The sequence below is a fragment of the Actinomycetospora sp. CA-101289 genome, assembly GCF_050955895.1.
In the GTDB taxonomy this organism is placed as follows: domain Bacteria; phylum Actinomycetota; class Actinomycetes; order Mycobacteriales; family Pseudonocardiaceae; genus Actinomycetospora.
In genome coordinates, this window is the sequence record NZ_CP192093.1 from 4883937 (window position 1) to 5114622 (window position 230686).

The 230686-nt window shown below is 74.9% G+C and carries 210 protein-coding genes, 1 tRNA gene and 1 pseudogene (1 of these 212 running past the window's edge); 88 read left to right on the plus strand and 124 right to left on the minus strand.

The window, feature by feature from the left end:
• Positions 1-2 precede the first annotated feature (2 nt).
• The gene (gene ychF, locus ACQPX6_RS24445) at positions 3-1076 is read right to left on the minus strand and encodes a redox-regulated ATPase YchF (RefSeq protein WP_433783133.1); all 1074 of its coding nucleotides are present in this window, start codon (positions 1074-1076) and stop codon (positions 3-5) included.
• A 92-nt stretch (positions 1077-1168) separates the two neighbouring features.
• Between ychF and ACQPX6_RS24450 the strand changes: the two genes are divergently transcribed.
• From ACQPX6_RS24450 to ACQPX6_RS24460, 3 genes are all read left to right on the plus strand, one after another.
• On the plus strand, positions 1169-1735 hold the full coding sequence (locus ACQPX6_RS24450) for a methylated-DNA--[protein]-cysteine S-methyltransferase (RefSeq protein WP_433783134.1): 567 nt from the start codon (positions 1169-1171) through the stop codon (positions 1733-1735).
• Between the two features lie 15 nt (positions 1736-1750).
• A complete protein-coding gene (locus ACQPX6_RS24455; RefSeq protein ID WP_433783136.1) occupies positions 1751-2920 on the plus strand; it encodes a DNA recombination protein RmuC in 1170 nt (389 codons plus the stop codon).
• Positions 2921-3034: 114 nt separating this feature from the next.
• Positions 3035-3898, plus strand: a complete 864-nt coding sequence (locus ACQPX6_RS24460) for a DUF6542 domain-containing protein (protein ID WP_433783138.1) — start codon at positions 3035-3037, stop codon at positions 3896-3898.
• A gap of 10 nt (positions 3899-3908) precedes the next feature.
• On the opposite strand, the gene ACQPX6_RS24465 is transcribed toward ACQPX6_RS24460, so the two are convergent.
• The 4 genes from ACQPX6_RS24465 to ACQPX6_RS24480 all read right to left on the minus strand — a co-directional run bounded on the left by ACQPX6_RS24465 (position 3909) and on the right by ACQPX6_RS24480 (position 7205).
• The gene (locus ACQPX6_RS24465) at positions 3909-4322 is read right to left on the minus strand and encodes a hypothetical protein (RefSeq protein WP_433783140.1); all 414 of its coding nucleotides are present in this window, start codon (positions 4320-4322) and stop codon (positions 3909-3911) included.
• A gap of 105 nt (positions 4323-4427) precedes the next feature.
• Entirely contained in the window at positions 4428-5084 is a 657-nt protein-coding gene (locus ACQPX6_RS24470; RefSeq protein WP_433783142.1) for a response regulator, read from the minus strand.
• On the minus strand, positions 5081-6178 hold the full coding sequence (locus ACQPX6_RS24475) for a sensor histidine kinase (protein ID WP_433783143.1): 1098 nt from the start codon (positions 6176-6178) through the stop codon (positions 5081-5083). The genes ACQPX6_RS24470 and ACQPX6_RS24475 overlap by 4 nt, the downstream gene beginning before the upstream one ends.
• A 43-nt stretch (positions 6179-6221) precedes the next feature.
• On the minus strand, positions 6222-7205 hold the full coding sequence (locus ACQPX6_RS24480) for a 4-hydroxy-3-methylbut-2-enyl diphosphate reductase (RefSeq protein WP_433783145.1): 984 nt from the start codon (positions 7203-7205) through the stop codon (positions 6222-6224).
• A gap of 98 nt (positions 7206-7303) precedes the next feature.
• On the opposite strand from ACQPX6_RS24480, the gene ACQPX6_RS24485 reads away from it, so the two are divergent.
• The 8 genes from ACQPX6_RS24485 to ACQPX6_RS24520 all read left to right on the plus strand — a co-directional run bounded on the left by ACQPX6_RS24485 (position 7304) and on the right by ACQPX6_RS24520 (position 15457).
• Positions 7304-7882: a lipid droplet-associated protein gene (locus ACQPX6_RS24485; protein ID WP_433783147.1), complete on the plus strand. Its 579-nt coding sequence runs from the start codon at positions 7304-7306 to the stop codon at positions 7880-7882.
• Between the two features lie 16 nt (positions 7883-7898).
• Entirely contained in the window at positions 7899-9173 is a 1275-nt protein-coding gene (gene xseA, locus ACQPX6_RS24490; protein ID WP_433783148.1) for an exodeoxyribonuclease VII large subunit, read from the plus strand.
• Between the two features lie 44 nt (positions 9174-9217).
• On the plus strand, positions 9218-9460 hold the full coding sequence (locus ACQPX6_RS24495) for an exodeoxyribonuclease VII small subunit (RefSeq protein WP_433783150.1): 243 nt from the start codon (positions 9218-9220) through the stop codon (positions 9458-9460).
• A gap of 43 nt (positions 9461-9503) precedes the next feature.
• Entirely contained in the window at positions 9504-10586 is a 1083-nt protein-coding gene (locus ACQPX6_RS24500) for a hypothetical protein (protein WP_433783151.1), read from the plus strand.
• A gap of 172 nt (positions 10587-10758) precedes the next feature.
• The gene (gene glpX, locus ACQPX6_RS24505) at positions 10759-11763 is read left to right on the plus strand and encodes a class II fructose-bisphosphatase (RefSeq protein ID WP_433788350.1); all 1005 of its coding nucleotides are present in this window, start codon (positions 10759-10761) and stop codon (positions 11761-11763) included.
• A gap of 124 nt (positions 11764-11887) precedes the next feature.
• A complete protein-coding gene (locus ACQPX6_RS24510) occupies positions 11888-12508 on the plus strand; it encodes a L,D-transpeptidase (RefSeq protein WP_433783152.1) in 621 nt (206 codons plus the stop codon).
• Positions 12509-12530: 22 nt separating this feature from the next.
• Positions 12531-13937, plus strand: a complete 1407-nt coding sequence (locus ACQPX6_RS24515) for a class II fumarate hydratase (protein WP_433783154.1) — start codon at positions 12531-12533, stop codon at positions 13935-13937.
• Positions 13934-15457: an ATP-dependent DNA ligase gene (locus tag ACQPX6_RS24520; protein ID WP_433783156.1), complete on the plus strand. Its 1524-nt coding sequence runs from the start codon at positions 13934-13936 to the stop codon at positions 15455-15457. The genes ACQPX6_RS24515 and ACQPX6_RS24520 overlap by 4 nt, the downstream gene beginning before the upstream one ends.
• Before the next feature lie 82 nt (positions 15458-15539).
• On the opposite strand, the gene ACQPX6_RS24525 is transcribed toward ACQPX6_RS24520, so the two are convergent.
• Complete coding sequence (locus tag ACQPX6_RS24525) at positions 15540-16634, minus strand: winged helix DNA-binding domain-containing protein (RefSeq protein ID WP_433783158.1); 1095 nt, start codon at positions 16632-16634, stop codon at positions 15540-15542.
• A gap of 44 nt (positions 16635-16678) precedes the next feature.
• On the opposite strand from ACQPX6_RS24525, the gene ACQPX6_RS24530 reads away from it, so the two are divergent.
• A complete protein-coding gene (locus ACQPX6_RS24530; protein WP_433783160.1) occupies positions 16679-18121 on the plus strand; it encodes a GuaB1 family IMP dehydrogenase-related protein in 1443 nt (480 codons plus the stop codon).
• Positions 18122-18190: 69 nt separating this feature from the next.
• Here the strand turns inward: ACQPX6_RS24530 and ACQPX6_RS24535 are convergent, their stop codons facing one another.
• A complete protein-coding gene (locus ACQPX6_RS24535) occupies positions 18191-19549 on the minus strand; it encodes a PhoH family protein (protein WP_433783161.1) in 1359 nt (452 codons plus the stop codon).
• Between the two features lie 362 nt (positions 19550-19911).
• A complete protein-coding gene (locus tag ACQPX6_RS24540) occupies positions 19912-21234 on the minus strand; it encodes a DUF885 domain-containing protein (RefSeq protein ID WP_433783162.1) in 1323 nt (440 codons plus the stop codon).
• 333 nt (positions 21235-21567) lie between these two features.
• Here ACQPX6_RS24540 and ACQPX6_RS24545 point away from each other — a divergent pair, with 333 nt between their 5' ends.
• Positions 21568-22032: a hypothetical protein gene (locus ACQPX6_RS24545; protein WP_433783164.1), complete on the plus strand. Its 465-nt coding sequence runs from the start codon at positions 21568-21570 to the stop codon at positions 22030-22032.
• Positions 22033-22153: 121 nt separating this feature from the next.
• On the opposite strand, the gene ACQPX6_RS24550 is transcribed toward ACQPX6_RS24545, so the two are convergent.
• Positions 22154-22933: an isoprenyl transferase gene (locus ACQPX6_RS24550; RefSeq protein WP_433783165.1), complete on the minus strand. Its 780-nt coding sequence runs from the start codon at positions 22931-22933 to the stop codon at positions 22154-22156.
• 122 nt (positions 22934-23055) lie between these two features.
• On the opposite strand from ACQPX6_RS24550, the gene trhA reads away from it, so the two are divergent.
• Positions 23056-23742 (plus strand): PAQR family membrane homeostasis protein TrhA, encoded by a 687-nt coding sequence (trhA, locus tag ACQPX6_RS24555; protein WP_433788351.1) that lies wholly within the window; start codon positions 23056-23058, stop codon positions 23740-23742.
• Between the two features lie 10 nt (positions 23743-23752).
• On the opposite strand, the gene ACQPX6_RS24560 is transcribed toward trhA, so the two are convergent.
• The 4 genes from ACQPX6_RS24560 to mca form a co-directional block, all read right to left on the minus strand.
• Positions 23753-24418, minus strand: coding sequence for a hypothetical protein (locus ACQPX6_RS24560; protein ID WP_433788352.1), 666 nt, complete (start codon positions 24416-24418; stop codon positions 23753-23755).
• 81 nt (positions 24419-24499) lie between these two features.
• On the minus strand, positions 24500-26536 hold the full coding sequence (locus ACQPX6_RS24565; RefSeq protein WP_433783166.1) for a thioredoxin domain-containing protein: 2037 nt from the start codon (positions 26534-26536) through the stop codon (positions 24500-24502).
• A gap of 26 nt (positions 26537-26562) precedes the next feature.
• On the minus strand, positions 26563-26892 hold the full coding sequence (locus ACQPX6_RS24570; RefSeq protein WP_433783168.1) for a hypothetical protein: 330 nt from the start codon (positions 26890-26892) through the stop codon (positions 26563-26565).
• The gene (gene mca, locus ACQPX6_RS24575) at positions 26889-27797 is read right to left on the minus strand and encodes a mycothiol conjugate amidase Mca (protein WP_433783169.1); all 909 of its coding nucleotides are present in this window, start codon (positions 27795-27797) and stop codon (positions 26889-26891) included. Before mca ends, ACQPX6_RS24570 begins: the two co-directional genes overlap by 4 nt.
• A 470-nt stretch (positions 27798-28267) precedes the next feature.
• Between mca and greA the strand changes: the two genes are divergently transcribed.
• A complete protein-coding gene (gene greA, locus ACQPX6_RS24580; protein ID WP_433783170.1) occupies positions 28268-28762 on the plus strand; it encodes a transcription elongation factor GreA in 495 nt (164 codons plus the stop codon).
• Positions 28763-28768: 6 nt separating this feature from the next.
• Here greA and ilvA read toward each other — a convergent pair whose 3' ends face one another.
• A complete protein-coding gene (gene ilvA / locus ACQPX6_RS24585) occupies positions 28769-29971 on the minus strand; it encodes a threonine ammonia-lyase (RefSeq protein ID WP_433783172.1) in 1203 nt (400 codons plus the stop codon).
• A gap of 186 nt (positions 29972-30157) precedes the next feature.
• Between ilvA and ACQPX6_RS24590 the strand changes: the two genes are divergently transcribed.
• Both ACQPX6_RS24590 and ACQPX6_RS24595 read left to right on the plus strand, forming a co-directional pair.
• Positions 30158-30400: a hypothetical protein gene (locus ACQPX6_RS24590; RefSeq protein WP_433783174.1), complete on the plus strand. Its 243-nt coding sequence runs from the start codon at positions 30158-30160 to the stop codon at positions 30398-30400.
• A gap of 35 nt (positions 30401-30435) precedes the next feature.
• On the plus strand, positions 30436-30867 hold the full coding sequence (locus ACQPX6_RS24595) for a PPOX class F420-dependent oxidoreductase (RefSeq protein WP_433783176.1): 432 nt from the start codon (positions 30436-30438) through the stop codon (positions 30865-30867).
• Between the two features lie 5 nt (positions 30868-30872).
• Here the strand turns inward: ACQPX6_RS24595 and ACQPX6_RS24600 are convergent, their stop codons facing one another.
• Positions 30873-32018 (minus strand): cystathionine gamma-synthase, encoded by a 1146-nt coding sequence (locus ACQPX6_RS24600; protein ID WP_433783177.1) that lies wholly within the window; start codon positions 32016-32018, stop codon positions 30873-30875.
• Positions 32019-32028: 10 nt separating this feature from the next.
• Positions 32029-33432: a cystathionine beta-synthase gene (locus ACQPX6_RS24605; protein WP_433783178.1), complete on the minus strand. Its 1404-nt coding sequence runs from the start codon at positions 33430-33432 to the stop codon at positions 32029-32031.
• 141 nt (positions 33433-33573) lie between these two features.
• Between ACQPX6_RS24605 and ACQPX6_RS24610 the strand changes: the two genes are divergently transcribed.
• On the plus strand, positions 33574-34818 hold the full coding sequence (locus ACQPX6_RS24610) for an acetyl-CoA C-acetyltransferase (protein ID WP_433783179.1): 1245 nt from the start codon (positions 33574-33576) through the stop codon (positions 34816-34818).
• A 60-nt stretch (positions 34819-34878) separates the two neighbouring features.
• Here the strand turns inward: ACQPX6_RS24610 and ACQPX6_RS24615 are convergent, their stop codons facing one another.
• The gene (locus ACQPX6_RS24615) at positions 34879-35688 is read right to left on the minus strand and encodes a Bax inhibitor-1/YccA family protein (protein ID WP_433783180.1); all 810 of its coding nucleotides are present in this window, start codon (positions 35686-35688) and stop codon (positions 34879-34881) included.
• Positions 35689-36000: 312 nt separating this feature from the next.
• On the opposite strand from ACQPX6_RS24615, the gene ACQPX6_RS24620 reads away from it, so the two are divergent.
• The gene (locus ACQPX6_RS24620; RefSeq protein WP_433783181.1) at positions 36001-36243 is read left to right on the plus strand and encodes an antitoxin; all 243 of its coding nucleotides are present in this window, start codon (positions 36001-36003) and stop codon (positions 36241-36243) included.
• Positions 36244-36319: 76 nt separating this feature from the next.
• On the opposite strand, the gene ACQPX6_RS24625 is transcribed toward ACQPX6_RS24620, so the two are convergent.
• The 9 genes from ACQPX6_RS24625 to eno all read right to left on the minus strand — a co-directional run bounded on the left by ACQPX6_RS24625 (position 36320) and on the right by eno (position 45177).
• Positions 36320-38560, minus strand: coding sequence for a SpoIIE family protein phosphatase (locus ACQPX6_RS24625; RefSeq protein WP_433783183.1), 2241 nt, complete (start codon positions 38558-38560; stop codon positions 36320-36322).
• Positions 38561-38696: 136 nt separating this feature from the next.
• Positions 38697-39557 carry a PIG-L deacetylase family protein gene (locus tag ACQPX6_RS24630; RefSeq protein ID WP_433783185.1) on the minus strand — a complete coding sequence of 287 codons (861 nt, stop codon included), beginning with the start codon at positions 39555-39557 and terminating at the stop codon, positions 38697-38699.
• A gap of 241 nt (positions 39558-39798) precedes the next feature.
• Positions 39799-39872, minus strand: a tRNA-Leu gene (locus tag ACQPX6_RS24635).
• A gap of 34 nt (positions 39873-39906) precedes the next feature.
• A complete protein-coding gene (locus ACQPX6_RS24640) occupies positions 39907-40701 on the minus strand; it encodes a uracil-DNA glycosylase (protein WP_433783186.1) in 795 nt (264 codons plus the stop codon).
• Positions 40685-41320, minus strand: coding sequence for a hypothetical protein (locus ACQPX6_RS24645; protein ID WP_433783187.1), 636 nt, complete (start codon positions 41318-41320; stop codon positions 40685-40687). Before ACQPX6_RS24645 ends, ACQPX6_RS24640 begins: the two co-directional genes overlap by 17 nt.
• Positions 41317-42291 carry an exopolyphosphatase gene (locus ACQPX6_RS24650; protein WP_433783189.1) on the minus strand — a complete coding sequence of 325 codons (975 nt, stop codon included), beginning with the start codon at positions 42289-42291 and terminating at the stop codon, positions 41317-41319. Before ACQPX6_RS24650 ends, ACQPX6_RS24645 begins: the two co-directional genes overlap by 4 nt.
• Positions 42292-42701: 410 nt before the next feature.
• On the minus strand, positions 42702-43220 hold the full coding sequence (locus tag ACQPX6_RS24655) for a DUF501 domain-containing protein (RefSeq protein ID WP_433783190.1): 519 nt from the start codon (positions 43218-43220) through the stop codon (positions 42702-42704).
• Positions 43217-43885 (minus strand): FtsB family cell division protein, encoded by a 669-nt coding sequence (locus tag ACQPX6_RS24660; protein WP_433783192.1) that lies wholly within the window; start codon positions 43883-43885, stop codon positions 43217-43219. The genes ACQPX6_RS24655 and ACQPX6_RS24660 overlap by 4 nt, the downstream gene beginning before the upstream one ends.
• 5 nt (positions 43886-43890) lie before the next feature.
• On the minus strand, positions 43891-45177 hold the full coding sequence (gene eno, locus ACQPX6_RS24665; RefSeq protein ID WP_433783194.1) for a phosphopyruvate hydratase: 1287 nt from the start codon (positions 45175-45177) through the stop codon (positions 43891-43893).
• A 188-nt stretch (positions 45178-45365) separates the two neighbouring features.
• On the opposite strand from eno, the gene ACQPX6_RS24670 reads away from it, so the two are divergent.
• On the plus strand, positions 45366-45803 hold the full coding sequence (locus ACQPX6_RS24670) for a tetratricopeptide repeat protein (protein WP_433783195.1): 438 nt from the start codon (positions 45366-45368) through the stop codon (positions 45801-45803).
• An 85-nt stretch (positions 45804-45888) separates the two neighbouring features.
• Here ACQPX6_RS24670 and ACQPX6_RS24675 read toward each other — a convergent pair whose 3' ends face one another.
• The 8 genes from ACQPX6_RS24675 to mfd form a co-directional block, all read right to left on the minus strand.
• Positions 45889-46806 (minus strand): lytic transglycosylase domain-containing protein, encoded by a 918-nt coding sequence (locus ACQPX6_RS24675; protein ID WP_433783196.1) that lies wholly within the window; start codon positions 46804-46806, stop codon positions 45889-45891.
• Positions 46807-46871: 65 nt separating this feature from the next.
• Complete coding sequence (efeB, locus tag ACQPX6_RS24680; RefSeq protein WP_433783197.1) at positions 46872-48107, minus strand: iron uptake transporter deferrochelatase/peroxidase subunit; 1236 nt, start codon at positions 48105-48107, stop codon at positions 46872-46874.
• Positions 48108-48165: 58 nt separating this feature from the next.
• Positions 48166-49308, minus strand: coding sequence for an iron uptake system protein EfeO (gene efeO, locus ACQPX6_RS24685; RefSeq protein ID WP_433783199.1), 1143 nt, complete (start codon positions 49306-49308; stop codon positions 48166-48168).
• A gap of 53 nt (positions 49309-49361) precedes the next feature.
• On the minus strand, positions 49362-50210 hold the full coding sequence (gene efeU / locus ACQPX6_RS24690) for an iron uptake transporter permease EfeU (RefSeq protein WP_433783201.1): 849 nt from the start codon (positions 50208-50210) through the stop codon (positions 49362-49364).
• Between the two features lie 98 nt (positions 50211-50308).
• Positions 50309-51214 (minus strand): MazG family protein, encoded by a 906-nt coding sequence (locus ACQPX6_RS24695; RefSeq protein ID WP_433783203.1) that lies wholly within the window; start codon positions 51212-51214, stop codon positions 50309-50311.
• Positions 51211-52200: a hypothetical protein gene (locus tag ACQPX6_RS24700; RefSeq protein ID WP_433783205.1), complete on the minus strand. Its 990-nt coding sequence runs from the start codon at positions 52198-52200 to the stop codon at positions 51211-51213. Before ACQPX6_RS24700 ends, ACQPX6_RS24695 begins: the two co-directional genes overlap by 4 nt.
• Before the next feature lie 117 nt (positions 52201-52317).
• Positions 52318-53190 (minus strand): hypothetical protein, encoded by an 873-nt coding sequence (locus tag ACQPX6_RS24705; protein ID WP_433783206.1) that lies wholly within the window; start codon positions 53188-53190, stop codon positions 52318-52320.
• Positions 53191-53291: 101 nt separating this feature from the next.
• Positions 53292-56972: a transcription-repair coupling factor gene (mfd, locus tag ACQPX6_RS24710; protein WP_433783208.1), complete on the minus strand. Its 3681-nt coding sequence runs from the start codon at positions 56970-56972 to the stop codon at positions 53292-53294.
• A 486-nt stretch (positions 56973-57458) separates the two neighbouring features.
• On the opposite strand from mfd, the gene ACQPX6_RS24715 reads away from it, so the two are divergent.
• The 3 genes from ACQPX6_RS24715 (at position 57459) to ACQPX6_RS24725 (ending at position 60987) form a co-directional block, all read left to right on the plus strand.
• On the plus strand, positions 57459-58721 hold the full coding sequence (locus ACQPX6_RS24715) for a PQQ-dependent sugar dehydrogenase (RefSeq protein ID WP_433783209.1): 1263 nt from the start codon (positions 57459-57461) through the stop codon (positions 58719-58721).
• On the plus strand, positions 58718-59932 hold the full coding sequence (locus ACQPX6_RS24720; RefSeq protein WP_433783211.1) for an endonuclease/exonuclease/phosphatase family protein: 1215 nt from the start codon (positions 58718-58720) through the stop codon (positions 59930-59932). Before ACQPX6_RS24715 ends, ACQPX6_RS24720 begins: the two co-directional genes overlap by 4 nt.
• A 242-nt stretch (positions 59933-60174) precedes the next feature.
• Positions 60175-60987 (plus strand): hypothetical protein, encoded by an 813-nt coding sequence (locus ACQPX6_RS24725; RefSeq protein ID WP_433783212.1) that lies wholly within the window; start codon positions 60175-60177, stop codon positions 60985-60987.
• A 36-nt stretch (positions 60988-61023) separates the two neighbouring features.
• Here the strand turns inward: ACQPX6_RS24725 and ACQPX6_RS24730 are convergent, their stop codons facing one another.
• Complete coding sequence (locus ACQPX6_RS24730) at positions 61024-61545, minus strand: hypothetical protein (RefSeq protein ID WP_433783213.1); 522 nt, start codon at positions 61543-61545, stop codon at positions 61024-61026.
• A gap of 703 nt (positions 61546-62248) precedes the next feature.
• Here ACQPX6_RS24730 and ACQPX6_RS24735 point away from each other — a divergent pair.
• Positions 62249-62782 (plus strand): hypothetical protein, encoded by a 534-nt coding sequence (locus ACQPX6_RS24735; protein WP_433783214.1) that lies wholly within the window; start codon positions 62249-62251, stop codon positions 62780-62782.
• A 28-nt stretch (positions 62783-62810) separates the two neighbouring features.
• Here the strand turns inward: ACQPX6_RS24735 and ACQPX6_RS24740 are convergent, their stop codons facing one another.
• The 4 genes from ACQPX6_RS24740 to atpF all read right to left on the minus strand — a co-directional run bounded on the left by ACQPX6_RS24740 (position 62811) and on the right by atpF (position 65963).
• The gene (locus ACQPX6_RS24740) at positions 62811-64022 is read right to left on the minus strand and encodes a hypothetical protein (RefSeq protein ID WP_433783216.1); all 1212 of its coding nucleotides are present in this window, start codon (positions 64020-64022) and stop codon (positions 62811-62813) included.
• A 129-nt stretch (positions 64023-64151) separates the two neighbouring features.
• A complete protein-coding gene (locus tag ACQPX6_RS24745) occupies positions 64152-64724 on the minus strand; it encodes a hypothetical protein (RefSeq protein WP_433783217.1) in 573 nt (190 codons plus the stop codon).
• A gap of 227 nt (positions 64725-64951) precedes the next feature.
• Positions 64952-65308, minus strand: coding sequence for a hypothetical protein (locus ACQPX6_RS24750; RefSeq protein WP_433783218.1), 357 nt, complete (start codon positions 65306-65308; stop codon positions 64952-64954).
• 178 nt (positions 65309-65486) lie between these two features.
• Entirely contained in the window at positions 65487-65963 is a 477-nt protein-coding gene (gene atpF / locus ACQPX6_RS24755; RefSeq protein WP_433783220.1) for a F0F1 ATP synthase subunit B, read from the minus strand.
• Between the two features lie 181 nt (positions 65964-66144).
• Between atpF and ACQPX6_RS24760 the strand changes: the two genes are divergently transcribed.
• Positions 66145-66603 (plus strand): universal stress protein, encoded by a 459-nt coding sequence (locus ACQPX6_RS24760; RefSeq protein ID WP_433783221.1) that lies wholly within the window; start codon positions 66145-66147, stop codon positions 66601-66603.
• Positions 66604-66610: 7 nt separating this feature from the next.
• Here the strand turns inward: ACQPX6_RS24760 and ACQPX6_RS24765 are convergent, their stop codons facing one another.
• The 6 genes from ACQPX6_RS24765 to ACQPX6_RS24790 form a co-directional block, all read right to left on the minus strand.
• Positions 66611-67498 carry a hypothetical protein gene (locus ACQPX6_RS24765; RefSeq protein WP_433783223.1) on the minus strand — a complete coding sequence of 296 codons (888 nt, stop codon included), beginning with the start codon at positions 67496-67498 and terminating at the stop codon, positions 66611-66613.
• An 88-nt stretch (positions 67499-67586) separates the two neighbouring features.
• Positions 67587-67994 (minus strand): SRPBCC family protein, encoded by a 408-nt coding sequence (locus ACQPX6_RS24770; protein WP_433783225.1) that lies wholly within the window; start codon positions 67992-67994, stop codon positions 67587-67589.
• Positions 67995-68019: 25 nt separating this feature from the next.
• Positions 68020-69291: a hypothetical protein gene (locus ACQPX6_RS24775; RefSeq protein WP_433783226.1), complete on the minus strand. Its 1272-nt coding sequence runs from the start codon at positions 69289-69291 to the stop codon at positions 68020-68022.
• 72 nt (positions 69292-69363) lie between these two features.
• Positions 69364-69666 (minus strand): hypothetical protein, encoded by a 303-nt coding sequence (locus tag ACQPX6_RS24780; protein WP_433783227.1) that lies wholly within the window; start codon positions 69664-69666, stop codon positions 69364-69366.
• Between the two features lie 163 nt (positions 69667-69829).
• Positions 69830-71335, minus strand: coding sequence for a mycofactocin dehydrogenase MftG (gene mftG / locus ACQPX6_RS24785; RefSeq protein WP_433783229.1), 1506 nt, complete (start codon positions 71333-71335; stop codon positions 69830-69832).
• Between the two features lie 28 nt (positions 71336-71363).
• Positions 71364-72437 carry an LCP family protein gene (locus ACQPX6_RS24790; RefSeq protein WP_433783230.1) on the minus strand — a complete coding sequence of 358 codons (1074 nt, stop codon included), beginning with the start codon at positions 72435-72437 and terminating at the stop codon, positions 71364-71366.
• Positions 72438-72679: 242 nt separating this feature from the next.
• Here ACQPX6_RS24790 and ACQPX6_RS24795 point away from each other — a divergent pair, with 242 nt between their 5' ends.
• Positions 72680-72937, plus strand: coding sequence for a hypothetical protein (locus ACQPX6_RS24795; RefSeq protein WP_433783232.1), 258 nt, complete (start codon positions 72680-72682; stop codon positions 72935-72937).
• A 117-nt stretch (positions 72938-73054) separates the two neighbouring features.
• Positions 73055-73411, plus strand: coding sequence for a hypothetical protein (locus tag ACQPX6_RS24800; RefSeq protein WP_433783233.1), 357 nt, complete (start codon positions 73055-73057; stop codon positions 73409-73411).
• Positions 73412-73422: 11 nt separating this feature from the next.
• Here ACQPX6_RS24800 and ACQPX6_RS24805 read toward each other — a convergent pair whose 3' ends face one another.
• Positions 73423-74487 (minus strand): potassium channel family protein, encoded by a 1065-nt coding sequence (locus ACQPX6_RS24805; RefSeq protein ID WP_433783235.1) that lies wholly within the window; start codon positions 74485-74487, stop codon positions 73423-73425.
• A gap of 94 nt (positions 74488-74581) precedes the next feature.
• On the minus strand, positions 74582-76180 hold the full coding sequence (locus tag ACQPX6_RS24810; protein ID WP_433783236.1) for an aldehyde dehydrogenase family protein: 1599 nt from the start codon (positions 76178-76180) through the stop codon (positions 74582-74584).
• A gap of 364 nt (positions 76181-76544) precedes the next feature.
• On the opposite strand from ACQPX6_RS24810, the gene ACQPX6_RS24815 reads away from it, so the two are divergent.
• Positions 76545-76814: a hypothetical protein gene (locus tag ACQPX6_RS24815; protein WP_433783238.1), complete on the plus strand. Its 270-nt coding sequence runs from the start codon at positions 76545-76547 to the stop codon at positions 76812-76814.
• Between the two features lie 16 nt (positions 76815-76830).
• On the opposite strand, the gene ACQPX6_RS24820 is transcribed toward ACQPX6_RS24815, so the two are convergent.
• The 3 genes from ACQPX6_RS24820 to ACQPX6_RS24830 are packed head-to-tail and all read right to left on the minus strand — an operon-like array spanning position 76831 to position 80866.
• Positions 76831-77652, minus strand: a complete 822-nt coding sequence (locus ACQPX6_RS24820) for an N-acetylmuramoyl-L-alanine amidase (RefSeq protein WP_433783240.1) — start codon at positions 77650-77652, stop codon at positions 76831-76833.
• Positions 77649-79127: a CoA transferase gene (locus ACQPX6_RS24825; RefSeq protein ID WP_433783242.1), complete on the minus strand. Its 1479-nt coding sequence runs from the start codon at positions 79125-79127 to the stop codon at positions 77649-77651. The genes ACQPX6_RS24820 and ACQPX6_RS24825 overlap by 4 nt, the downstream gene beginning before the upstream one ends.
• Positions 79115-80866: an acyclic terpene utilization AtuA family protein gene (locus ACQPX6_RS24830; protein ID WP_433783244.1), complete on the minus strand. Its 1752-nt coding sequence runs from the start codon at positions 80864-80866 to the stop codon at positions 79115-79117. The genes ACQPX6_RS24825 and ACQPX6_RS24830 overlap by 13 nt, the downstream gene beginning before the upstream one ends.
• Before the next feature lie 220 nt (positions 80867-81086).
• Here ACQPX6_RS24830 and ACQPX6_RS24835 point away from each other — a divergent pair, with 220 nt between their 5' ends.
• Positions 81087-81293 carry a hypothetical protein gene (locus ACQPX6_RS24835; RefSeq protein ID WP_433783246.1) on the plus strand — a complete coding sequence of 69 codons (207 nt, stop codon included), beginning with the start codon at positions 81087-81089 and terminating at the stop codon, positions 81291-81293.
• A 34-nt stretch (positions 81294-81327) separates the two neighbouring features.
• On the opposite strand, the gene ACQPX6_RS24840 is transcribed toward ACQPX6_RS24835, so the two are convergent.
• Positions 81328-81792 (minus strand): hypothetical protein, encoded by a 465-nt coding sequence (locus ACQPX6_RS24840; protein ID WP_433783248.1) that lies wholly within the window; start codon positions 81790-81792, stop codon positions 81328-81330.
• A 105-nt stretch (positions 81793-81897) separates the two neighbouring features.
• On the opposite strand from ACQPX6_RS24840, the gene ACQPX6_RS24845 reads away from it, so the two are divergent.
• From ACQPX6_RS24845 to ACQPX6_RS24905, 13 genes are all read left to right on the plus strand, one after another.
• A complete protein-coding gene (locus ACQPX6_RS24845) occupies positions 81898-82926 on the plus strand; it encodes a DUF4185 domain-containing protein (protein WP_433783250.1) in 1029 nt (342 codons plus the stop codon).
• 27 nt (positions 82927-82953) lie between these two features.
• Positions 82954-84087, plus strand: a complete 1134-nt coding sequence (locus ACQPX6_RS24850; protein WP_433783251.1) for a DUF5685 family protein — start codon at positions 82954-82956, stop codon at positions 84085-84087.
• A gap of 162 nt (positions 84088-84249) precedes the next feature.
• Positions 84250-86145 (plus strand): Stk1 family PASTA domain-containing Ser/Thr kinase, encoded by a 1896-nt coding sequence (gene pknB, locus ACQPX6_RS24855; RefSeq protein WP_433783252.1) that lies wholly within the window; start codon positions 84250-84252, stop codon positions 86143-86145.
• Positions 86146-86240: 95 nt separating this feature from the next.
• On the plus strand, positions 86241-86531 hold the full coding sequence (locus ACQPX6_RS24860; RefSeq protein ID WP_433783254.1) for a hypothetical protein: 291 nt from the start codon (positions 86241-86243) through the stop codon (positions 86529-86531).
• Positions 86532-86727: 196 nt separating this feature from the next.
• A complete protein-coding gene (locus tag ACQPX6_RS24865) occupies positions 86728-89277 on the plus strand; it encodes an FHA domain-containing protein (protein WP_433783255.1) in 2550 nt (849 codons plus the stop codon).
• Positions 89274-89993, plus strand: coding sequence for a hypothetical protein (locus tag ACQPX6_RS24870; protein WP_433783257.1), 720 nt, complete (start codon positions 89274-89276; stop codon positions 89991-89993). The genes ACQPX6_RS24865 and ACQPX6_RS24870 overlap by 4 nt, the downstream gene beginning before the upstream one ends.
• Before the next feature lie 215 nt (positions 89994-90208).
• Positions 90209-92149, plus strand: a complete 1941-nt coding sequence (locus ACQPX6_RS24875; RefSeq protein WP_433783258.1) for a protein kinase domain-containing protein — start codon at positions 90209-90211, stop codon at positions 92147-92149.
• 52 nt (positions 92150-92201) lie between these two features.
• A complete protein-coding gene (locus ACQPX6_RS24880; protein WP_433783260.1) occupies positions 92202-94136 on the plus strand; it encodes a hypothetical protein in 1935 nt (644 codons plus the stop codon).
• A 152-nt stretch (positions 94137-94288) separates the two neighbouring features.
• Positions 94289-94816 carry a hypothetical protein gene (locus ACQPX6_RS24885; RefSeq protein ID WP_433783262.1) on the plus strand — a complete coding sequence of 176 codons (528 nt, stop codon included), beginning with the start codon at positions 94289-94291 and terminating at the stop codon, positions 94814-94816.
• A 13-nt stretch (positions 94817-94829) separates the two neighbouring features.
• Positions 94830-97316 (plus strand): ATP-binding cassette domain-containing protein, encoded by a 2487-nt coding sequence (locus tag ACQPX6_RS24890; RefSeq protein ID WP_433783263.1) that lies wholly within the window; start codon positions 94830-94832, stop codon positions 97314-97316.
• 99 nt (positions 97317-97415) lie between these two features.
• Positions 97416-97835: a hypothetical protein gene (locus ACQPX6_RS24895; RefSeq protein WP_433783265.1), complete on the plus strand. Its 420-nt coding sequence runs from the start codon at positions 97416-97418 to the stop codon at positions 97833-97835.
• Positions 97836-97875: 40 nt separating this feature from the next.
• Entirely contained in the window at positions 97876-98412 is a 537-nt protein-coding gene (locus tag ACQPX6_RS24900) for a DUF4190 domain-containing protein (protein ID WP_433783266.1), read from the plus strand.
• A 20-nt stretch (positions 98413-98432) separates the two neighbouring features.
• Positions 98433-99017 (plus strand): hypothetical protein, encoded by a 585-nt coding sequence (locus tag ACQPX6_RS24905; RefSeq protein WP_433783268.1) that lies wholly within the window; start codon positions 98433-98435, stop codon positions 99015-99017.
• Between the two features lie 21 nt (positions 99018-99038).
• On the opposite strand, the gene ACQPX6_RS24910 is transcribed toward ACQPX6_RS24905, so the two are convergent.
• On the minus strand, positions 99039-100256 hold the full coding sequence (locus tag ACQPX6_RS24910) for an erythromycin esterase family protein (RefSeq protein ID WP_433783270.1): 1218 nt from the start codon (positions 100254-100256) through the stop codon (positions 99039-99041).
• 127 nt (positions 100257-100383) lie between these two features.
• Between ACQPX6_RS24910 and ACQPX6_RS24915 the strand changes: the two genes are divergently transcribed.
• The 4 genes from ACQPX6_RS24915 to ACQPX6_RS24930 all read left to right on the plus strand — a co-directional run bounded on the left by ACQPX6_RS24915 (position 100384) and on the right by ACQPX6_RS24930 (position 105011).
• A complete protein-coding gene (locus ACQPX6_RS24915) occupies positions 100384-101382 on the plus strand; it encodes a trypsin-like serine protease (RefSeq protein ID WP_433783272.1) in 999 nt (332 codons plus the stop codon).
• A 257-nt stretch (positions 101383-101639) separates the two neighbouring features.
• Complete coding sequence (locus ACQPX6_RS24920) at positions 101640-102839, plus strand: acyl-CoA dehydrogenase family protein (RefSeq protein ID WP_433783274.1); 1200 nt, start codon at positions 101640-101642, stop codon at positions 102837-102839.
• Complete coding sequence (locus tag ACQPX6_RS24925) at positions 102836-103945, plus strand: acyl-CoA dehydrogenase family protein (protein ID WP_433783275.1); 1110 nt, start codon at positions 102836-102838, stop codon at positions 103943-103945. The genes ACQPX6_RS24920 and ACQPX6_RS24925 overlap by 4 nt, the downstream gene beginning before the upstream one ends.
• A gap of 28 nt (positions 103946-103973) precedes the next feature.
• Complete coding sequence (locus ACQPX6_RS24930) at positions 103974-105011, plus strand: SEC-C metal-binding domain-containing protein (protein WP_433783276.1); 1038 nt, start codon at positions 103974-103976, stop codon at positions 105009-105011.
• A gap of 37 nt (positions 105012-105048) precedes the next feature.
• Here ACQPX6_RS24930 and ACQPX6_RS24935 read toward each other — a convergent pair whose 3' ends face one another.
• On the minus strand, positions 105049-105666 hold the full coding sequence (locus ACQPX6_RS24935) for an FHA domain-containing protein (protein ID WP_433783277.1): 618 nt from the start codon (positions 105664-105666) through the stop codon (positions 105049-105051).
• A gap of 70 nt (positions 105667-105736) precedes the next feature.
• Positions 105737-106465, minus strand: coding sequence for a neutral zinc metallopeptidase (locus ACQPX6_RS24940; protein WP_433783278.1), 729 nt, complete (start codon positions 106463-106465; stop codon positions 105737-105739).
• A gap of 191 nt (positions 106466-106656) precedes the next feature.
• Between ACQPX6_RS24940 and ACQPX6_RS24945 the strand changes: the two genes are divergently transcribed.
• Together ACQPX6_RS24945 and ACQPX6_RS24950 are read left to right on the plus strand one after the other, a co-directional pair.
• Positions 106657-108855 (plus strand): FUSC family protein, encoded by a 2199-nt coding sequence (locus tag ACQPX6_RS24945; protein WP_433783279.1) that lies wholly within the window; start codon positions 106657-106659, stop codon positions 108853-108855.
• Between the two features lie 82 nt (positions 108856-108937).
• Positions 108938-109153 (plus strand): dodecin family protein, encoded by a 216-nt coding sequence (locus ACQPX6_RS24950; RefSeq protein WP_433783281.1) that lies wholly within the window; start codon positions 108938-108940, stop codon positions 109151-109153.
• A gap of 13 nt (positions 109154-109166) precedes the next feature.
• On the opposite strand, the gene ACQPX6_RS24955 is transcribed toward ACQPX6_RS24950, so the two are convergent.
• Positions 109167-109535: a tautomerase family protein gene (locus ACQPX6_RS24955; RefSeq protein ID WP_433783283.1), complete on the minus strand. Its 369-nt coding sequence runs from the start codon at positions 109533-109535 to the stop codon at positions 109167-109169.
• A gap of 107 nt (positions 109536-109642) precedes the next feature.
• Between ACQPX6_RS24955 and ACQPX6_RS24960 the strand changes: the two genes are divergently transcribed.
• The 10 genes from ACQPX6_RS24960 to ACQPX6_RS25005 all read left to right on the plus strand — a co-directional run bounded on the left by ACQPX6_RS24960 (position 109643) and on the right by ACQPX6_RS25005 (position 122247).
• Positions 109643-111442: a carboxyl transferase domain-containing protein gene (locus ACQPX6_RS24960; protein ID WP_433783284.1), complete on the plus strand. Its 1800-nt coding sequence runs from the start codon at positions 109643-109645 to the stop codon at positions 111440-111442.
• Between the two features lie 124 nt (positions 111443-111566).
• Entirely contained in the window at positions 111567-111806 is a 240-nt protein-coding gene (locus tag ACQPX6_RS24965) for a hypothetical protein (protein WP_433783286.1), read from the plus strand.
• Between the two features lie 161 nt (positions 111807-111967).
• Positions 111968-113239: a glycoside hydrolase family 88 protein gene (locus ACQPX6_RS24970; protein WP_433783287.1), complete on the plus strand. Its 1272-nt coding sequence runs from the start codon at positions 111968-111970 to the stop codon at positions 113237-113239.
• 85 nt (positions 113240-113324) lie between these two features.
• The gene (locus ACQPX6_RS24975; protein WP_433783289.1) at positions 113325-113825 is read left to right on the plus strand and encodes an alpha/beta fold hydrolase; all 501 of its coding nucleotides are present in this window, start codon (positions 113325-113327) and stop codon (positions 113823-113825) included.
• The gene (locus ACQPX6_RS24980; protein ID WP_433783290.1) at positions 113826-114305 is read left to right on the plus strand and encodes an alpha/beta fold hydrolase; all 480 of its coding nucleotides are present in this window, start codon (positions 113826-113828) and stop codon (positions 114303-114305) included.
• Between the two features lie 111 nt (positions 114306-114416).
• Positions 114417-115712, plus strand: a complete 1296-nt coding sequence (locus ACQPX6_RS24985; protein WP_433783291.1) for a discoidin domain-containing protein — start codon at positions 114417-114419, stop codon at positions 115710-115712.
• 34 nt (positions 115713-115746) lie between these two features.
• On the plus strand, positions 115747-116592 hold the full coding sequence (locus ACQPX6_RS24990; protein WP_433783292.1) for a hypothetical protein: 846 nt from the start codon (positions 115747-115749) through the stop codon (positions 116590-116592).
• Positions 116589-119348, plus strand: coding sequence for a hypothetical protein (locus tag ACQPX6_RS24995; protein WP_433783294.1), 2760 nt, complete (start codon positions 116589-116591; stop codon positions 119346-119348). The genes ACQPX6_RS24990 and ACQPX6_RS24995 overlap by 4 nt, the downstream gene beginning before the upstream one ends.
• Complete coding sequence (locus ACQPX6_RS25000; RefSeq protein ID WP_433783296.1) at positions 119345-120781, plus strand: hypothetical protein; 1437 nt, start codon at positions 119345-119347, stop codon at positions 120779-120781. The genes ACQPX6_RS24995 and ACQPX6_RS25000 overlap by 4 nt, the downstream gene beginning before the upstream one ends.
• Before the next feature lie 68 nt (positions 120782-120849).
• Entirely contained in the window at positions 120850-122247 is a 1398-nt protein-coding gene (locus tag ACQPX6_RS25005) for an MFS transporter (protein WP_433783297.1), read from the plus strand.
• Here ACQPX6_RS25005 and ACQPX6_RS25010 read toward each other — a convergent pair.
• The gene (locus ACQPX6_RS25010; RefSeq protein WP_433783299.1) at positions 122186-123493 is read right to left on the minus strand and encodes a hypothetical protein; all 1308 of its coding nucleotides are present in this window, start codon (positions 123491-123493) and stop codon (positions 122186-122188) included. The two genes, ACQPX6_RS25005 and ACQPX6_RS25010, sit on opposite strands and share 62 nt — an antisense overlap.
• A gap of 181 nt (positions 123494-123674) precedes the next feature.
• Between ACQPX6_RS25010 and ACQPX6_RS25015 the strand changes: the two genes are divergently transcribed.
• Complete coding sequence (locus tag ACQPX6_RS25015; RefSeq protein ID WP_433783301.1) at positions 123675-124199, plus strand: DUF6879 family protein; 525 nt, start codon at positions 123675-123677, stop codon at positions 124197-124199.
• Here the strand turns inward: ACQPX6_RS25015 and ACQPX6_RS25020 are convergent, their stop codons facing one another.
• Genes ACQPX6_RS25020 through ACQPX6_RS25030 form a run of 3 tightly spaced genes read right to left on the minus strand, consistent with a single transcriptional unit; the run spans position 124200 to position 125509 of the window.
• Positions 124200-124748: a bifunctional nuclease family protein gene (locus tag ACQPX6_RS25020; protein ID WP_433783302.1), complete on the minus strand. Its 549-nt coding sequence runs from the start codon at positions 124746-124748 to the stop codon at positions 124200-124202.
• Positions 124749-124804: 56 nt separating this feature from the next.
• Complete coding sequence (locus ACQPX6_RS25025; protein ID WP_433783303.1) at positions 124805-125269, minus strand: hypothetical protein; 465 nt, start codon at positions 125267-125269, stop codon at positions 124805-124807.
• Between the two features lie 45 nt (positions 125270-125314).
• Entirely contained in the window at positions 125315-125509 is a 195-nt protein-coding gene (locus ACQPX6_RS25030; RefSeq protein WP_433783304.1) for a hypothetical protein, read from the minus strand.
• Positions 125510-125564: 55 nt separating this feature from the next.
• On the opposite strand from ACQPX6_RS25030, the gene ACQPX6_RS25035 reads away from it, so the two are divergent.
• Positions 125565-126341 carry a class I SAM-dependent methyltransferase gene (locus tag ACQPX6_RS25035; RefSeq protein ID WP_433783305.1) on the plus strand — a complete coding sequence of 259 codons (777 nt, stop codon included), beginning with the start codon at positions 125565-125567 and terminating at the stop codon, positions 126339-126341.
• Here the strand turns inward: ACQPX6_RS25035 and ACQPX6_RS25040 are convergent.
• The 9 genes and pseudogenes from ACQPX6_RS25040 to ACQPX6_RS25080 form a co-directional block, all read right to left on the minus strand.
• On the minus strand, positions 126326-127159 hold the full coding sequence (locus ACQPX6_RS25040) for an oxidoreductase (protein WP_433783306.1): 834 nt from the start codon (positions 127157-127159) through the stop codon (positions 126326-126328). The genes ACQPX6_RS25035 and ACQPX6_RS25040 overlap by 16 nt on opposite strands.
• A gap of 45 nt (positions 127160-127204) precedes the next feature.
• The gene (locus ACQPX6_RS25045; RefSeq protein WP_433783307.1) at positions 127205-127969 is read right to left on the minus strand and encodes a dihydrodipicolinate synthase family protein; all 765 of its coding nucleotides are present in this window, start codon (positions 127967-127969) and stop codon (positions 127205-127207) included.
• On the minus strand, positions 127966-128286 hold the full coding sequence (locus ACQPX6_RS25050) for a hypothetical protein (RefSeq protein WP_433783308.1): 321 nt from the start codon (positions 128284-128286) through the stop codon (positions 127966-127968). Before ACQPX6_RS25050 ends, ACQPX6_RS25045 begins: the two co-directional genes overlap by 4 nt.
• 36 nt (positions 128287-128322) lie before the next feature.
• A complete protein-coding gene (locus tag ACQPX6_RS25055; RefSeq protein ID WP_433783309.1) occupies positions 128323-128832 on the minus strand; it encodes a hypothetical protein in 510 nt (169 codons plus the stop codon).
• Between the two features lie 65 nt (positions 128833-128897).
• Positions 128898-131063 carry a hypothetical protein gene (locus ACQPX6_RS25060; RefSeq protein ID WP_433783310.1) on the minus strand — a complete coding sequence of 722 codons (2166 nt, stop codon included), beginning with the start codon at positions 131061-131063 and terminating at the stop codon, positions 128898-128900.
• 51 nt (positions 131064-131114) lie between these two features.
• The gene (locus tag ACQPX6_RS25065) at positions 131115-131669 is read right to left on the minus strand and encodes a hypothetical protein (RefSeq protein WP_433788422.1); all 555 of its coding nucleotides are present in this window, start codon (positions 131667-131669) and stop codon (positions 131115-131117) included.
• A 94-nt stretch (positions 131670-131763) separates the two neighbouring features.
• Positions 131764-132165 (minus strand): annotated as a pseudogene (locus ACQPX6_RS25070) (alpha/beta fold hydrolase); the annotation flags it as partial.
• Positions 132166-132257: 92 nt separating this feature from the next.
• Complete coding sequence (gene fmdA, locus ACQPX6_RS25075; protein WP_433783311.1) at positions 132258-133508, minus strand: formamidase; 1251 nt, start codon at positions 133506-133508, stop codon at positions 132258-132260.
• A gap of 58 nt (positions 133509-133566) precedes the next feature.
• Positions 133567-134607: a substrate-binding domain-containing protein gene (locus ACQPX6_RS25080; RefSeq protein ID WP_433788353.1), complete on the minus strand. Its 1041-nt coding sequence runs from the start codon at positions 134605-134607 to the stop codon at positions 133567-133569.
• A 123-nt stretch (positions 134608-134730) separates the two neighbouring features.
• On the opposite strand from ACQPX6_RS25080, the gene ACQPX6_RS25085 reads away from it, so the two are divergent.
• Together ACQPX6_RS25085 and ACQPX6_RS25090 are read left to right on the plus strand one after the other, a co-directional pair.
• A complete protein-coding gene (locus ACQPX6_RS25085) occupies positions 134731-135174 on the plus strand; it encodes a MarR family winged helix-turn-helix transcriptional regulator (protein ID WP_433783313.1) in 444 nt (147 codons plus the stop codon).
• A gap of 20 nt (positions 135175-135194) precedes the next feature.
• Positions 135195-135944, plus strand: a complete 750-nt coding sequence (locus ACQPX6_RS25090; protein ID WP_433783314.1) for a sulfite exporter TauE/SafE family protein — start codon at positions 135195-135197, stop codon at positions 135942-135944.
• Positions 135945-135954: 10 nt separating this feature from the next.
• Here the strand turns inward: ACQPX6_RS25090 and ACQPX6_RS25095 are convergent, their stop codons facing one another.
• The 3 genes from ACQPX6_RS25095 to ACQPX6_RS25105 form a co-directional block, all read right to left on the minus strand.
• Positions 135955-137718 carry a protein kinase domain-containing protein gene (locus tag ACQPX6_RS25095; RefSeq protein WP_433783315.1) on the minus strand — a complete coding sequence of 588 codons (1764 nt, stop codon included), beginning with the start codon at positions 137716-137718 and terminating at the stop codon, positions 135955-135957.
• Positions 137715-139631, minus strand: coding sequence for a hypothetical protein (locus ACQPX6_RS25100; RefSeq protein ID WP_433783316.1), 1917 nt, complete (start codon positions 139629-139631; stop codon positions 137715-137717). The genes ACQPX6_RS25095 and ACQPX6_RS25100 overlap by 4 nt, the downstream gene beginning before the upstream one ends.
• 144 nt (positions 139632-139775) lie before the next feature.
• The gene (locus ACQPX6_RS25105) at positions 139776-141101 is read right to left on the minus strand and encodes a hypothetical protein (protein ID WP_433783317.1); all 1326 of its coding nucleotides are present in this window, start codon (positions 141099-141101) and stop codon (positions 139776-139778) included.
• 56 nt (positions 141102-141157) lie between these two features.
• Between ACQPX6_RS25105 and ACQPX6_RS25110 the strand changes: the two genes are divergently transcribed.
• Positions 141158-141766: a hypothetical protein gene (locus ACQPX6_RS25110; protein ID WP_433783318.1), complete on the plus strand. Its 609-nt coding sequence runs from the start codon at positions 141158-141160 to the stop codon at positions 141764-141766.
• A gap of 6 nt (positions 141767-141772) precedes the next feature.
• Here the strand turns inward: ACQPX6_RS25110 and ACQPX6_RS25115 are convergent, their stop codons facing one another.
• The 3 genes from ACQPX6_RS25115 to ACQPX6_RS25125 are packed head-to-tail and all read right to left on the minus strand — an operon-like array spanning position 141773 to position 143573.
• Positions 141773-142567 carry a hypothetical protein gene (locus tag ACQPX6_RS25115; RefSeq protein WP_433783319.1) on the minus strand — a complete coding sequence of 265 codons (795 nt, stop codon included), beginning with the start codon at positions 142565-142567 and terminating at the stop codon, positions 141773-141775.
• 17 nt (positions 142568-142584) lie between these two features.
• The gene (locus ACQPX6_RS25120; protein ID WP_433783320.1) at positions 142585-142923 is read right to left on the minus strand and encodes a hypothetical protein; all 339 of its coding nucleotides are present in this window, start codon (positions 142921-142923) and stop codon (positions 142585-142587) included.
• Entirely contained in the window at positions 142920-143573 is a 654-nt protein-coding gene (locus ACQPX6_RS25125) for a hypothetical protein (RefSeq protein ID WP_433783321.1), read from the minus strand. Before ACQPX6_RS25125 ends, ACQPX6_RS25120 begins: the two co-directional genes overlap by 4 nt.
• A gap of 137 nt (positions 143574-143710) precedes the next feature.
• On the opposite strand from ACQPX6_RS25125, the gene ACQPX6_RS25130 reads away from it, so the two are divergent.
• Positions 143711-145636 (plus strand): DUF222 domain-containing protein, encoded by a 1926-nt coding sequence (locus ACQPX6_RS25130; protein ID WP_433783322.1) that lies wholly within the window; start codon positions 143711-143713, stop codon positions 145634-145636.
• 128 nt (positions 145637-145764) lie between these two features.
• Entirely contained in the window at positions 145765-147696 is a 1932-nt protein-coding gene (locus ACQPX6_RS25135) for a hypothetical protein (RefSeq protein ID WP_433783323.1), read from the plus strand.
• On the opposite strand, the gene ACQPX6_RS25140 is transcribed toward ACQPX6_RS25135, so the two are convergent.
• From ACQPX6_RS25140 to ACQPX6_RS25155, 4 genes are read right to left on the minus strand one after another with little or no spacing between them, the layout of a single operon-like run.
• Positions 147659-148744: a serine/threonine-protein kinase gene (locus ACQPX6_RS25140; RefSeq protein ID WP_433783324.1), complete on the minus strand. Its 1086-nt coding sequence runs from the start codon at positions 148742-148744 to the stop codon at positions 147659-147661. The two genes, ACQPX6_RS25135 and ACQPX6_RS25140, sit on opposite strands and share 38 nt — an antisense overlap.
• Positions 148741-149265: a hypothetical protein gene (locus ACQPX6_RS25145; RefSeq protein ID WP_433783325.1), complete on the minus strand. Its 525-nt coding sequence runs from the start codon at positions 149263-149265 to the stop codon at positions 148741-148743. The genes ACQPX6_RS25140 and ACQPX6_RS25145 overlap by 4 nt, the downstream gene beginning before the upstream one ends.
• Positions 149262-149765, minus strand: coding sequence for a hypothetical protein (locus ACQPX6_RS25150; protein WP_433783327.1), 504 nt, complete (start codon positions 149763-149765; stop codon positions 149262-149264). The genes ACQPX6_RS25145 and ACQPX6_RS25150 overlap by 4 nt, the downstream gene beginning before the upstream one ends.
• A 32-nt stretch (positions 149766-149797) precedes the next feature.
• On the minus strand, positions 149798-151327 hold the full coding sequence (locus tag ACQPX6_RS25155) for a WD40 repeat domain-containing protein (protein WP_433783328.1): 1530 nt from the start codon (positions 151325-151327) through the stop codon (positions 149798-149800).
• Between the two features lie 180 nt (positions 151328-151507).
• Here ACQPX6_RS25155 and ACQPX6_RS25160 point away from each other — a divergent pair, with 180 nt between their 5' ends.
• From ACQPX6_RS25160 to ACQPX6_RS25170, 3 genes are all read left to right on the plus strand, one after another.
• Positions 151508-152815 (plus strand): protein kinase domain-containing protein, encoded by a 1308-nt coding sequence (locus ACQPX6_RS25160; RefSeq protein WP_433783330.1) that lies wholly within the window; start codon positions 151508-151510, stop codon positions 152813-152815.
• A 64-nt stretch (positions 152816-152879) separates the two neighbouring features.
• Positions 152880-153761: an SGNH/GDSL hydrolase family protein gene (locus ACQPX6_RS25165; RefSeq protein WP_433783331.1), complete on the plus strand. Its 882-nt coding sequence runs from the start codon at positions 152880-152882 to the stop codon at positions 153759-153761.
• A 63-nt stretch (positions 153762-153824) separates the two neighbouring features.
• Positions 153825-154667: a chitosanase gene (locus ACQPX6_RS25170; RefSeq protein WP_433783333.1), complete on the plus strand. Its 843-nt coding sequence runs from the start codon at positions 153825-153827 to the stop codon at positions 154665-154667.
• 6 nt (positions 154668-154673) lie between these two features.
• Here ACQPX6_RS25170 and ACQPX6_RS25175 read toward each other — a convergent pair whose 3' ends face one another.
• Complete coding sequence (locus ACQPX6_RS25175; RefSeq protein WP_433783335.1) at positions 154674-155354, minus strand: hypothetical protein; 681 nt, start codon at positions 155352-155354, stop codon at positions 154674-154676.
• Positions 155355-155535: 181 nt separating this feature from the next.
• Between ACQPX6_RS25175 and ACQPX6_RS25180 the strand changes: the two genes are divergently transcribed.
• From ACQPX6_RS25180 to ACQPX6_RS25190, 3 genes are all read left to right on the plus strand, one after another.
• The gene (locus tag ACQPX6_RS25180) at positions 155536-156228 is read left to right on the plus strand and encodes a DUF4232 domain-containing protein (protein ID WP_433783336.1); all 693 of its coding nucleotides are present in this window, start codon (positions 155536-155538) and stop codon (positions 156226-156228) included.
• A 191-nt stretch (positions 156229-156419) separates the two neighbouring features.
• Positions 156420-157043 (plus strand): hypothetical protein, encoded by a 624-nt coding sequence (locus tag ACQPX6_RS25185; RefSeq protein WP_433783338.1) that lies wholly within the window; start codon positions 156420-156422, stop codon positions 157041-157043.
• Complete coding sequence (locus ACQPX6_RS25190) at positions 157040-158209, plus strand: YncE family protein (RefSeq protein WP_433783340.1); 1170 nt, start codon at positions 157040-157042, stop codon at positions 158207-158209. The genes ACQPX6_RS25185 and ACQPX6_RS25190 overlap by 4 nt, the downstream gene beginning before the upstream one ends.
• A 24-nt stretch (positions 158210-158233) precedes the next feature.
• Here ACQPX6_RS25190 and ACQPX6_RS25195 read toward each other — a convergent pair whose 3' ends face one another.
• A complete protein-coding gene (locus tag ACQPX6_RS25195) occupies positions 158234-159298 on the minus strand; it encodes a helix-turn-helix domain-containing protein (RefSeq protein WP_433783341.1) in 1065 nt (354 codons plus the stop codon).
• A gap of 295 nt (positions 159299-159593) precedes the next feature.
• Here ACQPX6_RS25195 and ACQPX6_RS25200 point away from each other — a divergent pair, with 295 nt between their 5' ends.
• Positions 159594-161186, plus strand: coding sequence for a family 16 glycosylhydrolase (locus ACQPX6_RS25200; RefSeq protein ID WP_433783342.1), 1593 nt, complete (start codon positions 159594-159596; stop codon positions 161184-161186).
• Between the two features lie 93 nt (positions 161187-161279).
• On the opposite strand, the gene ACQPX6_RS25205 is transcribed toward ACQPX6_RS25200, so the two are convergent.
• Entirely contained in the window at positions 161280-162323 is a 1044-nt protein-coding gene (locus tag ACQPX6_RS25205; protein ID WP_433783344.1) for a GNAT family N-acetyltransferase, read from the minus strand.
• Between the two features lie 133 nt (positions 162324-162456).
• On the opposite strand from ACQPX6_RS25205, the gene ACQPX6_RS25210 reads away from it, so the two are divergent.
• Positions 162457-163119, plus strand: a complete 663-nt coding sequence (locus ACQPX6_RS25210; protein ID WP_433783345.1) for a phosphatase PAP2 family protein — start codon at positions 162457-162459, stop codon at positions 163117-163119.
• 51 nt (positions 163120-163170) lie between these two features.
• Positions 163171-163452 carry a hypothetical protein gene (locus ACQPX6_RS25215; RefSeq protein WP_433783347.1) on the plus strand — a complete coding sequence of 94 codons (282 nt, stop codon included), beginning with the start codon at positions 163171-163173 and terminating at the stop codon, positions 163450-163452.
• 7 nt (positions 163453-163459) lie between these two features.
• Here ACQPX6_RS25215 and ACQPX6_RS25220 read toward each other — a convergent pair whose 3' ends face one another.
• Entirely contained in the window at positions 163460-164071 is a 612-nt protein-coding gene (locus ACQPX6_RS25220; RefSeq protein ID WP_433783348.1) for a sigma-70 family RNA polymerase sigma factor, read from the minus strand.
• Positions 164072-164803: 732 nt separating this feature from the next.
• Here ACQPX6_RS25220 and ACQPX6_RS25225 point away from each other — a divergent pair.
• Positions 164804-165184, plus strand: coding sequence for a sigma factor-like helix-turn-helix DNA-binding protein (locus tag ACQPX6_RS25225; protein WP_433783349.1), 381 nt, complete (start codon positions 164804-164806; stop codon positions 165182-165184).
• 18 nt (positions 165185-165202) lie between these two features.
• On the opposite strand, the gene ACQPX6_RS25230 is transcribed toward ACQPX6_RS25225, so the two are convergent.
• From ACQPX6_RS25230 to ACQPX6_RS25275, 10 genes are all read right to left on the minus strand, one after another.
• Positions 165203-166765 (minus strand): hypothetical protein, encoded by a 1563-nt coding sequence (locus ACQPX6_RS25230; protein ID WP_433783350.1) that lies wholly within the window; start codon positions 166763-166765, stop codon positions 165203-165205.
• Entirely contained in the window at positions 166762-167469 is a 708-nt protein-coding gene (locus tag ACQPX6_RS25235) for a hypothetical protein (protein WP_433783352.1), read from the minus strand. The genes ACQPX6_RS25230 and ACQPX6_RS25235 overlap by 4 nt, the downstream gene beginning before the upstream one ends.
• Positions 167462-169081 carry a polysaccharide biosynthesis tyrosine autokinase gene (locus ACQPX6_RS25240; protein WP_433783353.1) on the minus strand — a complete coding sequence of 540 codons (1620 nt, stop codon included), beginning with the start codon at positions 169079-169081 and terminating at the stop codon, positions 167462-167464. The genes ACQPX6_RS25235 and ACQPX6_RS25240 overlap by 8 nt, the downstream gene beginning before the upstream one ends.
• Entirely contained in the window at positions 169078-170514 is a 1437-nt protein-coding gene (locus tag ACQPX6_RS25245; RefSeq protein WP_433783354.1) for an O-antigen ligase family protein, read from the minus strand. The genes ACQPX6_RS25240 and ACQPX6_RS25245 overlap by 4 nt, the downstream gene beginning before the upstream one ends.
• Entirely contained in the window at positions 170511-171737 is a 1227-nt protein-coding gene (locus ACQPX6_RS25250; protein WP_433783355.1) for a hypothetical protein, read from the minus strand. Before ACQPX6_RS25250 ends, ACQPX6_RS25245 begins: the two co-directional genes overlap by 4 nt.
• Positions 171738-171739: 2 nt before the next feature.
• On the minus strand, positions 171740-172417 hold the full coding sequence (locus ACQPX6_RS25255; RefSeq protein ID WP_433783356.1) for a hypothetical protein: 678 nt from the start codon (positions 172415-172417) through the stop codon (positions 171740-171742).
• Positions 172414-173163 (minus strand): class I SAM-dependent methyltransferase, encoded by a 750-nt coding sequence (locus tag ACQPX6_RS25260; protein WP_433783358.1) that lies wholly within the window; start codon positions 173161-173163, stop codon positions 172414-172416. Before ACQPX6_RS25260 ends, ACQPX6_RS25255 begins: the two co-directional genes overlap by 4 nt.
• On the minus strand, positions 173163-174311 hold the full coding sequence (locus ACQPX6_RS25265; protein ID WP_433783360.1) for a glycosyltransferase: 1149 nt from the start codon (positions 174309-174311) through the stop codon (positions 173163-173165). The genes ACQPX6_RS25260 and ACQPX6_RS25265 overlap by 1 nt, the downstream gene beginning before the upstream one ends.
• On the minus strand, positions 174308-175651 hold the full coding sequence (locus ACQPX6_RS25270) for a glycosyltransferase (protein WP_433783361.1): 1344 nt from the start codon (positions 175649-175651) through the stop codon (positions 174308-174310). Before ACQPX6_RS25270 ends, ACQPX6_RS25265 begins: the two co-directional genes overlap by 4 nt.
• Before the next feature lie 143 nt (positions 175652-175794).
• Entirely contained in the window at positions 175795-177216 is a 1422-nt protein-coding gene (locus ACQPX6_RS25275) for a hypothetical protein (protein ID WP_433783363.1), read from the minus strand.
• 722 nt (positions 177217-177938) lie between these two features.
• Here ACQPX6_RS25275 and ACQPX6_RS25280 point away from each other — a divergent pair.
• Positions 177939-178658: an SGNH/GDSL hydrolase family protein gene (locus tag ACQPX6_RS25280; RefSeq protein WP_433783365.1), complete on the plus strand. Its 720-nt coding sequence runs from the start codon at positions 177939-177941 to the stop codon at positions 178656-178658.
• On the opposite strand, the gene ACQPX6_RS25285 is transcribed toward ACQPX6_RS25280, so the two are convergent.
• The 13 genes from ACQPX6_RS25285 to ACQPX6_RS25345 form a co-directional block, all read right to left on the minus strand.
• A complete protein-coding gene (locus ACQPX6_RS25285) occupies positions 178632-179846 on the minus strand; it encodes an O-antigen ligase family protein (RefSeq protein ID WP_433783366.1) in 1215 nt (404 codons plus the stop codon). The two genes, ACQPX6_RS25280 and ACQPX6_RS25285, sit on opposite strands and share 27 nt — an antisense overlap.
• Positions 179847-180059: 213 nt before the next feature.
• A complete protein-coding gene (locus ACQPX6_RS25290; protein ID WP_433783367.1) occupies positions 180060-181523 on the minus strand; it encodes a polysaccharide biosynthesis tyrosine autokinase in 1464 nt (487 codons plus the stop codon).
• Positions 181524-181568: 45 nt separating this feature from the next.
• Entirely contained in the window at positions 181569-181985 is a 417-nt protein-coding gene (locus tag ACQPX6_RS25295) for an acyltransferase (protein WP_433783368.1), read from the minus strand.
• Between the two features lie 136 nt (positions 181986-182121).
• Positions 182122-183372, minus strand: coding sequence for a glycosyltransferase (locus ACQPX6_RS25300; RefSeq protein ID WP_433783370.1), 1251 nt, complete (start codon positions 183370-183372; stop codon positions 182122-182124).
• Entirely contained in the window at positions 183369-183767 is a 399-nt protein-coding gene (locus ACQPX6_RS25305; protein WP_433783372.1) for a DapH/DapD/GlmU-related protein, read from the minus strand. Before ACQPX6_RS25305 ends, ACQPX6_RS25300 begins: the two co-directional genes overlap by 4 nt.
• Positions 183768-183898: 131 nt before the next feature.
• On the minus strand, positions 183899-184636 hold the full coding sequence (locus ACQPX6_RS25310) for a glycosyltransferase family 4 protein (RefSeq protein WP_433783373.1): 738 nt from the start codon (positions 184634-184636) through the stop codon (positions 183899-183901).
• 354 nt (positions 184637-184990) lie between these two features.
• Positions 184991-186316 carry a lipopolysaccharide biosynthesis protein gene (locus tag ACQPX6_RS25315; RefSeq protein WP_433783374.1) on the minus strand — a complete coding sequence of 442 codons (1326 nt, stop codon included), beginning with the start codon at positions 186314-186316 and terminating at the stop codon, positions 184991-184993.
• Complete coding sequence (locus ACQPX6_RS25320; RefSeq protein WP_433783375.1) at positions 186309-187145, minus strand: glycosyltransferase; 837 nt, start codon at positions 187143-187145, stop codon at positions 186309-186311. The genes ACQPX6_RS25315 and ACQPX6_RS25320 overlap by 8 nt, the downstream gene beginning before the upstream one ends.
• 2 nt (positions 187146-187147) lie before the next feature.
• Positions 187148-187729: a hypothetical protein gene (locus tag ACQPX6_RS25325; RefSeq protein ID WP_433783377.1), complete on the minus strand. Its 582-nt coding sequence runs from the start codon at positions 187727-187729 to the stop codon at positions 187148-187150.
• A 476-nt stretch (positions 187730-188205) separates the two neighbouring features.
• Positions 188206-189183 (minus strand): GDP-mannose 4,6-dehydratase, encoded by a 978-nt coding sequence (gene gmd, locus ACQPX6_RS25330; RefSeq protein WP_433783378.1) that lies wholly within the window; start codon positions 189181-189183, stop codon positions 188206-188208.
• A gap of 207 nt (positions 189184-189390) precedes the next feature.
• Positions 189391-190302 carry a WecB/TagA/CpsF family glycosyltransferase gene (locus tag ACQPX6_RS25335; protein WP_433783379.1) on the minus strand — a complete coding sequence of 304 codons (912 nt, stop codon included), beginning with the start codon at positions 190300-190302 and terminating at the stop codon, positions 189391-189393.
• A gap of 57 nt (positions 190303-190359) precedes the next feature.
• Positions 190360-191832 (minus strand): sugar transferase, encoded by a 1473-nt coding sequence (locus tag ACQPX6_RS25340; protein WP_433783380.1) that lies wholly within the window; start codon positions 191830-191832, stop codon positions 190360-190362.
• Between the two features lie 517 nt (positions 191833-192349).
• Positions 192350-192988, minus strand: a complete 639-nt coding sequence (locus ACQPX6_RS25345) for a PIG-L deacetylase family protein (protein ID WP_433783381.1) — start codon at positions 192986-192988, stop codon at positions 192350-192352.
• 190 nt (positions 192989-193178) lie between these two features.
• Between ACQPX6_RS25345 and ACQPX6_RS25350 the strand changes: the two genes are divergently transcribed.
• Positions 193179-194159: a glycosyltransferase family 2 protein gene (locus tag ACQPX6_RS25350; protein ID WP_433788354.1), complete on the plus strand. Its 981-nt coding sequence runs from the start codon at positions 193179-193181 to the stop codon at positions 194157-194159.
• Here ACQPX6_RS25350 and ACQPX6_RS25355 read toward each other — a convergent pair.
• The 8 genes from ACQPX6_RS25355 to ACQPX6_RS25390 are packed head-to-tail and all read right to left on the minus strand — an operon-like array spanning position 194114 to position 202462.
• The gene (locus tag ACQPX6_RS25355) at positions 194114-194845 is read right to left on the minus strand and encodes a class I SAM-dependent methyltransferase (RefSeq protein ID WP_433783383.1); all 732 of its coding nucleotides are present in this window, start codon (positions 194843-194845) and stop codon (positions 194114-194116) included. The genes ACQPX6_RS25350 and ACQPX6_RS25355 overlap by 46 nt on opposite strands.
• Positions 194835-196145 carry a nucleotide sugar dehydrogenase gene (locus tag ACQPX6_RS25360; protein WP_433783384.1) on the minus strand — a complete coding sequence of 437 codons (1311 nt, stop codon included), beginning with the start codon at positions 196143-196145 and terminating at the stop codon, positions 194835-194837. The genes ACQPX6_RS25355 and ACQPX6_RS25360 overlap by 11 nt, the downstream gene beginning before the upstream one ends.
• Positions 196142-197137 carry a Gfo/Idh/MocA family oxidoreductase gene (locus ACQPX6_RS25365; RefSeq protein WP_433783385.1) on the minus strand — a complete coding sequence of 332 codons (996 nt, stop codon included), beginning with the start codon at positions 197135-197137 and terminating at the stop codon, positions 196142-196144. Before ACQPX6_RS25365 ends, ACQPX6_RS25360 begins: the two co-directional genes overlap by 4 nt.
• Positions 197134-198246 (minus strand): DegT/DnrJ/EryC1/StrS family aminotransferase, encoded by a 1113-nt coding sequence (locus tag ACQPX6_RS25370; protein ID WP_433783387.1) that lies wholly within the window; start codon positions 198244-198246, stop codon positions 197134-197136. Before ACQPX6_RS25370 ends, ACQPX6_RS25365 begins: the two co-directional genes overlap by 4 nt.
• Complete coding sequence (locus ACQPX6_RS25375) at positions 198230-198856, minus strand: DapH/DapD/GlmU-related protein (protein WP_433783388.1); 627 nt, start codon at positions 198854-198856, stop codon at positions 198230-198232. The genes ACQPX6_RS25370 and ACQPX6_RS25375 overlap by 17 nt, the downstream gene beginning before the upstream one ends.
• On the minus strand, positions 198853-199458 hold the full coding sequence (locus tag ACQPX6_RS25380; protein WP_433783389.1) for a sugar transferase: 606 nt from the start codon (positions 199456-199458) through the stop codon (positions 198853-198855). Before ACQPX6_RS25380 ends, ACQPX6_RS25375 begins: the two co-directional genes overlap by 4 nt.
• Entirely contained in the window at positions 199455-200654 is a 1200-nt protein-coding gene (locus ACQPX6_RS25385) for a DegT/DnrJ/EryC1/StrS family aminotransferase (RefSeq protein WP_433783390.1), read from the minus strand. Before ACQPX6_RS25385 ends, ACQPX6_RS25380 begins: the two co-directional genes overlap by 4 nt.
• Positions 200651-202462 carry a polysaccharide biosynthesis protein gene (locus tag ACQPX6_RS25390; RefSeq protein ID WP_433783391.1) on the minus strand — a complete coding sequence of 604 codons (1812 nt, stop codon included), beginning with the start codon at positions 202460-202462 and terminating at the stop codon, positions 200651-200653. Before ACQPX6_RS25390 ends, ACQPX6_RS25385 begins: the two co-directional genes overlap by 4 nt.
• 345 nt (positions 202463-202807) lie before the next feature.
• Between ACQPX6_RS25390 and ACQPX6_RS25395 the strand changes: the two genes are divergently transcribed.
• Positions 202808-203053 carry a hypothetical protein gene (locus tag ACQPX6_RS25395; protein ID WP_433783392.1) on the plus strand — a complete coding sequence of 82 codons (246 nt, stop codon included), beginning with the start codon at positions 202808-202810 and terminating at the stop codon, positions 203051-203053.
• Here the strand turns inward: ACQPX6_RS25395 and ACQPX6_RS25400 are convergent.
• Genes ACQPX6_RS25400 through ACQPX6_RS25410 form a run of 3 tightly spaced genes read right to left on the minus strand, consistent with a single transcriptional unit; the run spans position 203050 to position 206489 of the window.
• Complete coding sequence (locus ACQPX6_RS25400) at positions 203050-204021, minus strand: glycosyltransferase family 2 protein (protein ID WP_433783393.1); 972 nt, start codon at positions 204019-204021, stop codon at positions 203050-203052. The genes ACQPX6_RS25395 and ACQPX6_RS25400 overlap by 4 nt on opposite strands.
• Entirely contained in the window at positions 203930-205285 is a 1356-nt protein-coding gene (locus ACQPX6_RS25405; RefSeq protein ID WP_433783394.1) for an O-antigen ligase family protein, read from the minus strand. The genes ACQPX6_RS25400 and ACQPX6_RS25405 overlap by 92 nt, the downstream gene beginning before the upstream one ends.
• Positions 205278-206489: a lipopolysaccharide biosynthesis protein gene (locus tag ACQPX6_RS25410; RefSeq protein ID WP_433783395.1), complete on the minus strand. Its 1212-nt coding sequence runs from the start codon at positions 206487-206489 to the stop codon at positions 205278-205280. The genes ACQPX6_RS25405 and ACQPX6_RS25410 overlap by 8 nt, the downstream gene beginning before the upstream one ends.
• A 314-nt stretch (positions 206490-206803) precedes the next feature.
• Here ACQPX6_RS25410 and ACQPX6_RS25415 point away from each other — a divergent pair, with 314 nt between their 5' ends.
• Both ACQPX6_RS25415 and ACQPX6_RS25420 read left to right on the plus strand, forming a co-directional pair.
• The gene (locus tag ACQPX6_RS25415) at positions 206804-208264 is read left to right on the plus strand and encodes a polysaccharide biosynthesis tyrosine autokinase (RefSeq protein ID WP_433783396.1); all 1461 of its coding nucleotides are present in this window, start codon (positions 206804-206806) and stop codon (positions 208262-208264) included.
• Positions 208265-208309: 45 nt separating this feature from the next.
• Positions 208310-209302 carry a hypothetical protein gene (locus tag ACQPX6_RS25420; RefSeq protein ID WP_433783397.1) on the plus strand — a complete coding sequence of 331 codons (993 nt, stop codon included), beginning with the start codon at positions 208310-208312 and terminating at the stop codon, positions 209300-209302.
• Positions 209303-209317: 15 nt separating this feature from the next.
• Here the strand turns inward: ACQPX6_RS25420 and ACQPX6_RS25425 are convergent, their stop codons facing one another.
• Positions 209318-212599, minus strand: coding sequence for an AAA family ATPase (locus ACQPX6_RS25425; RefSeq protein ID WP_433783399.1), 3282 nt, complete (start codon positions 212597-212599; stop codon positions 209318-209320).
• A gap of 134 nt (positions 212600-212733) precedes the next feature.
• On the opposite strand from ACQPX6_RS25425, the gene ACQPX6_RS25430 reads away from it, so the two are divergent.
• Complete coding sequence (locus ACQPX6_RS25430; RefSeq protein ID WP_433783400.1) at positions 212734-213603, plus strand: hypothetical protein; 870 nt, start codon at positions 212734-212736, stop codon at positions 213601-213603.
• A gap of 35 nt (positions 213604-213638) precedes the next feature.
• On the opposite strand, the gene ACQPX6_RS25435 is transcribed toward ACQPX6_RS25430, so the two are convergent.
• Positions 213639-213959: a DUF6247 family protein gene (locus ACQPX6_RS25435; RefSeq protein WP_433788355.1), complete on the minus strand. Its 321-nt coding sequence runs from the start codon at positions 213957-213959 to the stop codon at positions 213639-213641.
• A 62-nt stretch (positions 213960-214021) separates the two neighbouring features.
• On the opposite strand from ACQPX6_RS25435, the gene ACQPX6_RS25440 reads away from it, so the two are divergent.
• Entirely contained in the window at positions 214022-214432 is a 411-nt protein-coding gene (locus ACQPX6_RS25440; protein ID WP_433788356.1) for a DUF7002 family protein, read from the plus strand.
• A gap of 21 nt (positions 214433-214453) precedes the next feature.
• On the opposite strand, the gene ACQPX6_RS25445 is transcribed toward ACQPX6_RS25440, so the two are convergent.
• Positions 214454-217651: a BTAD domain-containing putative transcriptional regulator gene (locus ACQPX6_RS25445; RefSeq protein WP_433783401.1), complete on the minus strand. Its 3198-nt coding sequence runs from the start codon at positions 217649-217651 to the stop codon at positions 214454-214456.
• A gap of 201 nt (positions 217652-217852) precedes the next feature.
• Between ACQPX6_RS25445 and ACQPX6_RS25450 the strand changes: the two genes are divergently transcribed.
• The gene (locus ACQPX6_RS25450) at positions 217853-218689 is read left to right on the plus strand and encodes a class I SAM-dependent methyltransferase (protein ID WP_433783403.1); all 837 of its coding nucleotides are present in this window, start codon (positions 217853-217855) and stop codon (positions 218687-218689) included.
• Positions 218690-218694: 5 nt separating this feature from the next.
• On the opposite strand, the gene ACQPX6_RS25455 is transcribed toward ACQPX6_RS25450, so the two are convergent.
• The 3 genes from ACQPX6_RS25455 to ACQPX6_RS25465 all read right to left on the minus strand — a co-directional run bounded on the left by ACQPX6_RS25455 (position 218695) and on the right by ACQPX6_RS25465 (position 222086).
• Positions 218695-219402, minus strand: a complete 708-nt coding sequence (locus ACQPX6_RS25455) for an FkbM family methyltransferase (RefSeq protein ID WP_433783404.1) — start codon at positions 219400-219402, stop codon at positions 218695-218697.
• Positions 219403-219431: 29 nt separating this feature from the next.
• Entirely contained in the window at positions 219432-220895 is a 1464-nt protein-coding gene (locus ACQPX6_RS25460) for a sugar transferase (RefSeq protein ID WP_433783406.1), read from the minus strand.
• A gap of 216 nt (positions 220896-221111) precedes the next feature.
• The gene (locus ACQPX6_RS25465) at positions 221112-222086 is read right to left on the minus strand and encodes a glycosyltransferase family 2 protein (protein ID WP_433783407.1); all 975 of its coding nucleotides are present in this window, start codon (positions 222084-222086) and stop codon (positions 221112-221114) included.
• 97 nt (positions 222087-222183) lie between these two features.
• Here ACQPX6_RS25465 and ACQPX6_RS25470 point away from each other — a divergent pair, with 97 nt between their 5' ends.
• Genes ACQPX6_RS25470 through ACQPX6_RS25490 form a run of 5 tightly spaced genes read left to right on the plus strand, consistent with a single transcriptional unit; the run spans position 222184 to position 227970 of the window.
• Complete coding sequence (locus ACQPX6_RS25470) at positions 222184-223443, plus strand: glycosyltransferase family 4 protein (RefSeq protein ID WP_433783408.1); 1260 nt, start codon at positions 222184-222186, stop codon at positions 223441-223443.
• Positions 223436-224413, plus strand: coding sequence for a GDP-L-fucose synthase family protein (locus ACQPX6_RS25475; protein WP_433783410.1), 978 nt, complete (start codon positions 223436-223438; stop codon positions 224411-224413). The genes ACQPX6_RS25470 and ACQPX6_RS25475 overlap by 8 nt, the downstream gene beginning before the upstream one ends.
• Positions 224410-225387, plus strand: coding sequence for a GDP-mannose 4,6-dehydratase (gene gmd / locus ACQPX6_RS25480; RefSeq protein ID WP_433783411.1), 978 nt, complete (start codon positions 224410-224412; stop codon positions 225385-225387). Before ACQPX6_RS25475 ends, gmd (ACQPX6_RS25480) begins: the two co-directional genes overlap by 4 nt.
• Before the next feature lie 7 nt (positions 225388-225394).
• The gene (locus ACQPX6_RS25485; RefSeq protein ID WP_433783412.1) at positions 225395-226741 is read left to right on the plus strand and encodes a hypothetical protein; all 1347 of its coding nucleotides are present in this window, start codon (positions 225395-225397) and stop codon (positions 226739-226741) included.
• Between the two features lie 50 nt (positions 226742-226791).
• Positions 226792-227970, plus strand: a complete 1179-nt coding sequence (locus tag ACQPX6_RS25490) for a lipopolysaccharide biosynthesis protein (RefSeq protein WP_433783413.1) — start codon at positions 226792-226794, stop codon at positions 227968-227970.
• Positions 227971-228106: 136 nt separating this feature from the next.
• On the opposite strand, the gene ACQPX6_RS25495 is transcribed toward ACQPX6_RS25490, so the two are convergent.
• Both ACQPX6_RS25495 and ACQPX6_RS25500 read right to left on the minus strand, forming a co-directional pair.
• Positions 228107-230152, minus strand: a complete 2046-nt coding sequence (locus tag ACQPX6_RS25495) for a Wzz/FepE/Etk N-terminal domain-containing protein (RefSeq protein ID WP_433783414.1) — start codon at positions 230150-230152, stop codon at positions 228107-228109.
• A protein-coding gene (locus tag ACQPX6_RS25500) for a hypothetical protein (protein ID WP_433783416.1) crosses the window boundary here: on the minus strand, positions 230149-230686 show its 3' portion. 857 nt of this gene lie beyond the right edge of the window; 538 of the gene's 1395 nt are visible here — the last part of the coding sequence; its start codon lies off the right edge, out of view; its stop codon occupies positions 230149-230151. Before ACQPX6_RS25500 ends, ACQPX6_RS25495 begins: the two co-directional genes overlap by 4 nt.

Consider the following 230686-nt stretch of genomic DNA (forward strand, 5'->3'; position numbering starts at 1 on the left):
CGCTAGACGTTGAACCTGAACTCCACGACGTCGCCGTCGTGCATGACGTAGTCCTTGCCCTCCATGCGGACCTTCCCCGCGGTCTTCGCGGCCGCCATCGAGCCCGCGGCGACGAGGTCGTCGTAGGAGACGATCTCGGCCTTGATGAAGCCCTTCTGGAAGTCCGTGTGGATCACGCCGGCGGCCTCGGGGGCGGTGGCGCCCGCGCGGATCGTCCAGGCGCGCGACTCCTTGGGGCCCGCGGTCAGGTAGGTCTGCAGGCCGAGGGTGCGGAAGCCGGCGCGGGCCAGCGCGTCGAGGCCCGGCTCGGGCTGGCCGATCGACTCCAGCAGCTCCTGCGCGGACTCGGCGTCGAGCTCGAGGAGCTCCTGCTCGACCTTGGCGTCGAGGAACACGGCGTCGGCCGGCGCCACGAGCTCGGCGAGCTCCTTGCGCCGCGCGTCGTCGGTGAGCACCGGCTCGTCGGCGTTGAAGACGTAGAGGAACGGCTTGACGGTCATGAGGTTCAGCTCGCGCAGCCGCGGCGAGTCGAGGCCCGCGGAGAACAGCGTCCGCCCCTCGTTCAGCACCGACTGCGCGTGCGTGACCTCGTCGACCGCGGCCTTGGCCTCCTTGCGGACGCGCGCCTCCTTCTCGAGGCGCACCAGGGCCTTCTCGAGGGTCTGGAGGTCGGCGAGGACGAGCTCGGTCGCGACGGTCTCGATGTCGGCGGCCGGATCGACGCGGCCGTCGACGTGCACGACGTCGTCGTCGGCGAAGACGCGCACGACCTGGCAGATGGCGTCGGCCTCGCGGATGTTGGCGAGGAACTTGTTGCCCAGCCCGGCACCCTCGCTCGCCCCCGCGACGATGCCGGCGATGTCGACGAACGACACGGTGGCCGGGACGATCTTGTCGGAGTGGAACATCTCCGCGAGCCGGTCGAGCCGGGCGTCGCGCAGGGGGACCACGCCGACGTTGGGCTCGATGGTGGCGAACGGGTAGTTCGCGGCGAGCACGTCGTTGCGGGTCAGGGCGTTGAACATGGTCGACTTGCCGACGTTGGGCAGTCCGACGATGCCGAGGGTCAAGCTCACGGGGGTCCAGTGTGCCAGCGAGGGATCCGGACGGGCTCCGGCGGCGTCCAACCAGGGTGACAGCCGTTCCGCCCTGATCCCGGAGGCCCCCGATGAGCGCCCTCGCCACCGTCCCCACCCCACTCGGCCCGTTCACCGCCGTCGTCGACGACGAGGGCGCGGTGCTCGCCTCGGGGTGGACCGACGACGCCGACCTCCTGCTGGCGCTGGTCCACGCCGAGCTGCGGCCGGCCGACCCCGCCCGGCGCGCCGACCTGGGGGCGGTGACGGCGGCGGTCGCGGCGTTCCACGACGGCGACCCGGTCCCGGCCGTCGCGGTCCCGGTGCGCCAGATCAGCGGGCCCGCCACCACGGCGATCTGGGACGCGCTGCGCGCCGTGCCGGCCGGCGCGCCGACCACCTACGGCGAGCTCGCGCAGGCGGCGGGCCACCCGAAGGGCCACCGGCTCGCGGCGCGGGCCTGCGTGCACAACGCCGCGACGCTCTTCGTGCCGTGCCACCGGGTGCTGCGCCGCGGCGGCGGGCTCGGCGGCTACCGCTGGGGGCTGGAGCTCAAGGAGCGGCTGCTGGCGATGGAGGCGGCCTGGGGCACGGAGCGCAGCGGAGCTGCCCCGCCGGAGGCGGATCACGGTCGCGGGCCCGCGGTGTCGGGGGTGTGATCCATCCTCACCCCCATGACGACGAGCGGGGTGCTGGCGGGGCTGCTGCTGGGGCTCGTGCTGGGCGCGGCCGTCGGCGCGTGGGCGGCGCTGCACCTGGCGGGCGCGCGGCGGGACGTGGCGGTGTCCGAGGCCGTCCGCCGCGCGAGCACCGAGGTCGCCGCGGCGCGCGCCGAGCTCGAGGCCGAGCGGCGCGGGGCCCACGAGCGCGAGCGGGCGGTGTCGCCGGCGGCACGCGCGGCGTCGGTGGAGGCGCTCGACCGCGTGCTCGAGCCGGTGGCCAGCGCGCTCGGGCGGATGGAGGCGCAGATGGCGGGCGCCGCCCGTGAGCGCGAGGCCGCGTTCGCGGCGCTGCGCGAGCAGGTGGGCGCGGTGGCCACCAACGCCGCGGGGGTGGCGGGCGAGACGCGGGCGCTGGTCGGCGCGCTGCGCGCCCCGCACGTGCGGGGACGGTGGGGCGAGCTGCAGCTCGAGCGGGTCGTCGACCTCGCCGGCATGGTCGAGCACTGCGACTTCACCCGCCAGGCCCACGCCCGCGGCGGGGACGACGGCGCCCAGCGTCCCGACCTCGTGGTGCACCTCGCGGGCGGCAAGCAGGTGGTCGTCGACGCCAAGGTGCCGTTCGCGGCGTACCTCGAGTCCACCGAGGCCCGCGACGACGCCGCGCGGCGCGAGCGCGTCGCCGCCCACGCCAAGCAACTCCGCGCGCACGTCGAGGCGCTGGGCGCCAAGGCCTACTGGCGGCGCTTCGAGCCGACGCCCGAGTTCGTGGTGATGTTCGTGCCCGGCGAGGTGTTCCTCTCCGCGGCCCTCGAGGCCGACCCGGCGCTGCTCGAGCACGCGTTCGGCCTCGACGTCGTCATCGCCACCCCGACGACGCTCGTGGCCCTCCTGCGCACGGTGGCCTACGCCTGGCGCCAGGAGGCCCTGGCCCGCAACACCGCCGAGGTGCACGCCCTCGGCCGCGAGCTGCACGGGCGGCTCGCGGTGCTCTCGGGGCACCTCGCGCGGCTCGGCCGCTCGCTCGACGGCAGCGTGCGGTCGTTCAACGAGACGGTGAGCTCCCTCGAGTCGCGGGTGCTGGTCAGCGCCCGGCGCTTCGCCGACCTGTCGGTCACCAGTGCCCACCTGGAGGCCCCCGAGCAGGTCGAGCGCCGCCCGCGCGCGCCGGCCGAGACGGCGTGAGGCCCGGCGGGGCCCGCGAGGGTGCGCCGGGCGTCGTGGTGCGCGTCACGCCACGCGTCGCGTGTCGTGGCGGGCCGACGGCCCAGCGCCGAACGCCCGCTAGCGTTGCCCCCTGTGACCAGCGCGCGGGAGGACGCCGTCTTCACCGGGGCGGTCGGCCCCGGCGAGCGGTCCGTCGTCCGCACGGTGCGCGGACTGCGCTGGTGGGGGGCGATCGCGCTCGCGGCGGTGCTCACCGTCGCCGGCGTCGCGATCGACCTGCTGACCTCCGGGGAGCTGGGCGTCGTGTTCACGGCGTGCTTCGCGGGCGGCTGCATCCTCGCCACCGCCTGGGCGCGCCGCGACTCGCTGTTCGTCCCGCTCGTGCAGCCGCCGCTGCTGCTCGCGGTCGCGGTGCCCGCGGTGGTCGTGGCGACGGGCTCGCTGCCCCGCTCCGGCGGCACGGCGTCCGTGCTGCTGGCCGTGGGCGGGCCGCTGGTCAACGGCTTCCCGACGCTGGCGATCACCGCCGCGATCTGCCTGGCGCTCGGGTTCATCCGCTCGCGCATCGAGCCGTTCCAGCGGCCCGGCGACGACCTCGACCCCGACGCGCGCGCCGCCGAGCGCCTGCCGCGTGACCGGGCGCCCCGCGACCGGGACCCGCGGGATCGTGATCGCGAGCGTCCCCGGGACCGGGACCCGCGCGACCGCGATCCCCGGGACCGTGACCGGGAGCGGGACACCCGGGACCGGGACCGGGACCGCCGCGATCCGCGGGACCGCGACCCCCGGGACCCTCGTGACCGGGAACCCCGCGACCCCCGCGACCGGCCGCGCCGGGTGCCGGTCGAGATGCGCCCCGTGCGCGACGACCGCCGCCGCCCGGCCGCCGACGACCCCCGGCGCCGCCCGACCCGGCCCGACGACCCGGACGACGAGTTCGGGCCGGGCGTGCGCCGGGTGCCGCGCCGCGTCGACGGGCCCGACGACCGGCGCTGACCCCGGCCCCTCAGTGCGCGTACTCGTCGCGGCGCAGCAGCATCGCGCCGAGCATGGTGAAGAACATCAGGACGTGGCCGCCGATCATCAGCGTCTCGCCGGTGATCGCGCCGAGGCCGTAGGGCACGAGCAGCACCACGAACGGCGTGCACATCGCCGCCGACATCTCGGTGATCTGGCGCGCGGAGTGCCGGCGCACCGCCATCCACACCGCCATGCCGATCGTCATGTCCGCGGCCATGACCAGGGCGTGCACCGCGGGCAGCGCCGCCCAGGCCGCCGGGGTCAGCGGCATCAGCAGCACCATCCCCACGAACATCGCGATGACCATCTCGACGTAGTGGAGCGCGAAGCGCAGCCACCGGCGGGACGCGGGGCGGGCGGTGGGAGCGGTGACGGTGGCGGTGGGCAGCGAGCGGGTCATCGGTGGCTCCTCGGACGGCGGGGCGACGCGGACGAGCCTCGCCGCCCGCGCCCCCCGCGGGACGTGCCGGAGGTCATGACCCGCGGTCACCTCGCACGTGACCCGCTACAGCAGGTCGAGGGCGCGGGCGCGCAGGGCCGCCTGGGTGCGGTCGCGGGCCCCGAGCTTGCCGAGCACGTTGGTCACGTGGTTCTTCACCGTGCCCTCGGCGAGGTGCAGCGTCCCGGCGATCTCCCGGTTGCTGCGCCCGTCGGCGAGCAGCCGCAGCACGTCGACCTCGCGGTCCGACAGCGGCACGACGAGGGGCTGCGGACGGGGCCGGCCGTCGTCCACCGGCATCCGCGCGACTCGGGCGACGACCTTCGCCGCCACCGAGGGCTCGAGCACCGACCCGCCCCGCGCCGCCGTGACCACGGCCTCGACGAGCCGGGCGGACGAGACGTCCTTGAGCAGGTAGCCGACGGCGCCGGCCCGCAGCGCGGCGAACACGTCCTCGTCGTCGTCGAACGTGGTCAGCGCGATGACGCGCACGTGCGGCTGCTCCACGCTGAGGCGCCGGGTGGCGGCGACGCCGTCGAGCACGGGCATGCGCAGGTCCATGAGCACCACGTCGGGGGCGAGCTCCGCGGCGCGGCGCACGGCCTCCGCGCCGTCGCCGGCCTCGCCCACCACCACGACCTCGGCGCGCACGCCCAGCAACGTCGTCAGGGCCTCGCGGAACAGCGCCTGGTCGTCCACCAGCAGGAGCCGGACGGGATTCACACCGGCACCTCCACGGTCAGCGCGCTGCCGCCGCCCGGCGCCGGGGCGAGCTCGAGGTGCCCGCCGAGCAGCTCGGCGCGCTCGCGCAGACCGACCAGGCCGTAGCCGGGCGTCGCGCCGACGGCACCGGAGGGGCCTCGCCCGTCGTCGCGGACCGCCATCCGCACCGCGCCGTCGGCGTACTCCAGGCACAGCTCCGCGCGGTGCGCCTCGGCGTGCTTGCGCACGTTGGTCAGCCCCTCCTGCGCGGCGCGGAAGAGCGCCTCGCGGGCGGCATCGGGCAGCGGGCGCTCCTCGCCGGCCACGGCGACCTCGGCGGGCAGGCCGGCCGCCGCGCTCTCCTGCGCCAGGGCCCGCAGCGCCTCGGGCAGCGGCGGCACCACCCGCGCCTCGCGCAGCGCGCCCACCGACCGGCGGACCTCGGCGAGCGCCTCCTGCGACTGGTGCTGAGCCTTCGCGAGTACCTCGTCCGCCCCGTCCCGCCCGCTCCCGAGCAGCGCGCGGGCGGCCTGGAGCTGCATCTGCACCACGGTCAGCGAGTGCCCCAGCCCGTCGTGGATGTCCCGGGCGACCCGGTTGCGCTCCTGGGCCAGGGCGAGGCGCTCGGACTGCGCCGTCTGGTCGCGCAGCTGCTGGTGCGCGACGGCGAGCTCGCGGCGCATCGCCTGCTCGCGGCGCAGGAGCTCGGTGACGACGGCGGCGAACACCACCGCGACCAGCGTCCCCAGGCCCTCGCGCACGCCCTCGAGTAGCGGCATCCCGGTGTGCACCATCGGCACCATCGCGATGACCACGATCGTCGCGGGCAGCGGGAGCAGCAGCACGCACTGGCTGACCAGCACGATGAGGAAGAGCGTCCCGCCCACCCCGGGCGCCAGCGCGAACACCACCGACGCGAGCACCAGCCCGACGACGACGTGCGCCGCCGACCAGGCACGGCTCCCCCGGCGCTGCACCCACCGGAATCCGAGGGTCGCGAGCAGGGCGAACGCGACGCCGAGCGGGAGCACCGCGACCGGGTCACCGCCGCCGACCACCCCGAGCACCAGGGTGAGCAGCGCACCCCCGGTGAGCAGGGTCAGGGCCAGCAGCACGGGGACACTGTGCGGTGCCCGCGCCCGGAGGACAACGGGGTGGCTAGCGGACGGCCTGCGGCTTCATGTCCCGCTTGAGCTCGCGGGGCAGCGAGAAGGTCAGCTTCTCGTTCGCCGTGGTGATCTCCTCGACGTCGGCCCACCCGCGGTCGGCGAGCCAGTGCAGGACCTCGCCGACGAGGATCTCGGGCACCGAGGCGCCGCTGGTGACCCCGACCGTCGTGACGCCCTCGAGCCAGGCCTCGTCGATCTCGCCGGCGTGGTCGACCAGGTGCGAGTCGGACGCGCCGGCCTGCAGGGCGACCTCGACGAGGCGCACCGAGTTCGACGAGTTGCGCGAGCCGACGACGAGCACGAGGTCGCACTCGGGCGCCATCTGCTTGACCGCGACCTGGCGGTTCTGGGTGGCGTAGCAGATGTCGTCCGACGGCGGGTCGGCCAGCGAGGGGAAGCGCTCGCGCAGGGCGCGCACGGTCTCGAGCGTCTCGTCGACCGACAGCGTCGTCTGCGAGAGCCAGATGACCTTCTCCGGGTCGCGGACCGTGACCCCGTCGACCGCCGCGGGCCCGTCGACGAGCTGCACGTGGTCGGGCGCCTCGCCGGCGGTGCCCTCGACCTCCTCGTGGCCCTCGTGGCCGATCAGGAGGATGTCGTAGTCGTCGCGCGCGAAGCGCTTGGCCTCCTGGTGCACCTTGGTGACCAGAGGGCACGTGGCGTCGACCGTGCGCAGCTCGCGGGCGGCGGCCTCGGCGTGGACGGCCGGGGAGACCCCGTGCGCGGAGAAGACGACCGTGGCGCCCTCGGGCACCTGGTCGGTCTCCTCGACGAACACGGCACCGCGCGCGGCGAGCGTGGTCACGACGTGGCGGTTGTGCACGATCTCCTTGCGGACGTACACCGGGGCGCCGTAGGTCTCGAGGGCCTTCTCCACCGCGACCACGGCCCGGTCGACGCCCGCGCAGTACCCGCGGGGCTTCGCGAGCAGCACCCGCGGGGTCGTCGCGCCTGTCTCGTGACTGGTGGACATGACCCCAGCCTACGGGCGACGGGCGTCACCGACCGGGCGTCACGGGCCCGCGGGTGGTCGTTCGCACACCGGTGGCGTTCTGCTGGCACCCTGTGCACATGAGTTCGCTGCCGTTCCCGGTGCGGGTCGCCGCCGGTCTCGTCGTCGCCGCCGTCGAGGAGGCCCGGGATCTCCCGCGCACCGTCGCGGGTCTGCCCATCACCGCGGTCAGCCGCGTGCTGCAGCTGGGCATGCGCGCCCAGCAGGTGGTCACCGAGCTCGCCATCAAGGGCGACACCGCGCTGGACGGGATGCGGCCGGTGGAGGAGGCCCCGTCGTGGGCCCGCTTCGACGACGACCTGCCCGAGGCGCTGCCCAGCGGCTACGACGCCTACGACGCGGACGCCCACGACGCGCCCGGGTACGCCGCCGACCTCGGTGACACGCCCCGGCGCACCAACGGCCACCACGCGCCCGCGCTGGGCATCGTCGGCGAGGCGGGCGCGACGGCCTCGGTGACCCCGGACGCCCTGCCCGGCTACGAGACCATGACCATCGCCCAGCTGCGCGGCAAGCTGCGCGCGCTGTCGATCGAGCAGGTCACCGAGCTGCTGGAGTGGGAGCAGGCGCACGCCGACCGCCCGCCGTTCGTCACGATGCTGACCAACCGCATCGCGACCCTCTCGCAGCAAGGCTGACCACGGCGGTGAGCGCGTGACCACCCCGCCCGCCACCAGCGCCGAGGAGCCCTGGCCGGTCCGCACGGTCGCGCGCAAGATCTCGGCCTGGATCGACCGGCTCGGCAGCGTGTGGGTCGAGGGCCAGCTCACGCAGGTCACCGCCCGCCCGGGCTCGTCGACGGCGTTCCTCGTGCTGCGCGACCCGGCGGCGGACGTCTCGCTGGGGCTCACGGCGCCGACCTCGATGGTGCGCGGCGCGGTGCCGCCGCTGGCCGAGGGCGCGCGGGTGGTGGTGCACGGCAAGCCGTCGTACTTCTTCGGCCGGGGCACGCTCTCGCTGCGCGTCGACGAGATCCGCCCGGTCGGCGTGGGCGAGCTGCTGGCGCGCATCGAGCGGCTGCGCGCGCTGCTGGCCGCCGAGGGCCTGTTCGACGCCGCCCGCAAGCGCCGCCCGCCGCGCCTGCCCCGCTGCGTCGGGCTCATCACCTCGCGCGCGAGCGCCGCCGAGCACGACGTCACGACGGTGGCCACGGCGCGCTGGCCCGCGGTCCGGTTCCGCACCTGCAACACCCCGACCCAGGGCCCGCAGGCGGTGCCCGAGATCCTCGACGCGCTGAGCGCCCTGGACCGCGACCCCGACGTCGACGTGATCGTGCTGGCGCGCGGCGGCGGCAGCGTCGAGGACCTGCTGCCGTTCTCCGACGAGGCGCTCTGCCGGGGCGTGGCGGCGTGCCGGACGCCGGTGGTCTCGGCGATCGGCCACGAGCCCGACACCCCGCTGGTCGACCACGTCGCCGACGTCCGCGCCGCGACGCCCACCGACGCGGCGAAGCGGATCGTGCCCGACCTCGCCGAGGAGTCCGCGCACCTCGCGCAGCTGCGCCGCCGGATGCACCGGGCCCTCCACGCGTGGGTGGAGCGCGAGGACGCCGCGCTCGCCGCGCTGCGCCGCCGTCCCGTGCTCGCCGACCCCCTCGGACCGATCGCGGCGCGCGAGGACGCCGTGGCCGGGCTGCGCGCCCGCGCCCGCCAGGTGGTCGACACGAGCCTCACCGCGCGCGCCGCCGACCTGCGCCACCTCACCGCCTCGCTGACCGCCCTCGGGCCGGCGGCGACCCTGGCGCGCGGCTACGCGATCGTCCAGCACGGCGACGCCGTGGACGCGCCCGTCCTGCGCGCGGCCGGCACCCCGTCGCCCGGCGATCACCTGCGCGTGCGCCTCGCCGACGGCGCCCTGCACGCCGTGGTGACCGAGAGCGACCAGGCGGAGAGTCAGCGGAGTGGCGCCGCAGACACTCAACGTCCGTGATGCCACTCCGCTGACACTGGGCCGGGTCGTGATGGGATCGGGTCATGGCGGACGGTGACACCGGCGGCGAGGCCGAGCCGGGCTACGAGCAAGCGCGGGACGAGCTCGCGCAGGTGGTCGCGCGCCTCGAGGCGGGCGGGCTGAGCCTGGAGGACTCGCTGGCGCTCTGGGAGCGGGGCGAGACGCTGGCCCGGACCTGCGAGCGCCACCTGGCCGGGGCGCGCGAGCGCGTCGAGACCGTCCTGCACGAGGCGGGGGCCGACGACGACGGGACGGCGCGCGGGTGATGCGGCACCACGTCGCCCGCCCGATGCCCCAGACTCGACGGCCATGAGCAGCTCGTACGGCCCGCCCGGGGGCATCCCGCAGGACCAGGAGCTCGACCGTGCCGTCGTCGGCGCCCACGCCGACTACCACCGCGAGATCCAGCAGCACGCCGAGCCCGACGGCCTCGTCGACGACGTCGTCACCTACCGGATGCTCGCGCCGCACCTCATGCGCACGCTGCTGTTCCTGGTCGCGCCGACCGCACTGCTGCTGGTCAAGGTCATCATCGACTACCTGGCGTCGATGTCGTCGCCCGACGGGTTCACCGACGCGGTGTCGGGGCTGCTCGGGGTGCTCATCCTCGTGCTCTACCTCGCCGGCGTCGCCTCGTTCTTCGCGCCCGCGAAGGAGCCGATCGCCGAGCACGCCCGCCTGCTGGAGAACCGCGGCGAGGCCGCCGCCACCGCCTACGAGTACGTGCGCGCCGCCGCGGCCTCCCGTCGCAGCCCCGCCGAGGTGGTGCCGTCGACCGTGGCCGGCGTGCCGGTGCTGGTGTTCCGCCAGTACAGCGAGCGCGCGATGCTGCTCGTGCAGCCCTACGGCCGCGACCTCTACGTCGGCTGGACGATGTGGCGCTCGCGCTCCACCGCGACGCTGCTCCTGCACTTCCTGCGCGACACCTTCGGCCGCTTCGCGCCGTCGCCCCGCTTCTCAGCCGAGCTCCGCGCCGCCGCCACCCGGGCGTTGCGCGAGAGCGTGCACTCCCTGTCGCGCGAGGGCGTCGCGGCGGCAGTGCACGCCACCACCCCCGCCACCCACCCCGCCGCCGGCCCGGACCCCACCGGCGGCTGGTCGGCGCCGCCGCGCGAGGACCCCGCGTGGCACGCGGACCGCCGGGACGCCGGGCCGGCCCCCGACCCCTACCGGGCCGACCAGCCCGCCGCGCACCCCGCCGCGCAGCCCGTCGAGGACCCGCACCCGTCGGGCGCGCTGCCCACCGGCGGCCCGCCGACCGGCGGCCAGCAGGCCTGGACAGGCGGCCCGACCGGCACCGAGCGTCCCGACGAGCGCGTGGGGGTCCCCCGCGGCGGCGGCCATGGCGTCCCGCCGGACGGGTGGGGCCCGCCGCCCCGCGACCGCTGGTGAGCACGCGGAACCCCCGGGACGCCGTCGGAGTCTGCGAGGATGACGGGCCCGGCCCGAGGCCGGGCACACGCCCGCCGTCCCGCCCTCCCGGAGGTGCCTCCCGGTGACCCCGCAGGATCCCGTCCAGGCCGACGCCACCCGCAGCCACGAGCCCCCCGACCGCAACCTCGCGATGGAGCTCGTCCGCGTCACCGAGGCCGCGGCCATGGCCGCCGGCCGGTTCGTGGGCCGCGGGGACAAGAACGGCGGGGACGGCGCCGCGGTCGACGCGATGCGCAAGCTCATCGGCTCGGTCTCGATGCGCGGCACCGTGGTCATCGGGGAGGGCGAGAAGGACGAGGCCCCGATGCTGTTCAACGGCGAGGAGGTCGGCAACGGCGACGGCCCGGAGTGCGACGTCGCCGTCGACCCCGTGGACGGCACCACCCTGATGGCCAAGGGCATGCCCAACGCGCTCGCCGTGCTCGCGGTGGCCGAGCGGGGCGCCATGTTCGACCCGTCCGCCGTCTTCTACATGGAGAAGCTCGCGGTCGGCCCCGAGTGCGCCGACGTCGTCGACATCGACCGGCCGGTACGCGACAACGTGCGCGCCATCGCGAAGGCCAAGGGCGTCAACGTCTCCGACGTGTCGGTGGTCGTGCTCGACCGGCCGCGCCACCAGCAGCTGGTGCAGGACATCCGCGACGCCGGCGCCCGCATCCGCTTCATCTCCGACGGCGACGTCGCCGGCGCCATCGCCGCCGCGCGGCCCGAGAGCGGCGCCGACGTGCTCCTCGGCATCGGGGGCACGCCCGAAGGGATCATCACCGCCTGCGCGCTGGCGTGCATGGGCGGCGAGCTGCAGGCGAAGCTGTGGCCCAAGGACGACGCGGAGCGCGAGAAGGCGCTGGCCGCGGGCCACGACCTCGACCGCGTGCTGCAGACCGGCGACCTGGTGCGCGGCGAGAACATCTTCTTCTGCGCCACCGGGGTCACCGACGGCGACCTGCTGCGCGGCGTGCACTACCGCGCGGGCGGCGCCTCCACGCAGTCCATCGTCATGCGCTCCAAGTCCGGGACGGTCCGCATGATCGACGCGTGGCACCGGCTGCACAAGCTGCGCCAGTACTCCAACGTGGACTTCGGCGTGGGCGACGAGGACGTCCCCTTCTGGGGGACCGAGGGCCCGGCGCTGTAACGCGGAGCCCTCCGCACCCGAACGGCGTGGTGGTCGGCGCAGTCGTGCCCGCGGTGGGATGATCCCCGTCCCTCGGGGGTAACCATCATGACCAACTGGTCCAACCCCGGCCACGGAGGTCATCGTGTCGTCGCCCGTCGTTCCCCCGTCCGAGAAGACGATGCTGGCGATGCTCGTCGCCCTGGTCGCCGTGATGGGGGTGCTCGCGGCGGGATCGGCCCTGCTCGGGCCGGCTGCCGCGCCCGCCCCGGTGGCCGCCCCGGCCCCGGTCGCGGCCCCCGCGGTCGAGCCCGCCGCCGTCGTCGCCCCGGCTCCCGCGGTCGCGCCGGCCCCTGCGGTCGCCCCGGCCCCGGTCGTCGCGCCGGCCGCCCCCGCCGTGCCCGCGCTCGCCGCCGGCACGCCCTGTTCGTCCACCGCCGACGCGTGCGTGGACCTCTCGTCGCGCCAGGCCTGGCTGCTCGACGGCGCCGGCAACGTCACCTACGGCCCGGTGGGCGCCCTCGGCGGCACCCGCAAGGACCCGACGCCGACCGGCACGTTCTCGGTCGACTACAAGGACCGCGACCACGTCAGCAACCTCTTCGACGCCGACATGCCGAACTCGGTGTTCTTCGCGCCCGCGGTCGCGTTCCACCAGGGCAGCCTGTCGCAGCGCTCGCACGGCTGCATCCACCTCGGCCGCTCCGCCTCGCAGCGCTTCTTCTCGAACCTGTCGCCGGGCGACACCGTGCAGGTGGTCTCCTGATCCCGGTGAAAGACTGCGGGGCATGAGCGAGGAACAGGAGTACCGGACCGAGCACGACACCATGGGCGAGGTCCGGGTGCCGGCCGCCGCGCTGTGGGCGGCGCAGACCCAGCGCGCCGTGGAGAACTTCCCGATCTCCGGGCGACCCATCGAGCCCGCCCAGATCCGGGCGCTCGGGCTGGTCAAGGGCGCGTGCGCCCGCGTGAACAAGGACCTCGGTGTGCTCGACGGCGACGTCGCCGACGCCGTCGCGGCGGCCGCCGACGAGGTGGCCTCGGGCGCGCACGACGACCAGTTCCCGATCGACGTCTTCCAGACGGGCTCGGGCACCAGCTCGAACATGAACGCCAACGAGGTCATCGCGACGCTGGCGAGCAAGGCCTCGGGGCACAAGGTGCACCCGAACGACCACGTCAACGCCTCGCAGAGCTCGAACGACGTCTTCCCGACGACGATCCACCTCGCCGCCGCCGAGGCGATCGTGCGCGACACCGTCCCGGCGCTCGACCACCTCGGGGCCGTGCTCAACCGCAAGGCCCAGGACTGGCGCCACGTCGTCAAGGCCGGCCGCACCCACCTCATGGACGCCGTGCCGATCACCCTCGGCCAGGAGGCCGGCGGCTGGGCCAGCCAGTGCAGCCACGGCACCGAGCGGCTGCGCGCGGTCCTGCCGCGGCTCGCCGAGCTGCCGATCGGCGGCACCGCCGTCGGCACCGGCATCAACACGCCCGAGGGCTTCGGCGGCAAGGTCGTCGAGCGGCTGCGCCAGGCCACCGAGATCCCCGAGCTCACCGAGGCCCGCGACCACATCGAGGCCCAGGGCGCCCGCGACGGCCTCGTCGAGGCCTCCGGGGCGTTGCGCACCGTCGCCGTCAGCCTCTACAAGATCGCCAACGACATCCGCTGGCTCTCGTCCGGCCCGTCCACCGGCCTCGCCGAGATCCACATCCCGGACCTGCAGCCCGGCTCGTCGATCATGCCGGGCAAGGTCAACCCGGTGATCTGCGAGGCGACGATGATGGTCTGCGCCCAGGTCCTGGGCAACGACGCGACCGTCGCCTTCTCCGGCAGCCAGGGCAACCTCGAGCTCAACGTCATGATGCCGGTGATGGGCTACAACGTCCTCGAGTCCTGCCGGCTCCTGTCCGCCGCCGCCCGGCTGCTCGCCGACCGCGTGCTCGAGGGCACCGAGCCCAACGAGGACCAGTGCCGCCGGTACGCCGAGTCGTCCTCGGCGATCGTCACGCCGCTCAACCGCCTGCTCGGGTACGAGGAGGCCGCGAAGATCGCCAAGACGGCGATGAAGGAGCGCAAGACGATTCGCGAGGTCATCGACGACGAGGGCTACGTGTCCGACGGCAAGCTCACCCAGGAGCAGCTCGACGACGCGCTCGACGTGCTGGCGATGACGCGGGTCGACCAGACGTGACCCTCTTGGGCGACGTCGTCGCCGCCTCGGGCGAGGTGGCGGCGACCCGCTCGCGCAAGGCCAAGACCGCGACGCTCTCGACGCTGCTCGCGCGCCTCGAGCCCACCGAGATCCGGCCGGCGACGGCGTGGCTCGCGGGCGAGATGCTCCAGGGCCGCACCGGGATCGGCTGGCGCACCCTGCAGGCGGTGACGCCGACGCCGGCGGCGGAGTCGTCGCTGGCCATCGGCGACGTCGACGCCGCGCTCGACCGGCTCGCGGCCATGGCCGGGTCGGGCAGCGGGGTCGGGGCCCGGCGCGCGGCCGAGCTCGGCGCGCTGCTGGACGCCGCCACCGAGGACGAGGGCCGCTTCCTCGTGCGACTGCTCGGCGGCGAGCTCCGCCAGGGCGCGCTCGAGGGGATCATGATCGAGGCGGTGGCGGCCGCTGCCACCCTGGCGAGCGAAGCGACGGGCAGTCGTGTGGAGGTGCCGGCCGACGCCGTGCGGCGGGCGTTCATGCTCTCCGGTCGGCTGCCCGAGACCGCGCACGTCGCGCTGACGGGCGGCGACCTCACGACCATCGGCCTCGAGGTCCTGCGCCCCGTGCGCCCGATGCTCGCGTCGCCGGGCGACTCGCTCGACGCCGCGCTCGAGGAGCTGGGGAGCGAGGTCGTCGTCGAGCAGAAGTTCGACGGCGCCCGCATCCAGTGCCACCGCCGCGGCGACGAGGTGCGGGTGTTCACGCGGACCCTGCGCGACATCACCGACGGCGTGCCCGACACCGTCGGGCTGTTGCGGTCGCTGCCGGTGGAGTCGGTGGTGCTCGACGGGGAGATCCTCGCGCTGCAGGACGACGGCCGGCCGCGGCCGTTCCAGGAGACGATGAAGGCGTTCGGCACCACCGGCCTGCAGCCGTGGTTCTTCGACTGCCTGCACCGCGACGGCGTCGACCTCGTCGACGAGCCCCTCGAGCGCCGCCGCACCGAGCTCGCGGCGATCGCGCCCGACCACGTCATGCCCGGTGTCGTGCGCCCGAGCGCGCAGGAGGCGGCCGACGCCGTCGAGGCCTCGCTCGCCGCCGGGCACGAGGGGTCGATGGTCAAGGCCCTCGACTCGACCTACTCGGCGGGCCGGCGGGGTCGTGCGTGGCAGAAGGTCAAGCCGTCGCACACCCTCGACCTCGTCGTCCTGGCCTGCGAGTGGGGATCGGGCCGGCGGCGCGGGTGGCTGTCGAACATCCACCTCGGCGCTCGGAGCGACGACGGCTTCGTGATGATCGGCAAGACGTTCAAGGGCATGACCGACGAGACCCTGCGCTGGCAGACCGCGACGTTCCCGCAGCACGAGACCCACCGGGACTCGTGGGCCGTGTACCTGCGGCCCGAGATCGTCGTGGAGATCGAGCTCGACGGCGTCCAGACCTCGACCCGCTACCCCGGCGGCGTGGCCCTGCGCTTCGCCCGCGTGGTGCGCTACCGCGACGACAAGACCGCCGCCGAGGCCGACACGATCGACACGGTGCGCGCGCTGAGGATGTAGCCGCAGCGAACGGGCGGTTCGCTGCTTCCACGCGCGCAGACTCCCCGTTCGCGGACACGCCGTCCACTCTGTCCGGGGCTGATCAGCGGGGTGACGCGGCGACCGTCACGCGGTGGCCCGCGCCCCCGGACAGGAAGCCCGCGAGCGCCCGGCCCTCCTCCCCCACCTCGGCCCGGTCGGGGCGGGAGAAGCGGCGCAGCGGGGTGACCGCGACGACCCCGTCGGCCACGGTCCACGTGCCCGCGACCCGCCCGTCGACGAGCACGAACCGCGCCCCGGCCACCGACAGCCCGCGGTGCGCGTCGTCGATGAAGCGCGAGCGGTCGTCGTAACCGAGCACCAGGTTGTCGAACGCGGGCAGGAAGCGCACGGGTGCGGGGGTGTCCTCGTCCGGACGCGGGGCGTCGGGGAGGTCGAGCAGCTCGCGGCCCCGCGCGTCGCGGAACGCCACCAGCTGCTCGCGCACGCGGGCGACCGCGGGCGGCAGGCCCGCGAGCCCGCACCAGGCGCGCAGGTCGGCCGTGGCCGCCGGGCCGTGGGCGGCGAGGTAGCGCAGCACGAGGGCCTCGCCGACGGGGTCGTCACCGTCGGGGGCGGGCGGGTCGACGGGCCGGCCGAGCCACGTCGCGAGCGCGACGCTGCTGGCCGGGCCCGTCCGTCCCCACAGCCCGCGCGGCGGGACCTGGACGAGCGGGACGAGGCAGCTCACCGCCTCGCCGAGCACGCGGGGCGGCACGTCGGGCCACCGCGCGGCGAGCTCGCGCCCGGCCGCGGGCAGCGTGCTCGGCTCCTCGGCCAGGAGCGCGCGCCCGGCGTCGGCCAGCGCCGCGAGGTCCACCGCGGCGAGCTCGGCGCGGTACACGCCGAGCAGGCGCTGGAGCAGCATCGCGTCGTGCCGCGACCGCCAGGCCAGCGCGTCCTGCGCGGTGACGAGGTGGACCGTGCGGCGCATGAGGTGCGTGCGCACCACGCGGCGCTCGGTGAGCAGGGTGGACAGCACGGCGGGGTCGAACCCGGCGAGCCGCGACCACAGCCCGGTGAACGGCTCCTGCGGCTCCTGGGCCTGCAGCCCGCCGAGGTGGGCGACGGCGTCGAGCACCGGCACGTCGGCCCGCTGCAGCAGGAACTGCCGGGCCAGCGCCGCCCGGCCCAGCGCGCGGTTGCCGAGGACGGTCACGACACCACCCTGGCAGCACCCCCCGACGCGTAACCTCGTGACACGTGCAGTTCCTCGACGGCGAACGCCCGCCCCACGACCTGACCTACGACGACGTCTTCCTCGTCCCGACGCGGTCGGACGTGGCGTCGCGCTTCGACGTCGACCTCTCCGTCGCCGACCCCTCGGGCGCGACGATCCCGGTGGTCGCGGCCAACATGACGGCGGTCAGCGGCCGGCGCATGGCCGAGACCCTGGCGCGTCGCGGCGGCCTCGCGGTGATCCCGCAGGACGTCGACCCGTCCGCGGTCGCCGACATCGTGGCGGGCGTGAAGTCGCGGCACACGGTGTGGGACACCCCGGTGGTGCTGCACCCCGGCGACGCCGTGGCCGACGCGCTCAACCTCGTGTCGAAGCGGGCGCACCGCGCGGTGGTGGTGGTCGACGACGCGGGCCGCCCCGTGGGCGTCGTCGCCGAGGCCGACTGCGCGGGCGTCGACCGCTTCACCCGCCTCGCCGACGTCCTGCACCCGGCCGTCGTGCTGCCGGTGACGACGCCGCCGCGCGAGGTCTTCGACGCGCTGCAGGACCCGGCGTACACCGGGACGCCGGCGCTCGGGGTGGACGACACCGGGCGCCTCACCGGCATCCTCACGCGTACGGGCGCGCTGCGCGCCGAGGTGTACCGCCCCGCGGTCGACGCCGACGGGCGCCTGCGGGTGGCCGCCGCGCTCGGGGTCAACGGCGACGTCGCGACCCGCGTCAAGGAGCTGGGCGCCGCGGGCGTCGACGTGCTCGTCGTGGACACCGCCCACGGGCACCAGGAGAAGATGTTCACCGCGCTGGGCGCCGCCCGCGAGGCCGCCCCGGACGCGGTGATCGTGGCCGGCAACGTCGTCACCGCGCAGGGCACCCGCGACCTCGCCGCGGCGGGCGCCGACGTGGTGAAGGTCGGCGTCGGCCCCGGCGCCATGTGCACGACGCGGATGGCGACCGGTGTCGGGCGTCCCCAGTTCTCCGCGGTGGCCGAGTGCGCCGCCGCGGCGCGGGAGGCGGGCGCGCACGTGTGGGCCGACGGCGGCGTGCGCCACCCGCGCGACATCGCCCTCGCCCTGGCCGCCGGCGCGTCCGCGGTGATGGTGGGCTCGTGGTTCGCCGGCACCTACGAGTCGCCGGGCGACCTGCAGCGCGACGAGCACGGCGCGCCGTACAAGGAGTCGTTCGGGATGGCGTCCAAGCGCGCCGTCACCGCCCGCACGCGCGGGGACTCGGCGTTCGACCGCGCCCGCAAGGGCCTGTTCGAGGAGGGCATCTCCTCCTCGCGCATGCGCCTGGACCCCCAGCGCCCGGGCGTCGAGGACCTGCTCGACAGCATCTGCGCCGGCGTGCGCTCCGCCTGCACCTACACCGGCGCGGCGTCGCTCGAGGAGTTCCACGAGCGCGCGGTGCTCGGCGTGCAGTCGGCGTCCGGCTTCGCCGAGGGACGACCCCTGCCCGCCGGCTGGTGAGGTGCGCGGAGCGCACGTGAGCACTTCTCGGTGCCGGAGCACCGAGAAGTGCTCACGTGCCGAAGGCACCTACCGCTCGCCCTCCAGCATCTCCGTGACGAGCGCGGCGATCGGCGAGCGCTCGGAGCGGGTCAGCGTCACGTGGGCGAACAGCGGGTGGCCCTTGAGCTTCTCGATCACGGCGGCGATGCCGTCGTGCCGGCCCACCCGCAGGTTGTCGCGCTGCGCGACGTCGTGGGTGAGCACGACCCGCGAGTTGGTGCCCAGGCGGGAGAGCACCGTGAGCAGCACGTTGCGCTCCAGCGACTGGGCCTCGTCGACGATGACGAAGGAGTCGTGCAGCGAACGGCCGCGGATGTGGGTCAGCGGCAGGACCTCGAGCATCCCGCGCTCGATGACCTCCTCGACCACGTTCGACGAGACCAGCGCGCCGAGCGTGTCGAACACCGCCTGCGCCCAGGGGGCCATCTTCTCGTCCCCGCCACCGGGCAGGTAGCCGAGGTCCTGGCCCCCGACCGCGTAGACGGGCCGGAAGACGACGACCTTGCGGTGCTGCTGGCGCTCGAGCACCGCCTCGAGCCCGGCGCAGAGGGCGAGCGCGGACTTGCCGGTGCCGGCGCGCCCGCCGAGGGAGACGATGCCGATGTCGGGGTCGGTGAGCAGGTCGATCGCGATGCGCTGCTCGGCGGAGCGCCCGTGCAGCCCGAACACGTCGCGGTCGCCGCGCACGACGCGGACCTGCTTGTCCGGCGTGACGCGCCCGAGCGCCGAGGAACCGCCCCCGAGCAGGCGCAGCCCCGTGTGGCACGGCAGCTCGCGCGCGGACTCGACGTCGGCGACGCCGTCGGCGAACAGCGAGGAGACCTCGTCGGGCGTGGCCGCGACCTCCGCGGTGCCCGTCCAGCCCGTCGTCGTGACGTCCTGGCCGTGGTACTCGTCGGCGGGCAGTCCCACCGAGGCCGCCTTCACGCGCAGCGGCATGTCCTTGGTGACGAGGGTGACGACGTTCGGGCGGGTGGGTGAGTACTCCGCCGCCAGGTTGAGCGCACAGGCGAGGATGCGGCTGTCGTTCTCCGCCGTGCGGAAGCCGGCGGGCAGCACCGAGGGGTCGGTGTGGTTGAGCTCGACGCGCAGCGTGCCGCCCTCGGGGGTCATCGGCAGGGGCTGGTCCAGACGGCCGTGCCGGATGCGGAGGTCGTCGAGCAGGCGCAGGGCCTCCCGGGCGAACCACCCCAGCTCGGAGTGGTGGCGCTTGGCCTCGAGCTCGGAGACGACCACGAGCGGGAGGACGACCTCGTGCTCGGCGAAGCGGGTCGGGGCCCACGGGTCGCTGAGCAGGACCGACGTGTCGATGACGTAACAGCGGCGCCCATCGGGGGTGCTGGTGGGGCTCACGGAAGCGGGACGCTCGGCTGGTGCTGCGCTCACGACTACTCCCTCGAGCGGCCACGGCACCCGCGACCACTGGTTCCTCGCCGGAACGGGTCGGCTAGTCGGGCGGCTCGACGGCGCGGTGGCGCGGCCCGGGGGCCGTCCTGCGCCATCGCGGGACAGGACCGGGTGCCGGCCCTCCCCCGGGACCGGGCCGGGGCGGTCGCGTCGCGCCGGCCGCGGACACGGACGCCGAGGAGGCGCCTGGTCCGCGAGCGGTGGACGTTCCCGTCCCGCTCCGATCTGCCACTACCGGCCTCCCCGGACGCCCCGCATCCGGTGCGGGTCCGTCGGCGCGGACGCTACCGCCGGTAGCCGGTCGTCGTCACGCGCCGAGCGCGACGAGTTGGTGACGTGGCTCACCGATCTCCGGTCGTTGCCCGCCGTCCTCCGACCGTTCGGCGCAGCCAGGGCGCCCACCCGGCGCGAGGACGGGACGGGGCCGGCGGCGGATCCGGGGGCGGTCCGGCCGCCAGCGCCCCGGGGGTCGGGGGGTCGTCGAGCACCCGGGCGAGACGGCCCGTGACCACCTCGCGGGGGGCGCCGGTCAGCCAGGGCCGCAGCAGCCGCGCGCCCTCGACGTAGGTGGTGGTGTGCGTGCGCCAGCGCGGGTGGGCCAGGAACTCGAGCATCCGGCGGGCCCGCGCCTCGTCCACCAGCAGCCAGCGGCGCAGGTGCGCGACGACCTCGTCGGCCGGCCGGTGCTCGGCGTGCAGCATCAGCGCGGCGTCCTGGCGCACGGGCGCGAGGCGGGCCATCACCGTCTCGACCGCCTCCCCCAGCTCGGCGCGCTCCCGGTCGACCGGCACGCCCGCGGCGGCCAGCACCTCGGCGTTCCACCGTCCCCAGCCCGTGCCGACGACGACCTCGAGCCCCAGCTCCGCCGCCCCCTCGGCGACGAGGCTCTGCGGGGTGCGGGCGAGGAACACCTCGCGCTCCGGCCGGCGGGCGGGGTCGGCCGCGACCCGGCAGTGCTCGGTGTGGTGGCCCGGGTAGGCCTCGTGCGCCACCAGCAGCGGCAGGTGCGTCACGCGGTGCCCGATGGCGCCGTTGACCGCGACGGCGGAGCGCCGCGGGCCGGTCCAGCGGCTGAAGCCGCTCCACGGGGCGTCGTCGACGACCTCGAGCGTCACCTCCTCGCCGGCCGGCAGCCCCAGCGCGGACGCGGTGCGCCCGCGCAGTGCCTCGGTGGCGGCCGTCAGCGCGGTGGGCAGGTGCGCGCGCGGGAGCCGGTCGCGGTCGCGGAACGCGGCGAGGCGCTCGGGCAGGGGCCCGGCCCCGCCGAGCAGGGTGGCGAGGTCCCGGTGGGCGGCGCGGTAGCGGTCGGGGTCGCCGCGCGCGATGCGCACGCCATAGCAGCGCTCGACCTCGTCGACGAACCCGATCTCGCGCCCGCCGGCCTTCTCGGCGAGGACGCGGCAGGCCTGCAGCTGGGCGTCGAGGAACGCCGTCCGGTGGGGCTCGCGCCCGCGGTCCAGCGCCCGGCGCAGGCGGTCGGCCTCGCGCACCAGGTCGTCGGGGTCGGGCGCGGGCTCGGCCGCCACCGCGGCGGCCTCGTCCGGGTCGCCGAGGTGCGCGTCGAGCACCCCGGGGACGAGGCGGTCCAGCCGCAGCGCGAGGCGCACGTAGGACCGGGCGACGCCGTCCGTCCCCGCGCCGATCCCCGACGTCGCCGCGACCACCGGCCGAGGTTACGCCGCGTGGCCCGTCGGGGCCTCGTCCGCGGCGGACCCGCCCTTGATACGACAGGCGGGGGTCGGGGGTCGCGACGCAGCGGCACTGAAGGTCTCGGAAGCGCGGGAGAACCCGCGCCGACGTGATCGGCGGATCACCCGGATATCCCACTCAAGTCGCGCTCGGAATTGTCAATCACTCGATGGGGGTTCGCGGCTGGAAATGCCCTGCTCGGGGCGGCTAGCTTTTGTCCCGTCAGCCGCACCGTCCGTGAGGCTGGAAGCACTTCGAACGGGGACCCCGAATTCCCGTCGAACCCACGAACGAAACTGGAGCACTGGATGCTGAAGAAGGCGGGAATCGTCGTCCTGGGCGCGGCGGCGGGCATGCTCTCCCTCGCTCCCCTGGCCTCGGCCGGCGAGGCCTCCCACGGCGGCGGGCACGACAACGACCACGGCCACCACGGCGAGCACGACCGCGACCGCGGCCACGGCCACCGTGGCGGCGGCGACTGCGGCGACTTCGCCCTCTCGCAGGGCGACAGCCTCGTCAACGCCAGCAACCTGCTGGCCAACGCCGACGTCGAGGACATCGCGATCCTCGGCTCGAACAGCGGCGACGACGACGACTGCGGCGGGGGCGGCCGGGGTCACGGGCGCGACGGCGGCCACGGCCACGGCGGCGGCCACCGTGGCGGCGGCGACGGCGACACCGCGGTCTCCCAGGGCAACAGCCTGATCAACGCGAGCAACCTGCTGGCGAACGCCGACGTGTCGGACATCGCCGTCCTCGGTTCCAACAGCTGAACCACGACCCGGGTCGCCGCGCGACCGTGCCCATCGGGGGATGGCACGGCCGGCGGTGACCACCGGGTGGACGACGGCCCCGGGAGCGCTGCTCCCGGGGCCGTTTCGCGTGTGCGGACCCTCAGCCGCCCCAGCGTCGGTTGCGCCGTGAATAATCGCGCAGCGCGCGCAGGAAATCGATGCGCCGGAATTGCGGCCAGAGCGCCTCGGTGAAGTAGAACTCCGAGTACACCGACTGCCACATGAGGAACCCCGAGAGACGCTGCTCGCCCGAGGTGCGGATCACCAGATCCGGATCGGGCTGGCCCGAGGTGTAGAGGTGCTCGGCGATGTGGTCGACGTCGAGGACCTCGGCGAGCTCCTCGATCGACGTGCCCGCCTCGGCGTGCCGCAGCAGCAGTTTCCGTACGGCGTCGGCGATCTCCTGACGCCCGCCGTAGCCGATCGCGACGTTGACCTGCATGCCGTCGCGGCCCGACGTCCCCACCGCCGCCGCCTCGACGCGCTCGGCGATCGGGCGCGGCAGCGCGTCCGGGTTGCCCACCACCCGCAGCCGCCAGCGGCGGTCCGGCGCCGCGAGCTCCTCCACCGCGCCGGCGATGATCTCGAGGAGCTGGTCGAGCTCCGCGGTGGGCCGGTCGAGGTTGTCGGTGGAGAGCAGGAACAGCGTGACGATCTCGACGCCCGCCTCCTGGCTCCAGTCCAGGAGGTCGACGATCTTCGCCGCGCCCACGCGGTGCCCGTCGCTGGGGTCGGCCAGGCCGGCCTCGCGGGCCCACCGCCGGTTGCCGTCGAGGATCACCCCGATGTGCCGCGGTGGCGCGCTGGTCGCACCACGACGGCGCAGGCGCCGCTCGTAGAGCGAGTAGGCGACCCGCCGCAGATCGTCCCGGAGGCTCACGGCGCACCACGCTAGCCGGTGCCGTCGCCGCGGCGGACCCCCGTGACGTCCCGTGGCCCGCCCGCGACGGCCTCGCGAACGAGGTCACGGATCGGCCACGGCGTTCCCGATCCGGCCCTACGCTGGTGGCCGTGACGCTCATCGACCCCCTCGCCGAACCGGCCGCGGTCAAGCCGCGGCTGCGGGGCTGGCTGCACCTGTGGTCGTTCGTGGTCGCCGTGGCGGCCGGGATCGTGCTGGTGTCGCTGGCCGGCGCCACGGTCTCCGCGGAGGCCGCGTTCGCGGTCGCCGTGTACTCGCTGACCGTCTGCGGCGTGTTCGGCATCAGCGCCCTGTACCACCGCCGGACCTGGGTCACCGCCCGCGCCCGCACGGTGATGAAACGCCTCGACCACGCGATGATCTTCGTGTTCATCGCCGGCACGTACACGCCGTTCGCGGTGCTCGCCCTGCCCGAGCGCACCGGCCTGATCGTGCTGGCGATCGTGTGGGCCGGCGCGCTCGGCGGCGTCGTGCTCAAGGTGGCGTGGCCGCACGCCCCGCGGTGGGTCGGGGTGCCGTTCTACCTGGCCCTCGGCTGGGTCGCGATCTTCGTCGTGCCCGACCTGCTCCACCGCGGGGGCGTCGCCGCCCTCGTCCTGCTCCTCGTCGGCGGCGCCTTCTACAGCCTCGGCGCCGTCTTCTACGCGCTGCGGCGGCCCGTGGGGTGGCCGGCCACGTTCGGCTTCCACGAGTTCTTCCACGCCGCGACGGTCATCGCCGCGGCGTGCCACCACGTCGCGATCTGGCTGGTGCTCTACGCCGGGTAGCGCCGGGCGGTCAGCCCTGCGGCGGCACCCCGTCGCCGCCTGCCTGGTCGGGGGTGTCCTGGTCGGACGTCCCCTCGTCCTCGTCGAGCACCGGGCCCCGCGTGCGCAGGTCGTCCACCGCGCTCATCGCGCCGCGCAGGTCGTCGAGCCACGTGCTGGCGTGCTCGCCGACCAGCGCGACCGCCCAGGCCAGCGCGTCCGAGCGCGACCGGGCGACGCCGGCGTCGACCAGCGTGTCGAGCACGAGGCGCTCGGGCTGGCGCAGGCGCGTCATCACCGGCACCGACAGCGTCGTGAACAGCTCCTCGACGTCCCCGACGCGCGCGCCCCAGGCCACCTTGCGCCCGTAGCGGTGCTCAGCCTGGCGCGCGACCTCGATGCGCTCGTCGCGGGTGTCCTCCCGGAACCGCTCGATGCGCCCGTGCGCGGCCGCCGCGCGGGCGGCCTCGTCGGCGCCCTCGTCCAGGGTCGGCGCCGGCAGCTCGCCCACCACGAGGATCTCCTCGCGGTCGACCGTCACCGTCGGCGTGCCCGTGAACCAGCCGTCGGGCAGGCGCCCGGCGAGCCACCCCTCGAGGTCCGAGATGCCCGGCAGGTCCGTGGGCACCCGCCCGCCGCCACGCCGTCCCGGACCGCCCCGGCCCGGTCGTCCCCGGTGTCCACCGCGTCCCACCATCATGGCCGCCTCCTTCATGCGTTGCTGTGCTTACAGCATTACACGAGTGCAGGTGTGATGGTGTTCGCCGGTGGCGAAGGGTCAGCGGGCGAGGGCCGCCGCGAGGTCGTCGGTGTCCGTGCGGGGGCGGTCGCAGACGAAGCCCCGGCAGACGTACGCGGCCGGGGCGCCGTCGACCAGCGGGCGGTCGGCGAGCAGCGGCACCCCGTCGGCGTCGGGCTCGCCGGCGACGACCACTGCGCCGCCGGGGGCGTGGCGGCGGGCGGTCTCGGCGAGGCGCTCGCGCCCCGCCCGGCCCTCCGTGTCGTCGGCGGACACCACGGCCACCTGCAGCGGGCCGGCGGCCGCGGTGTCGGCGACCCCGAGCCACGAGCCGGCGAAGCGGGCGTGCCGGGCGAGCAGGCCGCCGACCGACGCGACCGCCGCGTCGGCGAGCTCGCGGTAGCGCGCCGAGGCCTCGGGCTCGACGAGCACCGACGCGGTGAGCAGGGCGCCGGCGAGCAGCGAGGACCCGCAGGGCGTGGCGCCGTCGGTGACCTCGCGCGGGCGGGTCACGAGGCTCTCGGCGTCGTCGGCGGTGTCCCAGAAGCGGCCGGTCGGGGCGCCGTCGTCGTCGGTCTCCGCGAAGTGCGCGAGCGTGGTCTCGAGCAGGACGCGGGCCTCGTCCAGCCAGCGCGCCTCCCCCGTGGCCTGGTGCAGGGCGAGCAGCGCCTCGGCGAGGGCGCCGTGGTCCTCAAGCACGGCAGGCGCGTCGCCGACCTCGCCGTCGCGGGACGTGCGCCGCAGCCGCCCGTCGACGACGTGCACGCGCAGCAGCAGCGCCGCGGCACGCCGGGCGGCCGCGAGCCACTCGCTGCGCCCCAGCGCGGCCGACGCCTCGACCAGCGCCGTGACCGTCATCGCGTTCCACGCGGCCACGACCTTGTCGTCGCGCTCGGGCTGCGGGCGGCGTCCCCGCGCGGCGAGCAGGGACTTGCGCACGGCCTGCCAGCGGCCCGGGTCGTCGGGGTCGGCGGGCAGGCGCAGCGTCGAGCGGCCGTGCTCGAAGGTGCCCTCCGCCGTCACCCCGAGCAGCTCCGCGGCCCAGGCCCCGTCGTCGGCGCCCAGGACCTCGACGAGCTCGGCCGGGCTCCAGACGTACGTCGTGCCCTCCTCGCCGTCGGCGTCGGCGTCGAGCGCGGAGGCGAAGCCGCCGTCGCCCGTGCGCAGGTCGCGCAGGAGGAACGCCGCGGTCATGTCGGTGACGCGTGCCGCGGCCCCGGAGCCGGTGAGCCGCGCGAGGTGGGCGTAGACGCGCAGCAGCTGCGCGTTGTCGTAGAGCATCTTCTCGAAGTGCGGCACGGTCCACGTCGCGTCGGTGGAGTACCGCGCGAACCCGCCCGCGAGCTGGTCGAACAGCCCGCCGCGGGCCATCGCCTCGGCGGTGATCTCGGTCATCGCGAGCGCGTCGGGGTCGCCGGTGCGCTCGTGGTGGCGCAGCAGGAACTCCAGCACCGCCGACGGCGGGAACTTGGGCGCGTCCCCGAACCCGCCGTGCTCCTCGTCGAAGTCGCCGGTCAGGGCCACGACGGCGCCGGCGAGCGTGTCGTCGTCGACCTCGGCGGCGGGCAGCGACCGCGTGACCGCCGAGAGCCGCTGTGTGATCCCGCGCGCGGCGTCGCGCACCCGCTCGCCCTCCGACGTCCACGCCCGCACCACGGCCCCGAGCAGCTGGGTGAACGACGGCATCCCGCCGTGGGGGCGCGCCGGGTAGTACGTGCCGCAGTGGAACGGGTCGCCGTCGGCGGTGAGGAAGCAGGTCATGGGCCAGCCGCCGTGGCCGGTCATCGCCTGCGTGGCCTCCATGTAGACCGCGTCGACGTCCGGGCGCTCCTCGCGGTCGACCTTGATCGACACGAAGTGCTCGTTGACGTACGCGGCGACCTCGGGGTCGGCGAACGACTCGTGCGCCATGACGTGGCACCAGTGGCACGCCGCGTACCCCACCGACAGCAGCACCGGCACCTCGCGGTGTCGCGCCTCGGCGAACGCCGCCGGCGACCAGGGCTGCCAGTCGATGGGGTTGTCGGCGTGTTGGCGCAGGTAGGGGCTGGTGGAGCCGGCGAGCCGGTTGGCCATGACCGAATCGTCGCAGCCGTGCCCGGTCAGGGCGAGCCGGTGCCCCCCGGTCCGTCCGGACGGTCCACCGGGGTACGGCCCGACGGCGTCGTCGAGGGCCGGTCGGGGCCCTCGGACGGGCCGTCGCCGTCGTCGTCGGGTGCCTCGGGCGGCGGGTCGAACGACTCCGGCACGTTGCGCAGGCGCTTGGACATCGAGCGGATGAGCAGCGCCGTGGCCAGGCCGAGCAGCAGGATCACGACGAGTGCGATGGGCGAGGTCTTGCCGAACTCCTCGCCGCGCTCCGACCCGGGGGGCGCACCGGGGGGCGGCGCCGACAGCGGGAGCAGCGTCCACCACACGGCCAGCGGGGTCATGCGCCGACCCGCTCGCGCACCCCGGCGAACAGGTCGTCACCGAGGCTCTCGTTGCTCTCGTCGGTGTCCACGATCGAGCGGGCGAGCTCGTAGTCCTCGGTGGGCCACACGCGCTTCTGGAGCTCGAGCGGCACCGCGAACCACCGCGACGTCGGGTCGATCTGCGTGGCGTGCGCCCGCAGGGCGTCGTCGCGGACCGGGAACCACTCGCCGCAGGGCACCCGCGTCGTGATGCGGGGGCCGTTGTCGGGGCGGGAGTCGTCCCACTTCTCGATCCACTCCGCGTACGGCGACTCGAGCCCGGCCTCGAGCATCGCCTCGTGGAAGGCGACGACGCGGCCCTTGGAGAACCCGTGGGAGTAGTACAGCTTCAGCGGCTGCCAGGGCTCGCCGGCCTCGGGGAAGCGGTCCGGGTCGCCGGCCGCCTCGAACGCGGCCACCGAGATCTCGTGGCAGCGGATGTGGTCGGGGTGCGGGTAGCCGCCGTTCTCGTCGTAGGTGACGACGACGTGCGGGCGGAACTCGCGCACGATGCGCACCAGTGCCTCGGTGGGCACCTCGAGCGGCTCGAGGGCGAAGCAGCCCGGGGGCAGCGGGGGCTTCGGGTCGCCCTCGGGCAGGCCCGAGTCGACGAAGCCGAGCCAGCGGTGCTGCACGCCCAGGATCGCGGCCGCGCGGGCCATCTCGGCGCGGCGCGTGCCGGTCATGTCGGCGTTGACCTCGGGGGTGTCCATCGCCGGGTTGAGGATGCTGCCCGCCTCGCCCCCGGTGCAGGTCACGATCATGACCTCGACGCCCTCGCTGACGTAGCGCGCGCACGTGGCGGCGCCCTTGCTGGACTCGTCGTCGGGGTGGGCGTGCACCGTCAGGAGGCGCAGCGGCTGGTCGTGCTGGAGTGAGCTCATCGTCTGTCCGGAGCCGTCCTCGTGCGTCGTTCTCGGCTGTGGTGCGGGGACCGCGGGGAGTACCGCCGGGTACAACGCCCCGGTCCCGTCCCATCATCCCGGCCACCCCCGACAGCGCCCGCCGGGGCCGTCCCCGGGCGTCCGCGGCGGCCTTCACCGGGGGCTCACAGGACCCCGCCGGGAGGCCACCGAGATCTCCGTCGCGGGGCGTCCCGACGGGGAAAGCGCAGGTGGGCAAGGCCCTGTGCGGGCCGCCGGGGCGCAGTGCCGCGCGCTCGAACGGGTTCCGCGGGCCGCCGCTCGTGTTACCGTTCTCCGACACGGCCCGCATGCCGCGGGCCGTGTTTTTCCGTCTGTGGCCCCCGGGCCGCCGGCACCGTCCCGCCCCGGGGCGGTGTCACAGGGCCCGTGCAGGGAGCAGGCCGCCGACCCGTGCAGCGCGGGCCCGGACCTCCGAGGAGTTGATCGCCGTGACCGAGACGCAGACGCAGGTGACCTGGCTGACCCAGGACGCGCACGACCGTCTGAAGGCCGAGCTCGACGACCTCGTCGCGCAGCGTCCCGTGATCGCGCAGAAGATCAACGCCGCGCGCGAGGAGGGCGACCTCAAGGAGAACGGCGGCTACCACGCCGCCCGCGAGGAGCAGGGCGTCATGGAGGCCCGCATCCGCCACCTCCAGGAGCTGCTGCACACCGCGAAGGTCGGCGAGACGCCCACCGAGAGCGGCAAGGCCGTGCCGGGCACGGTGCTCACCGTCCGATTCGAGGGCGACGACGACGCCGAGACCTTCCTGCTCGGCTCGCGCGAGGAGGGCGCCCACGGCGACCTCGAGGTCTACTCCCCCAACTCCCCGCTCGGCTCCGCGCTGCTCGGCGCCGAGGCCGGCGACACCGTGAGCTACGCGCTGCCCGACGGCGGGTCGATGCAGGTCACCCTGGTCTCCGCGGAGCCGTACTCCCCCTGACCGGCGTCAGGGCTCGGCCGTCACGTCCCAGCCCGCCGCCGCCAGCTCCGCGAGGATCGCCGCCCGGTGGTCGTGGCCCCGCGCCTCGAGCGTGAGGGCCACGTCCACCGTGCCGGGCGCCATCCCGGACGCGGTGAGCCGCCGGTGCTCGACGTCGACGACGTTGCCGCCCGCCCGGCCCACCAGCCGCAGCACGTCCGCGAGGTAGCCCGGGCGATCGGGCAGCCGCACGCGCAGCGCGGCGTAGCGCCCGGCGGCCACGAGGCCGCGGCGCACCAGGTCGACCAGCAGCACGGGGTCGACGTTGCCGCCGGACACCACGACCACCACGGGCGCGGGCCAGCGCCCCGGGTACTCGGCCACCGCGGCGGCGGCCGCCGCGCCGGCGGGCTCGACGAGCAGCTTCTCGCGCTCGAGGCAGCGCAGGACGCCGCGGGCCAGGGCCTCCTCGTCGACGGTGACGATCTCGTCCACCAGGTCCCGGACCAGCGCGAACGTCACGTCACCCGGCCGCGAGACGGCGATGCCGTCGGCGATGGTCGCGCCGGTGACGCTCGTCGGGACGCCCGCGGCCAGGGAGGGCGGCCACGCGGCGAGCCCCGCGGCCTGCGCCCCCACCACCCGCACGCCCGCCGGGACGCAGGCGGCGGCGATGCCCGCCAGCAGCCCGCCGCCCCCGGTGCAGACGACGATCGTGGCGACGTCCGGGACCTGCTCGAGGATCTCCAGCCCCACCGTGCCCTGCCCGGCCACGATGTCCGGGTGGTCGAAGGGGTGGATGAGCACGGCGCCGGTGCGCCCGGCGAACCCGGCGGCCGCGGTGAACGTCTCGTCGAGGGTGTCGACGAGCTCCACCTGCGCGCCGTACTCGCGCGTCGCCTCCACCTTCGGCAACGGCGCCCCGGCCGGCATGAACACCGTCGCCCGGGTGCCCAGCAGCTGCGCCGCGAGCGCCACGCCCTGCGCGTGGTTGCCGGCGCTGGCCGCGACCACCCCGGCGGCGCGCTCGTCGGCGGTGAGCCGCTGGATGCGCCGGTAGGCCCCGCGAATCTTGAAGCTACCGGCGCGCTGCAGGTTCTCGCACTTGAGCAGCACGGGCCCGCCGACGAGCGCCTCGAGCACCCGCGACGGCGTCACGGGCGTCTCGCGGACCACCCCGGCCAGCGCCGCCCGGGCGGCCTCGACGTCGTCGCGTCCCACGGGCTGCACCCGCCCGATCCTGCCCTGCGCGCGCCGACGAGCGGACGGGCGGGCGGCGGCGCGGTCGGAACCACCTGGACCCGACCGGTCGTCGCGCCACCGGCGACGCCGGTCGCCCGATCGTGCACGTCGGGATTCGCCGCCGCGAGCGTCGGTAGCCTCGTGGGGAGAGCGTGAGGCGAGGGGGGACGAGCGATGCTGACGGTGGACCCGGAGCCGCGCGCGCCGCGCCTCGCCCAGGCGCTGCCGCTGCTGCTCGCCGTCCTGCTCGCGGTCGCCGCGCTGGGCACGGTCGGCTCCGCCGGGTGCGACGAGCCCGCCCGCTACGTGAGCACCGCCAGCGGCATCGAGCTCGTCGGCGGCTGCCTGGGCCCGGGCGACGTGCACCCGGTGCCCGGCCACCCCGAGGCGCACGACGCGGCCGCCGAGCGGGGCTGAGCCCCTCTCGTCCGCGCAGGGGCAGGATCGGGGACATGACCTCCCCGACGTTCGACCCCCACGCGCTGCTCGCCGAGAGCCGCCTCGGCGTCCTCGCCACCATCAAGTCCAGCGGGATCCCGCAGCTCTCCCCCGTCACGCCGTTCTACGACCGCGACGCCGGCACGATCTCGGTGTCGATGACCGAGGGGCGCGCGAAGACCGCCAACCTGCGGCGCGACCCGCGCGCGGCGCTCGAGGTCACCTCGTCCGACGGCTGGTCGTGGGCCACCGCCGAGGGCACGGTAACGCTCACCGGGCCGAGCGACGACCCGCACGGGGCCGAGGTCGAGACGCTCGTCGCGTACTACCGCGCCGCGGCCGGCGAGCACCCGGACTGGGAGGACTACCGCGCGACGATGGTGGCCGACCGGCGGGTGCTCATGGTCATGACCGTCGAGCGGGTGTACGGGGCACGGCTGCGGTGACCGGCTCAGCCCAGCGAGTCGAGGGCCCGGCGGACGTCGTCGACGAGGTCGTCGGCGTCCTCGAGCCCGACCGACAGGCGCACCAGGTCGTTGGGCACCTCGAGCAGCGACCCGGCCGCCGAGGCGTGGGTCATGGCGCCCGGGTGCTCGATGAGCGACTCCACGCCGCCGAGCGACTCGGCCAGCGTGAACACGCGGGTGGCCGCGCAGACGGCGCGCGCGGCCTCCTCGCCGCCCGCGACGCGCGCCGAGATCATGCCGCCGAAGCGGCGCATCTGCTTCGCCGCGACCTCGTGGCCCGGGTGGTCGGCGCGCCCGGGGTAGAGCACGGCCGTGACCGCCGGGTGCGCGGCGAGGGCGTCGGCCACGCGCTCGGCGTTGTCGCTGTGCCGCTCCATGCGCACCGCCAGCGTCTTGAGCCCGCGCTGGGTGAGGAAGCAGTCGAACGGCGAGGGCACCGCGCCCATGCCGTTCTGCATCTTGCCCAGCGTCGTGTCCAGCGCGTCGTCGTCGGTGATCACCGCACCGCCGATGACGTCGGAGTGCCCGCCGAGATACTTCGTCGTCGAGTGCACGACCGCGTGCGCGCCGAGCGCGGTGGGTGTCTGCAGGTAGGGCGTCGCGAAGGTGTTGTCGACGACCAGCATCAGCTCGTGCTCGCGCGCGAGGGCGCCCAGCGCGGCGATGTCCGCGATGCCGAGCAGCGGGTTGGTCGGCGTCTCGCACCACAGGACCTTGGTGTTCGGCCGGATCGCGGCACGCACGGCGTCGACGTCGGCCGTGTCGACCGCGGTGTACTCGACGCCCCAGTCGCAGTAGACCGTCGAGATCAACCGGTAGGTGCCGCCGTAGGCGTCCATCGGGATCAGCACGTGGTCGCCGGGACGCAGCACGCCGCGCAGCAGCGCGTCCTCGGCGGCCATGCCCGAGGCGAACGCGCGGGCGTGGCGCGCGCCCTCGAGCGAGGCCAGCGTCGTCTCGAGCGCCGTGCGGGTGGGGTTGCCGGTGCGCGCGTACTCGTAGCCCCCGCGCAGCCCGCCCACGCCGTCCTGGGCGAAGGTCGACGTCGCGAAGATCGGCACCACGACCGACCCGGTGGTCGGGTCGGGCTCCTGGCCGTCGTGCAGGGCGCGCGTGGAGAAACCGTTCACCTCGTCCACCCTAGGCCGGTCCGCCGACGTCGTAGCGGCTGCCCGTCGCCAGGAACGCCAGGATGTCCGCGCGGGTCACGATGCCGGCGGGCCGGCCGTCGACGAGCACGAGCGCGCCGTCGCCGCCGCGCAGCGCCTCGACCGCCTTGGAGATGGGCTCGGTGCTGCCGAGGCTCGGCAGCGGCTTCGACAGGTGGCTCTCCACCGGGTCGGTGAGCGAGGCCTGCTCGTTGAACAGCCGGTCGAGCAGGTCCCGCACGGTCACCGCGCCGCGCACCTCGGCGGCCATCACCGGCGGCTCGGCCTTGACGATCGGCATCTGCGAGACGCCGAACTCGCGCATGATCGACACGGCGTCCGCGACCGTCTCGTTGGGGTGCCCGTGCACGAGGTCGGGGATCGACCCGTCCTTGCGGCGCAGCACGTCGCCGACGGTCCACTCGGTGGTATCGGGGGTGAGGAAGCCGTAGGACGACATCCAGCCGTCGTTGAAGACCGTCGAGAGGTAGCCCCGCCCGCCGTCGGGCAGGAGCACGACGATCACGTCGTCGGGCCCGGCCGTGGCGGCGACCTGCGCGGCCGCGCACACCGCCATCCCGCACGAGCCGCCCACGAGCAGCGCCTCCTCGCGGGCCAGGCGCCGCGTCATGTGGAACGACTCGCTGTCGGGCACCGCGATGATCTCGTCGGGGACGCCGCGGTCGTAGGTGCTGGGCCAGAAGTCCTCGCCGACGCCCTCGACGAGGTAGGGACGGCCGTCTCCGCCGGAGTACACGGAGCCCACCGGGTCGGCGCCGACGATGCGCACCCGCCCGTCGGAGACGTCCTTGAGGTAGTGGCCGGTGCCCGAGATCGTGCCGCCGGTGCCGACCCCCGCGACGAAGTGCGTGATGCGCCCCTCGGTCTGCTCCCAGATCTCCGGGCCGGTCGACGCGACGTGCGACGCCGGGTTGGCGAGGTTGGCGTACTGGTTGGGCTTCCAGCCGCCGTCGGTCTCGCGGGCGAGCCGGTCGGACACCGAGTAGTACGACTCCGGGCTGTCGGGCTCGACGGCCGCCGGGCACACCACGACGTCGGCGCCGTAGGCGCGCAGCGCGTCCTGCTTGGCCACGCTCACCTTGTCGGGGACCACGAAGATGCAGTGGTAGCCGCGCTGCTGGGCGATGATGGCCAGCCCGATCCCGGTGTTCCCCGAGGTCGGCTCGACGATCGTCCCGCCCGGCTTGAGCTCCCCCGACTCCTCGGCGGCGTCGATCATCCGCTCGGCGATGCGGTCCTTCACGCTGCCGCCGGGGTTGAAGTACTCGACCTTCGCCAGCACCAACGGCGCGTCCGGCCCCGTCGGCACGACGTGGTTGAGACGCACCAGCGGCGTGTGCCCGATGAGGTCCGCGACGTGCTCGACGTACTGCATGCCTCCATCTTCCGCACTCCGGGCGCGGAACGCCCCCCGCCCCCACGGTCGTGCGCCGGATCACGTCGAGAGCCCGGTGTCAGCGGAGCGGCTCGGCTGACGATCAGTGTCCGCAGCGCCGCTCCGTCGTAGTGTCGCGGCATGGTCGACCCAGGCCGCGAGGCCGTCATCGTGTCCGCCGTCCGTTCGCCGATCGGCCGCGCCCGCAAGGGCTCGCTGGCCGGGATGCGCCCCGACGACCTCGCCGCGCAGGTCGTGCGCGCCGCCCTCGACGCGGTGCCCGCGCTCGACCCGACCGAGGTCGAGGACCTGCTGCTCGGCTGCGGGCTCCCCGGCGGCGAGCAGGGGTTCAACATGGCCCGCATCGTCGCCGTCGAGCTCGGGATGGACACGCTGCCCGGCGCGACGATCACGCGGTACTGCGCGTCGTCGCTGCAGACCGCCCGCATGGCCGCGCACGCGATCCGGGCCGGCGAGGGCGACGTCTTCGTCGCCGCGGGCGTCGAGACCGTGTCGCGGTTCGAGAAGGGCAGCTCCGACGGCTGGCCCGACACCCACAACCCGTACTTCGCCGACGCCGAGGCCCGCACCGCCGAAGTGGCCGCGGCCGGCGCGTCGGAGTGGCACGACCCGCGCGAGGACGGGCTGGTGCCCGACGCCTACATCGCCATGGGCCAGACCGCGGAGAACGTGGCGCTGCTCGAGGGCGTCTCGCGCGAGGAGATGGACCGGTACGCGTTCCGCTGCCAGCAGCTGGCGCAGGAGGGCTGGCAGAACGGGTTCTGGGCCCGCGAGATCACGCCGGTGCGCCTGCCCGACGGCACGGTGGTCGAGCGCGACGACAGCCCGCGCCCGGACACCACGCTCGAGGGCCTCGCCGACCTCAAGCCCGTCTTCCGCCCCGACGGCCGCATCACCGCGGGCAACGCCTGCCCGCTGAACGACGGCGCCGCGGCGCTGGTGATCATGTCCGCCGAGCGGGCCTCGTCACTGGGCATCACCCCGCTCGCGCGCATCGTCTCGACCGGCGTCAGCGCGGTGTCGCCGGAGGTCATGGGGCTGGGGCCGATCGAGTCCTCCGCCCGCGCCCTGGCCCGCGCGGGCCTCACCGTCCACGACGTCGACCTCGTCGAGATCAACGAGGCCTTCGCCGCCCAGGTCATCCCGTCGGCGCGCGGCCTGGGGATGAGCGACGACGAGATGGAGGCGAAGCTCAACCGCCACGGCGGCTCCATCGCCGTCGGCCACCCGTTCGGCATGACGGGCGCGCGCATCGCCACGACGCTGATCAACGGCCTGCGCACCGGCGACGCGACCCTGGGCCTCGAGAGCATGTGCGTCGGTGGCGGGCAGGGCATGGCGATGGTGCTCGAGCGCCTGAGCTGACCCGGACGCACGACGGCCCCTCCCGGAGCACCGGGAGGGGCCGTCGTGGGCGTCGAGCGGCTACTGCCGGAAGTAGCTCAGCAGCTGCAGGATCTCGATGTAGAGCCAGACCAGCGTGGTCATGAAGCCGAAGGCGAGGTACCACGCGAACCTCGCGGGGACGCCCGCCTTCACGGCCTGGTCGGCCTGGTCGAAGTCGAGCAGCAGCATGAACGCGCCGATGCCGATGCAGACCAGGCTGAAGATGATCGCCAGCGGACCGCCCGAGCGCAGGCCCAGGCCGCCGTCGACGAAGAAGCTGATCAGGAGGTTGGCGACCATGAGGATCAGGACGCCGATGGCCGCGCCGATGACCATCTTGGTCAGGCGCGGGGTCACCCGGATGGCGCCGGTCTTGTAGACGATCAGCATCCCGATGAAGACACCGACCACACCGAGGATCGCCTGGAAACCGATGCCGGCGTACTGGCTGCCGGCGCTCTCGAGGAGCCCCGTCAACGACCCGAGGGCCACACCCTCGGCGACGGAGTAACCCAGCACGAGCGCCTTGTTGGTGCTCTGCTTGAAGATGATGATCAGAGCGAGCACGAGGCCGACGACGAGTCCACCGATGATGCCGATGAACCCGAGGCCGAGCACGGCGCTCGCGATACCGACGGCGATGGCGAGGACGGCGTTGAGAGCTGTCTTCTGGACCACGTCGTCGACGGTCAGCGGGCGGTCGGTGGCGCCGGCCACCGGCATCGGGCCCCCGCCCGTGCCACCGCCGAACATGCCGCCGGCCATCCCTGCCGGGGCGTCGCCGAACCGCGCGTACCCACCGGGCGAGGTGGGCAGGTTGCGGAACGCCGGGTTGCTGCTGGTGCGCACCTCTCGTCCTCCTCCGTAGCGGAGCCGGGCCCGATGGCGGATGTCATCGGCCGGGTCGACCGCGGACTGTTCGTCCACCCGGTGCAACGACCGGACGGGCGGATCGGTTCCCGCCCGGGTAAAAGGAACTTTACCGGATGCGGCGGCCACCGAGCGTATCCACTTCGCCCCGGGGTGGGGCTCCACATCCCACTCTATAGGCCCGTTCGGGGGCACCGGGGCGGTCGGCGTCGTCGCGGACGTGTCGTCCCGTGTGCACGGGGAACTCTCGTGTCGCACGCCACCCGACGCACCCGGAGGAGGTCCTCGACAGTGGACTTCGGCAGCATGGCGGACAAGGCCAAGGACTGGGCCGGCAAGAACCCGGACAAGGCCGATTCCTTCGTCGAGAAGGGCGAGGACTTCGCCGACAGCCGCTTCGGCGGCCACGAGGGGCAGGTCGACCAGGCCGGGCAGAAGGCGAAGGACTACCTGCACGGCGGCCAGGAGCAGCCGGGCGAGCAGGCCCCGCCGCCCCCGCCCCCGCCGGGCGAGGAGCCCCCGCCCCAGCAGTAGAGGACACAGCAGTCACGCCGCGACCGGCCCGGTCCGTCACCCGACGGACCGGGCCGTCGTGCGTCCGGGGTCGGGCTCAGGCGGGCGCGAGCTCGTCGTCGAAGCGGATCGCCAGCAGCACCGCGTCGTCGCGCAGCCCCTCGACGCCGAGCACCTCGAGCAGCTGGTCGCAGAGCTCCTCGACGGGCATGTTGGGCGCCTGCCCGGCGAGGGTGTCGGCGATGAGCTGCGTGCGCTCGTCGGGGTCGGTGCCCGGCGCCTCGATGAGCCCGTCGGTGTGCAGCACCAGCAGGTCGCCGGCGCTGCAGTGCACCGCCGTCTCGTGGCGGGTGATCGCGCGGGTGGCGCCGATGAGGGGCGAGAGGTTGCCGGTCAGCAGCTCGACGGCCCCGTCGGAGGCCCGGCGCAGCAGCGGCGGCGGGTGCCCGGCGTTGGAGTAGCGCAGCGTCCAGCCGGCCTGGTCGCCGCGCTCGAGGCGCGCGTACACGGCCGTCGCCATCGCGGCCATGCCGAGGCCCTGCACGACGTCGTCGCACCGGTCGACCACGTCGGCGGGCCCGAGGCCCTCCCACGCGTAGGACCGCAGCACACCGCGCAGCTCGCCCATCGCCGCGGCGGCGCGCAGGTCGTGCCCGACGACGTCGCCGACGGCGAGGCCGACCGCGCCGTCGGGCAGCGGGAGCATGTCGTACCAGTCGCCGCCGACCTGGGCGCCGTCGGTGGCCGCGAGGTAGCGCGACGCCACCGACATGCCCTTCATCGGCGGGACGGCCGGCAGCAGGCTGCGCTGCAGCGTCTCGGCGGCGCCGTGCTCGCGGGCGTACAGACGCGCGTTGTCGACCGCGAGGCCGGCGCGCGCCGCGAGGTCGGCGGCGAGGTAGAGGTCGCGCTGGGAGTAGCGGCGCCCGTAGGGCAGCTCGGTGCCCAGCGTCAGCGCGCCCAGCACCTGACCGCGGGCCCGCAGCGGGACGACGATCGCCGAGCGGGGCCGCAGCGCCTCGTAGCGGCGCAGCAGGTCGGGCTGCTCGGCGATGCCCGCCGGCCGGACGGGCAGCTCGGGCAGCAACGACGGCGAGCCGGCCGTGAGGGCCTGGCCGATGGGGTCGCGCCCGTCGTCGGTGGGGCTCACCCAGCGGCCGAGCGCGAGCACCTCGTCGAGCTTGGACTCGTCGCGGTGGTTGACCGCCGCGCGGCGCACCGAGGTGTTGTCGTCGACCTCGTCGAGCAGGTCCACGCAGCAGAAGTCGGCCATCGCCGGCACCACGATGCGGACGAGCGCCGCGGCGACGCCGGTGGTGTCCAGGCTCGCCGACATCGCCGACGTCGACTCGGTGAGCAGGCGCAGCTGCTCGCGGGTCTCCTCCGCCGCGGCGAGGGCGGCGCGGCGCTCGTTCTCGACCATCACGCGCTCGGTGACGTCGGACTGGACGCCCACGAAGTTGACCACCCGGCCGTCGCCGTCGACCACCGGCGTGATCGAGACCTGGTTCCAGAACGCGGTGCCGTCGCGGCGGTAGTTGAGGAGCACCTCGGTGATCGGGCGCTCCTCGGCCAGCGCCGTGCGGATGCGCGAGATCGAGGCCGGGTCGGTGTTCGGGCCCTGCAGGAAGCGGCAGTTGCGCCCGAGGACCTCGTCGAGCTCGTAGCCGGTGAGCCGGGAGAACGCCGGGTTGACCCACACCAGCGGGTTCTGCTCGCGCGAGGGGTCGGAGATGGTGAACGACAGCTCGGTGGCGACGACCGCGCGGTCGCGCACCATCTCGAGGTGGCGCTGCGCCCCCGCGCCCGAGAGCTGCAGGAACACCACCAGCGCGAGCGGCCGCTGGTCGGAGTTCACGGACTCCGACAACGGGAAGCCCGTGACCCACAGCAGGCGGCCCTCGGCCTCCTCGCGCTCCTCCTCGGTGGCCTCGGACCCGCGGCGCGCGGCGTCGGACACGGCGACGGGCTCGCCCGAGACCGGGATGCCCTGGGCCACGCGCGAGAGCGGCGAGGCGGTGTCGCGCATCGGGCGCCCGGACAGGTCGGTGAGCCCGGCGGCCTCGCTCCAGGCGTCGACGTCGATCGGCAGCGTGGCGCGGCCGCCGGTGAGGCCCTGGGCGGAGTCGTTGGCGTAGGTGACGAGGCCCTCGCCGAGGTCGATGAGCGCGACGGCGGCGGGCGCGGTGTGCAGCACCTGGGGCAGGTCGGCCTGGGCCGCGGCGTCGGGGTCGATCACGGTGTCGCGCACGCGCTGCGCCTGGGCCGCGTAGTCGCCGTCCAGCCCCGGGGCCTCGGTCGCCACCTCGCCGTGGTCGCCGTTCGTCCTGCCCGTCACCTGACGGAGCCTATCGGCCCTGCGCCGCCCTCGGCCCGGGTGTGACCCCCCGGTGGGGCAGCGGTCGCGGAGCGAGAGGTCCGGACGGGCGATGTGGGGGACGCCGTGGCGCCCGTTCGTGTGGTGGGGGGCCTGCTCACACCAGGAAGACCTCACGGGGACCGGGGGCCGAACCGTCGGGCAGCTCGCGGTCGCGCCCGGGACGGTCACCGAACGCCGCGCTGGCGGCGAGCTTACGGGCCTGGACCGTCTCCGACAGCGCGAGCTGGCGGGCCCGGCGCCACGGGACCTCGGCGGACTCCGGGCCCGCCCAGCTCCACGCCTGGTCGAGCCAGCGCACCAGCCGCACCCGGTAGGCGGCGCACACGATCTCGGCGGCGCGCCCGGCCGCCTCGTGGTCGTCGTCGCCGTCGCCCGACCACGGGGCGAGCACGCACAGCCCGTGCGGATCCTCGACGAAGCCGACGATCTCGCTCAGCGCGCCGACCACGTCCGCCTCGTGCCGCGAGAGCCCGCCGTCGGGCAGGCCGAGGCGGTGCCGGCGGACCTCGGCGACGCCGAGCGTGCGGTACGCCGCGGCGAGGGCGGCCTCCTCGGGGTCGGCGGCGGGACCGTCGTCGTCGGTGTCCTCCGCCGCGGTGGCGCCGTCGAGGCGGCCCAGCACCGAGGCGAGCGTCTCGGGGTCCTCCAGGTCCTCGGGGCGCACGACGAGGTCGGGCCGCGGCTCGGCGACGTCGGGCACGGCGAGCCCCTCGGGCGGGGTGCAGGTGCGCCCGGGTCCGTCGGTGAGCGCGAGGACGTCGACCGAGGCGTGCCGCGCGGCGAGGCGGCGCAGCAGGCCGCCGGCCGCGCGGATCTCGTCTCGCGGGTGCGGCGCGACGACCACCAGGCGCCGGCAGGCGCGCAGCGTCAGCGGACGCAGGCCCTCCAGCTCGCGCCACGGCGGGCGCGCACCCGGCATCGGGATCCGACCCGACAGGTCGCCGAGATCAGCCACGGCGCTCACCTCCCGGCCACCAGTGTGGCCGATCGCCTCGCCCGTTCGGACCAGCCCGCGGCGACGGGCGTCGAGCGGTCCGTCGTGCGCGCCCGAGTGATCGTTCCGGCGACGTCTTCACTCCGTCGTGACCGCTCTCCGCGCCGCGCTGCGGCGGGCGGGTGACACGCGGGCGACGCCGGCGGGTGCAGCCGGTGACACGGGGGCGGCGTGCGGGTGGACGGGCCGTCCGGGACGGGTGTGCCCCCGGTGGGGTTCGAACCCACACTGCGGCGATTTTAAGTCGCCTGCCTCTGCCGATTGGGCTACAGGGGCCGAGCTCTCGACGCCGTGACCGGCGCGGACGAGCCTAACCGCCCGGCCGGGCCGGAGGTGTCGGGTCGAGGCCGGCGGCGCGGGCCGCGCGGGCGAGGACGTCCTCGAGCATCGCCGGGGTGAGCCGTCCGGTGAACGTGTTCTGCTGGCTGACGTGGTAGCAGCCGTACACCTCGAGCGGCGCCGCGCTCGTCGCATCGGCCGGTTCCAGGGTCACGTGCACCCCGTGCCCGAACACCGGCCGGGGACGCGGGACCACCCAGCCCGGGTGCCCGCCGGCGGGGTCCGGCGTCGCCAGCACCGGCAGCAACGCCTGCCACCCCCAGCCGCCGAGCACGACCACCGCGCGCACCGTGCCCCGCAGCAGCGCCAGCTCGCGGGCGAGCCAGGGCCGGCAGCGGTCCCGCTCCTCCGGGGTCGGCTTGTTGGCGGGCGGGGCGCAGCGCACCGGGGCGGTCAGCCGCGTGCCGTACACCTCGAGGCCGTCGCCGATCGCCACCGCGGTGGGCTGCGACGCCAGCCCGACGGCGTGCATCGCGGCATAGAGGACGTCGCCGCTGCGGTCGCCGGTGAACATGCGTCCGGTGCGGTTGCCGCCGTGCGCCGCAGGCGCCAGCCCGACGATCATCAGCCGCGCGGCGGTCGCGCCGAACCCCGGCACCGGCCGGCCCCAGTAGGTCTCGTCGCGGAAGGCGGCGCGCTTGGTGGCCGCCACCTCCTCGCGCCACGCCACCAGCCGCGGGCACGCGCGGCACTGCGACACCGCCGCGTCGAGGGCGGGCAGGTCGCGCACCCGGGCGGGGTCGACGTGTTCAGCTCCGCCAGGCACCCAGGGCCTCCCGGGCGGCGAGCACCGCGACGACGGCCGAGACGGCGGGCGCGGCGAGCGACGGCGCCGCCCCGGTGCCGGCGGCCAGGTCCACGACGGACGCGGCGAGCAGCACCGCGACCAGCGCGCCGACGAGCACACCGGGCGCGGCACCGCGCACGGCCGGGTCGGCGGCGCTCGCGGCCCGGGCGGCGCGCGCGTCGGCCGCCACGAGCAGCGGCAGCGCGACGGCGCCCGCGAGCCCGAGGGCGGCGCCGACCACGGCCTCCCCGGGCCGGCCGGGCGCCAGGGCGTCGGTGACGGCGTCGACGGCGCTGTAGGTGGCGAGCACGACGAACGAGATGGTCATGGCCCGCACCGCCCGGCGCTCGCGGCGGGCGGGGTCGCCGGCGAACTGCCAGCGCACCGGCAGCGCGGCCCCCAGCGACACCGCGAGGTGCGCGGCGAGCGCCGCGACCCCGGGCAGCGTCGGCCCGTCGCCCGCCCACCACGCGACGAGGGCGACCACCAGCGTGTGCACGATGGTCGCCGCGACGAGGGCGCGCACCCGCCGCGCCAGGACCAGCGCGGCGAGCGGGAGCCCGGTCGCCGCCCCCGTCGGCACCGCTGCCGGGCTCACCACCGCGCGGCCAGCGCCCGCGCGATGCCGTCGAGGATGTCGTGCTCGCTGACCACGAGCTCGGTGACGTCGGTGCGCTCGGCGAGCTCCTCGGCCAGCACGCGCATGACCAGCGACCCGCCGCCGATGACGTCGACGCGGCCGGGGTGCATGGGGCCGAGCGCGGCCCGCTCGTCGCGCGGCATGCCCTCGAGCCGCCGGGCGGTGGCGCGCACGTCGTCGAGGCCGAGGCGCGAGAGGTGGATGCGCTCCGGGTCGTAGGTGCGCAGGTCCATGGCCACCGCGGCCAGCGTCGTCGCCGTGCCCGCGACCGCCACCCAGGTCTGGACGTCGCCGACCGCGACCTCGTCGAAGGCCGGCGCGAGCGTCGCGCGCGTGAACTCCTCGGCCTCGGCGATCTGCTCGGCGGTCGGCGGGTCGTCGTGCAGGAACTTCTCGGTGAGGCGCACGCAGCCGACGTCGGTGGAGCGGGCGCCGAGGACGTCCGCGCGCACCGCGTCCCACGTCCCCGTCACGATCTCGGTCGAGCCGCCGCCCACGTCGGCGACGACGAACGGGCCCTCGTCGGGGTCGAGGTCGGCGACGGCGCCGGCGAACGACAGGCGCGCCTCCTCGTCGCCGGTGATGACCTCGGCGTCCACCCCGACGATCTCGCGGACCGCGCCGAAGAACTCCTCGCGGTTCTCCGCGTCGCGCGTGGCCGACGTCGCGCACACCCGCACGGTGTCGGGGCCGACGGCGACGCCGTGGCGGCGCAGCATCTCGGCGTAGGCGCCGAGGGCCTCGCGGGTGCGCACCAGCGACTCCGGCGCCAGGCGGCCGGTGGCGTCCACGCCCTGCCCGAGGCGGTTGACGCGCATCTCGCGGTGGACGTCGCGCAGCCAGGCCGACCCGTCCTCGCGGACGGTCACGTCGGCGACCAGCAGACGGATCGAGTTGGTCCCGCAGTCGACCGCGGCGACGCGTGGCATGGACGCTCCCCCTGCACCTGCCGTCCCCGGGCACCCGGGCTCCACCCGCGACGCTAGCGAGGCCGGGCCCGGCGCGCTCCGGCTGGTCGGTCGCCGGCCGTCCCCGGCGGGATGGGGACGCCCGGCGACCGGACCGCGGGGCGGGGCGACACGGCGCGGCCACCCCGGAGCACCAGGGACCGCGGCGGCGCACACCACCCGTCGCGCAGCGGGCCGTCCGCTCCACCGCGCGGCCGGTCGGGGGAACCGGCTCCACCATCCTGCGGTGCCGAAGGGCCCGGGACCAAGCCCAGGCGGGGGTCGTGACCGGGCCGGGGTGCGGGTTCACCGGGCCGGGACGCGCCCGCCACGGCGCGCGACGGTGCGTGCGACTCCCCCGGCTTCGGCCGTCGCCCGGTCGGGCACGGGGATCAGTCCGTCGAGGAGCCGCCGGGCGGCGGGACGCACGGGCCCGCGTGCCACCAGTCGTCGAGGCGTTCGAGGGCCTCGTCGCCGATCGGGTTCACGCCCGCGCCGCGGGCCAGCGTGTGGGCCACGTGGACGTGCAGACACTTGACGCGCTCGGGCATCCCGCCGGCGCTGGTGTCGGTGCCGAGGGGCTCGATCGCGTCGCGGTCGGCGAGGTAGGCGGCGTGGGCGGCGGCGTAACGGGCGGCGAGGTCCGGGTCCTCGGCGAGGCGCTCGGTCTGCTCGCGCATGAGGCCCTCGGCCTCGAGCCGCCCGATCCGCGAGGTGAGCCGCGGGCACGTCGCGTAGTACAGCGTCGGGAACGGGGTGCCGTCCTCGAGGCGCGGCGCGGTCTCGACGACGTCGGGCAGGCCGCAGGGGCAGCGGTGCGCGACGCCGCGCAGCCCCCGGGGACGCCGGCCGATCTGGGCGGCGACGGCGTCGGCGTCCGCGGCCTCCGTCCCCGGCGGCCGCGTGCTCACGGCGCGGTGCCCAGCGTGGAGCGCGCCACGCGGGAGTACCAGGGCAGCTCGGCCTCGACGGGCGGCAGGCCCGCGTCGGGCCGGGGCTGGCGGGGGTCGCGCGCCGACGCGGCGTCGCCGGGCAGCTCCACGCGGTAGGGGACCTCGCCCGGGCGGGCGTAGCCGAGGCGCTCGCGCGCCAGGGCCTCGACGTGCGCGGGGTCGCGCAGCGCGGCGCGCTCGTCGGTCAGGGCGCGGACGTCGCGCGCCAGCCGCTCCTGCTCGGCGGCGACCGCGGCGATCTCGTGGCGCTGGGTGACGTAGTTGCGCAGCGGCACGGCGACGGTCAGCGCGAGCGCGCAGACCACGACGGCGAGCACCGCGGCCCGGCGCGCGGTGGACAGGCCCAGCGCGCCGCCCGTGGCCTGGGCGGCCCGCCGGGCGCGCGCGGCGGCCGCGGCCGGCCCCGACGGCACGCGCAACGGGTGGCGGCGGCGCACGACCCGTTGCGGGTCGCGGCGCGGGCCCTGGCGGGCGCGGGTGCGTCCGCGAGCCGGGGCGGGCGCCCCGGTGCCGCGGGCCCGCCCCGTGCCGCGGCGGCGCCCGCCCCGGGACGCGGCACCGCCGGACCCCGCCGCGCTCTCGCGGTCGGCGGGGCCTCCGCGCGCCGGGTCCGGGGCGGGCACGCGGATCAGGCGTCCGGGTCGAAGCGCGGGAAGGCCAGGTCGCCGGCGTAGCGCGCGGCGTCGCCCAGGGCCTCCTCGATGCGCAGGAGCTGGTTGTACTTGGCGACCCGCTCGGACCGGGCCGTGGCGCCGGTCTTGATCTGCCCGCAGTTGGTGGCCACCGCGAGGTCGGCGATCGTGGTGTCCTCGGTCTCGCCGGAGCGGTGGCTCATCATGCAGCGGTAGCCGTACTGCTGCGCGAGGCTCACGGCGTCGAGGGTCTCCGACAGCGTCCCGATCTGGTTGACCTTCACCAGCAGGGCGTTGGCCGCGCGGCGCTCGATGCCCTCCTCGAGACGCTCGATGTTGGTGACGAAGAGGTCGTCGCCGACGATCTGGATGCGGTCGCCGATGTCGCCCGTGAGCTTGGTCCAGCCCTCCCAGTCGTTCTCCGAGAGCGGGTCCTCGATCGACACCAGCGGGTAGGCGTCGAGCAGCTCGCCGTAGTACGAGCTCATCTGCGCGGCGCTGCGGGTCTCGCCCTCGAAGGTGTAGACGCCGTCGGCGTAGAACTCGCTGGCCGCGACGTCGAGCGCGAGGACGATGTCGCGTCCCGCGTGGTAGCCGGCCTCGCCGATGGCGGAGACGATGAGGTCGAGGGCCTCGCGGTTGTTCGGCAGCTGGGGCGCGAAGCCGCCCTCGTCGCCGAGCCCGGTCGACAGGCCCTTGCCCTTGAGCACCTTCTTGAGCGCCTGGTACACCTCCGCGCCCCAGCGCAGGGCCTCGCGGAACGACTCGGCGCCGATCGGCGCGATCATGAACTCCTGGATGTCGACCCCGGAGTCGGCGTGCGCGCCGCCGTTGAGGATGTTCATCATCGGCACCGGCAGCACGTGCGCGTTCGGCCCGCCGACGTAGCGGAACAGGTCGAGCTCGGCCGACTCGGCCGCGGCGCGGGCGACGGCGAGGCTCACGCCCAGCAGGGCGTTGGCGCCGAGCCGCGACTTGTCGGGCGTGCCGTCGAGGTCGATGAGCTTCTGGTCGACGACGCGCTGCTCGGCGGCGTCGATGCCGACCAGGCCGGGCCCGATCTCGTCGAGGACGCCGGCGACGGCGCGCTCGACGCCCTTGCCGAGGTAGCGGGAGTCGTCGCCGTCGCGCAGCTCGACCGCCTCGTGCTCGCCGGTCGACGCCCCGGAGGGCACCGCGGCGCGGGTCAGCGTGCCGTCGTCGAGCGCCACCTCGACCTCGACCGTGGGTGTGCCCCGCGAGTCGAGGATCTCGCGCGCGCCGACCTGCTCGATGACCGCCACGGACCTTGCCTCCGATTGCTGCTGGGAGCCGACTGCCTCGCGGGCACCCGGTCGGGGCACGCCACGTCGCCCGCATCGTAGACGGCGGTCCGCGCGCCACGACCGCGCCACGCACGGTCGCGACGGGCGTCACGACATCCCGGGGTGAGCCCTCGCGCCGTCCCGTGACGCCGCCTACGGTGACGGGGATGTCCGCCGCGCAGCACGACCCCGTGGAAGAGGACGGTCCGGGGGCGGCGTCGGCGGTGGAGGCGTTCCGCCGGGCCGAGGACCTCCTGGAGCGCCGGCGCCCGCTCGACGCCCTCAAGGCCCTCGCCCCGCTGCTCGACGCCGAGCCGGAAGCCGCGTCCGTGCACCTGCTGGCGGCGCGCGCCTACCTGGCGTCGGCGCAGTTCCGGCGGGCCGAGGAGGGGTTCCTGCGCGTGCTCGAGCTCGACCCCGCCGACCACTACGCCCGCTTCGCCCTGGGGCGCACGCTCCAGCGCCAGAGCCGCCTCGCCGAGGCCCGCGCCCAGCTCCGCATGGCCGTCGTGATGGACCCGCGCCCGGAGTACCAGGAGGCCCTGGGCGAGGTCAGCGCGAACATCGCCGTCCGCTCCGACCGCGCCGGGGGCTCGGGCGGCTGAGTGTGAGCGCCAGTGTCAGCGGAGTGGCGCCGCAGACACTCAACGTCAGTGGTGCCACTCCGCTGACATCCCCGGACCGCGCCGACTACGCCTGGGAGGCCTTGGCGTAGGAGTCGGCGGCGGCGTAGACGCGGCGGCCGTACTCGTCGGAGTTGTTGTACGACAGCACCGCCGCGCGCCAGCCCGGGCCGGTCGCGAGGTCGCGTCCGCCCGCGCAGAGGTAGCGCCCGGCGGCCAGGGCGGCGTCGTCGATGTTGTTCGGGTCAGCGACGCCGTCGCCGTTGCCGTCGGAGCGCCACTTCGCCCACGTCGACGGGATGAACTGCAGGGGCCCGACCGCGCGGTCGAGCGAGGTGTCGCCGTCGAGCACCCCGCCGTCGGAGTCGCCGATGGTGCGGTTGCCGCCGGTGCCGTCGAGGGGGACGCCGACGATGGGCGGCGTGACCTTGCCGTCGTCGGCGATCCGCGCGCCGCGGTAGCGCCCGTGGTTCGACTCGATGCGGGCGAGCCCGGCGATCGTGACCCACGACAGGTTGCAGTCGGGCTGCTCGTTCTTCACGGCGAGGTCGGCGACGCCGTAGGCCTGCAGCGCGCGGGCGGGGACGTCGACGCGCCCGGCGATGCCGCTCGCCCAGCTCGCGAGCGTCGGCCGGCCGCCCGCCGCGGGGGCGGGCGCGGTGCCGGGCAGCTGGGTCAGCGCGGGCGGGGCCAGCGCGTCGGGCTGGGCGACGGTGCCGAGCTGCACGGGCGCCGGCTCGATCTCGAGCGCCGGGATCTCCTCGGCGCCCGCGTCCTGGCGCCCGAACTGGTTGCGCTGGCTGACGATCACCACGGTCGCCACGGCGGCCACGAGCAGCAGGAGCACCAGCGTCAGGCGGCCGACGACCGCGAGCCGCCGCGGCGGGCGCGGCCCGTCCGGGTCGAGGCCGCTGCGCACCGTGGAGCGACGGGGGCCCGGGACACGGTCGCGGGAGCCCGGCGTCGGGTCGGTCGGCGCAGCCATCGTGGTGCAGGTTACGCGGCGGTACGTGCGGCGCGCGTCTCGCGGGTGGGTGGGCCCCGGCGGCCTCAGCCCTCGAGCAGGGTCTGCCCCCAGTACGCGCCCTCGGCGAGCCCCGGCGGCACGGCGAACACCGCCGACCCGGTGTGCTCGATGTACTCCATCATCTTGTCCCGGCGGGCCAGCGCGCTCTGCATGGGCACGAACTGCCGGTGCGGGTCGCGCATGAACGCGACGAAGAAGAGGCCCGCGTTGAGGTGCCCCGACCCGTCGGAGCCGTCGACGAAGTTGTAGCCGCGCCGCATGATCCGCACGCCGCCGAGGTTCTGCGCCGACGCGAGGCGGATGTGCGCGTCCTCGCCGATCGGCGAGGTCGGCGCGAGGTCCGGCAGGTCGAACTCGCGCGGCTGCCCGATCGGCGCGCCCTCGCCCTTGGTGCGCCCGGTGAGCGACTCCTGCTCGGCCAGCGACGTGCGGTCCCACGTCTCGACGTGCATGCGGATGCGCCGGGCGACGAGGTACGTGCCGCCCGCGAGCCACGCCGGGCCCTGGGCCGGCGGCACCCAGACGTGCTCGTCGAGCAGGGCGCCGTCCTCGGCTTTGAGGTTGTTGGTGCCGTCCTTGAAGCCGAACAGGTTGCGGTGGGTCTGCTGGGTGGTCGACGTCGACGACGTCCGCCCGAACCCGAGCTGGGACCAGCGCACCGCCGCCGTCCCGAAGCCGGTGCGCACGAGGTTGCGCACCGCGTGCACCGCGACCTGCGGGTCGTCGGCGCACGCCTGCAGGCACAGGTCGCCGCCCGACAGCGCCGGGTCGATCTGGTCGCCGGTGAACGGGGGCAGCTCCGCCATCTCCGGCGGGCGCGGGATGCCGAGCTTGTCCAGCAGGCTGCCGCCGATGCCGAGGGTGATCGTCAGCGACGCCGCGGGCAGCCCGAGGGCCTCCCCGGTGTCGCTCGGCGGCGCCTCCGGGTTGCGGTTGACGGCCCCGCCGGGCGCGGCCTCGGCGCCGACCGTCATCCGCTCGGCGGCCGTGGTCCAGCGCCGCAGCAGGCTCGCCACGGCGGCGCGGTCGGTGGTGGTGAGGTCGAGCGCGACGAAGTGCAGGCGGTCCTGGGCAGGCGTGGTGATCCCCGCCTGGTGGACGCCGCGGAACGGCACCACCAGGCCGGCGGGGTCGGGCGCGTCGGGCTCCGCGGCACCCGCCGCGAAGCCCGCCACCGCCCCGACCCCGGCCACGGCCGCCCCGGCGCCGGTCCACCCGAGGAGCCGGCGCCGGGAGAAGCCCCGTGACGTGGTCGTCATGCCTCCATCGTCGGGACGGGCCGGGCGGCCCGCCACGTGACGCTCGTCGTCGGGCCCGTCACGCCGACACGACGGCCGCGACCTGGCTCACCGGCTCGCCGAGCGCGTCGACCGCCTCGGTCATGCGCCGGGTGTCCTCGGGCGTCAGCTGGGTGTAGAGCACGAACCCGTCGCCCTGCCGGTAATTCTCCAGCAGCACGTCGACGTCGCGGAAGCGCTGGTCGAGCAGCGGGCCCAGGGCCGGGTCGCGCTGGTCGAGCACCGGGCGCAGGGCCGAGATCGCGGCCTGCGAGCCGTCGACGTTGGCGCGGAAGTCCCACAGGTCGGTGTGCGAGTAGCGGTCCTCCTCGCCGGTGATCTTCCCGGTGGCGACCTCGTCGAGCAGCTCCTTGGCCCCGTTGGCCAGCTGCAGCGGCGTCAGCTCGATGCCGGCCGTCCGCGCCTGCAGGTCGCGGATGTCGACCATCAGCCGGTCGGCCATCGCGTTCGAGTCGGGCTGCAGGCCGGTGACCCACAGGTCGCGTTCGAGGCGGTGGTAGCCGGTGAACTCGACCCCGGGCTCGCCGTCGTCGCGGCCGTCGATCTTCGGGTCGAGGTCGCCGAAGGACTCCGCGACGGGCTCGACGCGCTCCCAGTAGGTGCGCGCGACGGGGAACAGCGCCTGCGCGGCGGGCACGTCGCCGCGCTTGACCGCGTCGGTGAACTCCTGCGTGCGCGTCACGAGCGCCTCGATCTGCGAGGTCGTGTAGCGCTTGTAGCCGGTGACAGCGCCGGCCAGCAGCGCGTCGCCCTCGGTGGAGCCCGCGACGTTGCCGGTGACGGTGAACGGCGCGCGGATGCCGTCGCCGACCATCCCCGGCTTGCACGCGGTCGTGTACTGCCCGCCCTGCGGCACCTCGACGATGAGCTGGCGCGTCAGGCCGGGGCCGACGTTCTCGACCTCGCCGAGGATCCGGTCGCCGGTGCCCAGCAGGTAGAACTCGGTGACCTTGGTGCCGGTGTTCTGCACCGAGAACGACAGGTTGCCCGCCGGCGCCTCGGTGGCCGAGACGTCACAGCTGGTGTCGCCGGCCTGCACCTGGATCGGGCCGCCGGCCCCCTGGGCGCCCGGGGGCGGTGGAGCGGTGCTGGTGCAGCCGGCGAGGGCGACCAGCGCCGTGACGGCCGCGACGGCGGCGACGGCGAGGGACCTGCGGGACAAGGGTTCTCCTCTTTCGGGGCGCGACGGTGCGCGGGGCGGGGCTGGGGAGCGGGTCAGGAGGCCGGGTCGGCGGCCGACGCGGCGGGGACGGGCTCGCGCCGACGGCTCGACACCGGGCGCAGGAAGAGCGTCAGGACGACGCCGACGTAGAGCACCCACACGACGGCCTCGAGGACCGTGGTCTGCGGGGAGAAGTTGAAGATGCCCTTGAGCAGCACGCCGTACCAGGAGTCCGCGGGCACGGCGGCGCTGACGTCGAAGGCGAGGGTGTCGAGGCCGGGGAGGAAACGGGCCTCCTGCAGGTCGTGCACGCCATAGGCGAGGATCCCGGCGGCGACGAACACGAGCAGCACGCCGGTGACCGTGAAGAACTTGCCCAGGTCCAGCGTGATCGCGCCCCGGTAGATCAGGTACGCCAGCACGATCGCGACGGCGATGCCCAGGAGGAAGCCGATCAGCGGGCCGGTGGTCTCGCCGGCGGCCTGCGCGGCGGCCACGAAGAACACGGCGGTCTCGAGCCCCTCGCGGCCCACGGCGAGCGCGGCCATGACGACGACGGCCACCGAGCCCATGGCGATCGCGCGCTCGAGACCGCCGCGCAGCTCGGCGGCGATGGTGCGCCCGACCCGGCGCATCCAGAAGATCATCCAGGTGACGAAGCCGACCGCGACGATCGAGAGCGAGCCGCCGAGCAGCTCCTGGGCCTCGAAGGTCAGGGCCTGCTGGGTGAGGGTCAGCGCGAGGGTGACGCCCACGCTGACCGCGACGGCCACCGCGACGCCCAGCCACACCTTCGGCAGCTCGCGGCGCCGGTCGGTGCGCACCAGGAAGGCGACGAGGATGCTGACCACCAGCGACGCCTCGAGCCCCTCGCGCAGCCCGATCAGGGCGTTGCCCAGCATCGCGTCCCCTCCCGCGGGCGAAGGTCAGGTGACCCTCACCTGCCGTGAGGTGAGGCTAGCCTTCGGGGGTGAGGGAGGGGAAGCGTGGGCCCGTCACGTCACGGGCGGTGCCGGTCCGCGCTCGACCAGTGACGACGCCAGGCGTCCGCGTCCAGCGCCGCCGGGTCCGCGCCGGTCGCGCGCGCCGCGTCCTCGGCGGCGCGCACGCGCCCGGCGAGCTCGCCCGCGGCGGCGCGCAGGGCGCCCTCCGGGTCGGGCTCCGCGGACCCCGCGATCCCGGCGTAGAGCGGGTCGTCCGACGCCGCGGCCAGCAGGTCGTCGGGCACCCCCGCGCGGCGCGCCCGCGACAGGTACTTGGCGACGAGCGCCGCGGCCGGCTGCGAGCGCGCGACGCCCTCCAGCGCCGACGCCCGCCGCTTCTCCACGGCCTTGAGCTCCTCCCAGCGCACCTGCTGCTCCGCCGCGCCGGTGATCACCTCGCCGTCGCCGAAGACGTGCGGGTGGCGCCCGACGAGCTTGGCGACGAGCGCGTCGGCCACCTCGTCGATCCCGAACGGGTCCGCGGGGTCCTCGGTCGCGATCCGGGCGTGGAACAGCACCTGCAGCAGGACGTCGCCGAGCTCCTCGCGGACCGCCTCCCGGTCGCCGTCGGCGATCGCGTCGTAGAGCTCGTAGGTCTCCTCGACGAGGTAGCGCAACAGCGACGCCGGGGTCTGCGCGGCGTCCCACGGGCAGCCGCCGGGCGAGCGCAGCCGGTCCATGACGCGCACGGCCTCGAGGAGCGCGGCGCCGGGCACCGTCGCGGCGGGCACCAGCTCGACCACCGTGCCCTCGGCGCGCGGCGCATCGGGCGGGACGGCGCCGAGGTCGCGGACGAACGCGGCGGCGACGTCGGGCGGCAGGTCGGGGTGCAGGCGCACCTGGTCGGCCGCCGCGATCGTGCGCACGGCGGCGGCGGGCAGGACCGCGCCGAGCCGGGGGTCGACGGTGACGATCACGCTCACGGGGCGGGCGTGCGCACCGGCGTGATCGTGCCGACCGCGGCCGGGTTGTCCACCACGTCGAGCTGCGTCGGGTCCCAGGTGCCGTAGCGGGGGCTGACTGTCACCCCGAGCTCCAGCGCGAGGGGCTGGAGCTGGCGCAGCCCGAAGGCGAACATGGTGTCCTCGTCGACGGCCGCGGCCGGCACGACGCCCGGCCCGGGCGGCGGGGCGTCGAGGCGCCGCTCGCGCACGTGCACCACGGTCCAGGGGCCCTGCGCGGGGTCCTCGCCGGCTTGCGAGCCCCCGCCCGGCGTCACGGCCACGGTGCCCGCCGGCAGGCCGAACAGCACCGAGGACGCCGTCGAGCGCACGCCCGCGCCCTGGTCGGCGCCGGGCCGCAGCGCGAGTCCGGCGGCGCCCGCCCCGCCGCCCCGGCCCGAGAACAGCGCTGCCGCGCGCGCCGGGTCGGCGGCCACCTGCGCGGCGAGGGCCTCGGCGGAGGCGCGGTCGCGGGTGCCGGCGTAGTCGACGGTGACGGCGAGCCGGTCGAAGGTCCGCCGGCCGATCTCGGCGGCGGCGATCTGGTCACCGACCAGCTCGCGGATCGTGGCCGGGTCGAACCCGCTCCCCCGTGCCGCGCCCTCCGCGCCGCCGGCGCGCGCCAGGGCCGCGTCCACCTGCGCCGGCGCCACGACCACCCCGTCGCGGCGGGCCTGCTCGGCGATGAGGGTGTGCAGCACGCGCACGGTCACGAGACGTCGCGACTGCTGCGCGAGCAGCGCGGGCGGGATCGGCGCGCCCGGCGCGGTGCCCTGCGACGCGTTCTGCTGGTCGACGGCCACCCGGAGGTCGGGCACCGCGGTGCGCAGGCCGCCCTGGATCTCGTCGATGGTGATCACCTGGTCGCCGACGATCGCCGCCGCGCCCACGCGGTCCGGGCCGGAACCGCAGCCGGCCAGGACGAGCAGGGCCACGACGGACACGAGGACCGCAGGCAGACGACGCACGGCGGTCACCTTCTCACCCGGGCGCGTCGCGCTCTCGGCCGCCCGGTCCCGCCGGTGATCAGGGAGCGCCTGCGGTCAGCAGGGAGATCGACACCGACCGCTCGCGCTCCCTGATCTTCAGAGGCCCAGCTTCCGCAGCACCCGGGCAGCCAGGGCGTCGAGGTCGTGCATCTGCCGCGCCGTCACGCGCACCACGTCCCAGCCCAGGTCGTCGAGCCCCGCGTCGCGGTCGAGGTCGAGACCGTGGCCGCGGATGGTGCGGTGCTCCGGCCCGTCGTACTCGAGCGCGACGGGCCGCAGGCCGGCACCGGGGCAGGGCCAGGCGAGGTCCAGGCGCACGCCCCGCCCGTTCGGTAGCCGCACGGGGTACTGCGGCACCGGCGACGGCACCCCGCGCAGGGCGAGGCCCACGCGCAGGCGGCTCTCCGGCAACGACTCCGCGCGGGCGTCCATCAGCCCGATCACCCGCCGGACCTGCACGAGACCCCGCACCCCGGGGTGGGCGTCGACCAGGGCGGCGAGGTCGTCCGGCCCGAAGCGCCACGCGTGGGCGAGGGCGTCCACGGCGGCCACGGCGTCGGGCAGCGGGGCGCGGCCGGCGAGGTCGAACGCGGTGCGCGCGGGCGTGGTGATCGGGGTTCCCCACCGCCGGGTCACCTCGCCGGGCGCGAGGACGTCGCGACGCACCCGGGGCGCGCCCGGGCCGGGGTGCCGCGAGGTCGGGAGGACGACCTCGTCGTCGTCCCACGGGCACTCGGCCTCCCAGGCGAGCGCGGCGACCGGGCCCGCGACGACCGCCTCCGGGCCGGCCCAGACGGCGAGGCCGCGGACCCGGAGCCAGAGGTCGTCCGGCGTCGCGGACCCGACGTAGGTGTCGGGGCGAAGCTTCCGGAACTCGTGGCGGCGGAGGCGTTCCCAGGTGACATCGCCGCGCGCGACGGCGAAGGAACCGCGGAAGGGGTCGGCGGAACGGCAGGAGAGGCGGGGCACACCCGGTTCGACGCAGCGGCCGGCCGAACGGCTCCCTCGCGGTGGTCAGGGAGTGCGTGCGGTCGGCGAGGAGATCGACACCGACCGCACGTGCTCCCTGATCACGCCGGGGTCGTGGCCGGCGCCGGGAAGAGCTGCCCGAACAGCTGCTCGCACCAGGCGAGGAGCTCGAGGTCCCGCAGGGGCGCCGCGCCCATGCGCACGGGGCCGCGCCCGTCCTGGCCCGCCACCGGCCGTGGCAGCGACAACGTCCGCGACGCCGGCTTGTACTGCGCCCGCGGGTGCAGGCGCTTGAGCCGCATCTGCGCCGAGTCGAGCAGGTCGACCGGGGCCAGGCGGATCTGGTTGCCCTGCCCCGCGACCTCGGTGATGCCGTGCGCCCGGCACGCGTGGCGGAACGCGGCGACGGCCAGCAGGTTGGTCACCGGCGTCGGCGGCTCGCCGTAGCGGTCGACCAGCTCCTCGCGGACGGCGTCGAGCGCGGCGCCGTCGTCCGCCTCCGCGATCTTGCGGTAGACGTCGAGGCGCAGGCGCTCGGTGTCGACATAGTCGTGCGGCACGTGGGCGTCGATCGGGAGGTCGACGCGCACCTCCGCCAAGGGCTCCTCGTCGGCCCCGCCCGCGCCGGCGTGGGCCTTGAACGCCTCGACGGCCTCGCCCACCAGGCGCATGTAGAGGTCGAAGCCCACGCCCGCGATGTGGCCGGACTGCTCGGCGCCCAGGATGTTGCCCGCGCCCCGGATTTCGAGGTCCTTCATGGCGACCGCGGTGCCCGCGCCCAGCTCGGAGTGCTGCGCGACGGTGGCGAGGCGGTCGTGCGCCGTCTCGGTGAGCGGTTGGTCGGCCGGGTAGAGGAAGTAGGCGTAACCCCGCTCACGGCTGCGGCCCACGCGCCCGCGCAGCTGGTGGAGCTGCGAGAGCCCGAGCGTGTCGGCCCGCTCGACGATCAGCGTGTTGGCGTTGGAGATGTCCAGGCCGTTCTCGACGATCGTGGTGCACACGAGCACGTCGTGCTCGCGCTCCCAGAACTCGTTGACCGTGCGCTCGAGGCGCTCCTCGGCCATCTGCCCGTGGGCGGTGGCCACCCGCGCCTCGGGCACGAGCCGGCGCACCCGCGCGGCGGCGTCGTCGATCGACTGCACCCGGTTGTGGATGTAGAAGACCTGCCCGTCGCGCAGCAGCTCGCGCCGGATCGCGGCGGCGACCTGCTTCTCGTCGTGGGCGCCGACGTAGGTCAGCGTCGGGTGGCGCTCCTCGGGCGGGGTGAGGATGGTCGACATCTCGCGGATGCCGGCCAGGCTCATCTCCAGCGTGCGCGGGATCGGCGTCGCCGACATCGACAGGACGTCGACGTGCGCGCGCAGCCCGGTGATGTGCTCCTTGTGCTCGACGCCGAAGCGCTGCTCCTCGTCGATCACCACGAGGCCGAGGTCCTTCCACGCCACCCCGGTCTGCAGCAGCCGGTGGGTGCCGACGACGACGTCGATGCTCCCGTCGGCGAGGCCGCGCAGGATGCCGTCGACCTCCCTGGCCGGCGTGAACCGCGAGAGGCCCTTCACCGTGACCGGGAAGTTGTGCATGCGGTCGGTGAACGTCTGCAGGTGCTGCTGGGCGAGCAGGGTGGTGGGCACGAGCACCGCCACCTGCTTGCCGTCCTGCACCGCCTTGAACGCCGCACGCACCGCGATCTCGGTCTTGCCGTAGCCCACGTCGCCGGAGATGACGCGGTCCATCGGGACCGCCTTCTCCATGTCCGCCTTGACCTCGTCGATGGCCGAGGCCTGGTCGGGCGTCTCGGTGAACGGGAACGCGTCCTCCATCTCCCGCTGCCACGGGGTGTCGGGCGCGAACGCGTGCCCCGGCGCCGACTGGCGCGCCGCGTAGAGCTGCACCAGCGAGGCCGCGATGTCGCGGACCGCCTTGCGGGCCTTCGACTTCGTCCTCGACCAGTCGGAGCCGCCGAGCTTGTTCAGCGTCGGGAGCTCGCCACCGACGTAGCGGCTGACCTGGTCGAGCTGGTCGGTGGGCACGAACAGCCGGTCGGAGGCCTGGCCGCGCTTCGACGAGGCGTACTCGAGCACCAGGTACTCGCGCGTGGTGCGCGCCGGGCCGACCCCGGTGGTGCGCTGGGTCATCTCGACGAACTTGCCGATGCCGTGCTGGGCGTGGACCACGTAGTCGCCGGGCTGCAGCGTCAGCGGGTCGACCGCGTTGCGCCGCTTGACCGCGGCGCGCTTGACGGTGCCCTCGGTGCCCGGCCGGGCGCCCGTGAGGTCGGACTCGGTGAGCACGACCAGGCCGGTGCCCGCCGCGGCGAGCCCGTCGGCGAGCGACCCGCGCGCGATGGTGACGACCCCGGCCGCCGGCGCCTCGAGCAGGCCCTCGGCCGCGAGCTGCACGGGCACCTCGTGCTCGCGCAGCTGCTCGGCGGCGCGCATGGCGGTGCCCGCCGCGGGCACGACGAGCACGCCGACCCCGCCGGCGGCGGCGAGCGCGCGCAGGTCGGCCGCCGCGCGGGACACGTCGCCGCGGTAGGCGTCGACGCCGGTGAACCCGGGCCGCAGGACGCGGGAGCCGTCGCGGGTGTGGGAGTCGTCCTCGACGTCCGGGTCGGTGGCGAGGCTCGAGAGCGTCCACCACGGCCGCCCGGCCTTCGCCGCGACGGCGCGCACGTCGCCGAGGTCGCGGTACGCCGACGCGCCGAGATCGATCGGGGCTCGCCCGTCGGTGCCGTCGGCGGCGGCGAGCCACGAGGCCTCGAGGAACTCCTGGCCGGTGCGCACGAGGTCGGCGGCGCGGGTGAGGACGCGCTCAGGGTGGCAGATCAGCACGTGCCCGCCGGCGGGCAGCAGCTCGGGCAGCAGCTCCAGCTCGGGCGTGCTCCCGTCGCCGCCCAGCAGCGCCGGGATCAGCGACTCCATGCCCTCGGACGGGATGCCCTCCGCGACGCGGCCGAGCAGCTCGGACAGCGCCTTGTCCTTGGTGTGCTCGACGGCCAGCTCGGCGGCGCGGGCGCGCACCGGGGCGGTGAGCAGCAGCTCGCGGCACGGCGGCGCGACGACCTCGGTGGGCCGCGCGTCGGGGCCCTCGCCGGGCAGCGAGCGCTGGTCGGCGACGGAGAAGCAGCGCAGCTCGGAGACCTCGTCGCCCCAGAACTCGATGCGCACCGGGGCCGGCGCCGTGGGCGGGAAGAGATCGACGATGCCGCCGCGCACGGCGAACTCGCCGCGCTTCTCGACCATCTCCACCCGCGCGTACGCGAGGTCGACCAGGCGGGCGGCGAGCGCCTCGAGCTCGTACTCGGTGCCCTCGGCGAGGCGCACCGGCTCGAGGTCGCCGAGCCCGGGCACGACGGGCTGGATGAGGCTGCGCGTCGCCGTGACCACCACGCGCAGCGGGGCGTCCGGGGTGTCCGCCGCCTCGGGGTGGGCCAGCCGGCGCAGCACCGCGACGCGGCGCCCGACGGTGTCCGCCCGCGGGGACAGGCGCTCGTGGGGCAGCGTCTCCCAGCTCGGCAGGTAGGCGACGGCGTCGGGGCCCAGCAGCTCGCCGACGGCCGTGGCCAGCTCCTCCGCCTCGCGCTCGGTGGCCGTGACGACGAGCACCGGGACGCCCGCGCCCTGTGCCGGGGCGTCCGGGTCGGCCCCGAGCGCGGCGGCGAGGAACGGGCGCAGCCCCGTCGGCCCCTCGACGGCGACGTCCCGCCCGGCCGCCGCGACGACCTCGCGCAGGCCGGGGTCGGCCAGGGCGGCCGGCAGGAGCGCGGCGAGGGGGGCGGACACGCCGGAGGACACGGCGGGCAGAGCTGGCGCAGCGGGCGACAACGCGGGGTGACCCTTCGACAGGCGGCACGCAGCGGAGCGGAGCTGCGGCGCCGGAGGCGTGGACAGAGCGTCGGCCGCGGGCGAGAGCGGCCCGCACCGAGGTGTCTCCAGGGTACGTGCGGACCCCGACAGCGGGCCGGGCCGTCGACCGGCCCGCGGCGACGGACGCGTCACGTCGCGCGCGGACCGCAGCCCGGTCGACGGAGGCGCCGGCGCCCCGCAGCCGGCCGCCTCCGCGACGCCGCCGTCCGTGCGTGCCCCCCGGGGCGCACGGGCGATCGACGCCCGGCAAAAAGTACCGTGCGGTCCGTTCGTGGACAACAGCGGTGGGGTCTCGCGGTACCGGCCAGGTCGTTCGCCTCGCGGACAGGTGTGCCCGGGCCGCCCGGGCCCGCGACCGGGGCCCCACCGGGACCGGACGCGGCACGCGGCATCATCGTCGGTGTGATCCCGAGCCGACCACACCCCGCGCGCGCCCTGCTCGCGCTGGCCGCGCTGCTGGCGCTCGCCCTGGGCGCCTGCAGCGAGCAGCCGGGGGCGGGCGGCGTCGCCGCGCCCGCCGGGGGCGGAGGCGGCCGCGCCGCGGCGCCCGTCCCGACGTCCACCCCCGCGGGCACGACGCTGCGCGTCGAGACGGTGGCGGGCGGGTTCGCCAACCCGTGGGACGTCGCCTTCGTCGGCGGCGACCGGATGCTCGTGACCCAGCGCGACGGCGTCCTGTCGCTGGTGACGGGCCTCGGGCCGGGCGCGCGCGTGGCGCCCGTGACCGCGGACCTGGCCGACGTCTACGCCCGCGGCGAGGGCGGCCTGATGGGCATCGCCGCGGCCCCGGACGCCGCCACCTCGGGCAGCTTCGTCACCTGCCAGACCCACCAGCAGGACGGCAGGCCGGTCGACGTCCGCCTCGTCTCCTGGCGCCTCTCCCCCGATGGCCTGCGCGCCGACCGGGTGCGCGACCCGCTGGTCGGCGGCCTGCCGATCAACCCCTCGGGCCGCCACTCCGGCTGCCGGCCCACCTTCGACGCCGAGGGCATGCTGCTCGTCGGCACGGGCGACACGGCCCGCGCCACGATCTCGCAGGACCGGGGCTCGCTGGGCGGCAAGGTCCTGCGCGTCGACCCGGCGACGGGCGGGCCCGCCCCGGGCAACCCGTTCGCCGGCTCCGGCAGCGCCGCGGAGCGGCTGGTCTCGGGCTACGGGCACCGCAACGTCCAGGCCGTCGCCGTCCAGCCCGGCACCGGGCGCGCCTGGAGCGCCGAGCACGGCCCGGACGTCGACGACGAGATCAACGTCGTGGTGCCCGGCGGCAACTACGGCTGGGACCCGTCGCAGGGCGGCGAGACGCCGGGCGGCTACGACGAGTCGGTGCCGATGACCGACCTCGACCGCTTCCCCGACGCCGTCCCCGCGGCGTGGAGCTCCGGCGACCCCACCGAGGCGGTCAGCGGCGCGGCCTTCCTCGACGGCCCGGCGTGGGGCGACATGGCGGGCCTGCTCGCGGTGTCCGCGCAGAAGGGCGAGAAGCTCTTCCTCATGCGCCCGGGCACCGACGGCGACGCCAGCCGGATCGTCGGGGTCACGGTGCCGCCCGAGCTCGACGGCGAGTTCGGGCGCCTGCGCGGGGCACGCCTCGGCCCCGACGGCGCCCTGTACCTGACCAGCGACAACGGGTCCGACGACGTCCTCCTGCGCGTCACCCGGGCGTGACCGACCGGAACGGGCCGCGCCCGCCGCCGGGCCGGCCCGGTCCCCCGGGCCCGCCCGGTCCCCCCGGTCCCCCGCCGCGCTGGTCGCCCCCGGGACGCCCACCGGGTCCCGGCAGCCCGCCCCCGACCCGCCGCCTGGACGCCCCGCTGGCGCGCGACGTCCCCCGGGCGCCGGTCCGCGAGCCCGCGCCGGTCGCCCCGTCACGCCCCGCCCGGCGCCGCCCGCGCGGGGTCGGGCGCCCGAGCACCGGCGCGCTGGTCACCGCCGCGGTCCTCGGTCTCGGCGCCGTCGTCGTGACGTTCTCCGACCTGCTGGGCATCGACGACCGGACGCCGTTCGTGCAGTCGATCGCGTTCCGCCCGCAGCTCGCGGCCGGCCTCGTGCTGCTGGCCGTCCTGGCCGCGCTCGGCGGCCGGGGCCTGCGCCCGACCGCGGTCACCCTCGGGCTGGTCGGCCTGCTCGGGCTCGCGATGATCGCGCCCCGCGCGGTCGGCTCCTCCGCGACCGGCGCGACGGGCGGGGCGGAGCTGACCGTCTTCACCGCCAGCGCCTACGTCGGGCGCGCCGACCCCGACGCGCTCGCCCAGATCGTGCGGACGCGGAACCCCGACGTCGTCGTGCTCCCCGAGGCCCGCGGCCGCCTGCGCGACAACCTCCAGCAGGCCATCGTCGACGAGTCGGGCGGCGAGGAGGGCACGAGCGGCTACCGGGTCTTCGCCGCCGACTCCAGCAGCGACGACAGCCCCATGACGGTGTTCGTGCGCCGCGAGCTGGGCCGGCCGACCGTGACCCCGAACCGCGACACCGAGTTCCCCTCGCTGATCGTCGACCTCGCCGACGTCGGGGGCCGCGCGGTGCGGGTGGTCGCGACGCACCCGCAGTCGCCGAAGCCCGGTGACACCAACGCCTGGCGCCGCGACGTCGCCGCGCTCTCGCGCTGGTGCACCGGCGAGCGCCCGACGGTGGTGGCCGGGGACCTCAACGCCACCCTCGACCACGCCGAGCTGCGCGCGGCCATCGACGGCTGCACCGACGCCGCGGAGGATGTCGGCGAGGGGCTCACCGGCACCTGGCCGTCGGCCGCGCCGCGCGTGCTCGGGGTGCAGATCGACCACGTGCTCACCTCGGGCGGCCCCCGGGCCCGGGAGGTGGAGGTGCTCGACGTCGAGGGCAGCGACCACCGGGGCGTGCTCGCCCGCGTCGGGCTGTAGGACCGTCGTCCGTTCGACCGGGTCCTCCAGACCCGGTCGACCCACCCTCCAGCGGTGATCGACCCACCGCTCGGCCGCACCCAGGGTGGCGAACGGTCCGCTTACTGTTGGGTAATCGCCCACTCGTGACTTATGGTGGTCGACACAGCGCGCGCGGTGTTCCCGCGGAGGCCGAGATCGACCCCGCGGGTCGGGGCCCACGCACGCCGGTCGTTGACCCACACCGGAGTCGGGAGTCGTCCGTGCGCAAGACGTTGGGCGCCGGGATCGCCGGTCTCGTGATCGTCGGCTCCGCCGCGATCGGGACCGGCACCGCCGCCGCCGAGCCCCTGCCTGCCGCCCCGCAGGCCGCCGAGTGCTCGCGGGCCCTGCTGCCCCTGCTCACGGGCACGCAGAAGCGCCTGTGCGAGGCCACGCTGGGACTCACCAGCAGCGTCGGCTCCACGGCCGGCTCGGTCGTGCAGTCCGTGCCCCGCGTGGTGCAGTCGGTGCCCCGGGCCGTGCCCCGCGTCGTGCCCCGCGTGGTCGAGGGCGTCGGCGGGACGGTCTCCGGCGTGACCGGTTCCGGCCGCACGGGCTCCGCACCCGCCACCCGCGCGCCGAGCGCGTCCTCGTCCTCCGGGCGCACGAGCGGGACGAGCGGGACGAGCGGCTCCGGTGCCGCGACCCGCGCGCCCGCCACCGGTGCGGCCGCCGCCCCCGCGGCCGGGGCGACGTCGATCGCGCCGACGCAGAACTACGACACGCTGATGTCCTCCGCGTACGACCGCGTGCCCACCGGCCTGCTCGGCACGTCCCCGGTCGGCGGCGCGGGCGCGTCGCTCATCGCGCCGGCGGCGTTCGACCCGCGGCTGCTGCTCTCGGGCCGGCCCGCCCGCACGCTCGGTGCCCCGGAGAACGGCGTCACCACGGCGAGCACCGCCGACCCGGCGGCCTACGCGGTCGGCCGCATCGGCACCCCGGCGCTGCTCGGGGTGCTCACCGCGTCGTCGGTGCTCGCGCTGTTCGTGCGCTCGGTCGTGCTGCGCCGCAGCCGGCGCCCCGCCCGGGCCTGAGACCCGCGCGGGGCTGCCGCGTCGTGAGCGGTGCCGTCAGCGGTGCCGCACGTCCACGCGGGACGGCGTGAGGGGCCGCCCGGCGCGCATCCCGCTCGGCGTGGGCCGCATCGGGTCGAGGCCGCGCTGGGCGGGCATGCCGGGCGCGTGGTCGTCGTCCAGACCGCGGTGCCAGGACTCGTCGAGCGCGGTGCGGGCGCCGTCGCGCACGGCACGCAGCATCTCGTGCATCGACATCGCGAGCGGGCGCGGGACGAGCGGCGAGTCGGCGAGCCGGATCAGCGGCGCGAGGCGGGTGGTCGCCTCGTGCAGCATCGCGGCCGCGGCGACCGGGCCGCTCGGCGGCTGGGCGACGATGCGGTCGCCCAGGGCCGTCTGCCACTGACGGACGCGCTCGGCGAACGCCGCGGACAGCCGCTCGAGGAGCCGCGCCTCCACGTACGAGCCGAAGCCTCCCCGGACGGGTCCGAGGCCGTCGGTCGGCGGGTCCTCCCCGCGGCGGAAGGCTTCCAGCCAGCTGACCCAGGCGGCGTAGCCGCCACGCGGCGGGGCGCTCACGCGCTCCACCCACCGCGGGACAGGGACTCTGTCGTGCTCACGTCGGGACGCCTCCATCACGTGCCGGGCAGCCCGGCCGTGTTCCGTCGTCGGCGGGCGCATCGGTGCACCCGGGTACGGCCCGCTAGTCGTTCGGCGGACAGTGGCCGTTTCGCTCCGAGACATCGCGGCGCCGTTTTCGCCCGGCCGGACCAGTGGTTCCCCCGACGGGTGACGGAGCACCGGGAGTCCGGGGCCCGCCCACCTCGGGTGCGAGAAGCGGCTTCGCCCGACGGACAGCACCCCGGAGCGCGACCGCGTCGGACGCGGAGACGGTCCGTGTCGGCGCCCGTCACCCTGTGTGCGCCGCAGGAGCGGTGACGTGGGCGATCGGCCCGCCGGCGGCTGCTCTGTGTGAGGACGGACCGCGTCCGGAGCCGGTGTCCGGCGCGCGACGGCACCCGGGTGCCCGACCGCGCCCGGGGCGCCGGCACCCACCAGGCCGCACCACGCCGCCGGGCGGTCACGATCGGGTGGGGTGACCGGGCAGTCGGGGTCCGCCGTCACCCACGTGGCCGGACAGCGACCTCACGATGTGCCGTCCAAACACGGATCACCCCAATGCCCGGCCGGGCTCGCCCGGCCGGAGCATGACACCCCGGGGGCCTCGCGCGTTGGGTGGAGGCCAGGTCACGACATCGCAACATCTCGGGAGGAGGTCACGATGGCCGTCCCGCCCCGGCCCGCGCTCGCGGGTTCGTCCGTGGCTCTCGCCGCCGTACCCACCCCGCGTCGGGCGCCGTCACCGCGTGCCCATCTCGACGACCTCCCCGAGAGCGAGGTCCGCGACGACCTGGCCGGGGCCGCGTGGATCGTCCGCGAGGTCACCCACGTCCCCGGCGTGCTCCGGCTGCGCCGCGGCCGGCTGAGCTTCGAGTCCACCCGCGGCGTCCTCTTCGACGGCACGCCCGCCGACCTCGACCTCGAGGTCGGCCGGTCCTCCCGCGCCGGCGTCCGGGTCACCGTGGGCGCCGAACGCCTCTCCGTCCGCGTCGTGCGGCCCTCGGGCGGCGTCGCCCCGTGCCGCGAGCTGGTCGAGCGCGCCGTCGCCGGGCACCTGGGCACCGACGGCGAGAACGACGCCTGGACGGTCTGGCGCACCCGGCTCGCCCCCGCGCGCGCCGGTGTGGCGCGCTCCCGCACCCGGGTGCGCCGCTTCACGGCCCGCGGGTTCGGCGCGGTCGCCCCGTCCCCCTGACGCCCCCGGTCCAGCCGACGCCCTCGGTCTAGCGGCCCGCCCGCGGCGTGGCCCGGGCGCGCTGCTCGGCCTCGTCGGCGTCCGGCCAGCCGTCCCGACCGTCGGCCCGCTCCTCGTCGGCGACGTCGGGCGCAGGCTCGGGCGTTGGCTCGGGCGCGCGGTGGCGGTGGACGCGCGGCACCTGCGGCCCCCGGTCCTCCGCGGGCGGCGCGGCCTCGTCGGGGTGGTCGCGGTGGTCGCGGTGGTCCCGGTGGTCACCGTTGCCCAGGGCGCTCAGCGGCGTCGCGGGCGACAGCGGGTCCACCGGTTCGGTCGGCCGCGGCACGCGGGCGGCGCCGGGCGGCAGCAGCGGCGCCCGGTCCGGGGCCTGGTCCGGTGCCGTGCCCCCGCGGGGCGGGCCGGCGACGGGCGCACCCGCGGGGATCGGACCGATCGGCGGCGGGCCGGCCGGACCGGCCGGGCGACCCACCACCACGGGCGGCACGGGCGCGCCCGGGGGCGGCCCGGGCGGCACGGGCGGCACGGCCCCGCGCGGGGGGCCCGGGCGCAGCGGCGGGGCGCCGGGCGGCATCGGGGGCGGGCCGGGACGGCGCGGCGGTCCGGGGCGGGCGGGCCACGGGACCGCGGCGCCGATCGCGTCGACGAGGGGCCGGACCGCGGCGTGGATGCGCCGCGCCGACTCGGCGTGGTCGTCGACGCCGCCCTGCACGGGGTCCGGGATCGCGTCGTCCTCGGCGTCGACCGGTGCGCCCTGACCCCGCTGCGCGAGCGCGGCGGCGACGAGGGCGTGCGCGCGGTCGCGGGGGTCGGCGGGCAGGGCCGCGTGGGCGGCGGGGTCCATGCTGCCGAGCAGCCGCGCGAACTCGGGCAGGGTGAACGTGCTGCGCAGCGCCCGGGGCTCCAGCTCGAGCACGGCCGAGCGGTGCGAGCGGCTGACGGTGAGCACGAGGTCGGCGAGCTCCACGTCGCGCGCGGGCAGCTGGCGACCCCGGAACGCCGCGACGTCGGGGTGGGTGGCGAGCGGGCCGAGCTGGGCCCGCGAGAGCGGGTGCATCTCCGAGCCGACCACCGCGCCGGTGCCGCCGCTGGCGACGTCGAACCACGACGCCCACCGCGGGCCGAGGCGCGTCTCGAGCAGCAGGCGGGCGTGGAAGAGGGCGTACGGCGAGCGGCAGATGTTGCCCGTGCAGACGAACAGGAGCCGGAAACGCCGCGGCGCCACCTCTCCCCGACCGTCCATACCGCCGATCGTCGCAGTCCGTGGCCGTCGGCGCGAGCGGTCCGCGCCGCCGACCTGGACGTTCCCCCCGCAGGGAGGACCTGGTCACGGCACCGGGTGGGGCCGGGGCACCCGTCCGGGGTGCCGGCGTCAGCGGACCTGGCGCGCGAACGACTCGAGGTCGAGCACCATGCGGGCCACGCGCAGCGCGGTCACGACGGCGTCGACCTCCACCGCGGGCGCCGCACGCTCCTCGGCGTCCAGGCGCTCCAGCAGCGCCGCCGCGTCGGTGTGCAGGGTGCTCGCGAGGTCGGAGGCGCCCAGGAGCGTCTCGCCCTCCAGCCGGTCGTCCGCGGACCACCCGGCGTCGGGGACGCCCGTGGCCACGAGCTCGACGGCGCGGACGAGCGCGCGCTGCTCGGGCTCCTGCGGGTCGTCCTCGAGCTCGACGAGGCGGGCGAGCAGCGCGTCGACGGCGCTCACGAGGTCGGCGGCCGGGGCGCCCGCGCCGCGCCCGAACACGGCGGGCGGGACGACGCCGTCGGGGCTGCGCGGGGCGGGGATCGACGGGCGCTCGGGCTCGAGGCGGGCACGCGCCTCACGCAGCCGGGCGCTCAGCGCGCCGCCGGAGGTGTCGTGGGGCACGGCGACGGGGCCGGCCACCGGTCGCTCGGCGGCCGGCGCCGGGACGTCGGCGGGGGGCATCGCGGCGTCGGTCGACAACGGCGCTCCTTCTCGGGCAGGGACGTGTCGCGGCCGGGTGGGCCGGAGGCGCCGGATCGGCGACACGGGGTCACCCGGTGGATCGTCCGCGACAGCGTGACGCGTTGCGCTCGGTCGACGGAACAGCCCGTTCGGGGGATCTCCTTCACTCCGTGGGTCGCCCGTCCGCGCCGGAGAGCGCCGACCGGACGCTTCGACTGCGCCGTCCGGACTCTCGGCGGGGAGCGTCACCGGGCGCGCACCCCCGGTCGGCGCGGGCCGGACGGCACGCCGCGGCTCGTCCGCGCCATGAGCGCCCGGCGCGTGGCGTAGGCGTCGTTGCCCCTCCGGCTGAAGATGACCGCCCCGGCGACGAGGAGGCCGTTGACCGCACCCAGCCCGAGCATCGCCACCTCGAGCGCCCGCTCGCCGGTGAACAGGTCGCCGGCCTCGGGGGCCTCGAGCGCGCCGCCGTAGGGCGCCGGGCCGGGGGCCGGCGCGGGGTCGGCCGCCAGCGCGCCCGGGACGAACAGGAACAGGGCGCCCAGCACCAGGGCCAGCGTCGCGAGGACCCGCCCGACCGCTTCCCGACCGCGTCCACCCATGCCGCCGCCCTCCGCGGACCCCGGTGGGTCCTCGGGCGGTCATCGAGGCGTGACGACCGTCTCGTTACCCGACACGAGGCCGCACCGAGACGACACACCGGGATCGTGACCTGGCCGTGACCGCCGGCGCCGGAAGTGTCCGGATCGTCGCGTTCCCGCAGGTCAGCGCCCGGGACGGTCAGACGCGCTCGAGGTACTGGTCGACGGTCTCGCCGTACTCGTCGTCGCCGACCTCGCGGCCCAGGAGCCGGCCGGCGAGCTGGCGCGACAGGCGCGCGACGTCGGGCTGCAGGTCGGAGCTGACCGCGGAGCGCTGGTTCGCGAGCTCCTCGCGGCCCTCGGCGACGATGCGGGCAGACTCGTCGCGCGCGTTCGCCAGGACCTCGTCGGCGCGCTGCTGGCCCTCCTGGCGGGCGGTGTCGCGGATGCGCGTCGCGTCGTCGCGGGCCTCACCGATGCGGGTGCGGTACTCGGCCTGCACCCGGCCGGCCTCGGCGCGGGCCTGCTCGGCGCGCTCGAAGCCGCCCTCGATGCGGTCGGTGCGCTCGGCGTAGACCTTCTCCAACCGCGGGATCAGCACGCGGCTCATGACGAGGTAGAGCGCGCCGAACGCGATCAGCCCGATCACGATCTCGTGCCAGATCGGAGTCAGCACGAAGTACATCGCCGGCGCACCGCCCTTCCACGTCCACGTCTCCACCCACCCGGCCGGGCGCGCGGGGACACAGTGTGTCCGATCTCCTCCGGCGAGGCGAGCCCGGGTGGGTCCGGGACCTCCGCGGCCACGGGAGAGACCCCCGCGAGACCCCCGGACGAGGGAACCCTAGGGTGCCGCCGTGGGTGACTACAAGCTGGTGGCGGTCGGTACGGACGGGTCCTCCTCGGCCACCGCGGCCGTCACACGGGCCGGTCAGATCGCGGCGGACACGGGCGCCAAGCTGCTCATCGTCTGCGCGTACGAGCGCGGGAGCTCGGGCGGCGGGCGCGACCAGGCCGAGGCCGAGCGCGCACTCGGCGACGAGGCCTACAAGGTCATCGGCGCCAACCCGGCCGAGGAGAAGCTGCGCGACGCCCGCGACGTGGCCCGCCGGGCCGGCGCCGAGGAGGTCAACACCGTGGCCGTCGAGGGTGACCCGGTGAAGGCCATCTGCGACAAGGTCGAGCTGCACCACGCCGACCTCGTGGTGGTGGGCAACAAGGGCCTGGCGAGCTTCGCCGGCCGCCTGCTCGGCTCGGTGCCCGCCGAGGTGTCGCGGCGCTCGCCGACCGACGTCCTCATCGTCCACACGACCTGAGGGCGGTCTAGCGGGACGCCTCCTCGAGCGGGGCCGACGTCGGCACCTGCTCGCTGAGCGCCGACTGACGCGGGATCGGCGTGGCCGCGGTCGGCGCCGTGGCCCAGGTGCCCGGCACCGCGCAGGACGGCGCCCCGCCGTGGCTGCCGAGCAGCGCCGCGAGCGGCGCGTCGGCGACGGCGTCGGCCAGCGCGTGCTCGAGGCAGCGGCGCGTCGCGCGGTCGCGCGGGCGGGCCAGCGCCTCGGCCAGGCGGCGCGTGAGGCGCTCGGAGCCCGCGAGGAACCCGGTGAGCGACAGGCGTCCGAGCCCGAGCTCGTGGCGGCAGCGCCCGGCGACCGTGTCGCCGTCCCCGACGATGCACACCTCGGTGTCGACGTCGCCGGGCGCGAGCACGGCGCCGCCGGGACCCGGCGTGTGCGGGGCCTCGGGCGTCGGGCCGCCCACGGCGGCGCGGAAGACGGCGTTGGTGACCCGGTCGGAGGGGTCGCGCACGATCGCGGCCAGCAGGTTCCAGCCGCCGCGGCTCTCGAGGACGTCGCGCAGCCCCCGCACGTCGACGGTCAGGCGGCGCACCCGGACGGTCTCGTCCTGCGTCGCGCGGGTCAGCAGCTGCTCGACGGAGTCGGGCCGGGAGCCGTCGGGGACGACGACGCTCAGCCGCGGGACGGCGGGGCTGCCCGGGACCTGCGGGTCGATGCCGCAGATCGCGATCTCGGGCGCGGGCGGGCGGACCCGCTCGCGGGCCGGGGTGTCGAGGTACTCCATCCCGGCCATGACCTCGGGCCCCGGCACGCCGGGCCGGGGACGTCCCGGTGCGGAGGCCGGTCGGGCCGTGGTGGTGGACGGGCCGGCCGGGGTGGTGGTGGCGCGGCGGCGGACGAACGGGTTGCGCACGGGCTCTCCGCTCCCTCTCGCTTCGGGAACCACCCACGATGCCAGAGGCAGGTGACCGCCGCCACATCGAACGATCAAGCCGCGGGGGTCACCCGACGCGGTCGGTGCCCGAGCCGTCGAGGATCCGCTTCAGGTCCGCGAGGGTCTGTTCCAGGCCCGCGCGGATGCCCGGCCCGTCGGCGCGCTCGGTGTGCAGCGAGACCGTCACCCGCGACGCCGTGTCGCCGATGCCGGTGACGAACAGCTCGCCGTGGTAGCCGCTCGGGCGCTCGGCGCCCCAGCGCAGGCTGCGGGCATCCGCGTCGGCGTGCATCCAGGCCGTGCCCTCGTAGCGCTCGCCCTCGATGTTCGCGACCACCGCGACCTCCTCGGGCCCCGTGCTCGACGCCTTCTCCAGCCCGCTGAAGTACTCGGGCAGGTGCGAGACGTCGGCGAGGTAGCCGAAGACCTCCTCGGGCGGACGCTGGACGTCGGCGCTGTGCTCGTAGTCACCCATCAGCGCGGCTACCCCGGGCCGGCCGTCAGCGAACGGCGGGCGTGATGACGGCGCCGCCGCCGAACCCGGCGACGCCGCCGGCCTCGGCGCCCAGCCCGAGGTAGGCGTTGACCAGCACGGGCGCGGCGCCGGGGCGGGTGTCGCGGTCGGCGCCGGTGCGCGCGTCGAGGACGAGCGGGCCGTTGACCGTCGTGCCGTACACCGCGCCGTGCCAGGCCGTGGTCACCCGCGGGGCGACGCGGTTGGCGCCCGGGTCGGGCAGCTCCCACAACGGCGCGGCGGTGGCCGCGTCGACGGCGAAGACCCGGGTGTCGCCGCCGCAGACGGTGGTGGCCGCCTCGTCCCAGACGCAGCGCGGCGGGGTGTAGGAGCGGCCGACGTCGACGGTGCGCACGGTCACACCGCGGGCGTCGACGAAGCGCAGCGTGGCCGCCGACGCCGACAGGGTCGTGGCGCCCGTGCGACCCGACACCACGGCGAGACCTGGTCCGGCTGCCGCGACCGCGGGGTCGCGCAGGACCTCGCCGGCGAAGCGGCGCAGCCCGGTGACGGCGTCGAGGCCCACCACCGCCGAGTCGGCGTAGGCGCGGCTCTGCCCGGACCCGGTCGCCACGCCGAGCGCGGTGCCGCCCGCCGGACCGTCGGCGAGGACCGCGTCCACCGCGACCCCGTCGGCCGTCCAGAGCACGCGCTGCGTGGCGAGGTCGACGCCCACGGCGGTGCGCCGGCTGTCGGTGCTCGCGGTGAGGACGGCGACGCCCGCGACGACGCCGGCGACGCGCAGCGCCACGGCGGGCGGGCGGTCGGCCCACGGCAGCACGGTGGCGGCGCTCCCGCGCGGCGCCCCGGTCGCACCGTCGAAGGCCAGCAGCTCGACCGACAGGCCGGGCGGGGTGGTGCCCGCGCCGGGCACGACGCTCGCGGCGCCGACGAGCACCCCGCCGTCGGCGGTGGCGACCGGGCGGCCGGCGGCGTGGCGCCCGGGCGGCGTGGCGGGGCCGGGGACCTCGGTGCCGGTGGAGTCGACGCGCAGGACCCGCCCGCCGTCGGTGGCCCAGACGGCGGTGCCGACCAGCGCGACGGGCAGGGCGTCGGCGTCGCGGCCGAACACCCGGGTGCCCGAGCCCCCGAAGAGGCTCCCGGTGGGGGCGGCGAAGCCCGTGGGCGGGTCGTGGGCGGGCGGCGGACCGGCCGTCTCGTCGGGGGCGCCGCAGCCCGCGAGCCCCGCGAGCCCGGTGAGCACCGCCAGCAGGACGGTCACGACCGTGCGGCCGGGCGGGCGACGTCGGGCGGGCACGGCGCGCAGCGTGGCACGCCCCACCGCCGCCCGTGACGCGGACGGGTCCACCCGGTGGGGTCTAGGCGGTGGTCACTCCGAGGAGACGGCGTCCTCCGCCGAGCGCCGCTGCGGCACGACCGGCAGCGGGCCGGTGGCCTGGGCGAGGCGGCGCTGCGCGCGGGCGATGCGGGCGGCGAGCTCGGCCGCGGCGGCCTGCTCGGCCTTCTGGGCCTTGCGCTCGGCGCGCGTGAGGCGGCGGGCCGGTGCGGCGGGCTCGTCGGTGACGGCCACGGGCACGGCGTCGGGCACGGCGTCCGGCACGGCGTCCGGCACGGCCTGGAGCGGCGCGTCGGCACGGCGGCGCAGGAAGGACATCGCGGTCTCCTCGATCACCTCGAGCGGTTCTCGGGGGGAGTGTCGTCGCGGACCCGCGAGACGTGACGGTGTCCCACACGTTCGTGTCACAGCTGTGACCAGCGGTGACGCGCAAGCAGGACGCCCGCGCGCGACACGGGACGAACCGGACACGATGCGACGGGAAGGCTGACGGCGCGTGTCAGGAGGCCCGTCCGGCGGCGGGGCGGGACGGGCCGGCGACGAGGTCCGCGGCCCGCTCCCCGAGCACCAGCGCCGTCGCCGCCGGGCCGCGGCGGGGCACGGCGGGCAGCACCGAGGTGTCGACCACCCGCAGCCCGCGCAGACCGTGCACGCGCAGCTCGGGGTCGACGACGGCGCTCGGGTCGTCGGCCGGGCCCAGGCGCGCGCTGGCGCACAGGTGCGCCGACGTCGTGAGGTGCGCGCCGATCCACGCGTCGAGCTCGCGGTCGCCCAGCCCGACCGCCGGACCGAGCGCGAGCCCGCCCGCCGCGAGCAGCTCCCCGGCGCGGCGCACGACCGTGCGCATGCGGGCGCGGTCGCGCGCCGAGACCAGGTAGCGGTGCTCGAGCCGCGGCGTCCCCCCGGGCACGGGGTCGTCGAACACCATCTCCCCGCAGCTCTCCGGGGCCTGCAGCGCGCACATGAGGTGGCACGGCCCGTCGGGCGCGAACGGGCGGGCGAACAGCAGGATCTCCAGGTCGCCTGCGGGGTCGTCGCCGGCGTCGAGGTGCACCGCGGCCTGGGCCCCGGGCGCCTCGGGGTGCAGGGGTGCGCCGCCGGTCGTGTCGGGGAACGCGAGGTAGACGCTCGGGTGGTCGGAGTAACCGCGCCCGACGCCGGGGCGCTCGTGGTGCACGGGGAGCCCGGCGGCGCGCAGGGCGTCGGGCGGGCCGATGCCCGAGAGCGCGAGCAGCTGCGGCGTGCACACCGACCCGGCGGAGAGCACGACCTCGCCGGCCTCGATCCGCTCGGTGCCGCCGTCGGCGCCCACCACCTCGACGCCCACGGCCCGGTCGCCGTCGAGCAGCACCCGCGCCACCGTCGTGTCCCCGCGCACCGTGAGGTTCTCCCGCGCGAGGTGCGGCAGGACGTAGGCCATCGCCGCGTTCACGCGCACGCCGCGGCGCACGTTGGCGGGGACGAGGCCGGCGCCCGGGGGCTGGTCGCCGTTCTTGTCGGGCTCGGCGGGCACCCCGACGCGCGCGGCGGCGTCGAGGAACCGCTCGGTGAGCGCCGCGCGCAGCTCGCCGGCCGGGCGCACCACGGGCACCGGGCCGGCGTCGCCGTGCAGCGGCCCGCGCACGTCGAGGTCGCGCTCGCCGCGCACGTAGTAGGGCAGCACCGCGTCGTACGACCACCCCGGCCAGGAGTCCAGGTCGGCGCGGGTGGCGCGCAGGTGGTTGGCGCCGTTGACCGCGCTCGACCCGCCCAGCAGCCGCCCGCGACCGACCCGCGTGCGCCGGCCGGGAACGAGCCCGACGTCGACGTCCCAGGTGTGCGGGCCCGCGGGGTCGGCGGCGGCCAGCGAGGCGACGTCGCGGACGTCGTCGGGGAACTCCGCGGCGTCGCCGACGGCCGCGCCGGCCTCGAGCAGCAGCACGCGGCGACGCGGGTCCTCGGTGAGACGTCCCGCCAGCGCGCAGCCCGAGGAACCGGCGCCGACGACCACCACGTCCCACGTCACGGTGCGAGAGCCTCGCACCGATCCGCGGCTACCGCGGCGTGTCGGAGAGCTGCTCCTGGGGGCGGGACTCGACGTACTGCGGCACGTCGTCGGTGTTCACCGCGAACCACAGGTCACGCCCGGCGCCCTCGTCGAGGTAGACCACGGACTGGTCGCCCTCCATCCCGGTGCCCGCCGTGGGCACGGTGAGGAACGAGACCGCCGAGTTGCGCAGGTCGCGCATGCCGAAGGCCAGCTGCGCGAGGCCGGTGTTGCTCAGCGAGTCGTCGACGCCGACGTGGCGGGTCACCGTGTCGACCAGCGCGTAGGCGCTGGAGGGGTTCGTCAGCGTCCCGGAGTCGAGCGACTGCTTGACGAACGCGCGCAGCGCGGCCTGCTGGCGCCGGACGCGGTCGAGGTCGCCGCCGGGCAGGGCCTTGCGCTCGCGGACGTAGACCAGCGCCTGCTCACCGTTGAGGTGCTGCGGGCCCGCGGGCACGACGACGCCGTCGCGCTCGGAGGCCTGGCCGACGTTGACGTCGATGCCGCCGACGGCGTCGGTCATCTGCGCGAAGCCCGCGAAGTCGATGACCGCGAAGTGGTCGACGTGCACGCGGGCGAGCTGCTCGACGGTCTGGATGAGCAGCGGCGGCCCGCCGAACGCGTACGCCGCGTTGATCTTGTTGCGGCCGTGGCCCGGGACGTCGACCCACGAGTCGCGCGGGATGGAGACGACGCTGGCGCTCTGCCCGTCCTCGGCGATCGTCGCGACCATGATCACGTCGCTGCGCTGCGAGCCGAACACGGCGTCGGGTGCGGCATCGGTGCCGGTGGTCGGGTCGGGCGAGCGGGTGTCGGTGCCCATGAGCAGGAACGTCTGCCCCGCCGCGTCCGAGGGGCGCGACGACGGGTCGATCGGCGCGAACACCGACGGGTAGCGGCCGACCTGCGAGCCGAGCTGCTGGGTGACCAGCACGATGCCCGCCGCGGCGAGCAGCACGAGCACGAGCAGCGCGATGAGGCCGTACGCCAGCGCCCGCAGGCCCTTGCGACGGCGGCGCGGGTCCTCGTCCTGGTCCGGTCCGCCCGGACCCCCCGAGCCGACCACGCTGTCGATGCTCATCGACCCGACCACCCCTGCTCCCTCGCGGCGGCGACCCCGACGGCCGCGCGACCCACCCCGTTCTCCTCGAACGGCGAACGCCTCCCGTTACGCGGCGCACGGTGCGCGGCCGTCCGGGTGGACCCAGCGTGACAGCTCGCTCGCCGGTCGCCGCGGGCGGCTCGGCGCGCGCGACCGGCCGTCGCCCGACCGGCCGCGCCCGCTCACCCCGCCGCGACCGGCCCGGAACTACGCTCGAAAGGGTGACTCCCGATCACGAGCACGGCGAGACGGTCCTCGACCGCGAGGGGCACGCTCCCCCGGACCCGGACGTGGACCCGGAGGCCCTCGCCCGCGAGGCGGCCGCCGCGGCGGGGCCGGTGCCGGCCCCGCGCCCGGAGGTCCTCGCTCGCGTGCTCGACGGGCTGCGCGACCTGCCGGCCGTGACGCGCGAGGCCCCCCGCGGCGACGGCGAGGCCGACGGGGAGCACGCGCTCCCGCTCCCCCGCCGCCGCACCTGACGCGGCCCGGCGGGTCCCCGCGGGGCGTCCGCCCGCCGCGAACGCCCGGCGCGGCGCCGGAGTCCCCGGCCTACCGTGGGGGTGCCGCCGACGCCGCGGCAGCGAGGAGGCAGCGCGGTGACCGTCCCCGATCCGGGCCACCCGGACGCCCGCCCCGGCCCCACCACGGGCATGGACCCCATGCCGCCGTCCGTCCCGTCGCCGCTGGGCGACCGGCCCGAGCGGCCCGACCGGCCCCTGCCGCGCGACCCGCGGCGCCCGGTCCCCGACGATCCCGCGCCCGAGGGCACGCTGACGCTCGTCGCCGTGGGCCGCGACGACCGCAGGCGCCACGTCGTCGACGTCGTCACCGGCGAGCTCGGCGACCCGTCCGGCCTGCGGGCGCGGTGCGGCGCCGCCGTGGAGCAGGTGGTGCCGGGGCTGCGCGCCGAGCAGGCCGACTGTCCCGGCTGTCTGCTCCCGGTCCACCGCTGAGCGGAGGAGCCTCAGCGCTCGTCGGGCCCCACGCGCCGCACGCAGAGCAGCTTGTCGCCGCGCTCGAGGGCGTCGACCTCGGGGGCGTCGACGGCGTGCACGTGCCCGTCGCGCACGACGCCCAGCACGATGTCGCGCAGGTGGCGCGGGGAGCCGCCGATCTCGCCCTCGGCCACGACGCGCTCGCCGATGCTCATGCCGGCCTCGGGCGAGATGAGGTCCTCGACCACCGAGACGACGGCCGGGGTGGTGGTCGCCATGCCGAGCAGCCGGCCCGCCGTCTCGGCGGACACGACCACCGAGTCGGCGCCCGACTGGCGCAGCAGGTGCACGTTCTCGGCCTCGCGCACGGCGGCCGTGATCGTGATCTTCGGGGCCATCTCGCGGGCGGTCAGCGTGACCATCACCGCGGTGTCGTCGCGGTTGGTGGCCACCACCAGCGCCGTCGCGTGCGGCAGGCCCGCGGTGCGCAGCACCGACGACTGGGTCGCGTCGCCGCGCACCGTCACCAGTCCGAGCGCGGAGGCGGCGTCGAGCCGCCCGCGGTCGGTGTCGACGACGACGATGTGGTCGACGTCGTGGCCGTCGCCGCGCAGCGTGGTGACGGCGGCCTGGCCCTTCGTCCCGTAGCCCACGACCACCACGTGGTTGCGCACGCGCGACCTCCACCGTCGGATGCGGAACGCCTGGCGGGACCGCTCGGTCAGCAGCTCGACCGTGGTGCCGACCAGCACGATGAGGAACAGCAGCCGCAGCGGCGTGATCACGAGGATCGTCCACAACCGGGCGGACTGCGACACCGGGACGACGTCGCCGTAGCCGGTGGTCGAGAGCGAGACGGTGGCGTAGTAGAACGCGTCGATCAGGCCGATGCCGTCGTCGTTGTTGTTGTCGACGTAGCCGTCGCGCTGGAAGTAGACGATCAGGGCGGCGGCCGTCAGGGCGCCGAGCGCCAGCGCGAGGCGCCGCAGCAGCGCGACCACGGGGCCGACGCGGCCCTCGGGCATGAGCACCATCGCGCCCGGTGCCGTGCCGCCGGTCGGGGCGTCGCGTGACACCCGGTTGCGCAGGACCATCCCCGGGCCCTCCCCGACCGACCCTCACCCGACTCCCGGCGGGATCCGCTGGGTGTCCACGGTCGCGCCGGGAGGACAGTACAGGCGCCGCGGCTCAGGTGGCGGGGTAGCGGTGGTAGCCGGGGAAGTTGCCGTACAGGTTCTCCCCGGGCGGGCCCTCAGTGACCGCGTGCACCAGGTACTCGCCGCCGACGAAGGCGCCCTTCCACGACTCGCCGCGCCCCCCGAAGGCCTCGTCCTTGTCGCCGCGGGAGCGCAGCTTGTTGATCCCGACCTTGAACGCCTGCACCTGCTCGGCGAGGCGCTCGGCCTTCCCGGTGTCGTCGCTGGCGATGCTGGCCACGAGCGAGCCGTTGGAGGCGTTCATCTGCGCGAGCAGCTCGGCCTCGGTGTCGACCACGACGATCGAGTCGACCGGGCCGAAGGGCTCCTCGTGCATCAGCCGGGACGCGCCCGGCGGGGCGAGCATCGACACCGGCGCGTGGTACGCCGACGTGTCCTGGCCGGGCAGGAAGCGGCCGCTGTCGCGCCGGCCCCGGTAGAGCGGGACCGCGCCGTGGCGCAGGGCCTCCGCGACGCTCTCGTCGAGCTCCTCGGCCTTGCCCGCCGAGATGAGCGGGCCGAAGTCGAGGGCGGGCAGGTCGTCGAGGCCGTCGCCGCCCGCCTCGACCGCCAGCGGGTGACCGAAGCGGACGCCGTCGAGCACGGGCATGTACGTCGCGAGGAACTGGTCGACGAGCCCGCGCTGCACGACGAACCGCGGGTAGGCGGTGCACCGCTGCTTGGCGTACTCGAAGCCCTTCTGCAGGATCTCGGAGAACGACTCCCAGTCGGAGAACTCCCAGATGCCCCAGCTGTTGAGGCCCTCCTGCTCGAGCATGTGGCGCTTGCCGGTGTCGGCGAGCTGGGCGGCGACCTTGCCGCCGTTGGACCGCCCGCCGACGAAGGCCAGCGCGCCGATCTCGGGCGAGCGGATCAGCGCGTCGGAGAGCTCCGAGCCGTCGCCGGAGAGCAGCGTGACGGGCAGGCCCTCGCGGGCCATCAGGGCGTGGGCGACGGTCAGCGTCATCCAGCCGCCCTGCGTGGGCGTCTTGGCGACGACGCCGTTGCCGGCCAAGAGCTGCACGAGCTCGGCGTGGACCTGCACGCTCATGGGGTAGTTCCAGCTCGCGATGTTCGAGACCGGCCCCTCGAGCGCCACACGCTTGGCCGGGGCGCCCTCGACGTCACGGGAGAGCATCCCCTCGATCTCCTCGACGTACCAGCGCACGCCGGAGATGCACCGGTCGACGTCGGAGCAGGCCGCCTTCCACGGCTTGCCGATCTCCCACGCCAGCAGCAGCGCGAGGTCGTCGCGCGCGCCCTCGATCGTGTCGAGCGACGCCGAGACCTTGCGGCGGCGCTCGTCGAGGTCGGTGGCGGCCCACGAGCGGTGGGTCCGGGCGGCGCGCTGCACGGCGTCGGTCGCGGTCGCGGAGTCGACCTTGAGCATCGTGCCGAGCGACGACCCGTCGTTCGGGCTGATCTGCTCGGTGGGTGTGCCGACGGCCTGCCACTGTCCGTCGACGAGGTTCGCCGGGCCGTCGTCGGTGAACGCCTCGCCGACGAGGCCGCGCACCCGTCCGGCCACCGCGGCCCAGGTGACGTGCTCGGGGACGTGCAGACCCTCGGTGCCGTGCGCGTGCTCGCTCATGGCCGTTCCTCCCGCTGCCGGTGGTGGGCGGACGACCGACCATAGGCACGTCGGCACCCGGTCCGGAACCGCCGCGGCGGAGGGGACCGCCTCGGCGAGCCCCCGTGGAGACGACGCGGAGTGAGGTGATCGACACCGACCGTCGAGAAAAACGCCGCCACGTAGTGGGGATCGCCGAACGGTCCACCCAGCCGGGTGAATAGTTGAAATCTTGAGTCAGGGAGCGGGCACTCCCGTGTCACCAATCGTGACAGCGACCCGCGACGACGCGCCTCCTTCACCCGACGGGGGCCGGCCCCCCGGTCCGGAGCGGGACGGAGCGATCGACGTGGCGAGCACTCGCGCCGAGCGCGGAGGAGAACCGATGAACGAGCCCTGGTGCCCCGAGCGCGCGGACCGCACGGACGGCGCGGGAGACGTCGACTGGCTCACCGCGGTGGCCGAGCTCGACGACTGCGACGGCTACGTGGTGCTCGCCGTCGACCCGCAGACCGGCGAGGTCGACGCCCACGGACCCTTCGTGGGCATGGCGGCGCTGCAGGCGGCCGAGGAGATGCGCGAGACCCTCGACCGCGAGGAGCTCGACGACGTCGTGGTGCGCGTCGTGCGCTGGCACGGCGCCGCCGCCGCCTGAGTCACCCGGCTCCGACTCACCGGCCGAGCGTCCGCAGGACGCCGGCGGCGATGGCCTCGGCGTAGCGCTGGCGCCCCGCCGGGTCCTCGACGACCCGGGCCTCGCCCGGGTCGGCCATGTTCGCGCACTCCACCAGCGCCGCGGGCACGCGCGCGTGGTTGAGCCCGGCCAGGTCGGGCCGCGGGTCGAGCCCGTCCTCCCCGCGGTAGGTCGACGGTGTGAACCCCTGGGCCTCGAGCCCCGCGACCAGCGCGTCGGCGAGCGCCGCCGACGGCGCGCGCTGCGACGCCGACAGCGGCGGGTCGGAGAGCGCGACGTGGAACCCGCGGCCCCCCGACGGCCCCGAGTCGGCGTGGATCGAGACGCTCAGCGCCGCGCGGGCGTCGTTCGCGACTGCCGCGCGCCGGTCGACGCACGGCCCGACGCCGTCGTCGTCGTCCCGCGTCGAGCGCACCTCGACGCCGCGGGCGGTGAGCAGGCGCGTGACGCGCGCGGCGACGTCGAAGGCGAAGGCGTGCTCGGCGTAGCCGTCGGCGGTCTCGGTGCCGGTGGTGTTGCAGGGCTTGGTGCCCCCGCGCCCGTCGGGCACCTCGCGCCCGATCTCGTCGGCGGCGGCCGCGTTGCCCCCGTTGTGCCCCGGGTCGAGCACGACGACGGGCGCGGGGCCGGCGGGCGCCGCCGTGGTGGGCGTCTCCGCACCGGGCAGCGGCCCCGACCGCGCACCGGGCAGCGGCACCGCCGCGGAGGACGGCGACGGCGCGGGCGCCGGGGCGAGCGGGTCCGCGACGCCGCACCCGGCGAGCAGCACCAGCAGCAGCGGCAGCAGGAGGCCCCTCACCGCCACGACCGCTCCGAGGACCCGCGCGCGACGAGGACCGGGTCGTAGCGCCCGGGCGTCGCGGACATCGCCACCTGGTCGGTGACCCCCTGGTAGGCGCCCAGACCGGTGGCGGCGGTGAACGTCTCGGGGTCGAGGTAGCGGTGCTCCTCGCCGGTATCGGCCGTCGCGTGCGCCCAGTCCCGGTCGAACAGGCCGAGCGAGAGGATCCACAGCGCCACCCGGGTCAGCGACACGTGCACGTGCCACGAGCCCCCCTCGCTGGCCCGCCGGCGCAGCGCCGCCACCACGCCGGCCTGCGCGAGCCAGGGCACGACGTAGTCGTTGACGACGAGGATCGGGGGCAGGCGCGGAGCCTCCCCACCACCTTCGAGCAGCATCATCCCGGTGACCGAGCCGGCGGTCTGGTCGAAGCCGGGCCGCCCGGCCCAGGGGCCCTCGAGGCCGTGCAGCGAGATCGTCACCGACACCAACCCGGGACGCTCCTGCGCGGCCTGCTCGGGGCGCAGGCCGATCTCGTCGAGGAACGGCAGGCGCCGGTTGTGGAACAGCACGTCGGCGCCGGCGAGCAGGCGGGAGAGCTCGTCGCGGTCGCGGCGCGGGTCGAGCCACGCCGAGCGCACGCCGACGTTCGCCGACGCGTAGGTGGTCTCGTGCTCGGTCTCACCGGGGCGCCACAGGTTGAGCACGTCGGCGCCGTGCAGCGCGAACGAGCGCCCGAAGCCCGCGCCGGCGATGACGTGGCCCATCCCGAGCGCGCGCAGCCCGGAGAACGGACGCTCGCCGAGCGGCGGGAGCGGTTCGGGGTCGGCGTCGCCGACGCGGGTGACCTCGACGAGCGGGAGGTCGGCGAGCGCCTCGGTGTACTGGGCGGTGGCCAGCATCTCCGGCAGCGTGCGCACCATCGGCATGACCACGCCGGCCGCGGCGGCGGCGTCCTCGAGCGCGGCCGCGTCCCACCGGCCGATCGCCTCGGTGACCGCGTCGCGGGTCAGCGGGACGCCGAGCAGCTCCTGGGCGCGCATCCGCAGGCCCGGGTACATGTTCTGGGGCATCACCCAGCGCCCGTCGGCGCAGCGGAAGAACGCGAACCCCATCGCGTTGCCCTGCTCGACGCTCGAGGCCACGGGGTAGCCGCCGAGGCGCTCCCAGGTGCGGTCGTAGAACGGGCAGAGCCGGTGCGGGGCCGCGCGCAGGTCGACGTGGACGTCCTGGCCCGGGCCGCCGCGGTCGCGGTGCAGGGCCGCCGCGGCCACCGACTTGGCCAGCAGCCCGATGCTCGCGGCCGCCCCGACCCGCACGGGGCTGGGCACGACGGGGTCGGCGCCGGCGAGCGTCACGGCCCCGCCCGCGTCGGCGGCGGCGAGGCCCAGCGGGGCGAGGACCTCGTCGAGCTCGGCGAGGGGGTCCAGGTCGCCCTCGCCGGTCGCCGGGTGCGCCCACGCCGCCTCGAGCCGCGCGGTCAGAGCAGACACTCGGGGACCTCCAGGTGCCGCGCGCGGAGGAACTCCGCGACGGCCTTGCCGGCGATGTCGGGCCGCCCGTTGGACGACGCCCCCTTGCCCAGCACGTCGTGGACGACGAAGTGCACGGCGCGCAGGGTCGGGAACACGTGGCGCTCGACGGCGACGTCGGCGGCGTCGGGGAACAGGGCGCGCAGCCGCGCGGTGGTCAGCGTCGCGGCGAGCCAGGGCCAGGCGCGCTCGTCGGCGCCGGCGCCGATCCACAGGCCGACGTTGGAGTTGCCGCCCTTGTCCCCGCAGCGGCCGTGCGCCACGAGGCCGAGCGGGACACGGCGGGTCGGGCCGAGGTCGGGCGGGTCGGGCGCCGGGTCCGACGGCCGCTGCCCGGCGAACGGCGCCCGCTGCGGGGTCTCCGCCACCGGCGTGCGCGTCCCGTCCGCGGTGACGACGACGTGGTCGAGCTCGTCGACGCCCACGAGCGCCGGCCAGTACTCGACGACGGGGGCGCAGACCTTGAGCGGCGTGACGTAGAGCCCGGGGTAGCCGGGGAGGAAGAGCCCGGTCATCGGCGCGACGAAGTGCTGCGCGTCGACCTGGCTCTTCGTCCGCGACTGGGCGGTGACGAGGATCTGCTGGGCGGCGGCCCACTGGTCGGGCGGGTCGTCGACGGGCACGCCGAGGCGGTCGATGCGCAGCAGGCTGAGGTCCAGCCCGGCGGTGATCCGGTCGACGTGGGTGCGCAGCAGCGCGACCTTGGCGTCGAGGTCGAGCCCGGTGGCGTAGAAGGCGACGCTCGTCTCGTACCCGCCCGGCGCGGTCATCGCGAGCTTGGTCGTCGGCGGGGGCGGCGAGCCGGTGACGCCGGTGATCTCCACGCGGTCCGGCGCGACCTGGGTCAGGGCGACGTCGTCGAGGTGCACGGTGACGTCGGGGTTGAGGTAGGTCGGGCCCTGGATCTCGTAGAGCAGCTGCGCGGTGACCGTGTCGGTGGTGACCGTGCCGCCCGCGACCTCGTGCTTGGTGATCACCGCGGTGCCGTTGGCGGCGACCTCGGCGATCGGGTAGCCGAGGTCGTCGACGCGCGGGACCGTCGTGAAGCCCGAGAAGTTGCCGCCGGTGGCCTGCGGGCCGCACTCGATGACGTGCGCGGCGGCGACCGCGCCGGCGAGGCGGTCCCAGTCCTCGAGGCCCCAGCCGTGCCACCACGCCGCCGCCCCGACGGTCAGCGAGGCGTCGGTGACCCGCGGGCAGACCACGACGTCCGCCCCGCCCGCGAGCGCCGCGGCGATGCCCCAGCCGCCGAGGTAGGCGTTGGCGGTGGTCGGCGCGAGGCCGGAGGCGGCGAGCGGGACGCCGGTGTCGAGGTGCTCGAGCGCGCCGAGGTGCTCGAGGCGGGCGGAGAGGTCGTCGCCCTCGACGTGCGCGACGGTGAGCTCCAGCCCGGCGTCGGCGATCACCCGGCGGACCTCGTCGGCCAACCCGGCGGGGTTGAGCCCGCCGGCGTCGACGACGAGGCGGGCCCCGCGCTCGGCGAGCAGATCGACCGCGTCGGTGAACTGCGCGAGGAAGCTGCGCGCGTACCCCAGCGACGGGTCGCCGGCGCGCTCGAGGGCGAGCTGGCGGAGCGTCGGCTCGGCGAGGTAGTCGCCGCTGACGACGTCGACCGGCCCCGCGAGGGCGTCGCGCAGGCCCGAGAAGCGGTCCCAGAGCCAGCCGGCGCAGTTGGCGATGCGGACGGCTCTCTCGGGCACGGAGATCCTCTCTGGCGGGTCGGGCGGGGCGGAGTCTCCCTCGCGCACCGTCACGTCGTGCTGTGAGCCACGTCACTCACCGATGAGAGCAACCTGAGCAGGGCTCACCCGTACGGCCCAGTGCAGGCGGACGCCGTCGCTCTACGGTGAGCGCATGCGCCGGCCGCGGAGCCGGGCGCTCGGACATCACCCGGGACACCGGGCCAGGGGGGAATTCTCGATGAAGACGCTCGCGCTCGCCCTCGGGGGGCTCGCGGCGGCGTGGATGGCGTCGCCGGCGGTCTCCCTCGCGGTGCACGGCACCATCGACGACCGCACCCGCGCCGGGTGGCGCGGGACGGCGGCCCGCGCGACGCCGCCGCCCGCCCCGCTCGTGGTCATCCCCTCGCCGCGCCGCGGCCAGGTGGGCGCGCGCGCCTCGGCCTGACGGCCGCGCGGCGCGTCACCGCAGGTCAGCAGGGTCAGACCGCGGCGTGCACGGGCCGCGGCAGCGGCTCGAACAGCGATCCCCCGAACACCCCGCGCCCCGTCCCGGCCGTCGCGAGCAGCGCGTCCTGGCAGCGCCGCGCGAGGCGGACCACCGCGGCGCCGTCGGCCGCGCCGCGGGCGGAGGCGATGCGGTCGAGCACGTGCTGGGGCCAGCCGACGACGTCGTCGCGGGCGGCCTCGCACTCGGCCACGACCTGCGCCCAGCGGGCCGGGTCGACGTCGTCGCGGCCCTGCTCGAGGAACATCACGCCGAGGTGCTCGCACACCGCGTGGACGTTGTGCGGCGTGGCCGGGAAGCCGGCGCGGGTGAGGATCGTGGTCGCGAGGTCGGGCGAGAGCCGTGGGGCCGGAGCGGCCCACGGACCGTGACGCAGCGCGACCGCCACGGTCAGCGCGAAGACGGCCAGCACGGCGACGGTGCCGAGCACGGTTCCCACATGAGCCTCCCCGGTACCCCGCGACCTGCGGGATGAATCACCTGTCGCCCGACGAGACCTCACCGTTACGCCACCGCGACCTCGCGGACGGGGTAGACCGGGGGCATGCGCACGCTCGAGGTCACGAAGCTGCGGGACCTGACCGGGCCCGGGCACACCGACGCCTTCGGCATCGGGGGCACCGACCTGGGGGCGGCGGCGGCCGCGCCCGACGGGCGGATCGTCGCGGTCTTCGGGGACACGTTCGAGGTCGCCAGCGTCGGCGGGCCGGGCTGGCGCTCGCCGGTGGTGCTCTTCGCCGACCCCGCCACCGTGCGGACCGGCCTGGAGTGGACCGGCTCGGCGGGGCCGACCCGCGACTACGCCGACCAGGTCGTCACCTACGCCCACGGCGCGCGGGTGGGCGGGCGCCTCGGCGGGCTGGTCGGCGGTACGAAGATCACCACCAAGCTGCCGACCGACGTCATCACGCTCGGCGACACGATGTACCTGCACGTCATGGCCTGCCAGGGCCTGGGGAACGTGCACTGGACGGAGATCCACCGCTCCACCGACGACGGCGTCTCCTGGGAGCCGACCGGCACGTGGTTCCCCGGCGACCTCCACGCCGGGCTGTTCCAGATGCTGACCTGGGAGCTCGGCCCCGACGGCTACGTCTACGCGCTGACCACGGGGTTCCGGCGCGACCAGGGCCTGCTGCTGCACCGCGTCCCCCCCGAGCGGCTGCTCGAGCCGGCGGCGTGGGAGGGCTGGGGCTTCGCGGACAGGACGTGGGACTGGGGGCGCCCGCCGACGCTGGTGCTGCCCGGCGCGTTCGGCGAGCTCAGCCTGCGGCGCGTCGACGGGCAGTGGTGGCTCGCCGCGTTCGACGCCGGGCGCTACCGCGTCGACCTGATCCCGCTGCCCGACGGCCCGACCACGGACCTGCACCGCGCCGAGCGCCTCACGGTGATCGCTGGCTCCGGGTGGCACGACGAGGACCACGCGTGCGGGCGGGTCGCCCAGCCCTACGGCGGCTACATCCTCCCCGGCTCCACGCCCGACGAGCTGCACCTCGTCGTCAGCCAGTGGAACACCGGCACGAACTGGCCCTACCGGGCGATGCACTTCCGCGCGCGGGTGCGCGGGGACTGACACCGCCGGGCCGCTAACCTCCGCGCGGTGCTCGGCATCGTGCGGCCCTGCCGTCACCACCTCTCCCCCGCGCTGCACCGCCGCTGGGCGGCCCACCTGTGCGGCACCTGCCTCGCGCTGCGCGACGGCCACGGCCAGGTCGCGCGCACCGCGACCAACGTCGACGCGCTGCTCGTCTCGGTGCTCACCACCGCCCAGGCGCCCGACCCCGTCGTCAGCGCCGACCGCCGCGCCGGCCCCTGCCCCGCGCGGGGGATGCGCACCGCGACCGTGGTCAGCGGCGACGGCGCCCGCCTGGCCGCGCACGCCGCGCTCCTGCTGGCCGCGGGGCACCTCGCCGACCACGCCGACGACCGGCAGGGCGCCTTCCGGCACGCCCCGCTCGCCGCGGCCGGGCGGCACGTGGCCACGCGCTGGAGCGCGCGGGCCGCCGCGTCCGCGCCCCGCGGCTTCGACCCGTCGGCGCTGCTCGCGGTGCCGGCGCGCCAGCGGGCCGTCGAGGAGGACGCCGGGGCCACGCTCGAGGAGGTCACGGCCCCGACCGCGGACGCGGTGTCGGCCGCCTTCGCCCACACCGCGGTGCTCGCCGGGCGCCCGGACAACGCGGCCCCGCTCGCCACCGCCGGCGCCGCGTTCGGGCGTCTCGCGCACCTGCTCGACGCGCTGGACGACCTCGTCGACGACCGGCGCCACGGCCGCTGGAACCCCGTCGACGCCACCGGGGCCGGCGTGGACGCCACCACCGCGCTCGCCCGCCACCAGGTCGTCACGCTCGCCGCGACGCTGCCCCGCGTCGCGCTCCCCGACCCGGCGGGCCTCGACGCGCGACTGGCCCACCGCCTGCTCGTCCACGAGACGGACCGCGCCCTGGCGCGCACCCACGCCCGGACGGAGCAGCCGCCCACCGACCAGCCGCCGCAGCCCGGCGACCCGGGGCGGGTCCGTCCGCCCCGCGGGTTCTTCACCGGCTGCGCCGCCGCGGCGGGCCTGTGCTGCACCGGCCAGCTCTGCTGCGCCGACCCGATCACCGGGCCGTGGAGCGGCCAGCCGCGCAGCAACCCCTGTGCGAGCTGCTGTGACTGCTCGGAGTGCAGCTGTGACTGCTGTGACTGCTGCTCCTGTGAGGGCGGCTGTTGCGACGGCTGCGGCTGCGACTGCTGAGCCCGCTCGGCGGCCGCGGGCCCGGCGAACGGACGAACTCGGGCGCCGAAGGGGCGACGCACCGTTCCCGACCCGGTCCCGCGCCGTTGGACCCGTCCGGGTGATGCTGACCGGGACCACGGCGGCAGCGGGACCCGGGCGGAGCGGAGGCGCGAGGAGCGGATGTCGCAGGCGACCGTGGTGGCCGGGCGTTACCAGCTCGGTCCGGCCCTGGGCCGGGGCGGCATGGCCGACGTGCACGCGGGACACGACGTGCGCCTCGGACGTGAGGTCGCGATCAAGGTGCTGCGCGCGGACCTCGCCCGCGACCCGTCGTTCCGGCTGCGCTTCGAGCGCGAGGCGCAGAACGTCGCCGCGCTGAACCACCCCGGCATCGTCGCGGTCTACGACACCGGCGAGGTCGCCGGCGAGCACGTGGACCTGCCGTTCATCGTCATGGAGTACGTCAGCGGGTCGACGCTGCGCGACCTGCTGCGCGTCCACGGGCCGATGCCCCCCGAGCGCGCCTGCGCCGTGATGGCCGACGTCTGCGGCGCGCTGGGCTTCAGCCACGAGCACGGCGTCGTGCACCGCGACGTCAAGCCCGCGAACATCATGATCACGCCGGGCGACGTCGTGAAGGTGATGGACTTCGGGATCGCCCGCGCCCTCACCGAGACCGGGCCCGGGCTCACCGGCGACATGGTCATCGGCACCGCCCAGTACCTCTCCCCCGAGCAGGGCCTCGGGCAGGAGGTGGACGCGCGCGCCGACGTCTACGCCGCGGGCTGCGTGCTCTTCGAGCTGCTCACCGGCGAGCCCCCGTTCAGCGGCGACAGCCCGGTGGCGATCGTCTACCAGCACGTGCGGGAGGACCCGCCGCTGATCGCGACGCTCGCCCCCGCCGGGGTCGACGTCCCGGGCGAGCTCGAGGCCGTCGTGCGCCGGGCGATGGCCAAGAACCCCGACAACCGCTACGCCACCGCGGCCGACATGCGCGCCGACCTCCTGCGCGTGCTCGCCGGCGAGCGTCCCGACGCGCCGGCGGTGCTCGCCGAGCACGAACGTCTCGGCGACCTCGACGAGAGCGGCGACCCCACCGATCCCGGCCTCGGCGGCCCGGGCACCGGGTTGAACCCCGTCATCGGGCGGGGCGCCCGCCGCGGCGCGGAGCTCGACCGGTCGCCGCGCACCGGGGCGCACGCCGCCGTCGCGCCCCGCGGGCGCTCCCGCCGGCGCCTCCTCGTGGTCGCGCTCGGGCTCGTCGCGCTGCTCGGCCTCGGCGGCTGGTGGCTCGTCGCGCCCTCGGACAGCGAGGTGCCCCGCCTCGTCGGGCTCAGCCGCGAGGAGGCCGTCCGCGCGGTCACCGACGCCGGGCTGGCCCCCATCGTCGTGCCCACCGCCTCGCCGCCCGAGCAGGTCGACCGGGTGGTGGCGGTCTCGCCCGACGTCGGCGCCCGCGTCCAGGAGGAGTCCACGGTGACGCTGCGCGTCGGCCGTGGCCCCGGGCTGGTGCAGGTCCCGCTGCTCGTGGGGCGCAGCCCGGAGGCGGCGCGCGTCGCCGCGGAGGGCGCCGGGCTGGTGCTCACGCCGGTGCCGCGACTGCGCGACACCGACGATGCCACCGAGGTCGGTCAGGTCGTCGGCCAGGACCCCGTGCCCGGCTCGCTGCGGGCCGCGGGCAGCGCGATCGAGCTCGTCGTCGGCCAGCGGCGCGCGACCCTCGAGGTCCCCGACGTCACCGGGCGCTCGCGCGCGTCCGCCGAGACGACGCTCGAGGGTGTGGGCCTGGAGGTCACGTTCCGCGAGGTCGACGGGGGTGGCGCGGTCGGCACGGTCGTCGCGCTGCGCCCGGGCGCGGGCACCGCGGTCCCCCGCGGCAGCACCGTCACCGTCGACGTCGCGCGCGCGGGCTCCGCGCCCACGTCGGGGGCGCCGGCGGGCGACGACCCCGGCGGGGCCACGGGCGAGGAGCAGGGCGGCGCGGACGACCCCGGGACGGGCGAGGGCGGCGAGTACGGGGAGTACGACGGCGCCGACCAGGGCGACGACGGGTTCTTCGACGGGATCTTCGGCTGACCCGTTCGTGATCCACCGGACGGCGCATCAAGGTCCGCCGCGTGGCGCTCGATGGAGAGGGTGACCGTGTACGTCGGCCCGTCGCCCCGAGGGACGTGATCGAGATGTTCCGCCGCCCGACCAGCTCCGGCACCGCCACCCTGCAGACCCGGGCCCGCCACTCCCGCCGGGAGCGCCGCCGCGAGGCCGTCGACACCGCGGCACGGCAGGCCCGCCTGGACCGCGTGCACCGCCGCCTGGTCGAGGTCGGCTCGGTGCAGGTGACCCGGCCCCAGGCCATCGACACCGACACCGCCCGCCGCGACCCGCTGACCCGCCCGTTCGCGGCGCCCGCGCCGCGCGTCCACCGCAGCACCGCGCCGTTCGCGATGGCCCGCTCCGCCTGATCACCGGCCTGATCACTCTCAGCGTGCCTGTCCCGGTCTCCGGGGCGGGCACACTGCGTGACGCCTCGGCGCGATTATCGCGAACCCCCTGGTCACGCCCCTCCTCGCGAACACACACTGTCACCGTCTCGGACGTCCGCGCCGAGGGACGTGACGACGCCGGGCTCCGCCGCCCGGCTGCGCGAGGAGGCCGTCGGTGCACTCGGTGGAGCCCCTGCCCCGGCCCTCGGCGGGCCGACGTGCGGGACGGGGACGGCGCCTCACGGCGCCGCAGCTCGAGCTCACCCACGGCGACCAGCGGATCGTCGTCCCGGCCGGTCGCCCGGTCACCATCGGCCGCGACGAGGCCGCGGACCTCCGCGTCGTGCACCCCCTGGTCTCGCGCCGGCACGTCGAGCTCCGCCCGCTGCCCGCCGGGTGGGAGCTGATCGACCGCAGCCAGAACGGCGTCTACGTCGCCGGCGCGCGACTCCAGCAGCTGCGCCTGTCCCCCGACGCCACCCCCCGCCTCGTGCTGGGCCTCGGCGACGGCGGGCCGGAGGTCCGGCTGGTGCTGCGCGCCGTCGCCGCCGACCCGGGCGCCCCGCCGGTGGCCATGGCCGCGCCCCTCGTGCCCCCGGCCGCCCGGCCCGCCGCGAGCCGCCCCGCTGCTGCCCCTGTGCCCGCGCTCCCCGACGAGCCCGACGGCCCGAGCCGACAGGGCCGGCTCTCCGCGGTGCACCGCCTGCCGTCCGCGCCCCCGTCCGGGCCCGACCCCGCGGCGCCGGCCGGTCCGCGGCGCATCCGCATCGGGCGCGCCGACGACAACGACGTCGTCGTCGCCGACCTGCTCGTCTCCCGCCACCACGCCGAGCTGGTCGCCGACGGCGCCGGCGGCTGGGAGCTGGTCGACCTCGGCAGCCCCAACGGCACCTACGTCGACGGGCAGCGGATCCGCCACGTCAAGCTGCACCCCGGGCGCCTGGTGGGCATCGGGCACGCGCTGTTCCACCTGGAGGTCGGTCCGGACGGCCAGGGCACGCTCGTCGAGCGGGAGGACGTCGGCGCGGTCGCCTTCCGCGCCCAGGACCTCGTCGTGCGCACCGCCCAGGGCCGGGTCCTGCTCGACCACGTCGGCTTCGCGCTCGAGGAGAAGAGCCTGCTCGCGGTGGTCGGCCCGTCGGGCGCCGGCAAGTCCACGCTGCTGCGCGCCCTGACCGGCTTCCGGCCCGCCGACGACGGCACCGTCACCTACGCCGACCGCGACCTCTACGCCGACTACGACGAGCTGCGCCAGCGCATCGGCCTCGTCCCCCAGGACGACATCCTGCACCCGCAGCTCACGGTCCGGCGGGCGCTGGGCTACGCGGCCCGGCTGCGGTTCCCGTCGGACACCACCGCGGTGGAGCGGGACCGGCGCATCGAGGAGGTGATCGGCGAGCTCGGGCTCACCGGCCAGGCCGACCAGCGCATCGAGTCCCTGTCCGGCGGCCAGCGCAAACGCACCAGCGTCGCCCTCGAACTGCTCACCCGCCCCTCCCTGCTCTTCCTCGACGAACCCACCTCCGGGCTCGACCCCGGCCTCGACAAGTCCGTCATGCACACCCTGCGCGGCCTCGCCGACGACGGCCGCACCGTCGTCGTCGTCACCCACAACGTCGCCAACCTCGACGTCTGCGACCGCCTCCTGCTCCTCGCCCCCGGCGGCACCGTCGCCTACTTCGGACCACCCCGCGAAGCCCTCCAGTACTTCGGCGTCACCGACTTCGCCGACCTCTTCCTGCTCCTCGACCGCGCCCCGGGTACGGCGTGGGCGGAGCGGTTCCGCCGCAGCCCGCTCGGCGCTCGCCACCTCACCCCGGCTGCCCCCGCTGCGCCCGCCGCCCGCCGGCCCGCGCCGCTGACCCCGCCCCCGCGCCAGCAGTCGGCGCTGTCCCAGTTCGGGGTGCTCGCGCGCCGCTACCTCGCGGTGATCGCCGCCGACCGCCAGTACACGATCTTCATGGCGACGCTGCCCCTGCTGCTCGCGGCGCTGTCGCACGCGCTGCCGGTGGACACCGGGCTGTCGCTCGCCGAGCAGCTGCGCGGGGTGCCCGGCGCGCCGCAGAGCCTGCTCATGGTCTTCGTGGTGGGCGCCGCGCTGATGGGGTCGGCGGCGTCGATCCGCGAGCTCGTCAAGGAACGCGAGATCTACCGCCGGGAGCGCGCCATCGGGCTCTCGCGCGCCGCCTACCTGCTGTCCAAGGTGGTCGTGCTCTCGCTGATCACCGGGCTGCAGGCCGTGGTGCTCGGCGTGCTGGGCACGATCGGGCGGCCCGGCCCCGACGAGGCGGTGCTCCTCGGCGACCCGCGGCTGGAGATCCTGGCGGCGATCGCCGCGACCACCGTCGCGAGCATGGCGGTCGGGCTGGCCGTCTCGGCGTGGATCGACAACGCCGACCGCGGGATGCCGCTGCTGGTGCTGCTCGCGATGCTGCAGTTCATCCTGTCCAGCGCGCTGCTGCAGATCCAGGACAGCCCCGTGCTCGCGCAGCTGTCGTGGTTCGTCCCCGCGCGGTGGGGCTTCGCCCTCGGCGCGTCGACCCTGGGCCTGCGCAGCGGGCCGGGCGCCCCGCCGCCCTACACCGAGCCCGAGCCGCTGTGGGACCACACCGCCGGCACCTGGCTGTTCGACCTCGGCGCGCTCACCGCCGTCACCGTCCTGTTCGTCGTCCTCGCGGCCGTGCTCCTGCGCCGCCTGGATCCGCGCGCCGGGAGGACCCGATGACCGTCACGCTGCCGCCCCGCCCCGGCGAGCGCCGCTACGTGGCCACGGTGACCGCGGCCCGGCCGGTCGCCCGGCCCACGGCCCCGCCGGCCCCGGCGTCCCCGCCGGTGCCGCCCCGCACCGCCCCGCGCCGGCGCTCCCGTCGAGGCCGTCTCGGGCTCGCCGTCGGCCTGCCGCTGGCGGCGCTCGTGGTGGGCCTGCTCCTCGGCCTGCTCCTCGGGCTCGTCGTGGTCACCCGGCAGGCGGCGCCCGCGCCCCCGCCGTCGGCGGCCGCGACCGCCGCGCCCGCCCTCGCCGCCGCGTTCCCCGACGTCGCGGCCCTCGGCGCGTCCTGCACGCCCTTCGACCCGGGCGCGCAGGGCTACACGACCTCGACCGGGGCCCGGGCCGTCGCGGTCCTCCGCTGTGACCACGGGGCGATGGTGCCGGGCGGCGGGGTGTACTACACGCAGTGGCCGACCGCCGCCGACGCCCGGCAGTGGCAGGCCGACCAGGTCGCGTGGGGTCCGAGCCTCGACGGCCGGGCGAGCTGGGCCGCGGCGGGCGCCGACCAGGGGCCGTGGCACGCCCGCGCGGGCGCCGACGGCACCGTCTACGCCACCGCCGCCTACGCCGACCGGCCCTACGGTTTCGACGTCGTCACCCGTTCGGCGCAGGACACCCCGCTCGTGTTCGGGGCGATGCGCCTGCTGCCGACGGCCGCGCTCCCCGCCTGACCCACCCTGCACGTCCGCTGAGCTGCGGGGATGCGCTGCGTCCGCGTCCGCGGGACCCCGCGCGCGGCTGTCGGAGCGTGCACGACGCTCACGTCCCGTCACCGGTACCGACGAATTCGGCGCCCCCGCTGGTCCTGTCGTCGGCCATCGCGCATACTCTCGGTGACGACCGGGGGGAGCCGTTCTCCCCGGCCACACACCCAGGAGAACGGCCCATGAGCACCGAGGCCCCCGGCCACTCGCCCTCGTCGTCGCCCGGCGAGCCGGTGGAGATGTTCGGGCCCTACCGCCTCGAGGAGCGCATCGGGCGCGGCGGCATGGGCGAGGTCTTCCGCGCCTTCGACACCTCGCGCCAGCGCACCGTCGCGGTCAAGCGCCTGCACGGCGGGCTCGCCGACGACGCCGACTACCAGGAGCGCTTCCGGCGCGAGTCGCGCGCGGCCGCCCGCCTGTCCTCGCCGCACATCATCCCGATCTACGACTTCGGCACGATCGACGGGCGCCTCTACATCGACATGCGCCTGGTCTCGGGCCTCGACCTCGCCGAGGAGATCGAGCGCAACGGGCGCCTCGAGCCGCGGCGCGCGGCGGAGATCGTCCGCCAGACCGCCGACGCCCTCGACGCCGCCCACGAGGACGGCCTGATCCACCGCGACGTCAAGCCGTCGAACGTGCTGATCACCCAGCACCGTGGACGCGACTTCGTCTACCTCGTCGACTTCGGCATCGTCCGCGCCATGGGCGGCGACACCAAGAGCTCGCTCACCGGCACCGGCTCGGCCATCGGGACCCTCGCCTACATGGCCCCGGAGCTCTTCCTGGGCCGCGAGATGGACCGCCGCGTCGACGTCTACGCGCTGGGCTGCCTGCTGTTCGAGGCGATCGCGGGGCGCCCGCCGTTCCTCTCCGAGGGCCCCGGCCTCATGTACGACCACCTCAACGAGACCCCGCCGCGGCTCTCCGAGGTCGCGCCCGGGTCGCCCCCGGCCCTCGACGGCGTGCTCGCCACGGCCATGGCCAAGGACCCCGCCGCGCGTTACGCCACCGCCGGCGACTTCGCCGACGCCGCCATCCGCGCCGTCGGCGGCGAGGTCGGCACCGGCGCGACCAGCGGGGCCCCCGCCACCGACGCCACGTCGCGCGTCGCGGGCGGGGCGGCGCTCGGGGCGGCGGCCGGTGCCGGCGCCGCGGCCGCCGTCGGTGCGGGCACGCCCGGCTCCACGCCCACCCACGTCCCGCCGCCGCGCCGGACGTCCGGGCCGCAGCCGGGTGGGCCCCAGCAGTCGCAGCCCCAGCCGTGGTCCCCGCAGCAGACCGGCCAGCCCTCGCCGTTCGGCACCCCGCAGGGGTCGGGCCCCCAGCCCACGCCCGGGTACGGCCCGCCGACCGGGGGCGGCACCCAGGGCTACCCGCAGGGCTTCCCGCCCGGCCCGCCGCAGGGCTACGGGCAGCCGGGCCACGGCACCGGCCAGTACCCGCCGCCGCCCGGATCGGGGCCGCAGAGCGGGTGGTACGGCCAGCCGCCGCAGCCGCCGAAGAGCGGCAAGGGCAAGGTCGTCGCGATCGTCGCCGGCGTCGCGGTGCTCCTGCTGATCCTCGCGGTGGGCGCCGTGGTGCTGTTCGACCAGAGCACCCCGTCCACGCCGGTGGCCACGCCCACCACGGGCGGCTCGACGGCCCCGACGGCCACCACCGCGCCGTCCACCTCGGCGTCGTCGGGCACGGGCGCGCAGGCCTCGATGGCGCAGGTCTTCCCCGACTCGGCCAGCTCGAACTGCCAGCAGGTGGACGTCGCCGCCAACCCGCTGCGCACCCAGGGCGGCGCGCTGGCCACCGAGGTCTACTACTGCGACTACGCCAGCGTCGTCCCCGGCGCCCGCGTGATCTTCGCGCGGTGGGCGGACGCCGCCGGCGCCCGCTCCTGGTACCAGGACACCGAGAACCTCGGTCCGCGCATCGAGGACTTCGACATCTGGCGGGCCGGCGGCGTGCAGCAGGGCCCGCTCTACACCGCGGAGTCCAACGGCACCGTGTACTCGACCGGCCTCTACGAGGGCCTGCCCTTCAGCTGGGAGATCCGCACCTCGAACCTGGACCAGTCGAACCAGGTGTTCAACCAGCTGCGCTTCAGCCCGCGGACCTCCTTCGGCGGCTGATCCACCGGCGACGGCCACCGCGACGACGGCCTCGGGGACGACGGGTGGACACGTGACGGACGGCTGCACGCCCGCCAGGACCGGGCAGGTGCTCTCGGGCGGGCACTACCGCCTGGGAGCACCGCTCAGCCCCGCGGTGTGGTCGGCCCGCGACGAGTGGGAGGGCCGCGACGTCGTCGCGGTGGCCCTCGCCCCGGACGGCGGCGAGGGCGCGCTCGCCCGCGTGGCGCGCGACGTCCGGCGGGCCGGAGAGCACCCGCACCCCGGCCTCGCCCCGGCGCGCGACGTCGCCGCGGGCAGCGACCGGACGCTGTGGCTCGTGCACGAGGCGCCCACCGGTGCGCGCGGCCTCGCCGACGCCGGAACCGTGCCCGCGCGGGTGCTGCTGGAGCGGGCCCTCGTGCTCGCCGGAGCGCTCGCGGCCGCGCACGGCGCCCGCCTGGTGCACGGGCGGGTGGGCGCCGACGTGGTGCTCGTCGGGGACGACGCCGGCGAGGTGCGCCTGCTCGGCGCGCCGTCGGGCCGGCGCCCGGCCGATCGCCCCGCCGCCGAGGACGACGACACCCGTGCGCTGGCGGGCACCCTCGCCGCGGTGCCCGTGAGCGACGAGGGCAGCGACCTCGCGACACGGCTCGCCGACGTCCTTGCCCGGTACGCCGCGCCGTCCGGCGAGCCCGCGGGCGCACTCGACGCCCGCCTGCGCCGCGACCTCCGGGCCCTGACGGAGGGCGCACCCGAGCCGGAGCCGGTGACCGAACGGCGCACCGAGCGCGTGGACCTGCCCGTGGGCGGCGCCCCGCCGCTGGTGGCGACCGGCTCCCCCGCCCGCGCCGCGGCACCCTCGGCGCCCGCGCGCCCCTACCGACCGGGCCCCCCGCCGGGCATGCCGCCCCGCCCGCCCCGGGGACCCGCCCGCCCCGTGCTCCACGGCCCGCCCCCGCCGTTCCCGCCCCGGCCCGGTCCACCCGGACCATCCCGACCGCCCGGTCCCCCGACGCCCCCGCCACGAGGGACCCCGCCGTCCTCGCGCCCGTCCACCCGGTCGCTCGCCCTGCTCGCCGCCGGCGCCGTGGCGCTCCTGCTGGCCGGGGTGGTCGCGGTCGTCCTCACCCCGGCCACGCCCGACGTCCCGGCGGGCCCGGAGGACCGCGTGGTCCCCGCGGCGATCGGCGACCCCGGCACCGTCGACCCCTGCGGGCTCCTCGACCCCGCCGCGCTCGGGCAAGGGGCCGGCGGCGCACCGGCGCGCCTCGTCCCCGACCTCGGCTCCCCCGCCGCCTGCACCGCCGACGTCCCGGGCCCGCGCGCGGACCTGGTGGTCGTCGCCACCCTCGAGCCCGTCGCGACCGCGGTGACCGCCGGCGAGGAGCAGCGGGTCGGCCCGCTGCTCGTGCGCCGCGCCCCGCCGCGTCCCGGGGTGTGCACGCGCACGGTGGTCACCACGGAGGGCGTGCAGGTCGCGCTCGACGCCGTCGCCCCCGCGGGCTCGGGGGCCGATCCCTGCCCCGTCGCCGACGCGGCCACCGACGGCGCGGTCGCCGCCCTGTCCCGGGGCGCGCCGCTGCCCCGGCGGGCGGGCGACGACCCGCCCGGCGCGCTGACCGGCGTCGACGCCTGCGGCCTGCTCACGCCGGCCGACCTCGCCGCGGTGCCCGGCCTCGACCCTGCCCGCGTCGCTCGGGGGGTCGGCGGGTGGTCGTGCCGCTGGGGCAGCGGCGAGGGCCGGGGGTCCGTGGTCACCGTGGGCGTCACCCGCCGCCGCGCGGTGGCGCCGACCGAGGACGTCGCGGGGCGGGCCGCCGTGGTCACCCCCGGGTCGGCGTCGTGCACCACCGCCCTGGTCCAGCGCGCCCTGACCGCGCCCGACGGGAGCCCGCGCGTCGAGCTCCTCGAGGTCACCGTGTTCGGCGACGGCCCGCCCGCGGGGCTCTGCGACCTGTCCCGCACACTCGCCACGGCCACCGGCCCGCGCCTGCCGCCGCCGTGATCTCCGCGGCGCCGACGGTGACGACGAGGGGCCCCGGATGTGACCATGACCGACCCGGGCAGCGGTAACACCGAGGCGCCGGAGTCCCGATACTCCGGCGCGACGACGATCGAGGAGGGCCTCGTGACCAGCACCGACCGGATCCCGGCGCCGTGACGGCAGCTGCCCCGGCCGCGGGAGCCGGCGCCGCCCGCGGTCCGTGGATCGCCAGCGCCGCCCTCGCCGTCGCCATCGTCGTCGCCGCGGCCCTCGCGGTGTTCACGCTGGTCACCGTGCCGACGTCGGGCTCGCGGACGGAGACCGCCGCACCCGCCCCCGCGCCCAGCGCGGCGGCGGCCCCGGCACCCGCGCCCGCCGTGGTCGGCACCCCGGCCGTCGCCGACACCGCCGGGCGCGCCCTGCCCGCGGCCGCGGTCACCGGTGTCCAGGGCCTCTACACCGCGCTCGGCACCGGCGACCTCGCCGGCGTCGAGTCCCGCTACGCGCCGGCGGCCGCGCTCGACGCCGCGCCGTGGTCGCAGGTCGGCCCGCTGCTGGGCGTCCCCGCCAACCGCGAGGCGCTGATGGCGGCCCTGCGCGAGCCGCCGCAGCGCCGTGCGGGCACCTTCCGCTACAGCGCCGCCGGTGCCCGGGTCGGTGTCGACGCCCAGGGACGCATGGCGTTCCTGGTGCTGCCGTGAGGGACGCCGCCGCATGACGTTCGATCCCGTGCGCGGGGGCGCCCGCGCGGCACCGGGCGCGCCCCCGCCGCTGGAGATCCAGGTCGCGGGGCGCTCCCGCACGCTGCGCCCGGGCGAGCAGCTCGTCATCGGCCGCGACGAGGCATCCGACCTGCAGGTGCTCGGGCCGCGGGTCTCGCGCGAGCACCTGCTCGTGCGCTCCACCCCCGAGGGCTGGCAGCTCGTCGACCGCAGCCGCAACGGGTCGTTCGCCGGCGGGCGGGCGTTCCGCGAGATGGCCGTGACGGGCCCGGTCTCCGTCCGCCTCGGCGACGCCCGGGAGGGCCCCGAGCTGCGGCTCGCGACGATCGGGGCCCCACCCCCGCCGCCGCCCCGGACCCCGCCGCTGCGGCCCACGCCCCCACCTGGGGGCCGTCCGGTGCCGCCGGCCGGCGACCTCGGGGTCACGGTGCCGGCCGCGGAGCGGTCGTCGGCGCAGGGCCGGCTCTCGGCGGTGCACCAGCTGTCGTCCACCGCCGACCTGCCGCGCGCCGGGGCGGGGCCGTCGCCGAAGGTGCGCATCGGCCGCGCCGAGGACAACGACGTCGTCGTCTCCGACCTGCTCGTGTCGCGCCACCACGCCGAGCTCGTCCGCCGCCCCGGCCACGGGTGGGACATCGTCGACCTCGGCAGCCCGAACGGCACGTTCGTCGACGGCGCCCGGGTGCGCCGTGCGCCCGTCACCCCGACGTCCGTCGTGGGCATCGGGCACGCGCTGTTCCACCTCGAAGGTGACCGGCTCGTCGAGCACGTCGACACCGGCGACATCGGGTTCCGCGCCGAGGGCCTCGCCGTGCGGGTCGGCGGCAAGACGCTGCTCTCCGGCGTCGGCTTCTCGCTCGCGCAGCGCAGCCTGCTCGCGGTGGTCGGCCCGTCGGGCGCCGGCAAGTCGACGCTGCTCCGGGCCCTGACCGGCTTCCGCCCCGCCGACGACGGCGTCGTGGAGTACGCGGGCCGCGACCTCTACACCGACTACGACGAGCTGCGCCAGCGCATCGGGCTCGTGCCGCAGGACGACATCCTGCACCCGCAGCTCACCGTGCGCCGAGCCCTCGGGTACGCCGCGCGTCTGCGCTTCCCGACCGACGTGTCGGCGGGCGACCGCGACCGCCGCATCGAGGAGGTGATCGGCGAGCTCGGGCTCACCGGCCAGGCCGACCAGCGCATCGAGTCCCTGTCCGGCGGCCAGCGCAAACGCACCAGCGTCGCCCTCGAGCTCCTCACCCGCCCCTCCCTGCTCTTCCTCGACGAACCCACCTCAGGGCTCGACCCCGGCCTCGACAAATCCGTCATGCACACCCTGCGCGGCCTCGCCGACGACGGCCGCACCGTCGTCGTCGTCACCCACAACGTCGCCAACCTCGACGTCTGCGACCGCCTCCTGCTGCTCGCCCCCGGCGGCACCGTCGCCTACTTCGGACCACCCCGCGAAGCCCTCCAGTACTTCGGCGTCACCGACTTCGCCGACCTCTTCCTGCTCCTCGACCGCGAGAAGGGCGTCGACTGGGCCGACCGGTTCCGGCGCTCGCCGCAGTGGGCCCGCTACATCGGCGCCGACGCGCGGCGGGCGCCCGGGCGCGGGGCGACGGTGCCGGCCGAGGCGCCGCGCCAGCAGCCGGTGCTCACGCAGTTCGCGGTGCTCGCGCGCCGCTACCTCGCGGTGGTGCTCGCCGACAAGCAGTACACGATCTTCATGGCCGCCCTGCCGCTGCTGCTGGCGGTGCTCACCCACGCCCTGCCCGGCGAGACGGGTCTGTCCCAGGCGGCCCAGGCACGCGGCACCCCCGGGGCGCCGAACAGCCTGCTGCTCGTGTTCGTCGTCGGTGCCGCGCTCATGGGGTCGGCGGCGTCGATCCGCGAGGTGGTCAAGGAGCGCGAGATCTACCGCCGCGAGCGGGCGATCGGGCTCTCGCGCGGGGCGTACCTGTCCTCGAAGCTCCTGGTGCTCGTCGTGATCACCGGCGTGCAGTCGGTGCTCCTCGGCGTGCTGGGGATGCTCGGGCGCCCCGCACCCGACGAGGCCGTGCTGCTCGGCTCGGGCACCGCCGAGATCGTCATCGCGCTGTTCGGCGTCGCGGTGGCCAGCATGGCGCTGGGCCTCGCCGTCTCGGCCGCGATCACCAACGCCGACCGCGGGATGCCGCTGCTCGTGCTGCTCGCGATGCTGCAGTTCATCCTGTCCAGCGCGCTGCTGCAGATCGGCGGGAGCCCGGTGCTCGCGCAGCTGTCGTGGCTGGTGCCCGCGCGGTGGGGGTTCGCGCTCGGTGCGTCGACCATCGGGATCCCCGCCGGACCGGGCCTGCCGACGCCCTACCGCGAGGCCGACCCGCTGTGGGACCACGACGCGCTGACCTGGGTGCTCGACCTGGGCGCCCTCGTCGGGCTCACGGTGCTGTTCGCCGTGGCGACCAGCATGCTGCTGCGCCGCGTCGAGCCGATCCGCGGGACCCGCAAGCGCTGAGCTCGTCGGACCGCGGCCCGCCACGGTTCTCTCAGGAACATCCCCGCCGCCCGCACCGTCACACGGGCGAGAACACCGACACTCGGCGAGGAGATCACCATGAGCGACCCCGGCACCTCCGACATCACCGCCACCACCGACTCCGACAGCTACACCGCCACCGACGGCGCCACCTACGGCGCGGACGGCGGCCTGCTCTCCTTCCCGGCCGGCACCCCCAGCGCGACCTCGTTCGACGGCGACCGTGACGGCTACTACGAGTCCACGGCCACCGACGCCGACGGCGACGGCTACGCCGAGACCGCCTCGGCCGACGAGGACCGCGACGGGTACGACGAGTACGCCGTGTCCGACCACGACGGCGACGGCGCGGTCGACGAGGTCGTGCTCGACACGGACGCCGACGGGTGGGGCGACGCGGCCGTCACCGACGGCGCCGCCTACGGCGAGCAGGGCACCGTCGTGGTCGCCGACACCGACGGCGACACCTACGCCGACCTCGTCGTCCCGGGCCTCTGAGCGGCCCCACCGACCCCGCCCCGGCCTGTACGGTCCGATCGTGAACTCGCCGTGGGAGGGCTCGTCCCCGGGCTCCGCCGACCGCCCCGACGCGGGCGGCAGCCCGTCGCCGTACTCGTCGGACCCCTACGCCGGTTCGCCGTACCCGAGCGACCCGCTCGCCGGCTCCGCGCCCGGCCAGTACGGCGCGAGCCCCTACGGCCCGGGCCAGTACGGGTCCGGCGGGTACGGGCCGTACGACGCCAACCCCTACGCCACGCCGTACGGCGCCGACCCCTACGCCTCCGGGTACGGGGCCTACGGCCCGCAGTACGGGGCTCAGTACGGGTACGCCCAGGGCCCGCCGCAATCGGGGCTCGCGGTCGCGGCGCTGGTCTGCGGCATCCTCGGCTTCTTCACCGCCGGCCTGGCGTCCATCGGCGCGGTGGTGTGCGGGCACCTGGCGTGGAAGGACACCCACAGCGGGCGCCAGGCGGGCCACGGCATGGCCATCGCCGGGCTGGTGCTCGGTTACATCCCCATCGTCGCGTGGGTGCTGTTCTGGCTGGTCTTCGCGATCAGCATCGGGACGGTCTGAGGGCCCGGGGTCCCGCCACCGTGCTCTTCGCCCTGCGCTTCGCCCAGCCGATCGCGCGCCGCGAGGTCGACCTGACGTTCCGCCGCTGGCGGCGCGCCCAGGTCCGGCCCGGGCGGCCCTACCGCACGGTGGTCGGGCGCCTCGAGGTCGACGAGGTCGACGTCGTCGAGCCCGGGGACCTCGGGCCCGACGACGCCCGCCGGGCCGGGTTCGCGTCGGTGGAGGCCCTGCTGGCCGAGGCCGACCGGCACGCGGGGCCCGAGGCCCAGCTCTACCGCGTGCGGTTCCACCCGCTCGACGAGCCCGACCCGCGGTCCGAGCTGGCGGCCAGCGTCCCCGCTGGCGACGACCTCGACGCCGTCTGCCGGCGCCTCGACGACATGGACGCGCGCAGCGGCCACGGCCCCTGGGCGTGGGCGACCCTGGCGGCGATCGCGGAGCGTCCCGCCGTGCGGGCGCCGGACCTCGCCGCCTCCTTCGGCCGCGAGACCGCCCCGTTCAAGACCGACGTGCGCCGGCTGAAGGCCCTCGGCCTGACCCACTCCCTGCCCGTGGGCTACGAGCTCTCGCCGCGCGGGCGCGCGGTGCTCGCCGCGCGGTCCTGACCGGCGCGCTCAGCGCAGGCCTCAGCGCACCCGGGCGGGGTGCACGGTGCCCACCACCGCGACGCCGTCGGTCTCGAGGCCCGGCCGGCACGGCACCACGGCCCGCGCCGACGCCGCCGCGGTCACCTCGTCGCCGACCGAGCGGCGCGGGACGACCGAGTCCGCCCAGGCGGTGACGGCGGGCGGCACGTCGGGGACGCGCAGGTCGAGGACGTGGTCGCGCGCCACCGCGCCGAGCAGCACCGCCTCGAGGCCGCCCTCGAGCGGGTCGCCGAGGCGGTGGGTCGAGGGCGTGCGCGCGGGACCGAACAGGCGCCGGCGCCGCACCGCCCGCGTCGTCCCCGTGCCCGCGGTCAGGAGCAGGGCGCGGTAGGCGTCGCCCAGGTGCTCGCGCAGGTGTGCGCCGAGGGTGGGCGGGTCGTCGCGGACCACGACGTGGTCGGCGTGCGCCCACAGCACGAGCCGCCCGTCCGGGCCCGAGGCGTCGAGGGCCTCGAGCACCGACTCCGCCATCAGCCGCCCCGCCACCGCGTCGGCCTCGGCCGCCGGGGCCGCCGCGAGCTCGGCGGCCCGGTCGAGGAAGCCGGCCTGCCGCACGGCGGCGGTGTAGGCGTCGGGCGACGTCGCCGCGACCAGGCCCGGGACGTCGCGGTCGAGACGCGCGCGCACCCGCTCGACCGCGGTGCGCGTGGCGGCGTCCCCGTGGCCGAGCGCGAGCTCGGAGAAGGAGTCGGCGACCGAGGGCAGCACGTCGGGCGCCGCGGTGCGCAGGAACCGGCCGACGGCGCCCACGGCACCGGCGGGCTTGCGGGGGTCGACGCCGATAACCCGCACCGGGGCGGGCGCCTCGGCGAGCCGGCGGGCGAGGTCGAGGACGTCGCGGGTGTTCCAGCTCCACGAGCCCAGGAGGTCCAGCGCGTCGGACGAGACGGCGCCGCGGCGCACCTGCTCGTCGAGCGCCGTGGTCGCGGACTCGGAGGTCTGCAGCGCGAGGGTCCGCACCGCGGCGCCGCGGACGGGGTCCTCGAGGAGGCCGTCGACGAGCCGGGTCACCATCTGCGCGAGCTCGCGGGTGCCGGCCAGCGTGGGCCCGAGCGCGACGACCCGCGCGTCGCGGGCCGCCTGCACCCAGGCGGCGACGCCATCGAGGCCGTCGGCGTCGTCGTCGGGCACGGCCACCGGGCGGGCGTGCGCCGCGAGCCACGGCCCCACCTCGGCGTCGGGGCGGGGAGCGGTCACGCGAGCACCCTGGCAGGGCCGGTCACGGCGCTGTCGCCGGGGACCGGTAACGCGCAGCGTGATCGCGTCGATGCTCCCGGTGCCACGGCGGCGGGGGTGGGCGGTGCAGCGAGGACGACGTTCGGCGATGGTGCTCGTCCTGCTCGTGCTCGCCGGGCTCGTCGCCGGAACCCTGCTGGCCCCCGCCCCCGCGTCGGCGATCGCCGGCGGCGAGGCGGCCGACGAGGCCACCGGCGGGTTCGTCGCCCGCCTCGGCGTGGCGCGCTCCGCCACCGCGACGTTCACCTGCTCGGGCTCGCTCGTCGCGCCGCGGCTGGTGCTCACCGCCGCCCACTGCCTCGACAGCCCGCGCCCCGAGGACTTCGCGATCACCTTCCCGGACGGGGAGCGCCGCGACGCCGTCGCGCTCGTGCCCTACTCCGCGCAGAGCGGGGTGCGCGACGGCATGCCCCTCGACGACCTCGCCGTCGTCCAGCTCGACCGGCCCGTCGACCGCGCGCCGGTCGCGCTCGCCGCGGGCACCGCCACCGCCGCCGCCGGCACCCCCGTGCTCGAGCTGGGCTGGGGCGCCACCTCCCCGAACGGCGCGCCGAGCCTCGACGGCGGCCTGCGCCGCGGCGCCCAGGTGCTCTCCGGGGACCTGCGCACGCCCGACGGCACCTCGCTCGTGCTGCAGGCGACGCCGGGCGCCACCGGCGGGGTCCCCGCGGGCACGTGCGCGGCGGGCGACAGCGGCGGCCCGCTGGTCACCGCTGGCCCGGCGCCGGTGCTGCTCGCGGTGGTGTCCAGCGCCGTCGGCGGCACGGGCACGTGCTGGTCGAGCCGCGTCGACGGTGGCCGCTACCGCGCGTGGCTCGACGAGCTCATCGCCACGCCCGGCTCGGGCGTCGGCGAGTCCCCGGCCGCGCCGGTGTCGGCGGCCGGCGCGCCGCCGGTGGAGGCCGATGCACCCGCCGCCGCGCCCCTGCCGGTGCTCCCCGCCCTGCCCGCCGGCCCGGCGCCCCTCGCGCCCACGGAGCTGGGCACGCTCGCGGGTACCGGACCGGGCGCGCTGGTCACCGCGCCGGCGCCCGTCGTGACGCCCGTGCCCGACCCGGTGCCGGTCGTGCTCGTGTTCACGTCCTGATCAGCCGGCCCAGGACTCCAGCAGCCGCACGTGGCGAGCACCGTGGCCCCGGTCCACGCGACGAGGCAGAGCGAGCTCTCGCCGGAGCCGGGTCCCAGCGCGAAGCGCGCCCCCACGCGGCGCAGCGTCGTGCCGAGCGGCTGGTTGACGTACGCGGCGCTCTGGTGATCGGGCAGGTTGCCCACCAACGCGCCGCCGGTGACGGTGGGGGCCCGGCGGGGTCGACAGGCGGCCCGGTGGCGGGCGAGGGTGCAGAGGTGACCGCCACGGACAGCCCCCCGGACGCCGCCACGCTGGCGCGCCGCGTCGAGGAGTTCCTCGCCGAGCACGACCCGTCGACCACCGAGCCCGCCGATTTCCTGCGCGCGCGCTTCGCCGCCGGCCTGGCGTGGGTGCACTACCCCGCGGGCCTCGGGGGGCTCGGCGCCGGCAACGGCCTGCAGACGGCCGTGGACCAGGCGTTCGCCGAGGCCGGCGCGCCGGAGAACCGGCCGCGGCTCAACGTCATCGGCCTCGGCATGGCCGCGCCGACGATCCTGCGCTTCGGCGACGACGCCCAGCAGCAGCGCTGGCTCCCGTCGCTGTGGACCGGCGAGGACATCTGGTGCCAGCTGTTCAGCGAGCCCGGGGCGGGCTCGGACCTCGCGGGCGTGGGCACGAGCGCGGTGCGTGACGGCGAGGGGTGGGTGCTCAACGGGCAGAAGGTGTGGACCTCGATGGCCCACCACGCCCGCTGGGGCATCCTGCTCGCCCGCACCGACCCCGAGGCGCCCAAGCACCGCGGCCTGAGCTACTTCGTCATCGACATGACCGCACCCGGCGTCGAGGTCCGCGGGCTGCGGCAGATCACCGGCGAGGCCGAGTTCAACGAGGTCTTCCTGACCGACGTCCGCGTCCCCGACGACCAGCGCCTCGGCGAGGTCGGGCAGGGCTGGGCGGTCGCGCAGTACACACTGATGAACGAGCGCGTCGCGATCGGCGGCGGCACGCTGCCCCGCGAGAGCGGCGCGATCGGCCCGCTGGCCGCGCGCTGGCGCGAGCACCCCGAGGTGCGCACGCCCGGGCTGCACGACCGGCTGCTGCGGCTGTGGGTGCAGACCGAGGCGGCGCGGCTGACCGCCGAGCGCCTCGGCCAGCAGCAGGCCGCGGGCCAGCCGGGTCCGGAGGGCTCCGGCGTGAAGATCACCTACGCGCGGCTGAACCAGGAGTGCTCGAGCCTCGAGCTCGAGCTGCAGGGCGAGGACGGCCTGCGCTACCCCGACTACACCGAGCGCCGCCCCGAGGTCGAGGACTACGCCTCCCGCGACGCCGGGTGGCGTTACCTGCGCTTCCGCGCCAACTCCATCGAGGGCGGCACGTCGGAGATCCTGCGCAACGTCGTCGCCGAGCGCGTGCTCGGCCTGCCCGCCGAGGCCCGTGCCGACAAGGACGTCCCCTGGAAGGACCTGCCCCGATGACCAGCCCCGGCACGCCCGTCACCGGCGACCTCCTCTACTCCGACGTCGAGGACGACCTGCGCGCGAGCGTGCGCGCGCTCGTCGACAAGCAGGCCCCCTGGGACGCGGTCCTCGCCCGCACCGACACCGACGACCCCGTCGACACCGACCTCTGGAAGCGCCTGACCGGCGAGATCGGCGTCGCCGGCCTGGCCGTGCCCGAGGAGCGCGGCGGCGCCGGTGCCTCGTGGCGCGAGGCCGCCGTCGTCGCCGAGGAGCTCGGCCGCGCCGTCGCGCCGGTCCCCCACCTCGGCACGGTCGTGGCCACCGCGCTGCTGCTCGGCACCGGCGAGGACGAGCTGCTCGCCGCGGTCGCCGCCGGCGAGCGCACCGCCGTGCTCGTCGCCGGGGCCACCCACGGCCCCGGGCGCCCGGTGCCCGTCACCGTGCAGCGCCAGGGCGCGGGCGACCTGCTGCAGGGCACCGTCACGGCCGTCGTCGACGCCGCCACCGCCGACGTCCTGCTCGTGCCCGTGGCCGACGGGGCGGGCGGGCTGGCCGTCGTCGAGGCCGACGGTCACGGCGTCACCCGCACGACGGGCGAGTCGCTGGACATGACGCGGCGCCTCACCGACATCGCCTTCGACGGGGCCCCGGCCCGGATCGTCGAGGGTGCGGACGTCGAGCGGGCCCTGCAGATCGGGGCCGCGATCCTCGCCTCCGAGCAGCTCGGGCTCGCGGAGCGCTGCCTCGCCGACACCGTCGAGTACCTGCGCACGCGGCACCAGTTCGGCCGGGCGCTGGCGTCGTACCAGGCGCTCAAGCACCGCCTCGCCGACCTGTGGGTGGCGATCACCCAGGCCCGCGCGACGGCCCGCTACGCCGCGCGGTGCGCCGCGGACGACTCGCCCGACCTGCCCGTCGCCGCGGCCGTCGCCCAGGCCCACTGCTCGGAGGTCGCGCTGCTCGCCGCCGAGGAGGCCCTGCAGCTGCACGGCGGCATCGGGTTCACCTGGGAGCACCCCGCGCACCTGTTCCTCAAGCGCGCCCGGGCCGACGCCCTGATCCTCGGGTCGGCGGACCACCACCGCACGGTGCTCATCGACCACGTGGGCCTCCCGCGCTGACCGCCGGGCGTCACCTACCGTGGCGCCGGTGGCCCCGCAGCTGACCTCGGACGACCTCGACGGCCTCGGCGAGGAGGTGCAGGCGGCGCGGGACCCGCGCCCCCTCGCCCGCGACCTGGTCGACGCGGTCGAGGGGGGCCGGCTGGCGGACCCGGACGACGCCGGCTACGCGCTCAGCCTCGCCGCCGAGGCCCACGAGCTCGCCGGGGACCACGACGAGGCCCTGGACCTCTCCGCGCGCGCGGTCACCGCGAGCGCCGGGACCATCGACGCGCACTGGCTGCGCGCGGTGCACGCCGAGCGCCTGCTGCGCCGCGGGCGCGAGGACGAGGGGATGGCGACGCTCACCTCGCTGCGCCCGCTGCTGCACCGCGACGCCACCGCCGCGGTGCCGATCGTCGAGGCGCTCACGGAGAACGGGCGCGCCGAGCTCGCCGAGCAGTGGCTCACCGCCGCGCTGGCCACCGCGATGGAGCACGAGGAGCGCCACACGGAGGGATCCGACGAGCAGCTCGACGCCGCGGACGTGGTCGACGGGCTGGTCACGGTCCGCCGCGACGTCCGCGCCGACCTCGGTCTCGCCCCCGACGAGTACGACGCGCTCGCCGACGAGCTCGACGCCGCCCCGGACCTGGTGTTCTTCCCGGAGGCGCCCTTCGCCCGCCTGCTTGCCGCCCAGCCGGCCGTGGCCGACGAGCTCGGCCGCGACTGGGACGCCCACCGCGCGCTCATCGAGGGCGAGCTGCAGGCCGCCGACGCCGAGGGCGAGGTCCTCGACGTCGAGGTGGCGACCCCGGCGCTGCTGACGGCGATGCTCGCCGACCCCGACTCCCCCGACGCGCCCGATCCCGAGCCCGGACCGCGCCTCGCCTGGCCCCCGGGCCGCAACGACCCGTGCTGGTGCGGGTCCGGCGCCAAGTACAAGAAGTGCTGCCTGCCGCGCGGCCGCGACGGGCACGAGGCCCCCACGGCGGCGCCGGTGGCCGAGCCCACCCCCGTCCCGGCCCCGGCCTCGTCGGAACGCGTGCTCTCCCGCCGCCCCGGCGGGCGGCCGCGGGCGCGCTGAGTCGGGAGATGCTTCGGTTTCCGAAGCATCTCCCGGATCAGGAGCCGTCCCGGTCCAGGCGGAGGTCGGCCGGCGACACGGCGCCGCGCAGCAGGGCCTCGTTGGCGAGGTCGGCGCGGCGGCGCCGGGTGCCGCTGTCGAGCTCGAACTTCTCGTAGAGCCGGCTGAGGTGCTGCTTCACCGCGGCCTCGGTGACGACGAGGGCCGCGGCGACGTCCCGCGCCGACGCGGGCTCAGGGAACATCGCCCCGCTGAACAGGGGCCGGCAGAGGGCGACCAGCACGTCGCGTTCCCGTCGGGTCAGCTCCGGCGCTCGCTTCGGGGCCGTGGTGCGGTCGCGGTCGGCGGCGGGGCTGCGGAAGGTCAGCCGGGTCTGGCCGATCCGCAGCTCGTCGCCGTGGCGCAGGGCCCGCTCGGCGTGCAGGCGCTCGCCGTCCACGACGGTGCCGTTGGTGCTGCCCAGGTCGCGCACGCACCAGCCGGCGGCGCCGTAGGCCTCCACCACCGCGTGCAGGCTCGAGACCTGGGGGTCGTGAGCGAGGACGACGTCGTTCCCCGGCGTCCGGCCGATCGTCACCCGCGCGCCCGAGAGCACGACGAGGTCGCGGCCCCCGGGGAACCACACCTCGAGGAACGTCGCCTGCGCGTCGACCACCGCGACCCCCTCCGAGCCCGACGTGCGGGACGATAGGGGCCGCGGTGGTCCGTCGGAAGCGGCGCAGTGCTCAGGTCAGGATCGGGTTGCCGGGGAACCAGCCGTTGCAGGCGGCGAGCCCGCCGGTGTAGCCGAGCAGGGCCGCGTCGGTGCGCTCGTCGAGCGTGCCGTGGTCGCGCTCGGGGTCGTCCTCGGCCGAGGCGATGGCCACCAGCGTCGCGTCGATGTCCTCGGCGTCGTCGCTCTCGAGCCGTCCCCCGCGCTCGAGGTGGGCGACGAACGCCCCCGCGACGCAGTCGGCCTGGTTCTCGGCGTCGATCCCCTCGAGCCGGGTGTCGGCCACGGCCGTCACGCCCGCCGCGCTCTGCACGTGGTGGCCCCACTCGTGGGCGATCCCGAACGCGGCGCCGGCGTCGCCCTGCTGCGTGTAGAACTGCCAGAGCCTGTCCTGCCCGATGTAGACCGTGTTGTCCGCCGAGCAGTACTCGTAGGCGTTCTCGTCGCTCACCGAGCCGCAGGCGTTCACCACCGCGTCGCCGTGGGGCACGTAGACCCAGGCGCTCGGCGGGGGCATGTCGGCGTAGCTCGCGGTGGAGAACCCCCCGACCAGGTCGATCACCTGGTCGTAGAACAGGTCCATCTGCTCGTAGGAGTAGCAGGACTCCAGGCTCGGGCACGGTGCCGCCGGGGCGGCCTGGGCCTCGCCCGCCCCGGCGACGGGCACGAGCCCGACGGCCAGGGCCAGGACCAGGGCCGCCGTGGCCAGCCAGCGTCGCGGGGTGGTGATCGTCGTGTCCATCTCGGCTCCTCGGGTGTCGTCCCGCGACCCGGGCGGGTCGCTGTGTCGATGGCGAGAAGCCTCCGCGGATCGGGGTCGCGGCCCCATCGGCGCGAGGACGAGCAGTTCGTGACCGGGGGGTCAGGGTTCTGTCACCTCGAGGACAGGGTCGGACCCTGGGCAGCCCCGCCTGCGCCCGGCAGACTGCGGCGATGGCCGGGCGGCGCACGCGGCAGCGGGGCCTGCGGTGGCTGCTGCGCCACGACCCCGGCCTCGCCACGAGCCGGCGGGCGCTTCGCGTCGCCGTCGCCGCCACCGCCGCGTTCATGGTGTGCCGCTACGGGCTCGGCGACCCCGTGATGGCGACCTACGCGGTGTTCGGTGCGATCGGGTTCGGCGTGCTCTCACAGGTGGTCGGCACGCCGCGGGAGCGCACGCGCACGCTGCTGGCCTCCCTGGTGGCCGGGTCGGTCCTGCTGACGCTGGGCACGCTGCTGGCCGGGAGCACGGCGATGGCGACGATCGGGATGCTCGTGGTCGGCGTGGTGGTCGCGTTCCTGCCGATCGGCGGCGCGCGGCCGGCCGGGGTGGCCAACGGCCTGCAGCTGCTCTACATCCTGCCGTCCTTCCCGCCCTACGCCCCGGACACGCTGCCCGCCCGGGTGCTGGGTCTCGTGATCGGGATGGTGCTGCTCGCCCTCGGCGACCGCCTGCTCTGGCCGCCGCGTCCGCCACGGCCCTACGCGTGCCGGGCGGCCGCGGCGGCGGAGGCCATCGCGGCGCTGCTCGAGGCCCTGACCTCCGGCACCGGCGACCTCGCCGCCCGGCGGGCCGCGGCGGGGCACGCCACGACGCGACTGAAGCTCTACGTCACGCCGTGGGAGGAACGGCCGACCGGTCCGGCGGCACGGGACCGCGGCCTGGCGCACCTCGGCGCGGCGCTGCGCGGGCTGCGGGGCCGGGTGGAGGTGCTGCTCGACCGCGGCGCCGGCGAGGGCGCCGCAGAGGCCGGACCGCTGGTGGCCACGGCCGGCTCCCTGCGGGCCACCGCCGCCGCCCTGCGCGCGCACGGACCGCTGCCGGAGCTCGCCGACCTGGACGCCGCCCGCGACGCGTACACGGCGCACCGGCTCACGATGATCGCGACCATCGGACCCGCCGACGAGGCCGTGGCGCACGCCCGCGAGGCGGTGGCCATCGGGCAGGTGGTGTCCGAGCAGCGGGTCGCCGTGCAGGCCGCGCGGATCGTCGTCGACCCACGGCACCGTCCCCGCGTGGCGGCCCCGGGCGACCTGGCGTGGTGGGCGAGCGCGCCCACCCCGACGCTCTGGTGGCGCCGCGTGCGCGTCCACCTCTCGCCACGGTCGGTGTACCTGCAGAACGCCGTCCGGCTCGGGGTGGGGCTCGCGCTGGCCCGCCTCGTCGCCGGCGGGCTCGACCTCTCCCACGGGCTGTGGGTGCTGCTGGCGACGCTGACGCTGATGCGCACGTCGGTCACCACCACCCGCGCCGCCCTGCTGCCCGCGGTGGTGGGCACGGCCGCCGGGGCGCTGGTGGCCGCCGCCGTGCTCGCGCTCGTGGGCGACCACGAGGTCGTCTACGCGCTGCTCTTCCCGGTGCTCTGCGTCGCGGCCGTCCTCGCGGGCCAGGTGCTCGGCACCGTCGCGGGGCAGGCGAGCTTCACCGTCCTGGTCGCGGTCCTGTTCGCCCAGCTCGCCCCCGCCGGTCCCTCGCTCGCGGGCGTGCGCCTGGTCGACGTCGCGGTGGGCGCGGCGGTCGGGATCGGCGTCGGCGCGGCGGTGTGGCCCGCGGGCGGGCACGGCGAGGTCCGTCGGGACGCCGCGCGCTGCCTGCTCGCCGCCGCCGACCTCCTCACCGCGACGGCCGCGTGGCTGGGCGGCACCGGCAGCCGCGCGGCGCTCGAGGACCGCGTGCGGGTCGCCGACCGCCAGGTCCTGCTGTTCGAGGCGACGTTCCTGCAGATCCGCACCGAACGACGCCGGCGCGACGACGACGTCGACTGGTTCACCGTCCTCGGCGTGGGCCACCGGGTGGTGCGCGCGACGCGCACCGCGCTCGACGGCGAGCCCGACGCCGGCGCCGGCCAGGCCGTGCGCTGGCCCGACCTCGTCGCCCGGCTCGAGGACGAGGCGCGCGCCCTCGCCGACGGGTACCGCGCCGTCGCCCACGGCCTCGCCGCCGACCGGCCGGCGACACCGGTGGTCACGCTGACCGCGGGCTTCCTGCGCCGCGCCCTGGGCCAGGTCGCCGACGCCCCCGGGCGCCGCGAGCACTCGCGCGAGGCGCTGCGGCTCGTCGACGCGTGGGGCCGGCTGGGCTGGCTGGCCGACGACCTCGCCGCGCTGGGCGCCGTCGTCCCGCCCGCACCCGCCCCCTCGCTGGTGGCCTGAGGACCCACAGAAGTGTGGGCGCCGTCACAGCGGGCACCCCTCCCTGGTCCACCGCACGACGACCGAGGGAGGGTCATCCCGCATGGCCGACAGCGTCTACCGCGTCACCCAGCTCATCGGCACGAGCACCGAGTCCTGGGAGAAGGCGGCCCAGCACGCGATCCAGACCGCCGCGAGCTCCGTCCGCGACCTGCGGATCGCCGAGCTCGAGAAGTCCGACCTCGTCATCGAGAACGGGCAGATCACCGCCTACCGCGTCCGTCTCTCCCTGTCGTTCAAGTACGAGAGCGAGAGCTGACGCCCGGCCCTGGTCACGGCACGGCCGGCACCGTCGCCTCGATCATCCGCTCCGGCGGGATCTCGGAGAGGTAGACCCACACCAGGTCCTCGACGACGCCGGTCGTCGCCACCACGGCCTCGCGCACCCCCTTCGCCAGCGCCGCGAGCGTCGGCTCGTCCCACCCGGCGGGCACGTGGCCGTGCACCCACACCGACCCGCTCGCCGCCGCCCGCCCGTCGACGAAGTGGTCGCGGCCCCGCAGGTCCTCCACGACCACCTGGACGAACGCCCGGGGCGCGCCCGTCACGCGCTGGTGGGCCTCGGTGATCTGCTCCGCGAGCCGCTGCCGACGCCCCGGGATCAGGGTCTCGGCGCGGGCACGGACGACGTAGGTGGGCACCGGCGCTCCAGTCCTGTCGACGACGACCTGATCAGCGTCGCCGACCCGGTGATCGCCGTCCAGGGTCGGATCCCCGGGTGCGGCCACCTGCGTGCTACGACAGACCCGTGACACCCGAGGAGATCACCGCCCCGACGGCCGGGGTGGTCGTCGACGTGCCGGTCGCGCCCGGGGACCGGGTGGCCGCCGGGGCGGTGCTGGTGGTCATCGAGGTGATGAAGATGCACCACCCGGTCACGGCCGACCGCGCGGGCGAGGTCGTCCGCATCGCCGTGGCCGTCGACGACGAGACCGCCCGCGGCGACGTGGTCGCCGTCCTGCGCCCCGTCGACGGGGACGACACCCGGGCCGCGGAGGCCGGCGAGATCGACCCCGACCACGTCCGCGCCGACCTCGCCGAGGTCCACGAGCGCCACCGCCTGCTCACCGACGCCGCCCGGCCCGACGCCGTGGCGCGCCGGCGGGGCCGCGGCCGGCGCACGACGCGGGAGAACCTCGCCGACCTCGTCGACGAGGGCACGCTCGTCGAGTACGGCGGGCTGGTCGTGGCCGCGCAGCGCCGGCGCCGCCCGCTCGACGACCTCGTCGCCCGCACCCCGGCCGACGGCGTCGTCACCGCGACCGCGCGGGTGGACGGGCGCCGCGTCGCCGTCGTCGCCTACGACGACACGGTGCTCGCCGGCACTCAGGGCCTGCTCGGGCACCGCAAGACCGACCGGCTGCTGACCCTCGCCCTCGAGCACTCCCTCCCGCTCGTCCTGTTCGCCGAGGGTGGCGGCGGGCGCCCGGGCGACACCGACAGCACGGCCGTCGCGAGCCTCGACGTCGCGACCTTCGCGCTGATGGCGCAGCTGTCGGGCCGCGTACCGACCGTGGCGATCGCCGCCGGCTACTGCTTCGCCGGCAACGCCGCGCTCGCCGGGTGCGCGGAGCTGCTCGTCGGCACCCGCGACCTGTCCCTCGGCATGGGCGGCCCGGCGATGATCTCCGGTGGCGGGCTGGGACGGGTCGCCCCGGAGGACGTCGGGCCCGCCGCCGTGCACGCGGCCACCGGGGTGCTCGACGTGCTCGTCGACGACGAGGCCGCCGCGACGGCCGTCGCCCGGCACTACCTGTCCCTGGTCACCCGACCGCACCAGGACGGCCCCGAGCCGCACGACCAGCGTCCCCTGCGCCACGTCGTGCCCGAGGATCGCTTGCGCGTGTACGACGTGCGCCCCGTGCTGGAGCGCCTCACCGACCCCAGCAGCGTCCTCGAGCTCCGCGCCGAGGACGGGGTCGGCGTCGTGACGGCCTTCGCGCGGATCGGGGGCCGCGCGGTGGGCGTGCTCGCGAACGACCCGCGCCGCCTCGGTGGGGCGATCGACGGGCCGGGCGCGGACAAGGCCGCCCGCTTCCTCGCGCTCTGCGACGCCCGCGGGCTGCCGGTGGTCTCGCTGTGCGACACCCCGGGCTTCATGGTCGGGCCCGAGGCGGAGCGCACCGCCACCGTCCGCCGCTTCGGCCGCCTGTTCACCGTCGGGGCGAACCTGCGGGTGCCGGTGGTGCTCGTCGTGCTGCGCAAGGCCTACGGGCTGGGCGCGATGGCGATGGCCGGCGGCTCGGTGCACCGGCCCGTGCTCGGCGTCGCGTGGCCCACCGCCGAGTTCGGCGGCATGGGGCTGGAGGGTGCGGTAGCCCTCGGGTACTCCGCGGAGCTCGAGGCGCTCAGCGGCGAGGCCCGGCAGCGGCGCCACGACGAGCTCGTCGCCGAGCTCTACGAGCGCGGCAAGGGCCTGTCGACGGCCACGGCCTTCGAGATCGACGACGTCGTCGACCCCGCCGACACCCGCGTCGCCGTGCTCGGGGCGCTCGACACCGCGGGCGACGACCTGCCCCCGCGACACCCGGTGGCCGACGTGTGGTGAAGTTCGGCGTTCAACCGAACGGGTGGCGTGTCGTGGGTCTCGATAACGAGGGCGCGGCTCCCCACGACGTCCCATCCAGAACGTTCCATCGGGGGAGCGTCGGGGGACAGTCGGGGGATCAGTCATGGGTGTTCTGGCCATCGTGGGTACCGCCGCCGCGGGTGCGGGCGCGTTCGTCGCCGCGCCGCTGGTGAGCATGGCCCGTCGCGGCACGGTCGAGCAGCAGACCGTCGCGTCGTGGCGTGACGAGGCCGCGAAGGTCGACGTCGTGCGCCGCGCCCGCCGCCGCAGCGCGCTCGTCGCCGCCATCCCGGCGCCGCGGGGCGCCGCGCACGACCAGCGCCGTTCGCCGCTCGCGAGCTGATCGCCCGCACCACGCACGGACCGCCGACCGCGGGGGACGCACCGGACCACCGGAGCGTCCCCCGCGGTCGTCGTCCGGGGGGCTGTTAGGGTCCTGCGCCCAACCGGCGCGCCACTCCGGACGGCGCCCGGGCGACCGGGGGGTCGACGATGCGGCAGCAGATGACCGGGCACCGACTCGGGCACCGACGGGGGCACCGACTCGGGCGGGGCCTCGGCACGCTCGCCCTCGCGACCCTGGCCGCCGTGGGCTGCAGTTCTCCGCCGCCCGCGCCCGCCCCGGCGCCGATGCCCGCCGCGGCGACGGGACGCGGCGCGGTGACACCGGTCGACGATCCCGACCCGGTGGTCTTCGCCGACGCGCGCCTCGCCGTCACCGCCGACTCCCTCGCGCCGCCGGCCTACCCGGTGCGCACCAACCCGGACGGGACGTGGCTGACCAAGGGGCCCGACGACTGGACGGCGGGGTTCCTGCCGGCGGCGCTCTGGCGGGTCTTCGAGCGCACCCGTGACCCGGTGTGGCGCGACCGCGCCGAGCGCTGGCAGGCGCCGCTGCAGGCCGAGACCTCGCACGACGACACCGACCTCGGCTTCAAGATGTTCATGACCTTCGCCGTCGACCACCAGCTCACCGGCGACGAGGCCGCGAAGCAGACCGCCCTGGCCGCCGCCGACACCGTCGCCGCCCGGTTCAACCCCACCGTCGGGCTGATCCGCGTCTGGGACGACCGCGACGACACCGAGAAGTACCAGGTCAACATCGACGCGATGATGAACCTGGAGCTGCTGTGGTGGGCCGCGCAGAACGGGCGCCCGCAGTACGCCGACATCGCCCGCCGGCACGCCGACCGGACAATGACCGACCTCGTGCGCCCCGACGGCAGCACCACCATGTTCGGCGCCTACGACCAGACCACCGGTGCCCTGCAGCGGCTGTACACCGAGCAGGGCGCCCGCGACGACTCGACGTGGGCGCGCGGGCAGGCGTGGGCGGTGTACGGGTTCGCGACGGCGTACCGCTACACCCGCGACCCGCGCTACCTCGACACCGCGCGGCGCACCGCCGACTGGTTCGTCGCCCACCTGCCGCCCGACCGCGTGCCGTACTGGGACTTCTCCGTGCCGCAGGCGCCCCCGGAGCCGCGCGACAGCTCCGCCGCGGCGGTCACCGCGAGCGCACTGCTCGAGCTGAGCGAGCTGGACCCGGGACGCGCGGGCGACGTCGACGCCGCGCGCGGCATGCTCGCGTCGCTGTCGGCGCCGCCCTACCTGGCGCGCGACACGCCGTTCCGGTCGATCCTGCTGCACGGCACCCAGAACCTGCCCGACGGCCAGCAGGACTCGGGGATCATGTTCGGCGACTACTACTTCGTCGAGGCCCTGGGCCGCTGGCAGCGCCAGGTCGGCCCGGCGGCCCAGCTCGTCGGCGGGTGACGCGCGGCTCGTGTGACCCGGGCCGGTGCGCGGGGATCGGCCGTCCCCCACGGGCACTCTCGAGGTGACCGGCGAGAGGAGACGCGTGACGGACCACGACCGGACGGCCACCCCGCTGCGGCGGCGCACCCGCCGGCGGCACGCGACGCTGCACGGCGACGAGGTCGCCTTTTGGGACTCCGCACCCGCCGAGGGCCTCGTCGACGAGCGCGACGGCGAGCTCGTCCTGCTCATCCACGGCATCGCCGGGTCGGCGCACACGTGGAGCCCCCTGCTCGCGCAGATGGCGCGCCGCGGCGACCGGCGCCGCTTCGTCGCCCCCGACCTGCTCGGGCACGGGTCGTCGTCGGCGCCGTGGGCGGACTACTCGCTGGGCGGCTACGCCACCGGCCTGCGCGACCTGCTGGTCTCGCTCGGCTACGAGCGCGCCACGATCGTCGGGCACTCGCTCGGCGGCGGCGTGGCGCAGCAGTTCGCGTTCCAGTTCCCGCAGCACACCGCCCGGCTCGTGCTCATCGACTCCGGCGGGCTGGGTCGCGAGGTCAGCCCGGTGCTGCGCGCGGCGACGCTGCCGGCCGCGGAGTGAGTGCTGCCCGTCATCGCCGGGACCGGCGTCGTCGGTGCGGCACGTCGTCTCGCCTCGGTGGCCGGGCGGCGGCTGTCGCGGCGCCTGTCCCCCTCGACGTGGGAGTCGGGCCGCGCGTACGCCTCGCTCGCCGACCCGACCCACCGGCGCGCCTTCGTCCACACCGCGCGCAGCGTCATCGACAGCGGCGGGCAGCGGGTGCGCGCCACCGACCGCCTCGACCTCGCCGAGGACCTGCCCCTGCTCCTCGCCTGGGGCACCGCCGACGCGATGATCCCGGTCGCGCACGGGCGGCGCGCCCACGAGCTGGTGCCCGGCAGCGAGCTCGCCCTGTTCGAGGGCGCCGGGCACTTCCCCCACTGCGACCAGCCCGTCGCCTTCGCCGACCGGCTGCTGCGGTTCCTCGCCGAGCACCCCCCGGCCGCCCTCGACACCGCCGACTTCGCCGGCCGGATCGCGGAGCACACCGACCTCCGTTAGCGCGAACGGGTCATGCCCGTCGCGCATCCACCGCCCGGGACTAACACTTGGTGACGCCCCGCCGATCACACGGGGTGCCGGGCACGGGGCCCGGTCGGGGGGAGCACGGCGATGACCACGTGGAGCAACGCGGCGCCACCGGACGACGGCGCGCCGTGGCCGGCGCCGCGCGGCGGTCAGTGGCCCACCGCCGCCGCCCCCGCCCCGACTCCTGCTGACGACGCGCCCTGGCCGACCGCGGTCCCGGCGCCGCGGTGGCCGCAGTCGGCGGTGCCGACCCAGCTCGGCCACGCCCTCGCGCCGCCGTCGGCGCCGTTCTCCGTGCACCCGTCCGGCCCCCCGACCTTCGTGCCCCGGGGGCCGGTGCCGCTCAGGCCGGCGCCGGCGGGACCGGGGACACCGCGGCGCGAGGTCGCGGGCTGGGTGCCGGGCGTGGTGCTCGGCCTCGACGTCCTGCTCGCCGTCCCGTTCGTCGTCGTCCTGGCCTCCGGGGGCGACGTCCTCGTGCCGGCCGGTCTGCTGCTGCTCGTCCTCGCCTCCGCGGGGTCCGCCGTCGCCGCCCTCGTCACCGGGCGCCGCGCCTTCGCCGACGCCGCCGGCGGGCTCGACCTCGCCGCGCTCCTGGCCGTCTCGGGTCTCGGGATCGCGTCCGCGCTGGACGGGTCGGCGGTCGGCGCGCAGCAGGCCGCGGTGCTGGGCGGCCTGGCCGCCGCCGTGCTCGTCGTGGCCGTCAGCGCCCTGCACACTCCTGCGCCCGCGTGGCCCGGGAGCGCCCCGCCGCGGTCCTCGGTGCCGCGCCCGCTCGCGTGGCTGGCCGCCGTGCTCGCCGTGTGCTGCGCCCTGGCGCCGGTGGGCGCGGACCTGGTGACGACGGGCACGTCCCCGACGCCGGGGCCGGGGCCGCTGCCCCCGGGTCCCGTCAGCGTCCTGACCCCCGTCTCGGCCGACGCGAGCTGCGCGACGACCGGCACGGACTCGGCCGGCACGCCCTTCCGCTACCAGCCCGTCAACGCCTTCGACAGCGACCCCGAGAGCGCCTGGCGCTGCGAGGGGGCGGGGTACGGCCAGTGGCTGCGCGCCGACTTCGGCACGCCGGTCACGATCACCGAGGTGGGGCTCGTCCCCGGCTACGACAAGGTCGACCCCTACGACGGCACCGACCGGTTCGCCCAGTCGCCGCGGATCCTGGGCGCGACCTGGACGTTCGACGACGGCACCGTCGTCAGCCAGTCGTTCGACACGTCGCCGACCACCGGCCGCGACCTCCAGACGATGTCCGTCCCGCCGGTGCGCACGAGCAGCGTGCTGCTGACCGTCACCACCACCGTGCCCGGCAGCACGGTCGGCGATCAGGGCCCGGTGACCAAGACCGGGACCTCGACCGTCCGCCTCGTCGGCGCCCGCTGACCCCGCCCACCACCTCGAGAGGATCGGGACACCCATGTCCCTGCTGTCCAACGGCACCCCGCCGGGCTTCCGGAACACGATCAACGAACTGCACGGCGGCTACCGCGCGCAGCACGTCCAGCACACCGGCCCCGACCCGCTGGTCGACGACACGGTCACGTTCCCGATGGTGGTGCCCCACCTGCTGCGGGCGCTGGTCTTCATCGTCCTGCCGGCGTTCATCACCTCGGTGCTCCTCGTGTTCGCGGCGTTCTTCGACCTGCTCGTGGCGGCCGGCAACGGCTTCCGCGGCGGGGGCGGCGGCGGGTTCTCGGCCTTCGCCATGGTCGTCGGTTTCGGCCTGTTCGTGCTCGCCATCGTGGTCCTGTTCTTCCCGATCAAGGAGCCGATCGCCGAGTACTCGCAGGTCGTCGAGGGCCGCGCGTCGTTCCAGGAGCCGTCGTACTGGTGGGTGATGCAGACCGCGCAGCGCCACGGGATGCCGTTCGGTCTGCGGGCCGTGCGCATGCAGGGGCAGCCGGTGATGATGTTCATCCACGGGCGCCTCAACGCCATGCTCGTGGTGCGGCCCTACGGCCAGCACCTCTACGTGGGCTGGACGATGTGGCGCGCCCGCTCGACCGTCGTGCTCATCGGGCACTACCTGCGCGACACGTTCGGCCGGGTCTCGCCGGCGGCGCAGTTCGCCAGCGAGATGCGCGCGACCGACGCCCGCGCCATGCGCGAGCTGGTGCACAGCCTCAGCCGCGAGGGCGTGCAGGCCGCGATCTCGGCGCACACCATGGTCGCCGAGGAGAACGCCAGCCCCGACCAGATCCACTACGACATGGCCAACCTGCAGGAGTTCGACCCGTCGGGGCCGGGCGCCCGGTACATGTGAACGGCCCGCACCGCGAGGCCCGCCACGTCGCGTTCGAGATCCACCAGGCGGTGGACCTCACCCGCCGGGCCGACGAGCAGCGCCGCGACCCGCAGGAGCGGCTCGCCGACGCCGTCACCGCGCAGGAGACCTACCTCGCGGGGCTGCTCGGGCTCGCTCCGGGCACCGGCGTCGGATGGCGCTGGACCGGCGACGGGCGCGGGCGGGTCCGCTGCGTCGTGGTGGGCAGCGTCGTCGGCGCCGGACCGGCCCTCGACACGGCGGCCGAGCAGCTCGCGCGCGCCATCGCGGCCGTGCCCGACCACGTCGTCGGCGCGCCCGTCCCGGCCGGCGAGGTGCCCGGGGTGCTCGTGCCGTTCACGCCCGCCGCGGACGGCGTCGCCCAGGTGCACAAGACCGTGCGGGCCGCGGCGCCCGCGCGGCCCGACGCCGGGGTCGGCGCCTACGTCACCGTCGAGCCCTTCTCCCGGCACCGCGCGCCCTGGACCGTGGTGCTCGAGGCCCTGCGGCGCTCGCCGGTCCCGGTCGCGCTGGCCGTCGACCTCGCGCCCTGCGACGTCGACGGGCACGTCCGCGAGGTGCTCGGGCGCGAGGCCCACCGCCTGCTCGTCATGGGCCAGGCCGGCGACCGTCCCCTGGACCTCGGCGGACGCGAGCACCTCGACCCGGACGCCGCCGCCGTCGCGATGCTGCCGACGCTGCAGGACCAGCAGCGCCGTTACGCCGGGCGGGCGTTCCGCGCCGCGGTGACCGTGCTGTCCGAGGGCTCCCTCGACCCGGGGCTGCTGCAGACCGTCGCCGCGACCCTCTCCCCCGTGCCCGCCGGCGCCGATGAGCACCGGGCGAACGCCGTCGCGCACCGGGCCGTGGTGCGCCGCCCGCGCACCGAGGCCGAGGCGCGCGACGCGGTGCTGGGCTGGTCGCGGGTCACGCCGCGCCCCTGGCCCGACGCCGAGCTCCAGGAGCTCCTCGAGCGCGATCGCTGGACCCGCGGCGTGGTGCGCGACGGCCTCGCCGAGCTCCGCGCGCTGGTCGACGTCGGCGAGGCCGCCTCGCTCGTGCGCCTGCCGGTGGCCGTCGACGGGCACCTGCCGGGCTTCCCGGTGGTCGCCCCCGCCGACCCGGTGCGCCCGACCCCGGCGGTCCGCGGGCCGTCGGTGCTCCTGGGCCGCCAGGGCGAGGACGACGGCGCCGAGGTGCGCCTGCCGCTGGACGCGCTGCCGCGGCACGCGTTCGTCGTCGGCACGCCCGGCTCGGGCAAGACGAACAGCACGCTGCACCTGTGCCGGCAGCTGTGGGAGCGGAAGCTCCCGTTCACGGTGTTCGAGCCGGTGAACGCCGAGCTCGACGACTACCGCTGGCTCGCGACGCTGCCCGGGTTCGACGAGCTGGTGGTCCTCACGGTCGGCGACGAGTCGGTGGCCCCGCTGCGGCTCAACCCCTTCGAGGTCCCCGACGGCGTCACCGTCGCCGCGCACGTCTCCGGCCTGCTCGCCTGCTTCGAGGCGGCGTTCGGGCTGTGGGACCCGCTGCCGTTCATCTACCGCCGCGCCATGACCCGCACCTACGCCGCCCGCGGCCAGCACGCGGGGCTGCGGGGCTCGCCTGCGCTGCGCGGCCGGTGGCCGATGCTGCAGGACTTCTGCGTGCAGCTCGCGGTCGTGGTCGAGGAGCTCGGCTACCGCGGGGACATCGGGCACAACATCGACGCCGCGAGCCGCCTGCGCGCGGAGTCGCTGGTCGAGGGCGTGTGCGGTCCGACGCTCGACTGCCGCACCTCGATCGACCCCGCCGTGCTGCTCGGGCGCCCGGTGGTCGTCGAGCTCGCCGCGGTCGGCGGCGACGCGAAGGAGCAGGCGCTGATCACCCTGCTGCTGATGAGCACGCTGCGGGCGCACTACCGCGCCCACCGCCGCGACGGCTCCCCGCAGCACGCGATGATCATCGAGGAGGCGCACCGCATCTTCCCGCGGGCGGCCCGGGGCGACGACGGCGGCGAGCGCGCCGACCCGCGCGGCCTCGCCGCCGAGCGGATCGCCCAGGGGCTGGCCGAGGACCGCAAGTACGGCGAGTCGTACGTGTTCGTCGACCAGCAGGTCGACAAGGTCGCCGCCGACGCCTACAAGATCACCAACCTGAAGGTCCTGCACCGGACGTCGTCCGCCGAGGACCGGCGCCTGCTCGGCGAGACGATGTCGATGCACGAGGACCAGGTCGAGGCGGCGGCGTCGTTGGCACCGTTCCGAGCGGTGGTCTCGCACAACGGGCTCGACCGCGCGGTCACGGTGACGGTGCCCGACGTGCGCGGGCTCGACGCCGAGGCCCGCGGCCTCCCGGAGGCCCCGCTCGCCGACGACGCGGAGCTGCGCCGCCGCCACGACGAGCTGCGGGCGGCGGTGCCGGCGGTCGAGGAGGCGATGGCGCCGTACACCGAGTGCCGCGGGTGCCGGAGCCGCTGCCGCTTCCGCACGCAGGCCGCGTCGGTGGCCGCGGTCGACCCCGTCGGGTTCGGCGAGCTCAAGCTGGCCGGGGCGTCGGCCGCGGACGCCGCGGGTGCCGTCCGGGCGGTGGCGGCGCGGAACCCGTTGGGCGAGGACGACGCGACGTCCCCGGCGGCGGAGGTCGACTACGCGACCTGCCTGTTCCTGCACCTCTACCGCCGCCGCTTCCCGCCGAAGGGGTGGTCACCCCGCCAGCCCGAGCGCGCCGCCCAGTGGTGCGACGCGGTCCGCACGGCCCTGGAGGCGAGCCGGTGAGCGACAGGAACCCGGAGCGCGACGACCCCGTCGACGACGGGGCGCAGGCGCCGGTCGAGCAGCCCGACGACGACGGCGGCGCACCGCCGCCCGAGCCGGCGAACGAGGCCGCGGACCCGGAGCCGGCGCAGCAGGCCGAGGTCCCGGGGCCGGCGCAGCAGGCCGAGGTCCCGGGGCCGGCGCAGGAGGCGGAGGTGGCCGAGCCCGCGCAGCAGGCCGGGGCGGCCGAGGTGACGGAGCCGCCCGACCCCGAGGGCGGGGCGCCCGTGCCCGGCGAGAAGTCGGAGAGCGCGGTCGAGGCGACGGCGGGGAAGCCGGGCGAGGTCGCCGAGGAGCCGGACGGGGACGGCGGCGCGCCCCCGCCAGCGGAGCAGCTGACGCCCGGCGCGGACAAGGTCGACACCGACGGGAAGGTCGACACCGGCGGCGCCGACGGTGACGACGGCCGGGAGCTCCCGGCCGCGGACCAGGACAGCGGCGGAGACCGGCCCGGAGACGTCGGCGTCGTCCACGCGTACCTGCCGCCGAGCGGCGACGAGGTCGACCCGCCCCACGCCGTCGACGGCATCGACTATCCGGCCTACCAGGACGACAACCTCGGGCGGCACGCCTGGCGGGACACCAAGGCCGTCGAACGCGGAGACCCGGTCCCGCACCGCAGTGAGGAGGACGTCGCCGAGCTCGGCCGGCTCTCCCGCGACCTCCGCACCGCCCCGCCTCCCGACCAGACGCTCTTCCGGGGGGAGCGACTCGAGGAGTCGGCCGTCGGCGACTGGAAGTCCGCGGCGGAGCAGCGCGACGACCCGTCGAGGAGCGGCGAGCCCCTCGGTCCCACCGAGAATCTGGACGTGCGGTCGACCTCCACCGACGGTTCGGTCGCGAGCGCGTACGCCGAGGAGCGTCGGCCGGGTGCACCGCCGCATGCCGCGGACGGGACGGTGCTCCCCGAGGCCGGTGCGTCGCAGCGTCACGGCCAGGCGCCCCGCCCCGGGGACGGCGTGGCCGCCTTCGAGACCTCGCCCGGAGAGGACCTGGCCGCCCGGCGCGTCTCCCCCGAGGAGCCCGTACCCGGCTACGAGACCATCGCCCCGGGCCTCGAACCCGGCGCGATCGCCCGGGAGGCGGAGGCCCGTCCGGAGAACGCCGAGGCGCTGGGCCGCCTGGCCGCGACGATCGGCGACGACGGGCGACCGGGCGCCGCGCACCGGGAGGGCGGACGCCGCGAGGTCATGAACGAACGCATCGTGTCGGGCGACTACGAGATGGTCGGGCTGCTGGACACCCGGCCCGACTCGCCGTGCGACATCGGAGACACCGGCGTGTTCCGGGTCCCCACGCGCGGGCCGGGGCCGGGCGAGATCGAGTTCCGCCCACCACCCCCTGGCGTCTACGTCGCCTGGCGCCCCGTCAAGGAGCGCCCAGCCCCTCGCTGAGGTGTGAGCGCTTCCCCGTGCCCCGGCACGGGCGAGCGCGCACGAGCGCGGAGCGCCAAGCTGGACTCGTGAGCACCCGGCTCCCCGCCCCCGACCGGTTCGACCGCCGGCTCGTCCCGCCGATGGTGCTCGGCGCCGTGCTCAACCCGATCAATTCGTCGATGATCGCCGTCGCGCTGGTGCCGATCGGGGTCGCGCTGGGCGCCCCGGCCGCGCAGACCGCGTGGCTGGTCTCCGGGCTGTACCTGGCGACGGCGATCGGTCAGCCGGTGGTCGGGCGCCTCGTCGACCTCTACGGGCCGCGCCGGCTCTTCCTCGCCGGCGCGGTGCTCGTCGGCGTCGGCGGGCTGGTCGGCGCGCTCGCCCCGTCGATCGGTGTCCTGGTGCTCGCGCGCGTGCTCATCGGCCTCGGCACGTGCTCCGGCTATCCGGCGGCGATGACCCTCATCCGCGGCGAGGCCGGGCGCACCGGGCGCGACAGCCCCGCCACCGTGCTCACGGTCCTCGCCGTCTCCACGCAGACCGTCGCCGTCATCGGGCCGACGCTCGGCGGGTTCCTCATCGGCCTCGGCGGGTGGCGCGCGACCTTCACCGTCAACGTGCCCCTCGCGCTCGCCTGCCTCGTGCTCGGCGCCCTGTACCTGCCGCGCGCCGCGCCGTCGGGGCGCCACCGGGCCGGCGACGTCCTGAGCGCCGTCGACCCCGTCGGCATCGCGCTGTTCGTGGCCACCCTCGTCACCCTGCTGCTGTTCCTGACCCACCTGCGCGCCGACCTCTGGTGGCTGCCGGTGCTCGCCGCCCTCGCCGGCGCCGGGCTGGTGGCGTGGGAGCTGCGCGTCCCCGAGCCGTTCCTCGATCTGCGCCTGCTCGGCGGCAACCTCCCGCTGCTCGCCACGTACGCGCGCTCCCTGCTGGCCGCGGTCACGTCGTACGCGCTGCTCTACGGCTACACCCAGTGGCTCGAGCAGGGGCGGGGGCTCTCGCCCCAGGTCGCGGGGCTCGTGCTGCTGCCGGTGTTCGCGGCGGGGCTGGTCGTCTCGACGATCACGGGCCGGCGCGAGGAGATCCGCGGCAAGCTCGTCGTCGGCGCGATCGGGCAGGTCGTGCTCGCCGGGCTGCTGCTGCTCGTCGGGCCGCAGAGCGCTCTGTGGTTCCTCCTGCTGCTCGGCGTCGTCGCCGGGGTACCGCAGGGCCTGAACAACCTCGCCAACCAGAACGCCGTCTACCGGCAGGCCGACGAGGCGCGCCTGGGGTCGTCGGCGGGGCTGATGCGGACGTTCTTCTACCTCGGCGCGATCACCGCGTCGGCCGCCAACGGCATCGTCTTCCGCGACGGCGCCACCACGGCCGGGATGCACGAGCTGGCCCTCGTCATGCTGGCCGCGGCCGTGCTGTTCCTGGTGCTCACGCTCGCCGACCGCTCCCTGCGCCGCGCCGCTCCCCGCGGGACGCCCCAGCCGGTGTGAGGTCGTCGTCGGTGGTGGCGCGGGCCCCGGGGATGCCGTCGCGGCGGTCGCGGTGGGACTCGATCCGCAGGATCTGGTGGTGCGCCCGCTGGACCAGGTCGGGCTCGGCGCGGTCCAGCGCTGAGGTCAGCCAGCGCAGCGCGCCGCCGTCCCAGCGGCCGGGCTCGGGGGTGTGCGCCGCCGAGCGCTCGGCCAGCGTGACGCCGAGGCGGTAGAGCGCCTCGGGCTCGAGGTCGTCGGGCGGCACCTGGGTGGCCAGCCACAGGGCCACCTGGTCGTCGCCGCGGGCCAGGGCGACGCGCGCGACGCGGGCGCGCTCGTCGGGGGCGAGGTGGCCCCACAGCTCGCGGGCGAACGCCTCCGGCACCGCCCAGCCGGCCGGGTCGCGGTCGGCGAGGTGGGAGAACAGCCGGTCGGCGGCGAGGTGCCCGCGCTGTCCACGCCGCGCGGCCCGCAGCAGCCGCAGGCCGCCGTGGTCGCCCCGCAGTAGCTCGCGCACGGTCCGGCGCAGGTCGTCCGGCGCGAGCCGCGGCACCTGCAACGCGTCGAGGTGCACGGGCGCGAGGTCGGTGAGCAGCTGCGGGCTCAGCGGGGTGCCGACGCCGAGCCGCTCCCAGTCGACCACCGTGCGCAGCAGCCCCAGCGGCGCCAGCGAAGACCAGCCGACGGGGTCGAGCACCGCGCGCGCCCGGGTCACGGGACGCACGCGCTCGCCGATCGGGCCCTCGTCGTCGGCCGGGACCTCGATCAGCGCGCCCTCGAGCACCGCCCGCGTCGCCGGGGCGAGGTGCGCGCCCAGGAACGTGCGCCGGGTCGTGAGCACCAGCCGCACGTCGGCGGCGAGCGCCGCGACGGCGTCCGCGCCGACCTGGTCGAGCAGCGCGGGCGGGGCGTCGTCGGCGAACACCACGACCGGGCCCGAGCGCTCGACGGCCTCGCGGGCGCGGCGCAGGACGGCGCGCAGGTCGGCGGTGTGCGGGTCGGTGATCGGCACGAGCACCCGGTCGCCGAGCATGCGGCGCAGCGCCCGGTGCACGGCGCGCGAGGTGCCGGCGAGGCGGTCGCCGGTGACGACCACCAGCGGGCGCTCGACCCCGAACGCGTGCTCGAGGTCGACGTCCACCGGGCGGGCCGCGTACGGCGCCCCGGCGTCCGGGTCGTGCACCCCGAGGTCGTCCGGACCCGTCGTCGCGATCCGCCGGACCCGTCCGGTGGGCGCCCCTCGCCCGCTCAGCCCGAATGCCACCCACGGAGTGTCAGGTCAGGCCCCCCGACACGCCAGATCGAGATCGTCCCGTTCACCCGATCGCCGTCGGCTCCCGGACGGTGAGGCGACCCGAAGCGTGTCTTCAGGACACGGTCACCGTCTTCCGCTCCCCCGTCCGACCCTGCCACGATGCGCCATCCGGCCCCGGGGGGAGGCGCCGATGGACCTCGACGACCTCGACGTGCTGCTCGAGGACGCCCACGACGTGCTGCGGGTGGAGACGCTCGACGCGTACGCGGTGCGTGCCGACGTCGGTGACGTCGACCGCTACCTGCGCGGCGACCCGCCCGCCTCCGCCGCCCAGCCCGCGTGGGTCGAGGCGGTCGGGGACGCCGTGGCCCGCGGCCTCCGGCGACGCCGGCTGCGCCTCGTGCCACGCCCGGTGCCGTACTACGTGCGGTTCTCCTGCGCGTGGCGCTACACCGCGACGACCGCGCGCGGCGAGGAGGTCGCCGTGCTCGACCAGCGCCGGGACCCCCCCGCGTTCGCCTGGGCGCGCTCGCTCGGCGACCTCTACCGCGTCGACGACCGCACGGTCTTCCTCGAGCACGACGCGCTCGGCCGCCTCGTGCGCGCCTTCGAGCCCGCCACGGACGCCGACGCGACGACGTGGCTCCCGCTCGCCGACCAGTGGCAGGTCGCCGAGCCGTTCACGCCGTGGTGGGCGGCGGAGTCCGCGCGGTAGCTACTCGTCCTCGGCGCGGAAGTCGTCGGGCGTCGCCTCGGCGAGCTCGCGGCGCAGCCGCTCGACCTCGGTCTCGACGTCCGCCTCCGCCGGGACGGCCGCCTCGTCGGGCGCGTCCTCGGGGCCGCCGACGGTGGCGACGGCGCCGGCGGGCAGCGCCGCCTCGGCGAGGACGTCCTCCGCGGCGTCGATCGGGCAGCCCTGGTGCACGGCCAGCGTGACCGCGTCGCTGGCGCGCGCCGACACGGTGCGGGCACTCCCGTCGGCGGTCGTCAGGTCGAGCTCGGCGTGGAACTGGCCGGCGACCAGCGCGGTGAGCCGCACGCGCTCCAGCTGCGCGCCGAACGCCTCGACGGCGTCGAGCAGCAGGCGGTGGGTCAGCGGGCGGGGCAGCGTCGCGGCGACCTCGGCGGCCGCGAGCGCCGTGGCCTCGGGCGCGCCGATCCAGATCGCGAGATAGCGCCGCGAGCCGACGCGCTCGCGCAGCAGCAGGATCGGGTCCTCGCTGCCCTGCTCCTGACCGACCCCGGCGACCTCGACCTCAGCCATGTCCCCATCCTGCGCCGAGGACGTGGATCGGTCGACCCGGACCCCCTCGCGCCCGGTCAGCGGGCGCCGGCGATCCCGGTGGCGAGCCGGGTGACCCCGGTGCGGGTGACCTCCACGGCGGCGATGCAGGCACCGGGATCGGCGGGCGCGACCCCGGCCGGGCACCCGGCGCGCAGGAAGCGTTCGTGGCCGGCCTCGACGGCGGCCGCGGGGTCGGTGATCTCGGGGTTCGCGGGGCGCGCCCCGGCCGCGGCGGTGGCGACGTTGCGGACCTCCTCCTCCCAGCGACCGCACACCGTCCACTGCGTCGCGAGGTCCCGCGACGTGTAGCAGGGGTCCTGCTGGACCAGCCCGAGCTTGGCGCGGGCGGCCTCCAGCGACCCGTTCGGACGGGCGGGGGGCGCCGACGTGCCCTCGGTGTACGCGGTCGAGCAGGCGCCGAGCCCGCTGAGCAGGACCGCCACCAGGACGCCGACCAGCCGGAGCCGTGCCCTGCGCGCGCCGGGCTCCGCTGCGTCCACGGCGTCACCGTCGCAGGGGCGCCGAGCCCCCGCCACCGGGGACGGTCAGCGCCGACGTGGCAGGACGAGCCCGACGGCCACGAGCACCAGCAGCACCGAGAGCAGGTCGGCGGTGACGATCGCGTGGGTGCGCGAAAGCACGAGCAGCTTCGGCCCCTCGACCGCCTTGTTCAGCGGCAGCCACGCCACCGCGGCCACCACCAGCAGTCCGGCCCAGGTCCAGCGGCGTCGTCGGGTCACCGCGACGACATGCCCGCTCCGGGCCCGCCCGACGCGCCTCGGGCACGCTGGCCCCGTGGACCGGGACGTCGTCGTGACGACGAGCAAGTCGCCGTCCGACGCCCTGCGCGACCGGGCGCACCGGCTCGCCGGGCGGTGGGACCTGCCCGTCGTCGAGCGCCACCGCGGCTCGGTGGCCACGGCCCGGGGCGCGGCGGCGACCGCGCTGGTGTGCACCGAGGAGGGGCTGGTCGCCGAGACCGCGCGCGGGCGCCTCGCCTTCCACCAGGGCACCGCGGCCAAGCGACTGCGCGCGCTGCGCCACGGCGGCACCGATCCGCTGATCCGGGCCGGCGAGCTGCGCCCCGGCGACCGGGTCCTCGACGCGACCCTCGGCCTCGGGCGCGACGCCCTCGTCGCGGCGTGGGCGCTCGGGGCCGAGGGCGAGGTCCTCGGCGTCGAGGCCGACCTCGTGCTCGCCGTCCTCGCCGACGACGGGTTCGCGGGGCCGGTGCCGCGCCCCGGGTCGGCGCCCGTGCGGGTGCGGCACGGCGACAGCCGGCAGGTGCTCGGCGCGCTGGCCGCCGCCGGCGAGCGCGTCGACGTCGTCCTGCTCGACCCCATGTTCACCGACCCACGGGCCAGCGACCACGGCTTCGCCCTCGCCCGCGACCACACGGTGCCGACGCCGCTCACGCCGGACTGGGTCGAGCTCGCGCGCGCCGTGGCCCGCCGGTGCGTGGTGGTCACCGCCGAGCGGGCGCGGCCGTGGTTCCCCGACGTCGGGCTCGAGCGACTGGGGGGCACGCGCTCGGGTCGGTGGTTCCGGGCGGCCGCTCAGGACGCGGGGTAGTCCGTGGGTCCCCCGAGGTGCTCGACGGCGTCGACCTCGGCCAGGCGGCGGTGCAGCGTCTCGCGGACCGACGCGAACGCCGCGGCCCCGAGCGGCAGGCGCAGCGGCGGGTCGTCGAGGTCGACGAGGCCCACGACGGCCCGGGCGGCGCGCTCGGGGTCGCCCGGCTGCGTGCCGTGCAGCGCCGCGAACCGCGCGCGGGAGTCGCCGAGCACCTCGTCGTAGGCCGCCATCGGCTCGGCGCGCGCCGGCGAGCGACCGGCGAAGTCGGTGCGGAACGGGCCGGGCTCGACCATCGTCACCGCGATGCCCAGCGGCGCGACCTCGGCCGCGAGCCCCTCGGACATGCCCTCCAGCGCGAACTTCGTCGCCGAGTACACCGAGCCCCCGAGCGCGGAGCGCACCCCCGCGAGCGACGACATCTGGATCACGTGGCCCGAGCCCTGCGCGCGCATCACGGGCAGCGCCGCGCGCGTCACGGCGAAGGCGCCGAACACGTTGACCTCGAACTGCTCGCGGACCTGCGCGTCGGTGAACTCCTCGAACGCCCCGCGGCTGCCGTACCCGGCGTTGTTGACCACGACGTCGATCCGGCCGAACTCGCGGACCGCGAGGTCGACCGCCGCGCGCACCGCGTCCGGGTCGGTGACGTCGAGCGGGGCGGCGCGCACGCGATCGGGGGCGGACGCGACGAGCTCGGCGACGTCGTCGACGCGCCGCGCCGTGGCGACGAGCCGGTCGCCCCGGGCCAGCACGGCCTCGGCGATCGCGCGGCCGAACCCCGTGCTCGTGCCGGTGACCAGCCAGACCCGTGACACCCGCCCACCTCCTGTGCGACAGGTCCAACGTACGGGTGCGCCGGGTCAGCCCATCCGCACGACCTCGGACGTCCCGAAGCGCTGCGCGACGAGGTGCTTCACCCCGCGCGGGAAGTCCTGCTCGGCCGCGACGTGCGCGGCGGCGAGGTCCCGCTGGGCGCCGGCATCCCCGGCGAAGGCCGCGACGCAGCGCTCCGGCTCGGAGTTGGCGAGCGCGAGGATCGCCCCGGCGCCCCCGAGCAGGCCGGTCTGGAGCAGCAGCGCCGAGGAGCCGGTCCACACCGGGCCGCCGTAGGCGTCGAGGGTGGCGAGCAGGCGGGTGGGGTCGCCCGACGAGTCCTTGACCCCGGCGACCGGCAGGGTCGGCAGGATCTCCAGCGGGATGCCGGGCGGGGCGACGGCCGGGAAGTGGTAGGCGAGGACCGGCACGTCACCGGCGGCGTCGGCCACCGCCCGGTAGTAGCCGGTGGGGTCGGCGAGGCCGCGGGGCGAGCGGGCGATCACGGCGTCGACGCCGGTGTCGCGCGCGGACGCGGTGAGCCGGGCCGCCTGGTGCGCCGACGACGCGCCGGTGCCCCCGACCACCACGGTGTCGGGCACCGCGGCGCGCACCGAGGCGAACAGCCGCAGGCGCTCGTCGTCGTCGAGCGCGTCGGCCTCGCCGGTGGTGCCGGCGGCGACGATCGCGGTGGCGCCGAGCTCGACGAGCTGCGCGGCGAGCTTCCCGGTGGCGTCGTGGTCGATCTGGCGGGTGTCGTCGAACAGGGTCACCAGGGCGACGCCGACGCCGGTGAAGACGGGCTCGGTCACGGGTGTCCTCCTCGGGGGGTGCGGCCGGGCGCGGGGGACTCGACGCGATCACGACCATAGGTCGCACCGGGCGCCTGACCCCAGGGTGCGGCCGGTGGCGCCGCGCGGGGCGGTGCCGGCGGGCGACGGGACGGCCAGGCGATCACCACGGCCATCGCGAGGGCCACGAGCGCGAGCATGTCGGCCGTGGTGACCCCGTGCCGGGACGTGAGCTCGAGCAGGACGCGGCCCTCGACGGGCTTGTTGATCCGTACCCAGATCACCGCCGCGACGACGAGCAGGGCCGCCAGCAGGAGACGACGCGCCGAGAACACCATGCAGTGGAGACGTCTGCGGGTCGCCGAACGTTCCCGTCAGTGTTCGAGCACCAGGCGGAGCAGGAGGACGAACAGCCCGAGGACGCCGGCGGCGGCCCCACCGACGAGCGTGCCCAGGGCCTTCCCGCGCGCCCGCCACCCCCCGACCGCCCCGAGCAGGACGAGGAACGCGAGCCCCAGCCACAGGACCGCGTCGACCGCACCCTCGGGGTCGTAGAGCCCGGTGACGCCCCCGACCACGACGACGAGCAGCGGGAGGACGGCGAGCAGGAGGTACTGCGCCGCGTGGCCCCGCAGGCGCCGCAGCTCCGCCCGCGTCGGCGGCGGCACGTCCTGGCGCGCCCGGCGGGCGAGCACCACGGCGAACAGGCGGGCGGCGAACGTCGCCACCATCGACCCCACGACGATCTGGCCGGCGGCGACGAAGTCCTCGACGCCGTCGTCGAGGGCGACCACCAGCACGGTCATCAGCACGACCGTGCCCTCGACCCCGATCTCGAGGTCGAGGCGCAGCCGCCCCCACCGCACGGCGGGCTCCTCGTTCACGGGGCGCCATGTTCCCCGTGCCGGGGCGGCGGACGCGGTCGGGGGCCCGACCGGGTGACGCCGGGTCAGGCCGGGGCGATGAAGCGCGCTGCCTGCGCCGCGACACTGCGCTGCACGGCCGCCGCGCTCTGGATGTGCTGCACCTGGGGGCCCAGCCGCCGGACGAGCTCGCACGCCCGCGCCGCCAGTGCCGAATCGGTGGCTTGCTGCATCGGGTGCAGCACCCGGTACGCCGCGACCGGGTCACCGAGGCGGCTCAGGACCTGCCCGAGACGGACCGCGCCCAGCTCGCCGAGCCGCCCCTCGGCGCGCCGCAGTGCCTCGAAGCAGCGCCGGGCGGTCTGCAGGTCGCCGCGCCGGAGCGCTGCCTCCCCGCGGGCGGCGAGCAGCCGCGCCTGGAGCTGGGGGTCGCGCTGGCCGAAGTGGAACCCGTCCACCAGGTCCGCCGCCGCGGCCTCGGCGGCGTCCCAGTCCTCCCGGGACAGCTCGAGCTCCGCCAGCAGGACGGCCGCCTCGTGGCCAGCCGGTCCGCCGCCGCGCTTCGCCCGGCGGAAGGCCGCGGCCGCCCCGTCCGCGTCCCCGTCGTGGTTCCTCAGCTCGCCGAGCTCGACGAGCGCCCGGGTGCGGACGTCCCCCTCTGCGACCCACTCGAGGAGCCCGAGGAGCAGCTCGATCGCGCGGGCACGCCGGTCGCGCCGGCGCGCGAGGCGGGCCAGCTCGAGGATCGCCGACGCCGCGACCTCGCGGTCGCGCGCGGTGGCGGCCTGGTCCAGGTACGGCTCGGCGTCGTCGTCCCGACCGAGCCCGACCAGGACCTCGCCCGCCCTCAGCGCCGCGGTCGCCGCGCGCTCGAGGTCGTCGCCCCGGGCGGCGCGCTCGAACCAGCCCAGCGCCTCCTCCCGCTCCGCCGGGGTCGGGCGGGCCGCGAGCAACATGGCCCCGAGCGTGCTCTGCGCCTGCTGACGGTCCTCGACCTCAAGGAGGTGGCGGCGCGCCGCGACGTGATCGCGCCTGCCGTGCTCGAGGTGGCCGAGGGCCTCGTGCGCGTCGCGGAGGAGGTCGCCCTCCGCCCGCGCGACCACCGACCGCAGCCAGGACGCCGCCCGGTCCTCCCGCCGCGCCGACAGCGTCGCGGACCGCGGCGGCGGGGTGAGGAGCCCGCGGCCGACGAGGAGGGCGGCGGTGGGCTCGAGGCCCTGGGGCCTCAGGTCGGCGCAGAGCACCAGCGCGGACTCCACGTCGCCACGGACCAGGGCGACGCGGGCGAGGCGGTAGCGCTCGGCGTGGTCGCACCGCTTTGCCAGCGCCCGGGCTAGCGCCCCGGGCACCGCCCACCCGGCCGGCGCCGGCTCGGTGTCGGCGAGGTGGGAGAAGACGCGGTCGGGCACGAGGTGCGCCTCGCCCCGGCGGCGGGTGCGGCGCCAGCACCGCATCCCGCCGAGGTCGCGTCGCCACCCGTCCCGGGCAGCCCGGTGCACCTCCGCCGCGGAGGGCGTCGGGACGCCCAGCGCCGCGGTGTAGATCGGCGCGATCGCCGTGAGGACCTCCGGGGTCAGCGCCGTCGTGACCCCGAGGCGCTCCCAGTCGACGATGGCGCGCAGCAGCGCCAGCGGCAGCAGCGAGCTCCACCCCACGGGGTCGAGGACGGCGCGGGCCCGGCCGAGCGGGCGGACGCGCTCGCCGAAGGGACGCCCGTCGCTCGCGGCCGGCACCTCGACCGTCGCCTCGCGGAGCCGCGCACGCGTCTCCTCGGCCGCGAACGCTCCGAGGAACGAGCGGCGGCTGGTGAGCAGGAGCCGGACGTCGCCGCCGAGCAGCGCGCACGTCTCGTCGGTGACCTGGTCGAGGAGGGCGGGCGGGGCGTCGTCGACGACCACGACGACCGGGCCGGAGCGACCGGCGATCCGCCCGGCGAGGCGCAGGGCGTCGGCGAGGTCGACGGTGTGGGGCTCCCGGAGCGGCAGCACCCACCGGTCGCCGAGCATCCGCCGCGCCGCGCGGTGCAGGGTGCGCGACGACCCGGCGAGGCGGTCCCCGGTGACCAGCAATAGCGGGCGGTCGGACCCCACCGCGGCCTCCACCGCCGCGTCGACGTCGCGCGGCACGTACTCCCCCGCGGCCCCGTCGTCGCGGACCCCGAAGACGTCCGGTCCGCAGTCGGCGATCCGGCGGCGGCGACGCCACGACTGGGACTCCACCGCGAACCGCAGGTCCGTCAACCCCCACCCCATCGACGCAGTGTCATCACTGCGCGCCGATCGGGCCATCGCCGGCCGTCGCCGTCACCCGGTTGCGGCGTCAGCTCCCTCCATCGCCAGCACGTCCCGGATGCCCTGGTCGATGAACGCCGTGTCCTCCGGGTTGTCCCCGCCGCCCGCGAAGTGGCCCCACACCCCGGGGATCACGCGCACCTCGCCCCGCGGGATGTGCTGCGACGACCAGTGCTCGTCCTCGGGCGGGAAGTAGAGATCCTTCTCCGCCGGCATCGAGAGCAACGGGCAGCGGATGGAGTTGAGCGCCGCGACGGTGTCCCCGTCGAAACCGGGGGTCTGCCCGACGTCGCCGTGCGACCACGTCCACGCCATGGCGAGCAGGTTGTTGGGGTCCCGCTCATCGAGCCAGAACCCCTCCCAGAAGTCGACGAGGAAGTCCTCCAGCGAGCTGGCCCCGAGTCGGCGCCACTCCTCCTGCCAGTAGAACGCCTGCGAGAACCCCCAGCCGGCGTAGACCCGGGCGAACGCCCGCAGACCCTTCGTCGGCCAGGCGTCGTCGCGGTACCAGCCCTCGGCGAAGGCCGCGTCGGCGCGCAGGGCCGAGGTGATCGACTCGAGGAACACCCGGCTGCGGGCTGGTGACCGCGGACCCGCAGAACGGCACGGCCCGCTGCACCATCTCCGGGTGGCTCACCGCCCACTGGTAGGTCTGGCCCGCGCCCATCGACCACCCCGTGACCAGGGCGAGCGTCTCGATCCCGAAGTGCTCGGTGACCAGCTGGTGCTGGCACTCCACCTGGTCCCAGAACGTCACGTGCGGGAAGCGCGCGCGGTCGTAGGGGGGCGGGGTGTTGCTGGGCGAGCTGGAGAGCCCGTTGCCGAGCATGTTGGGCACGATGACGAACCACTCGTCGGGGTTCAGCGCCTTGTCCGTGCCGATGAGCCACTCGTTGTCGGTGTGCCGCCCGGAGTACCAGGTCGGGTAGACGATCGCGTTGCTCTTGTCGGCGTTGAGCGTCCCGTAGGTCTGGTAGGCGAGTTGCGCGCCGCGAAGCGTCGCCCCGTGCTGCAGGACGACGTCGCCGAGGTCGAAGAGTGCGTGGTCTGTCGGTGCGGGCATGGACTGCTCCTCCTGTGTGGCGCTCCGCGCCACGTGAGCAGGAAATGGTGCTCGAGCACCAATTTCTGCTCACGTGCGCGAAGCGCACCCCGTCAGCTCGCCGTCGCGCACTGGCCGCGGTCGACGAGCGTCGGGCCGTCGCCGTTCGGGCGGATGTCGACGTCGAAGATGCCGGTGGGCAGGTAGAGCGAGCAGCAGGCGTTGGGGATGTCGACGATGCCGCTGATGCGTCCCTCGATCGGCGCCGCGCACAGGATCAGGTACGCCTGCTCACCGGTGTAGCCGAACTGCTTGAGGTACTCGATGGCGTTGAGGCAGGCGCGCTTGTAGGCGATCGTCGCGTTCATGTAGTGCTGGTCGCCGGCCTCGTCGACCGAGATGCCGATGAACGAGACGAACTCGGTGTAGCGCGGCTCGTGGCGTCCCGGCTGGAAGATCGGGGTGTCGGTCTTGTACTTGTTCACGCCGTCCTTGATGAGGTCGACGTGGACGTCGGCGTAGCCGCCCATCTCCATGGCGCCGCAGAAGCTGATCTCGCCGTCACCCTGGGCGAAGTGCAGGTCGCCGATCGAGAACTTCGCGCCCGGCACGTACACGGGGTAGAAGACGCGGGAGCCGATCGACAGGTTCTTGATGTCGACGTTGCCGCCGTGCTCGCGCGGGGGCACGGTGCGCGCGGCCTCGCGGGCGGCGCTCTCCAGGTCGGATCCGCCCATCGTCCCGAGCAGCGCGTGGTTCGGCAGGGGCGGCAGCGCCAGCGGCGGCACCCGGTCCGGGTCCGTGTCGATCAGCGCCTGCTCGCGGCGGTTCCAGCGGGCGAGCAGGTCGGCGTCGGGCGCGCACCCCGCGAGCCCGGCGTGGACGTTGGACGCGACGCGGACGCCGGGCAGGTGCCGCGACGTGGCGTACATGCCGCGGAAGTCCCAGATGACCTTGCCGGCGTGCGGGAAGTGGTCGGTGAGGAAGCCGCCGCCGTTGTTGATGTCGAAGATGCCGGTGTAGCCCCAGCCCTCGCCGGGCTCGTCGCCCACCGACGCCGCACCCGAGCGCGCGGGGCCCAGGTCGAGATAGTCGACGACGAGCAGGTCGCCCGGCTCGGCGCCCTCGACGTGGATCGGGCCCGAGAGCATGTGGTTGTGGTCGAGGACCATGTCGCGGATGTCGTTGGCCGAGTCGTCGTTGCGGACCTGGCCGTCGGTCCAGTCCTTGCACTCGATGCGGAACACGTCGCCGGGGCGCACCGACGCGGCGGCGGGGATGTCCGGGTGCCACCGGTTGTGCCCGGGGACCTCCTGGTCACGCATCGACTTGGACTGGTCCACGCGGAACACGGTCTCGGGCATGGTCACTCTCCTCGACTCTGGAAACGTTCTCACATGAGAGGGCTTCCCGGTCCCCGGGTCAAGGGGCGAGCGCCGGGAGGGTCGTGAGCACGTCGAAGTCGACGCCGTCGGCGACCGCCAGGTGCACGGGCTGGTGGGCGTGGCGCCCGCGGAACTCGACGGTGCCCCGGGGTCCCTCGTAGGCCGTGCCGTCGGCGACCGCGTCCCACGCCTCGAGACGGTCGGAGTCGGCCCGCGCCGCCAGCGCGGCGAGGGTGTGCAGGCCCTCGTAGCAGCTCTCGGCGGCGTTGGAGAGCGCCGGCGCCCCGGCCCCGTGCAGGTGGACGTAGTTGCCGAGCAGGTCGATCGCGCCGGCGGTGGCCATCGAGCGGAAGTAGGACGAGGCGACGAACAGGTTCGCCGTGGCGTCCGCGCCGCTGGCCAGGAGCATGTTCTCCTCCATCAGCGGGCTGAAGCGCACGAGGCGGTCGTCGAGGCCGCGCCGGGCGAACTCGCGGTTGACGTCCACGGCGTCCTGCCCGACGAGCAGCATCAGCACGCCGTCGCACGCGGCGCGCTCGACGCGGTCCACCAGCCGGGGGAGGTCGATCGCGCCGAGGGCGACGAAGGCCTCGTCGACGACGTCGAGCCCGAGCCGGCGGGCGAAGCCGCGCACGGCACGCGCGGAGAGGTGCGGCCAGACGTAGTCGTCGCCGACCACGAACCACCGCCGCACCCCGAGCTCGTCGCGCAGCCAGCGCAGCGCGGGCGCGATCTGGACGTCCGGCGTCTCGCCACCGCAGTAGACGCCGCGGCGGGTCTCGCCGCCCTCGTAGAGCGACGGGTAGGCGTAGGGGACCCGGCCGGCCACGACGGGCACGAGCGCCTCGCGCACCGACGAGATGTGCCAGCCGCTGACGGCCTGCACCGCGCCGGTGTCGACGCGGCGCCGGACCGCCTCGGCGACCCGCGCCGGCTCGTCGCCCCCGTCGACGATCTCGGCGACCACCTCGCGACCGAGGACGCCGCCGGCCGCGTTCAACTCGTCGACCGCGAGCGCGACGACCGCCTCGCACGAGGGCGCGAACAACCCGGCCGGGCCCCGCAGCGGCACGACCATCGCCACGCGGTACTCGCCGCGCGGCGAGGCTCGTGGCGAAGACGACACCGAAAGGCCCCCGGGGTGTGGAGGTGGACTGGCGCCCTATGGTCACACCATCCGGGAATTTCTCAAAGGTGCCTGATGCCGGAGGAGGTGGGCCGCGTGGCGCAGGAACTGCCGCCGGACGGCGCACCGCTGACCGTGGTGCTCACGCAGGCGCTCGACGAGGTGTCGCGGCGGGTCGAGGAGGTCACCGCCGGCGAGGGCCTGGCGCTGGAGCAGTGGCTCGTCCTGCGCCGCCTGGCCGCGCACGGCGACCAGGCGATGCGCGACCTCGTCGCCGACACCCGCCTCAACGACTCCACGCTGACCCGCGTGGTCGACCGCCTGGCCGCCCTCGGCCTGGTCTACCGCGAGGCCGATCCGGTCGACCGGCGGCGCGTGCGGGTCACGCTCAGCGCCCGGGGCCGCGCGGTGCACCAGCGGCTCGCCCCGGCGGTGGCCGACGCCGAGCGCGACCTGACCGACGACCCCGCACTCCTCGCCGCCCTCGCCCGGCTGGCCCGCCCGCGCGCGGAGGCGTGATCCGGTCCTAGGGTCCGCGGGTGACCTGGTGGCACGGCGTGATCATCGCGATCGCCGGCGTCTGGGCCGGGACGATCAACACGGTGGTCGGGTCCGGAACGCTGGTGACGTTCCCGGTGCTCGTGGCCCTGGGCTACCCGCCGGTGACGGCGACGACGTCCAACGCGATCGGGCTGGTGCCGGGGTCGATCACCGGCGCCTACGGCTACCGCGCGGAGATCGCCGGGTCGGCGCGGCGGCTGGCGCGCTGGTCGGTGGCCTCCGCGCTCGGCGCGGTCGGCGGGACGGCCCTGCTGCTCTCGCTGCCCGAGGACGCGTTCGAGACGATCGTACCGTTCCTCGTCGGGCTCGCGCTGCTGCTGGTGGTGGTCCAGCCGCTGCTCACCCGCCGGCTCCAGGGGACGCGCGCCGACGCCCGCCCCCGCTGGTTGCTCATGCCGCTGATCTTCCTCATCGGCGTCTACGGCGGCTACTTCACCGCCGCGCAGGGGATCCTGCTCGTCGGCGTCATGGGGCTCCTGCTCGACGAGCCGCTGCAGCGCCTCAACGGCTACAAGAACGTGCTCGCGGCGGTGGTCAACGTGGTGGCCGGCGCGGTGTACGCAGTGGTCGCGCCGATCAGCTGGCCCGTGGTCGCGATCCTCGCGGTGAGCTCGACGATCGGCGGGCTGCTGGGCGCCCGGATCGGCCGGCGGCTCTCCCCCACCGTGCTGCGGGTCGTGATCGTGGTCGTCGGGCTGATCGCGATCGTGCGGCTGGTGCTGGAGTGAGGGCCGGAGCTCAGCCCGCGACCATCGGGTTGCCGAGCGTGCAGGGGTAGGGCGACGCGTTGCCGGAGGAACCGGCCTGGTTGACGACGAGGCGCAGGCGCGTGCCCCCCGAGACGTCCAGGTTCGTCAGCGTCACCGGCGTCTCCCTCGTCGCCGTCTGCAGCGATGCGATCGGACGGCCGTCGAGGAGCACCTGGAGCGTGCAGGTCGCCGGCGTGGGGTCGGAGTTGCCGAGCTCGCTGTACTCGTCGGCGACCCCGAACACCGTCGTGAAGCTGCGGTACTGCCGGTTGAGCAGGTAGTCGATCGCGTACGGGTCCGACTGGATGGGCGTCTGGACGTTGATGCTCAGCGGGTAGAAGGTCCCGTTGATCCCGAAGCCCTGCTTGAGCACCTCGAAGGACGAGCTGACCTCCTCCACCTGGCTGAGGTAGAGCGGCGGCACCCCGACCGGCGCGGCTGCGGTGGGCGCAGGGTCCGCGCTGCCCGGGGCTGCCGGCGCCGGTGCGGCGGTCACGGTGACCGTCGTCGGCGGCGCGGTGACGGTGCGGGCGGGGCCGTAGCGGTAGGTCAGGAACCCGCCGCCCACCATCGCGGTGATCACGAGCACGACGAGGCCGGTGGCGATGAGGCCCCAACGTCGGCGCCGCGGGGCGGGCGGTGACGGCCCGTCGTGGGGCGGCGGCAGCACCGGGGGCGCGGGGGTCGGCGCGGGCGCCGGACGGGGCGGCGCGGACCGCGGCGGGCCCGACACCGAGGGCGGCACCGACGTCGCCGCCCGCGTCGCGAGGGGGATGCGGCCGGTGGCGGCGTCGTCGTGGTGCGGGGCGCGCGGCACGGGCGGTCCCGACACCGAGGGCGCGGGACCCTGGGGCGGCAACGACCCCGCCCAGGTCTCGGTGGCGGGACGGCGCCCGGGCAGCGGGAGCGGGGTGTTGAGCGCGTGCCCGTCGGCGCGGGCGAGCTCGGCCGCGCGGCGCACGACGTCCTCGGCGCCGGGCCGGCGCACCGGGTCCTTGGCGGTCATCTCTTCGAGCAGGCCCTTCAGCTCAGGGGTGAGGTCGCCGCGGCGCAGCCCGGGCATCGGGTCGTTCTCGATGCGGCGCATCACCAACGCGGCCGCGACGTCGTCGCCCTCGCGGAAGGGCGGGCGGCCGGCGAGCAGCTGCCAGATCGTGGTGCCGAGCGACCAGACGTCGCTGCGGTCGGAGGGACGCTCGCCGCGGAGGATCTCCGGCGGCACGTGGTCGAGGGTGTAGCCGCCGATGCGCGAGCCCTGGCTCTCCAGCGTCAGGCGCGCGATGCCGAAGTCGGACAGGGCCGGCTGGCCGTAGGCGGTGAGCAGGACGTTGCCCGGCTTGACGTCGCAGTGCAGCACGCCGTGCGCGTGCGCGGTGGCCAGCGCGGACCCGACGGCGTGGAGCAGGGTCAGCGCCTGGCCCGCCTCGAGCGGCGTGGTCATCGACGCCAGCGAGCCGCCCGAGCACAGGTCCATCGCCAGCCACGGGCGTCCGCCGAACCAGCCGGCGTCGAGGATCGAGACGATGTGCGGGTGGCCCGCCAGCCCGCTCATCGCGGCGCGCTCGCGGGCGAAGCGGCGCTGCATCTCGGGGCCGACGACGTCGAGGTCGAGCACCTTGAGCGCCACCGCGCGCCCCGTGGAGTGCTGGCGCGCCTCGTGGACCGTCCCGGATCCGCCGCGGCCGAGCAGCCGCCCCGACGAGTAGCCGGGGGGCACCGCGCCGTGGGCGGGCGCGCCGAGCTGGGTCGTCACGACGGGGCCCCGATCCGGAGGGAGGCGAGCGGGTCGAGGCGCGCGATCTCGGCGCCGACCGTGCGGAGGAACAGCGTGTACGCGAAGAAGCCCTGCACGTGGGCGAGCCCGGCGGGGATGAAGCCGGCGTAGTAGCTGCGGCTCTGCGCCCAGCGGTCCATCCCGCCGACGCGCAGGGCGGTGCGGGCGCCGCGGGGCTGGACGCGGGCGCGGAAGTGGCAGTGCCCGCCGATGTGCAGCCCGAGCTCGCCGGGCCCCGCACCGGACACCTCGACGTGGTCGCCCTGCACCACGAACCAGTTGCCCCGCACCGCGGTGACGCGCCGCACGGCGTCGAGGACCACGTGCTGCGGCAGCGCGGTCTCGACGTCGAGGCACAGGCGCGCCCGACCGCCCGCGGTGGGCGGGACCATGAACGCGACCGACCGCGGGGGTGGCGGCGCCCCGGGGCCGGACCAGCCGGGACGGGTGCTCGTCGCCCCCGTCCGGCGGTTCTCGACGAGGCCCCACGCGACCCCGCCGACGAGCAGGGCGGGGATGACGACGATCCACGTCAGCGACGAGCTCGTGGTCGACAGGTCCTGCTGCCCGGACCACCCGATCCACAGCGCGACGAGCCCGCCGAGCACGAGCCCGCCCCGCCAGACCGCCGGGAGCGTCGGCGTGAAGGCCGCTGCGAAGGAGAGCAGCCCGACGAGGACGACGATGATCGTCGCCCCCGCGCTCGAGCCGGACGAGGACCCGGCCTCGTACCCCGAGGAAGACTGCCCCCCGATCGCGAGGACCAGGGCGGTGAGCACGACGAGCGCCGCTCCCCCGCCGATCACGCCCAGCCGCGGCAGCCGGGCCCAGCCCGTGCGGACGCTGTCCAGGGCGGCGAGCGCGCCCGGTCCGGCCCGCGCCACCACGGGCCGGGCGACGAGCGCGGTGCCCGCGGCGATCGCGTGCAGGATCAGCAGCGGCGCGAGGTACCCGCCGTCGTCCGCCAGGCCGACCGCCAGGAGGTCGACCAGCCACGACCCGGCGAGCACCCAGGCACCCAGCGCCTGGCCCCGTGCCAACAGCAGCGCGCACCAGACGCCCACCGCCGCGAGCACGCCGAACAGCAGCGCGCCGGTGGCGTACGACGGCGACGCGCGGCCGGCGGTCGAGCCCGTCGCCAGCGCGACGATCAGCGCCAGCGCGCACCCGCCCGTCCACCACCAGGTGAGGACGACCGGGGTCGGCGCGCCGGGCGCGCGCAGGACCGTGCCGTGGCGCGCGACGAGCACGAGCACCGCGGTGCCCACCGCGAGCACACCGGCGAGGACGCCGGGCGCGGACGAGTTCGACGAGGCCAGGCCGGCCGTGACCACGACGGCCGCGAGCGCCGACGCCGCAGCGAGGGCCGAGGCGCTGCGGCGGGCGACCACCGCGGCGACCCCGACGGCCCCGCCGGCGATCACGAGCACGGGCAGCATGAGCACGACGAGCGCGACGTGGTCGGAGTAACCGGAGGTGTTCAGGGAGAACGCGCCGAGGACGTCGACCACGAGGCAGAGCGCGAGCAGTGCGGCGGTGCCGGTGGCCGCCCAGCGCAGGGGCTCGGCGTGGGGCGGGGGCGCGGTCCGGGGTGGCGCGATCGGCGGGGCGACGAGCGTCCGGCGCGGGGGTGGTGCCGGCCGGCGCGGCGGCGGGATGCGGACGCGGACGGTGTCGGGGTCGGGGTCCCCGGCGTCGATCTCGGTGGTGACGGGCTCGGGCGCCCGGTGGCGCGCCGTGTCGGCGGTGGCGACGGGGCCGGTCGGGTCCGGGTCGTCGAACGCCTGCTCCACCGCCGCCGAGAGCGCGGACCGCTCGAGGCCGCAGGACCGGCAGAACCGGTCGGACGCCTGCGCCGTGCTGGCGCAGCGCGTGCAGGTCATCGTCGTCACGCCGTTCCCCCGTCCCCGACGGCACCCCGTGCCGTCGTCGAACGGTCGCTCGGCGAGGTACCGAGCGTTACGGCGTCCGCCCGTTCCGTGCCGACCCTGTCCGGTATGGGCGTGTGCGTCCGGCTCGGGGTCCGGCCGTCGGCGTCAGGACCCGTCGCAGATGTTGCGGTAGCCGTTCTCCGGCGGGAGCGAGGTCTCGCCCTGAGTCGGGAAGTACCAGCCGACGCTGCGGTAGCCGAGGCGTCCGTGGCACTCGCCGAGGTCGTAAGCGACGATCACCGCCGGGTACATCCGCGTGTCGCTGGCGTAGCCGTTCGGGGGGTACCAGCCGGCCGTGCCGCGACCGGTCGCCTGCGCTCCGCCCCACGAGTCCCACGTGATGCCGACGGCGTAGCTCGTCGGGTCGCCGTTGGCGTTGATCTCCACCGGGCGCGCAGAGCCGAAGCCGACGACTCCCGGCGCCCAGCTCGGGTCGCCGAGGACCGGCGTCGCCCCGCCCGGCACCGGGGTGTCGCGCAGACCCGTGCCGCTGCCCGCCGGCCGCAGCGCCGTGTGGGTGGCGGCCTCGCCGGAGTGCGACAGGCGCTTGGCGTAGCAGTCGTCGGGGCCGATGCCGGCGCTGTCGCACCACGCGTTGGCGGCCTCGGGGGTGGCGAAGGGCCGGTTGACGATCGTGATCCAGAAGTCGGTGCTGCGGAAGCTCGTGTAGTCGCCGGACCACACGAGGACCGCGTCGGGGTACTCCCCACGCAGGCGCAGGTGGTCGGCGAGGATCGCGGCCGCGTCGTAGGTCTGGCCGTCGACGACCAGCCCCTCCTTCTTCGCTGAGAGCTGCGGCGCCCAGGAGCCGACCATCGACTCGGCGACGCCGGCGTCGGAGCCGCGCTGGGTCTGCAGCGCGGCGGACGGCTCGGCGGGCAGGGTGCGCGACGGCGAGGTCGGCGCGGACGAGGGCGCGGCCACCTCCGGGGTCGGGGTCGCCTCCTCCCACCACGGTCCGCGCACCACGAGCACCGTGCCGACGACCGCCAGCACCGCGAGCACGACGATCGCCGCGATCACCGCGCCACGGGCCCCGCCGGAGCGACGCGGGGGCGGCGGGGCCATGAGCGGCGGGGCCATGAATGGCGGCGGGCCCATCGGCGGACCCATGGGCGGCGGACCCGTGCGCGGCGGCGGGCCCTTCGGCGGCGGCACCATCGTCGGCCGGGCGGCCGGGGTGGGCCAGCCCTGGTCCGCCGCCGGGGCCGAGGCCGGCGGCCACCCCTGGGTCGGGACCGCGCGCTGCGCGCCCGCGGACGGCGGCCAGCCCTCCGTCCGGAGGGCGCCCTGCGGCGGCCAGCCCTGCGTCGGCGTCGCGCCCTGCGGGGTCGGTGCCGGCGTCCCGCAGGTGGTGCAGAACCGGTCGGCCGGGCCCAGCGCGGTGGCGCACGTCGCGCAGCGGAGGCCGTGCGCGTCGGTGGTGGTCACTCCCCGGGGTCGTCGTGCGCGCGACAGCCGTTACGCCGCGCGGGTAGTCCCGGCCCATGGACGTCCCCGCGACCCTCGCCCGCGACCTCGGTCCCGCGCTGCACCGGACGGCCCGCGACGGTGTCGCCCACGAGCCGGGCGTGGTCCCCGAGCCGCTGCGGGACGCCGTCCTCGCCGAGCTCGACGCGGAGCGCTACGTCGACCTGCCGGCGGTCGAGGGCCCGCACCGCGTGCGCCAGCAGGGCGAGCACCTCGTCCTGACCGGCGACGAGATCGCCGCGCGCCCCGCCGTGGCCGCCCTGCACGCGGCGGTGGTCGAGGCGGTGCACGCCCACCCGGACATCGCCGGCGTCGCCGCGTGGACGCCCGACGAGGTCACGATCCAGCGCTACGCCCCCGGCAGCGCCGGCATCTCGACCCACCGCGACGGACGGCGCCACGCGTACCTGGTCGCGATCCTCACGCTCGAGGGCTCGGCGCTGCTGCGGCAGTGCTCCGACCGCGCGGGCACGACCGTCCAGGCCTGGGACGCGGCCGCCGGCAGCCTGGTGCTGCTGCGCGGCCCCGGGCTGGGCGGGGTGGCGGACGAGCGGCCCCTGCACGCCGTCGACGGCCCGCGCGACGGGCGCCGGACCTCGCTGACCCTGCGCGCGACGGCTCCCTGAACAGGCTCACCGCATCGGCCGCCAGTCCGACCGGTCGCCGTCGGTCCGGCTCGCGTCGCTCAGGGGCACCAGGTTCGGCGCCGGCCATCCGTCGCCGACCTCGCGGAGCACCTGCGCGATGTCCCGCTGCTCGCTGGCAATGCGGTCGGTGAGGGCGTTCATCTGCACGACGGCCGTGCCGACCATCGTCGCCCCGGCGGCGATCGCGATGAGGATCGTCGCGCACGCCGCCGGGATGCCGACGACGGTCAGCGCGGTGACGACGGCGACGGCGAACCCTGCGGCCATGGTGATCGCCGCGGCGGTCATGGCGGTCCAGAACGCGTCGATCTGGTCGGCGAGGCCGCGCAGGGACGTCGAGAGCGCCAGGCACTGCGTCTTCATGGTGCCGACGTGCTCCGCCTGCGCCGGCACCAGCGCCCGGTAGGCCGCGGCCGCGCGGCCGTCCCACTCGACGTTCGCCGCCATCCGGTCGAGCCCGACGGAGCTCGCGGTGTCGCCGAGCCCGGAGGCGAGGGTCGCCCAGGTCTCGGCGACCTCGTAGAGCCGCGGCGGGTCCCCGGGCTGCTCGAGGAACTGCTGGAAGCGATCGAGTGCCGCCTGGTGGGCCTCCTGCACGCGGCGCAGTCCGTCGCGGATCGCCGCGATCAGCTCGGGCGAGACGAGGACGGGCGCGACACCCGCCGCGGCCGCGACCGGCGCGGCGACCGTGGTGGCCGTGCTCAGCCCCGTGTCGACGGCGGCGAAGAACTCGCGCGCCTTCCGGTCGAGCTCCTCGACCTCCGCGCGCACCTCGTCCACGACGGCCACCGCGCCCCCTACCCGCCGCCCCGCCGGACGGACCGGTACCGGCCGGCGCCCCGCGCGTCCTCGCGTCCGTAGGTGTCGGCGGCCGCGTCCAGCGAGCCGCCGATCGACCGGAACGCGCCGGCGCCCTGGCCGAGCACGTGTGCCACCTGCACGCGCACCTCCTCGTAGACGCGGTCCAGGCCGGCGTCGACGGCCCACATCGAGAACGTCGCGGGGTCGATGGCCGTGCTCTCCACCGCCGCCCGCCGCTCGCCGAGCTCCTCCGAGGCGCCCTGCCACACCGACGCGTCGGCCCGCAGCGCGAGGAGCTCGACCGTGACGCCCTTGCCGGGCTCGGTGCCGGTCACGGGGTCATCCCGGCCAGGCGGGTGACGAGCGCCGGGTCCGCCGCGAGCTGCCCCAGGGCCACCGACGCCGGGTGCGCCGGGCCGTGCCGCACGCCCTCGGGCACCAGGTCGCGCCGCAGCCCCGCGAGCACGTCGAACAGCTCCCGCTCGACCTCGGGGACCGACGCGCCGCGCGCCCAGGCCGCGTCGACGGTCACCTCGGTGACCACGCCGTACCGCGCCGTGCCGGTGACGTGGCGGCCCGCGCTCGTGCGCGTCAGCACCCGCCCCGCCAGCGCCGACGTCGCCGCCGAGAACCGCGCGAGGTCCTGGCTCGCCTCGGCGAGCAGGCGGCGGAACGACCCGTTCCAGGGTGTGAGGTCGGGGGGACCGCTGGGCTCGGTGGGCGCCTCGAGGTCCAGATTCGCGGCCAGCACCTGCCCGACGGCCCGCCCGTGCGCCGCGACGACCTCCGACCCGAGCCGGCCCGGGTCGACCCGCGCGCGCCAGTCGTCGGCCAGGGACACGCACACGACCTCGCCCGCCGGGTCGAGCGCCACGTCGACGACCTCGTCCTGGCGTCGTCGTGCTCGCCCGCGCGGCCCGGCGCGCTCGAGCTCCTCGTACTCCGCGTCGCTCAGCCCGGCGAAGCCCCACCGCCGCTCGTCCACGCGCACCCACCTCCCGGCCGCCTCCGGAGCGGAGGTTGGCACACCGGACGCCCGCGGATGGGGCGAACGGGAGAACTCGCCCGCCCATCCCCTCGCGATCCACCAGGACTGTCGGGGGTCGGGGCTAGCGTCGAACCGTGAGCATCGACCAGGGGTTCCGGGTCGGCCGGGAGGCCGATCTGGAGTCCGCGGTGCCCGACGCCGCCCTGGTCGCCCGGCTCGAGGGCGTCGAGCCCGCCGGGCTCACCGGCGACGAGCTCGCCGCCTACGTCCGGGCGTGCGCGCGGGCCCAGAACCGCGCCACCGCCGTGCTGCTCGACGCTCTGCACCACCTCGGCCGCGCCCAGGCCGACCGGCTCGACCGCCGCTCCGGGCTCGACGAGTTCTCCGGCGACGAGGTGGCCACGGTCCTGGGCTGGTCGCGCACCATGGCCGGCCGCAAGCTCGACCTGGCCGACGACCTGCAGCGCCGGCTCACCGAGGTCGGCGACGCGCTGTACGCGGGCCGGCTCGACGAGGCCAAGGCCCGGACGTTCTGCGACTGGACGCGCGACCTCGCCGACGACCACGCCCACCACGTGTGCGAGGTCGTGCTGCCCGAGGCCCCGGAGCTGCCGGTGGGCGCGCTGATCGAGCGCATCGAGGAGGTGGCCAAGGCCCTCGATCCCGAATGGGCCGAGCGCCGCCGGCGGCGCGCCGAGGCGCGGGCGCGCGTGGTCCTGTCGCCCAACCCGTCGGGCACGGCCAACCTCTCGTTCGCCGACGCGCCGGCGCCCGAGGCCATCGCCTCGCACGCGCGGGTCGAGGCGCTCGCCGCCGCCGTCCGGCACCTCGGTGTCCTCACGCCGATCGGCCCGCTGCGCGCCCAGGTGGGCATGCGGCTGCTCGACGGCTCGACGGCCGGCATGGACGACCGCGCGATCGCGCTCCTGCTCGCCGCCGAGTACCACGCCGCCGGCTCGCCGGACGAGCCCGAGGCGGACGAGGGTCCGGACGAAGACCCGGGCGGTCCGGACGACGGCCCCGATGACGACGGCCCCGACGACGGGACGGACGACGACGGCCCCGTCGACAGCGGCGTCCGCGCGGACGACGACCCCGGCGAGACCACACCGCAGTGCCGGCCCGACGTCCTCGACCTCCCCGAACCCCTCGACCACCGCCCCGGCGCGCTCCGCGTCGGCACCGTCGAGGTCCGGCTGCGGCTGACCACGGCGCTCGGTCTCGACCGGCACCCCGGCACCGTCCCCGGCTACGGCACGGTGCTCGCCGGCGACGCCCTCACCATGATCATGCGTCGCCTCGACGGGGAGTGGCGCATCGTCCTCACCGATCCGCAGGGCCACCTCCAGCACGTCCTGCTCGCGAGGCGCCGACCAGCCGGCCCCCGCCACCGGTCAAGGCGTCCGGGGCGGGGGTGCGAGCGCGCGATCGTCGAGCTCCGGGTCCCGACGACGCTGCTCGCCGCCCTCACACCGGAAGATCACGGCGACTGGGCGCCGCTGCTCGCCGAGCTCCAGCAGCGGCTCGTCGAGCTGCGCCTCGCTCCCGGCCACGTCCGGCCCCCCGACGCCGACGCCGGCCCCGACGACCGGGCGCGGCGACGAGCCCGCGCCGAACTCGATCGCTGGATCCGGGTCCGCGACCGGCACTGCGTGGCGCCCTCCTGCCGACGCCCCGCCAACCGCGCCGACCTCGACCACACCCTGGCCCACGCGCTCGGCGGCCCGACGTCCCACTGGAACCTGGGCGCGTGGTGCCGGCACCACCACCGCGCCAAGCACCACGCCGGCTGGCGCGTCCGGCAGCCGTCGCCCGGCCGCTTCACGATCCGCACCCGCGCGGGGGTCACGACCACCACCGCACCCCGCAGGGTGCTCGAGCCCCTCCCCGACCCGCGCCCCGCTGCACGCCCGCGTCCCCTCCCCGTCGAGGGCCGGCCCGACGACGCCGCCGAGGGCATCGACCCGGACTGGTGGCGCAAGCTGGCGCCGACGGCGCCTGCCCGCCCCGCCCCCGCCCCGCGCCGGAGGGACGACCTCGATGACGCACCGCCGTTCTGACCAGCCGGCCGGGTCACTAGGCCGTCCCGGTGTGCTCGTTCGGCCGGGCGAGTGGCCCGCACGGGTCCGCGTTGATGGTGGTCCCGCCCGGGTGGTCACGTGATCGCGTCGTCGAGAGGGAGAGCTCCGTGAGCGCAGTCAGCGTCCTGAAGCGCACGACGGAGCGCGCGCTGCGCCCCCTCGAGACGGCGCTCCGCCCGGCCTACCGCGCGGCGTTCCGGGCGGGGCGACGGGCCAACCGTCAGTCCGGGCCGGCCGGCGCCGACATGACCGCCGGGATCACGGTGGCCCAGAAGGACGAGGACGCCGACGGCGTGCACCTCTGGGTCGCGGCCTTCCTCCACGACCGCACCACCGAGACCGTCGCGGTACAGGTGCGGCTTCTGGACGGCACCGACGAGGTCCACAGCGTCACGTGCGAGCTGCTGCGGTTCGTCATCGACGACGAGCTGGTCGTCACGGGGTGGGACCCGCGCAGCCGCCTGTTCCACCGCCACGTCGCTCTCCCGACCGAGGGCGTCGTCCGCGGCCGCGACTACACGGCCACGGCGACGGTGCTGCCCGCCGAGAGCACGGACCTGGCGCCGGCGCAGTGCACCGTCCGCCTGCTGCCCCGAGACCTACCGGACGGGCAGAGCCTGCGGATCGTCGTCGGCTCCTGCTACGACGCCTACACCGACGACCACTCGCGCGTGCCCCGCGCCTACGCCGCCCACGTGCCCACCGACCTCGGCGGGCCTCCCGACCTGACGCTGCTGCTCGGCGACCAGGTCTATGCCGACACCCCGTGGTGGAGCTACGCGCTGCAGGCCCAGGCGACCCCGCGGACGTCGGCGCTGCTCGAGTACTGGTCGAGCTGGGGGATGCAGACCCCCGAGGGCCACGACCCCACGGCCGAGCGTGGCCTCGCGCCCTTCCTCCGCCACGGCCCCACCTGGTTCCTGCCCGACGACCACGAGTTCTGGAACAACTGGCCCCACGCCTCGGCCACCGCCAAGCACTCGTTCCTCAACCAGGCCCGCGGGGTCGTCGGCGGGCTGTTCCGGTCGGCCGCCGCGGTGCGCGACCTGTTCGTCGACGTCGCCCCGCGCGTGCCGACGTTCCCCGGCGTCGTGCCCGAGGGGGCCACCGAACGCAACCACCTCCCGGTCCACCCCGACGAGTGGGGACGGTGGAGCCGCGCGGCGTTCGACCTGTTCGGCGCCTTCCAGACGCGGAGCGCCCGGGAGCGAGACGGCGGCCCGATCACCCGCGGCGGGTACTCCGACGACCCGGCGAACGACCCGTTCCGCCCGCCCGCGGACGGTCCGGTCGGCGTGATCCACCGGCCGCTGACGCCGCCGGTGCAGATCGTCGACGTCGAGCCGGTGCGCGTGGTGCTGCTCGACACCCGCACCCGTCGCACCCGGTCGCGCACGAACAAGAGGTTCTCGCGGTTCGTCGACGACGAGTTCGTCGACGCGACCGTCGCGGCGGCCACGGCGCCCGAGGCGGCCGTGTTCGTCCTCGCCACGCAGGAGCCGCTCCTGGCCGCCCCCGCGGGGTGGCGACCGAGCGTCCCCGGCTTCTCCGACTTCGGCGTCCGCCACTACACGGTGCAGTACGTCGACTTCTGGACCCGGCTCCTCGCGGCCCGGGACGGACGCCCCACGGTGCTCGTGGGCGGCGACATCCACCGCAGCTACGTGGCCCACGCGGAGCCGTACGGGGTGATCCAGGTGGTCACGTCCCCGCTGTCGCTGGTCTACGGCTACAACACCACCGAGGCCTGGCGGTTCCGCCACGAGCCGGCGTCGATGCCGCAGGTGCTGGAGGACCCGTGGCCGCCCGCCGTCCAGGCGATCGGGATGCGCGGACACCCCACCCACCGCAACGGCTTCGCCGGCCTGGCGTTCGAGCGCACGGGCGGCGACACCTACCGGCTGCGGGTCGACCTCTACCCGATCAATGAGTACGACGAGGTCCTGTCCGTCGACTACGACCTGGTGACGGCCGGCCCGTCGAGGGGCATCGCGCCGACGGCTACCCCCGCGTCAGCGCCAGCACCACCACGAGCGTGAGGACGAGCAGCAGCACCACGTCCCCGCCGAGCACGACGAACCACGGCACCGGCCGGCGGGGCCGCTCCGACACGGCGACGGGCTCGGGCAACGCCGTCGTCCCGGGCACGCCGGCGAGCGGCCACGCGCCCTGCGAGCTCGGCGCCCAGGTCGCCCCAGCCGCCGCGACGGGCACCACCGCTGGGGCCGGTGCGACCGGCGGGGTCGGCCACCCGGGGACGGACGCCGCCAGCGCCTGCCCGGCCGCGTCGGCCAGCGCTCCCGCGGACGGGAAGCGCGCCGCGGGGTCCACCGCCAGGCCCCGGGCGACGACGTCGTCCAGCCCCGTGGGCACGCGCGCGTCCACCAGCGACGCCCGGGGGCGTGGCGCGTGGAAGTGCGCGTGCATCACCGAGGGCAGGTCCTCGCCCGCGAACGGCGGCGACCCGGTCAGGCACTCGTGCAGCACGCAGGCCAGAGCGTAGACGTCGACGCGGTGGTCGGTGTCGCGGGCGGTGAACCGCTCGGGCGCCATGTACGCGAACGTCCCGATGAGCGTGCCGGTGGAGGTGTGGCGGCTGACGTCGTCGATCCGGCGGCTGATGCCGAAGTCGAGCAGGTAGGCGAACTCGCGCTGCGGGCCGGTGAGCAGGATGTTCGACGGCTTGACGTCGCGGTGGTGCAGCCCGTCCTGGTGCGCGGCGTCGAGCGCGGACGCGATCTGGGCGACCACGGACACCGCCCGCTCCGGCACGAGCCGCCCCCGCGCCGCGAGCACCGAGTCGAGGCCCGCGCCCTCGACCAGCCGCATGTCGAGGTAGAGGCGGCCGTCGATCTCGCCGTAGCCGTGGATCGGCACGATGTGCGGCTCGGAGAGCTGCGCGGCCACCTGGCACTCGCGGCGGAAACGGGCACGGAAGCGCTCGTCGGTGGACAGCTCGCGCGTGAGCAGCTTGAGCGCCACCCGCCGGTCGGCCGTCGTGTCGTGGGCGCGGTACACCTCGCCCATGCCGCCCTGCCCGAGCAGGACCTCGAGGCGGTAGCGGCCGAACCACTCGGGGGACGTCATCGGCTCGTCGCCGGGGTCAGTTCCGCGAGGAGCCAGCCCGACGGCCCCGGCACCATCTGCACGACGAGCACACCGGGGGCGTTGGTCGACTGCCCGGTCGTCTGCCGCTGGGCCGAGAACTGGACGAGCATCAGCAGCCGGGCCGATGCCGAGCTCGCCTCGATGACGCCGATGTTCAGGACCGTGGCCGTCTGCCGGAGGTGCTGCTGGGTCGCGGGGGTCGCGATGGTGTTGTCGAAGGTCGAGAGAAAACGCGCGGTGAACGGCTGGACGGTCATCGTGTTCGCCGCGGTCCGGTTCCGCTCCAGGTCCGTCCAGTCGTAGGTGAACACCGTCTCCACCGCCTTCCGGGCGTACGCGACGATCGCGGGTCGGGCTTGCTCCGCGACCCGCGCGGGCGAGACGACGCTCGAGTCGCGGCCGGTGACCACGACTGCGGCGAGGACGAGCACGACCCATAGGAGAACCAGCCGGATGACCAGCGCCGTCTTGCGGCGGTCGGGTGGTGACTCGGTGGTCACGTCTGTCCTGTCGCGGGCATCGCTCTGCTGAGCTTCCAGACCCCGCCGACCTGGACCATGTCGACCGTGAAGAGCTGCTGCTTGATCGACGGCTGAGCCGTCGCGCTGCTGGCCGTCACCTCGATCGCGACGATGACGTTGGGTCGGACCGGATCGTCCAGCTGCACGCCCGCCTCCACCGCGCGGGCGATCACCACCGCCTGCGCCGCAGAGAGACTCTGCGCGAACCGTGGACGCACCCGCCGGTACTCGGTGAGCATCGGCTCGGCCTGCACCGACTCCGCGCGGTCCAGGTCGGCGGTCAGGGTCTGCGGGCGGACGGTGTTGATGGCGACGACCCCGTCGCTCGCCGCCCGGAGCACCTCGGCGCGGACGTCCTGCCGCTGGCGCGCCGGCATCTCCCCCGCCACCACGAGCGCGCCCGTCCCGATCACCACGACCGCCGCGAGCACCGTGCTGATCACCATGACCACGACCCACGAGGCCGACCTGTCGCGCATCGTCCTCCCCCGACCGGACCAGGGCGGCGACCCTACCGGGGCGCCCTCCGCGGGTCGGGGATCGGCGCGGGGTCACGGCGCAGGTCCCAGAGGTTCCCGTCGTGACCGGCGACGACGAGGTGGGAGTCGCCCGCGTCCACGAGGGCCGCGACACCGCGCGTCGGGACGTCCGCCACCTCGTCGACCACCCGTCCGGTGACGAGGTCCCGCACGAGCAGGGTGCCGTGGGTGTCGTCGGAGGTGACGACGTGCCGCCGATCGTTGGTGACGACGAAATCACCGCCGGTGGCGGGTCCCGCGACGGTGTGGAGCTCGCCGGCGGCAGGGACCAACGCACCCCCGAAGGCATCCCACGTCCGGAAGGACCCGTCGTCGCAGCCCAGAACCACCCGCGCGCTGGTCCCGTCCCACCGGGCCCGCCAGATCGTGCCGTCGTGCAGCTGCGGGGCCGCGTGCACCTCGAACGTGCTGAGGTCCCACATCCGCGCGACGCCGTCGTCCCCCGCCGCCACGGCGTACTCGGCGTCCGGGCTGACCGCGACGTCCCACACCGTCGTGCAGCAGCCCTCGAGCCTCCGGACGAGCCGGAGGTCCCGACGGTCGCGGAGCGACACGTACCCCGCGTCGTCGCCGACCAGCAGGTTCGGGCCGCCCGCGGGGATGTCGACGGCGACCACCCCGTGCTCCACCGCGACCTCGGCGATCTGCCGTCCGCCGGCCAGGTCCCAGCTGCGCAGCGTCCCGTCGTCGCCCGCGGAGACGGCCACCCGCCCGTCGCCGTTGACGGCCAGTGCGGCGACGGGCCCCCGGTGGCCGCGGAGCTCCCCCCGCTTCGTCCTGGCCCCGATGTCCCAGACCTCGAGGACGTCGTTCCGCCCGGCGACGACGAAGACCGTGCCGCGCCGGTCGGCGGCGACCGCGAGCGGGGAGAGGCCGGAGCGGCCGATCCACGTCAGCGTGCCCCCGGGACCAGCGGGACCGGCGGCAGCGGGCGGGACCGGGACGCCCTCCATCGCGCCGCCGCTCTCGACGGGGAGGTAGCGCAGGAAGAGGTCGTCGAGCACTTCCGCCAGCGACGCCGTGGGGGTCAGCGGGACGCGCCGGTCCACCTCCTCGCGCACCAGCGCGGCGAGGTTCGGCGTCAGGTCGACGGACACCGTCCGCCGGCCGTCCCAGACGGCCGAGCCCTCGATGTCCCCTCGGCCGACGAGGCGCCAGGTCCGGGCCGCGAACCGCTGCGGCACATCGTCGGCCGCCGAGTAGGGGGCGGTGACGGTCGAGAGGGCGAGGCGCAGCGGGAGCCGGACGTCCGGCCGATAGCGGTACCCCGCGGGCGCCGGGAGGCCGTCCGGGGTCGCGTAGATGTCGACCAGCAGGACGTCGTGGTGCGCCCCGTCCACGCTGTCCCAGACGTCGACGGGCGGCCGGCCGGGCGGCTCGAAGCTCCCGCGGCGCGCGAACGTGATCGCGCGGGCGTCCTCGGTCTCCAGGCTGCTGAGGAACTGCGCGGAGTTCCAGCCGCCGAACAGCAGGCCCCCGCCGACGGGGATCGGTGCCGTCACCGCGCAGAGGTCGTGATCATGGTTCCTCCTGGCGTCGCGGACTCGCGAACGGAGTATGCCGAGGTTCGACCGTCCGTCACGTTGCGCGAACGACCTTCACCGAAATGGCCCAGCCGGACGGTCTTCTTCGCCCCGCGACGCCGCGCAGTAGCGTGCTCCTCGAGCGCGGGAGGTGACGGGGTGACGACGACGATGGTCGGGCCGTACCGGCTCGAGCACCTGATCGGCCGGGGCGGCATGGGCGAGGTCCACCGCGCCGCGGACACGCGCAAGAATGACCGCCTCGTGGCCGTGAAGCTGATGTCGCGCGAGATCACCGACCCCGAGTTCGAGGAGCGCTTCCGCCGCGAGGCCGACGCCGCCGCGCGGCTGCGCAACCCGCACGTCATCCCGATCCACGACTACGGCGAGGTCGACGGCCGGCTGTTCCTGGAGATGGCGCTGGTCGAGGGCGTCGACCTGGCCGCCGAGCTCCGCCGCCGCGGCCCGCTCCCGCCGACCAGGGCCGTCCGCCTCGTCGGGCAGATCGGCAGCGCGCTCGACACCGCGCACCGCAACCAGCTCGTGCACCGGGACGTCAAGCCGTCGAACATCCTGCTGCTCGACCAGCATGACGGTCCCGACGACGAGGTGTACGCCTACCTCGTCGACTTCGGCATCGCGCAGTCGATGGCTGCCACCAGCGTCACGGCCACCGGCACCGCTCTGGGCACCGCGCCGTACATGGCCCCGGAGCGCTTCACCCACCCCGCCACCTCGGACCACCGGGTGGACGTCTACGCGCTGGGCTGCGTGCTGCACGAGGCCCTCACCGGCTCCGCGCCGTTCCCGGGCCACGACTTCCCCAGCCTCATGTACGCCCACCTCAGCAGCCCTGCGCCCCAGCCCTCCCGGCTGCGCGCCGGCATCCCGGGCGAGCTCGACATCGTCATCTCCCGTGCGCTCGCCAAGTCCCCCGCCGAGCGCTACTCCAGCGCCGGCGAGCTGGCCGCGGCCGCCCGCCAGGCCCTCACCCGCCACGTCGCCGCTCCGACGATGGCGCCCTGGACGCCCGGCCCGGTGCCGCCGTCCGGGCCCGCCGGCCCGTCCACCCCGCGCCCGAAGATCACGCCGCGGGCGACGCCCGGCAGCCCGCCGATGACCCGGGTGCTGGCCACCTCGCCCCGCGACACCCGCTGGCAGTGCCTCGACGGGCACGGCACGCTCGTGCGCTGGCTCGTCCCGCGCGGCGCCCCCGTCAGCCCCGGGACCAGGCTCGCCGAGGCCACCTGCCACGGCCGCCGCGTCTACCTCTGCTCCGCCGCCGCGGGCGACGTCCACCGGCACCTCGCGATGCCGGGCGAGGCCTTCGGCCCCGAGCGCGACCTCATCGAGCTCGACCACACCCGCGTCGCGTCCTCCAACACCCCGGGCGCCTGGCTGGCGATCCTCGGCATCCTGGTCGGCCTCGTCGTGCTCATCGGGATCCTGGTCAGCATCTTCGGCTGACCGACCCGCTCCGCCAGCTCCCCCGATCGCGTGACCCCGCGACCGCCGTCTCGTTGGGCGAACCGTGGCACCGATCGGACTCCTGCGGCGCGGACTCGTCACGGTGATCGTCGCGATCGGGGTGACGGCCCTCGGCGCGCCGGCCGCGCTGGCGAACGACGACCACGGCGGCGCGCCCGGCGCGGTCGAGTACGTCAACATGGGCGACAGCTACAGCGCGGCCAGCGGGGTCCTCCCGCCTGCGCCCGGAGCACCGCCGCAGTGCCTGCAGTCGCTCCGCAACTGGGGCCACGTCCTCGCCGACCGCTGGGGGTACCGCCTCACCGACGTCTCCTGCGGCGCCGCCGAGACCAGGCACTACACCGAGCCGCAGTACCCCGGCGTCCCGCCGCAGATCGAGGCGCTCTCGGCGTCGACCGACGTCGTCACCATGACCATCGGCGGCAACGACAGCGGCGTGTTCATCGGCGCCATCCAGGCCTGCGCGACCGCCGCCGCGCTCACCGCCGGCACCGGCAATCCCTGCGAGGAGCAGAACGGGGACCGGTTCAACGAGGCCATCGAGGACGTCACCTACCCGTCGCTGGTCGACGCGCTCAAGACGGTGAAGGCCGCCGCACCGAACGCCCGCGTCGCGATCGCCGGCTACCTGCAGATCCTCCCGGAGGAGCGGGGCTGCTACCCGGTCATGCCCGTGGCGTCCGGCGACGTGCCCTACCTCGACGACATCCAGGCGACGCTCAACGACGCTGTGCGCCGTGCCGCCGAGGCCACCGGCGTCACCTACGTCGACGTCACCGAGGCCTCCCGGGGCCACGACGCGTGCCGGCCGATCGGCACCCGCTGGGTGGAGCCCGCCGTCGGCGGCACCAACGCCGTCGTCGTGCACCCCAACGCCCTCGGCGAACGGGCCATGGCCGACCGCGCCGTCGCGGAGCTTGGCTGATCGTCGACAGCGCGCGAGCCGGAGCTGCGGCACGATGCCCCCGATGCGGAAGACCCTGAGCCGGTGACGCTCGACCGACGAGGATTCCTGGCCCTCGGCGCCCTGGCCGGGGCCGCGCTCGTGGTCGGGTGCGCGCCGCCCGAGGCGGCCGGCGCCCCGCCCCGCCCGCCGGGCCTGACCGACCCGGCCCGCGTGCGGGTCGCCGACGCGATCATCAGCAGCTTCGAGAACTCCACCGTCGAGCTGCCCTACGCCGAGGCCCAGGACCTCGACGACGGCCGCGGAATCACCGCCGGCCGCGCGGGGTTCACCAGCGGCACCCACGACCTGCTGCTGGTCGTGCAGCGCTACGAGGAGCTGGCCGCCGGGCAGCGCACCCCGTTGACCCGCTACCTCGCGCCGCTGCGCAGGATCGACGCCGCGGTCGCCGACGACGGCGACGCCGCCAGCACCGCAGGGCTCAGCGGGTTCGCCGACACCTGGCGCGAGACCTCCCGCACCGACCCGCGGCTCAACCAGGCCCAGGACGACGTCTACCGCCGCCTCTACTTCGACCCCGCGATGGTGCAGGCGCAGGCGGTCGGCCTGACCACCGGCCTCGGCCAGCTGATCATCCTCGACGCCGCGGTCCAGCACGGCGCCACCGCCAGCGCCGACGGCCTGATCACCATGATCAGGGAGACCGGCGCCCCGGGACCCGACCCCGACCACTCCGGCTGGCTCCCGGCGTTCCTCGAGGTCCGGCGCGCCCACCTGCAGGACCCCGCCGACGAGGAGACCACCGAGGTCTGGCGCGAGTCGATCCCGCGCGTCGACACCCTGCGCGCCCTGCTCGACCAGCAGCGCTACGACCTCGAGACGCCCCTCGACTGGACCTTCGCCGGCACGCGCTTCGCGCTGCCGTAGGGGCGGCTAGATCGGCTCGCACCCCAGCACCGTCGTCAGGGCGTCGAGGGAGTCGACGTCGTCGGTGGCGGTCCCGGACACGGCGGCGGCCAGGTCGAAGTAGGCGGTGTCGGTCCGGCACCGGACGTCGGTCCGGGTGAGGTCCTCGGCGCTGCTGGACCGGACGTAGCCGGTCACGCCGGTGCCGGGCAGCACGACCTGACGCGCACCCGGAGGCGTCCTCGACGAGTCGCTTGATCCCAGCGACGCCAGGAACGCGGGGTCGCCCTCGGCTGCCGCCCGGGGCCACGTGATGACGCGGATGCCGCGCCCACCCGGAGGAATGTCCCCTCCCCAGGCGATCCCGGGCGTGCCGTAGATGCAGGCCCGCACCCCGACGGGTGCCGACGAGGCGGACACGGCCAGGGCGGCGGTGATGTCGGTCGGCCCGACCATGTCGCCGGGGAAGCCCGCCAGCGTGCTGCCCGGCGCGGCCTCGCAGGGTGCCGCGACGGGCAGGAGCACGCCGGGCCGCACGAGCAGGGACGCCGCGACGACCAGCACGAGGAGCGCGGACCCGACGATGCCGACGACCAGCCACGGGCGACGGCGACGCGGCGGCGCGGGCGGGAGCGCGGGACGCGGCGGGGCGAGCACGGGCCAGCCCGGGCCGCGCGGCGGGGCGCCGGCGAAGCCGGCACGTGGCATGGGGATCGTCGGGGGCTCGGCGAACCCGCGTACGGCGGGCGGTACGGACGGCCGTGCGGTGTCGGTCAATGCGTCCCTCGCGATCGGGCGGTCCCGGCGCAGGGTCATCGGGCGGCCGTGTCGGCCCGTTACCGACCGTCGACCGCCGATCACCTGTCGCGTCCGCGCTCGTTGACCCCGGGTGACGTCACCCCGCACCGGCCAGTCCCCCGCCTCCGTCGGCGTCCTGGTCCTGGCGGCGCTGACCGTGGTGCTGCTCGCGGGGTGCAACCCGGTCGGCGCCCGGCCGACCACCTCGACCGGCGCCCTCCCGACGAGCTCCACCTCGACCGCGCCGGCGGCAGGAGCGGGCTCGACGACGAGCCCGACCACCACCTCGGTGGGCGCGACCCCGTCCACCGTCCCGCACACCACCACGGTGCCGGCCACGACGACGACGTCGGCGCTCCCCCCGACGGCGCGGGCCTGCAAGATCGGGGTGGCGTTCGGGGCGATCGACGCCACCGCCGGCTCCACCTACCGCCCGGTGACCTTCACCAACACGGCCACCGTCGCCTGCCAGCTCACGGGAGGCGCCCGCGCGGAGCTCGTGCGCGGCGACGGCAGCGTCGTCGGCGGGTCGACAGCCATCGAGGGCGGCACCACACGGCTGGCGCCGGGCGAGTCGGTCGCCACCACCATGCGCAGCACCGCGACCTACGCCTTCGACGAGGACCGCTGCACTCCCGAACCGGTCAGCGGCGTGCGCATCACGCCCCCGGCCGACGCCGCGCCGACGACCCTTCCCAGCCCGGTGGGCGACACGGCGTGCAACGGCGTCATCCATGGCCAGCTGACCTTCAGCCCGTTGCCCGTCGCCGGCGAGGGTCCCTGACGCCGGCGTCGACCGCTCGGGCGCGCGACGCGGCAGACCCGTAACGCACCCCCCGCGCGCGACGACGCACGTCGGGGCCGCCGTGTGATCGTCACGCCGCAGGCTCGGGGGGACCCACGATGCCGACCTGCCGCTGTGGACGTCTGCTGCCTCCGGGGGCGGTGAGCTGCCCGGGCGGGTGCGCGCCGGCCATGGCGCACAAGCCGGGCACGATCACCGCCGTCCAGGTGCTGCTCGGGCTGGCCGCGGCCGCCAACGCGGTGTCGGTGCTGCTGGGCATCGCCTCGGCGTCGCTCGCCGCCGCGATGACCAGCGGGCTGCCGGACATCGACGCCGAATCGGCAGCGATGCTCGCCGGGGCCCGCACGGCCCTGGTGATGCTCTCGATCTACAGCGTCGCCGCCGCCGCCTTCGACATCTGGGCCCTCGTGGCCGTCGGGAAGCGCCGCACGATCGCCCGCCTGCTCATCACCCTCACGCCGGTGCTGGCGGTGTCGTTCAACATCGCCGCGACGATGGTGGCCGGTGGCGGCGCCGCCGAGGGCGGCGTGAGCATCGCGTTCGTGATCCCGCTCAGCGCGACGCTGATCATCCTGCTCTGGCTGCCGCGGTCCTCCCGCGCGTGGTTCGGCGACGTCGCCCCAGCCGCACCCCCGGCTCCCGCGTTCGTCCCCGCCTTCGTCCCAGCCTTCGCGCACGACCCGGTCACCGTGCCCATCCCCGTCCCCCGCCGGATGGCGCCGCCGGCCCTCGGCCCGCGACCGCCGTTCGCGCCGGTCGGGCAGGCCGGCCCCGCCGCAGGGCGCCGCCCGTGACCGTCACCCGCGGGCGCGAGGACGTCGCCACCCCGGGCCCGCCGCCGGGAACGGGCGCGCGACGCCACGGGCCGGCGGCCACCACCACAGCGATCGCGGCCGTGGTCGGCCTGTCGGTGTTCGTGCTCATCCTCGGCGGCGCGCTGCGGCCGTCGACCGCCACGGACCCGTCGCCGTCGGGCTCCTCCGCGAGCGCGCCCGCTCCCGGGACGACGCCGGCCGCGACGTCCCCGGTTCCGCTGCCGGGAGCCTCGGGCGAGCGGACCCGCATCCCGGTGGGCGTCGACGGCACCCAGACGCTGGCGCTCACCCCGGACGGCTCCACGCTGCTCGTCGGCGTCTACCCGCCCGCCAGCCCGTCGCAGTCCGTGCAGGCGAGCACCGTGGTCTTCCTCGACGCCGCCACCGGCGTCAGCCGCGGCAGCGTGACCACCAGCCGGGGCATCCTCGGCCTGGTCGTCAGCCCCGACGGCCGGAGGGCCTACGCGACGGCCAGCGTCGACGACGTCGTCGACGTGATCGACGTGCCGTCCCGCACGGTCGTCGCGCGCGTCCCGACCGGCGACTTCCCCGAGGGCATCGCCATCGCCCCCGACGGGAGCACCGTCTACGTCGCCCACTACGGCAGCGGGACCGTCGTCGCGCTCGACACCGCGACGAACACCGTGCGCGCGTCCGGACCCGTCGGCGAGGACGCGTCCGACCTCGCCCTCAGCCCGGACGGGAGCACCCTGGTCGTCGGGCACGACGCCACCGTCAGCGTGCTGGACGCGGCGACGCTCACCGTCCGCACGAGCCTCACGGCCGGGCGCGACCTCATCTCGGCCCTCACCTTCACCGCCGACGGGCGGTACGCGTTCATCGGGACGCGCGGCCCGCAGACGGACAGCGGAGAGATCGCCATCCTCTACATGGCCGAGATGCGGTTCCCGCGCCGGTTCACCACACGCGCCCTCCCGCTGGCCTTCACCGCCGGGCCGGGCGTGGTCTACTCCGCGCAGCGCGGCACCGGTGGGCCGGGGTCCATCCTGGTCACCACCTACACCGGCGCCCGCCCGTCGCCGGCCCCGATCGGCGCCGAGCCCTCCGCCCTCGCGCTCAGCCCGGACGGCCGGCTGCTCTACGCCGTCGACGGCGACGAGTTCGTCAGCGTCGTCCGACTCTGACGACGAGCCCGGGACGGGACACGATCACCGGTAGACGCGGACGGCGTCGACCGTGACGTGCCAGCTCTCGCCGGGCGAGGCGTAGGCGTGGATCGCGAAGTCGGCGAGCGGCTCGTCGACCTGCGCCTCGCCGATGACGGCGTCCCGCATCCAGAAGGTCAGGGTCGACCCATCCTGGACGATCTTGATCGGCACCACCTCGCCGCGGACGAACTGCTCGGTGAGCCTCGTGGGCGGCGGCGGGTCGTAGTCGTCGTAGGACGCACAGACCGGCCGCGAGCAGACCAGCACGGCGGCGAGCAGCGGGATGGGGCCCGGGCTCGGCCCGAAGACGATCTGGTGCGTGCGCCCGGACCTCTCCGTCACCGTGACGTCGACGCCGCCCGGACCCGGGACGTCGTGGGCGAGGGCGCTCATCACGAAGTCGAGCTCGCGGAAGGGGCCGGCGTCGCGGGGGCGGAGCGTGGTCTCGATCTCCTGGTCGGGTCCCGGGGAGCCGATCACGTTGAGCCGACGGTCGCGGGGGAAGAGGTGGACGGGGTCCGAGGGGAGCTGCCAGCGTACGGGGTCGAGCCCCGCCTCCGTGAAGTCCTCGGTGAAGGAAGGCCGTTCGGTCGACGACGGCAATGCCGTTGACCCCTCCCCCGTCGACCACCACACCGCCGTTCCCGCGGCGACGACCACCAGCAGCGCGCCCACCACGGCGGCGACCACGCCCGGCCGCCACCGCGTCCGGCGCAGCGTCCACGGACGTGGCCGGGACGGGGGAACCGCGGGCGGCGCCGGCGGGGCGTCGACGTCGAGCACGTCGCGGTGCCGGTCCACGAACTCCGTGGGGTCGACCTCGAGCGCCTCGAACAGCTTCGCGATCACGTTCCAGCTCAGCCGCCGGGGGTGGTAGTCCTTCGGCTCGGCGAGGTACTTGGACACCTGCGCCCTGCTGACGCCCGACCGCTCCGAGAGGGCGGCGTAGGTGGTCATCCCCTGCCGCGCCATGGCGTCGCGCACGGTGGAGCGGAGCTCCGCGCGCATGGCCGTGATCTTCTCCAGCTCGGCCGCGTCCGGGGTACGGCGCTTCGAGCCGGTCACCTCGACCTCCCCCTGGTCATCAGCGAGGGACGAAATTACGGCACGGATGTCTCGGCCCGGTCACGCGGTTTCCGGAAACACGTCACCGCCCACGGCCTGCACAAGGGGAAAAGACCAGGTCAGAGGCGTCTGCGCAGGTTCTCGGAGAAACGGTGGAGAAACGTTCTCGCCGATGCTGAGCTGTTGATGACTCGCCGGTGTGCCCGTCCGGGACGTGCGGGTCGGAGCGCCGGCCCCGCGATCGCGGCGGCCCGTCATCCCTGCCGTCACCACGGCCACCCCGAGGAGAACCGCCATGCGACGTGTGCGACGTCGACGCCCTGATGACCTCCCCCGGCCCGCTCGACCCGGTCGCCGGCACCCCGTCCTGGTCGTCCTCGCGACGCTCCTGGCGCTGGTGCTCTCCGCCGGGGCGGGGTCCGCGCTCGTGGCGCCGCCGGCGTCCGCCGCGCCCGCCGTGGTGGTCGACCTCCTGGTGACGCCGACCTCGGCGCAGGCCGGGCAGTCGGTCAGCGCGTCGGCGCGCGTGCACGGCGCCAGCGGCACCGTGGCCGTCCAGGCGATCACCATCGCGGTGCGGAACAGCTCCGGCGCGCAGTTCGACTTCCCGGGCGCGACGGCCGCGTCGATCCCGACGTCGGGGTACACGTTCAACTCGGGAGCACGCACGTTCGCGGCGGGCACCTACGACGCCTTCGTTGCGGTGCAGATCAACGGGACGTGGACCAACCTCGAGCCGCACAAGGCGTTCACGGTCGGCAGCCCGTCGCCCGGCGTCGTCGTCGACACCCTCACCGTCCCGACCTCGCCGACGTCGGGCCAGTCGGTCAACGCCTCGGCCCGTCTCCGCGCGACGGGGGCGAGCGTCGCCGTCCAGGCGGTCACCGTCGCGGTCCGGGGTGTCGGAGGCACGCAGGCGGACTTCCCCGGCGCCACGGCGGCCACCGTCCCGTCCGGCGGCTACACCTTCACCTCGGGCGCCCGGACCTTCGGCGCCGGCAGCTACGAGGCGTTCGTCGCGGTGCAGGTGAACGGCACCTGGTACAACCTCGACCCGCACAAGATCTTCACGGTCGGCGCGGCACCCAACCTGCTCACGTTCGGCAACGAGTTCAACGGTCACACGGGCTCCGACCCGAACGCGGGCTCCACCGGCACGCGGGGCGGCGCTTTCTCCACCGACCCCTGCTGGCGCAACCCGACGGGCTGCAACGGCAACACCACGCAGGTCGAGTACCGCGCCGACCACGTGCGGCAGGACGGCACCAACCTCGTGATCACCGCGGACACCAACCACGGCGCCGGGGCACAGTGCGGCAACGCGCCGTGCCGCTACGGCAGCGGCCGGCTGACGATGCTGAACTGGGCCGCGGGCGGCACCCCCACGTTCCAGCAGCTCGGCGGCCACTGGGAAGCCCGGATGCAGCTGCCGAAGGGCTCCGGGATGTGGCCGGCCTTCTGGACGGTGGGCGACCCCACCCGCGGCGAGGAGTGGCCGCAGAACGGTGAGATCGACATCGCCGAGTACTTCGGTGGGCCCGACCCGTCGAACATCAACACGTACCTGCACTACGGCGAGAGCGCGGACGTCAACTGGGGCGCGCACGCCCCCGTCGACGTGAGCGCCTGGCACACCTACGCGCTCGACTGGGACAACTCCGCCACCGGCTATCTCAAGTTCTCGGTGGACGGCACCGTCATCCGCACGATCACCGCAGCTGACGCCAACGCCCGGCAGGCTGGGCTGTGGAGCCGGATCCAGACCCACCCGCAGAGCATCATCCTCGACCTCGCGGTCGGTGGAGCAGGCGGAACGCCGCCCACGGGCGCCTTCTCCCGCAACATGTTGATCGACTACGTGCGGGTGTACGAGACCCCGATGCGGTAGCCCCGGACCACGCGGCGGACGAGGAGAGGGACCGGCCGTCGGGCGCACGCCCGGCGGCCGGTCTCCCGTCGTCACCCCGGTCCGCAGGCCTCGTCAGGCCTCGTCTCCGTCCGACGCCACCTCGCGCGCCCCTCCCGGCAGCTGCTGGCGGCGTGCGGTCCACCACTGCGCAGCACCGCGCAGCGCCGGGAGCCCCGGGTAGCGGGAGCGCTGGAACGCCGGGTACCAGAACTCGGTGCCGCCGTAGCGGCGCTTGTAGTCACCCCGGCCGCCGAAGTCGAAGGTCTCGACCCCGCGGTCCCGCCAGTGGCGCATCGCGTGCCAGAACAGGGCCTCGTTGGGCCGCAGGATCTGCTTCTCGCGCACGCTGGCCCCGCCGAAGAAGTACGCCGTGGCGTCGTCGGCGGGGTAGATCCCGGTCGCGATGGACGTGCCGTCCGGGTCCCGCGCCCGCAGCAGCAGCAGGCGCCCGGTGGGACCGAGGTGGTCGACGAGCGAGCGGATCCGGTCGACGCCGTAGGTGGGAGCGAGGCCCTGGCGCGCGAACACGCCGGTCAGCTGTTCGAGGTACTCCTCGGCGAAGCCGGGTCCCGTCGCCTCCTCCACCACCACGCCGGTCTTCGCCGCCTTGCGCACCGCGCGCCGGCACGAGCTGGTGAAGGCGCCGAAGATGTCGTCGTCGGTGCCCAGCTTCAGCTGGAAGGTCATCGCGAGCGTGCTCCGGAAACCGAGGCCGGCGAGGTCGTCCTCCCGGAGCGAGCGGTCGGAGAACTCCAGGTGGACGCACCCCAGGTCCCGGAACGCGAACCGGTGGAGCGCCCGTGCCGCGTCGCGTGGATCGACCGACTCGAGGAACGCGAAGCCCATCGACGGGGTCGTCCAGCCCGGGAAGGGGCTGCCCAGGATGCGCAGCCCGAGGCGCCGGACGACGAGGCCGGTGAACCAGCCGACCGTCCGCTCCCCGGCCACCACCTTCGCCACCACGGGCTCGCCGCCCTGGGTGTCGACCAGGAACTCGACCCAGGCGCGGGTGGAGAAGAGCTCACGCCCAGGGAGGCGGTCGAGAGCTCGCCAGTCGTCGTCGGTCGGGTGGCACCGCTCGAGGTGCAGCGCCGACCCGGCGATCGCGTTGCCCATGGCCCCCCCTGTGTGGCAGCCCGACTCCACGGGCCCCGGAAGTGGATAGAACTGCGCAGAATGTACTGGTTCGCGCAACGGACGTCCCCGATGTCGCGGGTGTCGGTCTCGACGGCGGGAGCACACTGGCGGCGTGGACCCAGTGACCTCCGGGGGCCTGCTGCCGCGGGCGCGGCGAGGGGCGGCCCTCGCGCTCGTCGCGCTCGGCGCCGCGGGCGTCGCCGCGATGGGGTTCCGCTACCGCGGGGGCGACGGGCCGGGCCGGGTGGACGCACTGCTCGATCCGGCCCTGGCGGCGACCTCCCCGACGGCACTCCAGGTGTGGTCGTTCGTGGTCGTGCTGGGCAGCCCGCTCGTCAGCGGCGCGCTGATCGCCGTCCTCGCGATCTGGGCGGCGGCACTGCGCCGTTGGTCGGTCGCGGCACTGGCGGTCCTCGGGCCTGGATGCGCCGCACTGCTCGCCGAGTTCGCGATCAAGCCGCTGGTGGGGCGCCTGAGCGACGGCGACCTCGCGTTCCCCAGCGGCCACACGGTGCGCGCGGTGGCCCTGGCGACCGTGGTGATCCTCGTCCTCCTGCGGGCCTCCGGGCCGGGACGGTGGCGCGCCGCGGGGATGGTCGTCGCGGGGGGCCTGTCGCTCGCGGTCGCGCTCTCGCTCGTCGCCCTCCAGTGGCACTACACGACCGACACGATCGGCGGGGCCCTGCTCTCCGTCGCGGTGGTCCTCGCGGTGTCGCTCGGCATCGACCTCGTCGGGGACCTCGTCGGGAACCTCCGAGGTGCTCCACCGGGGTGACGAGGGGAGCCCAGCCCTGTGTGCCGGAGCCGGACGTGGGACCGTCCTGGCGTGCACGAGCCCACGGAGCGTGACTCCGGAGTAGGCAGGGGGGCGCCGGTCGAGCCCGAGGACCTCGGCGCCACCCTCGACCAGTTCCTGGGCCTGCCCGGGACGGAGAGCTGGGTGGTGTTCGTCGCCGACCCGGCAGCGGGCGGCGCCCACGCCTACGGACCCTTCGCGCGGCACCAGACGGGTCCGGCGGTCACGCAGGTGCGGGAGCAGCTCCATCGCGACGGCATGATCGGCGTCGAGGTGCACGTGATCCCGTTGCACCCGCCCGACGAGCTCTGAGCGCCCACTAGGACGCCATCGATCGCGCCTCGTCGCCCTCGCGCAGCATCCGCCGGATCGTCGAGAGCGCCCGGTGCTGCGCCACCCGGATCGCGCCGGGGGTCGAGCACAAGACGCGTGCCGTCTCCTGCGTCGAGAGACCGACCTGGACGCGCAGGAGCAGGACGGACTGCTGGTGCGGGGGCAGCCGGGACACCAGCCGGCCCATGACGGCCGCCTGCTCGCGGCGCAGCGCCTCGTCCTCGGGCCCCGTGCCGGGCGTCGGGACGTCCGGGACATCGGCCGTGAGCTGGAGGTGGCTCCTGCTCACCTGGGCCCGACGGTAACTGTCCGTCACTCGACGCGACGCAATGCTGAAGACGAACGACCAGAAAGTCGAGCTCTCGTGCCGATAGTTCGGCAGTGCCTTCACGATCGCCAGGCAGACGTCCTGGGCGACGTCCTCGTCGGAGTGCACCGCGGAGCCGCTGTCGAGACGTGTCCGACAATAGCGAGAGATCTCGGGCTGAATCCGTGCGAGGAGCCGTTCGAGAGCAGCGGAATCGCCCGTGGCCGTCCTCGCCAGTTCCTCGATCGACTCCTCGCAGTCCCTGGCAAGATCTATGTTCGCTACAGGCACGACATCTCCTCCCCCCGAATACGGCAGGCGCGTGCTGGTGACCCCCCGTCACCCGAACGGTATCAGCCGCCGTTACTCCCGGCGAGACGTCTTGGCCGCGATCGTGTCCCCCACGCGAAGTCGGTGATCAGATTCCGCGCCGAAGTGCTACGCAAAGTGGCACCTCCGACGCGTACGGGTGAGTAACCACGCGTGGCCCGGGAGCGGGATGTCGTCGATGCTGCTCCGCGACTCCTTCCCGGAATCGGCACTCAGCTACCGACAGTCACCACTGGTTCCCCGCACGGCGACTGGCCGCCGGTCGCAGCAGCCGGGAGCACCGGCCGTCGAGGGGCGAAGCCCCTCCCCCGGCCACACGACGTCCAGCCGATCTCGATCACCATGCCGAGATCAGGACACCGTTCGGTCACAGGACGGAAAAGGCGGGGCACCTTCCCGACATGTGGAACGCTGAATTGCACACAGAGTAATTCGATCATTCATCTCCGATGTCGACTCCTCCATCGGACAGAAGAGGGTCTCGCTTTCGCTCACGATGCGCTGATACGGTCCGCCACCGACGAACGCAAGAAGGTTCAACAGTGTCGGCAGCGAAGCCCGGACCCCGCCTCCCACGCCGACGACGAGCACCAGGACGCTCGACGAAGCAGGCGTCTCGCGGGGGGCGACGTGTCAGAGCCGCAGAGCAGGGCCGCTCCGGTCGACGGGCCGTCGGCAGACCTCCTGGCCGCGGTGGCCGCGGACGACCCGGCCGCACGGGATCGGCTCCTCGCGCACGAGCGGGCGGAGTTCTGGTCCCTGGTCTTCAGCATCGCCGCGCGCAGCACGCGCAACGGCCAAGCGCGGATCCCCGAGCCGCGGACCTCGGGGTCGGACGGGGGCGACGACGGCCGGGCCTCCCGGATGAACGAGCTCGTCGACCGCCTCCCTGACCACGAACGGGCCGTCCTGCTCCTCAGGGTGCAGCGGGCGCTCACCACCACGGAGACGGCACGCATCCTCGGGTCCACCCCCGCGTCGGTACGGGTCGCTGAGCACCGTGCCCTGGTCACGATCCGGCGGGCGTCGGCCCACGAGTCGGCCGCTGGCCGGACGAGCAGATCGTCGCCGTGAGACGCGGTGGGTCGACGATCACCGCCGCACGTCCCACACCAGCAGCTCGATCACGCCCTGCACCGTCCCCCGGTACACGAGCGGCCGGCCGCACACGTCGAACGCCACCCGCGGCCCGAGGCCGAAGTACGGCTCGTCGACCCGGCACCCGACGGTCTCGCCGGGGTGGGTCAGGCGCGCGTAGTGGGTGACGCCCTGGTCCGCCAGCCACGACCGCGCGGTGCCGTCCTGCAGTGCCCGCAGGTACTCCGGCGACGTCACCAGTCCCTCGAGCTGGACCACCGGGTGGCGGGTGGACGCGGCGAGGGTGCCCGCCCAGTCGCCCATCGCCAGGACGGTGCCCGGCGGGAGGGCAGCATCGGCCCACTGCCCCGCGGCGATGTCGGCGGCGTAGGGCGAGGCGTCCGGCGGGCCCGGGTCGAGCGCGGTCGCCTCGTGCGCGGTCACCACCAGCAGCGCCAGGGCCAACGCCCCGAGGACGACATGAGGGACGAAGCGCACCGCCGAGAGCCGCGCCCCGATCACGCCCAGCGCGATCACCAGCGCCACCAGGCCGAACGAGAAGTACCAGCTCTGCAGCTCCCACGACGACATGACCGCGTAGTAGAGGAGCTGCCCGGCCTGGGCGAGCAGCAGCACCGCCAGCACGTCGCGCACGACGGGCGCGTGCTCCCCCAGCGGCGAGGGCAGCGCGCGCCCCAGCAGCGCGAACGCCACGCCCCCGGCCACCACCACCGACACCCCGAACAGCAGGGGCAGCGGGCCGAGCTGGCCGTAGAGCAGGAAGTCTCGGAGCACCGACCAGTTCTGCCCCAGCGGCCCGAGCTGCTTGGCCAGCCCGCTCACGGGTACCGGGACGCCGAACACCAGCTGGTCGACCAGCGCGTACGCGCCGAGCGTCACCGCCGCCGGGCCCGCCAGCAGCACGAGCAGCACCCCGCGGCGCTCCCGCCAGCGCCACAGCGAGACCAGGGCCAGAACGCCCACCAGCACTGCCGTGTCCAGCCGCGCCAGCACCAGCAGCGCGAGCAGCACCCCCAGCCACGCCACGGCCCGCGTCGACGGCGCCCCCACCAGCACCGGGCGCGTGAGCACCAGCAGGACCACCCCGAGCAGCAGGACCACCGCCAGCGCGTTCTCGCAGCCTGTCCACCAGCGCGCGTGCACGAGGAACCCGACGAGCCCCGCGAGCGTGCCGACGGTGCCCAGCACCTCGCGACCCAGCCGGTAGAGCAGCGCGAGCGCCGCAACCCACAGCACCACGAGCACGGCGATCGTCGCCGTGTACGCCCCGGCGCGGTCGACCCCGAGCACCCGGAACACCGCGGTGAGCAGCAGGAACCACAGCGGCTGGTAGCCGTTGGTCGGCGTGATCCCGTCGAACGTGGAGCCGTCGCCCGCCGCGGCGTGCAGGGCGGTGAGGACGTAGTAGTGCACGTCGTCGGAGTTGAACGCGAGCAGGCGGAACGGGCCGGGCGCGAGCACCGTGCTCACGATCTTCACGGCGCCGACGCCGAGCGCGATCGTCGCGCAGGCCCACGCCAGCAGCGAGACGCGGGCCGGCGCGCGCGTCAGCGTCACCCGGCCCACGTCTCGAGGAGCCGGACGTCGCACCCGTCGGCGGTGTTCTTGTAGAACTCCCAGCCCGCCATGACCCCGCCGGGCGCGGCGAAGCGAAGGTCGGACACCTGCTTCACCGAGCCGTCGGGCAGCGACAGGGTCACCGCGGAGCCGGCGAAGGCGATGTCGACGGTCAGCGGTGAGCCGTCCTGGGGCAGGGGGCGGGCGAAGTCCTCCTGCGCGATCTCGATGACCTCGTTCGCGGTGACGACGCCGGCGATCCACCGGTCGGGCGTGATCACCATGTGGCAGTGGCCCTGGAGCAGGGCCTCGCCCGTCCACCCCAAGAGCGCGAGCGACCCGGAGGTGTCCCCGCGCCCGTAGGCGTAGCGCGCGCCGATCCGCTCGACCCGGCGCCCGAGACGCTGGGTGACGTAGGCGGCCGCGGCGCGGTCGGCGGGCAGGTTCCCGACGAGCGCGCCGCTGCGGATCGACGGGTTCTCGCTGGTCCCGGCGAGGATCGGCGTGATCGCCACGCCCTCATCGCCGGTCGCGGGCAGCGGACCGTTCGGGCGTCCCTCCCACCGGGTGGCCAGCCGCGGGGTGGCGGCGGCGGGGCGGTTGCCCGGCACCACCTCGGCGCCGGAGCCGCACGCCGCCACGAGGGTCAGCCCCCCGAGCGCGAGCGCGCCGCGCCGGGTGAGGCGCAGGCGAGCGTCACCCACGGCTCGGGTCCAGGGGGCCGTGGCCGTTGACCCGCCGCGCCTCGCCCTGCGGTGAGCCGGGCGGCGGACCCGCCTGCGGCCCGCCCCGGGGCAGCCGCCAGGCGTCGCGCCGGGTCTCCTGGGTGGTGGCCTCGGTCTCGGGAGCCGCCCGGCGTCCCGGCGACGGCCGCGCGCTCACCGCCACGCGCGCGGGCGCCGGCCGCACGTCCACCACCGGCTGGGGCCCGGTGCCCGCCGCGTGCGCCGACCGCTCGGGCGGCGCGGCCTGGCCCCGCGGGGCCGCGCGGTAGTCGTCGTAGCCGTCACGCTTCGTCGGCGCCGTCATGGTGAGGATGACGCCGAACAGCCGGGCGCCGACCGCCGCGAGCGACTCGGTGGACGCGGTGAGCTGCTCGCGCCCGGTGGCGCCGGCGCGGCAGAGCAGCAGCGCGCCGTCGGTGCGGCTGGCGAGGATCGCGGCGTCGGCGACGGGACCCAGCGGCGGCGCGTCGACGAGCACGACGTCGTAGGTGGCGCGCAGGCGGTCGAGGACGTCCTGCATCTGCCGCGAGGACAGCAGCTCGCTCGGGTTGGGCGGCGTACTGCCCGCCGGGAGCACGTCGACGCCGGGACCCCAGTGCTGGATGGCCTCCTCGAGCGTGGTGCGCCGGGCCAGCACGTCGGTGAGCCCCACGCCGGCGACGAGACCGAGGCGCTCCGCGGCGGCGGGGCGGCGCAGGTCGCCCTCGAGCACCGCGACGCGCGAGGTCGGCGCGAGCACGGCGGCGAGCGCGTGCACCAGCGTCGTCTTGCCCTCCCCCGAGGTCGAGCTCGTGACGGTGATCAGCGCCGGCGGCTCGTCGACGTCGGCGAACAGGAGGTTGGTGCGCACCCGGCGCACCGCCTCGCCGTAGCCGCCCTGCGGCGCGCCGCTGACGGGCTGGCCCGCCTTGAGCCCGGAGTCGAGCGGCAGCGCGCCGAGCGCGGGGGCGCCGGTCGCCTCGGTGAGCTCGGGGACCGTGCGCAGCGAGGTGTCGTAGGCCGTGCGCAGCACCGCGGCGGTGATGCCGAGGACGACGCCGAGCACCAGCCCGACGGCGAGGTTGAGGAACGGGCGCGGGCTGACGGCCTCGTCGTCGGGCGTGGCCTGGTCGACGACGGCGACGTCCACGGCGGGCGGGGTGCCGGGGATGCGCGGGCGCTCGAGCTCGGCCACCACCTGGATGAACCGCGCCGACACCGCGTTGGCGATCTCGGCCGCGCGCTGCGGCGACGCGTCGTCGACGGTGATGCGCAGGACCGTGCTGTCGCTCTCGGCGCTGACGACGACGTGGTCGGCGAAGTCGGTGCTGGAGCCCAGCGCGTACTGGTCGACCACCGGCTGCAGCACGCGGTCGGAGACGACGATCTCCGAGTACGACTTCACCTTCTGCTGCGAGAACAGGCTGCCCTGGTAGGCGTTGGGCGAGCTGACCGAGCTGTCGGTGGCGGTGACGTAGACGCTCGCCGTCGACGCGTACGACTTCGGCAGCAGCAGGGTCACCGTGCCCGCGGCGATGAGGCCCACGAGCACGCCCGCCACCACCATCGGCCAGCGCCTGCGCAGCGCGCGCAGCAGCGCGTTGAACGTCATGACGGTCCTCCCCGACCACGGACGAGCTGTTCAGTCACCGGCGTCCTCGTCCTGCGCCGTGCCGCGAGGCCCGCGACGACGGCGAAGGGAACGTAGAGGAACGCGTCGGTGAGCTGGTTCTCCACCAGACCGACGACGAGCCAGACGGCCGTGCACACGACGAGGACGGTCGCCAGCGTCTCGCCGCCGGCCGCGAGGTCCCGCCCGTCGAGGGCGAACCCGACCATCGCGGTGGCGAAGCCGAGCAGCAGCAGCACCCCGCCGGCGGCGAGCAGCTGCAGGTAGATGTTGTGCCCGTCGGCGACCACCGGCAGGCCGATGCCCCGCACCGGCGAGTACACCCAGTCCTCGAGGGCCTGGTCGGCGATCTGGCTGCGCACGGCGTCGCTCTCGGCGGCGCTGTCGGCGCCCGACAGGCGCAGGGCGACGAGCAGGTCGTCCACCCGCGCGGGGAACACGGCCCAGACGACGGCCACCGTGCACGCCACCGCGCCGAGCAGCGGGGCGATGACCCGGCGTCCCGCGGACAGGCTCAACACGGTCAGCCCGATCCCGAGGACGGCGGCGACCAGCCCGCCCCGCGACCCCGACGACAGCAGCCCGCCGGCGAGCACGACGCCCGCGACGATCCACGGCCAGCGCACCACCGAGGTGAGCACCCGCCACGTCACCACGGGCGCGACGAGGGCGACGGCCAGCGCGAGGTGGTTGGGCTGCGCGCCGAGGCCCGCCTGGCGCCCGCCGATGTCGACGATGCTGACGAGCCGCGCGCTGATCGCGGTGACCCCGAGCTCGTCGGTGACCGCGACCGCGGCGTTGACCGTCGACCCGATCACCCAGGCGGTCGCGAGACGCTCGGCGAGCCGGGGCCGAGACGTCACTGCGAGGCAGACCGCGACGGGCAGCGCGACCGCGGAGATCAGCCAGCGCACCGCGTTGACCAGGTTCGCGACCTCGAAGGACGGGATCGCCGCGGCGACCTCCGCCGGCACCGGGACCCGCGTGCGCGCGGAGAGGTAGCCGGGGTCGGTGGGCCAGAACGTCGAGGTCACCGCGATGAGGAGGATCGCCCCGCCGAGCACCCACACCCACGCCGGTACGACGAGCCGCCGCCGCTGGGCGACCGCGACCCCGACGAGCACGAGCAGCGCCGCGGCGAGCGCCGGCTGGGCGACCGGCACCGCGGCGCCCGACAGGCCGTTCCACGTCGCCGTGGTGACCGCGACGAACAGCAGCCCGATCCCGAGGTCCTCGACCCCGCGCACCGCGACGACGACGAGGGCGACCGCGAGGAACACGACGCCGGCGACCACCACCTCGAGGCGCGCCCAGCCCCGGGCGTCGGCCATCAGCGCGCCGACCACGGCTACGCCGGCGAGGAGCCCGGCGAGCAGCACGGGGAACGCGGCGCGCACGGGCGCGGGCACCGTCACGGCGCCATCGCCGGAGCCGCCGCCGGCGCAGGGGTCAGCCGCGCCGCGGTGGCGATCATCGCGACGAGGGCGACGACGGTGGCCGCCGCGAGGCCCCAGGCCAGGCCGAGCACCCCGCCGAGCACGAGACCGATCGCGGCCGCACCGAGCAGCGACACCGCCTGCACGATCTGGAGCCCGAACAGCGCCCGCCCGCGCCGGTAACCGCGGATCTGCGCCTGGAACGGGACGGTCAGCCCGCCGACCGCGGTCTGCAGCGCGATCGGCAGCACGAGCGCGGCGTAGGCGGTGTAGCGGGGGAAGAGCAGCCCCATGAGGACGTCGCGCAGCGGCACCGCGACGAGCACGACGAGCCCGACGCCGGCCATGGCGATCAGCGCCGTGCGCCGCGCCCGGCGCAGCGCGGCGAGGTCCCCGCCCGCGGACAGCTTCGCCATGACGGGCGTGACGACGACGAGCAGCGCGGCCATCAGGGTGATCGCCGGCTGGAACACCAGCAGCTGCACCGCCCGCAGGCCCGCGGTGTCGACGGCGGCGAGCACGGCGCCGGCGAGCAGCAGCACGAGGTAGATCTGCACCTGGCCGAGCACGGAGGTCAGCGTGAACCAGCCCGACAGGTAACGGCTCTCGACCCACCACGCGCGCGGCGGAAGCACGCGCTCGACGGCCACCACCAGGAACGCGACGACGGCCGCGATCCCGCCGACGCCCCAGGCCAGCGCGAGCGTCCCGACGGACCAGCTCCCCGTGAGCGCCACCCCGGCGAGCACCGCGAGCTGCACCACCGCCCACACGCTGTCGACGACCAGCGCACGCCCGGTCTCGCCGCGCGCGAGCAGCACGTAGCGCCCGGCGTCGGCCACCAGCGCGCCCGGCACCCACGGCACGAACGCGGCCAGCGCGGCGAGCATCGCGACGCCCGACCAGGCGGCGGCCAGGCACAGCAGCGCCCCGCCGAGCCCCAGGAGCAGGGCCAGCCCCAGCGCCGAGGACCCCAGGCCACGCCGGCGCGCCTCGGTGATCGTCGGCAGGTGCGCCAGCAGCGGCTCCCCCACCACCGCGCGCACGCCCGCGAGCACCACGGTGACGACGGCGTAGGCCACCACGAACGCCCCGAAGTCGCCGGGCAGCAGCACCAGCGACGCCAGGAACGCCGTCAGGTAGTTGCTGCCCGAGCTGACGACCTGGTCCGCGACCCCCGCCAGCGCCCCCCGACCCGACATGCTCACCAGACGTGGGAGAAGTTCTCGCGGGTGAAGAACGCGCCCTCGACGTCCACGTCCCGCACGGGCTTGGCGGGCACGCCGGCGAAGATCTTGTGCCCCTCGAGGCGGCCGCCCACCACGGCACCCGCGGCCACCACCGCGCGGTCGGGCACGTCCGCGCCGGGCAGCAGCAGCCCGCGCGTGGCCACCAGCGCGTGGTGCCCGATGTGCACCGGCGTCGACGACTGCCGCAGCTCCTCCATGTCCACGGCGTGGGTCTGCACGATCGTCCCGTAGCCGGCGATGCAGGCGTAGTCGTCGAGCTGCACGAGGTCACAGGCGTCGATGAAGTGCAGCATGGTGATCAGGGCATGGTCACCCAGGATCAGCGCGGGCCGCCGCGTGGAGCCCGGGAAGTACCCCGACGAGGCACGCACGGAGTTGACCCAGACCAGCAGGTGGATCACCGCGCCGGTGCCGAGCCGGACCTCCTCGCAGCCCCGGATGGCGACGAGGTTGCCGATGCGCGCGCGGTCGCCCATCACGAGGTGGTCGACGTCGAGGAACGCGCGCCCGACCGTCGCTTCCGGGTGGATGTCGTGGCCGAGCAGGCGGGTCAGCACGAACCGGCGCGCGCCGGACGGCAGGAACACGACGAGCGCGGCCAGGAGCAGGCGGGGAGCGCGGGCACGGATCACGAGGTCACCTCGGTGGGGATCCAGCGGTGGCGGGTTGCGAGGTCCTTGCGGATCGTGAACCCGAAGATGTTGCCCTGGCGGCGGGCGAGGCCGTTGAGGCCGACGTTCATCGCGGCGATGACGCCCTCGCGCCCGCCGACGGCGCCGCGCATCGACGGGGTCAGCGCGCGGTCGGAGCCGATCAGCCAGTGGGCGTGGAACTCGATGGGCACGTGCACGGCCGGGTCGAACGAGCTGACCGTCTTGACCACCTCGCGGCGGGTCCAGCGGTAGACGAAGTTCGGGGTGCCCGTGCCGTCGACGCCGCCGGTGGTGCCGCCGCCGTCGCGCACGGCGTCGTGCTCGTATACCCCGGCCAGCCCGAGACGGCACGCGAGGCGCATCAGCGGCGAGTCCTGGTTCTCCACGACGACCACCGTCCTCCGCGCGATCCGGTACATCTCGTGCAGGGCCTGGTGCGGCCGGCTGCAGTGGTGCAGCCCGGCGTGGCCGATGACGTGGTCGAAGGCCCCGTCGGGCACGTCCATCGCGTGCGCGTCGCCGTGCACGCCGCCGTCGAGGCGGCTCGACGGGGAGTCGGGCGCGAGGTTGACGAAGGTGCAGTCGGTGAGCCCGAGCTCGCGGGTGACCTCCTGGTCGAACTCCCCCGCGAACTGCACCAGCACGCGGTCGGAGCGCCCGATCACGCCCTCGGCCAGGAGCCGCCGCAGGATCGACGCGTAGAGACCGCTGCCCGCTTCCGCCATCACGTCCCCCGTCTGCTGCGCCGGGCGTCGTCGTAGACGTCCAGCAGGGCCTGCACCCACGCGGTGGTCGAGAACCGGGCCTCGTAGGCGGCCCGGCAGCGCGCCCCGAGGCGGGTGCGGTCGCGGTGGACCTCCTTGAGCGCCACGGCGAGCTCGGCGGTCTCGGGGCTCCGGGAGACGACGACCCCCGTGCCGTGGACGTCGATGTCGTCGGCCGCCCCGTTGCCCGCGACGGCCACCGCGGGGACGCCCGCGGCGAGCGCCTCGACGTAGGTCAGCGGCGGCCCCGCCTCGGGCCACAGGCTCGGGACGACGAGCCCGGCGTAGCCGCCGAGGCGGGCGCGGACCTCGGCGTTGTCCAAGCCGCCGAGGAAGCGGACCCCGGCGGGCACCGGGAGCGCGCGCAGCTCGCCGGCGAGCTCGCCGTCGCCGACGACGTCGAGCGCCTCGTCCTCGGGCCACGCCGCGAGCAGCTCCCCCAGCCCCTTCTCCGCCGAGAGCCGGCCGAGGAACAGCCACCGCGACCCGGGCACGCCCGCGGTCGGGACGTCGGCGACCGCGTTGGGGACGACCGTGAACCGCGCGGGGTCGACGCCGGCCGCGGCGTACTCGTCGACGGCGCGCTGCGAGATGGCGACGACGCGGTCGGCGCGGGCGAGCGGCGGCGACGCGGCGGCCCCGCCCCGGCCGGCGAGCGCGAGTGGCAGCGTCGCGACCCGCGAGCCCTGGAAGCAGCGGTGGCGCACGCCGGCCCACGGGTCGGTGCGGCAGTCGGTGCAGCGCTGCCCGTCGCGCAGCAGCGTCCCGGCGGCGCACATCGCGCGGTAGTTGTGCACGGTGGCCACGAGCGGCCCGTCCCACCGGTGCACCCAGCGCGTGCCGAAGTTCGGGAACAGGTTGTGGACGTGCACGACGTCGGGCCGGAACGCGCGCAGCTCGTCGAGGGGGTCGGGGCCGAGCCCGGAGGCGACGACGGCGGCCGACTCGACCCGGTAGCCCGGCCGGTGGCGGCGCTCGTCGTTGGACCGCGCGACGACCGTGACCTCGTGGCCGGCCTCCCGCAGCGCCTCGGCCTGCAGGCGCACGACGACGTTCTCGCCGCTGGGGACGTCCTCGCGGTGGAAGCTGTGGACCAGGGCGATCCTCACGACGCGTCCTCGAGCCCGGCCGGACGGGCCGGGCGGGACACGACCCGCCGCAGGCCCAGGGCGCGACGGCCGTAGCGGCGGGCGTCGGGGCGGCGCGGGCGCGGCACCTCGACCGCGGGTGCGCGGCCGGCGAGGCCCTCCACCCAGCCCACATAGGCGTCGCGAGCGGCGCGCTCGGCCAGCGCGTCGCGGGCGAAGAGCTGGCCGCGCAGCCCCATGGCGAGCGCCTCGGTCTCGTCGGCGACGGTGGCCAGCACGGCGTCGAGCAGCGCGCCCGGCTCGCCGGGCGTCACCGGGACCCCGCCACCGGACACCAGCACCTCGGCGGTGCCCGCGCTCGCCGCGCTGCTGGCCGCGACGACGGGCCGCCCGGCGGCGAAGTACGAGGTCAGCTTGCTGGGCACGCACATCTCGGCGATCTCGGGCCGTTCGTTGAGCACGAGGACGTCGGCGGCGCGCAGGGCGGTCTCGAACACGCCGTCGGGCAGCGGGTCGAGGAACTGCAGGGTCGGCAGGTCGCGTCCGAGCCGCTCGAGGTGGTCGCGCTGGTGGCCCGCGCCGAGCAGCACGAAGCGCACGGGCAGCCCGCGCGATGCGGCGAGCCGCGCGGCGTCGACGACGTTCTCCAGGCCCTGCTTGGCGCCCATGTTGCCGGCGTGCAGGGCGATGACCTCGCCGGGCGCCCAGCCCAGCTCGCGGCGCAGGGCCTCGGGGTCGCCGGTGGCGGCGCCGGTGTGGGTCCAGTTGCGGATGGTCGCGACGCGCTGCGCGTCGACGCCGAGGCGCACCAGCGAGCGGCGGAAGCTCTCGTGGATGGCGACGACGCCGTCGGCGCCGCGCAGGAGCCAGCGCTCGAGGGCCTCGGTGGCGGCGGCCTCGCGGCCGGTGAGGATGCCGGCCTCGACCGCGGCGCGGCTGTAGAGGTCCTGGACGACGACGCCGACGGCCGTGCGGCCCGGGCGTCGGCGACGCAGGGCGGCGCCGACGGTGAGCAGCGCGGGGCTGACCGCCACGATCACGTCGGGCGACGGCCCGCCGACGGTGGCGGCCTGCGCGGCGAACGCGGCCTCCATGGCGATGCGCGTGCGGCCCGACGGGCGGCTCGGCACGGGATGCGGCAGGCGCGTGACCTCGACCGACCCGTGCCAGGAGTGGCCGCGCTCGTTGCGGTAGCCGTCGGCCACGGCCCACTGCGGGTAGTGCGGCTGGCCGGTGACGACGTGGACCCGGTGCCCGGCGTCGGCGAGGAAGCCGGCCATCCCCGTGGTGTAGGGCGCGATGCCGGTGGGCTCGGGCGCGTAGTTCAGGCCCAGGACGAGGACGTCCAGCGGGCGGCTCACGCGGCTGCTGCCGACGTGTCGGTACCGGTCACGCTGCTCCCCTTCACCCACACGTGTGATGCCGGGGGGAATCGCCGCCATCCAGAAGGCCGTTACAGGAACGCTGCGGAAATGCGACCTGTCCGAGATGGGTGTACGGCCGTTCAGCGGAAGAGCGAGCCGTCCACGCCGCCCTTCATCGAGGCGGGGACGTCGACGCCGTAGACGGTGGCGAGCAGCGACGGGGCCACGTCGAGCACGCTGAGGGGCGTGCGCGCGTCGGCGCCGTCGCCGCCCTGCGCCGGCACGTCCAGCAGGATGCCCTCGGGCACGTGGTAGGCCGTGTTGCTGCCGCCGAGCCGGCCGCGCACGGCCAGGCCCAGCTCGTCGTAGGACGCGGTGTGCTCCGGCGCCGATGTCCGGCGCGCGGTGCGCGGATCGTCCTCGGCGACGGCCTCGTAGGACGTGCGGAACAGCACCGTCGCGCCCTGACGCTCGATGGTGTCGAACAGCGGGCGACCGACGTGGTCGACGACCTCGGCCAGCGTCGCCGCGGCGGCCGTGGCCGAGGCGTCGCTGTGGAACTCCAGCGAGCACATCGGGTGCATCGCGAGCCGCTGCACCGCCGGCCCGCACCCGAGGAACGCCGCGAGGCGGGGTCCGTCGTCGAGGACGAGCAGGTCTGCGACGTCGACGCGGTGGTCGATCGGCCCCTGACCCATGCTCGAGGCGACGACCAGCCGGTCGCCGGGGCGCAGCCCGCGCTCGATCCGCCGGAGCTGGCGGTCGGCCAGGCGCATCGCGTCGATGACGAACGAGCCGTAGACCGGGTCGGCGTCGTACTCGAACTGCTCGGCGTAGCCGGGCATGGCGTCGCCCCAGTAGCGGTGCATCATCGCCGCGACGTGGTTGGTGAAGAAGGCGCTGAACCGCGGGCGGTGGGTGCGCAGCAGCCCGCGGTACAGGTCGAACGCCGGTAGCACCTGCATCATCGCGCGCCCGGCCTGGTGGCGGGCGTCGCGGCGCTCCTGCACGAGGTGCCACGCCAGGCGCCGGGCCGAGTCGGGCGTCAGGCCGCGGCGGACGAGGTCGACGCCCACCCGCGCGAGGTCACGCGGCGCGAGCGGGGCGTCGGAGGAGAACGCGTTCTCCGAGGTCATGCGCAGGTTGAAGTCCTGGAACGTCGACAGCCCAGGCGGCACGGTCGAGGCGTCGGACGCGAAAGTGTCCGGGACGCAGAACCCGCCGGACGCGAACTCCCGCGGCGGCCAGCTCTGCAGCACGCCGAACAGGCCCACCGCCATGCCGGCGGCGTCGAGCGCGTCCCACAGGTCGACGCCCCGGAAGGTGGCCGGGTCCTGCCCGAGCTCCCACGAGTTGTGGTCGGCGGTGTACATCGAACGGTGCACCGTCGGCCAGGTGCGCCACGGGCTCAGGTGCGCCTCGTCGTCGTTGACGGTGGTCCACGTCGTGCCGCGCCGCAGGAGGCCGGCGATCGTCGACCGTGGTTCGCGCCGGACGAACTCGTCGACCAGGGTCCACGGGACCTCGTTGAGCTCGTACAGGACCACCGTCGGCTCGTGCACAGACCCTCCGGGGAGCAGCGCCGGCCACCACCCGAACGGGTGACCCTGGCGTCGCCGCCCTTGTCGTCCCACGACAGGCAGCCGTTACCGCGTTCCCTACCTGCAGCCCAGGCCCACCACCGTCGCTCGCCGAGGGCCTATCAAGCGATCGGCACCTTGCCTGCGCTCACGCAGGTTCGCGTGGGCGAGGACCAGTAGGGCCGCGGTGCACTTGAGCACGGACCCTCGCCCCGAAGCCAAGCACCACCGGAGGTGCGTCATCGCGCCACACCGAGTGCCGCCTAGAACCTGGTCGACTACTCCGCTTCTGCGTGCCACACGAACAGCGCAGCCCCTCGCACCAAAACTATCGGCTCTCGACCGGTCCATCACCAGTAGACGATCCCCCTCCCCCACAGTTACCTCGCGACGATCATCCCCAACTGACACCGACACTGCTCGAATAATCAGCGCCGATCGCCGCTTCGTTGCCGGCAGCGCGACGTACACAGCGTCGCTAGACGAGGAGAATCCGTTCACACCCGCGGCGAGACCTCAGCACTCGACGCGACGTCCGTCGACACCTTCGGATAGATCGCGTGAAGGCGCGCCAGGTTAGGCAACTCGAGAGCGCCAACGATTACACTACCGGCGGCTGCATTGTGGCCGCTGGTGCAGTGCCTTCGTCAACAGCGCGGTGGCCCGGCTACCCACCCGCGCCAGCAGTGCGGCACAATCTATGCATGACGTCTCGCGCGGTCATCGGCCTAGGCGACAGCATCACGAACTCCTGCGGCTTCCCCTCGAGTAACCTTCCCCTTGCTTCGTGGGCGCAATGGGTCGCCAGAGCCGTCAACGAACCAGTGGAACTCTTTGCGCGACCTGGAGCCAGTTGCGCCGAGATCGAGAGAGACTTACTGCCCCCTGCCTCGTACGGGGCACGACTAGCGCTCGTTTACGTCGGGACCAACGACATACTGAGGGGCGCCGACCCCGACGACTTTGAGCAATGCTTCGATCGCCTTCTGGCGAGGGCTTGCGATATCGCACGAACTGTTCTAGTCATGACGCCACCGCTGTGGCTCGGTGCATTACCTACCATCGCACCCTACGGATTTCGCCGGGTTAAGCGCATTCATCAGTTTGGGGACGTCATCCGCCAGCGTGCCATCCAGCATTCTGCAGAAGTCGTCCAAGCACCAGAACTATATGGGCCGGCCTACGTCGCCCCGGACCGCATTCACCCAACAGCCGCAGGCCAACTTGCCTTTGCTGATGCCGCAACCTGGAAACTCCGCGACCTCGGGTGGTCCGCGACACTTCCAAGTTACCTGGCGGGTCCACGATCACCCCTGACTAGCTGGCAGAAGATTCGATGGCATGCCATGACGCTGGGCCACGCCGTGAAAGCTCCGCCGCGCGAGGCTGGCCGGACATTAAGACGTGCCTTGCGCGACAGCTGAAGACTGCAGACGCGCTATCGCCCGGGCCGAGGTCCCTGCAGCCCTAGCTGCACCCCCCACTTCTCCGGCTTCATCGTCATCGGCCGAAGAGGGCCTGCAGTAGATCAGGAAGGCTACGTAGAGGAACGAGAGCCAGTCTGACGCACCAATGTTCCATAGACGTTCCGCGATCCCGCCAGCCAGGACTGGGAAAACCAGGAGGACCACTGACGCGGGCGAACGAGATTGAACGATGCAAACTGCAAGTAGAACAATCAGGACCATGAACGATAGAATTCCACCAGAGAACAACACGTCGATCCATTGATTGTGAGCGCTGTACGTAGCGGCAATACTAATCCGTCCCTGCTCTGTGTACTTTTCGGCCCAAGCACGGCTCCCGGAGCCTAGAAGCCAGCGCTCATTCACATCCTGAATCGCCAGATACCACAAATACGGTCGACCCGTCAGTTCATCGAATCTCAGACCGACCCACGGGATTGCTACCCCAGCAACGAAGGCTGCGGTTGATGCGACAGAAAGAACGCTTGTCGCCCCCAAACGTACACCGATACGCGATCCGATGAGTAAGAGCAGCATGAGGCTATAGGTAGCCACTGCTGCGTACAATCCGGTGCGGCTTCCCGAAAACCAGATCGTCACCAGCATAGCAATGCACAGCGCGTGACGCGTCCACCCTGCGAGTGCCAGCCAAACGAACGGAAGGGAGCCGGCCAGGACAAGCGCGAGACCATTAGAGTCACCCATGGCCCCTGAATAGACATACCCAAGAGGACCGCACTTATAGTCGGCTACACATTCGAGAAAGACCGACTCAGGCTGAAAAATTCCTGCGGCGAGACTTAACCCGACCGTGAGGGCTGCTACAACCGCGACACCAAGAAGTGCGTCTGATCGTCCCTCTAAGAACGCGCATGCAAGCAGCATACCGATCAAGATCGCGGTACCGGACGTCAGGTACGCGTCCCCAGCCGCGTAAGTCGACAACATTCCGACAACAACGAGCGTCAGGGCAAGTAAAGCCGGTACAGATGGCCTCTTCGTGGAGCGAGCGCTCAACAGGAAGATGACGGCGCACACGAGCAACAGCAGCCGTCCGTCGATCTGCTCAAGCTGGTTCTTCCACCCGGGATACACTGACTGCTCGTTGCCAAATGAATCGATCGCCGCCACCTTGGCGCCCAGCACGCTAGTAGACCAAGTCCCGAGATTCAGAAGAACGCCACAGGTCGCAACGAAATAGAACGACAATGATAAGCTTCGTACCCTAACGGTCGACCAAACACCGACGCCAATTGCAACAGCGGTCACGCAGATCAAGATGCCGAATAATGCTACGGTCGTGCTCCCAATCATACGAATTCGCCTCGATCGTCGAAGTCAGACTGCAAGATCGAAGCGCTACCTAGGGCGTGGGCTAGGCGGTCGGTGGCCTGCACGCGGCATCGCCGTGCTGTCGAGGTTGACGGTCGTCGAATCATAAAACTGATCCACGGGCCCCTGTTGGACAGAGATCAAGTCTTGATCGTAGCGATCGTACGCTGTATCGGCTTTGGGCGGCGTGGCGTTTATAATCGCGCCCAACACCTTGGCTGACACAGTGCTAAAGGCGGCGGCAGCTGCGGAAGCTTGATCTGACGTAGTCTGCGCGTATCGGAATACGACGAAAACGCCGTCACAACGACTAGCCAAGATGGCGGCATCTGTCACCGGTATCACAGGCGGTGAATCAATGAGGACGAAGTCGTAGCGGGTCCTCAACGTCTCCAACACCGACCTCATCTGTTGCGACGCGAGTAACTCCGACGGGTTGGGCGGGAGGGGACCACTCGATAGAAAATCGAAGAAGGTCGACCCGCCCTTCTGAATAACGTCATCTAGAGTTGCTCTACCCGCGAGCACTGACGTAAGTCCAGCCGAGCCTTCCAGGCCGCAGTAAGTTGCAACTCGGGGTCGCCGTAGGTCCGCCTCCACGACCAAGATTCGAAGCCCGAGGTCCTTCATCGCCAGAGCGCAGTTAACCGCTACGGTTGTCTTCCCTTCGCCGGGCAAAGCACTACTAAAAACGACTACTGTGGGCGCAGCATCCACATCGACGAATTGAATGCTCGTGCGAATCTTCCGAAACTCCTCAGCGCGACCCACTGGAAGCGACCGGAGACTTGTCATGGAGGACGAATTTGCCAACTTCTCGTCGAAGCTGACGACGCCGAGAGTCGGCCACCCCGTAGCCGCCTGAATCTCCTCTGCACTCTTGAAGCTTCGATCAGTCCGATCACGGAACAGACCCGCAGCAAGTCCCGCAACAAGACCAAAGAATAAGCCAACCACGAGATATACAGACGCACGCGGGGCGATCGCTGACGATGGAGGCGTCGCCTGCTCAACTACCCGAGTTGTGACTGGCGGTGGTCGAGTATCCGACGGAGCTTCAAGTTCTGCCGTGACACCCAAGAAGCTCGTCGTGATAGCGTTCGCTAACTGGGCCGCGCGGTCAGGCGATTCATCTGTTACTGAGACTGTGAGCAGGACCGTCTCAGGGACGGCGGAGGCTGCTACCCGCGAGCGCAGATCAGCTACGTCAACCGGGAAAGGCACAGTCCGTGCGGCGCCCTCCAGGATCCGCCCACTTGTCATTAGCTCTACGTACGACTTGATCCGCTGGGTAGAGAGCAAGCTACCTTGGTATGCCGCCTGGGTGCTTGCATCGCCACCCTGAGACGACACGTATAGCGAGGACGACGCCGAGTAGGTCGGTGGCGTGGCAAGGTAAGAGGCGAACCCTACGAAAAGGCCGATGGCTGTACCAAGAGCCACAAGCCGCCATCTATAGCGCAACACCGATATGTAGTCACTTACTGACATGGCTCATCCTCTCGATAAAGCTGAACGACGATAGGGCTACTGGACTCACCACCACCACGGCTTACCTGATACACCATCAAGCTGATAGTTCAGGTCAGACTGCCGCTCACCAATCTTTCGCGCCGGGATCCCGCCGACGAGCCAGTAGTCGGGCACATCCTTTGTCACGACAGCGCCGGCAGCTATAACTGCTCCTTGCCCGACACATACCCCTGGCAGCACTATGCAGCCGGCGCTAAGCCAGGCCTTCTGGCCGATGACAACGCCTGCCTCTTCGTAGTCGAAGTTGGGCGACGACCATGCGTGCTGGGCCGTCCAAATCTGCACCCGAGAAGAAATGTTGACGTCTGCGCCTATATGCAAACCACCTCGCGCGTCGAGTATTGCATCCTCACCCACCGAAACTCTCTGTTCTAAAAACAACCCTGCGGCTCTCCGAACCTGGAAGCCGTGGTAGAACACGCAGTCGTCGCCGACCGTGGCGCCGAATCGTCGCAGGGCCAGGACCCTCAGCGAATGGATAGGCGAGTACGCGGCAAGCTTGAGAGCGACGAGCTCAACTGCGACCCTAGTCGGCAGTCGCCTTCGACCACCGACCTTACGCAATTCCGGACACCTCTCTATACTTTTGCACCAGCTCGGCAGCCCGCGTATCCCAGGCATGCAAAGATGACCATTCGAGCGCATAGCGGGAGTGTTGCGCCCACCTACCGTCGTTCAAAGCTGCCGATGCTTCTGTCAGAGCGTCCGCCAACGAATGTACTTCCGCTAACGCTGTTGACATGCGCCGAGCCGTCCAACGAGCATCCTTCGGTACCCACTGCGTCATGAGCTGCCATTCGCACATAACCGCAGGAGTTCCGCACGTGGCGGCCTCGAGAACCTGCGCGCCAGAACTATCGCGAATGCTACTGAAGACAAGCGCAACACTCTTTGCCAACTGTCGATACACGTCTCGGTGGGGCACGCGTCCACTAACTTCCACCATGCCCTGCAGCCCGCCGCGGCTTCTGACGTACTCACGCACCACTTCTAGGAGGGGACCGTCGCCTAGCATCGTCAACTTCTGCTCGCCACCCCCAGCTAGGTACAGCTCGTATGCTTTCACGGCCAGAAGCGGGGCCTTGATCGGGAGCATTCGACCCACCCAAACGAAGCCTGCCCTATGCTCAAGCGGGGTCTCTTGGACACAGGCTGGTACCGCAGGCAATGTTCCCTCCGCGAGCATGAAGTCGACCCGCTCTGCTCCGAGTCGCTGCGCTCTTCGCGCTGTGTGCTCGTTGACGGCAAGGACCCGGCTCGATCTCGCCGCGCCACGCCGAGCAGGGGAAGGCAACACATCAAGCAGCAGGGCGGCGGAAAGCCGAGCTAGCTCTTTGGCAACGGCCTTCAACCCCAGCCAGCGGACGACACCACGCCAATACGGATGTCCCCCGCCAGCTGGACCGACCAAGTATGGTTTGTTGCTTCGTGCAAGAGGATTACCGAGGCTAAGTGAGCCGTAGGTGATGTGATGGCCGACGTCGAACTCCTCGCCTGCCACCACCTTGGCAGCAGCGCGCTTCCATCTCCAATAGCGGAGATAAGTTCTAGTTACATCAGAGAAGCGCAAACTCCGGTTAACCTCGTCTGCAACTGGCACAATCCGTGGGACGAGGTTCCACGATATGCTATCCGCTACAAGCTTTCCGGCGTCGCGGTGACGTACGAGTACGGTCAAGCTCTCTATTTCCGGACGCCAACTAAGAGCTTCAAGCGTACGATAGGCGTTCCCTGGTTCGCTGCCGCGGTCACGATCGCAAACGTATGCCGTTGCAAGGACCTTGAGTCGAGTCGCTCTGTACATCATACGGCCCCGTATCGACGGTCGAGGATGGCTTCGTGACGCAAGAAGTCTTCCTCCGCGAACCGCGGTCCTAGAACCTTCGCGGGGTTCCCGGCGACAACTGAATTCGCGACGACACTCCGAGCCACGACACTGCCCGCCGCGACCACCACCGAATTGCCGATCTCGACGCCCGAGAGAAGAACAGCGCCAAACCCGATCCAGCAATCTCTACCAATCGAGATGTAGTCTTCTGGGATAGCTTCGCGCTCTCCTACCCAGGTGCTCTCTCGGATTGGTCGCCCAACATCGTCGATTGAGTGATCGGTGCGACCGACCACGCCTACCGAATTAGCAATCATCGACCCGGCGCCGATGCTACCGTCTGCCTCTATGGTGCAGTACTTGCCGATGTACACGTCGTCGTCGATAGAGAGTCCGTGAGCACTCCAGACACGCGAGAAAGGCCCAATGTGAACGTTCCGTCCGACGCTAACAGGTGCGCCGGCAGGAATCGCCGCTTTACGATAGAGGAGTTGCTTCAGCGCCTTTACAATAGCCATGATTCAACTCCCTGTGCGAAGTTCTCGACCATAGCGTCGAGCGTGATCGCCTCGCCGGAGGATTTTGCGCCGAGCCGTAGGCGGGCAATCAGGGTCGGGTCGGCTAGTGCCCGAAGGCATTGAGATGCCATTTCCTTTGGACTCGACCCATCCGCAAGTAGAATAGAATTGTACCCGTCCTCGAGATACTCGAACTCAGGAGAGTGGTTCGGCCCGTACTTCGTAACCACCGGCAGGCCAAGCGCGAACGCCTCCACGACGGCGAGGCCGATCAAACCAGGGTTCAGGAAGAGCGAAGCCTCACGCGCGAGCGCCACCTTCTCCGCTGGCGAGTCCACTCGGCCGTAGTAGGAAAGCCAACTCAGCTCTTCGGCGAGAGTTTCGACGTAACTGCGCTGCGGCCCATCACCGGCAATCGTCAGCTTGAAGTCTCCGGATGTGGCCGCCATCTCGCGGCCGACTTGAACCAGATAGTCAATCTGCTTCTCCTGGTAGAGACTCCCCACGTAAAGGGCTTGGGGGACAGGCGCCGACGCTGTGACGTCGGCAAGGGCGTTGCGGAGTTGGTCGGTGTCTACTGCGTTCTGGACCACGGTGACGCGCGAAGCGGCGACGCCTCGCTCAACCAAGTACTGCCGGGTGGCGTTGGTGTAGGCGAACCACCAAGACGGTCGGCTTAGCTGGAGGCCCTTCAGGCGCTCGCTGAGCCTGTTACGCGTGGACACTTGGTGGTTGTAGCCGTGGCCCCAGAACGCAGTCGGTTTGCGAGAGAGCAAGAAAACTTGGTTCACGAGCAGAGAGTTTGCTTGCTCAACGATTATTGCGTCGGCTTCACGTGCTTGAGAAAGAATTCCTTGTTGCCACACAAGGTCGCTACCTCGAACTCGAAATACTCGATTCTTATGCCATTCGAACCAGGGTTCTCTCGCCTCGTCACGCTTACTTGCCTGCGCGCCGTAGGGCGTCCCAGCCGTGACTCGCAACTCGACGCTCGGACTCAGTCGGTCCCGAAGCCGATTGAAGAACTCTCGTCGGTACTGCGGGACATACTTGTATACGATCAGTAGATTGACCGGCACTCAGCTCACCTCCCCGCTCAACGCCGTTCTAGGGGTGAGCCCGTCAGTAGCGACCCCTGTTCGTCGACGTACCTCGACTGCACACGGCACGAGAGAGAAGAGCGCGGTCCCGATCGCCGTAGCGAACAATGGGCCTGACGGACCTATAGATATAGCGAGAAGTATAGATAGTGAGACGTTCAGGAACATGCCAGGTACGGACCAAAGCGCTTGCAGTTTGAATCCCTCGTCGTCCGTCAAGTACATGCCCAGTGGAAGCTGAGCCGAACGGATCGCCAACATGATAAGAAAGCCCACGCAAATGAGTACATTCGTCTGTATCTGTCCGTCCGAAAGTAGAGGCGCCCCCCAGTACGAGGCTATCCCGACAACACCACTGAGTAGCATGCTCGCGGCAAAAAAAGACAAGCTGACACTTCGTAGATTCGACGCGGCGCTTGGCCTGCTTCGATAATGTGCCCAGAGGGATTGGCCTACGGCAGATATCAGAAGCCAGACTGGGGAGAAGAACTGAGCAACTAGCGAGTACAGCGCGAGCTCGCCCACGTCCACTGTGTGGCTTAGGACAAGACGGTCGCTCTGGAAGCCGACAAGCATCATGATCGTCATGATAAAGGCGCTCGACGACACGCGTCCGAACGTATTCGTCGGATATCGTCGGGACTCTTCAAGATTCTCGTCATCCTGGAGGGAGCGTCTTGCTACAATCCACGCACAGGCGGCGCCGACTGCGGCTGAGCACAGAAGTCCAAGGCCCGGGGCGTTGAGGATGGTTGCCTGCGACTCAGATTGAGCGCCTAGGAGTACGACTACTAGTGTGCACGGTGTCGGCAGAGCTTGCACAATTGCGAGTAAGCCTTGTCGGCCGAGCCCGAGCAGGACCCGTGCCCCCAATCCAAGAGGCAGTGCAATGGCGAAGCAAACAAGATTTACAAGGACGCTGCTACCTGATGCGCCGATCACTGGGCCAAGGATCGCTTCCCAAAGATCAAGCGCAGTGAGCCCCGAGGCGATTACGACAGTGATCAGCGCCGATAGGCCCGTGACGCGTAAAGCTTGGCGCAAGATATCGATGAACTGCGCTTCTCGACGGTCCGCCGCCGCGTTTGTTACTGCTGCGCCCACCCCAAAGTCAAGGAAGGGGATGAGCGCAAAGAGCGACTGAATAAGGGCGAATGCCGCGAAGGTCGCGGTCCCCGCCGCCATCAGAACTGTTCTGGCGACTGCCAGGCTGGCGATTAGGCTCGCTCCGAGCGTAACGCACCTGATCAGCCCGACTCGCAGGAGAATGCTTTGGGGCTTACGCCGCTCCTCGGCGCTAGACATCGCTCTTCATGTTAATCGTGGAGGAGGAATTTGAGATGCTCCGCAGGCGCCGGCGGGTGAGATGCAAGCGAACTCTGGTTGACCTGTAGCGCGCGAATGCGTGGTTGGCAGCTCTTACAATTCCTTGCAACTCGAAACGATCATCCCTCACGTCGGCAAGCATGTGTGGCAAATCGAGAGCCCGATCAAACGACAGTCCGCCGCCAGCGTAATCTACTATAACCTCCTCTGATTCCTCAGGCCTCGCCATCACTCCTGCCCGCATAATTGTATCGAAGTCGGCCACGACTCCGTATCGCAAGTCGTGATTGCCTAGCTGAGCAAGTAGGGCACGTGAAAACACTGTTGCTTGATGACAATGAGGCTGGATACCGAGCGCGTGACGGAACCAGTTGTGCGGCACATTCGAAATTCGTTGCGGCGGGCGCTGCAACCCGAACAGGTGCATTGCGCCGAAAACGAACCACGGCGAACCAGACTCGAGTGCGTTTAGTACTGTACCCAATGAATTTGGAGAATGCAGCATGTCGCCGGAGTTCAAGAACCAGAGGTAACGGCCCCTCGATCGACAGATTCCTCGATTCATAGCGTCGTACACGCCGGAGTCTGCCTCGCTACGAAGATGGACGTCGACGCCGAGTCCCGCCGCCTTCGAGACTTCTCTCTCGATCGCCTTCAGGTCAGACGAGAGGCCGTCCACTATGTGGTAGTCCCAAAGACCTACAGTAGAAGACAAACAAGTCTGCTTGGTGACCGACTCTAGGGTCGCCGCTAGTCCTGCTGGGTCGTCACGCGTGATAGTGACCAGAGAGAGTATCGGGTCGCTCATCGCTAATCGAACTCCTTCAGTGCCCGCTCCCAAGAAGTATAAGAAACTTCATCAAGGGACGGCCCGATATCTTCAGGGCAGCGGCCGCTCAGCGCCCGCGCAGTCTCCAAGAGAGCCGAGGGTTCTGGGTTGCAGAGCCAAGCCTTCGGCAGGAGTTCTCGCATTGACTCGCCGTCGTAGGCGGCGACGGGGCGAGAGCAAGTTAAAGCCAATATGGTCGAGCCGCTCACTGTTACGTGAGCATACGGCGCCAGGACAACATCCGCTCCCGCTACTGCCTCGGCAAGTACGTCGTCAGAAAGTGACCGTCCAGAAGCGCCAAGCACCGTCAGCCGGTGCGGGTGCTCGCGCTGTTGTCGGTCGAGTCGACCTGCAATAACGAGCTCCTCGCCGTCGGCCAGCCCCGCGACGATGCTGTCGACTTCTGCGGCTCCCTTGTCGGCGCGCACGTTTCCAATGACCAGATACTGCCCGGGCTTCCGTTTCCGCTGGTCCATTACATCGGAGCGGCGGTCGAGCCAGTCTTGATAACTCGGATGACCTACGACATGAGTCTTCGCAGGGTGACCCGTGTATTGAACCATGCTGGCTCGGTGAACGACTAACATATGGGCGACCCGGCGGAGGAGGTCCTCAAGCCTGCCGTGCAGGCCCGGTGGACGTCTTTCAACTGTAGGGTTGTGGTCAATGAGAATGGTGCGGGCTGGCAGCAGCGTCGCGGCGATAATACACGCGAGAGAGTCCAGCCATCCACGAGTCCAAGCGATCACCACCAAGTCACTGCGACTAGCTTTAGCTAGCAGGGCCAGTGGACCGAGTACTCGGAGAACGGCGTGCTTAGCTCGGCCGTCGTGGCGAGCGTCCGTACCTAGGATCGGTGTGGTGCGACTCGGCGGTGTCGCGTGTTCCGCGGATCGTGGTTGAAGGACGTCGATCTCGGCGAACCTACTTAAAATGCGAGCTAGTTCGCGTCCGTAAGGGTTCAGACCGTTCGGGTCGTACACGAGGATGCGGTCCCTGCGACGACCTTGCGTTTGTTCGCTCCGAGGTGACAACGGTACTAGCCGCTTACATAAGTGAGCTCGGCGTCAACCATGAGGTGGGCGAGCTGTTCGGGCATGGTCTGGGCCTTCCAGCCCAGATCGGTCATCGCCTTCGAGGCGTCACCGATCAGCGCGTCGACCTCGGTCGGGCGCAGGTAGGTCTCGTCGAACTGGACGTGCTTCTCCCAGTCCAGCCCGACGCGCTCGAAGCACCACTGCGTGAACTCCCGCACCGTGGTCGCGGTCCCGGTCGCGAGCACGTAGTCCGCCGGTTCGTCGGCTTGGAGCATCCGCCACATGCCCTCCACGTACTCGGGGGCATAACCCCAGTCGCGGACGGCGTCGAGGTTCCCGAGGTACACGTTCTGCTCGATCCCCGCGGAGATGCGGGCCACGGCGCGGGCGATCTTGCGGGTCACGAACGTCTCCCCGCGGCGGGGGGACTCGTGGTTGAACAGGATCCCGTTGACCGCGAACAGCCCGTGGGCCTCGCGGTAGTTCCGGGCCATCCAGTACCCGTAGACCTTCGCCGCCCCATACGGCGACCGCGGGTAGAACGGGGTGTCCTCGGACTGCGGCGGCGGGGTCGCCCCGAACATCTCCGACGACGAGGCCTGGTAGTAGCGGGTGTCGACCCCGACCATGCGGATCGCCTCGAGCAGCCGCGTGGTGCCGACGCCGGTGGTGTTGCCCGTGTACTCCGGCTCGTCGAACGACACCCGCACGTGCGACTGCGCGGCCAGGTGGTAGACCTCGTCGGGACGGATCTTCTCGATCAACGTCACCAGACGGCTGGAGTCGGTCAGGTCGCCGTAGTGCAGCACCAGGCGCTGCTCGGGCTCGTGCGGGTCCTGGTACAGGTGCTCGATCCGCCCGGTGTTGAACGTCGAGGAGCGACGGATGATCCCGTGCACCTGATAGCCCTTACCGATCAACAACTCGGTCAGGTACGACCCGTCCTGCCCCGTGATCCCCGTGATCAACGCACGCTTCACCAGTACTCCCCCCTCGGCCGGCTGCGGGTGTGTCGCGAGTCGGCGAGTCCTGTTCCAGATGCGGCGCGAGCGCCTCGCTCACGCGTCCGATGCGATGTCAACCCTGACAGGCAACGCACCGTAGGCGGGAGGGCACCCAACGTCGAGGGGTTGGTGCCCCTTCTCGGGCTATGACACTCCGACGAGTGGCCGCGCTGCGGCGAGCGGTCACGCTCCGGTAACGGTCTGCAGTCGACGGTAGCGGTACGCGGCGTAGACGAAGCGCGAGTTGCCGATGAGGTAGCGCTTCCACAGACGGCGGGGCTCCGAGGCGAAGCGGTGCATCCACTCGAGGCCCGACTCCTGCATCCAGCGGGGTGCCTCGGGCTTGTTGCCGGCGATGAAGTCGAAGGCGGCACCGATGGCGACGGCGACCACGCCGGCGGCGCGCGCCAGATCGACCGCCGCGCGGTCCTGCTTCGGGGTGCCGAGCCCGACCCAGACGATGTCGGCGCCGCTGGTGCGGATGCGCTCGGCCTGCTCGGCGCGCTCGTCGTCGGTCAGCGGACGGAAGGGCGGCGACTCGACGCCGACGATCTGGGCCTGCGGGAAGCGGCGCTGGAGCTCAGCCCGCAGCTGCGCGACGACCTCGGGAGTGCTGCCGAGCAGGAAGTGGCGGGTGCCGCGCGCCTGGCCCTGGTCGACGACGTCAAGGAAGAGGTCGTTGCCGCGCACGCGGTCGGCGCCCTCGGCGACGATGCCGGTCAGCTTGTTCATCCACGCGACCGACTTGCCGTCGGCCAGGTTCAGGGTCGCCTGCTGCAGCAGCCCGCGGTACGCGGCGTCGCCATCGGCCAGCGCCAGCGTGTAGGCGTTGCAGAGGTGGACGTCGGCACCCTGGGTGCGGTCCGGGCGGGCCAGCTCGAGGACCTGGTCGACGCCGGCCTGCGGGGTGCAGGCGCTGATCGGGACCCGGGCGCAGTGGATCCGGAGGCACGGCGCCGTCGAGGTCGTCGGAGCCGGCACGACGAGCTTCAGGTTGCGCTGCCCGGTGCCGCGCTGGGCCGGGACAACGACGTCAGCGGGGGCATCGGCGTCAACGGCGACGAAGGTCGGGCGGAAGTGGGCGTCCGTGGTCATGGCAGGTCCTCTGCGGTACGCGAAGGGGTGGGTGAACGAGCTGGCTGGAGAGGGCGCCTAGTAGGCGCCGCGGCCGCGGAACACCGCGCCGACCGTCTTCCAGAGGATCGAGACGTCGAGGGCCGGCGACCAGTTCTCGACGTAGCGCAGGTCCAGGCGGACCGACTCCTCCCACGTGAGGTCGGAGCGGCCGTTGACCTGCCAGAGGCCGGTCATGCCCGGGCGGACGAGGAGCTTGCGCAGGGCGTCCTCGGTGTAGGTGGCCACCTCGCGCTGCAGCGGCGGGCGGGGCCCGACCAGCGACATCGAGCCGCCGATGACGTTGAACAGCTGCGGGAGCTCGTCGAGCGAGAGCCGGCGCAGGAAGCCGCCGACGCGGGTGACGCGCGGGTCGCGCTTCATCTTGAACAGCGGGCCGGCGCCCTCGTTGGTGGCGGCGAGCTGGGCGACCTGCTGGTCGGCGTTCACCACCATCGAGCGGAACTTGATCATCCGGAAGGTCCGACCGGCGCGACCGATGCGCTCCTGGCGGTAGAACACCGGCCCGCCGTCGCGCATGATCAGCACCGCGAGGGTGAGGAACACCGGGGCGAGCAGCAGCACCAGCAGGGCCGCGGCCGTCCGGTCGAACAGGTTCTTCGCGATGCGGGCCGGGCCGCCCCAGCGGGGCTCGGTGAGGCGCAGCAGCGGCAGGCCGTCGACGGGGGCCACGTGCAGGCGGGGGCCGGTGACCTCCATGAGGCCCGGGTCGACCACCAGCTCGACGCCGGCGCCCTCGAGGTCCCACGCAAGGCTGTGCAGGCGCTTCGGCGTCCAGCCCGGCGTCGGGGCGACGGCGACGACCTCGATGCCCAGCTCGTGGACGTGGCGGGCGACGTCGTCGAGGTCACCGACCACCGGGACGCCGTCGATCTGGCCGACACCGGTGGAGGTGCAGGCGGCGACGACGGTCCAGCCGTGGTGCGGGACGCGGCGGGTGCGGGCGACGAGGTCGGCGATCGCGGCGTCGGTGCCGACGACCAGCACCGAGGACATGCAGCGGGCGTCGCGGCGGGCGCGGTGCAGCACGCGGCGCACGCCGTAGCGGCCGAGCAGGAGTCCGCCGGCGGTGGCGGGGATGACCCCGAAGACCCAGGGGCGGACGTCGTCGACCTTGAGGGCCATACCGGCGAGGGCCAGGACGACGGCCGCGGCGGCGGTGCCGCGCAGGACGCGGTTGAACTCGTCGGCGCCGTGGCCGAGCACCCCGCGCTCCCAGGCCCGGTAGGCCACGAGGCCGGCCAGCACGAGGGCGGCGGCCACGAGGTTGAACTGCGCGGCGGGTCCGAGGCCCCAGCCGCCGATGACCGTGGCTATGGCCGAGACCAGGGCGATGACCGCGAGGTCGGTCGCGAGCGTGATCTGCGCGAGGCGACGCTGCCAGCGGCGCGAGCTCGGGCGGGCGGTGACGCTCGGTGAGTGGGCGGCGCCGGCGCGAGGCCGGGGAACGGCCCCCTCGATCGATACCGTGAAGTCCACGCCACTACTCATGTCGGACGGCCCCCCAGCCTCGCGGACGGTGATTCTGACGGCTTTCGGTGGACCGTTTCGTCACCCGGTGCCGAGCGGGACGCCCGGCGAACTTGTCCCGCTATCGCGTGGTCTTGCCCTGGCCGTTACACACCCTCCGCCCCGTTCTTCCGGCGTGTCGGTGCGGCACGCCGAGTTTGATGACGCGGTATCACCCGTTCAGCTCTGTGTGCTCCAGGTCTCCTTTGCGCCCCGTAGCGGTCATCAATCTTGAGGCTGCCGAACGAAACCGTGCTGTGGCCCGACTCCAGGTGGTGGCTGACGACCAGTCCGCTGGACCATCCGGGCGACGTCTGGCCGGCCCGCGGCCGTCCGGTCCGAAAGGTCGGTGAAAGCGCGACAGGGTCAGCTCTGCGTCATGGGCCGTGCCCCGCCGCTCCCTGACGAGGGGGGTACGTCAGGGCAGCGGGCGCGGGCCCAGTGGGAAGGCGTCCGGCGGAGGATCCGGGGGGAACCTCCGCCGGGCGCCCATCGTCGCTCACAGACGGAGCCGGATCACCTCGTAGGCCTCGGCGAGCTCGGCCTTCATCTGCAGCCCCCGGACCCTGGCCATCGCCTCGATGGTGTCGTGGGAGAAGTAGGGCCGGGCGAGCTCGATCTGGCTCGCGTAGCGCGTCAGGGCACGCCACTTGCGCTCGAGGTGCTCGCGGTCGAGCACCACGAAGCCCTCCGCGGAGAACGTGATGTGGTTCCACGGCATCTCGTAGCCCAGCATCGTGAGGTGCCGGAAAGCGCGCAGGCTCTCCTGGTGGATGACGCCGTGGTCCTGGTGCAGATCGGCGCCGGCCGGGACGAGCACCACTTCCGGACGCACTTCCGCGCGCAGGGAGATCAGCTGCTCGAGGATTTCCTGCCGGTGGTACCCGAACTCCCGGACGGGATGATCGTGGAAGAAACGATTCCCGACGGGCACCTTCAGCTCGTCGAGTGCGTGGTGGCACTCGTCGCGGAGCTGGCCGGGCCGCGCCCCGGGCGGGAGCGACTCCTCGGCGGTGGAGAAGACGGCGACGAAGACGTCCGCGCCCTCGTCCGTCCACCGGGCCAGGGTGCCTCCGCAGCCGAGCTCGGCGTCGTCGGTGTGTGGGGCCAGCACCAGGACGCGCTGCGGCGTGATCACGGAACCTGCTCCTTCCGGCCTTTCCGACGGGGGAACGCTCAGTCGAGGAGGGGCCCCATCCCGTTACTCTTGCCTGCTCGCGAAATCCCCGCCGCCGGTTCCGCAAGAATGTCTTTCGACCCGATACGTGTTTCGCTATCCTGGTGGCACCACGATTTCCCGGAGGTGCGAGGTGGACAGCGGCCCGGGTGTGGCATTCGTCGTGGCCACCCTGAACGAGGAACGCTCCGTCGAGCACTGCGTCCGGAGTCTCCTCACCCAGGACTATCGCGACGGCGCGATCGAGGTGGTGGTGGTCGACGGCGGATCGACGGATCGGACGCGGTCGATCGTGTCGTCGCTGACCGCGGAGGACCCCCGGGTGCGCCTGGTCAGCAACCCGGGCCGGATCGCGGCCTCGGCCTTCAACCTCGGCATCGAGCACACGACCGCGGAGCTCATCAGCCTGGTGTCCGGTCACGGCTCGGCCGACCCCGACTACGCGCGCACCCTCGTCGAGACGTTCACCTCCACGGGCGCGGCGCTGGTCGGCGGGCGCATGGTGGCCGAGGCGGACCCGGCCGACGGCCCGATGGCGCAGGCGATCGCCCGGGCCATGGGCTCCCCGCTGGGGCAGGGGCCGTCGTACCAGCACTACGGGGAGCGGGCGGGCTGGGTGGACACCGCGTTCCCCGGCGCCTACCGGCGCGACCTGATCGACGAGATCGGCGGCTTCGACGAGGCGCTCGTGCGCAACCAGGACGACGAGCTGCACCTGCGGGCGCGCCTGGCGGGCTACCCGATGTGGTTCGAGCCCCGCCTGCGCTCGCGCTACCGGCCTCGCGCCGACCTGCGCAGCCTCTGGAGCCAGTACCACCAGTACGGCTGGTGGCGGTGGGCCACGCTCCGCAAGCACGGACGGGTCGCGTCCTTCCGGCACCTGATCCCCGCGGCGCTGGTCGCCGGCCTGGCCGGCGGGCCCGCCCTCGCGGTCGCCGTCCCGCGCTCGAGGCTCGTCGCCGGGGCCTGGGCCGGGGGCGCGCTCTCGTGGCTGGCCCTGCTCGTCGTCGCCGGGTGGGCGGAGCGCGACCACGGGACCCACGTCGCCGCGCGCGTGCCCGTCGCGATGGGCTGCCTGCACCTCGCCTACGGCGCGGGCTTCTGGCGCGCGGTCGCCGGGCGGGGCTGCTGACGGCGGAGGGTCCCCACGTGGTGGGTGTCCGCGACGTGCGCGGCGCCCAGCGCGACGGCGAGCGGCCGCAGCCGGGGGACCAGGGCGCGGGCCAGGGGCGGCGCCAGCGTCGCGCGCCGGAGATCGAGCGAGAAGCCCGGGAAGAGGCTGCGGATCTCGTCGCGTCCGATCCTGCGGACGTGGGGGTTCGCGGGGTTGCCGACGAAGAAGTCGTACCAGAGCACGACCCCCGAGGGCGCGAGCACGCGAGCCATTTCGTCCGCGACGCCCCGGCGCACCTCGGGCGCGAGGATGGAGGAGAACACCACGCTCTGGAGCACGACGTCGAAGGTGCCCGTCTCCCACGGCAGCTCGGCCCCGTCCCCGAGACGGATGTCGGCGCCGGCGAGGCGCTCGCGGCACGCCGTGACGCGGTCGGGCACCAGGTCGATGCCGGCGAGGTCGGCGCGGCGTGCGCCCCACGTCTCGAGGAGGGCCAACCAGGCGCCGACCCCGCACCCGACGTCGAGGACGCGGTGCCCGGTCAGCGGGAGCGCCCCGGCGCGGCGCAGGGCGGCGAGCGCCGCCCTCTCCACGCCCTGGCGGAAGAAGACGTTCACCGGCGCGACGGGGTCGTAGCGGTCGGCGGGGATCTCCGCGGCCCGCCGCCGGTACTCCGCCCGGATCCGTTCGGCCTCAGCGCTCACGCTGCTCCCCCGCCGTGGCGCGCCCCAGGGCCAGCACGGTGACCCCGGGCCAGCGCGACGGGTCGATCACGCCGCGCCCGTCGACCAGCGTGTCGACGCCGGGCAGGTCGGCCGGGGTGAGGTCGGCGTACTCGGGGTGGTCGGTGTGCAGGACGGCGGCGTGGACGGGCGACCCTCGGTAGGGCTCGAACCCCAGCGCGGTGATCTCGTCGTCGGTGAGCAGGACGTCGTGCACCAGGGGCGCGGCGCCCCGGTGGCGGAGGGCCTCGACCGTGGCGTGCACGCCGGAGAACGCGGTCTCCTTGACGCCGCCGCGGTAGCACGCGCCGAGGACCACCACGGTCGTCCCGCGCAGAGGCCCCCGCACCCGCTCGAGCATGTCGACGGTCCGCGCCGGCATGGCCGCGTTGGCCTCGCGGGCGGCCCGCACGATCGTCGCGTCCGGGTCCCCGGCGAGGTAGAACCACGGGTAGACGGGGATGCAGTGGCCGCCGACGGCGATGCCGGGGCGGTGCAGGTGGCTGTAGGGCTGGGAGTTGCACGCCTCGATGACCGTGCCGATGTCGACCCCGATGCGGCCGGCGTAGAGCGCGAACTGGTTGACCAGCCCGATGTTGACGTCGCGGTAGGTCGTCTCGGCGAGCTTGGCCAGCTCCGCGGCCTCCGCCGAGCCCATGTCCCACACCCCGTTGGGGCGGGCGAGGTCCGGTCGCTCGGCGAACGTGAGCACGGCCTCGTAGAGGGCGATCGCCCGCCGCGTGCTTGCCGTGTCGACACCCCCGACCAGCTTCGGGTAGCGCGCGAGGTCGGTGAACACGCTCCCCGAGGAGACCCGCTCCGGGCTGAAGGCCAGGAAGAACTCCCGGCCGGCCCGCAGGCCCGACGCCTCCTGCAGCGCGTGGGCGAGCCGCCCCCGGGTGGTCCCGACGGGCAGGGTCGTCTCGACGACGACCACCGTGCCCGGGCGCAGACCCCGCCCCACCGCCGCCATCGCGGCGTCGAGCGCGTCGAAGCGCGGCGCGCCCGCGCCGTCCACGTAGAGCGGCACCACGACGATCACGGCCTCGCTCGCGGTCACGGCGGCGGTGGTGTCCGTGGTGGCCTCGAGCGCGCCGACGTCGACGACCCGCCCCAGCCGCTCGGCGAGCTCCGGCTCGCCCGGGAAGGGCGCCTGCGCGCGGCGGACGGCGGCGACGACGTCGGGGTCGACGTCGGCGCCCAGCACGTGGTGCCCCCGTCCCGCGCACTGCACGGCCAGCGGGAGGCCGATCTTGCCCAGACCGACGACGGTGATCTTCACGGGCTCAGGACCAGCGTCTCGCCGGACGAGGCCGAGTCCCGCACCGCCTCGGCGATCTCGACGGTCGCGAGCCCCTCCTCGAGCGTCACCACCTCGGAGCCCTCACCGCGGACGGCGGCCGCGAAGGCCTCCAGCTCGGTGACGAGCGGTTCGGGCTTCGGGATCGCGTAGCGCGTCATGTTGCCCTCCGACACCCCGCGGAAGGTCGCGACCGTCTCCCACTGCGCGGGCTCCGACCCGTTCTGGAAGAAGGTCAGGTCGGCGGTGAGCGTGTCCGCCACCAGGCAGCCGAGGTCGCCGGTCACCGTCGTCACCCGCTCCTTGAAGGGCGAGAGCCAGTTGACGAGGTGGGTGACCACGACGCCGTTGGCCAGCTCGGCGACGACGCTGACGAGGTCCTCGTGGGGCCGGCCGCTGCGGTGCGCGGTGCGGGCGGACACCGAGCGGTAGGGCGAGCCGGTGACCCAGGCCGTGAGGTCGATGTCGTGGGTGGCGAGGTCGACGACCACCCCGGCGTCGACGATGCGCGCCGGGAACGGGCCCTGACGTCGGGTGACCACCTGGTACACCTCACCGATCTCGCCCCGGGCGAGACGGCGGCGCATGTCGCGCAGCGCCGGGTTGAACCGCTCGATGTGCCCGACGGCGCCGAGGACGCCGTGGCGGGCGAACGTCTCGACGATCGTCTGGGCGGTCTTCGCGTCCGGGGCCAGCGGCTTCTCGATCAACGTGGCCACCCCGGCCTCGGCCAGCTGCTGGGCGACGACGTCGTGGGTCACCGTCGGCGTGGCCACCACGCAGCAGTCGATGCCGCGGTCGATCAGCGCGCCCACGCACTCCAGGGCGTCCACGCCGACCGGGACGGCACGTGCCTGCTCCCGCGGATCCGCCGCCGCCACCAGCTCCACCCCGGGCAGGGCCTGGAGCACCCGGGCGTGCTTGCGCCCCATCGCGCCGAGACCGACGAGCCCGGCCCGCAGCGGCCGGCTCACCGGGTCACCGCCGCGGTGAGGCCCGTCGTGATGCGGCCCAGGTCCGCGTCGGAGAGCGCCGGGTGCACGGGCAGCGAGAGCACCTCGCGCGCGGCGGCCTCCGTGCGGGGCAGGTCCAGGTCGAGGTCGTAGGCCGGCAGCCGGTGGATCGGGACGGGGTAGAACACGCTCGCCGCGACCCCGAGATCGGCCAGGTCGGCGGCCACCTCGTCCCGGCGCGGCACGCGCACCGTGTACTGGTGCCACGCCGGCGCGGCGGCCGGCGCGGACCGCGGGGTGGAGAGGACGCCCGCCGCGTCGAGCGACGCGAGGGCGGCGCCCAGGAACTGCGCGTTGGCCCGCCGCACGCGCGTCCAGGTCGGCAGGCGCCGCAGCTGCACCCGGCCGATCGCCGCGTGCAGGTCGGTCATGCGCATGTTGTAGCCGCGCAGCTCGTTGGCGTAGCGGCGCTCCATGCCCTGGTTGCGCAGCAGCCGCACCGTGCGCGCCGTCGCGTCGTCGGCGCAGACGACCATGCCGCCCTCCCCGCAGGTCATGTTCTTGGTGGGGTAGAAGCTGAAGGCGGCGGCCGCCCCGAAGGTGCCCACCGGCCGCCCGCCGCGGGTCGCCAGGTGGGCCTGCGCCGCGTCCTCGACCACCGCCAGGCCGTGCCCACGGGCGATCCCCTCGAGCCGGCCCATCGCGGCCGGGTGGCCGTAGAGGTGCACCGGCACGACCGCGGCGGTCCGCGGGGTGATCGCCGCCAGGACCGCGTCCGGGTCGAGGCAGAAGTGCTCCGGCTCGATGTCCGCGAACACCGGCTCGGCGCCCGCGAGGAAGACCGCGTTGGCGGTGGCCGCGAAGCTGAACGAGGGCACGATCACCTCGTCGCCCGGCCCGATGCCCAGCGCCAGCAGGCTGAGCAGCAGCGCGCTCGTCCCCGAGTTGACGGCGACGCAGGCGCGGCCCGCGACGTGCGCCGAGAACTCCTCCTCGAACGCGGCGACCTCGGGGCCCTGGGCGAGCATCCCCGAGCGGAGGACCCGCTCGACCGCCGCGCGCTCCTCCTCGCCGATGAGCAGTCCGGTGAGCGGCACCTGCGCCCGGTCCGGTTCAGTGGTGGCCGTCAACGAGCACACCCCCCTTGTCGATGTAGTGCTCCCCGGTGCGCTCGCAGCGCCAGACCCCGTCGCCGACCGGCGTCAACGGCACGCCGGCCCGTCCCACCCACCCGACGCGGCGGGCGGGCGCCCCGACCACGAGCGCGAAGTCGGGCACGTCGCGGGTGACGACGGCCCCGGCCCCGACCATCGCCCAGCGCCCGATCGTCACCGGCGCGACGCAGACGGACCGGGCACCGAGCGACGCCCCCTCGCCGACCCGCACGCCGACGGGCATCCACGACGCGGCCGACTTCGGCGCCCCGTCCGGATCGATGGCCCGGGGGTGCGTGTCATTGGTCAGGACGGCGGCGGGGCCGACGAAGACGCCCGTCGCCAGCTCCGCCGGCGCGTAGACCAGCGCGTAGTTCTGGATCTTGACGTGGTCGCCGACCACGACGCCGGGGCCGACGTACGCGCCGCGACCGAGCGCGCAGGTCCGGCCGAGGACGGCCCCGTCGCAGACCTGCGCCAGGTGCCAGATCCGGGTGCCGTCGCCGAGACGGGCGGACTCCGCGACGTCCGCGCTGGGCTCGACGTGGACCCGGGCGCCGAGCGGGACGGACGACGTGGCGGTCACGAGAACATCGCCGTCGCCGTGCGGGCGAGGATCCCCAGATCCCCGCGCAGGGTCCAGTTCCGGACGTAGCCCAGCTCGATGTCGAGCTTCACGGGCAGCACCTCCGCGAGGTAGAAGGACTCGACGTCGGCCGGGCCCGCCCGCTCGATGAACGACTGCTCGTCGCCGAAGCGGAACAGGGCGAGGCTCGTCATCCCGGGCGGGACCGTCAGCACCTCGAGGTGCTCCCCGTCGTAGGCGTGGAGGTAGGTGGGGTCCTCGGGGCGCGGGCCGACGATGCTCATCTGGCCCCGCAGGACGTTCACGAGCTGGGGCAGCTCGTCGAGCTTGCTCGCGCGCAGCCAGCGCCCGACCGGCGTGATCCGCCCGTCGCCGGCGCGGGTGACGCCGGGACCGCTCGACCCGTGGGTCATCGTGCGGAACTTGAGCAGGTCGAACGCCGTCCCGCCCCGGCCCATCCGGCGCGCCCGGTAGAGCACCGGTCCGCGGCTGGTCGCCCGGACGGCGACGGCGACGACGGCCATCACCGGCAGGGTCACCGGCAGGGTGAGCACGCAGATCGCGACGTCGAGGAGCCGCTTCACGCGGCGCGTCGGGCTCATCGCCGGTGCCCGGCGAGCGTGTCGCGGATCGCCGCCACGACGTCGTCGACGTCCTCGTCGGTCATCCGGGGATAGATCGGCAGCGAGATCAGCCGCTCGGACTCCGCGGCCGTGACCGGGAGGGCGTCGCGGTCGAAGCCGTACCGGTGGCGGTAGTAGCTCAGGGCCGGGACCGGGATGAAGTGGACGCTCGTCCCGATGTTGCGCCGGCGCAGCTGCTCGATGAACTCGCCGCGGTCGATGGTCAGGGCGTCCAGCCGCAGCCGGATCGGGTAGAGGTGCCAGGCGGGCACGACGTGGGGCCGCGCCACCGGCGTGTCGATCTCGTCGAGCGCGGCGAGCTGGGCGGAGTACCGCGCGGCGATCTCGGTGCGGCGCTGCTGGAACGACCGCCACCGGCGGACCTGGGACTCCCCCAGCGCCGCGGCGAGGTCGGACAGGTTGTACTTGAAGCCGGGCTCGAGGACGTCGTACTCCCAGGCCCCGCGCGGCCCGTAGCGCTCCCACGAGTCCCGCGTGATCCCGTGCAGGATCCAGGGTCGGCACGCCCTGACCAGCGGCTCGGCGCCGGTGAGGACGCCGCCCTCGCCGCTCGTGACGTTCTTCGTGGCGTAGAGCGAGAAGGACACGGCGCGATCGCCGTCGTCGGGCTCGACCTGCCCGATCGGCACACCCCGGTAGGTGGCACCGAAGGCGTGCGCGGCGTCCTCGACCACGGGCACGCCCGCGTCGCGGGCGAGCGCGAGGAGGCGGTCGAGCTCGACGGGGTGCCCGCCGTAGTGGACGGGCAGGATGGCCCCGACGTCGTGGCGGCCGTCCGCCAGCACCTGCGCGACGCGCTCCGGGTCGAGGTTCAGCGTGTCCGGCTCGACGTCGACGAACACCGGGCGGGCGCCGATGTGCTCGATGACGTGGGCCGTCGCGCAGAACGTCATCGGCGTGGTGATCACGGCGGCGCCGGGTCGCACGCCCAGCGCGACGAGCGCGGCGTGCATCCCCGCCGTGCCCGAGCTGAGCGCGAGGGCGGCGGGTGCTCCCGTGGCCTCCGCGACCGCGAGCTCGAGCTTCTGGGTGCGGGGGCCGGCCGTCAGCCACTCCGAGCGCAGGACGTCCGCGACCTCGTCGACGTCCTCCACCTCGATCATCGGGCGGGCGAACGGGAGGAACGCGGTGCGCGTGCCGGTGGCGGTGATCACGACCGGTCACCGCCCGTCCGGAGGGCCTGGCGCGGGAGCGGGACGGCGCCGTCGACCGCGCCGCGCAGGTCGTGCTCGGGCTCGGTCAGGTGGACGAGCGCCGCGGCCGCGCCCAGCGACCGCGCGGTGACCTGCGCCTGATCCGGGTCGAGGGACGGCACCTCGATCTGCGAGACCGAGGGGTGGATGGGCCGACGATCCGGCTCGTACTGGCCGAGCAGCTGTTCGTGCAGCTTCTCGCCGTGCCGCAGGCCGGTGTAGACGATCTCGACCGTGCGCCCGGCGATGCCCATCAGCTGGCGTGCGACGTCGGCGATGCGCACCGGCTCGCCCATGTCCAGCACCAGGACCTCGCCCGGGGAGCCGATGGCGGCCGCGTAGATCACGAGCTGGACCGCCTCGGGGATCGTCATGAAGAAGCGCGTCACGTCGGGGTCGGTGACGGTGACCGGGGAGCCGTTGGAGATCTGGTCGGCGAAGGTGGTCAGCACCGACCCGCGGCTGCCGAGCACGTTGCCGAAGCGCACCGACAGGAACGTGCCGCTGTTGTCGGCCGCGACGTGGCTGACGAACCGCTCGCCGATCCGCTTCGACCGGCCGAGCACGCTCACGGGGTCCGCGGCCTTGTCGGTGGAGATGTTGACGAACCGGTCGACCCCGGCGAGCTGCGCGGCGTCGAGGACGTTGCGGGTGCCGACCACGTTGGTCTCCCAGGCCTCGCCCGGGTACTGCTCGAGGAGCGGGAGGTGCTTGAGGGCAGCCGCGTGGAAGACGACGTCGGGCCGGTGCTCGAGGAAGAGCCGGGACACGGTCGGGGCGTCCCGGATGTCGGCGAGGATGACGTCGGGGGTGTCGAGCAGCGCGGTCCCGAAGATCGAGAGCTGGGTCCCGTGCAGCGCCGACTCGTCGCGGTCCAGCATCAGCAGGGCGCCCGGGCCGAAGCCGTGGATCTGGCGGCAGAGCTCGGAGCCGATGGACCCGCCCGCCCCCGTGACCAGCACGCGCCGCCCCTCGAGGTAGTGCGCGACGGCCGCGAGGTCGATGTCGACCGGGCGCCGACCGAGCAGCTCGGAGATGTCGAGGTCCTGGAGGTCCGACGGCGTCGACCACGTGCGCAGGCGCTCGGGGAGCGGCGGGAGGACCTTGACCGCCAGGCCCGCGTCCACCGCGGAGAGCGCGATCTCGCGGACGGTCGACGCGTCGAGGGCCCGGTCCGCCACCACGAGGAGATCGGCGTCGGTGGCCGCGGCGACCTGCCCGAGATCGGCGCGGGTGCCCCGGACCGTCACCCCGAGGACCCGGCGCAGGCGGACGTCGGGGTCGTCGTCGAGCAGCGCGACCGGCAGGTAGCCGCTGCTGGCGTCCGAGAGCATCGCCCGCACCAGCTGCTGGCCGTCCACGCCGGCGCCCAGGACGATCACGCGCTGGGCGCACTGCCGGTCGGGGCGCAGCGTGCGCTCCCGCCGCAGACGCACCGCGGTCCGGGCCCCGACCGCCAGCGCCCCGACGAGCAGGGCCGCGATCAGCGGCACCGAGCGCGGCACCCAGGGTGTGCCGGGCACCAGGTTGACGACGAACACGACGATGCCGGTGGACCCGACCGCCGCACCGACGCGCAGCACCTCGTCCAGGGCCCCGGTGCAGTACCACCCGCGGTAGAGGTGCAGGGCGGTCCCGAGGAGGAGCTGGGCCGCCACCGCGACCAGCCAGACGCGCTCGACCCCCTCGTGGGGCATCTGGCCCAGGTCGGTCTGACCGCGCATCACCTCGGAGATCAGCAGCGCCGGGAACCAGAATGCGCAATCCATCGACGCGAGCGCGATTCGTCGCGCGCGCCACCAGCGCGAATGGCGGGCGTCCGAATCCGAGTCGGAGTTCGATCCTGGCGATCGGCCCATGCGCCCTCCCTCGCTCAGTGGATTCGGTGTCGAGGCAGGAGATGTCGCACCCACCAGGCCCCTCCAGTCGCGGAGCCCGACGAGAGCGTTAGCCGCGAATTCGGTGTTCCCCGGGAGCGCGGAGTGGGCTACGGTCCGCGATGTCGGATCCGTCGAGAAACGTCCCGGAATCCGGAATCCTGACCCTGCAACGTTGTCTGGTCATCGTCCGTGAGCGATCCCACCGAAGTGCGCCGCCGTCGAGGAGGCGTGCCCGTGAGCGACCCCGGATTCGTCGCCGATCTCGGACAATCCTTCGACCGGTTCCTCGGACACGGCGTCGCGGAAGGCCGCGTGCTGCTCGTCGTCGACCGGGCGGCGGGCGCCGTGCACGCCTACGGGCCGTACGGGCCGCGCGAGATCGGGCCCGCGCTCGCGGCGATGCGCGAGCAGCTCCGCCACGACGGCATCGAGGACGTCGAGGTGTACGGCGTCCCCCTGCACCCGCCCGGCGAGCTCTAGAGACGCGCGCGCTGCCGGCCGGACCCGCCGACCAGGGTCACCGCGAACCCCAGGCCGTAGCCGAGGTGCATGGCGAGGACGACGACCAGGCGGGCGCCCCAGACGGACGGGCTCCGGTCACGGCAGCTCGCGAGCACGACCGTGAGGTAGCCGAGCAGCGGGAGTGCCGCGATGCGCCGGCGCCCGCCCAGGAGGGCGAGTCCCCAGAGCAGCAGGGCGGAGCTCGGGGCGACGTGCCGCGCCTTGATGCCCGAGGGGTGCTTGCGCAGCACGAGGGGCTTGAACAGGCCGTACTGGTAGAACTGCCGCCACACGGCGCGGACCGAGCCCCGGGGCTCGTACGTGCTCCTGAGCTGCGCGGACAGGTAGACGAGGCCTCCCTGCTCGTTCACCCGGTACGTGTACTCGTCGTCCTGGTTCCGCGTGAACGCCGTGTCGAACGGGCCGAACCTCGCGAACGTCGCCGCCGGGAAGACCCCCATGTAGACCGACTCCGCCGGCCCCGAGACCCCGGACCGGTGGAACGAGGCCCCGCCCGCGCCGACCCGGTGCGTGAGGGCCCACGCCACGGCCCGGCCGACCCGGTCCCGCCCGACCGGCACCATCGGGCCGCCGAGCACGTCGGCGCCCGTTTCCTCGAGCTCCCGGACGGCCGTGTCGACGTAGTCGTCGGCCAGGGCGGCGTGGCTGTCGACCCGGACGACGACGGGGGTCGTCGCGTGGCGCACCGCCAGGTTCATGGCGTGCGGGACGGTCTTGTGCTCGTTGTGCAGGAGCACGATGCGGGCATCGTCCGCGGCGAGGCGTCCGACGACGTCCCGCGTCCCGTCCCGCGAGCCGCCGTCGCACACGAGGATGGACGACACCGCGGAGTGCTCATCCCTCTGGGACTGGATCGAGCGGAGGCAGCGCTCGATGCCTCCCGCGTCGTTCAGGACGGGGATCACCACCGAGATCTCTGTCTTCATCTCCGACTCTCCGCGAATGCTCGGCCGCCGACGCGCGGTGAACGGAACCGGCGGCCAGAGCGAGACTGAACCAGATCACCCTGTGGTCGGAGATGTCGCCCGAGAACAACGTCTCCGTGGCACTGATCAGGAGGAGCGCCAGAACAGCATCGGGAACAGCGCGGCGGCTGACGATCCTGCATGTTGTGTACACGAGACAGGACAGCAGGGCCAGCCCGATCACTCCCAGTTCGGCGGCGACCTCGAGCGGCAACAGGTGCGGGTACCGCACCACCCCGCTGCCCACGGGGAGTTCGTCGCCCCAGGCCACCTGAGGAATGGTGTTGAAGGAGCCCGCTCCACCCCCGGCGAGGGGGTGGGTCATGAATTCCTCGATCGCGCTGGTCTGGTACTGCTGGCGCAGCGCCACGGATTCCGACTGGGCCGGGTCCGAGTAGATGGACGGGTCGAACCTCTCCGTGTACGAGCTCGGCAGCGCGAGGAACGCGAGGATCGCGATGAGGACGACGCCGGCGAGCCGGGCCGCGTTCTTCGTCGACCACGTGCGGATCACCGGCACCACGAGGGCGACCGCGGTGGCGATCACCGGGCCCTTCGAGTCGCTGCCGATCAGGGCGCCCGCGCAGAGGATCACCATGGTCCAGCGCAGGAACCACGGCGGGAAGGACTCCTTCATGGGGTACATCCACAGCAGGAGGCCGATCCCGGCGAAGATGCCGAACCGGATCGGGTCGGTGCCGCCGATCGACAGCCGGTCGTTCTCGTCGGTGCTGCCCGTGATGAACGCGGAGACGACCCCGCCCAGGCTCAGCGCCGTGGCGGCCCACTTGAGCAGGAGCACGACCTGGCGGACGTCCGCGTAGCCGAGCACGATCGCGGCGTAGAGCACGACCGCCGGCACCAGGTCGAGCGCCGCGAGCCGCACGGCCTTCTCCAGGCCGTACTCGGTCGACGGGCTCCAGAACAGGGACGCGAACACCCAGCCGGCGAACAGCGCCCCGGACACCGCGAGGGCGATCTCCGGCCGCGGGACGACCCGCACCGTGCTCCGCGGACCTCGTGGGGACGCGCAGTAGCGCACGAAGACGTGGACGACGACCGCCGAGCCGGTGATCAGCGGGATCCCCAGGCCGTTCGGCGGGAGCTCGGCCCACCGCCCGGAGCCCCCGACCATGTGCACCACGATCAGCGGCTCGAGGGGGACGAGCGGGGCGGCGAGCAGGACGACGACGAAGAGCGCCACCACGAGCAGGGCGTCAGACACGACCGGTCTCGATCCTCGGGATGCGCCACTGCGCCACGCCCGTGAGCACGGCGAGGGCGCTGCACCCACAGAACAGCCCGACGGCGACGCCGGTCGCCCCGGACCAGACCGTCACCGCGGCGAAGGTGGCGGCGATCTCGACGAGCACCGCGATGATCAGGTTCCGCGAGTTCCGGGCCGATTCGTACAGGGCGTCGATCAAGCTGCGGCCTCCCATGAACACGGCGAGGGGGATGCTCGAGAGCATCACTTCCCGCGCCACGACGACGGCCCCGGAGAACTCCGGACCCAGGTAGCGCGACACGACCAGGGGCATCAGGAAGTACAGGGCGACCACGCCGCACACCGCGAGCGCGGCGAAGAAGACCGGCAGCCACCGCGCCGTCTCGAGGAGCTGGCCGCCGCCGCGGACGAGGTCGTGGCTCAGGCGCGGCACGAGGACGTAGCTCACGGGGGCCATGAAGGCGACGACGAGCGCGACGACCGAGGTCCCGAACCCCACGTAGCCGGCCTCCTCGATCCCCACCAGGTGCGTCGCGAGGATCGTCGGCAGCGTCAGGAGGGCGGCCAGCGCGATGTCGCCGGGCATGCGCCGGAGGGCGTACCGGACCATCGCCCCGCTCGTCCCGGCGGTGACCCGCGGGAGGCGCGGCCGGAACGCGACGACGGCCAGCGTCACGAGCGAGCCGAGGACCATGAACGAGCCGGCGAGGACGAGCAGCGAGACGACGTCGTCGGCCAGCAGGGCCGCCGCCAGGGGCGACACCCCGAGGTTGAGGATCCGGACCAGGTTGGCCGTCTGGTCGAGCAACCGGCCCCGGACGTAGCCGTAGGTGACGCCGTCCGCCACCACTCCGCAGGCCATGACGACGATCCCGACGACCAGGTCGCTGCGGTCCGCGCTGCCGAAGACGACCTGCGCGACCGCCCCGCTGAACCAGGTCCCCGCGACGGCGACGCACAGGATCGACCCGGCGCCCAGCAGCAGGGCCGTGCGGAGCAGGTCGGGGGCCCTGCCCCCGTCGCGTGCCACGGCCCGGGAGACGTACTTCGGCAGGGCCACCGCCAGCCCCACGACGAGCGCCGGCCCGAGGGACGTGATCGCGGCCCGGGCCACCTGGTACTCGGCGAACGGCGCCACCCCGAGACGCGCGACCAGGTGGAAGACCAGCAGCGCCGCCCCGACGGTGGCGAGCTCGGTCACCAATGTCAGCGAATACGTCCGGAAGCCCAGCGCGGTGTGGCGGCCGACGCGCCGGAAAACGGATCTCGAGCTGTTCCGGACCGGATCACGCATCGTCTCGGACCGTTCACTCACCAATGCCCGCCACACCTCCTCACAGCCCAACTCGCCGTCGCGTACTCCTGGCCCGGTGACTACGGTCGCAATACCCCCCGAAACCGTTAGCCCAGGGGCGCGTGCTCTGGGCCGTCCGAGTGATTCATCGATTGATGGTGTAGCGGATCGTGTCGGCTGTGGGAGAGCCTCGCTGCTCCGACCGCCAGACTGGGGGAATCGTGCCGTTCAGCAGTTATCTCCGCGTCCTGCGTGAGCAGAAGTTGGTCATCGCTTCCCTGGTGATCGCCGGCCTCGTCGTCGCGGGCCTCGTGACGATCTTCTCCTCGCCCCAGTACGCGGCGCGGTTCACGGTGTACGTGTCCACCCCGGTCCCGCCCGGCAACTCCTACGACGCCTTCCAGGGCGAGCAGCTGTCCCAGGACAAGGTGAAGTCCTACGTGCAGCTGCTCTCGAGCCCGCGCGTGACCAGGGACGTGGTGGACCGGCTGGATCTCGACACGACCCCGGACGAGCTGGCCGCGCACATCACGGCGTCGGCTGAACCGCAGACGGTCCTGATCACCGCGGAGGTCACGGCGGGGTCACCGGAAGGGGCGGTCGGCACCGCCGACGCCGTGGCCGCCTCGTTCATCGATCTCGTCGGTCAGCTCGAGCGGGCGACGTCGTTCGGGGGCTCGCCCGCCGTGACGGCGACGCTCGTCGATCCGCCCACCGTCCTCCCCGAGGCGATTTCTCCCCGTCCCGCGCTCAATTTCTCCCTCGGCGCGTTCATCGGTCTCGCACTGGGGCTCGGTCTCGCCTTCGCGCGTCACGCCCTCGACACCTCCGTCAAATCGGAGGAACAGCTCAGGAATGCTGCCGGGGCGAGCTGCATCGGCGTCATCCCCTTCGTCCCGAGCGTCGCCGCGCCCGACCCCGGTCTGCGCATCGGTCCCGATCGGGAGCTCAGCGAGGCGGCCCGGAAGATTCGCACGAACCTGACGTTCATCAGCCTCGACGGATCGAAGAGGGTCTTCGCCATCACCAGTGCGGTGGCGGGCGAGGGCAAGACCGTCACGGCGCTCAGCCTCGGGTGGGCCATCGCCGCGAGCGACCTGTCGGTGCTGGTCGTCGAGGCGGACCTGCGTCGTCCCAGCATCGCGGGCTACCTCGGGATGGAGGACGACATCGGGCTCACGACCGTGCTCACCGGACGCGCGTCCCTCCGGGAGGTCGTGCAGCGGCACGCCCCCGGCGGATTCGACGTCATCACGAGCGGGCCGCTCCCGCCGAACCCCAGCGAAGTGCTCGAGTCCCCCCAGATGGCGCGGTTCCTGCGCGACGCCGCGGGCAGCTACGACATCGTCATCGTCGACACGGCGCCGCTGAACCCGGTCACCGACACCGTGGCGCTCGCCTCGTCGATCGACGAGGTGGTGCTGGTCTGCCGCTACGGCAGGACCAGCCGCAGCCAGGTCCAGGCCGCGGCGACGGCGCTGGCGAACGTCTCGCTCGAGATCTCGGCCACGGTCCTGGCGATGAGTCCGGAGCCCACGCCGACCTACGACCAGCGCACTCCGTACCGCATCGGCGCCCGGGCCCTGCCCGTGCCGGAGCAGACCGGGCCCCGGCCGAACAACGGCAGCGCCCGCCCCAGCCCGTCCCCCCGCACCGTGGTGCTGCACACCCGGGAGCCGTGATGGATCGGACGGGGTGTGGTGGGCGGTTCCGCCGGTAGGACGTGGGTGCTCGTCAGCACCGTGGTGCTGGTGCTGGTGGGCGTCGCCGCGGGAGTCCGTGGCGCCGGCGGGACGGCCCCCGCCGGCGGGACGGCCCCGCCGCGCACCGCGGTCCCGTTCGCCCTCCCGGCGGGGTGGAGCCTCTCGACTCCGGCGGCGGTGGACCAGGCCGCCGACGCCGGGGTCCGGACGGCGATCAACTACGGGGAGCCACCGACGCCGGACTCCGATCTGGGGCGTGCGCTCGCGCGGCGGCAGATGCGCGTGATCTCCGGAGAGCCGTCGTCCCTGGTGTCCGCCCTCCAGTGCGCACGGACGTGGACCGTGACGCCGCCACCCGACGGGACCCCCAACTCCTACTGCACCGAGTACGCCCCCTACAGCGAGGACCAGCTGGTCGCCGACGTCCGGGCGGTGGTGCGGCGCGACGCGGGGAACCCGTTGATCGCCGGCTACTGGATCCTCGACGACGTCTCCCCGTACGACCACGGAGGCCTCGTGCGCGCCCTCGAGCGGGTCCGGGCGGAGATCCCCCGCGACCGTCCGGCCTTGTGCGGCTTCGCGGCCGTCTCGACACCGGACACCGACTGGGACGTGGGCGTGGCCGAGAACTACTCGCCGGCCGCGTGCGACGTCGTCGCCCCGTACGTCTACCCCGAGCCGCGGCCGCCCGAGGATCCCCCGCACGCGGCCGACTACACGATGACCGAGACCCTGCCCACCCTCACGAGGGCGCTCGTGGAGCGGGGGTGGCAGCCGGAGGAGAAGCCGCTCGTCGGTGTCGCCCAGGCCTGGTACGGCACCCGGGCGCGCGACGGCGAGGTCCTGGACGTGCTGACGGCCGCGCAGATGCGCGAGCAGGCGGCCGCGTACTGCGCGGCCGGGGCCGCCGGGATCGCCTGGTACGCGTGGGAGATCACCGCCTGGCCCACCGCCACGACGCCCGCGACGTCGCCGGACCTGGCCGCCGGGGTCGCGACGGCCCCGGGCGCTTGTTGAGGCCCCGTACCCGCGTCAGGGTGGCGGGAGCAGCCCGAGCGGCCGGGCGTCCGGCAGGGTGACGAGCCCCGCGGGGCGTCCCGTCGCTCCGGCCCGCACCAGGCGGGCGAGGCCCCGCGCGGCGTCGGCCCAGGGCGTCCAGCCGAGGTCGTCGGCGAGGGCCGCGGCCGCGCCGAACAGGCGACGGGCCTCCGCGCGCCGGCCGAGGGTGGCGTGTGCGAGGCCCTGGAAGAGCGCGAGCGGCCCGAACACCCCCGACCCGACGCCCACCAGCACCGTCGCTCCGGGGTCGGCCGGCAGCCCGCGGCACACGGCCTGCGCGGTGGCCACGTCGCCGAGGGCGAAACCGGCCGCCGCGGCGAGACACAGGCCTGGCCGATCGAAGAGATGGCCCTCACGGCCCTCGCGCTTGCGGTGCCACTCCGCGAGGTGACGGGTCGCGGCGTCGCGATCACCGGCCTGAGCTGCGTCCACCGCCGCGGCCGCCGACCATGCCGCGATGTGCGGGTAGGCCGCCGCCGCACCCGCCGGTAGGCCCTTCAGCTCCGGCAAGGTGCCCGCGAGCCAGTGACGGGTGAACAGGTGCAGCGTGTACGCCAGGGCCGGGTCGGCCAGCCCCATCTCCTGCCCACGCCGGCTCGCTGCCAGCGCCGCCTCGTCGGCCTGCTCGGTCTCGCCGCGCGCGAGCAACAGCTCCGCCTCGAGCAGTGCGGCCAGCCAGATCGACCGCGGTCGGTGGCGCTCGACGGCCCGCGATCCGAGCACCGCGAGTGCGCCCTGCGCCTCGTCCTGGCGACCGGCGGACAGCAGCGCGGCGATGCGCAGCTCCTCGGCCTCGAACACCAGGATGTCCTCCCCCGCCGCCCGGGCCAGCGCGCACGCCTGCTCGGCGACCGCGAGGCGTTGCGCGGAGCCGACGGGCGCGTCGACGAGGTGGATGGACTCCAGCACCCGCACCTCGGCGAGCAGGCGCGGGTCGTCGAGGCCCTGAGCGGCGAGGGCCAGCAGCTCGGGAAGGAGGCCGGGGTCGACGTCGCCGTGCAGCTGCCCCTCCTCGATGATCAGGCTGCGCAGGACCTCGACCCGCTGCACCTCGGTCAGCGCCAGGTCCCGCACGCGACGCAGGCGCCTTGCTCGGCGCGGGCGACCGGCGACCTCGATGCCCATCGCGTCGTGGCCGACCGCGGCGAGGACGGCGGAGTCGACGGCGCCGTCGGGAGCGTCCCCCACGACGGCGCCGGCCCCGACCACTCCCTCGACGACCTGGTCGAGGACGTCGTCGGCCTCCTCGCGGCGGCCGAGCGCCTCGAGGATGAGCCCGCGGTAGCAGGCCCGGCGGGCGGGGTCGGAGACCTCGTGGGCTGCGTCGAGCTGGGCCAGCGCCTCCTCGAGCGCACCCTGCCGGTAGGACGCGACGCCCGCCGCGCACCGGGCGTCGCCCAGCTCCCGGGCGCTGACCATGCCGCCGGCGCCGGCGGCGTGGCGCAGCCGCGTGAACGGTTCCCCGTCGTCGGGCAGCGCGCGGAAGCGGGCGTGGTGCAGCGCCTGCGCGCCGGCCGGGGGGACGGAGCCGCGCACGGCGTCGCGGGTCAGGGCGTGGCGGAAGGCGTAGCCGTCGGCGGTCGCGCGCAGCAGGCCGCGGTCGACGGACCGGCCCAGGCCGAGCGCCACCGCCCGGGGCTCCGCGTCGAGGACAGCGGCGAGGTCGGCGAGCGCGATCGGTGAGAGGACGGCCAGCGCGTCGAGGGCCTCGCGGGCCGGGGGCTCGAGCTCGGCGAGGTGGTGGTCGAGCAGGGGGCGCAGACGGGCGGGGACGACGGTGGCGAGCTCGCGGCACGCCTTGTCGCCGTCGGGGTCGTCCAGCCCCTCGAGCGACTCGAGCACCGCCGCCACGTGCAGGGCGTGCCCGAGCGTGCGCTCGCACAGCGCCGTCGTCACGCGCTCGACGCCCGCCTCCGCGAGCCCGGGCAGGTGCCGGACGACCAGCGTCGCCACCGCGTCGCGGTCCAGCTCGGGCAGGCGCAGATCGCGGACGCCCTCGAGCACGGCGAGCTCGCCGTGGGTCGCCGACCAGGCCGGGTGGGCGTGGTTGTCGGGCTCGCGGGCGGCGACGACGAGCACGACGCCGGCCGGCAGCCCACGCCGCGCCAGCGCGCGCAGGGCGGCGAGCGTCGCGGAGTCGGCGTGGTGGGCGTCGTCCACGGTCAGCAGCACCGGCCCCTGCTCGGCCCGGCCGGCGAGGCGGGCGTGCAGGGTGCGGCCCGCGATGAGGTCGGTGGGGGCGACGGGGTCGACGCCCAGCTCGTCGAGGGCCTCGGCCCAGCCCGACCACGGTGGCGCGTCGAGGTCGCAGGTGCCGCCGCCCACGGCCGTCCCGCGGGCCTGCGCGTCGCGCCGCGCGGCCCGCAGCAGCGTGCTCTTGCCGATGCCGGCCTCGCCGGTGACCACGACGACCGTGCCGGTGGCGGATTCCTCGAGCAGGGCGCGGATCGTCGCGAGCTCGCCGTCACGGCCGACGAGCGTGGGCCGCGGGCGGGGCTGCGCGGGGGTCGGGGCGCGCAGGCGGCGGGTGAGGTCGTCGAGCTCCGGGGACGGGTCGAGCCCGTACTCGTCGCCCAGGTAGCGGCGCTTGGCCTCGAGGATGTCGAGGGCCTCGCCGGTGCGCCCGGCCCGCTGCAGCGCCTCGGCGACCAGCAGGGCGGGGCGCTCACGGACCCGGTCGACGTGGAGGAACGGGCGGACCACGTCGACGACGTCGTCGTGGCGGGCGGCGCCGAGCAGCGTGGCGCCCAGGCGCTCGACGACGCGGAAGAGGCGGTCCTGGGTGCGCACCCGCTCGGCCCCGAGGCGGGGCATGGTGGCGGCGCCGCCGAAGGGGTCGCCGCTCCACAGAGCGAGGGTGCGGGCGCCGCGGTCGAGGACCTCCTCGCACGTCGCGGCCGGGTCGAGCGCGGCGATCGCGGTGTCGTGGAAGCGGTGCAGGTCGACGGCGTCGCGGGGCACGTCGAGGCGGTAGGACTCGCCGACGGTCTCGATGCGCAACGGCGGCGCGCCCGGAGGGACCTCGCGGCGCAGCCGGCTGATCAGCACCTGCAGCGCGCTCTCGGGGCCCTGGGGTAACTTCTCGCCCCAGATTTCGTCGATCAACGCCTCGAACGTGACGCTCCCGCCGGCGGCGGCGAGCAGCGAGAGAACGGTGCGCAGGCGGCGTCCGGGGCGCGTGACCACGCCGTCGGGGCCGACGAGGGCGACCTCACCCAGCAGCCGGACCCGAGCAGACGGTGGCGGCGATGCCACAGGACCCCCCGGAGACACCGAAAGTGACGATGGTTGAGGACCGTACGTCTTTTGGGGTCATGGAACCAGGCGAGATCCGGCCCGGCGACTTACTCCTCGTGACGCGCATCCCCGGCGAGCCGCTCGGTGAGCTGATGAGCAGGCTCGACGGGACGTGCTTCTCGCACTCGGGGATCGCCGTGCGCAAGGACGGCCTCGACGGCGCCCCGGCCACCCACCTGGCCAGCGCCCAGGTCAAGACCCTCCCCGGCGACAGCAGGATCGATCTCGGCGGCGTGCGGTGGGACGCGTTCTCCACGTTCCGGCCGTACCGGGCCCTCTACTGCATCCCCATGCCCGAGCCACGGCGGCGCCGGGCGCTGGCCTACCTCGGGCGGTTCCACGAGGCGGCCGGTGCGAGCGGGACCTTCTCGGTCACCAAGCTCGTCACCGTCGCCGCGGGCCTGCGGTCGGTGGAGCTGCGGGTGTCGCAGCCCGAGCTGGCGGAGCGCATCTTCACCGCCGCCCGTGAGGTCGCGACCGTCCGGGCGGCCACCTGCCGGACGCCGAGCTACTACTGCGCCGAACTCGTGGCGAACGCCTACGGCCGCGTCTTCACCCGCGGCGAGATGGTCCCGCCCCGGGGCACGGGCTACGGGATCGGCGACGCGACCGAGGAGCCGCGGTGGTTCACGCGGCTCATGCGGCGGGTCGACGACCGGGTCGACGGCATCGGCAACCGCGAGTGGCGGAGCTGGCGAAGGCTGATGGGCGTCCTCGTCGCGGAGGACTGGGACTTCCTGCACCACGGCCTCACCGCGGTGACGCGGTCGGGCGTGGCGGCGCTGACACGCGACGTCGTCGGCGGCCCGCACGTCCCGGACCCGCTCGTCGTGCCCCCGCTCGACCCCGACCTGGCCGACGCGGACGACCCGATCCCCCACGCCCTCGTCACGCCGCGGATGTTGTGGGCGGCCTTCGGGCAGGGGACGTTGTGCCGGGTGCGGCAGAGCGGTCAGGGGTAGGGGAACCACAGTCCCCGGTCGAGCTCACAGGGCACCTAGGCGTCGGCCTTGGCCCGCGTGACCTCGACGGGCTCGTCCTCCGGGCTCGCTTCCCCGGTGATCAGCGCGGCGGCACGGCGCAGGTCTCGGCGATACTCCTCAGGCCGGGACTGCATGGCGGCGACGCCCCGCCACTGCTCCAACGTCGCGACGAGCGCCGACAGGTCAAGAGTCGATCGAGCACGCTGCAGCTCTCGCTCGAACGAGGCCAGGAAGCGTTCACGGTCGCCGGGCCACAAAGCCGCGGCGATCGCGGCAGGCTGCGCGCCGGGTGCGAGCGGGTCCCGCGGCTGGGGGCCAGGGCTGGCCGAAGGCATCGCCGTCACGTCAGCGACGGTAGCCCAGCGATCTGACAGGCGGACCACGAACGCGCGAAACCATCGCCTCTGGCGAGGGGCTCAGCGCGAGCGACCCGTGTCCTCAGGACACGGTTCGGCCGTCGCGATGTCGGCCGTGGCCGGAGGATGGTCGCGGTGGACGACAGCGAGCTGCTCGCCTTCGGCGGCTGTGGTCGATCGGCCGGTACGCGGACGGCGCCCAGATCGTGCTCACGCTGAACACCGCGTCGGTGCTCGACGCCCACGGCCCCGACGTCGTCCTCACCACCATCAACTCGGGGGCTGTCCACGGACCCTCGGGCCGGCGGGGGACGCACACCTTCCGGGGCGTCGCCGACTTCCCGGCGCAGGAGACGGTGGCCGAGTTCGCGGTGGCGGGCGGGATCCCGGACGTGGCCGCGCATCTGCGCCGGGCCGAGACCCGGCGGCCGCGGCCGAGAACCGTGTCCTGAGGACACGGTTCGGGCCCACAGTCAGGCCCGCGACAGCCCGAAGGGCAGGTCGCCGCCGGGATCGTCGAGGGCCGCGAGGAGCGCGGACGCCGCGTCCGCCCACGGCATCCAGCCCAGACCGGCGGTGACGGCGTGGGCCCGGCCGATCTCGGTCCGGGCGGTCTCGATGTCCCCCAACGTCCACGCGGCGAGGCCGCTGTGCAGCGTCGCGGGACCGAGCAGCGCCGCGCCGAAGCCGACGTGCACGATCGCGTCCGGATCGGGCGGCAGACCCTCGCGCACGAGGGCGGCGGTCTCGCCGTCGGCGAGGCGGAACGACGCCAGGGCGGCCAGGCACAGCGCGGGGCGGTCGAACGACCGGCTGGTGTTGGCCGCGCGCCGGCGCCGGAACTCGGCGAGGTGCCCGCGTGCCTCGTCGTCGTCCCCGGCCGCGGCGGCGACCAGCGCGGCGGCCGCCGACCAGGCCGGGATCGTCGGCGCGTCCGCGGCGGCGCGCGCCGCCAGGTCGCCGAGGGCCGGCAGCGTGCCGGTGAGCAGGTGGCGCACCAGCTGGTGCACGCCGTAGGCGCGGGCGGCGTCGGCGAGGCCCAGGTCGAGACCGCGCTGGAACCCGCGCAGCGCGGCCGAGTCGGCGGCGTCGATCTCGCCCTCGGCGAGCAGGAGGGACGCCTCGACCAGCTCGGCGGCCCAGATCTGGCGCGGGCGGTGCCAGCGCTCGGCGATCCGCAGGAGGTCGTCGCGCAGCTCGCGGGCCCGGGCGACGCGGCCCGCGGCGAGGCAGGCGGTGACCAGCTGCTCGGTGGCGTCGAGGTGCAGCGCAGGGTCGTCGGTGGCGTGGGCGAGGGCGTGGGCGTCCTCGGTGATCGCGAGCCGCTCCCCCACCGGCGCCGAGGCCTCCACCAGCGACCGGGCCTCCAGCGCCCGGACCCGCGCGGCGGTCACGGGGTCGTCCCCGAGCCGGGCCGCGATCGCGACCAGCTCGTCGAGCAGGTCGTCGCGCGACGTGCCGCCGAGCGCCTCCTCGCGGAACAGGGCGGCGAGCAGCTCGAAGCGGGCCGGGTCGGGCAGCGGCAGGGCCTCCACGTGGTGCAGCCGCGCGAGCCGGCGCGGGTCGCCGCCGACGCGCTGGCCCAGCCACTCGTCACCGATCGCGGCGAGCACCGCCACCTCCGGCTCGGTGGCGGGGTGGGCGACGGCGGCGTCGAGGACGTCGTCGGACCGGGCCAGCTGTCCGAGGGCGGCCAGCGCGAGGCCCTCGTGCACCAGGCGCACGGGCTCGTGCCCGGCGGGCAGGGCGTCGGCCGCGCGCGTCAGCAGATCGAGGGCCTCGACGAGCGCGCGTCCCCGGTAGGCGGCGACGCCCGCGTCGAGCCGGGCCCGCGCCAGGGCGTCGCCCGGGAGCAACGGCGCCGCGCCCTCGGCGTGCCGCAGCGCCGTGAAGGCGTCGGTCTCCCGGTCGAGGTCCTCCCGCCGGGCGAGGTGCAGGTGCGCGCGGACGACGTCGGGCACGGCGTCGCGGGCGGCGTCGGCGACCAGGTCGTGGCGGACCGCGAAGCCCTCGTCCCGGGCGACCAGGACGCCGGCGTCGACGGCCGGACGCAGCCGGTCGGCGAGCTCGAGCGGGCCGGTCTCGAGCACGCGGGCGAGGCCGGCGAGCGGCACGGGCTGCAGCACGGCCAGGGCCTCGACCCCGTGGCGGGTCGCGGGCGGCAGGCCGGCGACCCGGTGCGCGAGCGTGGGCCGCAGCCGGTCGGGCACCCGGCCCGCGGCGGCCGCGGCGCCGTCCTCGTCGGGCTGGGCGGCCATGGCGTCGAGCAGGGCGGCGGTGTGCAGGGGATGGCCGTGGGCGCGGTGCCAGAGGAGGTCGGCGAGGCGGGTGCGGGCCGGCGCCGCGAACCGGATCAGGCGCGCGTCGACCATGCCGCGCACCGCCGCGTGGTCCACGGCGTCGAGCGCGACCCGCTCGAGCTGTGCCGACCCGGCGAGCTCGGCGTGCGCGGCCTCCCACTCGGGGTGGGCGACGGCGTCCGGCGTCCGCGCGCCCAGGAGCAGGACGAGCCCGTGAGGCAGGCCGAGGCGGGCGAGCGTCGTCAGCACCGCCAGCGACGCCGAGTCGGCGCGGTGCACGTCGTCGAGGGCCAGCAGGAGCGGGACCGCGGCGACCTGCCGCGCCAGCTCGGCGTGCAGGGCCGGGCCGGGCGCGGTCGTCGACAGCGGAATCCCGAGCGGCGTGAGCGCCTCGTGCCACGCGGCGAGCGGCCCCGCCCCGGCCTCCCACGCGCCGGACCCGACGCGCGCCCCCTGCCGGTCGGCGGCAGTGAGCGCGGCGCGGAGCAGCACCGACTTGCCGATGCCGGCCTCGCCCTCGACGACCACGATGCGGCCCCCGCCGTGCAGCGCGTCCACCACGCGGGCCAGCGGCTCCTCGCGGCCGACCACCGTGGGCGCCGACGGCGGCGGCGGTCCGGGGCGGGCGTGGGGATCGCGCCCGATGTGCATCACGAGTCCCCGGAGCGCGGGCCCCGGTTCGACGCCGTGCTCGACACGCAGCCGCGCGCTGTAGGCCTGGTAGACGTCGATCACCTCGGCCCCCCGGCCGGCGCGGTGCAGCGCGGTCACGACGCGGTGGACGAGGGGTTCGCGGTCGGGGTCGCGGACGAGCTCGGGCAGCCCGACGCCCACCGCGTCGTGCGGGCGGCCGAGCTCGAGCAGGGCGTCGAGGTAGCGGTCGATCAGCGCCCGCCGGCGTTCCTGCGCGTGCACGCGGGCCGCCACCAGGCGATCGGCCTCCGCGCAGCCGGCGAACGGGTCGCCGTGCCACAGCGCGAGGGCCTCGTCGGCCACCGCGACGACGTCCTCCGCGGCGGCGTGCCGGACGCGACGGGCGAGCCCGTGGAAGCGGTGGAGGTCGACCCGCTCCGCCGGGAGGTCGAGCACGTACCCGCCGCTCGTGCTCGCGACGTGGCGGTCGAGGCGCTCGGGGTCCAGCCAGCCCTTGAGGTGGTGGATCTGGACGTGCAGCGCCGCCGTCGCGTCCTTGGGGTCCTTCTGCTCCCGCCACGCCTCGGCCAGCAGGGTGCCGATCGCGGTCGGCGTGCCCGAATCGAGCGCGAGCAGCGCCAGGAGGGTGCGCTGGAGCGGGCTGCGCTTGACGACGACGTCGCCGTCGCGCACGACGGCCACGTCTCCGAGCAGGCGCACCTCGACGTGCTGCCCCATCCGCCCCCCAGCGAGCCTCCACGTGCCCCGTGACCAGGCTAGTCAGGCTCGGGTGAGTACCGAAGAGGTGAAACACCGGGCCCGTCCGTGCACCGGAGCGGAACACGCGGGCCCCGGCTGTCGTCGTCGCCGCTGGTGACGGCGGTGGCCGTGACACGGGGGGTTCGTGTGGCCACGGAGGCGTCGTGCACCATCGCCCCGATGAGCACGAACCGGCCCAAATCGGACAGGTCGCGCACCGGCGTCCGGCGGCGTCTCCGGCGTGAGCGCGACCGGACCCGCGAGCTCTACGAACGCACGCTCGGTGCGGTCGGGGCACGGCACAGCGAGCAGCGGCTGATCGCCGACGCCGCCGAGTACTGGAGCGACCGCAGCGACCCGCAGTGGAACGACCAGTCGCACTGGCGCAACGGCTCGATCATCCACGCGGAGCGCTTCGACGCGATCGGCGCCGAGCACCTCGCGCTGTTCGACCGGCTGGCCGCCTCCCTCGGCGGCGTCCCCGACCTGGGCTGCGTCCTGGAGTGGGGCGTCGGCGGCGGGGCCAACGCGGTGCACCTCGCACCGCGCGCCGACCGCCTCGTCGCGGTCGACGTCAACCCCGATTCGCCCGCCGAGGCCGCCCGGCAGGTCGGCGCGACGTGCGCGACGCCCGTCACCGAGCTCGTCGTCGACGTCGCCGAGCCCGAGGCCGTCCGGGAGCACCTGCCGGCGGGCAGCGTCGACCTGTTCGTCTGCCTCTACGTGCTCGAGCTCGTCCCCAGCCCGGAGTACGGCCTGCGGCTCATGGAGCTCGCCGCCGAGCTGCTGCGGCCCGGCGGGCTCGCGTTCGTCCAGATCAAGTACAGCACCGGCTCGACGAGCACCGCGCCCTCACGGCGGAACTACCGCTACTTCAACGCCAACATGACGACCTACCGCCTCGACGAGTTCTGGACCGCCATGGCGGGGACGGGCCTGTCGCCCGTGGTGATGACGCTGGTGCCCGAGAACGCCCTCGACCGGAACTACGGCTATCTGCTGCTGCAGCGGACCTGACGAGCTCACGCGCGCCGGAAGAACCCGTCGAACTGGAGGATCGTGCCGTCGGCCGGGTCGTGGAAGCCGGGCTCGAGGCCGACGAGCTCGAAGCCCGTGTCGGACAGCACCTGCAGGACCTCGCGCATCAGCGGCGCGCCGTCGTAGAGCTCGCGGACGCTGAGCTCCGCCTCGATCAGCGCCACCCGGTCGAGCACGCCGGTGGCACCCCGCAGCGCCGAGAGCTCGTGGCCCTGGACGTCGAGCTTGAGCATCAGCGGGTCGGGGAGCCCGCGGACCTCGTCGACCTCGTCGAGGCGCGCGAGCGCGACGTCGGTGACCCCGACCGTCGCCGCGCCGGGCGCCGCGCGCTCGTGCGTCGCGGCCATGGTCAGCAGGCTCGAGCTGGCCGAGTTGCCCGCGACGTTCAGCGACGCGCGCCCCGCGCTGTCCGAGGCCGCGACGTTCACCGCCGACCAGCGGGGGTCCGACGCCGTCGCGGCCCGCAGCTCGGCGAAGGCGTCCGGGAGGGGCTCGAACGACAGGACGTGACCGTCGAACCCCCAGCGCCGCAGCTCGGAGGCGTACTGGCCGGTGTTGGCGCCGACGTCGAGGACGGACCGCACCCCCGCCGCCTCGATCAGCGTCTGCCGGCGCCGCTCGACGGGGCGGTAGCGGGTGACCTCGACCCCGGCCCGGCGGAACAGGGTCTTGGTGGTGTCCGCGACTGTCATCGGTGGAGCCTCCCGCACGGGGTGGTGGGTCACCGCCCGCGGGCGAAGAGGACCTCGGAGATCGTGCGCAGCAGGACCTTGACGTCGAGCCATAGGGACCAGTTCTCGATGTAGAAGTTGTCGAACCGCGCGCGGTCGGAGATCGGGGTGTCCGCGCCGCGCAGGCCGCTGACCTGCGCCAGGCCGGTCAGCCCGGACGGGACGCGGTGGCGGTGGCCGTAGCGGGGCAGCTCGGAGGAGAACTTCTCCACGAAGTGCGGTCGCTCCGGCCGCGGGCCGACCAGGGTCATGTCCCCGCGCAGGATGTTCCACAGCTGCGGGAGCTCGTCGAGCGAGGTCCGGCGCAGCAGGCGCCCCACCGGCCCGACGCGGTGGTCGTCCACCACCGACCACTGCGTGGCCGACTCGCGCTCGTCGGCGGGGCGCATCGAGCGGAACTTCAGGCACTCGAACTGCCGGCCGTCACGACCCACGCGCGCCTGCCGGAAGATCACACCGGGGCCGCCCTCGAGGCGCACGGCCAGCGCGCACGCCGCCAGCACGGGGGCGAGCAGCACGAGCACCACGGCGCTGACGCCGACGTCGACGAAGCGCTTGACCGCCCAGCTCACCCCGTCGAGCGGGGGCGTGCGGATGCGCATGACCGGCACCGAGCCGATGTGGTCGCCGGTGCCGGTCTGGGTCACGAACGCGGGCAGCCGGGGCACGATCAGCAGGTCGACCGCCGCGCACTCGGGGCTGCGCACACGGTCGAGCAGGTCGGCCTCGTCGAACTCGCCGCCGGCCACGAGCACCACGTCGATGTCGTTCTCGACCACCATGGTCTCGAGGTCGGCCAGGGTGCCGACGTGCGGCGCGAACACCGCGGCGGCGCAGTCGCGGCCCTCGTCGAGGAACCCGGCCACCGCGAGCCCGTAGCGCGGGTGGCGCTGGAGCAGCTCGATCACGTCGGCGGCCAGCGGTCCCCCGCCCACCACGAGCGTGCGGTGCGCGACGACCCCGCGCCGGCGGGCGGCGAGGATGAACCGCGTCGTCGCCACGCGCCCGAGCACCACGAGGCCCAGGCCGGGCAGGACGATGAGCAGGAAGACCTCGACGCCCTCGCCGTCGTGGCGCAGGGCGAAGACGCTGGCCACGAGCGCGGCGGCGACGAGCAGGCGCCCGATCACCGAGGGCAGCTCGTCGAGCACCGAGAGGTGCAGCCGCGCCCGGTAGCGCCCGCCGCCGGAGAGCAGGGCGATCGCGATGACGGTGACGGCCAGCACGGCCTTCGCGTACTGCGGCAGCCACAGCACCGGGAGCGCGAGCAGGGCCGCGTCCACCGGGAGCACGAGCATCCAGGCCTTCCAGTGCACCGCGTGGCGGAAGCCGAGCAGCGCGCGGGAGGGCGGGGGTACCGCCGGACGGTCGAACGGGGGGCGGTCGTCGTCGACGGGCCGACGGTCACTGTCCGGGATCGACTCGTGACCCGACTCGTATACGTACGTACGCATGGCCGAAGCGTCAGCAGCCACTCGTCTCCACCCCGTTGCTCCTCTCGCAGCACAAGCGGACGCTCAACGTCACGAGTTCGACATGTTGTCACCCGGTTGAGCGAACGCGAATGTACGGGTGGAACACCTTCGGGTGAAGGGGTTGGTCAGAACGTTGACAAGAAGGTTGCGATCGATGGCGTAGTCATTCCTACGCACACCGTGAAGGTCTGCAGGTCAGGACTCGGTTCGCGTCGCGCGGTCGTGACGACGGTCTCCGCCGCTGCGCAGCAGTCGCGCGGTGACCCGGTGCACACGCGAGTCGGGGTCCGAGGACGCGGACATGATGACCTGGTGCCGCAGGTAGGTCAGTGGCCACCGCGCCCAGCCCCGCACGACGTCCACCCGGCTCACCACGTCGGCGTGCTCGGAGCGCAGCCCGCGCACGAAGGCGCGCTGGGCCCGGATGTTGCGCCGGCGGTCGGACGCGCCCTCCGAGCCGACCGCGAGCCGGAACCGCGAGAGGGTCTCGGGGAGCCCGTAGAAGTCGCCGACGGTGGTCAGGCGGATGGCGAGCGCGACGTCGAGGACGAACGAGTCGTCGGTGGGGAAGCCGCCGATCGCGTCGAACGCCGAGCGGCGGAACAGCATGTTGCCCGGCACCCCGAGCGGATTCCCGCCGTGGCGCACCACGCGGCGCACCACCGCGGCCCGGTCCCGGCGGCCGACGAGGTCGGGGGTGCGCAGGGTGCGGTCGCGGGCGACGACCTCGTCGCGGTCGTTCACGAGGTGGTGCCGGCTGGACACCACGGCCACGCCGGGCTCGGCGTCCATCACCGCGACCTGCCGCGCGAGCGCGTGGGGCTCGATCATGTCGTCGGCGTTGAGCACCTTGACGAGGGGCGCGCGGGTCGCCGCCACGGTGGCGTTGAAGTTCTCGATCATCGGCAGGGTGTCGGCGTGCCGCACGACCCGGATGCGGGGGTCGTCGTAGCGGTCGACGACGGCGCCGGAGCCGTCGGTGCTGCCGTTGTCGACCACGACGAGCTCGAAGTCGGTGAAGCTCTGGGCGAGGACGCTGTCGATCGTCCGTCCGACGTAGTCGACCTTCTGGTAGAGCGGGATGCAGACCGAGACGCGCGGTCGCTCATCGTCACGCTCGGCCCGCTGTGATGCCGACAACGAGGTGATGTGGGACGGCGATGGCGACACGCTGTTATCGTCCGGGGGATCGGAGGTACGGTCAACGACTGCGCCGCTCGGACCAGTCCGTGATCACCGGTCGAGCGACAGGAGGGCTTCCACGCCGATGGACGCCGCCCTCGACGTGCTCGTGCTGGGGATGCACTACCCGCCCGAGCACACCGGTAACGCCCCCTACACCGCCGGCATGGTGGCCGCGCTCGCCGCCGCCGGGCACCGCGTGCGCGTCGTCACCGGCTACCCGCACTACCCGCAGTGGGCCGTGCACGACGGCTACACGGGCCTGCGCGTCCGCGAGGACGACCACGGCGTGCCCGTGACGCGCGTGCGCCACCCCGTGCCCCGCTCCCCCAGCGCCCTGCGCCGCGTCGTCATGGACGCGGCGTTCACGCTGCACGCGGCGACGGTCGGCCGGCAGGGCGCGCGCCGCCCGGACGTCGTCATCGCCGTGAGCCCGGTGCTGCTGACGGTCCTCGCGGGGCTGCGCTGGAAGCGACGAGGACGCACCGCGCTGGGCGTCGTCACCCAGGACCTCTACAGCCGCGCGGTGACCGAGACCGGCATCGCGTCCGCCGGCGCCGGGCGCGCCGCGGCGAAGCTCGAGGGCTGGCTGCTGGCGCGCGCCGACGGCGTCGCGGTGGTGCACGAGCAGTTCGGCGACGGCCTCGCCGCCCTGGGCGTCGACCGCGAGCGCGTGACGGTGATCCGCAACTGGTCGCACGTCGCGTCGGGCACCGGCGAGCGCGCCGCGACCCGCCGCGCGCTGGGCTGGGGCGACGACGAGGTCGTCGTGCTGCACGCCGGCAACATGGGCCTCAAGCAGGGCCTGGAGAACGTGGTCGACACCGCGCGTCTCGCCGACGAGCGCGCCGCCCCCGTGCGGTTCGTGCTGCTCGGCGACGGCAACCAGCGCGCGGCCCTCGAGGAGCGCGGCGCCGGCGTCGGGCGGCTGCAGTTCCTCGACCCGCTGCCCGGCGACCGCTTCCCCGACGCCCTCGCCGCCGCCGACGTCCTGCTGGTCAACGAGGCGACGACGGTGGCCGAGATGTCGGTGCCCAGCAAGCTGACCTCGTACTTCAGCGCCGGGCGCCCGGTGGTCGCCGCCTCGTGGGAACGCAGCGCGGCGGCCGCCGAGATCCGCCGATCGGGGGGCGGCGAGCGCGTCGACCCCGGGCGGCCAGAGGATCTGCTCGACGCCGTGTGCGGGATCGCCGAGGATCCCGCGCGCGCCGAGGCGCTGGCCACTGCCGGCCGCGCCTACGCGATCGACCACCTCGGCGCCGCCGCCGCACACCGCGACTACCAGCGCTGGGTGGAGGGCCTCGCCGCCTCCCGCGCACCCGTTCCGGAGGGACGCCATGTCTGATCCGCTCGCCGGCTGGGAGCTCGGCCGGCCCTTGCCCCGCGACGCCCGCGTGTTCGTCGCCGGCTCGTCGGGGCTCGTCGGGTCCGCGGTGGTGCGCCACCTGCGGGCCCAGGGCTTCACCGACGTCGTCGGCGTGCGGTCGGCGCAGGTCGACCTGCGCGACGCCGCCGCGACGGCGCGGTTCCTGGACGAGACGCGGCCCGCGGTCGTCGTCGACGCGGCCGCCCGCGTCGGCGGGATCGCCGCCAACGCCGCGCGTCCCGTCGAGTTCCTGCACGACAACCTGCGCATCCAGGCCAACCTGCTCGACGCGGCCCACGCGGCCGGGGTGTCGCGGCTGCTGCTGCTCGGGTCGTCGTGCATCTACCCCAAGTACGCCGAGCAGCCGATCCGCGAGGACTCGCTGCTCACCGGCGCGCTGGAGCCCACCAACGACGCCTACGCGATCGCGAAGATCGCCGGGATCATGGGCGTGCAGTCCTTCCGCCGCGAGTACGGCCGGGCGTGGATCTCGGCGATGCCCACCAACCTCTACGGGCCGGGCGACAACTTCGACCTCGAGACCTCGCACGTGCTGCCGGCGCTGATCCGCAAGTTCCACGAGGCGGCTTCGGCGGGCTCGTCGTCGGTGACCGTCTGGGGCACGGGGACGCCGCGGCGCGAGTTCCTGCACGTCGACGACCTCGCGTCCGCGTGCCTGCACCTGCTCGAGACCTACGACGACCCCGCGCCGATCAACGTCGGCGTCGGCGACGACGTGCCGATCGCGGACCTCGCGTCGCTGGTGGCGCGCACCGTCGGGTTCGCGGGCGAGATCGTCTACGACACCTCCCGCCCCGACGGCACGCCGCGCAAGCTGCTCGACGTGTCCCGCCTGCAGGCGCTGGGCTGGAAGCCGACCATCGGGCTGGCCGAGGGGTTGGCGTCTACCTATCAGTGGTTCCTCGAGCAGCAGGGGGCGGGCGCGTGAAGCGGGCGTTGATCACGGGGATCACGGGGCAGGACGGGTCGTACCTGACCGAGCTCCTGCTGGGCAAGGGTTACCAGGTGCACGGGATCATCCGTCGTTCCTCGACGTTCAACACCGGGCGGATCGAGCACCTGTACCAGGATCCGCACGAGCCCGAGCAGCGCCTGGTGCTGCACTACGGCGACCTGACCGACTCCAGCCGTCTGGTGACGTTGATCGAGAAGATCCGTCCCGACGAGGTCTATCACCTGGCCGCGCAGTCCCATGTGCGGGTGTCGTTCGACGAGCCGGAGTACACCGGCAACACCACCGGCGTCGGCACCACGCGGCTGCTCGAGGCGATCCGCATGGTCGGGGTGGACACCCGGTACTACCAGGCCTCGTCGTCGGAGATGTTCGGGGCGACCCCGCCGCCGCAGTCCGAGGACACCCCGTTCTACCCGCGCTCCCCGTACGGGGCGGCGAAGGTCTACGGGTACTGGATGGCCCGGAACTACCGCGAGGCCCACGGGCTGTTCGCGGTCAACGGGATCCTGTTCAACCACGAGTCCCCCCGCCGCGGGGAGACGTTCGTGACCCGCAAGATCGCCCGCGCCGTGGCCCGCATCTCCGCGGGGATCGAGCAGAACGTGTACCTCGGGAACCTCGACGCCGTCCGCGACTGGGGTTATGCCCCCGAGTACGTGGAGGGCATGTGGCGGATGCTCCAAGCCGACGAACCGGCGGACTACGTGCTCGCGACCGGGACCGCGACCACGGTGCGGGAGTTCACGCAGTGGTGCTTCGAGCGCGTCGGGCTGGACTGGGAGAAGCACGTCCAGTTCGACGAGACCTACCTGCGCCCGACCGAGGTCGACGCGCTGATCGGTGACGCCTCGAAGGCGATGACCGACCTCGGGTGGAAGGCCCAGACCATGCCCGAGCAGCTCGCCCACCTCATGGTCGACGCCGACCTGGCGGCGCTGGACCGGTGACGAGGCCGTGACCCGCCTGCTCGCCCTCGGCGCCCGCCTCGCGCGGGTACCGGTCGTGGTGAGCCTCGTCCTGCTCGTGGTCCTGCGGCTCGCCGCGGGTGTGGCGTTCGACGCGGGCGACGTCGACCTCTACGAGTTCGGCGTCATCGCGACGAACTGGGTGAACGGCGACGGGTACAGCTGGTTCTCGGTGACCCCCACCGGCGTGGTCGAGGGCTTCGTGCCCGGCGCCGCCTACCTGCCCGGGGCGTTCATGCCTCCCGCCTACGTGGTGGTCGTGGCGGGGGCGACCGTGCTCGCCCGAGCGCTGGCCCTGGGGCCCGAGGGCGTCGTGTGGATCGTGCGGGTGGTCAACACGCTCCTGGCCGCGGCGGGCCTGCTCGGCCTGTTCGTGCTGGTCCGGGCCCTCGCGGGCGCGACCGCGGCCCGCGTCGCCTGTCTCGTCCTCGCGGTGCTCCCGACAGCCGTCTACCTGGCGACGCAGGTCTCGGCGGCCAACCTGTACCTCCCGCTCGAGATCTGGCTGCTCGCCGGCCTGGCCGTCCTCGCCGGCGCCGCGACGTGGCGACGCCTCGTCCTCGTCGCGGTGGGTCTGGGGCTGCTGTGCCTGCTGCGCTCCGAGGCCGTCGTGATCGTCCCGCTCGTCGCGCTCTGGGTGGCCGCGTTCGCGCGACCGCTCGTCACCGACCGGCGGTCGCGCCTGGCCGTGGCGGGCGTGGTCGTCATCGTCGCGGCGGTCCTCCCGGCCACGTGGGCGATCCGGAACACCGCCGTCCTCGGCGAGCCCGTCCTGACGACGGCGACCACGGGCGGGTTCAACCTCTGGATCGGCAACCACCCCGGCGCGTCCGGCTCGCAGAAGGACGCCGACCCCCCGCCGGAGCTCGAGGCGCGCCTCGCGGCCGTCCCGGTGACGCGCGACTACGAGGCCGAGCGGGACGCCGTCTTCCGCGACGCCGCGCTCGACCACATCACGACCGACCCGGTGGGCACGGTGCTGCTCGACGTCCGCAAGCTCGTCGCGCAGGTCACCGTCGACCTGTCCGACCCGCGGAGCACCAACCCGGTGTACCTGGGGAGCTACCTCGTCGTCCTCGTGCTCGGAGTCGGGGGCTGGATCCGCTGGTGGCGGCAGTCGTCGGGAGCGGACGGCCGCGCCCGCACCTGGCTCATCGCGGGCTACGTGGTGACGAGCCTCGCCGTCCCGACGGTGTTCTTCGCGCTGGCCCGCTACCGGCTGCCCCTCGAGGTGGTCCTCGTCGTCGGCACCGCGCTGCTCCTCGCGACGCGTCCGGGGGACGGGGCACCGGCGCCCACGCCGGCCGCGGACCCGTCGAGCGTGCAGAGGAGCTGACCATCGACGGCTCGTCGCGACTCACGCTCCTCGTCGGCCGCATCGGGGGCGTGGCGGGCACGCTCGTCACCGGTCAGCTCGTCCTCGGCCTGACCTACATCGTCGGCGCCCGCAGCATCGACCCCGCGACCCTGGGCCTCATCGCCACGGTCGCGGCGATGGGGCAGATCGCCGCGACGGTGTTCGACGCCGGCTTCATCAACTACTCGGTGCGCGAGACCGCGGCCGCGCGGCAGCCGGTGGCCACGGCGAGGGCGCTGGTGCGGGCCAAGCGGCGCTGGTCGGTGCTGGTGCTGCTGGTGGGGCTCGGCGTGGCTCTCGCCCTCGCCCCCTCGCTCCCGGCCGCGCTGCTCCTGGCGCTCACCGGGCCGGCGATGTGGGAGGCGCAGACCGCGCACGGCCTGCTGCGCGCGGCCGGGAGGTTCTCGAAGGCCTCGCTCGGCCAGCTCGCCGGCCGCGTGTCGGGGCTGGCCGTCGCGCTGGCCCTCGTCCCGCTCGGGGCGGACGAGGTGGGGCTCGCCGCGGCCATCCCGGCCAGCTTCGCGGCCGAGGCCCTGATCGACCGCTGCTTCCTCGGCGCCCCGCCCGAGCGGGCGACCACCGCCCGGGAGCTCGTCGGGCACCACCGTGAGTCCTTCGGCTTCGGGCTCGCCAACCTCGCCTCCCAGGCCCAACAGCTCGACACCCCCCTCGTGACCCTCGGAGCCGGCGCGTTCCAGGGCGGCCTCTACGCCGCGGCCGGACGTCTGCTCGGCCCGCTGCTGTTCCTCGCGACCTCGCTGACCCTGGTCTCCGCCCCGTGGCTCGCCCACGCCGGGGCCGACCCCGCGGCCCTGCGCGTCGAGGAGCGCCGCGTCGTCCGCGTGGGCGCCGTCCTGGCCCTCGCGCCACTGGTCGCGGCCGTCGCCGGCCCGCCGCTCATCCCGCTGCTGCTCGGCGCGGAGTACGCGAGCTCCGGCGCCGTGTTCGCGGTCCTCGCCGTCGGCGCCGCTGTGACGACGCTGAACCAGGCGCCCGCGATCATCGCCCAGAACCGGGGCCACCAGCGCGGCGTCGCGACGGCCATCGGCACCGGCCTGGTCCTCGGCCTCGTCGCGACCCTCGTGCTCTCCGCCCTCGGCGGTGCCGTCTGGGCCGCGGCCGGTTTCCTCCTCAGCCAGGCCGTCATCCTCGTCCTGCTGTGCCTCGTCGTCCGCCGCGCACGCCGGGCGCCCGTCGTCCCTCGGTGAGCACGTGCCCCGTCGTGGGCGAGCGGGCTCCGGGGTGGGGCTCGCCAGATCGATCTCGCGGGAGTGTCAGGAGCGTGGCCGCGTCGACGGCACCCTCGGGAGATCGAGATGGCCACGTCCGGACACCTGCGCGACCTCAGTTCGAGTGGGTCCCGTTCGTCGTGACGGTGCCGTTCGAGGCGGCGGACCTCGGCGACACGATCGGCCCCGGGGTCGGCACGTCGGCATCGGTGCCAGGCGTGCCGTCCCCGGTGCCCTGCCCCGCGCCGTGGGAAGCGCCGTCGGCGCCCGTCGTGGTCGTACCGCGGGTGGCCCGGCGGCGGGGCTTCGCGGCCGGCTTCTCGGCGGCGGTCCCGGGCTCGGTCGGGGTCTCGCCCGTCGCCGGCTCCTCGGCGGGCGCGGTGCGCTTGGCGGAGGTGCGCTTGGCCGGCGTGCGCTTGGGCGGCGCCTCGTCCGTTCCGTCGGCGGTGCTCACCGTCTTCCGCGAGCGCACGCGCACGGTCGGCGGCTCGGAGTCCCAGGCGCCCGCGCCCTCGCCCGCGGGCGTCGACGTGCTCTTCGCCCGGCTGCGCGTCGCGCGCTTCGGCGCCTCCGGCGCCTCCGGCGTCCCCGTGTCCGTCGTGACCGCGGCGGTCGTGCGACGCGGGCGCCTGGGTCGCGCCGGGGCCTCCGCGGGCGCCTCCGCCGGCGCCTCGGTCACCGTCGCGACCGGGGTCGGCTCCGGCTCCACGGGCGCCGGAGCCGCCGGAGCGGGCTCCTTCTCGGGCGCGGGCTGCGACGAGGACGACGAGGACCCCGCCGGCAGCGCGAGCACCGGGCGGCGACCCCCACCGGGGGCATCGCGGACGTCGACGGCCCAGGTCAGCACGGCGCCGAGCACGGTCGCGCCGGCGAGGCCGAGCGCGGACGCGGCGACGTCGATGTCGTCGGGGCGGGTCCTCCCCCGACGGCAGACCAGGACGACGCCGTCGGCGTGGCGGGCGACGTCGACCGCGTCGGCGGCGTCGGTGACCGGCGGGGTGTCGACGAGGACGTGGTCGTAGCGCTCGCGCAGCCGGGCGAGCAGCGGCTCGAGGCGGGTGCCGACGAGCACGTCGCTGGGGCGCGAACCCCGGGCGCCGGCGGTGAGGACGTCGATCCCGCCGCGCGACCAGCGCTGCACGGCGAGGTCGAGGTCGAGGTCGCGCTCGAGGACGTCGCGCAGGCCGGACGGGCCGTCGAGACCGAGGGCGCCGGCGAGGCCCGGGCTGCGCAGGTCGGCCTCGACGAGCACCACCGAGTCGCCGGACGCGGCGATGGCGATGGCGAGGTCGATCGCGGTGGTCGAGGTGCCCTGGTCCGGGCCGGTGCCGGTCAGCACGACGCACCGACGGTCGCCGGCCACCGACCGCAGAGCGGCCCGGGCACGGCGGTAGGACTCGGCGCGGGCGCGCTGGCGGCGGGCCCGGCGACCGCGCGCGCCGACGGGCGGCTCGGAGAGCAGCGCCGGGTGCTTCGGCGGGCGACGCAGACCGGGCACGACCCCGAGCACCGGTGCACCGAGGCGCTCAGCGAGCGTCTCGGGGGTGTCCACCGCGTCGCGCAGCGCGCGTCGTGCCAGCGCCACGCCGACGCCGAGCACGAGACCGACCAGCAGGGCGACGGCGAAGAGGATCGTCGTCCGCGGCCCGGACGGTCCGTCGGGCTGCGTCGGCGGCAGGATCACCTCGGCCGTCGCGATCGGCCGGTTCACCGCCTGGCCCGTCGACTCGATGGTCCCGACCAGCCGGGTGAACGCCGTGGACACTGCCCCGGCGACCAGGCGGGCCTGGTCGGGCGAGCGCTCGGTGACGTCCAGGGTGAGCACGACGGTCTCCGTCACCGAGCTGGCGCTCACGGCCGCCTGGATGTCGTCGGCGTTCGGCGAGCCCCCGAGCAGCAACGACGCGTCGCGCGCGACCCGCGGCCCCTGCAGCAGCTCGGTGTAGGACTTCACGCGCTCGGTCGAGAGCTGCGCCCCCGAGTACGCGTCGGTCGACGACGACTCCTGCGCGGCCGACGACACGTAGAACACCGCCGACGACGTGTAGGTCCGCGGCAGGAACAGGTCGAGCAGGAACGCGCCGAGCAGGCAGAGGACGAGGACGCCGGCGATCAGGCGGCCGTCCTCGCGCAGGACGGTCAAGTACTCGCGCGCGTTCATGGTCGATCTCCTCCGGGAGCCGCGTGGGCTCGGGCCAGTGGTGGGGTGACGGGGTCGGGGTCCGGTGATGACGGCGATGACGGCGATGACGGGACGGACGGGCCGGCCCACCGGCGGTGCCAGCGGGCCAGCAGCGGCGAGCCGGGCGCCGCCCGCTCGGCGTCGGTCAGGCCCTCGGCGGCGCAGGCGACGGCCACCAGCGCGAACGCCCACGTCGAGGCGGCCGCGGGCTGGGAGAGCAGGAGGGTCAGGAACACGACGAGCGCGACCGGCACCGCCCGCCCCAACGGCGCCGCGCCCCGCCCCGGGGCGAGCAGGGGCGGCACGAGGATCGTCAGGGACACCAGCAGGACGAACGGCAGCCCGTTGACCGCGATGTCGGAGACGAGGTTGATGCCGGCCTGCTTCTCGGAGCCGAGGCCGCCGAGCGGCGACTCGGTCAGCGCGCGGATGCCGGCGGCCGCAGCGTCCTGGCGCTCGGCGAGCGACGTCTCGTTGGTCGTCTGCTTCGCGTTGAGGCCCAGGACCGGGGCG

Excerpts from the sequence above, each read along its gene's own strand:
- ACQPX6_RS24770 (WP_433783225.1), bottom strand. The coding sequence starts at position 67,994 with ATGGGTGACTACGAGCACAGCGCCGACGTCCAGCGTCCGCCCGAGGAG.
- ACQPX6_RS24595 (WP_433783176.1), top strand. The coding sequence starts at position 30,436 with ATGACCTCCCCGACGTTCGACCCCCACGCGCTGCTCGCCGAGAGCCGC.
- ACQPX6_RS25260 (WP_433783358.1), bottom strand. The coding sequence starts at position 173,163 with ATGGCGGAAGCGGGCAGCGGTCTCTACGCGTCGATCCTGCGGCGGCTC.
- ACQPX6_RS25325 (WP_433783377.1), bottom strand. The coding sequence starts at position 187,729 with ATGGTTCAATACACGGGTCACCCTGCGAAGACTCATGTCGTAGGTCAT.
- ACQPX6_RS24735 (WP_433783214.1), top strand. The coding sequence starts at position 62,249 with ATGGCCGTCCCGCCCCGGCCCGCGCTCGCGGGTTCGTCCGTGGCTCTC.
- ACQPX6_RS25240 (WP_433783353.1), bottom strand. The coding sequence starts at position 169,081 with ATGACGTTCAACGCGCTGCTGCGCGCGCTGCGCAGGCGCTGGCCGATG.
- ACQPX6_RS24590 (WP_433783174.1), top strand. The coding sequence starts at position 30,158 with ATGCTGACGGTGGACCCGGAGCCGCGCGCGCCGCGCCTCGCCCAGGCG.
- ACQPX6_RS25085 (WP_433783313.1), top strand. The coding sequence starts at position 134,731 with ATGCCGGAGGAGGTGGGCCGCGTGGCGCAGGAACTGCCGCCGGACGGC.
- ACQPX6_RS25140 (WP_433783324.1), bottom strand. The coding sequence starts at position 148,744 with ATGACGTCCCCCGAGTGGTTCGGCCGCTACCGCCTCGAGGTCCTGCTC.
- ACQPX6_RS24835 (WP_433783246.1), top strand. The coding sequence starts at position 81,087 with ATGAAGACGCTCGCGCTCGCCCTCGGGGGGCTCGCGGCGGCGTGGATG.
- ACQPX6_RS24565 (WP_433783166.1), bottom strand. The coding sequence starts at position 26,536 with ATGGCCAACCGGCTCGCCGGCTCCACCAGCCCCTACCTGCGCCAACAC.
- ACQPX6_RS25335 (WP_433783379.1), bottom strand. The coding sequence starts at position 190,302 with ATGACCACGGACGCCCACTTCCGCCCGACCTTCGTCGCCGTTGACGCC.
- ACQPX6_RS24570 (WP_433783168.1), bottom strand. The coding sequence starts at position 26,892 with ATGACCCCGCTGGCCGTGTGGTGGACGCTGCTCCCGCTGTCGGCGCCG.
- ACQPX6_RS24965 (WP_433783286.1), top strand. The coding sequence starts at position 111,567 with ATGGGTGTTCTGGCCATCGTGGGTACCGCCGCCGCGGGTGCGGGCGCG.
- ACQPX6_RS24940 (WP_433783278.1), bottom strand. The coding sequence starts at position 106,465 with ATGGACACGACGATCACCACCCCGCGACGCTGGCTGGCCACGGCGGCC.
- ACQPX6_RS24870 (WP_433783257.1), top strand. The coding sequence starts at position 89,274 with ATGACCGTCACGCTGCCGCCCCGCCCCGGCGAGCGCCGCTACGTGGCC.
- ACQPX6_RS24545 (WP_433783164.1), top strand. The coding sequence starts at position 21,568 with ATGCTGAAGAAGGCGGGAATCGTCGTCCTGGGCGCGGCGGCGGGCATG.
- ACQPX6_RS24560 (WP_433788352.1), bottom strand. The coding sequence starts at position 24,418 with ATGGTGGGACGCGGTGGACACCGGGGACGACCGGGCCGGGGCGGTCCG.
- ACQPX6_RS24465 (WP_433783140.1), bottom strand. The coding sequence starts at position 4,322 with ATGACCCGCTCGCTGCCCACCGCCACCGTCACCGCTCCCACCGCCCGC.
- ACQPX6_RS24810 (WP_433783236.1), bottom strand. The coding sequence starts at position 76,180 with ATGAGCGAGCACGCGCACGGCACCGAGGGTCTGCACGTCCCCGAGCAC.
- ACQPX6_RS25080 (WP_433788353.1), bottom strand. The coding sequence starts at position 134,607 with ATGGTCGTGCCGCTGCGGGGCCCGGCCGGGTTGTTCGCGCCCTCGTGC.
- ACQPX6_RS25205 (WP_433783344.1), bottom strand. The coding sequence starts at position 162,323 with ATGGGCAACGCGATCGCCGGGTCGGCGCTGCACCTCGAGCGGTGCCAC.
- ACQPX6_RS25470 (WP_433783408.1), top strand. The coding sequence starts at position 222,184 with ATGGACGCCGCCCTCGACGTGCTCGTGCTGGGGATGCACTACCCGCCC.
- ACQPX6_RS25380 (WP_433783389.1), bottom strand. The coding sequence starts at position 199,458 with ATGAGCCCGACGCGCCGCGTGAAGCGGCTCCTCGACGTCGCGATCTGC.
- ACQPX6_RS24895 (WP_433783265.1), top strand. The coding sequence starts at position 97,416 with ATGAGCGACCCCGGCACCTCCGACATCACCGCCACCACCGACTCCGAC.
- ACQPX6_RS24925 (WP_433783275.1), top strand. The coding sequence starts at position 102,836 with ATGACCAGCCCCGGCACGCCCGTCACCGGCGACCTCCTCTACTCCGAC.
- ACQPX6_RS25300 (WP_433783370.1), bottom strand. The coding sequence starts at position 183,372 with ATGATGTACAGAGCGACTCGACTCAAGGTCCTTGCAACGGCATACGTT.
- ACQPX6_RS24915 (WP_433783272.1), top strand. The coding sequence starts at position 100,384 with ATGGTGCTCGTCCTGCTCGTGCTCGCCGGGCTCGTCGCCGGAACCCTG.
- efeB (WP_433783197.1), bottom strand. The coding sequence starts at position 48,107 with ATGACGACCACGTCACGGGGCTTCTCCCGGCGCCGGCTCCTCGGGTGG.
- ACQPX6_RS25290 (WP_433783367.1), bottom strand. The coding sequence starts at position 181,523 with ATGTCAGTAAGTGACTACATATCGGTGTTGCGCTATAGATGGCGGCTT.
- ACQPX6_RS25340 (WP_433783380.1), bottom strand. The coding sequence starts at position 191,832 with ATGAGTAGTGGCGTGGACTTCACGGTATCGATCGAGGGGGCCGTTCCC.
- ACQPX6_RS24495 (WP_433783150.1), top strand. The coding sequence starts at position 9,218 with ATGGCGGACGGTGACACCGGCGGCGAGGCCGAGCCGGGCTACGAGCAA.
- ACQPX6_RS24610 (WP_433783179.1), top strand. The coding sequence starts at position 33,574 with ATGGTCGACCCAGGCCGCGAGGCCGTCATCGTGTCCGCCGTCCGTTCG.
- ACQPX6_RS24670 (WP_433783195.1), top strand. The coding sequence starts at position 45,366 with ATGTCCGCCGCGCAGCACGACCCCGTGGAAGAGGACGGTCCGGGGGCG.
- ACQPX6_RS25050 (WP_433783308.1), bottom strand. The coding sequence starts at position 128,286 with ATGGTGTTCTCGGCGCGTCGTCTCCTGCTGGCGGCCCTGCTCGTCGTC.
- ACQPX6_RS25020 (WP_433783302.1), bottom strand. The coding sequence starts at position 124,748 with ATGGCTGAGGTCGAGGTCGCCGGGGTCGGTCAGGAGCAGGGCAGCGAG.
- ACQPX6_RS24945 (WP_433783279.1), top strand. The coding sequence starts at position 106,657 with ATGGCCGGGCGGCGCACGCGGCAGCGGGGCCTGCGGTGGCTGCTGCGC.
- ACQPX6_RS25015 (WP_433783301.1), top strand. The coding sequence starts at position 123,675 with ATGGACCTCGACGACCTCGACGTGCTGCTCGAGGACGCCCACGACGTG.
- ACQPX6_RS25280 (WP_433783365.1), top strand. The coding sequence starts at position 177,939 with ATGACGTCTCGCGCGGTCATCGGCCTAGGCGACAGCATCACGAACTCC.
- ACQPX6_RS25455 (WP_433783404.1), bottom strand. The coding sequence starts at position 219,402 with ATGACAGTCGCGGACACCACCAAGACCCTGTTCCGCCGGGCCGGGGTC.
- ACQPX6_RS24605 (WP_433783178.1), bottom strand. The coding sequence starts at position 33,432 with ATGCAGTACGTCGAGCACGTCGCGGACCTCATCGGGCACACGCCGCTG.
- ACQPX6_RS24815 (WP_433783238.1), top strand. The coding sequence starts at position 76,545 with ATGAACGAGCCCTGGTGCCCCGAGCGCGCGGACCGCACGGACGGCGCG.
- pknB (WP_433783252.1), top strand. The coding sequence starts at position 84,250 with ATGTCGCAGGCGACCGTGGTGGCCGGGCGTTACCAGCTCGGTCCGGCC.
- ACQPX6_RS24480 (WP_433783145.1), bottom strand. The coding sequence starts at position 7,205 with ATGTCCACCAGTCACGAGACAGGCGCGACGACCCCGCGGGTGCTGCTC.
- ACQPX6_RS24450 (WP_433783134.1), top strand. The coding sequence starts at position 1,169 with ATGAGCGCCCTCGCCACCGTCCCCACCCCACTCGGCCCGTTCACCGCC.
- ACQPX6_RS24970 (WP_433783287.1), top strand. The coding sequence starts at position 111,968 with ATGACCGGGCACCGACTCGGGCACCGACGGGGGCACCGACTCGGGCGG.
- ACQPX6_RS24500 (WP_433783151.1), top strand. The coding sequence starts at position 9,504 with ATGAGCAGCTCGTACGGCCCGCCCGGGGGCATCCCGCAGGACCAGGAG.
- ACQPX6_RS25185 (WP_433783338.1), top strand. The coding sequence starts at position 156,420 with ATGGCGCACAAGCCGGGCACGATCACCGCCGTCCAGGTGCTGCTCGGG.
- ACQPX6_RS24455 (WP_433783136.1), top strand. The coding sequence starts at position 1,751 with ATGACGACGAGCGGGGTGCTGGCGGGGCTGCTGCTGGGGCTCGTGCTG.
- ACQPX6_RS24890 (WP_433783263.1), top strand. The coding sequence starts at position 94,830 with ATGACGTTCGATCCCGTGCGCGGGGGCGCCCGCGCGGCACCGGGCGCG.
- ACQPX6_RS25110 (WP_433783318.1), top strand. The coding sequence starts at position 141,158 with ATGGACGTCCCCGCGACCCTCGCCCGCGACCTCGGTCCCGCGCTGCAC.
- ACQPX6_RS25315 (WP_433783374.1), bottom strand. The coding sequence starts at position 186,316 with ATGTCTAGCGCCGAGGAGCGGCGTAAGCCCCAAAGCATTCTCCTGCGA.
- ACQPX6_RS25200 (WP_433783342.1), top strand. The coding sequence starts at position 159,594 with ATGCGACGTGTGCGACGTCGACGCCCTGATGACCTCCCCCGGCCCGCT.
- ACQPX6_RS25435 (WP_433788355.1), bottom strand. The coding sequence starts at position 213,959 with ATGCCTTCGGCCAGCCCTGGCCCCCAGCCGCGGGACCCGCTCGCACCC.
- ACQPX6_RS24990 (WP_433783292.1), top strand. The coding sequence starts at position 115,747 with ATGTCCCTGCTGTCCAACGGCACCCCGCCGGGCTTCCGGAACACGATC.
- ACQPX6_RS24740 (WP_433783216.1), bottom strand. The coding sequence starts at position 64,022 with ATGGACGGTCGGGGAGAGGTGGCGCCGCGGCGTTTCCGGCTCCTGTTC.
- ACQPX6_RS25060 (WP_433783310.1), bottom strand. The coding sequence starts at position 131,063 with ATGGGGTGGGGGTTGACGGACCTGCGGTTCGCGGTGGAGTCCCAGTCG.
- ACQPX6_RS25400 (WP_433783393.1), bottom strand. The coding sequence starts at position 204,021 with ATGAAGACAGAGATCTCGGTGGTGATCCCCGTCCTGAACGACGCGGGA.
- ACQPX6_RS25445 (WP_433783401.1), bottom strand. The coding sequence starts at position 217,651 with ATGGGGCAGCACGTCGAGGTGCGCCTGCTCGGAGACGTGGCCGTCGTG.
- ACQPX6_RS25430 (WP_433783400.1), top strand. The coding sequence starts at position 212,734 with ATGAGCAGGCTCGACGGGACGTGCTTCTCGCACTCGGGGATCGCCGTG.
- ACQPX6_RS24650 (WP_433783189.1), bottom strand. The coding sequence starts at position 42,291 with ATGCCACGCGTCGCCGCGGTCGACTGCGGGACCAACTCGATCCGTCTG.
- ACQPX6_RS24950 (WP_433783281.1), top strand. The coding sequence starts at position 108,938 with ATGGCCGACAGCGTCTACCGCGTCACCCAGCTCATCGGCACGAGCACC.
- ACQPX6_RS24790 (WP_433783230.1), bottom strand. The coding sequence starts at position 72,437 with ATGAGCATCGACAGCGTGGTCGGCTCGGGGGGTCCGGGCGGACCGGAC.
- ACQPX6_RS24750 (WP_433783218.1), bottom strand. The coding sequence starts at position 65,308 with ATGGGTGGACGCGGTCGGGAAGCGGTCGGGCGGGTCCTCGCGACGCTG.
- ACQPX6_RS24875 (WP_433783258.1), top strand. The coding sequence starts at position 90,209 with ATGAGCACCGAGGCCCCCGGCCACTCGCCCTCGTCGTCGCCCGGCGAG.
- ACQPX6_RS24675 (WP_433783196.1), bottom strand. The coding sequence starts at position 46,806 with ATGGCTGCGCCGACCGACCCGACGCCGGGCTCCCGCGACCGTGTCCCG.
- ACQPX6_RS25150 (WP_433783327.1), bottom strand. The coding sequence starts at position 149,765 with ATGCGCGACAGGTCGGCCTCGTGGGTCGTGGTCATGGTGATCAGCACG.
- ACQPX6_RS25175 (WP_433783335.1), bottom strand. The coding sequence starts at position 155,354 with ATGCCACGTGCCGGCTTCGCCGGCGCCCCGCCGCGCGGCCCGGGCTGG.
- fmdA (WP_433783311.1), bottom strand. The coding sequence starts at position 133,508 with ATGCCCGAGACCGTGTTCCGCGTGGACCAGTCCAAGTCGATGCGTGAC.
- ACQPX6_RS24485 (WP_433783147.1), top strand. The coding sequence starts at position 7,304 with ATGAGTTCGCTGCCGTTCCCGGTGCGGGTCGCCGCCGGTCTCGTCGTC.
- ACQPX6_RS25390 (WP_433783391.1), bottom strand. The coding sequence starts at position 202,462 with ATGGATTGCGCATTCTGGTTCCCGGCGCTGCTGATCTCCGAGGTGATG.
- ACQPX6_RS25475 (WP_433783410.1), top strand. The coding sequence starts at position 223,436 with ATGTCTGATCCGCTCGCCGGCTGGGAGCTCGGCCGGCCCTTGCCCCGC.
- ACQPX6_RS25250 (WP_433783355.1), bottom strand. The coding sequence starts at position 171,737 with ATGTCGGGTCGGGGGGCGCTGGCGGGGGTCGCGGACCAGGTCGTCAGC.
- glpX (WP_433788350.1), top strand. The coding sequence starts at position 10,759 with ATGGAGCTCGTCCGCGTCACCGAGGCCGCGGCCATGGCCGCCGGCCGG.
- ACQPX6_RS25495 (WP_433783414.1), bottom strand. The coding sequence starts at position 230,152 with ATGAACGCGCGCGAGTACTTGACCGTCCTGCGCGAGGACGGCCGCCTG.
- efeU (WP_433783201.1), bottom strand. The coding sequence starts at position 50,210 with ATGCTGGGCAACGCCCTGATCGGGCTGCGCGAGGGGCTCGAGGCGTCG.
- mca (WP_433783169.1), bottom strand. The coding sequence starts at position 27,797 with ATGAGCTCACTCCAGCACGACCAGCCGCTGCGCCTCCTGACGGTGCAC.
- ACQPX6_RS25450 (WP_433783403.1), top strand. The coding sequence starts at position 217,853 with ATGAGCACGAACCGGCCCAAATCGGACAGGTCGCGCACCGGCGTCCGG.
- ACQPX6_RS24845 (WP_433783250.1), top strand. The coding sequence starts at position 81,898 with ATGCGCACGCTCGAGGTCACGAAGCTGCGGGACCTGACCGGGCCCGGG.
- ACQPX6_RS24515 (WP_433783154.1), top strand. The coding sequence starts at position 12,531 with ATGAGCGAGGAACAGGAGTACCGGACCGAGCACGACACCATGGGCGAG.
- ACQPX6_RS25320 (WP_433783375.1), bottom strand. The coding sequence starts at position 187,145 with ATGAGCGACCCGATACTCTCTCTGGTCACTATCACGCGTGACGACCCA.
- ACQPX6_RS24805 (WP_433783235.1), bottom strand. The coding sequence starts at position 74,487 with ATGGTCCTGCGCAACCGGGTGTCACGCGACGCCCCGACCGGCGGCACG.
- ACQPX6_RS25460 (WP_433783406.1), bottom strand. The coding sequence starts at position 220,895 with ATGCGTACGTACGTATACGAGTCGGGTCACGAGTCGATCCCGGACAGT.
- ACQPX6_RS24985 (WP_433783291.1), top strand. The coding sequence starts at position 114,417 with ATGACCACGTGGAGCAACGCGGCGCCACCGGACGACGGCGCGCCGTGG.